The 230,686-nt window shown below is 43.5% G+C and carries 187 protein-coding genes, 4 tRNA genes and 3 pseudogenes; 99 read left to right on the forward strand and 95 right to left on the reverse strand.

From position 1 onward, the window contains the following. Nucleotides 1-414 precede the first annotated feature (414 nt). From U1P77_RS06705 to dusA, 3 genes are all read left to right on the forward strand, one after another. Nucleotides 415-2,085, forward strand: a complete 1,671-nt coding sequence (locus U1P77_RS06705; protein ID WP_321154280.1) for a phospholipase D family protein — start codon at nt 415-417, stop codon at nt 2,083-2,085. A gap of 268 nt (nt 2,086-2,353) precedes the next feature. Beyond that, nucleotides 2,354-3,655: an MFS transporter gene (locus U1P77_RS06710; protein ID WP_321154281.1), complete on the forward strand. Its 1,302-nt coding sequence runs from the start codon at nt 2,354-2,356 to the stop codon at nt 3,653-3,655. A gap of 135 nt (nt 3,656-3,790) precedes the next feature. Beyond that, a complete protein-coding gene (gene dusA, locus U1P77_RS06715; protein ID WP_321154282.1) occupies nt 3,791-4,765 on the forward strand; it encodes a tRNA dihydrouridine(20/20a) synthase DusA in 975 nt (324 codons plus the stop codon). Nucleotides 4,766-4,834: 69 nt separating this feature from the next. Here the strand turns inward: dusA and U1P77_RS06720 are convergent, their stop codons facing one another. The 4 genes from U1P77_RS06720 to U1P77_RS06735 form a co-directional block, all read right to left on the reverse strand. Beyond that, nucleotides 4,835-5,617 (reverse strand): CPBP family intramembrane glutamic endopeptidase, encoded by a 783-nt coding sequence (locus U1P77_RS06720; RefSeq protein ID WP_321154283.1) that lies wholly within the window; start codon nt 5,615-5,617, stop codon nt 4,835-4,837. A 59-nt stretch (nt 5,618-5,676) separates the two neighbouring features. Beyond that, the gene (locus U1P77_RS06725; RefSeq protein ID WP_321154284.1) at nt 5,677-6,564 is read right to left on the reverse strand and encodes an alpha/beta fold hydrolase; all 888 of its coding nucleotides are present in this window, start codon (nt 6,562-6,564) and stop codon (nt 5,677-5,679) included. Between the two features lie 177 nt (nt 6,565-6,741). Beyond that, complete coding sequence (sppA, locus tag U1P77_RS06730; RefSeq protein ID WP_321154285.1) at nt 6,742-7,800, reverse strand: signal peptide peptidase SppA; 1,059 nt, start codon at nt 7,798-7,800, stop codon at nt 6,742-6,744. A 238-nt stretch (nt 7,801-8,038) separates the two neighbouring features. Then, nucleotides 8,039-11,125 (reverse strand): ComEC/Rec2 family competence protein, encoded by a 3,087-nt coding sequence (locus U1P77_RS06735; RefSeq protein WP_321154286.1) that lies wholly within the window; start codon nt 11,123-11,125, stop codon nt 8,039-8,041. Nucleotides 11,126-11,486: 361 nt separating this feature from the next. Between U1P77_RS06735 and U1P77_RS06740 the strand changes: the two genes are divergently transcribed. After that, a complete protein-coding gene (locus U1P77_RS06740; protein ID WP_321154287.1) occupies nt 11,487-12,062 on the forward strand; it encodes a DUF2062 domain-containing protein in 576 nt (191 codons plus the stop codon). Between the two features lie 207 nt (nt 12,063-12,269). Here the strand turns inward: U1P77_RS06740 and lolD are convergent, their stop codons facing one another. Together lolD and U1P77_RS06750 are read right to left on the reverse strand one after the other, a co-directional pair. Then, entirely contained in the window at nt 12,270-12,950 is a 681-nt protein-coding gene (gene lolD / locus U1P77_RS06745) for a lipoprotein-releasing ABC transporter ATP-binding protein LolD (protein ID WP_201558875.1), read from the reverse strand. 114 nt (nt 12,951-13,064) lie between these two features. Further along, nucleotides 13,065-14,303: a lipoprotein-releasing ABC transporter permease subunit gene (locus U1P77_RS06750; protein ID WP_321154288.1), complete on the reverse strand. Its 1,239-nt coding sequence runs from the start codon at nt 14,301-14,303 to the stop codon at nt 13,065-13,067. A 497-nt stretch (nt 14,304-14,800) separates the two neighbouring features. Here U1P77_RS06750 and U1P77_RS06755 point away from each other — a divergent pair, with 497 nt between their 5' ends. Next, the gene (locus tag U1P77_RS06755; RefSeq protein ID WP_321154289.1) at nt 14,801-15,772 is read left to right on the forward strand and encodes a hypothetical protein; all 972 of its coding nucleotides are present in this window, start codon (nt 14,801-14,803) and stop codon (nt 15,770-15,772) included. Between the two features lie 167 nt (nt 15,773-15,939). Here U1P77_RS06755 and U1P77_RS06760 read toward each other — a convergent pair whose 3' ends face one another. Further along, nucleotides 15,940-16,329: an SCP2 sterol-binding domain-containing protein gene (locus U1P77_RS06760; RefSeq protein ID WP_321154290.1), complete on the reverse strand. Its 390-nt coding sequence runs from the start codon at nt 16,327-16,329 to the stop codon at nt 15,940-15,942. A gap of 1,149 nt (nt 16,330-17,478) precedes the next feature. Here U1P77_RS06760 and ccoN point away from each other — a divergent pair. From ccoN to U1P77_RS06790, 6 genes are all read left to right on the forward strand, one after another. After that, complete coding sequence (gene ccoN / locus U1P77_RS06765; protein WP_321154291.1) at nt 17,479-18,960, forward strand: cytochrome-c oxidase, cbb3-type subunit I; 1,482 nt, start codon at nt 17,479-17,481, stop codon at nt 18,958-18,960. A gap of 9 nt (nt 18,961-18,969) precedes the next feature. After that, nucleotides 18,970-19,608: a cytochrome-c oxidase, cbb3-type subunit II gene (ccoO, locus tag U1P77_RS06770; RefSeq protein ID WP_321154292.1), complete on the forward strand. Its 639-nt coding sequence runs from the start codon at nt 18,970-18,972 to the stop codon at nt 19,606-19,608. Beyond that, a complete protein-coding gene (locus U1P77_RS06775; RefSeq protein WP_321154293.1) occupies nt 19,608-19,790 on the forward strand; it encodes a cbb3-type cytochrome oxidase subunit 3 in 183 nt (60 codons plus the stop codon). The genes ccoO and U1P77_RS06775 overlap by 1 nt, the downstream gene beginning before the upstream one ends. Further along, nucleotides 19,787-20,938 carry a cytochrome-c oxidase, cbb3-type subunit III gene (gene ccoP / locus U1P77_RS06780; RefSeq protein ID WP_321154294.1) on the forward strand — a complete coding sequence of 384 codons (1,152 nt, stop codon included), beginning with the start codon at nt 19,787-19,789 and terminating at the stop codon, nt 20,936-20,938. Before U1P77_RS06775 ends, ccoP begins: the two co-directional genes overlap by 4 nt. A gap of 502 nt (nt 20,939-21,440) precedes the next feature. Then, nucleotides 21,441-22,850 (forward strand): cytochrome c oxidase accessory protein CcoG, encoded by a 1,410-nt coding sequence (ccoG, locus tag U1P77_RS06785; RefSeq protein ID WP_321154295.1) that lies wholly within the window; start codon nt 21,441-21,443, stop codon nt 22,848-22,850. Between the two features lie 171 nt (nt 22,851-23,021). Next, entirely contained in the window at nt 23,022-23,606 is a 585-nt protein-coding gene (locus U1P77_RS06790) for a FixH family protein (RefSeq protein WP_321154296.1), read from the forward strand. 120 nt (nt 23,607-23,726) lie between these two features. Here the strand turns inward: U1P77_RS06790 and ttcA are convergent, their stop codons facing one another. Beyond that, nucleotides 23,727-24,713 carry a tRNA 2-thiocytidine(32) synthetase TtcA gene (ttcA, locus tag U1P77_RS06795; protein WP_414479073.1) on the reverse strand — a complete coding sequence of 329 codons (987 nt, stop codon included), beginning with the start codon at nt 24,711-24,713 and terminating at the stop codon, nt 23,727-23,729. A 571-nt stretch (nt 24,714-25,284) separates the two neighbouring features. Between ttcA and queC the strand changes: the two genes are divergently transcribed. The 3 genes from queC to U1P77_RS06810 all read left to right on the forward strand — a co-directional run bounded on the left by queC (nt 25,285) and on the right by U1P77_RS06810 (nt 27,558). Beyond that, complete coding sequence (gene queC, locus U1P77_RS06800) at nt 25,285-26,079, forward strand: 7-cyano-7-deazaguanine synthase QueC (RefSeq protein ID WP_414478994.1); 795 nt, start codon at nt 25,285-25,287, stop codon at nt 26,077-26,079. 466 nt (nt 26,080-26,545) lie between these two features. After that, nucleotides 26,546-26,875 carry a hypothetical protein gene (locus tag U1P77_RS06805; RefSeq protein ID WP_321154298.1) on the forward strand — a complete coding sequence of 110 codons (330 nt, stop codon included), beginning with the start codon at nt 26,546-26,548 and terminating at the stop codon, nt 26,873-26,875. A 185-nt stretch (nt 26,876-27,060) separates the two neighbouring features. Further along, nucleotides 27,061-27,558, forward strand: a complete 498-nt coding sequence (locus U1P77_RS06810) for a peroxiredoxin (RefSeq protein WP_321154299.1) — start codon at nt 27,061-27,063, stop codon at nt 27,556-27,558. 88 nt (nt 27,559-27,646) lie between these two features. Here U1P77_RS06810 and U1P77_RS06815 read toward each other — a convergent pair whose 3' ends face one another. Then, nucleotides 27,647-28,639 (reverse strand): IS110 family RNA-guided transposase, encoded by a 993-nt coding sequence (locus U1P77_RS06815; RefSeq protein WP_321154300.1) that lies wholly within the window; start codon nt 28,637-28,639, stop codon nt 27,647-27,649. Nucleotides 28,640-29,161: 522 nt separating this feature from the next. On the opposite strand from U1P77_RS06815, the gene U1P77_RS06820 reads away from it, so the two are divergent. The 8 genes from U1P77_RS06820 to U1P77_RS06855 all read left to right on the forward strand — a co-directional run bounded on the left by U1P77_RS06820 (nt 29,162) and on the right by U1P77_RS06855 (nt 39,286). Continuing rightward, the gene (locus U1P77_RS06820; RefSeq protein ID WP_321154301.1) at nt 29,162-30,640 is read left to right on the forward strand and encodes a dihydrolipoyl dehydrogenase; all 1,479 of its coding nucleotides are present in this window, start codon (nt 29,162-29,164) and stop codon (nt 30,638-30,640) included. Between the two features lie 60 nt (nt 30,641-30,700). Further along, nucleotides 30,701-31,909, forward strand: coding sequence for a mechanosensitive ion channel family protein (locus tag U1P77_RS06825; protein ID WP_321154302.1), 1,209 nt, complete (start codon nt 30,701-30,703; stop codon nt 31,907-31,909). 280 nt (nt 31,910-32,189) lie between these two features. Continuing rightward, nucleotides 32,190-34,490 (forward strand): bifunctional 23S rRNA (guanine(2069)-N(7))-methyltransferase RlmK/23S rRNA (guanine(2445)-N(2))-methyltransferase RlmL, encoded by a 2,301-nt coding sequence (gene rlmKL / locus U1P77_RS06830; RefSeq protein ID WP_321154303.1) that lies wholly within the window; start codon nt 32,190-32,192, stop codon nt 34,488-34,490. 231 nt (nt 34,491-34,721) lie between these two features. Then, a complete protein-coding gene (locus U1P77_RS06835) occupies nt 34,722-35,297 on the forward strand; it encodes a TerD family protein (protein WP_321154304.1) in 576 nt (191 codons plus the stop codon). A 203-nt stretch (nt 35,298-35,500) separates the two neighbouring features. After that, the gene (locus tag U1P77_RS06840) at nt 35,501-36,565 is read left to right on the forward strand and encodes a DUF475 domain-containing protein (RefSeq protein WP_321154305.1); all 1,065 of its coding nucleotides are present in this window, start codon (nt 35,501-35,503) and stop codon (nt 36,563-36,565) included. A 501-nt stretch (nt 36,566-37,066) separates the two neighbouring features. Further along, nucleotides 37,067-37,642 (forward strand): TerD family protein, encoded by a 576-nt coding sequence (locus tag U1P77_RS06845; RefSeq protein WP_321154306.1) that lies wholly within the window; start codon nt 37,067-37,069, stop codon nt 37,640-37,642. A gap of 193 nt (nt 37,643-37,835) precedes the next feature. After that, on the forward strand, nt 37,836-38,588 hold the full coding sequence (locus U1P77_RS06850) for a TIGR00266 family protein (protein ID WP_321154307.1): 753 nt from the start codon (nt 37,836-37,838) through the stop codon (nt 38,586-38,588). Between the two features lie 89 nt (nt 38,589-38,677). Beyond that, on the forward strand, nt 38,678-39,286 hold the full coding sequence (locus tag U1P77_RS06855) for a TerD family protein (RefSeq protein WP_321154308.1): 609 nt from the start codon (nt 38,678-38,680) through the stop codon (nt 39,284-39,286). A gap of 113 nt (nt 39,287-39,399) precedes the next feature. On the opposite strand, the gene U1P77_RS06860 is transcribed toward U1P77_RS06855, so the two are convergent. Continuing rightward, the gene (locus tag U1P77_RS06860; RefSeq protein WP_321154309.1) at nt 39,400-40,716 is read right to left on the reverse strand and encodes a TerD family protein; all 1,317 of its coding nucleotides are present in this window, start codon (nt 40,714-40,716) and stop codon (nt 39,400-39,402) included. A gap of 559 nt (nt 40,717-41,275) precedes the next feature. On the opposite strand from U1P77_RS06860, the gene U1P77_RS06865 reads away from it, so the two are divergent. From U1P77_RS06865 to U1P77_RS06895, 7 genes are all read left to right on the forward strand, one after another. Next, a complete protein-coding gene (locus U1P77_RS06865; protein WP_414479074.1) occupies nt 41,276-42,505 on the forward strand; it encodes an ATP-grasp domain-containing protein in 1,230 nt (409 codons plus the stop codon). A gap of 135 nt (nt 42,506-42,640) precedes the next feature. After that, nucleotides 42,641-42,877, forward strand: a complete 237-nt coding sequence (locus U1P77_RS06870) for a hypothetical protein (RefSeq protein WP_321154310.1) — start codon at nt 42,641-42,643, stop codon at nt 42,875-42,877. Continuing rightward, nucleotides 42,861-43,205 carry a S1C family serine protease gene (locus tag U1P77_RS06875; protein WP_321154311.1) on the forward strand — a complete coding sequence of 115 codons (345 nt, stop codon included), beginning with the start codon at nt 42,861-42,863 and terminating at the stop codon, nt 43,203-43,205. The genes U1P77_RS06870 and U1P77_RS06875 overlap by 17 nt, the downstream gene beginning before the upstream one ends. A gap of 81 nt (nt 43,206-43,286) precedes the next feature. Next, nucleotides 43,287-44,543, forward strand: a complete 1,257-nt coding sequence (locus U1P77_RS06880; RefSeq protein WP_321154312.1) for a phosphoribosyltransferase domain-containing protein — start codon at nt 43,287-43,289, stop codon at nt 44,541-44,543. Nucleotides 44,544-44,585: 42 nt separating this feature from the next. Then, the gene (locus tag U1P77_RS06885) at nt 44,586-45,419 is read left to right on the forward strand and encodes an HAD hydrolase family protein (RefSeq protein ID WP_321154313.1); all 834 of its coding nucleotides are present in this window, start codon (nt 44,586-44,588) and stop codon (nt 45,417-45,419) included. A 14-nt stretch (nt 45,420-45,433) separates the two neighbouring features. Then, nucleotides 45,434-46,681, forward strand: coding sequence for a cysteine protease StiP domain-containing protein (locus U1P77_RS06890; protein WP_321154314.1), 1,248 nt, complete (start codon nt 45,434-45,436; stop codon nt 46,679-46,681). A gap of 199 nt (nt 46,682-46,880) precedes the next feature. Then, the gene (locus U1P77_RS06895) at nt 46,881-47,936 is read left to right on the forward strand and encodes an HpcH/HpaI aldolase/citrate lyase family protein (protein ID WP_321154315.1); all 1,056 of its coding nucleotides are present in this window, start codon (nt 46,881-46,883) and stop codon (nt 47,934-47,936) included. Nucleotides 47,937-48,023: 87 nt separating this feature from the next. Here the strand turns inward: U1P77_RS06895 and U1P77_RS06900 are convergent, their stop codons facing one another. Beyond that, nucleotides 48,024-48,836, reverse strand: coding sequence for an alpha/beta fold hydrolase (locus tag U1P77_RS06900; RefSeq protein ID WP_321154316.1), 813 nt, complete (start codon nt 48,834-48,836; stop codon nt 48,024-48,026). Nucleotides 48,837-49,141: 305 nt separating this feature from the next. Here U1P77_RS06900 and U1P77_RS06905 point away from each other — a divergent pair, with 305 nt between their 5' ends. Then, on the forward strand, nt 49,142-49,939 hold the full coding sequence (locus U1P77_RS06905; RefSeq protein ID WP_321154317.1) for an enoyl-CoA hydratase/isomerase family protein: 798 nt from the start codon (nt 49,142-49,144) through the stop codon (nt 49,937-49,939). Between the two features lie 104 nt (nt 49,940-50,043). On the opposite strand, the gene U1P77_RS06910 is transcribed toward U1P77_RS06905, so the two are convergent. Next, the gene (locus U1P77_RS06910) at nt 50,044-50,430 is read right to left on the reverse strand and encodes a DUF805 domain-containing protein (RefSeq protein ID WP_321154318.1); all 387 of its coding nucleotides are present in this window, start codon (nt 50,428-50,430) and stop codon (nt 50,044-50,046) included. Nucleotides 50,431-50,658: 228 nt separating this feature from the next. Continuing rightward, on the reverse strand, nt 50,659-53,262 hold the full coding sequence (gene acnB, locus U1P77_RS06915) for a bifunctional aconitate hydratase 2/2-methylisocitrate dehydratase (protein ID WP_321156648.1): 2,604 nt from the start codon (nt 53,260-53,262) through the stop codon (nt 50,659-50,661). 591 nt (nt 53,263-53,853) lie between these two features. Between acnB and lipA the strand changes: the two genes are divergently transcribed. Together lipA and U1P77_RS06925 are read left to right on the forward strand one after the other, a co-directional pair. After that, on the forward strand, nt 53,854-54,900 hold the full coding sequence (gene lipA, locus U1P77_RS06920; RefSeq protein WP_321154319.1) for a lipoyl synthase: 1,047 nt from the start codon (nt 53,854-53,856) through the stop codon (nt 54,898-54,900). Nucleotides 54,901-55,439: 539 nt separating this feature from the next. Continuing rightward, nucleotides 55,440-55,913: a GFA family protein gene (locus U1P77_RS06925; protein ID WP_321154320.1), complete on the forward strand. Its 474-nt coding sequence runs from the start codon at nt 55,440-55,442 to the stop codon at nt 55,911-55,913. Nucleotides 55,914-56,104: 191 nt separating this feature from the next. Here U1P77_RS06925 and U1P77_RS06930 read toward each other — a convergent pair whose 3' ends face one another. From U1P77_RS06930 to U1P77_RS06940, 3 genes are read right to left on the reverse strand one after another with little or no spacing between them, the layout of a single operon-like run. Continuing rightward, the gene (locus tag U1P77_RS06930) at nt 56,105-58,174 is read right to left on the reverse strand and encodes a TRAP transporter permease (RefSeq protein WP_321154321.1); all 2,070 of its coding nucleotides are present in this window, start codon (nt 58,172-58,174) and stop codon (nt 56,105-56,107) included. Then, on the reverse strand, nt 58,146-58,670 hold the full coding sequence (locus U1P77_RS06935; RefSeq protein ID WP_321154322.1) for a DUF1850 domain-containing protein: 525 nt from the start codon (nt 58,668-58,670) through the stop codon (nt 58,146-58,148). The genes U1P77_RS06930 and U1P77_RS06935 overlap by 29 nt, the downstream gene beginning before the upstream one ends. Further along, nucleotides 58,651-59,664 carry a TAXI family TRAP transporter solute-binding subunit gene (locus U1P77_RS06940; RefSeq protein WP_321154323.1) on the reverse strand — a complete coding sequence of 338 codons (1,014 nt, stop codon included), beginning with the start codon at nt 59,662-59,664 and terminating at the stop codon, nt 58,651-58,653. Before U1P77_RS06940 ends, U1P77_RS06935 begins: the two co-directional genes overlap by 20 nt. A gap of 345 nt (nt 59,665-60,009) precedes the next feature. On the opposite strand from U1P77_RS06940, the gene mtnP reads away from it, so the two are divergent. Continuing rightward, entirely contained in the window at nt 60,010-60,903 is an 894-nt protein-coding gene (gene mtnP, locus U1P77_RS06945; protein WP_321154324.1) for an S-methyl-5'-thioadenosine phosphorylase, read from the forward strand. Nucleotides 60,904-60,917: 14 nt separating this feature from the next. On the opposite strand, the gene U1P77_RS06950 is transcribed toward mtnP, so the two are convergent. Next, nucleotides 60,918-61,760 (reverse strand): TIGR04282 family arsenosugar biosynthesis glycosyltransferase, encoded by an 843-nt coding sequence (locus tag U1P77_RS06950; protein WP_321156649.1) that lies wholly within the window; start codon nt 61,758-61,760, stop codon nt 60,918-60,920. Between the two features lie 24 nt (nt 61,761-61,784). Continuing rightward, a pseudogene (gene tadA, locus U1P77_RS06955) lies at nt 61,785-62,147 on the reverse strand (tRNA adenosine(34) deaminase TadA); the annotation flags it as partial. 455 nt (nt 62,148-62,602) lie between these two features. Here tadA and U1P77_RS06960 point away from each other — a divergent pair. The 4 genes from U1P77_RS06960 to U1P77_RS06975 are packed head-to-tail and all read left to right on the forward strand — an operon-like array spanning nt 62,603 to nt 66,252. Further along, nucleotides 62,603-63,256, forward strand: coding sequence for an ABC transporter permease (locus U1P77_RS06960; protein ID WP_321154325.1), 654 nt, complete (start codon nt 62,603-62,605; stop codon nt 63,254-63,256). Then, nucleotides 63,243-64,472 carry an ATP-binding cassette domain-containing protein gene (locus tag U1P77_RS06965; protein WP_321154326.1) on the forward strand — a complete coding sequence of 410 codons (1,230 nt, stop codon included), beginning with the start codon at nt 63,243-63,245 and terminating at the stop codon, nt 64,470-64,472. The genes U1P77_RS06960 and U1P77_RS06965 overlap by 14 nt, the downstream gene beginning before the upstream one ends. Further along, complete coding sequence (locus tag U1P77_RS06970) at nt 64,465-65,232, forward strand: ABC transporter permease (RefSeq protein WP_321154327.1); 768 nt, start codon at nt 64,465-64,467, stop codon at nt 65,230-65,232. The genes U1P77_RS06965 and U1P77_RS06970 overlap by 8 nt, the downstream gene beginning before the upstream one ends. Nucleotides 65,233-65,235: 3 nt before the next feature. After that, complete coding sequence (locus U1P77_RS06975) at nt 65,236-66,252, forward strand: glycine betaine ABC transporter substrate-binding protein (RefSeq protein WP_321154328.1); 1,017 nt, start codon at nt 65,236-65,238, stop codon at nt 66,250-66,252. Nucleotides 66,253-66,359: 107 nt separating this feature from the next. Here the strand turns inward: U1P77_RS06975 and U1P77_RS13555 are convergent. From U1P77_RS13555 to U1P77_RS07000, 5 genes and pseudogenes are all read right to left on the reverse strand, one after another. After that, a pseudogene (locus U1P77_RS13555) lies at nt 66,360-66,668 on the reverse strand (formate/nitrite transporter family protein); the annotation flags it as partial. A 190-nt stretch (nt 66,669-66,858) separates the two neighbouring features. Beyond that, nucleotides 66,859-67,731, reverse strand: a complete 873-nt coding sequence (locus U1P77_RS06985) for a TIGR04283 family arsenosugar biosynthesis glycosyltransferase (RefSeq protein ID WP_321154330.1) — start codon at nt 67,729-67,731, stop codon at nt 66,859-66,861. Nucleotides 67,732-67,812: 81 nt separating this feature from the next. Then, nucleotides 67,813-68,622, reverse strand: coding sequence for a DUF547 domain-containing protein (locus tag U1P77_RS06990; protein ID WP_321154331.1), 810 nt, complete (start codon nt 68,620-68,622; stop codon nt 67,813-67,815). Nucleotides 68,623-68,626: 4 nt separating this feature from the next. Beyond that, on the reverse strand, nt 68,627-70,777 hold the full coding sequence (locus U1P77_RS06995; protein WP_321154332.1) for a dihydrolipoyl dehydrogenase family protein: 2,151 nt from the start codon (nt 70,775-70,777) through the stop codon (nt 68,627-68,629). Between the two features lie 220 nt (nt 70,778-70,997). Beyond that, nucleotides 70,998-72,275 carry an FAD-dependent oxidoreductase gene (locus tag U1P77_RS07000; RefSeq protein WP_321154333.1) on the reverse strand — a complete coding sequence of 426 codons (1,278 nt, stop codon included), beginning with the start codon at nt 72,273-72,275 and terminating at the stop codon, nt 70,998-71,000. A gap of 304 nt (nt 72,276-72,579) precedes the next feature. On the opposite strand from U1P77_RS07000, the gene U1P77_RS07005 reads away from it, so the two are divergent. From U1P77_RS07005 to U1P77_RS07030, 6 genes are all read left to right on the forward strand, one after another. Beyond that, nucleotides 72,580-73,524, forward strand: coding sequence for an alpha/beta fold hydrolase (locus tag U1P77_RS07005; protein ID WP_321154334.1), 945 nt, complete (start codon nt 72,580-72,582; stop codon nt 73,522-73,524). 182 nt (nt 73,525-73,706) lie between these two features. Then, the gene (gene dapD, locus U1P77_RS07010) at nt 73,707-74,528 is read left to right on the forward strand and encodes a 2,3,4,5-tetrahydropyridine-2,6-dicarboxylate N-succinyltransferase (RefSeq protein WP_321154335.1); all 822 of its coding nucleotides are present in this window, start codon (nt 73,707-73,709) and stop codon (nt 74,526-74,528) included. Nucleotides 74,529-75,131: 603 nt separating this feature from the next. After that, on the forward strand, nt 75,132-75,866 hold the full coding sequence (queE, locus tag U1P77_RS07015) for a 7-carboxy-7-deazaguanine synthase QueE (protein ID WP_321154336.1): 735 nt from the start codon (nt 75,132-75,134) through the stop codon (nt 75,864-75,866). A 67-nt stretch (nt 75,867-75,933) separates the two neighbouring features. After that, the gene (locus U1P77_RS07020; RefSeq protein WP_321154337.1) at nt 75,934-77,106 is read left to right on the forward strand and encodes a multidrug resistance efflux transporter family protein; all 1,173 of its coding nucleotides are present in this window, start codon (nt 75,934-75,936) and stop codon (nt 77,104-77,106) included. Nucleotides 77,107-77,327: 221 nt separating this feature from the next. After that, the gene (locus U1P77_RS07025; RefSeq protein ID WP_321154338.1) at nt 77,328-77,963 is read left to right on the forward strand and encodes a trimeric intracellular cation channel family protein; all 636 of its coding nucleotides are present in this window, start codon (nt 77,328-77,330) and stop codon (nt 77,961-77,963) included. A gap of 87 nt (nt 77,964-78,050) precedes the next feature. Then, nucleotides 78,051-78,737 carry a trimeric intracellular cation channel family protein gene (locus tag U1P77_RS07030; RefSeq protein WP_321154339.1) on the forward strand — a complete coding sequence of 229 codons (687 nt, stop codon included), beginning with the start codon at nt 78,051-78,053 and terminating at the stop codon, nt 78,735-78,737. Between the two features lie 86 nt (nt 78,738-78,823). Here U1P77_RS07030 and U1P77_RS07035 read toward each other — a convergent pair whose 3' ends face one another. Next, a complete protein-coding gene (locus U1P77_RS07035) occupies nt 78,824-79,369 on the reverse strand; it encodes a DUF2058 domain-containing protein (RefSeq protein WP_321154340.1) in 546 nt (181 codons plus the stop codon). A gap of 178 nt (nt 79,370-79,547) precedes the next feature. Beyond that, nucleotides 79,548-81,407: a single-stranded-DNA-specific exonuclease RecJ gene (gene recJ / locus U1P77_RS07040; RefSeq protein ID WP_321154341.1), complete on the reverse strand. Its 1,860-nt coding sequence runs from the start codon at nt 81,405-81,407 to the stop codon at nt 79,548-79,550. A gap of 282 nt (nt 81,408-81,689) precedes the next feature. Here recJ and U1P77_RS07045 point away from each other — a divergent pair, with 282 nt between their 5' ends. Both U1P77_RS07045 and U1P77_RS07050 read left to right on the forward strand, forming a co-directional pair. Beyond that, nucleotides 81,690-82,205: a hypothetical protein gene (locus U1P77_RS07045; protein WP_321154342.1), complete on the forward strand. Its 516-nt coding sequence runs from the start codon at nt 81,690-81,692 to the stop codon at nt 82,203-82,205. A 292-nt stretch (nt 82,206-82,497) separates the two neighbouring features. Further along, nucleotides 82,498-82,887, forward strand: a complete 390-nt coding sequence (locus U1P77_RS07050; RefSeq protein ID WP_321154343.1) for a hypothetical protein — start codon at nt 82,498-82,500, stop codon at nt 82,885-82,887. 124 nt (nt 82,888-83,011) lie between these two features. Here U1P77_RS07050 and U1P77_RS07055 read toward each other — a convergent pair whose 3' ends face one another. From U1P77_RS07055 to uvrB, 3 genes are all read right to left on the reverse strand, one after another. Next, entirely contained in the window at nt 83,012-83,404 is a 393-nt protein-coding gene (locus tag U1P77_RS07055) for a hypothetical protein (RefSeq protein WP_321154344.1), read from the reverse strand. Between the two features lie 228 nt (nt 83,405-83,632). Further along, entirely contained in the window at nt 83,633-83,935 is a 303-nt protein-coding gene (locus U1P77_RS07060; protein WP_321154345.1) for a nucleotidyltransferase domain-containing protein, read from the reverse strand. 159 nt (nt 83,936-84,094) lie between these two features. After that, nucleotides 84,095-86,206: an excinuclease ABC subunit UvrB gene (gene uvrB / locus U1P77_RS07065; RefSeq protein WP_321154346.1), complete on the reverse strand. Its 2,112-nt coding sequence runs from the start codon at nt 86,204-86,206 to the stop codon at nt 84,095-84,097. A gap of 437 nt (nt 86,207-86,643) precedes the next feature. Here uvrB and U1P77_RS07070 point away from each other — a divergent pair, with 437 nt between their 5' ends. Continuing rightward, nucleotides 86,644-86,919, forward strand: coding sequence for a GFA family protein (locus U1P77_RS07070; RefSeq protein ID WP_321154347.1), 276 nt, complete (start codon nt 86,644-86,646; stop codon nt 86,917-86,919). Nucleotides 86,920-87,239: 320 nt separating this feature from the next. Beyond that, nucleotides 87,240-87,722 carry a DNA starvation/stationary phase protection protein Dps gene (dps, locus tag U1P77_RS07075; RefSeq protein ID WP_321154348.1) on the forward strand — a complete coding sequence of 161 codons (483 nt, stop codon included), beginning with the start codon at nt 87,240-87,242 and terminating at the stop codon, nt 87,720-87,722. 253 nt (nt 87,723-87,975) lie between these two features. On the opposite strand, the gene U1P77_RS07080 is transcribed toward dps, so the two are convergent. From U1P77_RS07080 to U1P77_RS07125, 10 genes are all read right to left on the reverse strand, one after another. Then, nucleotides 87,976-89,067, reverse strand: a complete 1,092-nt coding sequence (locus U1P77_RS07080; protein ID WP_321154349.1) for a cation diffusion facilitator family transporter — start codon at nt 89,065-89,067, stop codon at nt 87,976-87,978. 230 nt (nt 89,068-89,297) lie between these two features. Next, a complete protein-coding gene (locus U1P77_RS07085; protein WP_321154350.1) occupies nt 89,298-89,819 on the reverse strand; it encodes an acyl-CoA thioesterase in 522 nt (173 codons plus the stop codon). A 398-nt stretch (nt 89,820-90,217) separates the two neighbouring features. Continuing rightward, nucleotides 90,218-90,628 (reverse strand): DUF2177 family protein, encoded by a 411-nt coding sequence (locus tag U1P77_RS07090; RefSeq protein WP_321154351.1) that lies wholly within the window; start codon nt 90,626-90,628, stop codon nt 90,218-90,220. Between the two features lie 206 nt (nt 90,629-90,834). Continuing rightward, the gene (locus tag U1P77_RS07095; RefSeq protein WP_321154352.1) at nt 90,835-92,250 is read right to left on the reverse strand and encodes an SAM-dependent methyltransferase; all 1,416 of its coding nucleotides are present in this window, start codon (nt 92,248-92,250) and stop codon (nt 90,835-90,837) included. Between the two features lie 293 nt (nt 92,251-92,543). Continuing rightward, nucleotides 92,544-93,698, reverse strand: a complete 1,155-nt coding sequence (locus U1P77_RS07100; RefSeq protein ID WP_321154353.1) for an RNA-guided endonuclease InsQ/TnpB family protein — start codon at nt 93,696-93,698, stop codon at nt 92,544-92,546. Further along, nucleotides 93,695-94,306, reverse strand: coding sequence for an IS607 family transposase (locus U1P77_RS07105; protein ID WP_321154354.1), 612 nt, complete (start codon nt 94,304-94,306; stop codon nt 93,695-93,697). The genes U1P77_RS07100 and U1P77_RS07105 overlap by 4 nt, the downstream gene beginning before the upstream one ends. Before the next feature lie 166 nt (nt 94,307-94,472). Then, the gene (locus tag U1P77_RS07110; RefSeq protein WP_321154355.1) at nt 94,473-94,757 is read right to left on the reverse strand and encodes a GlcG/HbpS family heme-binding protein; all 285 of its coding nucleotides are present in this window, start codon (nt 94,755-94,757) and stop codon (nt 94,473-94,475) included. Nucleotides 94,758-95,049: 292 nt separating this feature from the next. Continuing rightward, nucleotides 95,050-96,051 (reverse strand): DUF1365 domain-containing protein, encoded by a 1,002-nt coding sequence (locus U1P77_RS07115; protein ID WP_321154356.1) that lies wholly within the window; start codon nt 96,049-96,051, stop codon nt 95,050-95,052. 69 nt (nt 96,052-96,120) lie between these two features. Then, on the reverse strand, nt 96,121-97,863 hold the full coding sequence (locus U1P77_RS07120) for an NAD(P)/FAD-dependent oxidoreductase (protein ID WP_321154357.1): 1,743 nt from the start codon (nt 97,861-97,863) through the stop codon (nt 96,121-96,123). Between the two features lie 54 nt (nt 97,864-97,917). Beyond that, the gene (locus U1P77_RS07125) at nt 97,918-98,655 is read right to left on the reverse strand and encodes an SDR family NAD(P)-dependent oxidoreductase (protein WP_321154358.1); all 738 of its coding nucleotides are present in this window, start codon (nt 98,653-98,655) and stop codon (nt 97,918-97,920) included. A gap of 693 nt (nt 98,656-99,348) precedes the next feature. Here U1P77_RS07125 and U1P77_RS07130 point away from each other — a divergent pair. The 5 genes from U1P77_RS07130 (at nt 99,349) to U1P77_RS07150 (ending at nt 103,303) form a co-directional block, all read left to right on the forward strand. Then, nucleotides 99,349-100,551, forward strand: a complete 1,203-nt coding sequence (locus U1P77_RS07130; RefSeq protein ID WP_321154359.1) for a pyridoxal phosphate-dependent aminotransferase — start codon at nt 99,349-99,351, stop codon at nt 100,549-100,551. A gap of 281 nt (nt 100,552-100,832) precedes the next feature. After that, nucleotides 100,833-100,908: transfer RNA gene (locus U1P77_RS07135), tRNA-Asn, on the forward strand. 330 nt (nt 100,909-101,238) lie between these two features. Beyond that, nucleotides 101,239-101,314, forward strand: a tRNA-Asn gene (locus U1P77_RS07140). Between the two features lie 274 nt (nt 101,315-101,588). Beyond that, entirely contained in the window at nt 101,589-101,918 is a 330-nt protein-coding gene (locus U1P77_RS07145; protein ID WP_321154360.1) for a CopG family transcriptional regulator, read from the forward strand. Nucleotides 101,919-102,472: 554 nt separating this feature from the next. Further along, nucleotides 102,473-103,303: a hypothetical protein gene (locus U1P77_RS07150; protein WP_321154361.1), complete on the forward strand. Its 831-nt coding sequence runs from the start codon at nt 102,473-102,475 to the stop codon at nt 103,301-103,303. Nucleotides 103,304-103,396: 93 nt separating this feature from the next. Here the strand turns inward: U1P77_RS07150 and U1P77_RS07155 are convergent. The 3 genes from U1P77_RS07155 to U1P77_RS07165 all read right to left on the reverse strand — a co-directional run bounded on the left by U1P77_RS07155 (nt 103,397) and on the right by U1P77_RS07165 (nt 106,825). Then, nucleotides 103,397-103,487, reverse strand: a tRNA-Ser gene (locus U1P77_RS07155). A 61-nt stretch (nt 103,488-103,548) separates the two neighbouring features. Further along, complete coding sequence (locus U1P77_RS07160; RefSeq protein ID WP_321154362.1) at nt 103,549-104,730, reverse strand: type I glyceraldehyde-3-phosphate dehydrogenase; 1,182 nt, start codon at nt 104,728-104,730, stop codon at nt 103,549-103,551. 154 nt (nt 104,731-104,884) lie between these two features. Next, a complete protein-coding gene (locus tag U1P77_RS07165; protein ID WP_321154363.1) occupies nt 104,885-106,825 on the reverse strand; it encodes a DEAD/DEAH box helicase in 1,941 nt (646 codons plus the stop codon). A 390-nt stretch (nt 106,826-107,215) separates the two neighbouring features. On the opposite strand from U1P77_RS07165, the gene U1P77_RS07170 reads away from it, so the two are divergent. The 4 genes from U1P77_RS07170 to U1P77_RS07185 all read left to right on the forward strand — a co-directional run bounded on the left by U1P77_RS07170 (nt 107,216) and on the right by U1P77_RS07185 (nt 111,300). Continuing rightward, a complete protein-coding gene (locus U1P77_RS07170) occupies nt 107,216-108,742 on the forward strand; it encodes an acetaldehyde dehydrogenase ExaC (protein WP_201556246.1) in 1,527 nt (508 codons plus the stop codon). Nucleotides 108,743-108,841: 99 nt separating this feature from the next. Continuing rightward, on the forward strand, nt 108,842-109,870 hold the full coding sequence (gene adhP, locus U1P77_RS07175; protein WP_321154364.1) for an alcohol dehydrogenase AdhP: 1,029 nt from the start codon (nt 108,842-108,844) through the stop codon (nt 109,868-109,870). Between the two features lie 207 nt (nt 109,871-110,077). Continuing rightward, nucleotides 110,078-110,428, forward strand: a complete 351-nt coding sequence (locus U1P77_RS07180) for a DUF779 domain-containing protein (protein ID WP_321154365.1) — start codon at nt 110,078-110,080, stop codon at nt 110,426-110,428. Nucleotides 110,429-110,694: 266 nt separating this feature from the next. Continuing rightward, a complete protein-coding gene (locus tag U1P77_RS07185) occupies nt 110,695-111,300 on the forward strand; it encodes a YceI family protein (RefSeq protein WP_321154366.1) in 606 nt (201 codons plus the stop codon). A 91-nt stretch (nt 111,301-111,391) separates the two neighbouring features. Here the strand turns inward: U1P77_RS07185 and tkt are convergent, their stop codons facing one another. Continuing rightward, nucleotides 111,392-113,389, reverse strand: coding sequence for a transketolase (gene tkt / locus U1P77_RS07190; RefSeq protein WP_321154367.1), 1,998 nt, complete (start codon nt 113,387-113,389; stop codon nt 111,392-111,394). A gap of 260 nt (nt 113,390-113,649) precedes the next feature. Continuing rightward, the gene (serS, locus tag U1P77_RS07195; RefSeq protein WP_321154368.1) at nt 113,650-114,936 is read right to left on the reverse strand and encodes a serine--tRNA ligase; all 1,287 of its coding nucleotides are present in this window, start codon (nt 114,934-114,936) and stop codon (nt 113,650-113,652) included. A 535-nt stretch (nt 114,937-115,471) separates the two neighbouring features. Between serS and U1P77_RS07200 the strand changes: the two genes are divergently transcribed. Continuing rightward, nucleotides 115,472-116,131 (forward strand): YcxB family protein, encoded by a 660-nt coding sequence (locus tag U1P77_RS07200; protein ID WP_321154369.1) that lies wholly within the window; start codon nt 115,472-115,474, stop codon nt 116,129-116,131. Nucleotides 116,132-116,337: 206 nt separating this feature from the next. Further along, on the forward strand, nt 116,338-116,829 hold the full coding sequence (locus tag U1P77_RS07205; protein WP_321154370.1) for a Dps family protein: 492 nt from the start codon (nt 116,338-116,340) through the stop codon (nt 116,827-116,829). Between the two features lie 158 nt (nt 116,830-116,987). On the opposite strand, the gene U1P77_RS07210 is transcribed toward U1P77_RS07205, so the two are convergent. From U1P77_RS07210 to U1P77_RS07220, 3 genes are all read right to left on the reverse strand, one after another. Continuing rightward, nucleotides 116,988-117,707: a DUF2057 family protein gene (locus U1P77_RS07210; RefSeq protein WP_321154371.1), complete on the reverse strand. Its 720-nt coding sequence runs from the start codon at nt 117,705-117,707 to the stop codon at nt 116,988-116,990. 36 nt (nt 117,708-117,743) lie between these two features. Next, nucleotides 117,744-118,547 (reverse strand): DnaA regulatory inactivator Hda, encoded by an 804-nt coding sequence (hda, locus tag U1P77_RS07215; protein WP_321154372.1) that lies wholly within the window; start codon nt 118,545-118,547, stop codon nt 117,744-117,746. 431 nt (nt 118,548-118,978) lie between these two features. Continuing rightward, nucleotides 118,979-120,085: an AI-2E family transporter gene (locus U1P77_RS07220; RefSeq protein WP_321154373.1), complete on the reverse strand. Its 1,107-nt coding sequence runs from the start codon at nt 120,083-120,085 to the stop codon at nt 118,979-118,981. A 343-nt stretch (nt 120,086-120,428) separates the two neighbouring features. Between U1P77_RS07220 and purM the strand changes: the two genes are divergently transcribed. Next, nucleotides 120,429-121,478: a phosphoribosylformylglycinamidine cyclo-ligase gene (gene purM, locus U1P77_RS07225; RefSeq protein WP_321154374.1), complete on the forward strand. Its 1,050-nt coding sequence runs from the start codon at nt 120,429-120,431 to the stop codon at nt 121,476-121,478. Then, nucleotides 121,478-122,185, forward strand: coding sequence for a phosphoribosylglycinamide formyltransferase (purN, locus tag U1P77_RS07230; protein ID WP_321154375.1), 708 nt, complete (start codon nt 121,478-121,480; stop codon nt 122,183-122,185). Before purM ends, purN begins: the two co-directional genes overlap by 1 nt. Nucleotides 122,186-122,368: 183 nt before the next feature. Here purN and U1P77_RS07235 read toward each other — a convergent pair whose 3' ends face one another. Together U1P77_RS07235 and U1P77_RS07240 are read right to left on the reverse strand one after the other, a co-directional pair. Next, entirely contained in the window at nt 122,369-123,757 is a 1,389-nt protein-coding gene (locus U1P77_RS07235) for an NAD-dependent succinate-semialdehyde dehydrogenase (RefSeq protein WP_321154376.1), read from the reverse strand. Nucleotides 123,758-124,103: 346 nt separating this feature from the next. Beyond that, nucleotides 124,104-125,096 carry a LysR family transcriptional regulator gene (locus tag U1P77_RS07240; protein WP_321154377.1) on the reverse strand — a complete coding sequence of 331 codons (993 nt, stop codon included), beginning with the start codon at nt 125,094-125,096 and terminating at the stop codon, nt 124,104-124,106. An 887-nt stretch (nt 125,097-125,983) separates the two neighbouring features. On the opposite strand from U1P77_RS07240, the gene U1P77_RS07245 reads away from it, so the two are divergent. Both U1P77_RS07245 and U1P77_RS07250 read left to right on the forward strand, forming a co-directional pair. Next, nucleotides 125,984-127,567: an isocitrate lyase gene (locus tag U1P77_RS07245; protein WP_321154378.1), complete on the forward strand. Its 1,584-nt coding sequence runs from the start codon at nt 125,984-125,986 to the stop codon at nt 127,565-127,567. Between the two features lie 421 nt (nt 127,568-127,988). After that, a complete protein-coding gene (locus U1P77_RS07250) occupies nt 127,989-129,650 on the forward strand; it encodes a CYTH and CHAD domain-containing protein (RefSeq protein ID WP_321154379.1) in 1,662 nt (553 codons plus the stop codon). Nucleotides 129,651-129,772: 122 nt separating this feature from the next. On the opposite strand, the gene U1P77_RS07255 is transcribed toward U1P77_RS07250, so the two are convergent. Both U1P77_RS07255 and U1P77_RS07260 read right to left on the reverse strand, forming a co-directional pair. Then, nucleotides 129,773-130,393, reverse strand: coding sequence for a nitroreductase family protein (locus U1P77_RS07255; RefSeq protein WP_321154380.1), 621 nt, complete (start codon nt 130,391-130,393; stop codon nt 129,773-129,775). A gap of 339 nt (nt 130,394-130,732) precedes the next feature. Continuing rightward, entirely contained in the window at nt 130,733-131,275 is a 543-nt protein-coding gene (locus tag U1P77_RS07260) for a L,D-transpeptidase (RefSeq protein ID WP_321154381.1), read from the reverse strand. A gap of 137 nt (nt 131,276-131,412) precedes the next feature. Here U1P77_RS07260 and U1P77_RS07265 point away from each other — a divergent pair, with 137 nt between their 5' ends. After that, nucleotides 131,413-132,714 carry a hypothetical protein gene (locus U1P77_RS07265; RefSeq protein ID WP_321154382.1) on the forward strand — a complete coding sequence of 434 codons (1,302 nt, stop codon included), beginning with the start codon at nt 131,413-131,415 and terminating at the stop codon, nt 132,712-132,714. Between the two features lie 129 nt (nt 132,715-132,843). On the opposite strand, the gene U1P77_RS07270 is transcribed toward U1P77_RS07265, so the two are convergent. Further along, entirely contained in the window at nt 132,844-134,082 is a 1,239-nt protein-coding gene (locus U1P77_RS07270) for an argininosuccinate synthase (protein WP_321154383.1), read from the reverse strand. A gap of 385 nt (nt 134,083-134,467) precedes the next feature. Between U1P77_RS07270 and pyrC the strand changes: the two genes are divergently transcribed. From pyrC to U1P77_RS07285, 3 genes are all read left to right on the forward strand, one after another. After that, the gene (pyrC, locus tag U1P77_RS07275) at nt 134,468-135,547 is read left to right on the forward strand and encodes a dihydroorotase (RefSeq protein WP_414478995.1); all 1,080 of its coding nucleotides are present in this window, start codon (nt 134,468-134,470) and stop codon (nt 135,545-135,547) included. Nucleotides 135,548-135,889: 342 nt separating this feature from the next. Continuing rightward, a complete protein-coding gene (gene rnt / locus U1P77_RS07280; RefSeq protein ID WP_321156651.1) occupies nt 135,890-136,564 on the forward strand; it encodes a ribonuclease T in 675 nt (224 codons plus the stop codon). A gap of 695 nt (nt 136,565-137,259) precedes the next feature. Further along, a tRNA-Glu gene (locus U1P77_RS07285) sits at nt 137,260-137,335 on the forward strand. A 214-nt stretch (nt 137,336-137,549) separates the two neighbouring features. Here U1P77_RS07285 and U1P77_RS07290 read toward each other — a convergent pair. The 11 genes and pseudogenes from U1P77_RS07290 to U1P77_RS07340 all read right to left on the reverse strand — a co-directional run bounded on the left by U1P77_RS07290 (nt 137,550) and on the right by U1P77_RS07340 (nt 150,918). Continuing rightward, a complete protein-coding gene (locus tag U1P77_RS07290) occupies nt 137,550-138,170 on the reverse strand; it encodes a BLUF domain-containing protein (protein WP_321154384.1) in 621 nt (206 codons plus the stop codon). A 400-nt stretch (nt 138,171-138,570) separates the two neighbouring features. Continuing rightward, nucleotides 138,571-139,338, reverse strand: a complete 768-nt coding sequence (ispD, locus tag U1P77_RS07295; protein ID WP_321154385.1) for a 2-C-methyl-D-erythritol 4-phosphate cytidylyltransferase — start codon at nt 139,336-139,338, stop codon at nt 138,571-138,573. Between the two features lie 62 nt (nt 139,339-139,400). After that, nucleotides 139,401-139,709, reverse strand: a complete 309-nt coding sequence (locus tag U1P77_RS07300; RefSeq protein WP_321154386.1) for an FtsB family cell division protein — start codon at nt 139,707-139,709, stop codon at nt 139,401-139,403. Nucleotides 139,710-139,852: 143 nt separating this feature from the next. Beyond that, the gene (gene eno / locus U1P77_RS07305; protein WP_321154387.1) at nt 139,853-141,169 is read right to left on the reverse strand and encodes a phosphopyruvate hydratase; all 1,317 of its coding nucleotides are present in this window, start codon (nt 141,167-141,169) and stop codon (nt 139,853-139,855) included. Nucleotides 141,170-141,493: 324 nt separating this feature from the next. Then, the gene (locus U1P77_RS07310) at nt 141,494-143,857 is read right to left on the reverse strand and encodes a heavy metal translocating P-type ATPase (protein WP_321154388.1); all 2,364 of its coding nucleotides are present in this window, start codon (nt 143,855-143,857) and stop codon (nt 141,494-141,496) included. A 379-nt stretch (nt 143,858-144,236) separates the two neighbouring features. Further along, nucleotides 144,237-144,461: a heavy-metal-associated domain-containing protein gene (locus U1P77_RS07315; RefSeq protein ID WP_201558427.1), complete on the reverse strand. Its 225-nt coding sequence runs from the start codon at nt 144,459-144,461 to the stop codon at nt 144,237-144,239. 525 nt (nt 144,462-144,986) lie between these two features. Further along, nucleotides 144,987-145,250 carry a heavy-metal-associated domain-containing protein gene (locus U1P77_RS07320; RefSeq protein ID WP_321154389.1) on the reverse strand — a complete coding sequence of 88 codons (264 nt, stop codon included), beginning with the start codon at nt 145,248-145,250 and terminating at the stop codon, nt 144,987-144,989. A gap of 39 nt (nt 145,251-145,289) precedes the next feature. Further along, nucleotides 145,290-146,165 (reverse strand): 3-deoxy-8-phosphooctulonate synthase, encoded by an 876-nt coding sequence (gene kdsA, locus U1P77_RS07325; protein ID WP_321154390.1) that lies wholly within the window; start codon nt 146,163-146,165, stop codon nt 145,290-145,292. 293 nt (nt 146,166-146,458) lie between these two features. Continuing rightward, on the reverse strand, nt 146,459-148,093 hold the full coding sequence (locus tag U1P77_RS07330) for a CTP synthase (protein ID WP_321154391.1): 1,635 nt from the start codon (nt 148,091-148,093) through the stop codon (nt 146,459-146,461). Between the two features lie 209 nt (nt 148,094-148,302). Then, complete coding sequence (locus tag U1P77_RS07335) at nt 148,303-149,421, reverse strand: porin (RefSeq protein ID WP_321154392.1); 1,119 nt, start codon at nt 149,419-149,421, stop codon at nt 148,303-148,305. A 341-nt stretch (nt 149,422-149,762) separates the two neighbouring features. After that, a pseudogene (locus U1P77_RS07340) lies at nt 149,763-150,918 on the reverse strand (RNA-guided endonuclease InsQ/TnpB family protein). A 48-nt stretch (nt 150,919-150,966) separates the two neighbouring features. On the opposite strand from U1P77_RS07340, the gene tnpA reads away from it, so the two are divergent. Continuing rightward, nucleotides 150,967-151,377, forward strand: a complete 411-nt coding sequence (gene tnpA, locus U1P77_RS07345; protein ID WP_321154393.1) for an IS200/IS605 family transposase — start codon at nt 150,967-150,969, stop codon at nt 151,375-151,377. 143 nt (nt 151,378-151,520) lie between these two features. On the opposite strand, the gene U1P77_RS07350 is transcribed toward tnpA, so the two are convergent. After that, the gene (locus tag U1P77_RS07350) at nt 151,521-153,719 is read right to left on the reverse strand and encodes a malate synthase G (protein WP_321154394.1); all 2,199 of its coding nucleotides are present in this window, start codon (nt 153,717-153,719) and stop codon (nt 151,521-151,523) included. 876 nt (nt 153,720-154,595) lie between these two features. Here U1P77_RS07350 and U1P77_RS07355 point away from each other — a divergent pair. Continuing rightward, entirely contained in the window at nt 154,596-155,348 is a 753-nt protein-coding gene (locus U1P77_RS07355; protein ID WP_321154395.1) for a MiaE family protein, read from the forward strand. A gap of 134 nt (nt 155,349-155,482) precedes the next feature. Here U1P77_RS07355 and U1P77_RS07360 read toward each other — a convergent pair whose 3' ends face one another. The 5 genes from U1P77_RS07360 to mtgA form a co-directional block, all read right to left on the reverse strand. After that, a complete protein-coding gene (locus tag U1P77_RS07360; protein WP_321154396.1) occupies nt 155,483-155,710 on the reverse strand; it encodes a hypothetical protein in 228 nt (75 codons plus the stop codon). Between the two features lie 95 nt (nt 155,711-155,805). Continuing rightward, a complete protein-coding gene (locus U1P77_RS07365) occupies nt 155,806-156,219 on the reverse strand; it encodes a hypothetical protein (protein WP_321154397.1) in 414 nt (137 codons plus the stop codon). A gap of 169 nt (nt 156,220-156,388) precedes the next feature. Continuing rightward, nucleotides 156,389-156,655 carry a hypothetical protein gene (locus U1P77_RS07370; protein ID WP_321154398.1) on the reverse strand — a complete coding sequence of 89 codons (267 nt, stop codon included), beginning with the start codon at nt 156,653-156,655 and terminating at the stop codon, nt 156,389-156,391. Between the two features lie 364 nt (nt 156,656-157,019). Continuing rightward, nucleotides 157,020-159,176 carry a polyphosphate kinase 1 gene (gene ppk1 / locus U1P77_RS07375; RefSeq protein WP_321156652.1) on the reverse strand — a complete coding sequence of 719 codons (2,157 nt, stop codon included), beginning with the start codon at nt 159,174-159,176 and terminating at the stop codon, nt 157,020-157,022. Between the two features lie 256 nt (nt 159,177-159,432). Beyond that, nucleotides 159,433-160,119: a monofunctional biosynthetic peptidoglycan transglycosylase gene (gene mtgA, locus U1P77_RS07380; RefSeq protein WP_321154399.1), complete on the reverse strand. Its 687-nt coding sequence runs from the start codon at nt 160,117-160,119 to the stop codon at nt 159,433-159,435. Nucleotides 160,120-160,316: 197 nt separating this feature from the next. Here mtgA and U1P77_RS07385 point away from each other — a divergent pair, with 197 nt between their 5' ends. The 4 genes from U1P77_RS07385 (at nt 160,317) to U1P77_RS07400 (ending at nt 163,778) form a co-directional block, all read left to right on the forward strand. Continuing rightward, nucleotides 160,317-160,637, forward strand: coding sequence for a glutaredoxin family protein (locus U1P77_RS07385; protein ID WP_321154400.1), 321 nt, complete (start codon nt 160,317-160,319; stop codon nt 160,635-160,637). A gap of 50 nt (nt 160,638-160,687) precedes the next feature. Further along, nucleotides 160,688-161,896 (forward strand): alpha-hydroxy acid oxidase, encoded by a 1,209-nt coding sequence (locus U1P77_RS07390; RefSeq protein WP_321154401.1) that lies wholly within the window; start codon nt 160,688-160,690, stop codon nt 161,894-161,896. 95 nt (nt 161,897-161,991) lie between these two features. Further along, entirely contained in the window at nt 161,992-162,918 is a 927-nt protein-coding gene (locus U1P77_RS07395; protein WP_321154402.1) for a rhomboid family intramembrane serine protease, read from the forward strand. Between the two features lie 50 nt (nt 162,919-162,968). After that, nucleotides 162,969-163,778 (forward strand): MipA/OmpV family protein, encoded by an 810-nt coding sequence (locus U1P77_RS07400; RefSeq protein ID WP_321154403.1) that lies wholly within the window; start codon nt 162,969-162,971, stop codon nt 163,776-163,778. 87 nt (nt 163,779-163,865) lie between these two features. On the opposite strand, the gene fumC is transcribed toward U1P77_RS07400, so the two are convergent. Then, on the reverse strand, nt 163,866-165,269 hold the full coding sequence (fumC, locus tag U1P77_RS07405) for a class II fumarate hydratase (protein WP_321154404.1): 1,404 nt from the start codon (nt 165,267-165,269) through the stop codon (nt 163,866-163,868). 143 nt (nt 165,270-165,412) lie between these two features. Here fumC and U1P77_RS07410 point away from each other — a divergent pair, with 143 nt between their 5' ends. Then, the gene (locus tag U1P77_RS07410; RefSeq protein WP_321154405.1) at nt 165,413-166,102 is read left to right on the forward strand and encodes a 5-formyltetrahydrofolate cyclo-ligase; all 690 of its coding nucleotides are present in this window, start codon (nt 165,413-165,415) and stop codon (nt 166,100-166,102) included. Next, nucleotides 166,102-166,416, forward strand: coding sequence for a hypothetical protein (locus U1P77_RS07415; protein ID WP_321154406.1), 315 nt, complete (start codon nt 166,102-166,104; stop codon nt 166,414-166,416). Before U1P77_RS07410 ends, U1P77_RS07415 begins: the two co-directional genes overlap by 1 nt. 252 nt (nt 166,417-166,668) lie before the next feature. Here U1P77_RS07415 and U1P77_RS07420 read toward each other — a convergent pair whose 3' ends face one another. Then, a complete protein-coding gene (locus tag U1P77_RS07420) occupies nt 166,669-168,045 on the reverse strand; it encodes a Na+/H+ antiporter family protein (protein WP_321154407.1) in 1,377 nt (458 codons plus the stop codon). Between the two features lie 621 nt (nt 168,046-168,666). Here U1P77_RS07420 and lon point away from each other — a divergent pair. From lon to U1P77_RS07440, 4 genes are all read left to right on the forward strand, one after another. Continuing rightward, nucleotides 168,667-171,150: an endopeptidase La gene (lon, locus tag U1P77_RS07425; protein WP_414479075.1), complete on the forward strand. Its 2,484-nt coding sequence runs from the start codon at nt 168,667-168,669 to the stop codon at nt 171,148-171,150. A gap of 385 nt (nt 171,151-171,535) precedes the next feature. Then, a complete protein-coding gene (locus tag U1P77_RS07430) occupies nt 171,536-172,147 on the forward strand; it encodes an IS607 family transposase (protein ID WP_321154409.1) in 612 nt (203 codons plus the stop codon). Next, nucleotides 172,144-173,298: an RNA-guided endonuclease InsQ/TnpB family protein gene (locus U1P77_RS07435; RefSeq protein WP_321154353.1), complete on the forward strand. Its 1,155-nt coding sequence runs from the start codon at nt 172,144-172,146 to the stop codon at nt 173,296-173,298. The genes U1P77_RS07430 and U1P77_RS07435 overlap by 4 nt, the downstream gene beginning before the upstream one ends. Nucleotides 173,299-173,933: 635 nt before the next feature. Continuing rightward, nucleotides 173,934-174,491, forward strand: a complete 558-nt coding sequence (locus tag U1P77_RS07440) for a superoxide dismutase family protein (protein ID WP_321154410.1) — start codon at nt 173,934-173,936, stop codon at nt 174,489-174,491. A gap of 142 nt (nt 174,492-174,633) precedes the next feature. Here the strand turns inward: U1P77_RS07440 and topA are convergent, their stop codons facing one another. After that, nucleotides 174,634-177,297: a type I DNA topoisomerase gene (gene topA / locus U1P77_RS07445; protein WP_321154411.1), complete on the reverse strand. Its 2,664-nt coding sequence runs from the start codon at nt 177,295-177,297 to the stop codon at nt 174,634-174,636. Between the two features lie 321 nt (nt 177,298-177,618). After that, nucleotides 177,619-178,242, reverse strand: a complete 624-nt coding sequence (locus U1P77_RS07450; protein ID WP_414479076.1) for a hypothetical protein — start codon at nt 178,240-178,242, stop codon at nt 177,619-177,621. Nucleotides 178,243-178,486: 244 nt separating this feature from the next. On the opposite strand from U1P77_RS07450, the gene U1P77_RS07455 reads away from it, so the two are divergent. Further along, a complete protein-coding gene (locus U1P77_RS07455; protein WP_321154413.1) occupies nt 178,487-179,014 on the forward strand; it encodes a DUF2799 domain-containing protein in 528 nt (175 codons plus the stop codon). Nucleotides 179,015-179,200: 186 nt separating this feature from the next. Here U1P77_RS07455 and U1P77_RS07460 read toward each other — a convergent pair whose 3' ends face one another. The 4 genes from U1P77_RS07460 to U1P77_RS07475 all read right to left on the reverse strand — a co-directional run bounded on the left by U1P77_RS07460 (nt 179,201) and on the right by U1P77_RS07475 (nt 182,586). Further along, nucleotides 179,201-179,602, reverse strand: coding sequence for an ExbD/TolR family protein (locus tag U1P77_RS07460; protein ID WP_321154414.1), 402 nt, complete (start codon nt 179,600-179,602; stop codon nt 179,201-179,203). A 193-nt stretch (nt 179,603-179,795) separates the two neighbouring features. Then, complete coding sequence (locus tag U1P77_RS07465) at nt 179,796-180,497, reverse strand: MotA/TolQ/ExbB proton channel family protein (RefSeq protein ID WP_321154415.1); 702 nt, start codon at nt 180,495-180,497, stop codon at nt 179,796-179,798. A gap of 122 nt (nt 180,498-180,619) precedes the next feature. Next, nucleotides 180,620-181,642, reverse strand: a complete 1,023-nt coding sequence (locus U1P77_RS07470) for an energy transducer TonB (protein WP_321154416.1) — start codon at nt 181,640-181,642, stop codon at nt 180,620-180,622. Between the two features lie 269 nt (nt 181,643-181,911). Beyond that, nucleotides 181,912-182,586 (reverse strand): TetR/AcrR family transcriptional regulator, encoded by a 675-nt coding sequence (locus U1P77_RS07475; RefSeq protein ID WP_321154417.1) that lies wholly within the window; start codon nt 182,584-182,586, stop codon nt 181,912-181,914. A 599-nt stretch (nt 182,587-183,185) separates the two neighbouring features. On the opposite strand from U1P77_RS07475, the gene uraD reads away from it, so the two are divergent. The 9 genes from uraD (at nt 183,186) to U1P77_RS07520 (ending at nt 191,611) form a co-directional block, all read left to right on the forward strand. Beyond that, on the forward strand, nt 183,186-183,707 hold the full coding sequence (gene uraD, locus U1P77_RS07480) for a 2-oxo-4-hydroxy-4-carboxy-5-ureidoimidazoline decarboxylase (protein ID WP_321154418.1): 522 nt from the start codon (nt 183,186-183,188) through the stop codon (nt 183,705-183,707). A gap of 127 nt (nt 183,708-183,834) precedes the next feature. Continuing rightward, a complete protein-coding gene (gene uraH / locus U1P77_RS07485) occupies nt 183,835-184,203 on the forward strand; it encodes a hydroxyisourate hydrolase (protein ID WP_321154419.1) in 369 nt (122 codons plus the stop codon). A 228-nt stretch (nt 184,204-184,431) separates the two neighbouring features. After that, complete coding sequence (locus U1P77_RS07490) at nt 184,432-185,712, forward strand: urate hydroxylase PuuD (RefSeq protein ID WP_321154420.1); 1,281 nt, start codon at nt 184,432-184,434, stop codon at nt 185,710-185,712. 252 nt (nt 185,713-185,964) lie between these two features. After that, nucleotides 185,965-186,945 (forward strand): allantoinase PuuE, encoded by a 981-nt coding sequence (gene puuE, locus U1P77_RS07495; protein ID WP_321154421.1) that lies wholly within the window; start codon nt 185,965-185,967, stop codon nt 186,943-186,945. A gap of 325 nt (nt 186,946-187,270) precedes the next feature. After that, nucleotides 187,271-188,374: an allantoicase gene (gene alc, locus U1P77_RS07500; RefSeq protein WP_321154422.1), complete on the forward strand. Its 1,104-nt coding sequence runs from the start codon at nt 187,271-187,273 to the stop codon at nt 188,372-188,374. Beyond that, on the forward strand, nt 188,371-188,907 hold the full coding sequence (locus U1P77_RS07505; RefSeq protein WP_321154423.1) for an ureidoglycolate lyase: 537 nt from the start codon (nt 188,371-188,373) through the stop codon (nt 188,905-188,907). Before alc ends, U1P77_RS07505 begins: the two co-directional genes overlap by 4 nt. Before the next feature lie 250 nt (nt 188,908-189,157). Beyond that, nucleotides 189,158-189,430: a Trp family transcriptional regulator gene (locus tag U1P77_RS07510; protein ID WP_321154424.1), complete on the forward strand. Its 273-nt coding sequence runs from the start codon at nt 189,158-189,160 to the stop codon at nt 189,428-189,430. Nucleotides 189,431-189,501: 71 nt separating this feature from the next. After that, nucleotides 189,502-190,920, forward strand: coding sequence for an anthranilate synthase component I family protein (locus U1P77_RS07515; RefSeq protein WP_321154425.1), 1,419 nt, complete (start codon nt 189,502-189,504; stop codon nt 190,918-190,920). 34 nt (nt 190,921-190,954) lie between these two features. Then, entirely contained in the window at nt 190,955-191,611 is a 657-nt protein-coding gene (locus tag U1P77_RS07520; RefSeq protein ID WP_321154426.1) for an anthranilate synthase component II, read from the forward strand. Nucleotides 191,612-191,811: 200 nt separating this feature from the next. Here U1P77_RS07520 and U1P77_RS07525 read toward each other — a convergent pair whose 3' ends face one another. The 4 genes from U1P77_RS07525 to U1P77_RS07540 all read right to left on the reverse strand — a co-directional run bounded on the left by U1P77_RS07525 (nt 191,812) and on the right by U1P77_RS07540 (nt 195,343). Continuing rightward, on the reverse strand, nt 191,812-192,555 hold the full coding sequence (locus U1P77_RS07525) for an amino acid ABC transporter ATP-binding protein (protein ID WP_321154427.1): 744 nt from the start codon (nt 192,553-192,555) through the stop codon (nt 191,812-191,814). A gap of 90 nt (nt 192,556-192,645) precedes the next feature. After that, nucleotides 192,646-193,329, reverse strand: a complete 684-nt coding sequence (locus U1P77_RS07530; protein ID WP_321156653.1) for an amino acid ABC transporter permease — start codon at nt 193,327-193,329, stop codon at nt 192,646-192,648. Nucleotides 193,330-193,367: 38 nt separating this feature from the next. Further along, on the reverse strand, nt 193,368-194,195 hold the full coding sequence (locus tag U1P77_RS07535) for an amino acid ABC transporter substrate-binding protein (RefSeq protein WP_321154428.1): 828 nt from the start codon (nt 194,193-194,195) through the stop codon (nt 193,368-193,370). Nucleotides 194,196-194,563: 368 nt separating this feature from the next. After that, nucleotides 194,564-195,343 carry a UTRA domain-containing protein gene (locus tag U1P77_RS07540; RefSeq protein ID WP_321154429.1) on the reverse strand — a complete coding sequence of 260 codons (780 nt, stop codon included), beginning with the start codon at nt 195,341-195,343 and terminating at the stop codon, nt 194,564-194,566. A 359-nt stretch (nt 195,344-195,702) separates the two neighbouring features. Here U1P77_RS07540 and hutU point away from each other — a divergent pair, with 359 nt between their 5' ends. From hutU to hutI, 4 genes are all read left to right on the forward strand, one after another. Continuing rightward, nucleotides 195,703-197,403: a urocanate hydratase gene (gene hutU / locus U1P77_RS07545; protein ID WP_321156654.1), complete on the forward strand. Its 1,701-nt coding sequence runs from the start codon at nt 195,703-195,705 to the stop codon at nt 197,401-197,403. Nucleotides 197,404-197,531: 128 nt separating this feature from the next. Beyond that, entirely contained in the window at nt 197,532-199,091 is a 1,560-nt protein-coding gene (gene hutH / locus U1P77_RS07550) for a histidine ammonia-lyase (RefSeq protein ID WP_321154430.1), read from the forward strand. Between the two features lie 71 nt (nt 199,092-199,162). Next, on the forward strand, nt 199,163-200,206 hold the full coding sequence (gene hutG, locus U1P77_RS07555; RefSeq protein WP_321154431.1) for a formimidoylglutamase: 1,044 nt from the start codon (nt 199,163-199,165) through the stop codon (nt 200,204-200,206). Between the two features lie 230 nt (nt 200,207-200,436). Next, a complete protein-coding gene (gene hutI / locus U1P77_RS07560) occupies nt 200,437-201,759 on the forward strand; it encodes an imidazolonepropionase (protein WP_321154432.1) in 1,323 nt (440 codons plus the stop codon). A gap of 250 nt (nt 201,760-202,009) precedes the next feature. Here hutI and metE read toward each other — a convergent pair whose 3' ends face one another. From metE to gdhA, 7 genes are all read right to left on the reverse strand, one after another. After that, nucleotides 202,010-204,397 (reverse strand): 5-methyltetrahydropteroyltriglutamate--homocysteine S-methyltransferase, encoded by a 2,388-nt coding sequence (gene metE / locus U1P77_RS07565; protein ID WP_321154433.1) that lies wholly within the window; start codon nt 204,395-204,397, stop codon nt 202,010-202,012. Nucleotides 204,398-204,690: 293 nt separating this feature from the next. Further along, nucleotides 204,691-204,870, reverse strand: a complete 180-nt coding sequence (locus tag U1P77_RS07570) for a PepSY domain-containing protein (protein WP_321154434.1) — start codon at nt 204,868-204,870, stop codon at nt 204,691-204,693. 121 nt (nt 204,871-204,991) lie between these two features. After that, on the reverse strand, nt 204,992-205,996 hold the full coding sequence (locus U1P77_RS07575) for a glycosyltransferase family 2 protein (RefSeq protein ID WP_321154435.1): 1,005 nt from the start codon (nt 205,994-205,996) through the stop codon (nt 204,992-204,994). Nucleotides 205,997-206,034: 38 nt separating this feature from the next. Then, nucleotides 206,035-208,734 carry a glycosyltransferase gene (locus U1P77_RS07580; RefSeq protein ID WP_321154436.1) on the reverse strand — a complete coding sequence of 900 codons (2,700 nt, stop codon included), beginning with the start codon at nt 208,732-208,734 and terminating at the stop codon, nt 206,035-206,037. 87 nt (nt 208,735-208,821) lie between these two features. Continuing rightward, the gene (locus U1P77_RS07585) at nt 208,822-210,306 is read right to left on the reverse strand and encodes a glycosyltransferase family 2 protein (RefSeq protein WP_321156655.1); all 1,485 of its coding nucleotides are present in this window, start codon (nt 210,304-210,306) and stop codon (nt 208,822-208,824) included. Next, a complete protein-coding gene (locus U1P77_RS07590; protein ID WP_321154437.1) occupies nt 210,285-210,665 on the reverse strand; it encodes a hypothetical protein in 381 nt (126 codons plus the stop codon). The genes U1P77_RS07585 and U1P77_RS07590 overlap by 22 nt, the downstream gene beginning before the upstream one ends. 304 nt (nt 210,666-210,969) lie before the next feature. Further along, nucleotides 210,970-212,316 carry an NADP-specific glutamate dehydrogenase gene (gdhA, locus tag U1P77_RS07595; protein ID WP_321154438.1) on the reverse strand — a complete coding sequence of 449 codons (1,347 nt, stop codon included), beginning with the start codon at nt 212,314-212,316 and terminating at the stop codon, nt 210,970-210,972. A gap of 591 nt (nt 212,317-212,907) precedes the next feature. On the opposite strand from gdhA, the gene U1P77_RS07600 reads away from it, so the two are divergent. The 6 genes from U1P77_RS07600 to U1P77_RS07625 all read left to right on the forward strand — a co-directional run bounded on the left by U1P77_RS07600 (nt 212,908) and on the right by U1P77_RS07625 (nt 217,316). After that, nucleotides 212,908-213,270, forward strand: coding sequence for a roadblock/LC7 domain-containing protein (locus tag U1P77_RS07600; protein ID WP_321154439.1), 363 nt, complete (start codon nt 212,908-212,910; stop codon nt 213,268-213,270). A 314-nt stretch (nt 213,271-213,584) separates the two neighbouring features. After that, a complete protein-coding gene (locus U1P77_RS07605; protein ID WP_321154440.1) occupies nt 213,585-214,079 on the forward strand; it encodes a PAS domain-containing protein in 495 nt (164 codons plus the stop codon). A gap of 3 nt (nt 214,080-214,082) precedes the next feature. Next, nucleotides 214,083-214,838, forward strand: coding sequence for a phosphate/phosphite/phosphonate ABC transporter substrate-binding protein (locus U1P77_RS07610; RefSeq protein ID WP_321154441.1), 756 nt, complete (start codon nt 214,083-214,085; stop codon nt 214,836-214,838). A 125-nt stretch (nt 214,839-214,963) separates the two neighbouring features. After that, nucleotides 214,964-215,581 (forward strand): hypothetical protein, encoded by a 618-nt coding sequence (locus tag U1P77_RS07615; protein ID WP_321154442.1) that lies wholly within the window; start codon nt 214,964-214,966, stop codon nt 215,579-215,581. 55 nt (nt 215,582-215,636) lie between these two features. Beyond that, nucleotides 215,637-216,248 (forward strand): hypothetical protein, encoded by a 612-nt coding sequence (locus U1P77_RS07620; protein WP_321154443.1) that lies wholly within the window; start codon nt 215,637-215,639, stop codon nt 216,246-216,248. Between the two features lie 405 nt (nt 216,249-216,653). Beyond that, nucleotides 216,654-217,316 carry a class I SAM-dependent methyltransferase gene (locus tag U1P77_RS07625; RefSeq protein WP_321154444.1) on the forward strand — a complete coding sequence of 221 codons (663 nt, stop codon included), beginning with the start codon at nt 216,654-216,656 and terminating at the stop codon, nt 217,314-217,316. Nucleotides 217,317-217,332: 16 nt separating this feature from the next. On the opposite strand, the gene U1P77_RS07630 is transcribed toward U1P77_RS07625, so the two are convergent. The 6 genes from U1P77_RS07630 to U1P77_RS07655 all read right to left on the reverse strand — a co-directional run bounded on the left by U1P77_RS07630 (nt 217,333) and on the right by U1P77_RS07655 (nt 225,620). After that, nucleotides 217,333-217,908 carry a GNAT family N-acetyltransferase gene (locus tag U1P77_RS07630; RefSeq protein ID WP_321154445.1) on the reverse strand — a complete coding sequence of 192 codons (576 nt, stop codon included), beginning with the start codon at nt 217,906-217,908 and terminating at the stop codon, nt 217,333-217,335. 111 nt (nt 217,909-218,019) lie between these two features. Further along, complete coding sequence (locus U1P77_RS07635) at nt 218,020-219,573, reverse strand: AMP-binding protein (RefSeq protein ID WP_321154446.1); 1,554 nt, start codon at nt 219,571-219,573, stop codon at nt 218,020-218,022. Nucleotides 219,574-219,766: 193 nt separating this feature from the next. Then, entirely contained in the window at nt 219,767-220,873 is a 1,107-nt protein-coding gene (locus tag U1P77_RS07640) for a CaiB/BaiF CoA transferase family protein (RefSeq protein ID WP_414478996.1), read from the reverse strand. Beyond that, nucleotides 220,866-223,058, reverse strand: coding sequence for a 3-hydroxyacyl-CoA dehydrogenase NAD-binding domain-containing protein (locus U1P77_RS07645; RefSeq protein WP_321154447.1), 2,193 nt, complete (start codon nt 223,056-223,058; stop codon nt 220,866-220,868). The genes U1P77_RS07640 and U1P77_RS07645 overlap by 8 nt, the downstream gene beginning before the upstream one ends. A gap of 90 nt (nt 223,059-223,148) precedes the next feature. Next, nucleotides 223,149-224,357, reverse strand: a complete 1,209-nt coding sequence (locus tag U1P77_RS07650; protein ID WP_321154448.1) for an acetyl-CoA C-acetyltransferase — start codon at nt 224,355-224,357, stop codon at nt 223,149-223,151. Between the two features lie 111 nt (nt 224,358-224,468). Beyond that, nucleotides 224,469-225,620, reverse strand: a complete 1,152-nt coding sequence (locus tag U1P77_RS07655; RefSeq protein WP_201555851.1) for an acyl-CoA dehydrogenase family protein — start codon at nt 225,618-225,620, stop codon at nt 224,469-224,471. Between the two features lie 363 nt (nt 225,621-225,983). Between U1P77_RS07655 and U1P77_RS07660 the strand changes: the two genes are divergently transcribed. Then, the gene (locus U1P77_RS07660) at nt 225,984-226,616 is read left to right on the forward strand and encodes a TetR/AcrR family transcriptional regulator (RefSeq protein ID WP_321154449.1); all 633 of its coding nucleotides are present in this window, start codon (nt 225,984-225,986) and stop codon (nt 226,614-226,616) included. Nucleotides 226,617-226,782: 166 nt separating this feature from the next. On the opposite strand, the gene betT is transcribed toward U1P77_RS07660, so the two are convergent. Both betT and betA read right to left on the reverse strand, forming a co-directional pair. Beyond that, nucleotides 226,783-228,828, reverse strand: coding sequence for a choline BCCT transporter BetT (gene betT / locus U1P77_RS07665; protein ID WP_321154450.1), 2,046 nt, complete (start codon nt 228,826-228,828; stop codon nt 226,783-226,785). 151 nt (nt 228,829-228,979) lie between these two features. Beyond that, nucleotides 228,980-230,680 carry a choline dehydrogenase gene (gene betA / locus U1P77_RS07670; RefSeq protein WP_321154451.1) on the reverse strand — a complete coding sequence of 567 codons (1,701 nt, stop codon included), beginning with the start codon at nt 230,678-230,680 and terminating at the stop codon, nt 228,980-228,982. Nucleotides 230,681-230,686: the final 6 nt, after the last annotated feature.

A 230,686-nucleotide genomic window follows, 5' to 3' on the forward strand; every position in this document is an offset into this window, starting at 1 on the left:
GACTGCTTTCATCATGCGCTTGCGACTGACTCATAAGTTTTCCATTACTATTGTTAATATGTTCGTTCATACTTATATTGATATTATTAGTATTGATATTATTAGCGACTTTAAAAGAAGATTAACGTTTTTATTTTGGTATTTATGGGGGCTACAACCTTTGGGTTATCATAGCATGTCACTTAGTATCAGGCACCTGCTAAGCGTTGTTTTTGAGTGCTTTTTAAAAAAACAGCGCCAAGCTTGGCTAAGACTTTGGTTGAGACTTAGGCTAAGAAAAATAACGTATTTTTAATAGGCAGATATCGCCACACCTGATAAGCTTGACGGCCGATTATGTTGTGCTTTACTCACTACACTTTTATGCCGTTTTTTTGCGCAGAATAACTTTAAGTAGACTAAGGTAAATCATTTATGTCGATGTTAAATATAGATCCAAGCAACCTATCGTTGAGTCTCGCGCTTGGACTATCCTTAGGTCTAAGCGGATGTCAAAACTTGCCCAAGCAGCCACATTTACCTGAAAGTCAAAACTTATCGGCACGAGTAAATGCTCTATACCAGCAAAATAGCACGCTAAAAAGTGAGCACTCTGACAACGAGAACAACCAAGATAACCCTAATGGCTCGGCGATTGATAATACTGACTTGGTGTCGGCCATCAGTGAGCAAAACAATATACATCCTGACCTGTCTGGCTATCATCCTATTGTAACCGGTGCTAATGCTTTTGCCGCGCGTAGTATATTAACAGAAATGGCCACACGCAATATCGACGTACAATATTATATTTGGCACGATGATCAGGTCGGTCATCTGCTACTCAAAGATTTATGGAAAGCCGCTGAGCGCGGAGTTATCGTGCGCTTATTGCTCGATGACTTTAATAGCAATGCCAAACTTGACCAGCAATTATTACGTTTTGCTAGTCACCCCAATATCGCGGTACGCATTGTTAATCCGCTGATGCACCGCAAATTTCAAATGCTGAACTTTGTTACTGGTCTACCCCGTATTAATCGGCGCATGCACAATAAAAGCATGATTTTTGATAAACAAATCACCATTATCGGTGGGCGCAATATTGGTAATGAATACCTCAGTAATGATCAAAACAGCCAATTCGCTGATTTAGATGTGCTGCTCATTGGTAAGGTAGTGGCAGATATTGACAACAGCTTTACCAGCTACTGGTCAGCGCCGATAGCATTCGATATTGAGACCCTTGTGACCCTTGATAAAGGAGCAACCAGTGACTTTTTAGCGGGTTTAGATAAGCTAGATGAAGATGAAAAGAATAACTCACGTAGCAGTTTAGCAGTTTATAAAACCGCTATTGCAGATTCTTCTATCGATACAGACTTGGTCAATAAGCGCGTGCCCTTTCGTTGGACAGATATGCAGTTTTTAAGTGACGATGTCGGAAAATTGACCAAATCTGTCCCTGCCAATACCAATTTGGTACACCAGCTTCGTACCTTATTAGGTAGCCCCTCTAAGAAACTAACCATTATATCTTCCTACTTTGTACCGACCAAATATGGGGTTAGTACGCTAGTACAATTGGCTGATTCCGGTGTTGATATTAAGATTTTGACCAACTCTTTTGATGCCACTGATGTGACCGCGGTTCATTCTGGCTATAGCCAATGGCGACCTGCGCTGTTGCGAGCAGGTATCAAAATCTACGAGCTAAAATCAACGGCCAGTGAAGAAAAACGCGGAAACAAACTGTGGAAAGCACGCAACCAATCCTCAACCAGCCTACATACGAAAACCTTTGCCATTGATGATCACCAAGTATTTATCGGCTCCTATAACGTTGATCCTCGCTCTGCTAACATCAATACCGAGATGGGGGTAATTATTAACGATGACGAGTTGGCGCGGCAATTGCATCAAGCGCTTAGCGATAATTTATTAAGCCAAGCTTATGAAGTTAAGTTAATGGATAATGATCAACTACAATGGCATACCGTTGAGAATGAAGAAAAGGTCATTTATAATTCCGAGCCACGCGTTGGCATGTCCGATCATATCTGGCTTACGATCATGTCATGGTTGCCTATTGATTGGCTGCTATAGTCTGACCGCCTGGAAGCTTCAATAGCGCTAGCCCTACTAATGTGTAGCTAGCGCTGCGCTTATTTATATTGTTCTTATTGTGGATCAATACCAAAGAAGCTTGCCATGGTTTACGGTGAACTGACTGCCTGTTTTTAAAAATTTCTAACGATATTTGTGCCTTTTAATGATCTTTAGACTTTTTAACGATTTTTGTACTTTTTAGTGGAAGGTTATTCCAATAATAACCTATCGATCCCCACTTCAATATGTGGATACTTATAATATTATGCCCTCCCGTTCTGAATATGCACTAATGTCTTCTATAGACAGAAATATGGTGTTGTTTATCTGTTTTAGCAGCGCTATCGCGTTTTTCGACTTTTTGATTTATTTATATATTGCAGATACAGTCGCTTTAGCTTTTTTCCCTGCTAATATTGACCCTAACGTCAATAAGCTGCAGGGGTTTGGGCTGTTTGCTGTTGGTTATTTGGCACGCCCACTTGGTGGGATTATTTTTAGCGGTTATGGCGATACTAAAGGCCGCAAACCGGTACTATTGATTAGTATGCTTGTTACCGCTAGTAGCTTGCTGGCAATGGCATTGTTACCAACATACGCCCAATGGGGGTTATTGGCACCCGCTTTATTTATTTTACTACGACTCATACAAGGTATGGCGTTTGGTGTCTATGTCCCGCTTGCATGGGTCTTCGTTGCAGAACATGTGCCGCGGCAATATTTGTCGGCTGGCTGTAGCTACGTAACCGCCAGTCTCTTTGTGGGTGTATTATTCTCTAACGCCTTTTTTGTATGGCTTAACGCTAACATGACTGCTGAGCAGCTGGTCGATTATGGCTGGCGTTTGCCGTTCTTTGTGGCGGCAATACTGAGTTTTTTACCGTTATTAGCCTGGCGTTTTATTCATGAATCACCCTTTTTCGTTGAGATGGTAACCTCAAAGTCTAGTAGCGACGGCGCAAAGCCATTTTCTCTACTCTTTCAGTATTGCAAGCATTCTATATTCATCGCTATGCTGCTGACATTTATTGTATCTAGTATTACTATAGTAGTGGTACTACTGTTACCAGATTTGATTGCGCTACGTTTTGCACCAAATAGTGATTTGTTTGAGCTTTCACACAGTCTTGGCATTGTATTTATGATTTTCGGCTGTGTCTTTTATGGGCTAATCTCTAATTATCAAAATTTCGGTAAAATTCTCACTATTGGCTCGGTGCTATTAATCGGTCAAATATTTGCTTTTTATTACCATCTGGATGCAGGTGGTGACTATATCTTAATCATGTATGCCCTCTTAGGGTTTTGTGCGGGCATTGTCGGTATGGTGCCAGCCATTTTAGTGCAGCTGTTCCCAACCAACGTACGTCTAACAGGCTTGGCATTTTCTTACAATATAACTTACGCTATCGTCGGCGGTTTAGTGCCCTTTGCTCTCGGCTACGTCACTATGTTCGTAAGTTTCACACCCGCATTATATATTGCGTTTGTGGGCCTTATCGGGATAATCATGGGGCTTTATTTTTATAATTTACCCGAGTTTAAACAAATTGATGAGTTGATTTAGTTCTTGTACCCTGACCTTTTTTAAACTGATGGTACAACATCATGACAATTAAACGCCTGTAAAAATATTTCAACGCAAGCAAAGATATTCTGATAAGTACATCCAAACTCTTAACCCGCAAGGCTTTGACGCTAAATGACTGACTTAATGAGAGATAAGCGCCTATCGGTTGCGCCGATGATTGACTGGACGACAACTGACTATCGTTATTTTGCGCGCCTGTTTAACCCGCAAGTGTTCTTATATACCGAGATGATTAGTACTGGAGCGCTGTTACATGGTAATCGCACGCGTCACCTGCGCTTCGATGCGCGCGAGCATCCCCTTGTACTCCAGCTTGGCGGTGCTGATATTAATGAGATGACTCAATGTGCTGAATTTGCCCAACAGCATGGTTATGATGAGGTTAATATCAATGTTGGCTGTCCCTCTGATCGCGTACAACATAATAAAATTGGCGCTTGTTTAATGGCAGAGCCTGCTACCGTCGCAGATTTGGTTAAACACATGCAAGCGGCGGTTGATATTCCGGTGACTGTCAAGCATCGTATTGGTATTGACGATTTTGACAGTTATGAGTTTATGGCGGATTTCGTACGAACTGTTGCTGATGCGGGATGTACGCACTTTATTGTCCATGCGCGCACTGCATGGTTACAAGGTTTGAGTCCCAAGCAGAACCGCGATATTCCACCGCTGCGTTATGACGATGTCTATAGACTTAAGCAAGACTTCCCAGCGCTTACTATTGAAATCAATGGTGGTATCGAGACGATAGAAGATATCCAAGCGCACCTACAACAGGTCGATGGCGTGATGATTGGGCGGGCGTTTTATCATAACCCTTACCTATTAGCACAAACTAATATCTTATGGGGACAGCCTGTTCCTAAGCGCTCAGAGATTTTGGCGCAACTATATCCGCATCTGAGTCAGCAGGTTGCCCAGGGCGAGCCATTGTCAACGATGGCACGGCATTATTTAGGTCTGTTTCAAGGATTGACCGGCGCACGCAGATGGCGACAAGCCTTAAGCGGTAAGCCTCATTTAACTATTGAAGATATTGAAAGAGCAGCAGATGAAGTTTTGCAATTAAATCCTGATGCTTAAGAAAGTTTGTTTGATAAAGCTTAAGAAACTGCTTAGAGAAGTAAGCAGTTTTCAAGAAGGGCTGACCAATTAAGCAGCTTGTGCTAGATACTGCCACATCGCAGCGCCATTATTAATAATATGTAGCAACATCGGCAATAATAGCGAGCCCGACTTGATACGAGCGTAGCAAAATATCAATGCCAATACCACAAGGGTACTGATTTCATATAGACCATATTGCAGATGAATAATGGCAAACATGACGCTGGTCACGATACTAGCAATTACTGCGCCGCGTTGTTCTGAGAACTGCTCAGCAATGGCTGACCACAATACGCCGCGAAATACCAGCTCTTCATATAGGGGTGCGACAATCACTATGGCGACAATCAACAACCACACTGAGTTGACTGACTCATATAAAGGATCAATAAAAACCAGTGGCGATTTGTCCAGCAAATAAGTTAACGCCTCACTGCCAATCATAAATAACAATAATAAGCCAAACATTCCCAAACCAATTGCTAATGAGAACGGTGTGAGTGCTAAATATCGCCGGACATCACTGCCTTTTAAACGAACAATCAACACGCTAAGCGCGGTCAATAATAAACAGCTGATAAAAATTGAAACGCTAACGACTGTGCCATCACTGCTACCAAAGAAGAATATGTCGCTAACTGACGATGTACTGGCAGCAGGTAGCAATAGCTTGCCGGCAACATAAACCCCTATCAACTGACTCATAAAAAAGGCAGTAACCATTGCTATTATCAGCGCCAACACGCCCCAGCGCGAAAACAATGGCAGGCGCTTTGACTGAGGTGTTAATGGGTTATTTAAAATATCAGTAGGATTAGAGTTAGACATGATTAACTATAGCTCGGTGATTGAATAGCCATTACTAGTAGATTGCAAGAAATAACCAACTAAGACGGCAGCTGCTGCTTAATCAAGTCTAAAACGTCTGCAGATACAGAGTCTGGGTGCTCAAGCGGGAACATGTGGCCACCTTCATGAGTCTGATAATTAATGCCCAAACGTGCCTTAATTTGCTGTGGGAATTTGCGTTTTAAAAACAGACTCTCCTTACCAATTATTAAGGTGACTGGTGGCTTAGGGGCGCAGTTTGGTATCAGCCAATACAGCGATGGATTGGTACGAAAAACAGCGACTTCACTAGCTTTAGGGATAGCTAAGGTCACTTTACCATCAGCACGCTCATGTAGACCATGCTCAATATAACCTTGAAAGCTACGCTCGTCAAAACTTTTAAAAAAGCCTTTATGACGTAGCGTATCGTAGGCGTCTTCACGGCTATCCCAGACATCACGGCGGTTCTTGGATATCCCAGCTGGTGATAACTTATCCATTAATCGATTGTTCATCAGCGGCAGTCTATCAGCGGTCTTAGCAAGATGCCATATGAAGCTGGTCTTGCCATAAAGCCAAGGTGGATCTAGTAGCACCGCTTGACTAAAATATTGAGGCGCGCGGTATAACGCTTGCAAGGTACATAAGCCGCCCAGTGAATGCCCAATAGCGACTACTTGCGTCACGCCATGTTGCTCGCAAGTTTGCTTCACACTATCAATAATTTGCTGCGTTAAGCTGCGCCAATGATCATCCACGGGATAATTGGGATTATCGCCTAGCATAGGAATATATTCAATGGTAAAAAATGCCTCTAAGCCCTCGAAGAACGGCTGATAGACCGCGCTTGGCATACCATTAGCATGAGCGAAATGAATGACCGGCTTTTGCGTTTTTTTAGATGCTGGCAGCGACGCAAAGGTCTGTGACTTAATAACACTCATGACTTACCCTTAATATTTCTCATTAGTTACGGTTGATTTTTACTAAATCGAATTTGTTGATAATAAAACAATAAAACTGAGCCATTATGTATGACTCAGTCTTTATGACAGTGTGCTTATGTAAATGGTGTTAAGTAAACCATCTCAACTAAACGCTGGTTTAAAAAAATGCCACTACTAGCGCATCTGTGCATTGCCTTCTTCTTGTGGCAACACATCAAGCTTAATGCTTGAGCCGATGCCCGCACCCATCTTGACAGCGAAGCGATCCATAAAAATCGCGAACGGATCTGTTGGCGTATAGTTCACGACGTTTTCAAGCTCAAGCTGCTTCTCTAAACTAGCAATACTGCCTGTTTCATCCGCTAGGCCCAATGCAATAGATTGCTCACCGGTCCAAAACAATCCTGAGAACAGTTTATTTTGTTCAGGATTTTTCAAGCGATCACCGCGACCTTCTTTAACGGCGTTGATAAAATGCTTGTGGGTATTGGCCAGCACTTTTTCGACATGCTTTTCTTCAAAGTCAGTAAGCGGACGCGATAGGCTCAAGATATCTTTATATTCGCCTGCAGTAATAGTGCGGTCTTCAACGCCTACTTTATCCATGAGGCCTTCGATATTATAGCTTGGCATAATTACGCCAATAGAGCCTACTAAGCTTGATGGATTGACATAGATTTCATCGGCTGCGGACGCTATATAATACGCACCTGAAGCACCGATATCACCAATGACGGCATAGAGTTTCTTATCTGGATACTCTTGGCGCAAATCCATCATGGTTTGCCAGATTTCATCAGACTGTACTGGTGAGCCACCAGGCGAGTTTATATCCAGCGCCACGGCTTTAGAGTTGCTGTTTTCAAAGGCGTGGGTCAAGGCTTCGTTAACATCATAAGCATTGGCCACATCGCCGCTACTGATCGTACCTTGCAGTTCAACCACCGCCAAATGTGGCTTACTGGTATCAATACCTTCAAGGCCAGTCGGTGCTTTACTGGTGCAACCACGCCCTAGTAGTAAAAATACCAACAAAATATAACCAAAGGTCAGTAGCTTAAAAAAGATACCCCAACGCCTTGCGCGGCGCTGTTCTACCACACTAGCCAACAAGGTATTTTCGATAAGTCGCCATTCTTGTCCACTAGGCTGGCTTGGCTGTTGTTGCATGGGGGCTGGCTGGTTTGCCGAATTTTCAGGATGTTTATTAGGGTCTGGTGGCCAGTTGGGCATATAACTTCCTAAGTTAGAAACAGTCTAAAGCAATAAAAGAGGTGATATAAAAATATAAATATAGCGAGAGTACTTGAATATTTTCACCTTATTATATACCTATATTGATACAGCTACATTGATATAGGTATGAATTGATATAAGTATAAAGAGTATGGTGCTATTTCGGTCACGGTTCAATAGTAGAAGCATGAGAAACTATAAACTGTAACGTTATTGCGGCGTTATTTGGGACTGTTTAATCTGCTTGAGGCTCATCACCCAGATCCAAACTCAGGGCTAACGCCACTTTTAAGGGCTTATTATCATAGGTGATTGCTTCACCTACGCGCTGTAAGCTCAATACCTCAGCAGATGCTTGTGAGGTACTGTGACTTAGCCAGGTTACTGAATTGTCGGAAGTATTATTAATAGAAAAGGGGTGGGCTGTGCATAGCCGCGACCACAATTGCCAGATACGCTGATGAGTGGCAGCATCAAGAATAATACGGGTTTGGGTAGATGCAGTCTGGCTATTCTCTTGCTTACTATCTTTTTGCTGACTACTTGATCGCTTAGTGTCTTTTATAGCAGCCTTTGTAGCAGCGTTATTAATGAGTGGAATGGCTGTTTTATTTAACACTTGGCCGGCTAATTGCGGAGAGTGCTGAGGATCAGTAGCATTGTACTGAACAATTTTGATGGGTAAATCACTGTCGATGGTAACGGTACAATCCCAAACGCTAGAATCTTTTATTGTAGGCCAGCCAGTCTCAGCTTTTAATGTCAAATCGCCATTCGCAAGCTGCCATATCTTCCCTTGTTCGCAACTTTGAGCACTGATAACGGATCTCTCTTTAGATTGGTCAGCTTGAACATAAACTTGTTGTAGTGTTGACCACTGATCACTACGCCCTGCTTGCCAATATTGGTTGGTTGGCATGCGTTGGCTTAGCTGCGCAACGGTCATCGGCAACAGCTCAGAAAAGCTCGTTTTAGCATTATCGCGTTTCTTTTTATCACGCTTGTTTTTAATAACCAGTGTATCTGTTAACGCGACGCTACTGGTTTGCACAATAATACCTGCTAAGCGCTTAATCGATAAGGTGCGTAGTTGCTGCTCTAACGTCGCGGAAAGTTTATCAGCCGTTAGCGAGCTTGGCATGGTGCGGGTCTCAGGCCCTCGATGATCGGCTAAGAACAACCAGCTGACACTATCCGTAGTCAGTGGTTTATGGCGTTTGTTAGTACTAATATCCTTAGTCTTACTATCATCAATCTCACTGTCATCAATCTCATTTTCATAAATGGGATATTGCAATACAGCAGCGCTCAAATAGCGATCGCCAGTAGGCAAAACATATAAAGTCGGTGTCAATGACAAGGCTTGCTGATTGGCATATATAGTCATCGCTAATAGTGTTAGGGGTGGTAACGCCAACCAGCGACTAATAAGGCCACGTGGTAACAACCAAGGCAGCATGACTAATAAAGCCATTAACAGAATGCCGGTATTTACCGGTGTATATAGCCATGCGCCTTTTAATGACGGTAAAGTTGTCAGCCATGTTATTAGTTCATGTAAGGCGGCCACTATGGCACTGACTAGTGCCCAAATACTATCAGCTACTGCGGGCAATAATAAGTAGCACAGTCCTGCAAGTAGGTTCAATGGCACAATCACCCAGCCAAACAAACCGATGGCAAATAAGTTAATTACCAAACCCCACAGCGACGCCTTACCAAATAATAATAAAGTAAGGGGCAACAGCGCTATAAATAGCCAGCACTGTAATTTAAACAAACGTTTAAAAATTGGTCCTATCTGATTAACAAAGACACTAAGTTTGTGCCTGTCTGTCGGCTGCCGATTTTTAACTGCGGTCTTACTCTGCGTCTGTAGTGTATTGTCATACTTTAATATTAGTGCCACCGCAATAAAAGACAACCAGTAGCCTGCTTGCCACAATACATAAGGATCAAACCACGCCATCAATACTGCCAATCCTAACAATACTCGCATGGTGCTAACCGGCAATAAGGTCAATCGTACTGCCCCAATAGCGAGTAACATCCATGCGGTACGGGCAGCTGGCACATCAAACCCTGTAAACAAGGCGTAAATAAAAGCGGCGCTAATCATTACTAACCAGCGAACTTGCCAGCGCGGTATATAGCGATAAAATTTTGGAAAAATACGGTCAACAAGTAACACAGCCGCGCCTGCCAGCATAATCGCCAAAAACAACACATGGGTACCAGAAATAGCCAGTAAATGCGAGATACCTGCCAGCTGATACAAGTCTTTAGTGTCACGATTGATTAAACTGCGATCGCCAGTTAATAGGCTGAGCGTTACTGCCTTTGCTTGCTGCTCGGCGGTGGTTTTCTGCGGCCACTCTTGATAAAAGTGCTGACGCAATTGCCAGCGCCATTGATCAATACTAGTACGGAAGTGTTTAAGGTAGGAATCAGAGGAAATCATCAGTCTCGGTGAATTGCTAATCTTAGCAATCGGTGTGCCAACCGTTATAATGGTGGCTACCCCATCAATATGACGGCTCCGTAGCCAACGATAGCTATCAAAACCTGTCGGATTATTAATCGCTTCTTGGGATGTAGCAAGGGGCTCAAGCGTCAATGTCATAAACAATTGATCGCCGGGCTGTAAATCGTTTACAGTCTCTATTGGCAAATTTTTAAATGGCTGCTTTGTTGATACTGTAGATGACTTTTTTGGATAGGCATTAAGTAATATACGATACTTTGTTTTTCTATTACTGTTGTTGTTTGAATTATTAATGCTTAGGCTATTATTAATGTTCTCAATATAATTAGTAGTGGCGTTATTTAAGTCTTGAGTTGTTAATGCAGAAACTAATGGTAATAGATGTTTTATGGTAGCGACCTGCCGATAGCCACTGTTGGTTGTGGGATCATAGACGCTGTCACTCACTCCCTCGATAGTAACCAATGCTTTTACACGCATAGGTTCGTTGATTGCCGTAGCCTCTGCTTGTTGATGACTGACCAAAGCTTGCAATGCACTACCGATAATCAATACGACCGCTAATATCGCTATCAGCGAATAACGAATAATATGAAGAGAAAAGCTAAAAATAGGCAGCGAATTGTGAGGAGAGCTTTCAGAGGGAGGTTGATAAGAGCTTTGGAAAGAAGATTGATTAGTATCCGCTGAGGATAGCGCACTGCGCTGGGTGATGAATGCTAAGATAACGGTAATAGTGATTAATAATAAAAGCCCAATAGAAACAGTGGCCATATTTTCTAACAGCAGACTGATCGGCAACGCTATACTGTTCGCGACCGCTAGAGCGCCTATCATGGCAGTTATTATAAGAATGCCTATCAACCAGTACACTAGCACTCCCAGCTTGATGATTTTAATATGTTTTAGATACGTTTATCGATAGCTATGCGTGACGATTGAGATGTGCATTGAGATTAGGGTACGTTAAGGCTAGCAAATTAAATCGTGATGGACTGTAAGAATTCACTAAATACCGACGATAGCATTTCTATTTATATTACCCTATACTGATTAAACGGCTTGCGCTTATAATGATCTGCCATTACCGTCCTGTTTCTTCTTATAATATTTTTCATCCATATTTTATTAATATTATTGCATGCCAGCCTCTCGCGTTAAGCGTTGCGGACTGTAGTTAATGATTAAAGGCAAGCCTGTGCCCCAAAAACGACTAAAAAATCTGCTGCCTACTCCCGAAAAAATATTAGAAAGCCGCACCTTAAAGTTATTTGCGCCGCACTTAGCTGACCCTCGTCTGTGGCATTTTAACCGTCATAGCTTAAATAAAGCAGTATATATTGGTGTGTTCAGTGCATTTTTCCCCTTGCCTGGACAAATGTTATTGGCATTAATTGGGTCACTAATTTTTCGCGCTAACGTACCGATGGCGCTGGGTTTGACATGGATTACTAATCCTCTTACTACCCTTCCTATTTTTTATGCGGGCTACTATGTTGGTGCCAATATTCTTGATCTACCGATGATTAGCTTACGGGTTATAGGTAGGATGATCACTGACTTTAGCTTGTGGATACTATCTGATGGTGCCAATCCATTTATCACTTATGAAGGTACCGTATCAATAGCCGCTTTTTGTTTGGGTCTGACTATACTGGCCATAGTTACCAGCATAGTTTGTGGCTTAACGTTTAAAGCCATATGGCGCTATAAGACGGTTGTTAATTGGCAAAAACGCCCGCACGACCCTTCTGATAAACCGCCTAAATTCTAATAAACTAACTTTTTTATTCATAATAAGAGTCCTTATGGATTGAGGAGAGCGGCTATTTGGCTGCCTCTTTGTTATTACGTTTTTTACACCACAATTTTGCTACCACAATAAGACTGTTTACTAGGGTCAATCACAATAAGCTCTACACCATATTATCTATACAATAAGCATTTAACAGCTTAATATTCTTACTCTGAAAATCTTGCTTTAGTATTCTTCCCAATGCCCATTACGTAACAGTAACTGACGATCAGCAAGCGCTGCTAGATTACGGTCATGGGTGACCATTAATAGTGCCGTTTTCATAGTGCTTTGTAGCTCTGACAGCAAACCAAAAACGCTTTGCGCATTATCATAATCTAAGTTGCCGGTCGGCTCATCTGCCAGAATCAACGACGGCTTAGTCACCAAGGCACGTGCAATAGCCACACGCTGACGTTCACCCCCTGACAGCTCGCCTGGTCTGTGATCCAAACGGTGTTCTAAGCCCACATTTTCTAGTATCTCAATCGCTTGTTGTCGTGCTTCTGTAGGTGAGATCTTTGGACGCATCAATAGCGGCATAGCGACGTTTTCTACCGCTGTAAACTCCGCCAACAAATGGTGAAACTGATAAATAAAACCCAAATATTGATTGCGCATCGCGCCACGCTCGGTCTCATTCATATGATTGAGACACTTACCATGTAGCCACACTTCGCCACTGGTTGGCGTGTCAAGTCCCCCTAACAAGTGCAATAAGGTACTTTTACCCGAGCCGCTGGTGCCGACGATAGCGATACGCTCACCAGGAGTAACGGTAAGGTCCAAACCGGTCAGCACTTGCGTACGTACTGCCCCTTCATCATATATCTTACTGATATTGCTTGCCTCTAAAATGGCAGACATACGGTTTCCTTTATTTATACTTAAGTTATTACTTATGCGGTTACTTATCGTCAAATCCAATCAACATGAGTACATGAAACTTATAACTATGTTGTCTTATAGTCGTGTTATACGCTACTCATAGCGTAGCGTTTGTGCTGGCTGAATTCTGGCTGCTCGGCGTGCTGGATATATAGTCGCCAAAAAGCTAAGAATAAAGGAAGCACCCGTAATCAATACGACATCAACCAAACGCAGCTCTGAAGGCAGATAATTGATAAAATAAGCATCAAACAAGTTCAAACCAAAGCTTTGGTTAATAAAGCCCAAGATATCACTAATACTTAGCGCAAATATGATGCCCAGTATAGTACCAGCGATGGTACCAATGAAACCGATGACCACACCTTGTACCATAAAAATTTGGGTAATCAATCGTGGAGATGCGCCAAAAGTTTTTAAAATAGCAATATCCGCTTTTTTATCCGTTACTAGCATGACCAAACTTGAGACAATATTAAACGCTGCTACCAAAATAATCAAAAACAGCAGCAAGCCTACCATAGCTTTTTCCATTTGGATTGCCCCAAATAGATTGCCATGAGTTTGCGTCCAATCGTTAGGATACAGCCGCTCAGGCGCAATGGCCGCTGCTTTTTGTGCCGCCATTGGCGCCGTAAAGAGATCATTGAGCTTCATGCGAATACCTTGCGCCCCATCCGGTAGACGTAGCAATTTAGCCGCATCATTCATCGGAATAAATGCCATGAGACTGTCCACTTCTGGACTGATACTAAATATCCCCGTCAAGGTAAAACGCTTAAAGCGTGGTATCACGCCAGCAGGTGATGGTGACGCTTCGGGTAGCACTAATGTGACCTTATCCCCGATGCGCAGCCCTAACGACTGCACCATCTCTTCACCCAGCACAATACTAAAATCACCGCTTTTTAGAGTATCAATACTGCCTTCGGTCATGTGTTCGTTGATAATTGAGACGTTTTTCTCGTACTCAGGATCAACGCCAGTGACCATAATTCCTGCCACTTGACCATTCGAGGTCAGCATCCCTTGCAGCTGAATAAAGGGCGCCACTGCCACAACTTCTGGATCTTCTTCTTTAATGCGATCAGCCAACTGTTTCCAGTCACCAATAACCTCGGTTGAGGTGACGGTTGCTTGCGGTACCATACCCAAAATACGGGTTTTTAGCTCACGATCGAAGCCATTCATTACCGATAGCACTGTGATTAGAACGGCGACACCAAGGGTCAGACCCATCATTGAAACTAGCGATATAAAAGAGATAAAGCGGTTACTGCGCTCTGCTCGAGTGTACCGTAAGCCGATAAATAACGCTAAAGGACGAAACATATTCAAACTCTTTATCTTATATACGTGCGACCTTATGTAAGCTATAAAACCAGTGATATCAAATGCATTAAGCATTATATCTGTTATCCTGATATACAGACCACTATATAAATCGAACACACAAATATGGTTCTAGACAGGCCAGCTATTTATCTAACTATTTACTCAACTGGTTATATAACTGGGCCTGTCAAAAGGGGGATAGTTTGACACAATTTATCTGACATGTGCCAGTCATTAGCGAAAACTGGACGTATTCTCTAATAAAATCTGCTACTTTGTTATTATTTTTTGTGAGGGGCTTGCTATTACTTGCGTCTATACCTATATATTGTATGCTAGGGACAATTGTCATTAACCCATCATTGTTGTTTGCTGACCCTTTACTAGTGCCGTTGCTACCTGTTATAGACCAATACTTTTATATATTGGCTGACATGTGAGCAACGACTTTTTAGCGTCCAAACTTCATGGCTGACTTAAGTTTGAGTATTTTCATGACCATCAATTATCAATATAAAAACGTTCAATCTCCTACCAAAATTACTTTAAGCGACGAAAAAACCGCCGGTCATGCTGATCATTGGCGTATTTTAACCGACGATATGAGTCATGATGTGCCGCAGTGGTTACAACAAATGATTGAACACGCAGCGCTACCCAAAGGACTCAACGCCAATGCCAGCGCTAAAGACAGTTGCTTACTATTATCGGAAGACCAGCCTTGTCATATTAATCAAGTGCTGGCAATGAAAGATGGTAAGCCTGAACGTTTTATTAATGCCTACCCCTGCGTTGACGGTCCCTATGGCCTTACCTGTAAGATTGAACGTCTGATCGTCAACGATAATTCACACGATGCGGTACTGCGCCTTCGTAGTACTGATGGCAGTATTGTTTATGCCTTTGATCAGCTTTATACTGCTAATCGCCACTTATATCAACAAAACACCTCTTATTTTGTGAATTTTAGTGCTTGGGCACATGAGATTACGCTCAGCGAACAAAATGAAGTCATTATGGTTGAAGATAAGGAAGCCATTCGCTATCACCGTGCTTTTAACGATATCGTTGCTGCTAATGACGGTCAAGTGCCAGACGATCTTCAAGAACAGATCAAAGATTGGCAACCGACTACTAAAGAGCAGATGGAGCCAGTAGAGATTAACCTAGGTCACATGTGCGCTTATTTGTTCGGTGATACCTTAGGACAAGAAGATGAGGCATGGTGTCAAGGCCAAGTGCTGGGCAAACAAGAAACGCTGTTTAATGGCAAATCAGTTATTTTATTTGACGTCGTGATACTGCGTGAGCAAGATACCGATCCCTTTGTAGTACGTATGGGCGCAATGAATACAACAAGCAATCAAGCTATTCAAGTCAACGATTATGTACAAGCTAATATTTGGCTACAAGCAGCGATTTATAAAGAGAACCAAGCCACGAACAAGCAGACGCAACCTAGCTAGCTTGACATAAACTGTTGTAACAACAAATTTTAGATCGAAAAAAGCCCCTAAATTCAACGTTAGGGGCTTTTTGCCTGACTGAATGCTTAACTGGTTTTAAAAATACTTGCTATGTCCGATATCGGAATAAAAATAATCGTTATAACTGAGTATTTTTAAAAAAGCGTTTAAGCCATAGTCGTCATAGTCTTAATTTTATTAAATAGCTCTTTTTGCTCTGAGCTTGGACGCGCAGTCTGTACCGCCATTAATTGTGACATATCACCCTCGACACGAATTTTACCACTCATGAATGCGCCCATAATTTCATTCATATCAAAATCAGTGATTATTGATTGTAAAAGGCTACGGTCAAGTAACAAAGTAGTAGTGGCAGCATCATTTAAACCGCGATGTAATAGACCATCCGCAAAATGGGCCTCAATATTTTGTTCAGCGTCAGAAACTTTAAGATTAATAATCATATTTGCTAGTGCAGGCGGTAGATTTAGCTCACCGGCCTCAGCTCCTAACTGCTCAACTTGCTCAAACCATGCGTCTGTCAAAAAAACTGCCATAATATTATCCTTTATGAATGTCATGATGGGCTAATTAAATTTATCACAGCAACTTTGCTGATACCCAAAATTATTGAAATAGTTGTTGTTAATATGCTGCGTTATTAACCACGCTGTATCATTAACGCTGTGTTCTTAACACAGTTATTATATAAAGCTTTGTTATTAATAATGCTCGACCTCATTATAAGGGGCGACTTAATGATAAGTAAAACCCTTTTACGTGACTGCTTGCCAAATGGTAACAAAACTCTATTAGAGATTCTTTTATGCGCCTAATCGCTACTACCTCATTTATTAATAAGTTATTGATGGGTAGTTAGCACTCTGCTGCTTTTGTTACCCCTTAAAATGTCCTTCAATTTAGACCAAATGCTATAATATCTTATGCTAATAAAGCTTACTTACTATTACAATCCATAATATATATCTTGCTTATCAATAGCGGTATATAGACTTTTATCTTTTTTCAGGTCCTTATAGAACCCTTAGACGACAGCCAAGCTGCGTCTAAAATACATTTATGTCATTGTCATAATAAGTTGTCTGCTAAACTATTTACCAAAGAGTTTGTATTTTGGCGCATAGTTCTGATGATATTTGCTTAATATTGGGTTACAATACCCTTAAACAGAGTCGGGAGTTTTAACTAAACATTACGTAAACCTGTTTTTTGTCAGCCGACGCTAGCATACATCTATGATTCATGATTTTTTTGTTACCAAATTGATGTCAGTACCCTAGTTTTATAAGTACTAATTATACGTGCTAATTTACAACTACTAACTTATAACTACTGACCTCGTTAGTAATGATATTAGTAAAAGTAAAAACAGCTACTTAGTACTATTAGATGTTTGATGCTCAAAGACGGCATACTTTCTTATTAACTTGAACGATATATTAACAATCCTACTATCGACTAGCTGTGAGCCCAGTGCATTTTTAGCGCCGTCCTCTACCCATCAGCACTCGCTGATATCTAGCGAAGGCCTAGCTTGATAGTTAATAAACCGTTACGGCAGTAAGCAAGTCAGACACTAGCAGGTGCCGCAGTCATTATCTGGTTATAGCACTCTTTTTATAACCCAGATGCCGCGGAGAGTTAGTTAATTCTGTTGATAATTCAGGCTGTAAAGGAATCATCCAATGAGTTTACAAAACACAGCAGTCGCCCCTATTGATCGTGAGTATGAAATCACTATCGTAAGATTTTTTACGATCATGGCCATAATATGGGGTATCATCGGCATGAGCCTTGGTGTGTTCATTGCATCAGAGTTGGTTTGGCCAGCTCTTAACGCTGACATTCCATGGATATCATTTGGTCGTCTAAGACCGTTGCATACCAATGCCGTTATTTTTGCGTTCGGTGGTAGTGCCTTGTTCGCAACGTCTTACTACATCGTCCAGCGTACCTGTAAGGCGAGATTATTTGCCCCTTATCTGGCCTGGTTTACCTTTTGGGGTTGGCAGGCAGTTATCGTCTCCGCCGTGATCACCCTTCCTCTAGGTTTAACCTCGACCAAAGAATACGCTGAACTTGAATGGCCGATCGATATTTTGATTGCATTGGTATGGATTTCTTATGCCATTGTTTTCTTCGGCACACTTATCAAACGCAAAACCTCTCACATCTACGTGGCTAACTGGTTCTTTGCGGCCTTTATTATTGCGATTGCGTTATTACATATCGTCAACAGTATGGCCATTCCTGTTAGTGCGTTTAAGTCTTACTCATTATTTGGTGGTGCAACCGATGCGATGGTGCAGTGGTGGTGGGGGCATAATGCGGTAGGCTTTTATCTAACGGCCGCTTTCCTTGGGATGATGTATTACTTTGTTCCGGTACAGATTGGTCGTCCTATTTATTCCTATCGTCTGTCTATCGTTCACTTTTGGGCACTGATTGCTTCTTATATGTGGGCAGGTGGTCACCATTTACACTATTCAGCGCTACCAGATTGGACGCAGTCTCTAGCCATGGTGTTCTCTATTATCCTATTTGCGCCCTCTTGGGGTGGTATGATTAACGGGGTTCTTACCTTATCCGGTAGTTGGGATAAATTGCGTACCGATCCGATTATTCGCTTTATGATTGTGGCCTTGTCGTTCTATGCGATGTCAACGTTCGAGGGCCCAATGATGGCTATTAAGACGGTCAACGCGCTATCGCATAATACAGACTGGACAATCGGTCACGTACACTCAGGTGCACTTGGCTGGGTAGGTATGATTACCATTGGTTCTCTATACGTGCTCATACCGCGTATTTATAATAAGCCAAAAATGTATTCAATCAGCTTGATTACTACCCATTTCTGGCTAGCAACGGCGGGTACTATATTCTATATCGTCTCCATGTGGATCTCAGGTATTGGTCAGGGTATGATGTGGCTCGCTACTAACCCCGACGGTACTTTAGTATACAGCTTCGTTGATACCGTTGAGTTCTCGCATTTCCCCTATATGGGTCGTGCTTTTGGTGGACTGCTCTATTTATCGGGTATGTTCGTAATGGCATATAACGCTTATAAAACGATCAAGATGCCAGAAGGTAAGCCGGTAGATATCGCTGATCCGACTGATCATGAACCTAGTGTCGATGAAACCTCGACAGCCAACGTATAAGGAGCGATCATGGCTGGTACACCGCATGAGATTATTGAAAAAAATACAGGCTTGTTGGTCATCGGTATCGTTATTGCTATTAGCTTTGCAACGCTAGTTGAGATTGTACCGCTGATATATGATAACAAGGGCCCTGAAGATGGTGGGGTGAACGCTCCCCTTCCTTCTATGGAACCTTGGACCGCGCTTGAATTTGAAGGTCGTGATATCTATATTCGTGAAGGGTGTCACGTTTGTCATACCCAGATGATTCGTCCACTACGCGCAGAAGTTGAGCGTTATGGACCATATTCACGGGCTGCTGAATCAACATGGGATCATCCATTTTTATGGGGATCGAAACGTACGGGACCCGATTTAGCACGTGTTGGCGGACGCTACTCTGAAGATTGGCAAAAACAACATCTGATGGATCCACGCTCCTTGGTGCCTGAGTCGGTTATGCCTGGTTTCCCTTGGCTTGCTACTAATGAAGTCGATGGCTCAGATATTCAAGAAAAAATGCGTCTATTCCGTGACCATTTCGGCGTCCCTTACACTGAAGAAGATATCGCAGGGGCTCCTGATGCGGTTCTTGGCGCCACTGAACTTGATGCTTTGGTTGCTTATCTTCAGCAGTTAGGCACCGCAATGGAAGGACAACGCTAATGGGTATTGTTGAGTTACAAATTATTGCGACTGTTTCTGCTTTTGTGGCCTTTGTAGCTATTGCCTGGTGGGCCTATTCGCCAAAAAACGAAAAACGCTTCGAAGAAGATGCACAACTTGCGCTTGATGATGAGGATAAAGAACCCTTATCTGACGAGCAGCGTGATAAGGATAAACCATGACATTTTTTTGGAGTTCTTGGATCACCATACTCAGTATTATGTGTTGGGCTGGTATCCTTGGTGTCTTACTAATGGTATTAAAATATAAACCAGAAGTAGAAGACGATGGTACGACTGGTCATGAATACGACGGTATCCGAGAATATGACAAGCCACTGCCTAAATGGTGGCTTGTTATATTTTTTGGCTCCATCGTTTGGGGTGTTGCTTACTGGGTATTTTTCCCAGGTATTTTCCCATCAAAGTGGGAAGGTATTGCAACGGTAGAAGTCGATGGCGAAACCGTGCCTTGGACCTCTCATAATGAACTGGCTAGTGAGCTTGAGCGCAATAATAAAGTATTTACAGATAACTTTGAAAAAAATATCTTGGTAAAAGCGGATGCCACTGGTGCAGCGCAGACATTAGGCACTTTAAATGAGATGCAAGCGACTATGCGTCGTAGTGAGGCGCCACCGGCTGATCTGCAAACTAAGATTGATGATAAGATTGCAGAACTCGCACCGGCAGTTGAGAAGCTTGCTGAAAATCCAAATGCTTTAAAAGTGGGTAGTCGTCTGTTCTTACAGAACTGCTCGGTTTGTCACGGCTCTAATGCTAAAGGTGCCACAGGCTACCCTAATTTGACCGATAATGATTGGCTATACGGCGGGGAAGCTACCAATATCTTAACGACGCTACATAACGGTCGTGTTGGTGGTATGCCCGCTTGGCGTGATCAAATTGGTGAAGAGGGCGTACGAGCAGCAGCAGAATATGTGTTGTCATTATCATCTAATAACGGTGATAAAGGTAATGGTGAGCTTGATAAGACTCTGGTCGCTCAAGGTAGTGCAATCTTTCAGAAAAATTGTGCGTTATGCCATGACAAAAATGGTAAGGGTATGATTTCAGCGGGTGCGCCAAACTTAACCGATACTATTTGGTTGTATGGTGGCGAGCGTGAAACGGTGCGCAATACTTTACGTTACGGTCGTGCAGGCGTCATGCCACAATGGGAAACTAAGCTAGGTAACGAGCGTATCATGCTAGTAGCCGCTTATATTTACTCGTTATCAGACCGAGGCGCGCTGACAGCTAAAGCGTCACTACCTGCCAATACTACTGCGCCTAAAGCAGCAGTACCCGCAGCAGCTACTGCTAATTAAGAGCGCTTCGTTAGATTGCCATATCATAGGATAATGATATTTAAAAAAAGGAGAACTGTCATTGCGGTTCTCCTTTTTTGGGTAAATGATTTTATGGAAAATTTTAAGTTAAGTATTTTTAATCGGTATTTTCTCTTAATTATTAATAAACAAATTTAGAAGTCATTTTTTTGATATTTTTTAGCTTGATAGCAGGCAATGTATGGCCCTTATATCGATATTTATTCTTATATAATGATTGTTTTTTTAGATTATCTCCCCATTTATAGTAAGGGGAATGGTAAAATAATCGTTACTATAAATTAGCGCTACAAATCAATACTATAACCCATTATATATAATCGCTCATTCGGTAGTTGGGACAAAATTAGCATTCGTTATGCACAAAACCTCCCCTACTTACTGACATTGATAACAGCGTAAGCTCACACATCTCATTTTCATAATAGGTGTTTGTTACCCATGCCAGCAGACTGATTCTTTTCTTTAAAGAGGCAAGTTTATGTCAGCACAACAACCCAGTCGAATTCCTGTTATTGAAGTCGATCTCAACGCCACCAAAAAACGTATTCATCCTAGATTTATCACGGGCTTTTATCAAAATATCCGTGTGATCAGTATGTATGCGTTTTTGGCACTGTTTTTGATTTTACCGTGGCTGCGCTATAACGGTAGACAGGCAATTTGGTTTGATGTTCCCTCCCAGCATTATTATATCTTTGGCATGACCTTTTTGACCCAAGATTTTTATTATATTGCAGCGTTTGCGCTTATTGCGGCTTTTGCCTTATTTATGGTGACCGTTTACGCAGGGCGGGTGTGGTGTGGCTATGCTTGTCCACAAACCATTTGGACACATATGTTCCAATACGTTGAGAAAATGGTGATTGGTGACCGTAACAAACGTATCAAATTCGATAAACAGCCGATGAGCGTCAGTAAAGCTTTTAAGCGCTCTTTAGTTTATTTTGTTTGGTTCGTGTTCTCGATGATTACGGCCACTACTTTCGTCAGTTATGTATCGGGGACAGACGCCCTATATCAAAGTTGGCAAATGATAGGATTTATACCCTTTCCTGATTGGTCAACGTGGATATGGGTTTCAGTATTTATTTTTGCGTTTTCGACCTACGTTAATGCTGGCTATATGCGGGAGCAGATGTGTGTTCAAATTTGTCCTTATGGCCGTTTTCAAAGTGTCATGTTTGATAAAGACACACTTATCGTCTCCTACGATTATGAACGCGGTGAGCCTCGCGGTGCGCGCAAGAAAGGCACCAACCCTGACGATTTAGGCGATTGTATTGAGTGCCAAATGTGTGTGCAGGTCTGTCCCACCGGTATCGATATTCGTGATGGTCTGCAAGTGGCCTGTATCCAATGCGCCGCCTGTGTCGATGCTTGTAATGAAGTCATGGACAAGGTAGGTTATCCACGTGGTCTGATTCGATATACTACTGAGCGTCAGTTGGTGGAAAAAGAAAAAAGTCGAGTATTTAGTCCGAGGTTTTTTGCTTATTTGGCTCTACTCACGGTATTATGTGGTGGCGTCATATACGCTCTGACGGATCGCATGCCATTAGAGATTGATATCCGCCGTGACCGTAACCAATTGTCTTCACTCAATACTCAAGGGATGATTGAAAACAGTTATATCGTCAAGCTAACCAATAAAACTCAAGACGAGCACACTTATACCATTACTTTAGCGCCGAAAGACGGTCTAAGCTTACATTTGACCTTTAATGATGTGCCATTAGATCCTGGTGAAAGCTTCAATATGTCAGTAAGTATTTACGGTGACCCTAAAGTTGTCGACGAAGGCCGGACACTAGTTACTTTAAATGTGGTTAGTGAAGGTGGTAAATATAAGGTTAGTAAACAAAACGTATTTACCACTCAAGGCCAGTAAACATCAAACAGCCTTATCAAATATTCAAATTTATCAGGTGCTTAGCAGATGCAGCGCCTGATAAATCAAGCTATACTGAATGCGATTACTGATTGTCATTAAGCTGGCTACAGTTAAGTGTCAGCTTAATCAGTTGATATATTTAATAGGTATTTCATTAATAGGTACTTTATGTCTACTCCATCACCGAACTTTAAACATCAAGACAGTCAGCCGTGGTATAAGAACTACATAGTGATTATCTTCGTGATTGGTATGCCAGCTTTTGTGGTTATTGCCTGCATTTGGTTCGTATATTATTCTTATCAAATTCGCGATAGCGTAGTACGTGATGATTGGTATATGGATGGTAAAACCTTATACCATGATGTGTCACGTGATAAGCTCACTTATGATTTAGACTTACATGGTGATTTGCAGTTTTCAGATAATGGCGATATTACTTTTTATCTGAACTACCCTGAGCAAAGTTTGCAATCGGGTAAATTACTCAACGGTACGCCGCTGACCTATCCTGATAAGCTGAACTTATCTATCTCGCACGCGACCGATGTCAAAAAAGATCGTGATGTGGTACTGCAGCACCAAAGCGGCAATAAGTACAGTGCGCAAGTGAGCTTAGAAGGTGTTAAAGCTAAATATTACCTACAGGTTAGTAATGACGGTAAAGATGATTGGCGCATGCAAGACGTGGCGAAATTACCACGCTCAAAGGTGAGCTTTGATCCGCTACCTGTCTTTGCTGAAAACCTATAATTATTAAGAAGCAGCTGTTAACAATTAAGTGAACAATCCCCACCAATAAAAAACCAGGTATCAATGAGCTGATTTTTTTATTAGTAGACAATAGGCAAATCAATTGTCTTTATGAGCCAGTCAGATAACTGGATTGATTGTCGGAATTTTTTGTTTTTCTTGGCCATTATCGGTAGCAGCATTTTCATTGACTAATTGAGGTTCAGTATCAATATTGGTGTTAGCAAACTTTGGGTTAAAGGTTTGCGTGTTTGGAGCAATCGGCAAACCAATTTCAGCTAGACTGTCAGTCTGCCCTGCTTGAATATTATTGCCTTCGAATAACCGTTCATTACCATTAGCATCATCATCACGATTTAAACTTAACTTTTCAAAATCAAATAACTCACGATCGGCCAGTTGTGACGGTGCGACATTTTGCATGGCCTTGAAAATAGAGGCCAAACGTTGCGGATGGGCGTCATCCCAATCGCGCAGCATATCGTTAATAATGCCTCGTTGTAGATTGGTCTGACTGCCGCATAAGTTACACGGGATAATCGGGAATTCTTTTAAGCGCGCATACTCAATAATATTTTTTTCTTCGACGTAAGCCAACGGACGAATTAATATATTCTGTTGGTCATCGCTCAGCAGCTTCGGTGGCATGGCTTTGAGAGCGCCACCATGAAATAGATTGAGGAAAAATGTCGCTAAGATATCATCGCGATGATGGCCTAGGGCGATTTTGGTCGCGCCAATCTGTTGGGCAAAGCTATATAGCGAGCCACGACGCAAACGCGAACATACAGAGCAATAAGTCTTACCTTCTGGCACCACACTTTTGACAATGCTATAAGTGTCTTTTTCTAAAATATAATGCGCAATTCCTTGCTGATTTAAGTATTCAGGCAATACATCTTCCGGATAATCAGGCTGTTTTTGATCCAAATTAACCGCCACTATGTCGAAATGAATCGGAGCAATACGCTTTAGCAATAGCAAAATATCAAGCAAGGTATAACTGTCTTTACCACCTGAGACACAGACCATCACTACGTCACCCTCTTCGATCATGTTAAAATCACGAATCGCCCATGATACTTGTTTGCGGAGCTTTTTTTGCAATTTGAGGAAGCAAGCTGACTTAGTAACTTTTTCCTTATTAGCAGACGGTTCGCCAGCGTTCTGCTCAGTGCTGTCTTCATCACTACCCTCGTCACGATCCTCTTCAATACTGTATTTTTCAGTCTCTAAAGAAACGTTATTAAAAAAATTAGCTTCCAAAGAGTTAGCCTCTAAAGATTGGATATGCAGGTCACATTCAGCAGACGGTATATCAGGCCGTGGCGCAATTTTTGGCGTAAACAAGGTGGCTGCGGTCATAAATTACTCATCTTTTTTACAATAATGGTTTTGCTATAAGGCGGTCAGTGCTGTGCAGTTAGGCGTACAACAGCGCCAAAGATAAGACTACAAGCCGCGGCATTATAACAAAACTTGCTAACATATTGAAAAATGGCAGCAAATTATCAAATTAAATGCCGTAGTGTGCAAATACCCTACTTAGATATGACTGAAATGCTGACGACCTAGTCTGTATCGTATTTTTTGATAGCGTTAATAGCTTTGATGGTTTTGTAATAGCGGTAATTTTGCTAAAATAGACCTTTTAAGCCAATTGATAACAGACCCCACTATGACCCCCATGATCGAAGATACGCTGCAATCTACCTCGTCTAACCAAGTAACTAACTCTACCTCTACTGGTTTTGAGAAAAACCAAAACGCTGTCGTGCTGCTATCGGGTGGGCTCGACTCTGTTACTTGTCTGTATTGGGCAAAGGCGCGTTATGCTGCTGTGACTGCGGTTAGCTTTGACTACGGTCAGCGTCATAATAGCGAGCTTGTTGCGGCAAAAACCATTGCTGAGACCGCAGGCGTTAAGCACCGTATCATTGACATTGATATCGCTCAACTTGGCGGCTCCTCATTGACAGACCATAGCATGATCGTACCTGACGGTGATGCCGATAAGTTCCCTAATAAGAAACGCGACGAGATCGACAATGAGGCCATTCCGAATACTTATGTGCCAGCGCGTAATACCATATTTTTATCTTATGCCCTTGCCGTTGCTGAAGTTGCAGATGCCAATCATATCGTCATTGGGGTTAGCTCAGTCGATTATTCCGGCTACCCCGACTGCCGTCCTGAGTATATCGCAGCCTTTGAACACATGGCCAATCTAGCCACCAAAGCTGGCGTCACTGGTCATCACTTAAGTATTCAAACCCCATTACAGCAGTTATCAAAAGCGCAAACCATTGAGCTTGGTTTAACACTTGGGATTGATTATGGACAAACCATCTCTTGTTATCAAGCTGACAGTCAAGGTCGTGCGTGCGGTATGTGTGACAGCTGTGCGCTACGTCGTCAAGGCTTTACGCAAGTAGGTATCGCTGATCCGACTCATTATCAGCCTCAATATTGATTTGATAGAGCTTATTGTTAACTTTCTAAAACTTAGCACTAACTTTGTAAGAATATGACACGTTGCATCTATTAATAATCGCTGGAAGAAATTTATGCTGCCGCTGAAGAGAGGCTACAATAAGTAAATAAAATTTTCCAGCTACGATATATCTTGGTATATATAGTCACATATTATTTAGAGTTTACGATATTAAATGCTGCCTAACGCCTGATTAGCATGAAGTAAATAAATATAAGCGTAACATTTACTTGCATCATCACAGCACGCGTGTGGTTTTCTTTAACAGGTATACTTGTTATGGTAGGTGCGGTTATTTTGGTCTTACTGGACTGATACTATTTAACATCAATCGAAAAATACATATCATCGTACAAAAAATGCTTAATGATATGACCCTTTATTTATCAGTTTTATCATTGTTTTAATTTTTTATTTTATTGAAGCCGCCTGTAAGAGGATATTTATGAAGTTATTACAAATACTACCCTTAGCGCTGCTTGGTTTTGTCGCCATGCCGCAAGCAAACGCTATCGACATTAAGCAAAATAACATTAACACTTGTGTCAATGGTGCCGTAAAATATAAAGTCGCGGACCAAAACACAGCCACCAAGCTATGTAGCTGTACCATTGGTGTCCGCAGCAAAATGACCATCGGTCAAATGTGGGAAATCGAAAGCTACGCGCAAGACAAAAAAGATCCTTCTTCGCTACCATACGTGAAGAAGATGCAGAAAGACTTACAGCAATGTACTGTAGGGTTGGATCTCAAACAGCCACAAAAACCTGCTTAAATCGATCAATAAAGCAGTCCAATAAACAAGATACAATAAGAAAGACTGGCAATCGTCAGTCTTTTTTTGTTGCCGGTAGTTGCCAATACTGGGGCAAAGTGTAAGACTTAGAATCTACTGATTCAGTAACAGCCACGACTAACGAATAAAAGAAACATAAATATAAACACAACAAGGAATTTATCATGGCCAAACCCACCACTGAAATGCTTGCATTACCCGATTTTCCAGTAACGATGGTACGTGAGTTAGACGGCAATTTCATTCATGATGACATTAGCCTAAAAGAGCTGGTTCAAAATACGAATAAAGGATTGATTCTATATTTTTATCCAAAAGACAATACTCCCGGCTGCACCACCCAAGCTACCGACTTTACCGCCAATATTAATGCCTTTGACGACTTAGGTTACGATATTATTGGGGTATCACGTGACAGCGTTGAATTGCATGAAAAGTTCATTGCTAAACACGATTTACAAATTCCACTTATCAGTGATGGCGATAAAAAACTATGCCAGTATTTTGAGGTGATTAAAGAAAAAAATATGTACGGCAAGACGACTATTGGACTGGTACGCTCAGCATTTATCTTTGATAAAGACGGTACGCTTACCCATGCGCAGCGTAATTTGCGCGCCAAAGATTATGCTGAACGCCTGCTGGCTATTCTAGCGCCTTAGTAATTCTTAATAACCCTTAATAATAACAGCCCACCCCACTCTCAACTATCATAATTTTTGGCGTAGATACCATCTTGCCAAATCATAATCAAGCAGCAGTTTTGGCTATTTGAGGCTGATAAGGCATCTGGTGTTTTAACACACCAAAGCAGATATGGACAAGTTTTCGCATGGCAGCACAAATGGCTTGCATCTTACACTTACCATTAGCTAAGAGGCGCTCATATTGAGCTTTTATATCAGGATTCCATCTGGTTGAGACTACTGCTGCCATGTACAACTTAGCTCTAATAGCACTAGAACCATTTTTAGCCAAGCGGGTTTTACCTCTAAACTGACCGGACTGCACTTGCTTGGGTATCAGTCCTAAGAATGCTGCCGCTTGCGAGGCTTTAGTAAAGCTTTTATTGTGCATTAAGGACAGCATCTGTCTTGAGGTGGCAGGACCAACGCCTTTAATTGTCTGAAGCAGTACTTGGTCTTGTTTAAGGTTAGGATGATCCTCTATATGAGTATCAATGTCATCGTTGAGATTAGCTATAGCCTCTTTTAGGGCACTAATCATCTGTTCAATAGAGGTTTTAACGATAACAGCAGTATCCGTGGCATCCGCTTTCTCTTGACGGTTCTGCTCACGCATTAGGTCTTGTTGCAAAGCATCTAGGCGAGATAGCAGGGACTTTAAATGACGGGCTTCAGCCGGCGGCGGTGTCCATAGATTAGGTTTGGCACTATGGGCGTAACGCGCTAGTAGAATACTGTCTTGTTTGTCTGTTTTATGACGAGAGCCTAAGCTATCCGCATAGCTTCTGACAAAGGCAGGATTAACGATACTAACGGATAGCCCTTGGTCATACAGGTAGTAGGCGATGTTCTCATGATAGACGCCAGTGGCCTCTAAGATGATATGAATGTCGCTCAAATCTTCAGTCACGTTGGATTTGAGCCAGTCAATCAACTTTAAGAAGTCGGTACTGTCGTTCTTAAAGACTTTGGTTTTAACTTTAGGTTTTTCGATATCTTTAAGCCAAGCAAGATCAAGTTTGGCTTTGCTGATGTCTATTCCAATATACTGTGTCATCTTATTATCTTCCCTTGTTCATTCAGTGTCACTTATACTAAGGCACTTGGATACCATTCAGATTGTGAAGATGAAAGGATGAGCATTGGGCGTAATCTACGTTACAGTGTCTAAGCACTAAGGCTGTGGTCACGCTCACAATGCTCGTGAGTAGATGATAAAGTATATCAAGATTTGATTAAATTTAGCATCTAGTCAAGATACAAGGCTGTGGCTTTAGCCCAGCGTTTTTGGCAAATGGTTACGATTGACTGGGCTAAAAGCGCCAGCCTACGATAGCCCCTATTAAGTTGAGAGTCGCGTAACAGCCCCATAATAATCAGCCGTAGCATTGTTCTGATACAGCATTGTTTTAATATCAATTATCGATTTTCGGCAAAGTTACGGTTACACATTTTTGCAACAGCTTGCTACGCTTATCCTGCTGCGCACTTTGCAGAGATACTTTACTATCAGAGCCTATTACTAAAGTTACTGTCTATTAGGACATAAAATATCAATAACTCAATAATTGGGGATAATATGACTGAACAATCTGATAGCACGTCTAACAAGGTCACCCGTACAATAGATGTAGCAGTGATCGGTGCCGGCACGGCCGGACAAAACGCCTTTGGTCAAGCCAGTAAAACCACTAAAAATATCGTTATAATTAATGATGGTTTTTGGACGACTGTTTGTGCCACTGTTGGCTGTATGCCCAGTAAACTACTGATTGCTGCTGCGGGTCGTGCTCATGAAGCCAAGTACTCTGATCAGTTTGGTATCCATGCTGATGTAAAAATAGACGGCAAGCAAGTCATGGCACGGGTACAAGCTGAGCGCAACCATTTTGCCAATAGCGTCAAAAAGCAAGTCGAAGGCTGGCCTGCGGATAAAAGAATATCGGGTCGCGCCCATATCAATAAAGACGGTCTGATTGAAATTAATGATGAGCTCATTAAAGCTGATAAAATTATCGTTGCCACTGGTAGCTCGCCGTTTATTCCGGATGGCTGGACTGATAAATTAGGCGATAAGCTGCTAACGTCGGATATCGTTTTTGAATTATCGGACTTACCCGTATCAATGGCAGTTATTGGCGCAGGCTCTGTAGGCTTGGAATTGGCACAGGCATTCACCCGTTTAGGCGTGTCAGTAACTTTATTTAACCGTGCTAATCGTGTTGCTGGCTTACAAGATGAAGATATCAATAAAAAAGCGATTGAGTGTTTAGGCAGTGACCTGACCATGCACTTAAATAGTGAAGTCGAGGATGTTGGCACTCAAGCTGATGAGGACAAAAATCTAGCAGCCTTTGTTAAGTATAAAGACAAAAATGGTAAAGAAGGCCAGTGGCAAGGCGAGTATGTCTTGGTAGCTACTGGACGCCGAAACAATATTGAACAGCTAGGAATTGAAAATCTAGGCGTTGAGCTGGATGATAAAAATCGTCCGAAGCACTTAGACAAAAATACCGGTCAGATTGGCGATCTTAAGGTTTATATTGTCGGTGATGCCAATGCTAATATTCCGTTATTACACGTTGCCAGTGATGAAGGCTTTAGCGCCGGCAGCTCAGTCTGCAAAGACAACAGGGACGCTTACGTGCATGCCCCTGCTATTCCTTTATCTATCGTGTTCTGTGAGCCGCAAATTGCGAATGTTGGTATGTCGCTATCCGAAGTTAAAGAGTCAGGGCTGGAGTATGTGATCGGTTCCGTCAGCTTTGATAACCAAGGGCGCAGCCGTGTTATGGGTGTCAATTGTGGCCTGCTGCATATCTATGGCTGTAAAAAAACGGATAAAATATTAGGGGCTAGCATGGTAGGACCTGATGCAGAATATATTGCCCATATTTTAGCAGTCGCCATTACCAATGATATATGCATTAAAGCCCTGCTCGATACGCCGTTTTATCATCCGACTATATTAGAAGGTCTACGTACCGCGCTGCGCGATGTGCAAGATAAAATGGCCATTCCTTACCAATCTTATGACACCCAGCAAGATGGCTTTTAGTCTCGCACTCAGCTACACTTTTAAAGCACTACAAATACTAAAACTCCCCTGGATGAGATAATGGCAATTGCTGGTATTACTGATTTTTTTCAAGAGATTATTCGTGATTTACATACCAGTCTTTATCTTGCGATTGGGGGTTCATTAGAAGAAGACTCGCGTGATTGGACATCTCGAGCAGTAGAATGGGTCAGCACGAGTATTAAAATCCTTATACTGCTTGCGGTGTTAGGGTTTTTTTATTGGCTGGCAACTTATATTATCAACCATAATAAAGCGCGTTTTCGCCTGAATGAGCGACGGGCGAAAATTGTACGTTCAATCCTGCGTTATATGTGGATTGTCGCCAGCTTAATTGCAATAATGAGCCAGTTTAATTTTGAGCCCAGTACCGTTAAAGCTACGGCTAAAGCCAGTATTTGGGCAGGCATTTATTATGTACTGTGGGCGTCATCGGGACATATCATCCATAAGGTCCTCCAGCATTACGGTCTTAACGCCTCTATTGAGCAGCTACTCAAAAATATCTTCTCGGTACTGGTTTTGGTGTTTGGACTTGCCAGCGTCATGGCGCAGTTTGGCTTTGATATTGTCTCCTTAGTGGCAGGTTTGGGTATTGCCGGCTTGGCAGTAGGTTTCGCGGCTCAATCAACACTGGCTAACTTTATCGCTGGTATTACTATTCTAATTGAGCAGTCCTTTGAGGTTGGTGACTGGATTAACATTAACGATAAAGAAGGCCGCGTGGTGCTCATCTCACTGCGTACTACCCATATCTTGACTCGTGACAATATTACAGTAATTTTTCCTAACTCTAATGTTGCTTCCACCGAGGTAACTAACCTGACTTCCAAAAACTTTATCCGCTTTGATATACGCATGCGCATCGCCTTTGAAGATGATATTGCTAACGCACGAGAGGTGATATTACAGGTACTCACTGATAGTGAAACCGTATTGAGACGCCCTGAATCCTCAGCGACAGTAGCGGAAATTGGTGAATATGGTATTTTCTTTATCGTACGCTTTTGGGTAAAGCCAGCTTCCGTTGCTCGGATGCCCAAGATAAAAGAAGGCTTACAGGAGGATATTAAACGCGCCTTTGATGCCGCTAATATATCTACCCCCTACCCACATATGCGCTTGCTGATGCCGAAAGACGTCGATTATCCTATTGCCACTAAGCCATTTGCGACCACTACTCAGTTGGTAAAAGCAGATAATCCATCAAATATCTCGTTGACTAAAGACCCAAAGTCACGGTTATAGTGTGACTTTGAATCTTTAGCCTTTTATAAATCGATTATTAGCTCATTAATTCGCCAATGCTTATCACCTTTTTCCTAGGGTTGTTTTGCTATTATTTTTAAAAACCTATCTGAGTACACTCCAATTATCTCTCACACTCTAAGCGCAAGTGCGCTCAACAATAGGCTCTTAAATTATGGTAAAATTACCGGTTGAACACCTTGTTTCATTATTCGCGCAATCCATTTAGCACACTTAGTTTACATACATTTAGTTTACACAATAGCCCATAGGTATCCGTATGACCGAACAAACCTCACCTGCATCTTCATTAGCATTGTCGCTCGACCTTATTATCACCTGCGCCGATGGGCTTGAGGCACCGCTACAGACTGAGCTGACCAGCTTCGGTATTGCCAGCGAGATTAAAAGCACGGGGCGCCTTACCGTCACCGGAACGCTGCGGGACTTATACACGATTTGTCTTTGGTCGCGGGTGGCCTCGCGGGTACTAATGCTAATTAAACGTAAAAACATCAATGCCGAGTATGATGTGGCAGAGCAGCTGTATGGCTTGGCAAAATCGGTCAATTGGACTGAGCAATTCAGCTTAGAGCAGACCTTTGCTATTCGTCTGTCTGTTGATAAGCGCGTTGCCGTCAGTCAGCAATTTGCCATGCTACGTATCAAAGATGCCATTGCCGATACCTTTAATGAAGTTCATGACAGTCGTCCTAATGTAGACAGTAAAAATCCAGATTTCGCTATTTTTGCAACCGTGAATGACAAGCAAGCTGAGCTGTATTTGGATTTATCCGGTACCAGTTTGCATCGCCGTGGGTATCGCGTAGCAATGACCGATGCGCCGCTCAAAGAAAACTTAGCGGCAGCCCTGCTCTATAGCGCCGGTTGGCACCAGAAAAATGAAGCAGGCAATACCCCTTTCTACAATGCTCTAGTCGATCCAATGTGCGGCTCAGGGACCTTCATTATCGAAGCGTTACTAATGCATTGTGATTATGCGGTGGGCATTGATAAAGCGGCCAATCAATTTGGCTTCTATCAATGGCAACATCATGATGTCGAACTGTGGCTGGCGATGGTTGATGAGGCACAGACACGTTTTCGAGAGAGCTTAGCGATTGCCTGTGAGCAACCGGACACGCTACCGCTTATCTTAGGTTTTGATGCCGATAGTGGTGCGATTGTCGCAACGGAAAAGAACTTGATTGCCGCCGGTCTGCACGACTTGCTACCACTTATAGATCTGGAAACCCGAGCACTCGACCAACTCAGTAACACGCTACGTCCGATGGTCAATGACGGTAGATTGAGTAACCCACTAATCATCACCAATCCACCTTATGGTGAGCGTTTGGGTGATGAAGAGATGATTAAACCGCTTTATCAAGCGATAGGTCTTATTCTACAAGACAGCTTTGCCGGTAGCGGTATTGACCCTATGCTGGGCATCCTTGCCGCCAATGTTGAGCAAGTCGATATCTTGCCGATCAAAGACCCAAAAACCTTGCGTTGTCATAATGGTGCGATTACTGTTTATTTCCGCCACGGTCATTTGATTGCTGGGCAAGTAGGACATTTAATGAGTCGCTTTGAAAAGCGTGAGATTGAGTCTGAAGAAGGTCAGGACTTTATCAATCGCTTGCAAAAGAATCTGGCTCGCCTCAAAAAACAAGCCACTAAAGAAAATGTCAGTAATCTACGGGTTTATAACGCCGATTTGCCCGATTTTAAAGTCGCTATCGACTTATATGGCGACTATGTGCATGTGCAAGAATATGCGCCGCCCAAAACTATTCCACCTGAGACCGCTAGAAAACGCTTTAATTTAGCCTTGATGGGTATCCGCGAAGTCTTCGGTATTAACCGTGAACAAATCTTTATCAAAACTCGAGCACGCCAGTCTGGCAACGATCAATATAGCAAGCAAGGTCAAACAGAAAAACGGGGTAAATTTTATGTCGCCCGTGAAGATGGCGCTTACTTTTACGTCAACTTTACCGATTATCTCGATACCGGTTTATTCATTGATCATCGTAATATGCGCACACGTATTAAAGCGAATAGCCGCGGTAAAGCGGTACTGAATTTATTTGCTTATACTTGTACCGCTAGTGTACATGCAGCTTTAGCAGGCGCAAAAAATGTGACCAGTGTTGATTTATCGCAGAATTATCTAGACTGGGGCAAACAGAACTTTGTGCTCAATGGTCTGGATGTCAGCCGCCGTAAGTATGAATTTGTGGCCGCTGATATCTTTGAATGGATTAAAGACAATACTGAGCAATACGATATTATCTTTATTGATCCACCGACCTTTTCGAACTCGAAAAAATTTCAAGGTACCTTTGATGTTCAGCGTGACCATGCGGCGTTAATCAATCGCGCTATGAACCGCTTGACGGCTGGCGGGGTACTGTATTTTTCGAATAACTTTACTCGTTTTGAGCTTGATGAGCAGCTGGCCGAACGTTATGACATTATTGACATTACTCCACAAACCATTGGCTTTGATTTTAATGTCAAAAAACCCATTCATCAAAGTTTTGAGATTCGTCACAGTCAGGGTGCTCTATACTAGAAGTAATAATAACCGTGATTCCGTTCCTCACAATTGAACGGAATCATTATTAACGCTCCGTAACAGCCGAGCAAACAGTTTAGATTTGTATCAAAAAGCATAATGACCTCATCAGCTTTGATTGGGTCATTTTTTGTTGTTATGATAGGGTGTTACTAAGCAATCGTTTTTAATATTACGGTTTATTTTATTCTAATAACTTTACCTCACTCTAATAACAAGGACTACCCCATGGCTTTATCTCTTAATAAAGGCGGTAATTTATCGCTAACCAAAACGGATCCTAACCTAACCAAGCTAGTCATCGGTCTGGGCTGGGATGAGCGCGCGACTTCAGGTGCCGAATTTGATCTTGATGCCAGTATTTTCCTACTAAGCACGGCCGGTAAAGTACGCGGCGACCACGATTTTATTTTTTATAATCAGCTTAAATCCGATAACGGTGCCGTTGAGCATACTGGTGACAATCGTACTGGCGAAGGCGATGGTGACGATGAAGCGGTTAAAGTAAACCTCACTCAAGTCCCTGCTGATGTCGATAAAATCGTCGTAACCGTTACTATCCATGATGCCACTGCCCGTAGCCAAAACTTCGGTCAAGTTGACAACGCCTTTATCCGTGTTGTAAATGAAGAAACCGGCGCTGAAGTGGTACGTTTTGATTTGGCAGAAGACTATTCTGTTGAGACCGCAATGGTATTTGGTGAAGTTTATCGCCATAACGCTGAGTGGAAATTCCGTGCAGTGGGCCAAGGCTACTCGGGCGGTCTGCAAGCTATGTGTCAGCAATATGGCATTGATATATAAGTTGCTCCTTATATTTATATCGCGTCTAAAAAGTAAAGCGTATATAGTTGCAAAATAGTCACAATTTGCTATAGCCAAACGACCAATAATGCTTTATGTTTCATTTAAATTTATGCCTAAAAAGTGGTTAGCAATAGCCGCTTTTTTATGGTCTATTGTATAGTAGGTCGACCTTAGCTTTACGCAACCAGACAGGATATGTCATGAGACATTTTTATTTAGACTTTATCTTCACGGCTATTGCCTTAATGGTGGCAGCGTGGTGGGGATATTCACACGGTGGTATGGGCGGGATGATATCCACGCTGTCGATTACCGCTATTTTGGCCGTCATGGAAATCTCGTTATCGTTCGATAACGCAGTGGTCAACGCCTCAGTACTTAAAGGCTGGGACGAATTTTGGAAAATGATTTTCTTAACCGTCGGTATTTTGATTGCGGTGTTTGGTATGCGCTTGGTCTTCCCTATCGTTATCGTCGCGGTTACCGCTGACCTTGGTATGATGGAAGTTATCAACTTGGCGTTAAACGATCCAAAAGAATATTCAGCAAGATTAATGGCCCATCATGCTGAGATTTCTGCCTTTGGTGGCATGTTCTTATTATTAGTATTCTTAAACTTCGTGTTCGATGACAAAGACGTCCATTGGTTTGACTGGCTGGAGAGCCGCCTAGCCAAGCTTGGAAAAGTCAATGCCATGAGCGTGTTTGTGGCGTTGGCTGTTTTGATGGTTTCCCTAACATGGGTTCGCGCGGATCAGTCTGCTGCGGTGTTAGTAGCAGGTGTCTGGGGTATCTTAATCTACTTAGGCGTACAAGTAGTCTCAGGTATGCTAGAAGGTGACCTTGAAGAAGAGCTAGAAAGCGAAGGCAGCAACTCTGGAGCGGCAGGTAGTGCCATCATGAAAGGTGGTATTATTGGCTTCTTATATCTTGAAGTGCTTGATGCCTCATTCAGCTTTGACGGTGTGATTGGTGCATTCGCGATTACTAATGATGTCATCGTCATTATGCTAGGCCTCGCCATTGGTGCAATGTTTGTGCGTTCTATGACTATCTTTTTGGTGGATAAAGGCACGCTTGATGAGTTTATTTACCTTGAACATGGCGCGCATTATGCGATTGGCGCGCTTGCCGTTATCATGCTATTGTCCATGAAGTTCCATGTGCCAGAGCTGATTACGGGTCTTATCGGTATTGCCTTCATTGGTTGGGCATTGCTTGCCTCACTTAAGCATCGTAAACAAGAAGCCAAAAAAGTCAGTTAATGACGGGATGACCATCTCGGCTCTATACAATTGGCTTTAACGTAGCATTTTACTGTTCGCAGGTTATATCAAACATCTTGGTATAACCTGTTTTTTATTTGACAGGTGGCTTTTTAGTATTTTTTGCTCTTATACCATTATCTAACCATCCAATAGTTCATCACGCTTTCTCACCTACTATTTATACACACGACTCAACTTATTTTTTAATAACAATATCTTATCTACTGTTGTCAGACGTGTAAAAGAAGTATCAGACAGACAGGGTTACTATGTCCCTTCGTAAGCATGTAAAGTAAGCTCACAAAATACGCCTTGCTTAGTGACGATGTGCTTAGTATAGTAAAACGTAACGATATGCAGGACGCAGCGTGCCAGTAGCAACATCGATATGTTGTGCTAGCGAGCTTAATATGACACAGTGCTGTGTTATTTTTAGTTCATATTTTATGGACGAGTCAATCAATTCATCTCTCAATTACTAATAAAAAGGACAATTACATGGCTATTAGCTTAACGAAAGGCGGCAACGTAAACTTATCAAAAGAAGCACCAGGCTTAACCAATATTACGGTAGGTCTTGGCTGGGATCCACGCGCGACTGATGGTCAAGATTTTGACTTAGATGCCATTGGTTTTTTGGTTGATGAATCAGGCAAAGTCCGTAACGATCAAGACTTTATCTTCTTTAATAACCTAAAATCAGATAACGGCGCGGTCGAGCACACCGGTGATAACCGTACCGGCGAAGGCGACGGCGATGATGAAGCGATTAAAGTGAATCTAGCTAACATTCCAGCTGACGTTAGTAAAATAGCGCTCTGTGCTATTATCTATGAAGGCCAAGGCCGCAACCAAAACTTCGGTCAAGTTGGCGACGCTTATATCCGTGTCGTTAACGACACTGGCGCTGCTGAAATTGCTCGTTATGACCTATCAGAAGATGGTAGCACTGAAATCGCTATGATTTTTGGTGAGTTATATCGTCATAACAGTGACTGGAAATTCCGTGCCGTTGGCCAAGGCTTCAGTGGTGGTCTAGGTCCATTAGCAGGTTCTTATGGTGTTAATGTTTAAGTTAAAACTTAACCCAAGTATCTAACACATAAAGGTGTCAATCAGACAACTGGTTGTACCTTATAAGCTATCAAGTGTGACTTTTTAATCACATTTGATGGCTTTAAAATTAATAAACTACCGAAAAATTATATTTCAGACACAGACATCGCGAAAAATAGATATTAAAGAATAAAAATAAGGACTTATACTCATGGCCGCCACCTTTAGCTTGATAGGCACGATTGAACCTTTTTTGCATTGCAACCTTAAAAAGGGCGATTCAATATATTGCGAAGCCAATGCGATGGTAATGCTAGAGTCTAACCTTGAGCTCAAAGGTAAGCTACAAGGTGGGTTGGTACAATCATTGATGCGGCGTTTTGCCAATGATGAATCCCTGTTTCAGCAACAGATCGAAGCGGTCAATGGCGAAGGCGATTGTCTACTTGCGCCAACACTCGATGGCGATATGCAAATCATCGATGTCGGCACGCGGCAATATACCTTAAGTGATGGTGCATTTGTCGCGGCGCAAACTGGGGTCGATATCAAAGCCAGTATTCAGCGTAATTTAGGCGGTGCCGTATTTGGTGATACTGGAGGCTTTATGGTGATGCAAACCCAAGGTAATGGCCAAGTGGTGGTATCAGGCTTTGGCTCACTGTTCGAGATTGAGGTGACTCCCGGTAAAGACGTTATCATTGATAATGGTCATGTGGTTTGCTGGGACTCGCGTCTCGAATATAACCTATCGGTCGCAACCAGTAAGAAAAAAGGCTTCATGGGTAATATTATCAATTCCGTTACTAGTGGCGAAGGCATGGTCTTAAACTTCTCTGGCACTGGTAAAGTTATTATCTGTTCGCGCAATCGTGAAAGCTATCAAGGCTGGCTACAAAGTATCCTAGGCTCAAACTCAGGGGGCCGCGGCGGTAGCAATGGCTTTTTAGGAAATATTTTATAGACCATATTTTTAGATGGTAACAATAGTCAATTCTATAAACATCAATTTTTATTCATCGCTTTATTAATAAATAATAAAAGGATTATCGTATGGCAATCAGTCTACAAAAGGGACAAAAAATATCCTTAAGTAAAGAAGCGGGTGGTACGCTCACTCAAGTTAAGTTAGGTTTAGGTTGGGATGTTGCACAAGCACCACAAGATAAAAAAGGCGGCTTCTTAGGTAAGTTATTCGGTGGCGGTAGTGGCGGCGATTCTATTGACTTGGATGCATCATGCATTATGTTCGATAGCAATAAACAGCCAGTCGATGCCATTTGGTTCAGTCAGCTGAAGTCAAAAGATGGCAGTATTGTCCATACTGGTGATAACCGTACCGGTGACGGTGAAGGCGACGATGAAGTGATTAATGTTGATCTCTCGAAAGTACCTGCTAGTGTAGTATCACTGGTATTTACGGTCAATAGCTTCACTGGTCAGACCTTTGAAACCGTAGAAAATGCGTTTTGCCGCATCGTGAATGCCGATAATAACACTGAAGTGGCACGTTATAACTTATCATCACAAGGCACTCATACGGCAATGATTATGGCAAAAGTTTATCGCCATAATGATGAGTGGAAAATGCACGCTATCGGCGAAACAGCTTCTGGTCGCACCTTTCATGATTTGATGCCTGCTATCACACCGCATGCTTAGTTAGTTAAGATTTTGGGTAATTTAGAATTACTCAGTTAAAAACCAATCAGCCCCTCTATTATTTTATAATGGAGGGGCTGATTTTTTTAATTTTATGGTTAACCTTAAGATTTTTATTTACGGCCACGTTTCCAGCTAAAGCCCCAATCAAAGGCTTTATCCATTTCTTGATGACCTTTAAAGTACTGATTGATACGCTCAACGTTAATACTGCCTTGTTGATTGACCAAACGCGCAATCGCGCACATTGGCAGATTGCCCGCGCCTTCTGTCAATCGAGTCTCAATCGGTGGCTGGTCAGGCGCATGAATAGTTACTACCCCGTCCGTTTGCCCCCAATTGGGTGCGCCCTCATAGATGAAAGCAAAAATAAACACTTCCTCAATCTGTGACCACTGCTGACCATTGATATCAAGCCACTCACCGCCAGTGGTTTGTCCGGTTCTATCGTCAGCACGTAAGCAAACGTAAGGCTCAGACTGCAGACTACCGAAGCGATTGCCTAATGCTTGAATAAGGGTTTTTTCACCGTTTTTGAGATGAATCATCGCCCCAACATCGAGGTCAATTCCGCCAGCCTTATGTTGCTTAAACAAATCCCCTAATAGACCTTTTTTGGGTGCTTGCTTGTCAGTATTTGGACGCTGGTTCCAGTTAAGATTAATAGATATTTTACCGAAATCATCACGCTTGCTTAGGTTGATGCTGGATTGGTTCTTGGTTAAAGTGATTTTACTCAGATTGATAGACGGTTTTGCAGGCGCATTATTGGCAGGAATCGGTGGTGGAGTGCTGGTTTGATTCGATTGACCTGAACTCCCTGCTCTTTGAGTATTGATCGGCTTCTGCGTATTGATAGAAGATGACGGGTTGTTGGTTGAAGCATTGTTGGTTGAGGAAGGGTTAGCTGGTGACTGGGCTTGAGCCGGAACCTCATCGGCAATCTCAACGCCGAAGTGCTCGGATAAAGGCTTCAACCCGCCGTTAAAGCCTTGGGCAATGAAACGGAACTTCCAACTGCCCTGCCGACGATAACATTCTGCTAGGATAATCGCTTTTTCAGAACGACCAGTCGCGTTCAGCTGACAAGTGAGCAACACTTGGCTTCCTTGTAATACTTGGATATCGACATCACCAATTTGTGCTAGCGTCTGTCCACTAGAAAAGGCTAAGGCAATCTTATCAATATTTGCCGGCTGCGTAGGCAAATTGATATCAAAAAATCCATCGCTATCATGACCGCGAAAGCTGACGCTACCATCATCACTACGTGTCTGACCATAAAAAATCATATCGCCATCACCACGTACTTTGCCCGCCGTGGTTACCTGATAAGCAGCGCAGTCAATAGAATTTTGACTCAAAATACGAATGCTAATATTATCATTGGGTAGCGGCGCATTGGCACCGGCAATCAAAGTTTGACTCATAATATGTCCTTAAGATTAATTATAATTTGTTGTGTAAACTACCGTGTAAAAAGGCCGCGTAAAACAGTATCAAGCTGGCATACGTTTAAGTGCACAGTTTAAGTGACTTCTGACAGATTATCACTATTTTAGCTATCGCTATATAGTAGCATAAATGGGGCTGGGCGCTTAATTAGCACCCCTCTTTGAAAACAGTCATAAATAGCAGCAAGACCTTACAATCGATAGAACAAGACGACATAAATAATACGACAGATCACCAGTCACAAATATCACTAAGCGTTGTTTTGTCACGAGTATTGATAACGCAGGCATTTATATATAGTGACATTTGTATATAATGGCTGTGGCGTAAATCAGATGGTATAAAATAAATAGTATTGCGGCGTGGTCGCAACTTACCAATACTGCTTTATCAAAATGTCTCTTATCAGAAATGTGGCTTGCCAATAGCGTATATTGCCAACAATGTTAATGATTCTACAATTACTACAACAGCATAATCACAATCTTGAATTACTCAACTCTGAATAAAGCCAACGATAGCGCTGAGAATATTATGGACAACCGTATTAACAATAACAGTAGTAATACTATAGTTAATAGTAGCAATCATACCGCGCCGCCAGCTGCTTGGTTGGCTGAGGGTCAGTCAAGCCAGCGCGATATGCTAGCAAGCTTACAAACATTAAAAACCAAAACTGCCACTCCGCTGTCCGTCATTGCCTCGCATCGGCAGAACCGCCCAGAAATTTTTGAATTTGCTGATGAAGTCTACTGTGAGCCGACTGATAATATAAATTCTAGCGACACAGACCCTGATAGCATAGATCTTGACAATGCAGATTCTGAAAATATAGACTCTAACGACGATCAAACAGCAACTGAAATAACGGTACCACGTTGGCAGTTTGTGTTAGACCATGCCAAGCAGAATAACGTCAAAGTATTACTTACGGGACGTAATGGTGCTGACTATGAAGCGCAACGCGAGGCGTTTAGCGCCGCTGGTATACGCTTATTAACAGGTGCTACCAGCGTATCAGCACTGGCAACGATTGATGATAAATTTGCCTTTATGCAACAATGTTACGCGTACGATATTCCGGTAGCAGAAAGCTGGCGCTTTGATAATACCGCGGAGCTTGAGGCTTTACTTACCGAACACGGTCATCAGCCGCTATGTGTAAAACCAGTCACTGGTATTTTTGCGCAAGGGTTTTGGCGACTTGATTCAGGTAAAGCAGCAGGTGAGCAGTACGATAGCTTTGAGCATCTATATTTCACCGAGGATAAAAAGATAAATATCGAGCAATTTATCAATGCCTATGCCAATAGCAATATGATACAAGCGCGTCCGATTCCAATGCTGCTGATGCCTTTCCTATCAGGCCAAGAATACTCCATCGATGTGGTCTGTGAATACGGCGAAGTGTTGGCGGCTATCACTCGCTACAAAACTGGCAAGGTTCAACATATCGGCTACGATGAGTTAGTTATGGACGTGGTTATCCCTTTGATTAAGACGTTTGGTTGTGATGGCATCGTTAGCGTGCAAACCAAGGCGGATGACGACGGTCAGCATCGCGTCCTTGAGATTAACAGTCGCCCCTCAGGTGGCATCGGCTACACCGCTCACAGCGGCGTGGACTTAACCCAAATAGGATTTGCCTACTGGCTTGGCCTGACAGACAAACCAAACTTAGCAGACATCACTCAGCAGATTATCCCGTGTCAGGTGCGCTCTATTATGATGAGTGTAAAAATTGAGGAAGAATTTGTTGAGTAAAATACCGACCCAAACTCTTTATAAAACCTTTAGAATAAGTAAAAATAATCTTATATCAGCGATGATGCTAAATATAATAGGTATTTAAGAACTTCTATCACCATACGGTATGAGATTGATGAAAGGGCGGACGGGATGATGACAGCAGAGACTACGTTAGTTTTGGGAGCCAACACCGTTATCGCTCAAGCGCAGTGCACGGTTGCGTTTTCTGCTGCAGATCAGCTCAAATTTGGCCAACACCTTGGGCTCATCTGGTTGCCTTTAGATGACAATCGCAAAGTCGCGTGTAGTCCCGCCTATCTCCACGAACCAAAGACTGGGCGCGTCTCGATAATACCAACACGCCGAGCGCATGGCAGCTGGATTTAAAGACGCTATTCGCTATATGCAGTTCACTGCACCCATTCAACCCGGCTCTAGCGGCAGTCCCCTACTACCACCAACTGGCGAAGTCATCGGCATGGTAACCTCCAGCCTCAATCATGAGCATGCACAAAACATGAACTATGCAGTGAAATCTCAGCTATTATCTGCCCTACTAACCAGCGCCGGAATCAGTCTTGCTGAATTAAGCAACTCAACCGCTGCTCAACATAACCAAAGTACTCTGCCGTCGATTTCGTCCAAGCCCTTATCTACCCCGCAATTAAGTAAGCAAAGCCGCGGGGCACTATGGCTGGTGGGCTGTCAAGGTTAGCAATAATAAAATTTAAAATCGTATAAAAATAATTACTCCAATAAAACAGTTACTTTAATAGAAATACGTTAAGGAATATGAATGCTTGATAAGCAACACAACACAACCATCACCTTACCCCGTGGCACACTTGAGCTGACCTACCAAACCAATAATGCCGCAGGTAATAATCATGGCACTTACCAACTCGATGACTTACTGGGTTTTGCTCAGCGCATCAATCCGAAACGGGCTTTTTTGTTTGTCTCAAAGGTTTTGGGTCGTCATATTCCGATTGCACCCCGTATTATGCGTCGTAGCTTTACCGATCTAGCCACTCTAGTACCTGACAGTTTACCTGAGCCTATTTTGGTCATCGGTATGGCAGAGACGGCGGTTGGGCTATCGGCAGGTGTGCATCAGGCGCTACAAACGCGCTATCCCAAGGCGTTACTGCTTAACTCTACTCGTCACGCGCAGCACGATGACAGTAGCATGGACACCTTGCTGACGACCTTTAGCGAAGACCACAGTCACGCCAGCCAGCATTTGATCTATCAGAGTAGCGATCACGTTACCCAAGCACAGTTGCGTGCGAGTAAAACCTTGATCATGGTCGATGATGAAGCTTCAACAGGCAATACGTGCATGAATGTGGTCAGTGCCTTACGTAATGCAGGACTCACACAATTAGAACAGGTCCATTTGACGACATTAGTAGATTGGTCATTGGGTCAAGCTGGTATGGACGACACCCTGGCTGAACGCCTGCCAGATATCGACTTTTCTCGTCATCATTTGTTAGCTGGTGCATGGCAATGGACGGATGCGCCCAACCCTGAACCCATTACCATGCCATCGGTCGACAGTACCGCTGCGGGCAGCCAGCCACTAGGTCATACTGGCAATTGGGGACGCTTCCCAACCCTCGATAGCACAGATGGCTTTGCTGATTATTTGGCGCAGTTCCAACAGAGATTTACACGTTTTCAAGAGCAAGCGGCATTCGCTAGTACCAATTTGCCAAAAAGAATCTTAGTGTTAGGCAGTAATGAGTTTGTTTGGTTGCCGTTCTTATTGGCTGAATGGTTAGAAAGGCAAGCGCAAGGCCAGAATGCTGAAGGGACATCTATCGTCAAATTTAGCGCATTAACGCGTTCACCAATAGCCACAGGTGCTGCGATTACTACGATGCTGAGCTTTACCGATAATTACGGGCTTGGTATGACTAACTTTGTTTATAACGTCAATCCTGATGACTGGGATTTGATTGTACTGTGCGTGGAAACATCCGCTGATAGTGTTGATGAGATTTGGAGAGGTTTAGATAATGTATTGATCGTGAGTCCTACGCTTTAAATTGCTTTATACCATTAAAATACATCGCCTACGGATTGCTCTATGACCACCCCATTCTTCCAGCCCAGCCCTGATATCATCAAACCCTATACCCTAATGGATTTAGACGACACTTTATTCCAGACCCAACGCAAGATTGAGGCATGGGACTTGCCTACGACTGAACAAGATAAACTGGTTTGTGCTACGGTGAACAAGAATAACGAGCCATTGAGCATGATGAGTAAGCGTCAATCGGCATTCTTTAATTGGTTACTGGCCAGCACCGAGCTGATTGCAGTAACAGCACGTGATCGTAGCGAAATTAAGCGCGTAAAATTGTCCTTTAGCAGCTGGCAGGTTCTAACCCATGGTGCGATAATCTTAATGCCCGATGGTCAACTGCTTAGTGTTTGGCAGCAAAACATGTATGATAAGCTGGTTCCGCTACAAGACCCGCTTACCCAGCTCGTCGCGCACATTAATAACTATAGTGCACAAAGCGACCGTTGTCACAATGATTTGGTATTCACACCGCATACTGATAGCTTTAACGATACTGAATTAACCATTTATCTTGCCATCAAACATGCACAAAAAGACCATCAAGTCTTGGCAGATTTAGCCCAGCAGTTACCAACGTTAATGCCAGATTTTAATCAGCACTTTTATGTGCACGTGAATGCTAATAATCTAGCGATACTGCCACATGTTATTCATAAACAGCACGCGGTACAGTTTTTATTAGAAAACTATTTAGATAACCAGCGTCCTAGTTTTGGCTTTGGCGATAGTATGGCAGATTTACCATTTCTACAATTGCTAGATTGGTATGGCATGCCCAATCACGGTCAATTGCACTCAGAGCTACAAGCGCAACTTCACTCTCAACTATAGACATGGCAATCATAATGAGCGCGAATAATTCTAATATGACAACAAATAAATCTAATGCAAAAGCAGAAAAATTGCGTAACGATAATTTAGAAAGCACTAAGTTAAAAGACCGCCATTTAGCAAGCTATGGCTCGGGCAGTTATCTTGCCAGCGATGTCACGGTACTATTAGACATCGTCGATAAAGAGGCGGTCGCTGATGTGCCCGTCACGCAAAAGGAAGCGCTAATTCAGAGCGGCCAGCGCCATTATTCAGATATGCTGACCTTAGAGCACGCACCAAGTGCGATGCACGAGCAGCTATACATTCAAGCGTTAGCACAAGGCACCCAACGAACTGCCACTGATATCGCTAACCTTGCGTATGCGTTACATCAGAGTTTTCATAATACTGTTAACAGTGAAGGCCCGCTAGTGTTGATTAGCTTAGTGCGGGCAGGATTGCCCGTTGGCGTATTATTACAGCGTGCGTTAGCAGATACTAATAGCCTATATTCATTACCCAGCGTTCATTATGGTATCAGTATCATTCGTGACCGTGGTTTAGATCCACTGGCATTAGAAATTTTACTAGAGGCTTATCCCAATAGTCCAATCGTATTTGTCGATGGTTGGACAGGTAAAGGGGCGATTTATCAAGAGTTAGCGCACAGCCTTGAAACATTTAGTAAACCTACTCATCCAAATTTTACTAATATTTTTCATCAAGGAGCCGATACGATTCCGTTGCTCACACTCGCTGATCCTGCTGGGGTTGCTTGGCTTGCCGCTAGTAGCGATGATTGGCTCATTCCGTCAGGCTTATTAAACAGTACGGTATCAGGGTTGATTTCGCGCAGTTTATATACCGCACCGCAAGAGGGTCTACATCGCAGTGTGTTTTATGATAACTTAATAGAGGTTGATCATAGCCTTGCGTTTATCGATCATATCGATACAGCTAGGCAGCAACTGACCACGCCGCCGTCGCAGTTACCGACCTTTACTCAGCCGCGTTATGATACTAAGAACATCATTGATACGCTGGCCGCGCGCTATCAAATTACCAATCGCAACCGTATCAAGCCGACCATCGCCGAGGCAACACGAGCGATATTACGACGAGAACCTGAGCGCGTCTTGCTAGCATCTTCTGATCATCCCGATACTGCATTGTTACGCCATTTATGTACTGAGTATCATATCAATATCACAATATTAGGTGCTAAAATATTACCTTATCAAGCCGTTACGCTTATTAAGCAGCGGACTGCCAATACGTAGCCTCAACAATACGAAAAAGTCTTTGATCCTGTATATAGGGTTTAACGTATATACGGTCTAATAAAAATAAACAAGCGCCTATGAACGCTTGCGAATAATAGAGCCAAGAATTTTTTGAACAAAACAGCGCCTTTGTTACACTGTTATTCCTATTTTTATTCCTCTGTATTCTCATTCACCACTATTTATGACGTCGACTATGCCAGATAAATCGTCCAGCCTTTACAATCATACCCAGTCTTACGCACATCTCATCACTGAGCGCCACGCGATGATCAAGCCATGCACCCATCATCCTTATCAGCTGGGGGCAAGCCTATATATGCCAGCGACACGGCAAGATATTTGGCAGGTCATTAAGCGAGACAAGTTACCGACTATTGATAGTATTATTATTTGTTTAGAAGATGCCGTTAGTCATAGTGATGTGGATTTAGCGCTGACACGATTGCAGGCACTGCTCAATATGTGGGCGTCACATGTCAATAGCATCAATGAGCCCTCAAACCAAGCAGACATTCAGACCCAGCAACCGACGCGCCCCTTAGTATTTGTGCGTCCGCGCAATCCGATGATGCTGCAAGAATTGGCAGACTTTGAACATATTGATTTGCTTGATGGCTTCGTGATGCCCAAGGTCGATATGTATAGTTTATCTAACTGGCGCATGGCCTGTCAGAACTTAAGTACCGATCAGCTGTTGATGCCAACGTTAGAGACTGCTGCCCTATTTAATCCGCATCACAATCAAGAGCTGGCAATCGCTTTTAAAGAAGCCTTTAGCCAGCCTATATTTGCGCTACGTATCGGTGGCAATGACTTATTTGCCGCATTGCGTCTACGTCGTCCAAAAGACAGTATTATTTATGATACACCGATTGGCACGCTCGTTTATCAGCTGCTGGGCTGCTTTGTGCCGCATGGGTTTTATTTGACCGCGCCCGTATTTGAGTATTTAGATCAGCCGATGCTATTTATGAAAGAGCTGACCCGTGATGTGAGCTTAGGATTGGTAGGCAAAACGGTCATTCACCCCAGTCAAATTGCTTTGGTGCAACAGGCTTACTGCGTGCCATTGAGCATGCTTGATGAAGCACAAGCCATATTACATAGCGAGGCCAAAGCGGTATTTAAGTATAATAATACCATGCTAGAACCAGCCACTCATCGCGCTTGGGCACATGAAGTGGTCAATCGATCAGAAGTATTTGGCACTATCAATGATGGCAATAGCGACTATAAGCCGCTGCTTTAAAGTATAAACAGTGTCACAATCAATATTCGAAATAAAAAAGCTGCTATCATTAACCCGATAACGGCTTTTTTCAGTTAAACATGAGCGCTAAACACAGCACTCTAGAAACTTACTAATGGCTGTATTAACTTGCTCAGGTTCCTCTACAGTCGAAGTATGACCGGCACCTTTAATCACTACAAGCTTAGAGCCTTTAATGGCAAAGTGCATTCGCTCAGATTTTGGATAAGGCGTGGCTGCATCTTGATCACCCACTATAATCAGCGTCGGTGTGCTGATATCACCAAGCTGCTCATAAGTCCCTTTACGCTCAATCACACCCATTGTCGCTTTAGTCACACCGCCTTTACGATTGCCTTGTAGCATCAGTAGCCATTCTTTATTTTCGGCTTTACGCGATTTATCCCCTAAGAAAGTACTGCCAAACATAATGGGCATCACCTTGTTACTGACTCGCTTCATTCCTAACCAGCGAATGGCCGTCATCAGTTTACGATATTGTGGAGCAAGTTTTGGATCTTCAGGGTCAGATGATGTCTCTAACAGTGTCAGTGACAGCAGTAACTCAGGATGTTTAATTGCTATACGCTGCGCTACAAAGCCCCCCATTGATAGCCCTACAAAGTGACACTTCTTTATATCAAGTGTCGATAGTAGTTCGAGAGTATCCTCAGTTAAAGTTTCCATATCGTAGCCAGACTTGGTAATCTGCGACTGCCCTTGCCCGCGAAAATCAAACGCGATACAGCGATAATCCTCTTGAAAATGGGCTATCTGCTTATCATACATCCGCGTGCTCCACAGCAAACCATGCGCGAACACCATCACTGGCTTTTGCTGATCATCAGGTGCGCTATCTTGATAGTAGATATCGGCGTTATTAATCTTTATATTTGGCATAACCACTTCCTTGTCTGACAGATTTATTTGATATAAATGGACATATACTCATCAACGAGCATATCCCTGACACTCGTCAGGGCCTTTTAGCATAATGTACAAGTCATTTGTTTAATAGTATTATTTTTGAATGGGAAGTTTTATTGTGGACGGGTTGATAGAGACAAAGCAATGAGACCTTGTTTGGTTGTGATCTGGCCGTGTCATAATCGCGCACAAAATCAACTTTTATAACAATCTCAAACTGCTATAGTAATGGGCGTTGAACAACTCATTGCATAGAAACTATAGATAAAGGAAATACCATGTCGCAACCTTTAGTCGAGTACCAAACCGAGCAGCATATCGCCACCATCACTATGAATGACCCCAAGACCCTCAATGCTTTTAGCACTTCTCTCAAAGATGCGATGATGGATGCCCTGAACAAGGCGGATAATGATGAGCAAGTGCGTGTGATTGTTTTACAAGGCGCAGGCAATAACTTCTCAAGTGGTGGTCATATTGGTGAAATGCTTGAGAATGGTATGGAAAAGGATGCTTTAGCCGATAAACTTAACTTTATGGTAGGCAAAGTTGCTGAGATTAGCCTAAAACTGCGTAATATCCATAAGCCTATTATAGCCAAACTAGAAGGTGCGGTCGCAGGCGCTGGTATGAACTTGGCGTTGACTTGTGACTTTCGAATCGCTGCTGATAACGCAAAATTTATACAAGCCTTTGTCAATATCGGTTTGATACCCGATGCTGGCGGTATTTATTTGCTCAATCAGTTAATTGGTTCAGCGAAGACTACAGAGTTAGTCATGCTCGGCGATAAAATCAAAGCGGAAGATATGGCACGCTTAAACTTAGTTAATGCAGTGGTTAGCGCGGATGAGCTGGATGCCAGCGTTAACGCCTTGGCGACTCGTCTAAGTAACCTACCCGGAAAAGCATTGGCGTCGATGAAGCATATGATTAACGTGCATGCGTATAGGGGTCTTAATGAAGCGCTAGATATGGAAGTCGAGCAGCAAACGATGCTGGCCAAAACCGATGACTTTAGAGAAGGTATTACCGCGTTTATGGAAAAGCGTAAGCCGGTTTATCAGGGTAGGTAGCAATAGAAAATTACCTTACTTTTTATTAAGCACTACGTATATTTTACTTCCAAGAAAATATACGTAGTGCTTTTAACGTCTATTGTATAATGGCAAATTGAGGCTTACTTTGCTGGAAGTCCCCATCGATTGGCCTCAGGTTTAGTATCACTAGCAAAAAATACTAGCAATACTATAGTGCCTATTAACGGGATAAGCGATATCAGCAGCCACCATCCTGAACGGCTGGTATCATGCAACCTACGTAGTCCAACTGCAATACTAGGTAGAAATAAGCCAAACGCTACCAACATATAAAACAAGCCAGTTTCTGAATTGAAGATTATTGCATCTAAGACCATCGCAATAATCATTAGAATAAATTGAGCAAGTGTGAAGTACCAAAATTCCTTACGACGTGCTCGACCAGAGAAATTTATATAATTTCTTAATCCTTTTTTGAACCAATCAGCTATATTATAATTATTTTCAATCATATTTTTATTTTTCATAGGTCTTCCATTAGTGGCGTCTAAAGGTGAAAACAAAAGAACTTTAGTTTGAATATAAGACATATAAACGTATTTCTTAGTAAGTCTTACACATTGTTAGACATTATTATTCAATAAAAGTTTGCAAAATTTATCACTATATTTTAAGCTTAGCAATGAAAAAACCCTGCATCATTACGATACGGGGTTTTTTCATTCTAAAAAATTAAACTTCATTCAGCTCAAAACTTAGGTCAATTGAGCAACGTTAATTTTATCCGCTTCTTCAGTGTACTCTTCCATACGGTCGAAGTTCATGTATTGATACACTTCATCGCCCATACTGTTGAGCATGCCAGCATACTGCTGATACTCGTCGTTGGTTGGCAATTTACCCAATACCGCAGCGACGGCAGCAAGCTCAGCTGAAGCTAGATATACGTCTGCGCCTTGACCCAAACGGTTCGGGAAGTTACGGGTTGAAGTCGATACCGCCGTAGAATTCGGGGCGATACGTGCTTGGTTACCCATACATAGTGAACAACCTGGCATCTCAGTACGAGCGCCGGCTTGTGCATATATGTTGTAGTAGCCCTCTTCCATCAACTGACGCGCATCCATCTTAGTTGGTGGCGCAATCCATAGACGAGTTTTTAAGCTACCTGCTGGTACTTCTTGTAGCAGTTTACCTGCCGCACGGAAGTGACCGATGTTGGTCATGCACGAACCAATGAATACTTCATCAATGGCATTCCCTGCCACGTCTGACAGTGTTTTGGCATCATCAGGATCGTTCGGGCAGCAAAGGATAGGCTCTTTGATCTCGCTCATATCGATGACCATATCAATGGTGTATTCAGCATCGTCATCAGCGCGCATGAGGCTTGGATTTGCTAACCATTCTTGCATCGCTTCAATACGGCGGCTGATAGTACGCGCATCGCCATAACCTTCTGAAATCATCCATTTAAGCAAGGTAACGTTCGAGGTCAAATATTCAGTGATTGATGCTTCTGATAAAGCAATAGTACAACCCGCGGCACTACGTTCAGCTGAGGCATCAGACAGCTCAAAGGCTTGCTCAAGCGTTAAGTCGTCAAGACCTTCAATCTCAAGGATACGGCCGTTGAATTCGTTAATTTTACCTTTTTTATCAACCGTCAATAAGCCATCTTTGATCGCTTGGTACGGAATCGCATGAACCAAGTCACGTAAGGTAATACCGGCTTGACGCTCGCCGACGAAGCGAACACGGACAGACTCAGGCATATCAAGTGGCATTACCCCAGTTGCAGCTGCGAATGCAACGAGACCAGAACCGGCTGGGAACGAGATACCCATTGGGAAACGGGTATGCGAGTCACCACCAGTACCAACGGTATCTGGAAGTAGCATACGGTTCAACCATGAGTGAATAATACCATCACCTGGACGTAAGCTGACACCGCCACGGTTCATGATAAAGTCAGGTAGCGTGTGCTGAGTCTCGATGTCCACAGGCTTAGGATAAGCAGCCGTATGACAGAATGATTGCAATACTAAATCGGTCTGAAAACCTAAACAAGCCAAGTCTTTAAGCTCATCACGAGTCATCGGACCCGTAGTATCTTGGCTACCGACAGTGGTCATTTTTGGTTCGCAATACATACCAGCACGAACGCCTTCTAGACCACAAGCTTTACCAACCATTTTTTGCGCCAAAGTGAAGCCTTTACCAGTATCAACTGGCTCTTCTGGCTTAGCAAAAATGTCTGAATGCTCAAGACCCATATATTCACGAGCACGATTGGTCAAACCACGACCAACGATTAGCGGAATACGGCCACCGGCACGTACTTCATCCAGTAACGTTGGTGAGTTTAGCTTAAACGTTGACAATACGTCATCAGAATCATGCTTAGTAATTTTGCCATCGTGTGGATAGATGTCGAACACATCGCCCATCTCTAGATTGTCAACGTTGACGCCATCGATAGGTAGTGCGCCTGAATCTTCCATAGTATTAAAGAAAATTGGGGCGATATTGTTACCAAGAACCAGACCACCGCCACGTTTGTTAGGGACGTTAGGAATGTCATCACCCATCAGCCATAATACTGAGTTAGTCGCTGATTTACGGCTAGAGCCAGTGCCGACTACGTCACCAACATAAGCAAGCTGATGGCCTTTTTCTTTTAGCGCTTCAACCTGTTTCATCGGACCAATAACACCCTCTTCGTCAGCGGTGATACCGTCGCGAGAGTTTTTGTGCATGGCTAATGAATGTAATGGGATATCAGGACGGCTCCAAGCATCTTGCGCCGGTGACAAGTCATCGGTGTTGGTTTCGCCAGTGACTTTAAAGGTCGTATAGGTTGATTTCTTTGGTACTGCAGCGCGATTCAAGAACCACTCAGCGTCCGCCCAAGATTGAATCACTTCTTTAGCGATGTCATTGCCCGCTTCTGCTTTTTCAGTGACGTCATGGAAGGCATCAAAAACCAATAAGGTTTTTTTCAAAGCTTCGGCAGCGTCTTGCGCCAGTTCTTTGTCATCTAATGCAGCAACTAATGATTCAACGTTGTAACCACCTTGCATGGTGCCTAAAATCTCAATGGCTTTTTTCTTACTGACTAGTGAAGAAGTTGCTTCACCTTTAACGATAGCGGCTAAAAACGCGGCTTTAACGTAAGCGGCTTGGTCAACACCGGCAGGAATTCGGTTTTCCAACAAGTTCATTAAGAACGCATCTTCGCCTGCTGGTGGGTTTTTTAATAGCTCAACTAAGTCTGCTACTTGCTTCTCATTAAGTGGAAGCGGTACTGTTCCTTGCTCGGCACGTTCTGCGACATGTTTACGATAAGCTTCTAACACAATAGTCGTCCTCGTTAGTTGGGTCATCAGTACATCACGTGAGTAGTCAGAATGACTGCCTGCATCGATGTACGACATTGAATAATTATCCCTACAATATAGCTTAAAACGGCCAAAATGTTAAGAAGCAAACCGAAATCTCCTCCCCATAACCAACATTTATTAGAAAAATGGGAGGTATTTTTCTTTAGGTTACTTATAGCATTACTCATCATTAGATTCAGTTAATTTAACTGTATTTTCGTGCCGATTTTCTGTTAGATTAGACCATGTACACCATATAAGGTTCTGTCCTCAAAATAGCGCACCTTTGTACTCATTCGTTGTCTTTTTATCACAAATCGTGCTAACGCCCACCCTCATGTGGGCAACTTGTATCCTTACACCAGTGTGCACCACGTCAGTACATTATATGTTTGGCATCACTTGCGTTTGTTACTAATACAAAGATGAAAAATAATATAAGGTTTGCTATAATCAGCGTATAAAATATTACCGTTCACTCTCCTTGAATAATAAACAGAACCCTTATTTAATAAAGGCTTAGGTATTTCATAAAAGCTTAAAGTTATAAGGGTTTAGGATCAGTTTATGAGCTCATTAGCCGTACAAACGCACGTTCCTGCTGCTAGAATCAAGCCGAAAAAAGCCATCCAAGGCGAAAAACTACGTGGCTATGACAAAGTAGCGCGTATCCCGATTAAAGTGATTCCGACCATCGAGGCTAAGAAAAAGCCAGATTGGATTCGGGTCAAAATGTCATCACCTGCCGAAGTAGCGCGTATCAAAGCCACCTTGCGTGAGCAAAAGCTCTATACAGTCTGCGAAGAAGCGGCCTGCCCGAACTTGCCACAATGCTTCGCTGATGGTACGGCCACCTTTATGATTATGGGCGATATTTGTACCCGCCGTTGTCCGTTCTGTGATGTGGGACATGGTCGCCCTAACAATCTCGATGCCGATGAACCGCGCCATACTGCTGAAACTATTTTAGGCTTACAGCTGAAGTATGCCGTTATCACCTCAGTCGATCGCGATGATCTCAAAGATGGCGGCGCTGCTCATTTTGTTGAAGTGCTTGATGAAGCAAGAGCGCTCAGCCCCAATTGCCTAATCGAAATCTTGGTTCCTGATTTCCGTGGTCGTATGGAAGTGGCATTAGACTTGTTGAGCGAAACCGCGCCAGATGTCTTTAACCATAATATCGAGACCGTACCACGTCTGTACAAAGCATTCCGTCCCGGTTCTGATTATCAGCATTCGTTAGATTTGCTTAGAATTTATAAAGAACGTCGTCCTGATATTCCCACCAAATGTGGCTTTATGGTCGGACTTGGTGAGACCGAAGAAGAAATCTATGCCTTACTTGATGACTTAAAAGCAAATAATGTCGACATGATTACAGTTGGGCAGTATCTACAGCCCAGTAAAGACCATGTACCTGTCGATCGCTATGTCCATCCGGATGAGTTCCAGCGCTATATGGACTATGGCAAAAAGATTGGCTTCTTTAGCATTTGGGCAGGCCCAATGGTACGTTCAAGCTACTTTGCTGATCGTCAGTACTATGGCGAAGATTGCCCAGCACCAATACGCAGTAAAAAAGCCTTAGAAGCGGAAGGTAAGCTTGGCTGTTAGTATTCGATTGATTACGCTAGGGGCTGTTTAGAATTCACAAATAGGCTCTGCTAATAGCTAAAATTGATCTAGTCTAAGTAAAAAGCGCAGATAATGCTTATTGCCTTAGCTAGATTTTTACAACGAATAGGGCAATTTTAGCATCAGCCCAGCTTTAATTTAATATTATTGGGACAGGACTCTTTTTTGCCGCTGCTGTGTTAAAGCTTATCCGCTTAGAATGACTAAACTAGATAAGCTCTGTCGTATATCGACTAAAAAATAGTCTCTGTCAGAGCCATGGTCGAATTCTAAACAGCCCCTATTTATAAACAAAAAGGAGACCTATTATGGGTCTCCTTTTTTATGGCCGTTTCATTGTTACTTCAATCTTTTCTTTATGCAGCGAGTGTCATTGTGCTAAATAACTGAAAAATCAATAACTAATAATTACCACCCTTACTGAAAGCTATTACACTAGTAAGCTAAGATAGTGCTATATTTTGAAACTTAGATTTACAAATAATAAATAATGACACTCTCTTATTAAGGACTGACCGATGAGCAGCGCATTTATCCCACAGGAAGCCTCTTGCTCCTGTTATAGCAATACTTATACTATCAATAATAAACCTATTGGCCGCTTTATCTGCCACTGTACTATTTGCCAAGAATTCACTGGCCAAGCTTATAATGATGTGACGGTTTTGCTCAAGTCGGATGTGAGTGAGTTAAAGCTAATTAATACCAAATTTCGCCGCTGGAAACTCCCGCCGAATATTAATCGCGGGCTTTGTACTCGCTGCAATAAACCCAGTATAGTAATGGCTGTGGGCGGGAATCTCATATTAGTACCTACGGCAAATTACCCTGATGGTGCCGCTCTGCCTGAACCTACCATGCATTTATTTTATAATCGCCGCGTCGAGGATATGGACGATGACTTGCCCAAGTACAAGGGCTTTGTGCAAAGTCAGGCGATGATGGTTAAAGTGCTTGCTCAAGGTAGGTATAAAAGAGTCGCTAAGCGCTAGTGGCTATTTTTAAATATGTTTAGAACTTAAAAAGCACTCTCTAAAAAGAGGTCTATTGAGACCTCTGTTCTTTTGATTAAAATCAAGTTAACTTATGGTCAATGCTAAATAAAAACGAGATAAACAACACTAATGATTGTTTATCTCGTTCGTTTTGACTTGAGATTCATGGCTCTTAAACGCTACGACTCCTAAACGGTTGAGGAGGTCGATACGGACTTACTGGCTCTAACATTTAGCACAGCAATTCCTAGTACAATAACCCCACCTACTAAACCGGTCATAAGCTCAGGATAGATGAGCAGTAACGCACCAATTGCTAATATTGCACGCGTCAGGGAGTTCATACTTCCTTTGAAATAGCCCTCTAACGCTGCACTTAGTGCAATAACACCAGTAACAGATGTCAATACCACAGTGACTATGTCAATAATAGGCGGTATTGGGTAATCTTTAGCCGTTACTGCCAGACCAGTAGGATCTATCATCAACATGGCAGGATTATAGATAAACATAAACGGCACGATAAATCCGGCTAAAGCTAATTTTAGTGCCAAATATCCGGTTTTCATCGGATCACCGCCTGAGATACCAGCGCCCGCGAAAGCTGCTAGACAAACCGGCGGAGTAATATTGGCAAAGACTCCAAAGTAGAACACAAACATATGCGCTGACAAGATAGGAATATTAAATCCTGCTAAGGCTGGCGCAGCCATGGTCGCGGTGATGATATACGCAGGAATTGACGGCAACCCCATTCCCAAGACCATCGACGCTAGCATGGTTAAGATTAACGTGAGAAACAATGACCCTGCCCCTAACGTCACAATTGCAGAGGTCATCACCGTACCAAAGCTGGTCAGGCTTACCACCCCAATGATAATACCAACTACCGCACAGGCTGCCATCACCGCTAGTGACTGGCGAGCACCCTCTTCTAAAGCGCCCAGAATATCAGCAAATCCCATGCGCGTCTCCGCTCGTAGCAGACTAACCACCACTGTGAACCCAATGGTATAGGCAGCCGCATAACCTACTGGTACATTTTTGATTAATAAAAATATCAAAAATACAATTGGCAATAGCATATGGCCGCGCGCTTTTAATACCTCTTTTACCTGTGGGAGACTCTCTTTGGCAATGCCTTTTAAGTCGCGACGTCCGGCACGAAAATGAACCTGTGCGATAACCCCCAGATAATACAGTACCGCGGGTAACAAGGCCGCCAAAGCGATAGTGCTATAAGGTAACCCTGTGGTCTCTGCCATAATAAAAGCACTAGCACCCATAATGGGCGGTAAAATTTGACCGCCGACCGAGGCACTGGCTTCTACCGCGCCAGCAAAATCTTTATGATAACCGACCTTTTTCATCAAAGGGATAGTAAACGCTCCGGTACTGACCACGTTTGATAAGGCTGAACCATTGATACTGCCCATAAAACCGCTTGAGATTACAGCCACCTTGGCCGGGCCGCCTTTTTTATCACCTGCCAGCGCTAATGCCAAGTCATTAAATAACTGTCCCATTCCAGAACGCGCCAAAAATGCCCCAAACAAAATAAACAAAAAGATAAACGTAACTGACGCCCCAATCGCAACGGAGTATAGCCCTTCAGTTTTCAAAAATAACTGACCAAAAATATCACCAAAATCATACGGTCGAGTGAGCAGCCGGTCAGGCATAAAGTCTAAATGACTTACGAATGGATAGAGCAAAAATATTGACGCCAATATAGGCAATATCCAGCCAGTGATGCGCCGACTGCCTTCAAGCACACAGATTACGGTGATGATAGAGAATATCACATCAGTCTGATTTGCCATTCCGCCGCGAGAGGTTGCGATATCTTGGTATTCATATATTAGATAGGTCATCCCCGTTAAGGACAGCAAAAACCAAATCCAGTCATACCAAGCCACCTGCTTGCGACTGCTTTTTTTACTCGCTGGAAAGATTAAGAAAATCAGCGCAAAGCCAACCCCTAAATGCACCGCCCGTTGGAGCAACGCTGGCATGGGATTGAAGGTGACATACAAATGATAGAGCGAATATAAAATGCAAATCCCAGCAATAAAATATTTTACTGGTCCTTGAGTAATATGACGGGTAATTGACTCTCGGTCGTATTTTTCCAATATCGCTTGAGTGACGTTAGGATCAGGCTCAATATCCGAATGAGCGTTCGGCTGTTTTGACAAGTCAGGGTCATCGCTAGACATAAGAGGCGCGCTACTGTGATTCGTCGCTTTGGAGTTCATGACAAAAGTCCTTATTCAATCTATCAATTATACTATACGCTTTGGGCGTAATAGTTACTTCAGAGTAATCTGGTACCCATTGATGAATCAAAATCCGATGGTCAGAATAATCAATTTCACCTTGAGTGAGCCTCGATACTACCCAGTTGAGATGGGGCAGTCTCTCATTGATTTGATACCCTATATAGCCAGGCTTTTTTACTTTAGCAACGGCTTCGGTTGACGGAGTGCCCGCACCAAAAGCTTCAAAGTAAGTCGTGGTCAGCAGTAACCCATCGCTTTCACGAAGATACTGCTCCTCCCACCATTGTTTTTCCACAGAATGAATCCAGCGCAACTCGAAGTTGGGTTCGACGAAATAACATACCTTTTCATCAACCCGCACTTCGATTACTGACTCACGTGTAGAAACCACCCATAGCAGAAAAAAAACTAGCGCAACAATGACTGTTGCGCTAGATATTAACCACAAGCGTTTATTTGGCGGCTTGTTCATCATAGTATCTTTTGGCTCCAGGATGGATAGGCGCTACCATGCCTTTCTGTGCGGTATCTAAACTGATATCGGCGGCCGCTTGGTGAGCATTTCTCAAACCCTCTAAATTATCAAATAAAGTTTTGGTCAGTTTATAACCATCCCCCTCAGATAGCTCAGAGCGTACTAATAATGCATTCATGATTGCCGCGGTTGGAACCGCGGTTTCATTACCATAAGTGCCCGCAGGAATCTCAAAGGTTTTGAAGTAAGGTTTTGTTTTAATAAGCTCTTTAAGCTTGTCTTGATTGATACTTACCACTTGCAAGTCTAAGCCCTGCTCTAACTCCAATAACGATGAGTTTGGTAGCCCACTACTAAAAAATGCAGCGTCAATTTTGCCCGCTTTCATCGCATCAGCAGCATCAGCAAAGCCTAAATAGTCTACCTCAACATCATCATAAGTCATTCCAAACCCTTCTAATAATGTTCGGGCATTGACCTCGGTCCCAGAACCTAAATCGCCAACCGCAAAGCGCTTGCCTCTTAAGTCTTCAATATTTTTAATTCCAGAGCCTTTGGTGGACACTAGCTGAACCACATTGGGGTACAATACGGCAATCTGTTGAATATTGGTTATCGGCGCATCAAAGTTGTTTTTACCTTCAACCGCATCAGTGACGACATCACTAAGAGCCAGTACCATATCAACTTTGCCTAGTGTCAATAAATTGACGTTTTCTACTGAGGCGCCTGTGGTTTGAGTCTTTGAGTTGACGTCAAAGGTTTTGGCATAGATTTCTGCTAATGAGGTGCCAATGATATTATAAGGGCCTGATGCACCGCCTGTAGCGATAGTTACAAACTCGGCATCAAGTTTATCAGCAGCAGCTGGAGCAGCGGCGTCAGTAGCGGTAGTGTCACTGCTTTCTGAGCTTGGAGATGAGCAGGCAGTGAATGCCAAACTAGACACAATCATTGCTAAGATTAAAGATACTTTAGTAGTAGACTTCATTGTTTTCTTCCTTGATAAAATAAAGCAAACATCACATTATTGTAGTAATAAATCTGTATTGCATTAAAACCTTAATTGAACACAGGGACTTTTCATGTAAATATATTTTACCATTTACGCAATAAAAAATTTTCAATCGAGACGTGCGTTAGTAAGTACTACCTTACTATTCGTCGTCGTGACTGATTAACAATGCTTGGCTAACAGTTACATAATTACAAGTTCCGCTAGACGAAACACAGTTTCATGATATAACCATTTAAACAGAATATAGGTACACTGTAAACCTTTATCCGACCATAAATAGTAATTCTATTTTTAATTATTAAATGTTTGGAGATTAATATGACATCACCTCTGACCCAAGACACCATGCAAATATCTGCTTATACTGCAATTATTGGCGGCAGCGGTCTGTATCAAATGCAAGCCTTAACCAATAAACGCAGCGTTACTATACAGACGCCATATGGCAATCCGTCTGATGATATTGTGCTTGGTGATCTAGATGGTGTAACGGTAGCCTTCTTAACGCGACATGGGCAAGGCCATAGGCTGACCCCGTCTGAAGTGCCTTATCGCGCTAATATTTATGCGCTAAAAACCTTAGGTGTGCGCTATATTGTCTCGGTATCAGCAGTAGGATCATTACAAGAAGCGCTTAAACCTTTAGATATGGTCGTTCCGGATCAAATAATTGATATGACTAAGCAGCGAGTGAGTACATTCTTCGGAGATGGCGCGGTTGCTCATGTGTCAATGGCCGATCCACTGTGTCCTGTTCTAGCAGATATTCTAATGCGTGCTTATAGTGAAGCGAATATTAATGAGGGAACATGTCATCCAAAGGCGACCTACGTCTGTATTGAAGGGCCACAGTTCTCAACTCGTGCGGAATCAAATTGGTATCGCCAGATGCAGGCAGATATTATCGGTATGACCAATATGCCCGAAGCCAAATTAGCGCGTGAAGCCAGTATTGCCTATGCAACCTTAGCATTGGTAACGGACTTTGACTGTTGGCATCCTAATGAGGAAGCTGTTAGTGCAGATTATGCTATAAAAAACCTGATGAAGAATGCTGAAAATGCTCAGCAAGTGATCAAGCAAGCGGTGGCGTTAATTGCAGCTGAGCAACCCGAATCAATCGCTCATAACGCCCTAGCACAGGCATTGGTCACCCCTATTGAAGCGATGGATGAACAGACTAAGACAAGGCTTGCGGCATTATTATCGTAGATTATCCGTATTAATTATTGTGTATCACTAGCGATCGCATGACCATCAAGCCAGCCCGAAGGCAAATGCTGTAAATCATCTGGGTCATCAATATCATGCAGTGGCTCCAATATTGCAAGCGTCCAGCCTAGTGCTGCAATACGTTGCTGGGTCACTGCGGCTACGCTATCAACACTCCATGTAATATTTGAGAATAAACTCTCATCAGCGTGCTTGAATCCAAGCAACACATAGCCACCATCTGAAGCAGGAATCATTACGACATCGTGCTGATCTAATTGATGCACTGCTGCTTGAATGCGTTGTGCCGTTAAGCTGGGACAATCGGTACCAACTAATACTATCTTTTGATACTGATTTAACGCCTGCTGACTGGCAGTGAGTAAGCGCACACCTAAGTCGCCTTCAGCTTGAGCTGTCCACTGCAGCGTCCTAGGTAAATCAAGTACTTGCCAGCAGGGATTAGCAGGCACAGGACTGACGCATAACTCAACCACATAATCGGTAGCTACTGCTTGCTCAACACTATGTAATAGTAGCTTTTGGGCCATACGCGCTGCACCATTACTGCCAAGTGCGGGTTGCAGACGAGTCTTCGCCATATTTTGGGCCGGATATTTAGCAAAGATAATAATGCAGGTATTTTTTTTGTGGGTATCCGTTTTGCAGGTGTCTGTTTTGACGGTCTGTTGGCTTATTTGCACTATGGACGTTGCTATTTCCTTCATCATACTTAAAGATGACGCCCGCAACCTGTCGAACTCTTTCAGCCATTCCGCCCAAATTACTCGCGTCATCAACTCGATCTCCGTTTGCATCCAGCCAAGGGTGTGTTTGATCAGCTGGTTATCCGCCATTAACGCCGCCGGGTCGCCCGCACGGCGGCCACTCACCGCACCGGCTTTGGGTTCAGTAGCGCCGTACACCACTCGGCTGATGCGGCTGTGGACAATCGCGCCCACGCACATGGTGCACGGTTCCAGTGTAACGTAAAGCGTGGCGCCGCTTAACCGGTAATTGTTCAGGTAGGCCGCGGCCTGGCGCAAGGCGCAGATTTCGGCGTGGGCGGTAGGGTCGCAACTGCTAATGGGCTTGTTAAAACCCGCACCCATTTCCTGGCCGTCAACCACGACGACCGCCTCTACCGGCACCTCGCCCAGAGCGGCTGCCTGCTCCGCCAACGCCAGGGCGCGGTTCATCCAGTGCTCGTCGTGCGCGGGTGGCGATGTCAGTGGTTCTTTCATTTACAGGCGATTTCTAATGATTATGGCGCTGCCGGGAAGTACTCATGTTGACTTTTTCCCTCCGTGAACGAAGGGGATTCTAAGAGCCATTACAGCCCAAAGACCAGGGCGGCTTGCGCCGTGACCAGGAAATGTCCATACGCTGCCACAGGTCTTGCATGCATTTTCCTTAGCGCTAATAATCCTTCAGAAAGGCAATAATATATTATTACTATGATTAAGATCGGCATGATTATGAATTCGCGAACACACATTAACCATTAACCGACGCCAACAGCGAGTCAGCGGATTGTTCGATGATAGTAAAAATGCCAGAAAGCCCCTCTTAGCTCTACTCACACCGATTCTTTTCAATGACTTCCTGACAAATCTGCCTGGACTTTTTATCAGGTAATGCTTTTTATTGGCACAGAATCCTGCTACTGTTAGCGCCCAGCCCTTCACGGAGAAATCAGTTGGCGCTCTTGAATTTCGTAATCGACCGGTCGGACCAGATCTGGCTCGCGTCCTGGCAACATTTATCACTCGTGGTGCAATCCCTGACATTAGCAGGCGCACTGTCATTGATTCTCGCCTTTCTCGTTTATAACAGCCAAAAATTGAGCGCGGTGGCAAATGGACTGTCTGCGGTGGGGCTAACCATTCCCTCTTTTGCGTTGATAGGCCTTCTTATTGCTCCGCTCGGGTTTGGCGTGACACCGTCAATGGTGGTTGTTACCTTTTTTGCCGTACTGCCAATTTTGCGCAATGCGATTGTCGGGCTCAACGGTGTCGACAAAGCCATTGTCGAATCGGCACGTGGCATTGGTATTGGCCGTATCCGCACGATGCTGACCATCGAACTTCCGCTGGCGTGGCCAATCATTCTCACCGGCGTCAGAATTTCAGCCCAAATGACCATGGGTATTGCTGCCGTGACCGCCTACGCTTTGGGCCCCGGGCTTGGGAGTTTTATCTTCTCCGGGCTGTCACGGCTGGGTGGGGCAAATTCACTCGAGGCCGTTGTGGTCGGTGTGGTCGGTGTTATCTTATTGGCTTTCATTTTAGATCTTCTTCTTGTCGGCATCGGCCGCCTAACTATCTCGCGAGGTATTCGTGTCAGCAACTAACACTACACAGAGCAACGATCAGGCCTCACGTACCATCCTGCTCGACAAGGTAACCAAGCACTACCCGGGGCAATTGAAATCCGCCGTTGACGGCCTTACGCTGGAAATACCCGCCGGCAAGATCGTGATGCTGGTTGGTCCCTCGGGGTGTGGCAAAACAACGACGCTAAAGATGATCAATCGGCTTATTGAGCCAACGTCAGGTCGCATTATGCTGGGGGACGAAGACGTCACCGATCTGGACGGCGACAAACTCAGACGGCGAATGGGTTACGTGATCCAGGCCGGCGGCCTGTTTCCGCATATGACAGTGGCCGCGAACATCGCGATTGTCCCGAAAATGCTGGGCTGGTCGAAAGATGCGATTTCCAAGCGGATCGATGAACTGCTGGATCTGGTATCGCTTGACCCTGCGCTCTACCGCGATCGTTACCCGAAAGAGCTGTCCGGCGGCCAGCAGCAGCGGGTTGGCGTGGCCCGTGCGCTGGCAGCAGACCCCCCGGTGCTGCTGATGGATGAGCCGTTTGGAGCCGTCGACCCGATCACACGACAGCGCTTGCAGGACGAGCTAATCCGAATTCAGGAAGAGGTGCAAAAAACGATCGTTTTTGTCACCCACGACTTCGACGAAGCGGTAAAACTGGGTGACTGGATTGTGATCTTTGGTGAGGGCGGGCAGATCGTACAATATGACAGCCCGGAACGAATTCTGGCACAGCCGGCAAATGATTTTGTTGCAGACTTTATAGGCGCGGGTGCGGGGCTCAAGCAGCTGACGCTGGCCCGGGTGCGAGACGTGCAGCTTGACGACGCCGTTACTGCTTCGCCCGGTGAAAAAGGCGCGGATGTGCTGGCGCGCATGCAGCAGACCAATCACGATTATGTCGTCATTATTGATGGCCGGAGTCGCCCTATAAGCTGGCTATCGCGGCGCCAACTGTCGCGTATCGACACCATCGGGCAATCGGAAAGCCCCGATCTACCACTGGTGGCAGAAGGGTCTACGCTGAACGATGCACTCGACGCCATGCTGGCCTCCAGGCTTGGCGCCGCATTGGTTACCAACCGCAGCAAAGCTCTGGTTGGGGTGATCACGTTCGATATTGTCATGAAGTCCATAAACCAACTACGCGCTGATGTGCAAACCGCCGATGACGAGTCACCCGCTGGCACCAATACCGACTCCCCGGAAGTCGCAGAGGTGCCAAATGATTGATACTCCACGCAACAAGGTGGCAGCCAGCGACGCGAGCGGCACAACCGGGCGCAGCCTGATTATTCAACTCGTTGCAATCCTGCTGGCTCTGGCCGCTTTTGCCATCTGGCTGGCGACGGCGAATCTGTCTTCAACGGAACGGGCCACTCTTAATCCTTCCGCTTTACTGGCCTATACCGGCGAGCACCTGGCGCTGACGTTTGTTTCGATCATTATTGTTCTGACGATCACTATCCCGCTGGGAATTCTGCTGACGCGGCGACCGTTCGTGCGCGCCAGCGGCACCATTCTGGCCATCGCCAATTTTGGCCAGGCGGCGCCGATCATCGGATTGGTGGTGCTGCTTGCGTTTTGGCTCGGATTCACATTCTGGACGGCTGTGGTCGCCCTGGTTGCCTACGCCGCACTGCCCGTGCTGAGAAACACCATGATCGGCATTCAGAGCGTGGATGCCCAGCTGGTTGAAGCGGGCCGGGGCATGGGCATGAGTGCAACGTCGGTGTTGCTGCGCGTTGAATTGCCACTCGCAGTGCCGGTAATGCTGTCCGGTATCCGCACCGCCCTTGTATTGGTAGTAGGCTCAGCAACACTTGCAACATTCATTGGTGCCGGCGGCCTGGGGCTTCTGATCACCACCGGTGTGAACCTGTTCCTACCCAGCGTACTGGTGTCAGGTGCCCTGCTCGTCGCACTACTTGCCCTGTTCATCGACTGGTTTGGCCGTGTTTTTGAACACTATGCCCGCCCAAAAGGACTTTAAGTTATGACCGTTCGCCATCACACTCACGCCATACGCCTTAGCACCTTTACCGGTGCCGGACTCGCGGCAGCGCTGTCGCTTGCCGGATGCGGCCTGGAGCCGGCAGGCTCCTTCGTGCCCGCTGCCGCACCCGGTTCAATACAAGCCATTGAAGGCCTGCCCGCCAGCGCAACTATTACCATTACTTCCAAGAACTACACCGAAGCGCTAATCCTCGGCAAAATGGCGGTACTTGCGGCAAAAGTGGCCGGCTTTGAAGTTACCGATATGTCGAATGTACCGGGCAGTGTGGCTGTGCGCGAGCTGATGCTCAACGGCGATGTCGATTTTGTCTGGGATTATACCGGAACAGGCTGGCTGGCCTATCTCGGCAACGAAGCAGGCATACCGGGTGAGCGCCCGCAGTACGAGGCGGTTCGCGACGCCGACCTAAAAAATGGCATAACCTGGCTGGAGCCCGCAGAACTTAACAACACCTACGCCTTTGCCGTAAAAGCCAGCGCGGTGTCTGAACTTAATGGCATCACCAAGCTATCAGAAATTAAAGACCTACCGCTGAGCGAGCGCTCGTTTTGCGTGGAGTCGGAATTCAATTCGCGGCAGGATGGCTTCAAACCCATGCTGGAAGAATACAACCTGACGCTAGGTGGCGCAGACGGTGTGAACCCGTCCAATGTCAAAATTCTCGACACCGGCACCATCTACGAGGCCACCGCTCGCGGTGCGTGTAACTTTGGTGAGGTGTTCGCCACAGACGGTCGTATCGTAGCGCTTGATCTAGTAGTTTTGGAGGATGACAGAGCCTTCTTCCCCGCCTACAACGTGGCCCCGGTGGTGCGCAGCGAAACCCTAAAAAAATACCCGCAACTGCAACAAATCTTTGCCCAGATTTCCTCGAAGCTGACAAATTCGCAGCAGCAGACACTCAACTCCCGAGTTGATGTTGATGGCGAGGAGCCTGCCTTTGTGGCCTTCGACTGGATGCAGGCAGAAGGCCTGATCACTGCGCCTGTGAAGTAAATTCGACGTACATTTAATACCTTGAGCATCACATTTCTTCCTGAATCGCCGAGAATGTTGCCGATCAATACCGGGGAAATAGGGTAGATCAAGGCGGTAAAGATAGTCATGTCGCCATTGAGCACCAGAGTGAAAATTTCGTTTGACCCGGCAATCACATGGGTAAAACCACCCGCCGCGATTAGCCAGGTGAACATGATGATCACCAGTACTTTAGATCCTTTTGCAGACGGCAGCATCCACACCATGGCCGCTATAAAAAAGCCCGAGGGAATACCTCGCAAAAATGTCTCGGTTGGCGTCAGCGTTGCCAGGTGGCGCGATATCTCAATGATTTCTAAAGGGTGTCTGTTCGCGGGATTCACGATCCTTTGCTTTCTTTTCGGAGGAGGAGTTCCGATTGGCTTTCGCGTCACTCATTCCGCTGTCCTTTGGCCGTTCAGAAAAGCTTGTTTTACGGCAATATTTCGTCTGACGGAAAGTTGGCTTCAGTGACTATAATAACCTAGATTCTGCCGCTCAATCAGGCGGCATAACTGATGATGTCGGACTGGAGTTGGCGACGTGATCAGCCCCTTTTCTATTTTTCTAACAAACATTGTCTTTTTAATTATTATAACGCCGTTTTAATGTCTCAGATGATACCCCACGCCAATAGTCAAAGCGCAAATGCCACATTAAAAAAATCGTCCGCCACGTGCCATATTGCTGCCAACGCCGTGCTGAGGTCGTTACTTTACTCTTTAAACAAGCAGGCTTAGTCATAATTTTAAGACGTTTGCACAGCTCAATATCTTCCATTAGGGGTTGATTGGGGTAACCGTCAATTTGTTCGAATAATGACTTTTTAATAAAAATTGCTTGATCACCAGTAGCAATTCCCGTCAAGCGTGAACGCGCATTCATCATTCCACTCACTATCCATAGCATAGGATTGCAGCTGTCTAAGCGCACATCAAAGCGCCCCCAATCTGCCTGCAACAACGCTTGAGTAATCTTATTCATAGCGAGTTTGGATAGCTGGGTGTCAGCATGCAAGAATAACAATACATCACCAGTCGCTTGTGCCGCACCTGTATTCATCTGTATAGCACGACCGGCGGCAGACTTAATAACCTGCCACTCAATAGCGGACTGCATATTATCAACCAAACTATCAATGAGCGACTTAGCATCAGTGACCGATGTATCGGTTGAGCCGCCATCGACCAATATCACTTGATACGGCGAAGGATTGAGAGTAGCCACGCGCGTAATCAGTTGAGAGAGGTGGTCCGCTTCGTTTAATAACGGGATGACAATAGAGACGGCAACCGGTTTAGGCGGTACCGTATGAGCTGACGTCTGCTTTGATTTATTGTCATTGCTGGGTTTATATCCGCTTGGCTTATCCTCGCTTAACAATGCTCGAGCAACTCGTAGCACTGTTTTAACGCTACGAGCTAAAGCTACTGCTTGGGTCAAAGGCGTTGCAAGCACTCTCATTGCTCTTTTAATCATGAGTGTACTGACGTATATTTTTTGCTCACAAATAGAATTAACGGATGGCTCACATTACCCTCATTTTTTATTTAAGCGCCAGTCATAATCGGTATAGCTAATATCTATTTTGCCTTGTTTTAACGCTGCGGCTTGGGTTTTATTTAATCCCAATGATTGGCTATAACGTCCCAAAAACCCTTCTAAGTTATTACTGCCACGCCAGTTGGTGGCAAAGTCTTCTTTGTACCATTTAAAGAGTGGCGATATCTCCAACGTATTGCCTTTAACACGGTTGCGACTGTTATCTGCTAAGAATTTAGCAGTAACTTGCTCCAACTGTTTGTCCAAACGCTTGCCTGTAAAGGCATCATCTTGTAGTGCCGGACAGCCAATACTCGCGCAGTTGACCGCAAAATGAATACGTGGATCGTTGTAGCGCTTTGAGCCACGAATCAGATTGTGCTCAACGTCATCCAGCGAGCGAGTCTTACCGAAAATTGGAATGAAATCTTGCTTCCATGGCGAGCTAAACAGCGACCCGATGTCTTTGATTGACTTGATATTCGGATACTTGGTCAGGACTAATTCCACCGTGCGCGCGTTATAAACGTTGATTAAAAATGCCAATTGATCATTCTTATTCCAACGATCAAATTCAGACTGACTCACCTTACTAGTAGCGTTAAGATAACTTGTTAGCTGCGATTTATCTGCTTGCATGCCCGCATAATCAACCACTGACGCTTTACCGCCATTGATCATAGTAACGTGCTGATCTAACAAGCTATCCCAACTTTGGTGGCTAAAGTCTGCATAGACTGCGACACTAGGCAGTAGCATAGCTACTGCGATAAGAGGTTTTAACATCGAAAAGTTAAATACTGACATCGGGTTAGCTCCGTCTAAAACAGTGGTATTTTTCCACCCATTTTAATAAGGTTTGCGGGGCATGAGCACGTTTCCACTCGCCCGCAGCGGCTTTATTGGCCTCACTCATGGTTGGATAGCTGTGTATGGTACCTAGAATTTTATTCAGTCCAAGACCGTGTTTCATGGCGAGTACGTATTCAGCAAGTAATTCTCCTGCATGATTGCCTACGATAGTCACGCCTAAGATTTTATCTTTTTTGGGAACGGTTAAAACCTTGACCCACCCTGTGGTTTGGCTGTCAGTAATGGCTCGATCAAGCTCAGCAATATCATAGCGCGTCACTTCAAATTCGATACCTTGTTCGCATGCTTCTTGTTCATTGATACCGACTCGAGCAATTTCAGGGTCAATGAAAGTTACCCAAGGAATCACTCGATAGTCGGCTTTAAATTTTTTAAAGGTGCCAAACAGCGCATTCACTGCGGCGTACCATGCTTGATGTGAGGCCACATGGGTAAACTGATAAGGGCCTGCGACATCACCTGCGGCCAAAATATTAGGGTATTTGGTTTCGAGATAATCGTTGGTTACGACGGTGCCTTCGGTATCAATACCTAGGTTCTCAAGTCCGTACCCTGTCATGCGCGCACTGCGGCCGACAGCGATAATCAAGGTATCAAATTCAAGCACAGTTTCAGTACCTTCATACGCTACTACTATGCGTTGACTGCCCTCTATACGTTCACAGCGCACCGCATCATGCTCGAGCATTACTTGCACGCCATCTGCTTCTAGACAAGTTTTGGTATAGTCTGAGACCTCTTGATCTTCTTTTTTGAGCAGACGTGATCCGCGCTCTACTTGAAATACGTTAGACCCAAGACGAGCAAAGGCTTGCGACAGCTCGCAACCTATTGGTCCGCCACCAATAATAACCAAGCGTTTAGGCGGTGCTTGTTGTTTACTCAGCACTTCCCACAGGGTGTCACTGGTCAGATAGTCAACGCTCTCAAGCCCTGCTATCGGCGGTATGAATGGCTTACTTCCGGCCGCAACCACAATACTTTTCGTGGTTAAACGTTGAGTCTTACCCTTATCATCAGCAATCTCAACCGTCCATGGGTCAATGATAGTGGCATAACCCTTAATAACGTCGACACCCAGATCTGTATAACGCTCGACACTATCATGTGGCTCAATCGTAGCAATAATACGATGAATCCGCGCCATGACAGATCTAAAATCATAGTTGACGTCTACGTTTTGCAAACCATAATCGGTAGCATGACGCATATTATGGGCAACTTTAGCACTTTTTATCAGTGCTTTACTGGGTACGCAGCCATAGTTGAGACAATCGCCGCCCATTTTATGAGCTTCTACTAAAGTGACTTTTGCTTTGACAGCGGCTGCAATATAAGACGAGACTAGACCCGCTGCGCCCGCGCCAATTACTACCATATTGCGATCAAAGGAAGATGGCTTATTCCAATCCTTATAGACCTGACGCCCTTTGTACCAGTCGAGGATTTTTTTGGCAATGAGTGGAAATACAGCTAACAAGGCAAACGAACCCAGCAACGCCGGTGAGATAATATCTTTTAGACTGTCAATTTGCGCCAGTTGCACGCCAGCATTAACATACACAAAAGTGCCCGCCAGCATACCGATTTGGCTTACCCAATAATACGTCCACGCCTTAATCGTAGTTAGACCCATTAATATATTAACAATAAAGAACGGAAATAACGGCAGCAAACGCAGGGTGAATAAATAAAATCCACCGTCTTTTTCCATACCTTGATTAATATTTTTTAATTTGCTGGCGAATTTGTTTTGGAAGCTCTCGCGAAGTAGATAGCGCGCAGCGAGAAAAGCAAACAACGCCCCAATACTGGACGCAAATGAGGCCAGTAGCAGTCCCCACCATAGGCCGAACAGCGCTCCTGCCAGCAAAGTCATTAATGCAGCCCCCGGCAATGAGAATGCCGCGATGACCACATAGGTTAAGAAAAATACCCCGCCCACTAACAGTGGCGCGTCATCACGCCATTGGTAGAACTGACTTAAACGTGCTTGAATCCCTTCGAGGGTCAATAAATCATTCAATCCAAAAAAGAAAAATCCAGCGACGACTAATGCAATAGCAAGGACAATTAATACTTTTTTCATACGCTGTCGCTTATATTTTGAGTATCATTAAATGTAACGTTACAAATGCACTGTTAATGTAAAGTTTAACTAATCAATACTACCTTATTATGTATACATTGTTGTAGTTAATAATCGCATTTTGGTTCGTTATTCCATATTAGCACTGGCTTTGATATTTGTATTGTCTCTATTGGGAATACTGCTATTAGCAATATTTTAACTGGCATTACCCTTGATGCTATTTTACAAAACCCTCGTCGATGTAGCGTTTTAAATACCACAGCCAACGACCCTGCAAGCTAATTCTGCCCCAACTGGCAATGGCATACCTGTCGCCGCAGGACAATAAGTATAAGGTGCGCGTTCTGGGCTGATATTTTTTTAGTGATTTACTTATCAGTGACTTACTTGGCACTGAATTACTTGGCGTTGATTCTCCTACCAGCGACTTCCCCGCTAAATAGGTTAGCAAATTATCAGCCTCCACAGCGCCGCCAAATACTGCATGAACCCCTGAATGCTCCACCTTTTGATCTACTCGCGTCGCCACATCACCCACTGCAAATACATTGGGATGGGAGACGCTTTGCTGGGTGGCATTAACGGCTACAAACCCATTATCTACCGTTTCTAAATCAGTGCACTCTGTCCATGCTGCACCCGTGACCCCAGTAGCAGCAATAACCGAATCCATCGGCAATGACTCTTGCGATGAACCACGTAAGGTAAGCAGTTGACCTGCGCTATACCCTGTCGCTCGCGCATGAATCATGGTAATACCGTGGCGCTTGAGCTGACTGATAACACAACGCTTGAAGCGCTGATGGAATCCAGACAACAAATTCTCACCACAGACCAGATATACTTGGTGCTTGGGATTAATTCTCTTTAATGCGACTTGCGCTGCCATAACCAATTCGGTCGCGGCCGCCCCAGCCCCAACGATAGCCAGTCGATAATTTGATGATTGTTGAGCATCTAGGAGAATTGCCTGCCAACGATCTATAAATACTGATAGCGGTCTAATAGCAATAACGGCGGCGGTAGTAGCATTGCTGGTATTGGTGCTGATATTGGTGTTGGGTATGGCTTTAGCTGTCGCCGCTTCGTTTAACCAGTGCATATCGGTATCTGCACCAGTATTTAGCGACAGCACATTGTAGTCGAAGCGCTCATTTTTAATAGTCGTTACAGTGCAAGACGCGGCGTCTACTTTAACTATTGGCTGCTGAATAAATCGCACACCTGCCTGTTCACAGAGTAACTTAACATCAATACTGATATCATCTAGATCATAATGTCCAGCCATCCAACCAGGTAACATTCCCGAATAGATAGACTGCGGCTGTTCGGTAATTAGAGTAACTTCAATATTCGTAGTAGCAGCGTCCGCTAAGTGCTCGGTGCGGAGCCGACGCAATAGGCCAATATGGGCATGACCTGCGCCCACTAATAACAATTTTTTTATAGGCGCTTCTGACTTTACAGGCACTTCTAACATAGACAAGGGTTTCATAGGCATTTCAAAAATTAGCTCTATTATTTAGTGATATATCCTAATAATACAATGGAGTCGGTAGATAAAGGCACAAGCTTAATCGAAATTAAAACATAAGTTAAAAGAATTTGAGGTGTGACTGTTGTACGATGACAATAATTCAAAAATAATATAAATCAGCAAATAATATTGACCCCATAAAGCTTTGTAGTTAGATTGGGTACAACCACGACTTATCTGATGGCAGCTTTATTCTGAATAAGTCTCATAATATATAACAAGCCGTCCATTTTTAAACTTTTACCCATTTAAGGAACCGCTTATGAGTACCGCTAACTCCATTACTTCTTCTGACCAGACACATTATCTGCATCACCAGTTTTTTGAGCCAAAAGACGCAAAAGCTGTACCTAAGAATGTGAAAGCCACCTTGCTCATTGTCCACGGAATGTCAGAACACAGCGGTCGATATGCTGACTTTGCACAGTTTTTAGCTGACAATGGCATCGCAGTCGCCACCTATGATCAGCTCGGACACGGACAAACGATTAAAACACCGGATGAGCTGGGATTCTTTGGTAATGAACATCCAGTACAGTCGTTATTAAAAGATGTGATTATCATGGCGGATAGCTTGAAGACACGTCATCCTGATGTGCCACACTTTATTATGGGTCATTCCATGGGTTCCTTCATTGTGCGCACGGTACTCAAGCATCATGCTCAAGATTACAAAGGTGCTATCCTTATGGGCACAGCAGATACCAACCCCTTAGTTAAAGTCCTGCTGCCACTGAATAAATTCTTAGCAAAAGCGGCGCCTAAAAAGCAAAATACCCTGCTTGCTACTGTGATGAATAAAATGCTCAATAGTAAGCTTGATAATCGTATATCCTCCTCCCAGTTTGCCTGGATCAGCGAAAATCCTGCTAATATTGAGGCTTATGAGGCCGACCCATTAGCGGGCTTTGAATTTACTAATAACGGTTTTATGACGTTGTTTACGCTGATGCAAACTGGACTTAATAAGGGCTGGGCGACGACTATCAACAAAGACTTTCCGATGCTGTTTGTGAGTGGTAAAAATGATCCAATAGGCGATAGGGGTAAAGGGATTCAAAATGTCGTCAACCGCTTAACGAAACAAAAATTTACCAAGGTGACGGTACAACTCTATCCCAACATGCGCCATGAGCCCTTGCATGAGGAGCACAACAGTCTGGTCTATCAGGATATTTTGGACTGGATACGCACCTCAAGTACTTAATGTCTAACACTTAAAACAATTGTTAAAACAACCATAGTGCTGATGAGTCATTACGTGGTTTGCTAAAATCGGCTAAATTAGCGACAATACGGCGAGCAGCGTTTTTAGTTTAAGCAGCACTATTCATTTTGCTATCAATCCCATTTTTACTTACCTTCACCTATGAGCTTTTAGGAATTTTTATGTCATTACAACAAACTATCGAACAAGCCTTTGAAAACCGTAATAATTATAGCCCAGCCAATATGCCACAAGACGTGCGTGATGCGATTGAGCAAGTGCTTGAGCAACTTGATAACGGTAGCCTACGCGTTGCGGAAAAAAAGGACGGTGAATGGGTGGTCAATCAGTGGGCAAAAAAAGCCGTTTTATTGTCTTTTCGTCTTAATGACAATTATGTTATGTCAGCTGGCGAACACGTACAGTTTTATGACAAAGTACCGACTAAATTTGCTGATTGGAGCGAAGCACAGTTTAAAGAAGCAGGCGTTCGTGTGGTACCACCTGCTATCGCCCGTAAAGGCTCATATATTGCACCGGGTGCCGTCTTAATGCCGTCTTATGTCAATATTGGTGCTTACGTTGATCAAGGTGCCATGGTAGATACATGGGCAACCGTTGGTTCATGTGCCCAAATTGGCAAAAACGTGCATCTATCAGGGGGCGTTGGTATCGGCGGTGTCTTAGAGCCATTGCAAGCCAATCCTACTATTATTGAAGACAACTGCTTCATCGGGGCGCGCTCTGAGATCGTCGAAGGCGTGATCGTAGAAGAAGGCGCAGTCATCTCTATGGGCGTCTATATCGGTCAATCAACGCGTATTTATGACCGCGAAACTGGTGAGATCCATCGTGGTCGCGTGCCAGCCGGATCAGTAGTTGTACCAGGCTCATTACCTTCAGAAGACGGTACGCACAGCTTATACGCTGCTATTATTGTGAAAAAGGTCGATGCCCAAACGCGCGCCAAAACTGCAGTAAATGAGCTATTACGTTTAGACTAATTATTTAGCGAATAAGTGATTACTCCTTATAGATAATCGCGATAACGGTATTAATTAAAAATGAGATGCTGAGGGTGAACTTCAGCGTCTTTTTTACAGCTTAACACCCCGTCTTACGTTATAATTCATCTTGAAATACAACCCTATTAAAAATTATTATCCGCTATTGCAACTATGGTAGCTTTTTTAATGATGCTTTTTAATGGTTGTTTCTAATGAGTCTTTGCTAAGCAATTATTAATCATCTATTAATAAACTGGCCTATCACCCAGTCATATAGTTAATCCAATTTAAAAACGACACAATGCGAATGAACTACTGGAATGAATTTTTTGCAGTCTCTGTCACGCTTGTGAACAGCAGGCAAGAAAAATTCATGCTAGTAGCACGTTGCTACAAGAGTATTCCTTTTATTTTGAATCAACTATACCCAAATGAGCAGTACCCAACCTTACATACTATTGGCCTAGAGTTTTTCACTCGGTCAGGTCGCAGTGTGTGTTATTTTTCTTTTGTCTGACGACCGTGTTTAGTACGCTTGCTGCTATTGTTAATTGGCAAGCTTGAACGTGGTATCGACACCCTATCTTATTTGAAAACGTTATGACTGAGCTATTGCTACGCAGCCCTGCTATCCCTGTTACTGACCCTGAAGCTGGGTTACGAATTACTGAGGTTTTTTATTCCTTGCAAGGTGAGGCATTGACTTCAGGTTTGCCGACCATATTTGTGCGCCTGACTGGCTGTCCACTTCGCTGTGTGTATTGTGATACTGAATATGCTTTTAGTGGCGGCGAACGTCAATCGTTAGAGACCATCATAGCAACTATCCAAAGCTATCCGTGCAAGCGGATTTGTCTGACCGGTGGTGAGCCTTTAGCACAGCCAAATGCGATTGAGCTGATCAAACGTTTGCTTGCCGAGGATTATGAAATCTCTTTAGAGACCGCAGGCGCGCTTTCAATACAAAATGTCCCGCCAGCAGTCAGCAAAGTGATGGATCTTAAAACGCCAAGCTCAGGAGAGGTAGATAAAAACCTATGGTCCAACCTTGATTATCTTACTCAGCACGATCAGCTTAAGTTTGTCATTATGAACCGCGAAGATTACGACTGGGCCAAGGCCAAATTTATCGAACACCAGTTAGATAAGCTGGTTGGTACCGTTTGGTTTTCACCGATGTTCAATGTAGCGAAAGATGATGCTTTAAATAATAACAGTCCCGATGTACCGCTATTAGCGCGCGAGCTGGCTGAATGGATGTTAGCCGATGCCCTACCGGTGCGCTTTCAGTTGCAATTGCATAAAATTATTTGGGCAGATGCTAAGGGTAAATAATTAAAATAATAGCCTGAGCCGAACAACCAAAGTTGATTCAAAGACAAGAAACGGCAAGGACACAGGGATGGTCAAACTAATTTTATTGGGCTTATTGGCCGGTGCACTATTTAGCTCAACGTTTATCCTAAACGAGGTGATGAGTTCTGCAGGTGGCGATTGGTTTTGGTCAGCCAGCTTACGTTATATTTTTATGTGGCTGATGATTACGGTGATTATCACCATGCAGCATGGATTTGGTCGCATCAAGGAATTGACCGCTATCTTCCGTGAGCATTGGGGCTTTTGGTGTATTACCGGTAGTATTGGCTTTGGGGTGTTTTATACCGGCATTTGCTATGCTGGCGACCACGTTGCTGGCTGGGTAGTAGCAGCCACCTTTATGTTTACCGTGGTGACTAGCTTATTGGTACTGCTAGCCTTTGGACAGCGATTTGATAAAAAATTCATTATTTACGCGCTATTGGTATTTCTTGGTGTGGTATTAGTAAACGTCAGCGAAGGTCTACGTGCCTCCGATGTGGCAGATATGGCTTCCTCCGCTTCAATGACAGATATGCTGCTCTACGGCGCGCTACCGGCTCTAGTAGCAGCTTTTAGCTATCCCATTGGCAATCAGCTGGTCTGGCAAGTGTCTTACAATTCCCGAAAGCATACCGCCGAGTTGCGTAAACTACGCGAAGGCAATGTTAATCAAAACCACACACATCAAAACGACTTTGACGAAAATACGCAGCAACTCGTCACTGAAGCGCCCACTTTATCTATTGACGTCAATAATACTGCGAGCGAAAGTAGCGCTTTAAAGGCAGGACACACGGCCCAAACTCAGCCCAAGTCCATGCTCCAAAAACTAATTGCCCGCATCCCGGCTATTGAGACTGACCTCTTACAAAATGCGTTTAATAAAGTATGGTTAATGACCCTTGGCAGTTTGCCGTTTTGGCTGTTTTTAGGCATTATAGTGCGTCCTGAATTACCCAGTACCTCACAGGTGTTCAATACCTCGCTCGTGGCTTTATTAGCAGGAGTTGGAGCGACCAGCATCTTTTTATATGCGCGTGAGAGAGCCGTGACCTCCAGCGAAGTTGCCGGTGTTGACTCTACCCAAGCCAGTGAGGTTATCTTTGCCTTGATTGGCGGTATACTACTGCTCAATAACGCTCTGCCCTCGACCATGGGTCTGATCGGTATTGGTCTTATTATGCTGGGGTTGATCCTGTTTGCAAAAGACGGCTAAAATCAATTTAATAGCTAATATAGTCGGTACACTTTAGAAAAGATACAGTGTGGCTGGTAGAAATCTTTGCAGCCTCTGTCTGGCGACAGCGCACAGCACGCTAGAAAATTTTACCAGTTGCACGCATTTATCTACGTATCACTTTTATTTAGCCTTGACTATAGATAGACAATCACTATGATAAGCAAATTTTATGTTGAGCAACATTTAGGGAAATAACGATGGTCCATACTTTCATTTTCCCCGATATCTTGCTGTACTTATTGGATATGGTTGGGGTCATTGCCTGCGCTATAGCTGGCACGTTGCTTGCGCAGCACAAAGGCTTCGATATTTCAGGCTGTATCTTAGTAGCGATGGTCAATGCAATTGGCGGCGGCACGCTACGCGATATGGCACTAGATCGACATCCTCTATTCTGGATGACAGATCTCAATTATGTGATTGTCATCACAGTTACCTCCCTTATCTTACAAGTATTTTTTCATCTTTATCATAAGATTGATAACGTGCTTAAACTCTTTGATGCTATAGGTCTAGCATCATTTAGTGTCATTGGCTTTAAAATCGCTTTAACGCAAGATATGTCACCCCTGATTGCCGTTATGATGGGCGTATGGACTGCTATTATCGGCGGATTACTACGCGATATTATCTGTAATGAGATACCGCTCGTGCTGCAGCGCGAGATTTATATTAGTGCGAGCGTTGCAGGATCAGTGACTTATTTGCTACTTGATTACTGCGGTGTTAATCCCGGAATCAATAAATTTATTATGCTGAGCGTCATCTTTGCGGTTCGTATGTTGGCGCTCAGATTTGATTGGCATCTACCCTCTATCCACTTGGTTAAATAAGCAGTTGGTACTCCTTGCCAAATGAAATAAAGACAAAGCAACACGTTACGATTTGACAATAATTAAATATTTTAGCGAGACTTACACATGCTGGCTATCGCATTGAACACCTTGGATCCTGCTGCGCTGATCACCACTTTTGACCCACGATCTTTGCTATATCTATTTGACATGATTGGTATTGTGGCTTGTAGTATCTCAGGCACGATACTAGCCAAGTACAAAAACTTTGATGTGTTTGGTTGCTTACTGGTGTCAATAGTCACGGCTATTGGCGGTGGCACCGTGCGCGATGTCATTTTGGATCGTCATCCGCTATTTTGGATGGTAGATATGAGCTACCTTACGGTCATCACCATATCTTCACTAGTGATGCAGATATTCTTTTATCCCAACTCAAGGCGCGTCGATAAATTCCTCAAGCTATCCGATACCATTGGATTGTCAGCTTTTACCTTGATCGGTATCAAGGTTGCCAACAGTATGGGCGCAAACATCCCCGTGGCGCTATTGCTTGGGGTGATTACCATCATTGTCGGCGGTATCATCCGCGATATGATCTGTAACGAGATTCCGCTCGTGCTTCAACAAGAGATTTATATCACCGCGGCTTTAGCTGGTGGCGTGCTCTACTTCGTTATGCACGCATTTGGTGTGATTGAGTGGGTCGCAGATATCTCCGCCATGAGCACTATTTTTACCTTGCGTATGCTGGCAATCCGTTATGATTGGAAATTTCCAGATATTGGACTAATGAAAAACCATCCGTTTTAAGGGATGGTTTACGTGGGTAGCCGCTAGGTTAATAAAACAAAAGTAAAAACCATCACCTTTAAAATCATTCTCTTAAAAAACAATCACTACCACATTAAATCATCTGGAATCACATAGGCCGCATAAGGATCATCAGTCGCCAGCTCAACATCTGCTGTATCGTTAGACACAACCATAAAACCTTCCAATTTTGCATCTATACGATCTGCTAAGGGACGAGGGAGCAGAGCATAACTTAGGTCATGGTTTTCTTCTAATCGCGCAATAGCCACATGGCCCGCCACTATTTGATCATATAATTTTTGGGTAATGTTAATTTTTTTCACTTTAGAGTAATCAACGAACTGATAGCTGACATCACCTTGTATATCAGTAATCTGATGCTGCTTAATCATTTGAATAATATTAGCTTTTAGCATCTTCTGCTCTAAAACCTGTTGTCTTTCTTGATTAAGCTTTTGATCCTTCTCTAGTTTTTTTTCTTGAGCTTCTGCCACCGCTTTTTTAACTTCAACATCTGATGAATCGCCAGTACGCTTGGCATGCTGAGACTGTTTGCTTATTTGCTTGGCTTTTTTGCTATCAACCAATCCAGCTTTTAAAAGTTGAGCCTGTAGGGCATTTTTGGCCATAATCCAATCACCTAAATCATAAAATCTAAAAGATATATAGTAGCAAATTTTGCTAGGGGGCGTCATCAATTAAGCCAAACGCCACAGAGACCACATGAACAGTACATCGATCATAACTTGCTAACTTAGCATAGCAGGTTGTAATAGCAAGATACGATATTTCGAAAGTCACGACGCTTTACGCATCAATAACGGCCAAATCTTTAACCATCAGCTGTAAGCTTTTTTTACCATTCCACTCATTAATATCGAGCTCAAACAATAAGTGCACCTTTTCAGCCCGGTAATCCCACGCACTACTATCAAAGTTAAAATAAATAGCGTCAATTGGATATTGTACATCGGGATAGCGCAGTGATAACTTCAGATGTTTGTCTTTTAACACTTTAAAGCTGAGTACTTCAAACACGCCATCGAATATGGGCGGTGCAAAACCATGACCCCAAATGCTGGCCTCGGCTAATGTATCGACAAACCATAAGCTAAAGTCTACGGCCTGTAGTGACCCGTCGGTGAACTTCTGCTCTGCAAAAACTTCGTCGTCAAGCTGCCCCATGACGTTATCAAAGGCACTAACAAAAGCGTCAAAATTGCCGCGTTTAAGGGTCAAGCCTGCCGCCATCGCATGACCACCAAAGTGGCTGATTAGATTGGGGTTCTGCTCTGCTACTTGCTCGATAGCATCACGTATATGCACGCCTGCAATCGAACGCGCTGAACCTTTAATCGCGTCGTCCTTACCTACGCGCTGCGTATCTGCTGGTGCAAACACAATGCTAGGACGATAATGACTTTCTTTTAAGCGTCCCGCCACAATACCGATGACCCCTTGATGCCAATCATCTCGATATAAAATAATGCTGCGATTGCTATTATTGTTGTCACCATCAAACGTTTTTTGATCCGCTACTTTGTGAGGGATAATGTCATCATTATTAATAGTGTTATCAGTAGCGTCTTCGGTGCTGTCCTCGCTATTATCAATAAGCCCACTATTAGCATTTAAGGTTTCCACAATGCTATCAGCCTGGGATCGCATGTCACCTTCGACCCGACGGCGCTCGCGATTTAGCTGCTCAAGCTCCTGTGCTAAACGCTGAGCGGTAGACCAATCTTCGGTCAGTAAACATTCGATACCCACACGCATATTGTCCATACGTCCAGCGGCATTAATCCTTGGCCCTAATACAAAGCCAAAATCCTGCGCCTGCAATTGCTTCGGGTCACGACCTGCTTGTTCAAGGAGTGCCAAGATACCCATACAGCATCGACCTTGACGGATAGCGGCTAGCCCATGATGGACTAAAATACGATTGTTTTTATCCAGTATGCCAACATCAGCAATCGTTCCAAGTGCCACTAAGTCTAAATATTGACTCACTTGCACAGTAGACTTGCCCGCTTCGCGACGCAATTTTGCCAAGCGTCCGAGTACATAAAAAGCCACGCCTACCCCGACCAAAGCCTTACTGATAAAATTACAGTCTTGTTGATTGGGATTGACTACTGCTTCAGCAGGCGGTACCGATTTGGTGGTTAAATGGTGATCGGTAATAATGACTGTGATGCCATCGGCCTGCGCGCGTGCCACGCCTTCATGGCTTGAGATACCATTATCTACGGTGACAATGACCTGCGGCTGATAGGTCTCAATGCCTAACTCTACAATCTCAGGCGTCAAACCATAACCATATTTAAAACGATCTGGTACCAGAAAATCGACCACTGCACCCATCGCGGTCAAGGCACGCATCATCAGCGCGGTACTGGTCGCACCATCACAGTCAAAGTCGCCAACGATAAGAATACGCTGACCCTCATCAATGGCCACATCCAATAAGCGCACGGCTTCGGTGACACCATGCAGCATCTCAGCAGGCAGTAAACCGGATAACTGAGTTTCAAGCTCATCAGGCTCAAGGATACCGCGACCTGCATAAAGCTTAGCAAGGGTCAAAGATTGAGCTGCAAGTGATTGCAGCGCGATGGGCAGCTCGTCAATGCGAGTGCCGGTATAACGGGGGGTTAAATTTAGCATGTCCGTATTCTACTGGCTTTGGTAGGCGGCCACAATGCTAATTTATAGCAGATTAGTTTATTATAAAAGGCCATTGGCTTTTTTTTATTTCACAACACCATTATTAAGCTGGTTCATTCCTATATCTCACTTATAATTTGCAAAAACCTTGCATAGATACAGCCCTTCTTTGTATTTTGATACAAAGCTATAATTGTATCGTGCTCATAAACCCATAAAATGATAACTAACTGTAATACTTGAGATTTATTTACTATATAATCACTTTATAAGGAAGACGCTATGAAAACCACTCCAAAAGCCGAAAAAATCCCAAATACGATTGACCCGAATCTAAATCTTAATCAAGTTAAAAAAGAATGTAAGGCAATGGTCAAAAAACGTGCCAAGTTCTCTGCAGGTGTGGCCATCGTCCCTGTGCCCTTCTTTGATGTAGCCATAGATGCTGGCATGTTAACCCAACTGCTACCTGACATCAGTGAACGCTTTGGGCTGATTGAAGATCGTAAATCCGCAGTAGACTTAGAGTCACGCGCTATTCATTGGGGCGCTTTAAAAGATCGTACGGTCGATTTTGCGGGCCTCATGGCAACACGTGGTATTGTCAAAAAGACGGTTCAGGGCTTCGGTGGCCGTATTGCTGCTAAGCAAGTCACTAAGTTTATTCCACTTGGTGGACAATTGGTCGCCGCTACCATGGGTTATATGATCTTTAAGAAAATCGCCTTTGACCATATCGAAGAATGCTACAAACTAGCCAAAGATATTCAAACAAAGCAACAGGGTAAGAATGTCTAAAACTTAGATCTAGAACATGGAACTAACTGTCCAAAAATAAAAACCAGCTAAGGATAACTTGGCTGTTTTTTTTCGATTATCAATAAGTGGAACGTGGGTTAGGATATCTCCAACATATTTTGATCTTACTATATATGGTGTAAATCAACATTATAAAAATGCAAAGTTATAAAAATATGCAATAATCACAGGTTGTTATTAGTACATCAAATTGAGCAATATTTGTCATTTTTGAATACCCCTTTTTTATGCCACTTTCAGACAATATTCATAAACTTTATAGGATAAAACCATGAAAAGATTCTTAGTTTCAATTACTATGCTTGCCACCTTTGCCCTAGCGGGATGCACGACGACAACAGGGGCAAACACTACTGCAGGCAATGCTATTGGCACAGCAAATAATATTGGTATGAATGTATTTAAAGCGGCTATCGACAATCAGTGCCGTAGCGAAATTCAAAAGCAAAATGCGTGGCGAATTGCCAGTGCTGTCATGACTGCCGAACAAAAAGAAGCGGTACAAAGTAACGTTTGTGGCTGCGTGAGTGAACAAGCACCTCAGCAAGTGACCATCGTTGAGTTGGGTAGTGCGGCAATAGATTCACAATATCGTACACGACTGGTGACTAGAGTCGTCGCTAAATCTCTACAGAGTTGTTATGCAAGTTTCACAAAATAAGTAACTGATTATTAAAAATAATGAACAGTAGCACAGGGCGCGCTAATAAATTACAACGCACCCTGTGCTACTGTAAAGACTTATATCAGACTCTATAAAACGAAGGCATATAAAGCAGAAAATTTTAGAACTTATCTGTTGCAAATGGTTCTGGCTTTAAAGGGGCTGTTAAGGGTAAAGAGGCCGTTGAAGGTAAGACAACATTGTGAAAGTATTTAGATTTACCATCGAGGATTTTGTTAACTTCTTTAACTAAGTCGTCGATAACGTCATCATAAATTCCGTGATTCAGTTCTTGGTCAAAAGAGGTAAATGGATGTTTACGAGCCGCTGCTCTTACGTCAGTAACACCTTGCTTAGTATAAAAAATATTGACTCGGCCATCACTATTTAAGACACACTTTAGCTCACCCTCTTCAACCACCATCTCTACATTCTCAGGCATGAAGATATAATCATCCACATCAAGTAGTTCTTTCTCTATTCCTCTTTTTAAAAACGATTTAATATCAAACATAGTTACATCCTTAAAATTCGTAAACTTATAATCAGAATCGATTCAAAACAGCTGTCATATAAGCTAGGATTTATGACTCTATCCTACCCAAACCCACTGTCTTTTTTAAGTTGCAAAGTGTAAAAATACGTTTGATATTAGCAATAATGGGGTGTTGAGGTTATATGGCGTAGGAATCGTAGCGTGGGTTAGCGATAGCGTAACCCACGGGTTTTAGTAATAAGTATATTATTTTTTATTAATCCATTGTATTCCTGCTAATTTTTTGCACTTTACGACGGGCACAGCATTTGACATAGCTAAAAATCCAGACTCTATTTCTTCTTTATAAGTCAGAAATGTAATATCTACTTTTAACCCACTAAAAGACTCTAAATATTTAATCATACTTTGATACTTTTTAAAAACGTATTTTGGGTGACAACTATAAGGGTTATATAAGCATAGAATATCTAAATCATTAGGAAAATCAGTATTTAAATAAGATCCAAAGACATAAACTGACGTGCCTTTAGGCAACTTTATATGCATAGACTGGTTTTCCCTCATCGTCTTTTTTATAAAATAATTTAGGGTTGTCCGAATAGATTGCCCCTAAAAACTCTCCTATATTATAAATTCCTAAATCATTAATAGTTTCATAGCGGAGTTTATCAAGCTAGTTGTCACCATAAGCCGGTTTAAACTCTTCTAAAGCAAATGTGCTTTCAACTCCAACACTTTGTCGCGAGTTTTCGCTGCATCCTCAAACTTCAAATCACGCGACATCTGCTTCATTAACTTCTCAAGACGACTGATTTCTTTAGCCAATAAGTCAGGACTACGTAAAATACTGATATCGACATCAGGCAAATTACTCTTGACCGGAATAGCTTGGTTGTCATTGGCATCCAAATCTTCACCAGTATCAATCTTATCCGTGACGTTCCGGCGCGCGCCCCTTGGGGTAATATTATGCTCAAGGTTAAAGGCCACTTGTTTTTCGCGGCGACGATCTGTCTCCTCTATCGCTTTTTGCATACTGTTCGTAATGCGATCCGCATAAAGAATGGCTTTACCATTAATATGACGCGCAGCACGACCAATGGTTTGAATCAAGGCACGCTCAGAGCGCAAGAAGCCCTCTTTATCCGCATCAAATATCGCTACCAATGATACTTCTGGCATATCGAGACCTTCTCGCAGCAAGTTAATACCGACCAGCACATCATGCACGCCCGTCCGTAGCTCATGAATAATCTGCATGCGTTCAAGGGTATCGATATCTGAATGGAGATAAGCGACTTTGACATCGTATTCTTTTAGATAACTGGTCAAGTCCTCCGACATACGCTTGGTCAAAGTGGTGATTAATACGCGCTCATCTTTTTCGCGGCGTTTGCTGATTTCCGATAGAACATCATCAACTTGCGTCAATACCGGACGAATCTCAATCTCAGGGTCAATAAGACCGGTTGGACGCACCACTTGCTCGACCACTTGTTCGCTGTGCTCAAACTCATATAACGCTGGCGTTGCACTGACATAGATAGTGGTTGGCTTAATGCGCTCCCACTCTTCAAACTTCATCGGACGGTTATTCATCGCGCTTGGTAGACGAAAGCCATAATTAACCAAGTTTTCTTTCCGTGATCTATCGCCTTTATACATCGCACCGATTTGCGATACCGTGACATGCGACTCATCAAGGAACAATAAAGCATCCTCTGGAATATAATCAAACAAGGTCGGCGGCGATTCCCCTGATGGACGACCAGATAAATGCTGTGAGTAGTTCTCAATGCCATTACAGTAGCCGAGCTGTTGAATCATCTCTAGGTCATACTGGGTACGCTCTTTTAGACGCTGCGCTTCAATCAATTTATTATTATCACGGAAATATTCAAGACGCGGCTCAAGCTCAGCTCGGATAGTATGAGTTGCGGCCTCTAGCTTATTACGCGGGGTCACATAATGCGACTTTGGATAAATGGTAATACGTGGCACACTGCGTACCGTTTTACCCGTTAACGGATCAAACCAAGTGATTTTCTCTACTTCATTATCGAACAAATGCACGCGTACGGCCAATTGCTCCGACTCTGCTGGATAGATATCTAATATCTCACCACGTAAGCGATAAGTACCGCGCCCAAAATCCAGCTCATTGCGCATATACTGCATTTCAACCAAGCGCTTGATAGTCGCCGTACGATCTATGCGGTCACCAACTACGATATGTAGCAGCATTTTCAGGTAACTTTCCGGGTCGCCCAAACCATAAATGCAGGATACCGAAGCAACAATAATTGCATCACGGCGTTCTAGTAAGGCACGAGTTGCTGACAGGCGCATTTGGTCAATATGATCATTAATAGCACTGTCTTTTTCGATAAAGGTATCACTGGCGGCTACATAAGCTTCAGGCTGATAGTAGTCATAATAACTGACGAAATACTCAACGGCATTATTCGGAAAGAACGCTTTAAACTCGCCATATAACTGCGCTGCTAAGGTCTTGTTATGCGCCATAATAATGGTTGGCTTCTGACATTCGCTGATGACTTTTGCCATGGTATAAGTCTTACCAGAGCCAGTTACGCCAAGCAATAACTGCTCATCCATACCAGAATTAATCCCTTTTACCAACTTATCGATCGCTTGTGGCTGATCGCCTGCGGGCTCAAATTCAGTGACCATCTCAAAGGGGCGACTCGCTATTTGCGTTCCTGATGCATTGACACCACTAATTTCAGCTTCGCCTTGCAGCTGAGTGGCCAATTGGTTTAACTGACGCGATGAGCGCGGTTCGGGCATACGCATAACGGCTTTCTTCTTCTTAAGGTTTATAACAATGTGGGGGCTAAGCTGCTATTTTTAAAGGACAATTGAGGGGTTTATCATTAGGATTAATGGATTAATTTGACAGTAGATAAGGCCTGATACGGATGCGCTTCAACCCAGACAACTAGGCGAACAGGTACCCTTGCAAACAATAAGTTTAAGTATTCTTCGATGGCTCACTATAATAGATGTAAATGAGAACTAAATACATTCCAACGACAAAACACAGTGAAAGGAAAGCCTGAAAACTCAGGTATAGTTTAAGGCGAATCATTAATAACAGTAACTATAATAGTAATAAGGGAATGTTTTATGAAAGGCAACTGTCTGTGCGGTAATGTGACCGTTGAAATAGAAGATATTAACACCTTTGAGGCCTGCCACTGCGGTATGTGCCGGCGCTGGGGTAGCGACTGATGGCGTTACATAGTAATTCGAAAGTTGCTATTACGGGTCAAAAGTCAATGACTGTCTATCAATCATCAGAGTGGGCAAAGCGCGCGTTTTGTACCCATTGCGGTACCAATTTATACTATCATAAGATTGGCGCTGAGACCTATTCCTTATCGCTCGGGCTATTTCAGGACCACCCCAACTTTAACTTTGAAAGCCAGCTATTTATTGATAAAAAGCCCGACTATTATGAGTTCGCTAACAACACTAAAAAATTAACCCAGCAGCAGTCTGACTAATGAGCTTAACAAAGCCTACAAATAAATATCAAAATTGCCTGTATAAACTTGCCTCTACTAATGGTTAGCTTTACAAAGCTTTTCATGTTTAACAAAGTTGTTACACGACCACTCAATAAAGCCTAACGCTTAGGGGTTCAATCCACGATACAAGCTGGTATTATTAATACTGAATTGATGAGCAATATAGTTAACAAGTAATGTATAGACAAAATAGTTGTTCTAAATGTGTATATTTCAGAGCAATCGTAGGTAAACATTACCTAATTTATTTATAAATAAAAACTCAATAAAATAATTTCAAATAACGGAGTAAGAATATGAGAGAACGTTACGCAAGTGGAATAGACGACGCTACCGCACAAAAAATGTCAGATTTGTTAAATGCTAACTTAGCAAACGTCATTGACTTAACTTTAGATGGCAAACAGTGCCATTGGAACTTACAAGGTACTGGCTTCATTGGTGTGCATCAGTTACTAGATGACACTGCTGATCGTCTACGTGATGTATCAGACATGATCGCAGAACGCATTGTTATCTTGGGCGGCGAGCCAAACGGTCTAGCAAGTCGGGTTGCCAAAGACTCTATCTTAGATGATTACCCAACGAACATTACCGAAGTGCCTGAGCATGTACGTGAGCTAACCAGCCGCTATAAAAAGGTTGCTGCTACTTTACGTCAAGCAATCGAAGCTGCAGGCGATGCCGGTGATGAAGATACCGCGGACTTGTTTACAGAAGCCAGCCGCATTATCGACAAAGACGCCTGGTTCATCGGTGCCAATACTCCTAAAAAATAAAGCTTTTATAATATAAATTTAAACTTAGATTATAAAAAGGTCACCATATTGGTGACCTTTTTTTATGCTTGCAAGATTGTGAATATTCTCAATTTAATGTTAGCAGTTTTAGTGAGTGATCATTTGAAGGTCTCTAATTAAAATTTTGAATAAAAGACCCTTAAAATTAGACTTTACCCTACTCTATAAAATATCTTTAATAATTTGTCGCAGTAATTCGCTTGGTCTGTAATGGTATCTGGTGGCTTCTCGACTACTCTTGATTGTCTGCTAGTTTTAAAGGTTCGTCATTAGGCACTGATAACGTTAAGATAGCTTCTTGAAACAGCGGATTGGCACGGAATTGGTTTTCGATATCTTCAAATTTTTGCGCGATTTTTTCTTCTTTTTGGTTGCCCGCAATATCTACTGCTGCTACCATAAATATCTTTTTAGGACCGACCCACTCTAAATGTAGATACGAGACGCTATCAATATCTGGATGATCCAGCAGCTCGCCTAAAATATAGTGATGCATTCTATCGGTAACTTTATAACCGACTAAGAAATCACGGTTACGGCTGATCAAAAATATTGCCACCACGCCCAATAACAAGCCTACGATGATAGAACCGAGCGCATCCCAAAATGGCTGACCCGTATAAGCGTGCATACCCATGGCAGCAGCGGCAATAACTAAGCCAACGACGGCCGCTAAATCCTCAAAGAACACACCGCGCAAAGTCGGGTTTGAAGTATCCATCACATAGCCGATTGCGCTGACATTAATCGCTTCACCATGCTTTTTACTTTGCCCATAGGCTTGTATCAAGGAAAATCCTTCGAGCACAAATGCTACCGCCAATACGATGAAGCCGATGGTGTAATTGGTATCAGTCTCAGCTGTATTCCATTCTGTAATACCAGTATAAATAGAGACAATAGCGCCTGCCATAAACACGCCAAAAGCTGCAATCATCGACCAAACATAGGACTCTTTGCCGTAGCCCAATGGATGGCTTCTATCAGCAGGTTTGATCGATTTTTTTTCTGCGACGATCAGTAACGTGCCATTGCCAGCGTCTGCCCATGAATGCGCTGCTTCGGCAATCATAGAGGCAGAACCGGTCAAAAATGCGGCAAAGGTCTTAGCAATAGCGATAATGAGATTGGCACCAACGGCAATAAATACCGTGATTAGTGAGCTTGAGTGCTTCTCATCACTATCAGGCGCTGGATTGGGATTAAAATCAGCATCATTAGGAGATCTAGACTTGCCAGCACCGCGAGCACGAGGAGGATTGTGCAACGGCGGCGTGACATTAAGATTGGTTTTTGGACTGGCGACAGATGGCTTTAAACTCATACTAGACTCAATAAAATGATAGCTTAATGGTAACTACCTTCTAACCTAAAAATACTTAACTAAAATAGCTTAATAATTAAATGTCATTACATTTGAATCAAAAGATAGCTTAGCCTAAAATAAGTTACTTAAACTATCAGTAACTTTTTAGTGAATCACTGTTTATATTTTGAGTTTTTTGCACGAGTAACAGTTAGTTTTTCTGCGAAATTCTCATAGATAAGAATTAACTAATCAATTATGTTAGAGATATCACAGCTGGGCCGACTCGAACCTTCCGTGCGTAAATGTTTACGCTCTAGGGCAGCGTCAAAACGGCACTGGCGCATCGGTGTGTTAAGTTTGAGCGGCGGAATCGGCGTCGGTTTACCATTATCATCAATGGCTACCATAGTGAAATAACAGCTATTAGTATGGCGAATGGTTCGCGCTCGTACGTCTTCGGCCTCAACCCGGATGCCAATCTCCATCGAAGTGGTACCTACATAGTTGACACTGGCAGCAAAGGTAACTAACTCACCAACATAAATAGGCTCGCGGAACATCACTTGATCGACCGATAGGGTCACGACATAACTACCGCTATAACGACTGGCACAAGCGTAGGCGACTTGGTCAAGCATTTTGAGTAAATCACCCCCATGGACATTACCGATGAAGTTGGCCATATCAGGAGTCATGAGCACCGACATGTAGAGCTCACTATTAAGAGGTGCTTTTTTGGCGGTTGAGGTAGTATTAGCTTGAGGCATTGCATTCCTTACTAGCGTTTGAGACTTATTTATTTTGAGAGACATTTATACAGCAGCGCTTATAAACTAACAACTAATCTAGCGCAAATTAATACCAGTTGGATAGTAGGCTCTCGATACCAGCTTTAATGCATAAGTAAGTATTTATATTACGTTACGCGACTAAGTGTGGCCAATCGAAGCTTATATGCTTAACCTAATTTCCTGCAGCTAAGCCACTTTTAGGCTGCTATAGTCAGTACCAGATAAAATGAATACACATATGATTTCGTATAGCGGGTAAAAATTTTGCTAGCTTGCTGTGCGACTGCGTCACTCCAGAGGCTTCGAAAATTTCTCCCAGCCATACTATATTCGTTTAAAATTGGCTCCAACTATACAGGCTATCTTTAAAATATCTAGCTTAACCAATTAAAGTGATAAGCCAACCAGGCCACGATAGCACTGACAGATCCGGTTAAAAATCCACCCCATGCAAAGTCTACCAATGCGGTATCTAGCGTAAATCCTTTATATAATGCAAGGTTGGTAAAGTCATAGGTTCCGTACGCCATCAGCCCTATTAGGCCACCAAGCAAGAAAATATATCCGACTGAGCTACCGGCTTTGATCTGTGGATACAACACCAATAGGCACAGCGCTAATACATAGAACATGTAAAACACACCAGCTGCCAACATGTTTGGTTCGTCAGCAAGCAAGTGCCCGATACGTTCCTCATAAAACGCGCTTTTCATGGTGGTTAACCAAACCGCGTCAACGCCTAAGAATATGACAACAGCTGCAAGATAGATAAATATATAGCCCATGATAATGTCCTTTTTATAGGGGTGTGCTGATAGTGTTAGCAGTATTTTAATGATGCTTTAATATAACGTTAATGGCAGTTATTTAATGACGTTTATTTAATGTAAGTAATTAACCCAAACAGCTTCGATTGCTTTTTTTAACCTATTTTGCTCATTGCTTTTTTATTGAGTTGTTCGTTATTTTATTTATCACTTAAGCCACGACTTTACGCGTCAGCGGTAACTGCTGCGGGCAAATCAGAGAAGTGTAGGCTATCAGTATTATCTGGCTTCACCGCAGTCACCTGCACCACACCAATGGTACGCTCCAAAAACCCACCTTCACAATAACAAAAGTAAAATTCCCATAAGCGTATAAAGGCCTCATCGTAACCGAGCGCTTTGATCTCTGTACGCTGCGCCATAAAAGCCGCGCGCCAATCACGCAACGTATAGGCATAGTCAAAGCCATAATCGTGTAGCTGCTTGACGACCATATCGGTCTGCTCAGCGAATTGGGTGGTCAGCTCTTGGTTTGATAGCAGGCAACCACCTGGGAAAATATGAGTCTGAATAAAGTCAACTGACTCCACATAATCATAATAGTTCTGATCGTTAAAAGTAATGGCTTGTAGCACCATCAAACCTGTAGGCTTGAGTAAGCTATTACACTTAGCGAAGAATGTCGGCAGGTATTCATGCCCGACGGCCTCAATCATCTCAATACTGACTAATTTATCGTACTGCCCTGTCAGCTCGCGGTAGTCTTGTTTGAGCAAGGTAATCTTGTCAGACAGTCCAGCTGCTTCAACACGGCGACGCGCTTCTTGGTACTGCGCATCAGAAATTGTGGTAGTAGTCACCTGACAGCCATAATAGTGCGCAGCATAAATCGCAAATCCGCCCCAGCCGGTGCCAATTTCAATCACATGGTCATCAGCTTTGAGTTGCAAGCGTTGACAAATGAGCTCCAGCTTGTGCTGCTGCGCCTGTGCAAGTGAACTATCAAGCGTAGGATATACCGCTGATGAGTACATCATAGTCGGGTCTAAAAAGCGCTCATACATGATATTGCCCAAGTCATAATGCGCTAATATATTTGATTTCGCGCCGGATTTATCATTACTACGTAGCTGATGCTTGGCCTTCTCTAAAGTCTTACTGATACCGGCAAAGCGGCTCTCTAACTTATTAACAACGGCCAAGTGGCGCGCCGCCAATCGTATCAGACCCGTCAAGTCATCAGTATCCCACTCGCCATCGATATAGCTGTCTGCTAAGGCAATCGAGCCGCCAAATAACAGCTGACGATAGACCTTGCTATCATGAACTATTAAAGTCACATTCAGACTATGCCGCCCTACCGCCGAGCTGCTAAGCGGGGCTGACTCGGTGGCTTTCAGATCTTTAGCTGTTTCTCCAAAGGTTTTCTTATATGGGCCCTGCTCATCAAAATCTTCGATCACCGTAATAATGCCGAATTGTAGGTGATTTAACGCGCGAAACACGGCCTGTCTTGCTAAATAATTCACACTATGGCTGATAGGCTTTAAGAGGGCACTATCATTCACCGTTTGGCTCACACGGGCAGTGATTTTTTCTAAGGCTGAAGTTGGCGTGCGGTTGGTTGGGCGTGCTGGCATCGTCTTATCATCCTTGTTAATAAATATTCTTATGGTAATCATCATTCGGCATGACTGTTAGGACATGTAGTACATGTTCGTAGCACACGCTTAGTACATGTACTACATGCTTAATATTTAGAACGCCGTTCCAAAAATATTACTCAAATCTCACTAAATATATCTAACTAGCTAGATTTAAAATTTTCTTTCTGCTTCAATGCCATGCGCTACCTCTCGTTTGAGACTTAGACTGACTACGACTCCACAGACTTTTTTAATTGGCGATGGAACTCACCGACCAATGAGCGGGGTTATGCGACTGTTAAAATAACAGTCGCGTTATTTAAAATATTGATACTGGCGTTGAGATCGCGGTCATGTTTGGACTGACACTCAGGACACGTCCATTCGCGCATCTTTAGTGTTAATTCATCTTTGCCAAGGATGTGATTGCAGTTTGAGCAAGTCTTTGAGCTTGGGTAAAAACGACCGACTGACTTCACAACCTTGCCTTGCTCATTGGCTTTATAGATAAGCTGACGCTTAAATTCAAAGAAACCCAAATCACTAATGGCGCGTGACAGCTTTCTATTTTTAACCATGCCTTTGACATTAAGACTTTCAATCGCAATCACATCAAACTCTCTGACCAAGCTAGAGGTTATTTTGTGCAACGAATCCTGCCTGATACCTCTGATCTTATAATGCAAACGAGAGAGCTTGGTTTTCGCCTTTTCTCTGTTTTTACTGCCTTTTTTAGTGCGACTCAGGTTTTTATTGAGTGTTCTTAATTTGCTTAAATATTTAGCTAAGGGCTTAGGTGCTTTAATTTTGGTGCCGTCTGATAAAACTAATAAATCGGTAATACCAAGGTCGATACCAACGCTTTTACCTGTCTTGATAATCTTTTTAACCCTGTGGTCTAAATCAACTGCAACGCTGACAAACCATTTCCCGCCGCGCTTAGAGATGGTGGCCGCCATTATTTTACCGTCAAACCGTAAAGCCTCTTTCATGCGCACCCAGCCTAAATTAGGGATGCGAATGGATTTACCTTTAATGGCAAATTGGTCGTTAGAGAGACTGAATCTATCGTCTTTACCACGCTTGCGCGTGACGGGGTATTCAGCCAGCCCTTTAAAGAAGTTGTTATAAGCATCGCCCAGTTGCATGATTGCGGCTTGCGGGGCACATTTTGTCACTTCCGTCATCCACGGGAATAGCTCACGTTTAATGGCGTTCAATTCGCGTCTGAGCTTGGCTTGTGAGGGTCTGTTTAGATTTTTGGAATCAATCTCAATACCAGCCAATAAACAGGCGTCACGGTAGGCCTTGTCCTCTCTATATTGACGTTGCCACTCATGCAAGGCCCAGTTGTAAGCTTTCCGCGCCACACCGCAAGCACGGGCAAAATGGTTCGCCTGTACGTTGTTTGGTTTGAGTTCGATGATATGACCACGGATCATAATACTTGTTTAACCGCCTCTATTAGTTTTTGATTTTTCTTGCTGCGAGAACCGTAGAGCCTCGCTGAAAATACAGTGATAATCTCTAATACATCTTGGGCTAATTCTTGCTCAAAACTAAGTTCCTCGCCTTGATTGATAATGACCACCTTAACATCACGCGCCTCACATAGCATAAACACCAATTCAGCACCAAAGCGTAAAAGTCTGTCTTTGTGGGTGATTACCAGTCGCTCGACTTTGTTGTCAAGAATGTCGTCAAGCAGGGTTTTTAAGCCTTTCTTCTTATAGTTCATACCACTACCAAAATCGGTGATTCTCTCGAAACGCCAACCTTGTTTGGCACAATAAAGTTCCAAAACCTGCGCTTGGCACTGCAAGTCATCTTTTTGGTCACGACTTGAAACACGAGCATAAGCAATGGTTTTTCGGTCTAATTTTGGTGGTGTATTTAAAGGGTGTGGTCTTACTTCATTTAAATCATAACGTCTGTGACCATTTTCGGTTCTTTTGGCGACTAACGTACCATCTTCATCCCAACGTCTTAATGTCGATTGAGCAACCCCAAAATGCTTGGCCGCCTCCCCAATACTAACCAGTTTTCCCATAACCCTATCTCTTTATTGTTTTTTAATTTACTTATTATAGATATAAATGATTAGAATTGGTTATATTTTAGGTAACTGTTCGTAACCCTTAATATTTGGCCCTATCTCAGACAGAATATAATAGGTGAATATTCAGCTTATGAATATCAAGCGCGCCCTACATCTATTATGTTTCTTTATTACCAAACTTTAAGGGTACACCGCCACCAATCAGTAATAAGTCATTGACCGTATTTAAGTTATTCGAGTCTGGATTGGCACGCGCAATATCAGCAAGCTTACGCGTTGGCGTCTTAGTTGAGAGCGCTGTAAATGCTTTACGAACCGCTGCATCGGTATTGTGCGGGCCAACACTGTTATCACGTTGCAAGGCAATGAGATTACCACCACGATCGACGACCGCTACCACAGCAGATTTACCTTCGGCATGACAGGCCGCCATGGTGGGCATCAATTAATTCATTGGCGAGCTCTAAAGAGACATTAGGCTGTTGTAATACTAGGCTAGCTTTGCCAACAGTAGGTGTAGCAGCCAAAACACCGGTTGAACAGCCGATTACTGCTAACGTTAATAAAGCTTTAGATAAATGGTTTGATATTGAACGCATCAAAAATTCCTGAGATGTCACTCACATATGTGAGCATGGGTTTGAAGTAATATCTTATAACGTTCAAAGTATTACACTAAAAAGTTAATCAATATAACGGCTAGTAACGGGTAAAATACGCTCGTCTTAAACGACTTAAAACCTTTGATCAGTTTCTTGCTGTTCGCTATCTGCTAACTTCTCATCATAATTAATATAGGGCACTTTTTTAATGGCATAAAGCTTAAAAGCATGCCAATAAATGCGTGTCAATGAGCTAATATTCATCAGCGGATTTTTCCGTAAGCTGTGCCGAACAGAATCAGCAGTCATCGGTACGCCAGACATCTTTATACCCGTTTTTAATACTTCACCGCGCGCGTCACTGATATTGATCGCAATACGAACTTGCAAGCAATTGGATGATTCTTTGCTTTGCTTGTTTACCGAAACTTGCCAGCAATATTGCTGATCGATGGGATTAAAGGGGGACACATGAAAGTTTTTATCATGACAAAACTCAGTGTCCGCCCCATCTAATAAAAACCCATAATAATGACGTTTATTCCACGGCGTATTAGAGACTTCAGCTAATAAATGAGTCGGCATCTGCTCATTATCAAAGCCCAAATAGAAGTTCACTGGGCTAAAATACACCCCTACGTTACGGCAGACTACCAGCCCGATCATATCGCCTGTCGGCGCGCTACCGGTATGTTTCATAAACGCATGATATAAACGCTTTGCTAATTTTTGAGCGGGTGCTTGGGCTGCGTTACAGCCGTCATTTGCATTGTCAGGAATATTAGCAGTGTTATCGTTGCTGTCCCCATTATTTCCATCGACATCTTCTGAGCCATCTAAACCCATTAAATAATCTTCGGCGCAAAACTGCTGTAGTGCCTTATGCTGTGCTGAAAATAGCGGCAGTCCTTTAAAACGGATACGCTTACTTATTGTCGGCGTCTTTACCTCGGGTAGGACCTGCCCTGCTGCTAAAGCGCTAATGTTCACGCCCCAATAACGGTACGGATAAGCAAACTTGTGCACACTTGGCAGCAGACGACTATGCCATGTCGTTCCATAAAAAAGCTGATGCGGCATCGTTTGCGACACCTTTGAATGGATAGATTCAGACGACGGTGACAAGGTAGGCATAATATTCTCTTAAATAAAAAGTAACTTAATGACAGTCTTACTTATAAACAACTTCACGGTATATGCAACCTAGCGGCGACGTCCGAAAAATCCGCGTTTCACCTTGTCTGTATGGCTCACAGCATCCGTCTGTAAGGTAGCAATATAATCAACCAGCTCTTGATTGGTAGTGGCAGTCATCACCTGACGTTTCTTAAGTTTGCGCGGCTGCTTATCCGCTTTTACCGGTAAATCCTGATAACGAAATGGTGTATGCGCACTCTCAGCATCAGGTAGATGACTAGGGTCTACCTCATCCTTAATATCAATAGTGCTACCTAAGGCCTGACAAACGCGCAGACCACTTCGTACTCCGTCTTCATGAAAACCATTAAACCAATATGCCCCGCAAAAGTGAGTATGCAGACCGCTACCGGAAATACGTGACCACTGAGCTTGGGCATTAATCATCGCTTTATCAAAGACCGGATGGCTATAATCAATGGTTTTAATCGTCTGTGCCGGATCAATCTCACGATTTAAAGTCACTAAATAGTTATGTTGCTTGGTCAAGCGCTGTAAGATATTCATATGATAAGTGAGCACTGGTTTTGATGTGACTTGCTCCCTATTGTCATTAGCAGCGGTTTTTTGGCTATTTTTTACCTCGGATTCTATATCTACCTTGTTGTTGATAAGATAATTCCAACTTGCCCATGCCAAAGGCTTCTTGGGCAACACACTGGTATCAGTATGGAGTACGGCAGTATTTTTGGTAAAGTGAAAATGGCTAAGCACCTCTGACTCATCTGAACTGGCATCACTTAATAAACGCAAAGCGGTATCGGCATGGCAGGCAAAGATAACCTCATCGACTGTTAATGATTGGGAGTCACTACTGGTTTTAGTCTCTGCATCAGTATTTATATTGGTATTTACATTAGCATATGTAAAAGTTATGGAAATCTTGTCATCGTGACGTTTAATAGACTGTACCGGACTATTAACCCGTACCATCCCGCCCGCTTTAACAAAGCGCCTCACCAACTTATTAACATACTGCTTAGAGCCGCCCTTGATAGTAAACCACTGCGGACGGTTAACGACCTCCAGTAAACCGTGGTTATCAAAGAACTGTGCGAAAAACACTAACGGAAAGTCTTCAACTTCTTCCAGACTGGTTGACCAGATGGCTGATACCATAGGTAATAGATAGTTATCAGTGAATAACTGGCCATAACGTTGATTGGCTAAATAACTACCGAGCGTTTGCTCAGTAAATATACTGGTGTCTTGTCCCTGCGCTCGAGCACTGTCATAATCTTTACTAAGCTGAAGAATGTGTTTATTGAACTGTAAAATATCTTTGATAAACCGCCAAAACTTGGGGCTAAGTATATTTTTACGTTGCGATAATAGCGTGTTGAGCGTATGACCATTATATTCAAAGTTGCGGTCAGTGTTTTTGACCGAGAAGCTCATATCAGTCGCTTGAAATGGCACTTGTAAATCATGCAACAAACGGAAAAAATTAGGATAAGTTCGCTCATTAAAAACAATAAATCCGGTGTCAATTGCGCTAGTCTCTGTTTTATTCGCTTTTGATTTTTTACCGTCTTGCAGCGCCACATCAATAGTATTGACATGCCCGCCGATATAATCATTGGCTTCAAATACCGTCACATCATATTGCTTAGCTAAATAATGCGCACAAGTTAGCCCTGATACCCCTGAGCCAATAATAGCTATTCGTTTTTTTTTCTGAGTATTTAATGGGTCTTTGACAATACTGCTATCCTTTACAGGCGTTCGCTGGCGACGAATAAACGACATAAACACTTTCCTTTGTACTCTATTTAGATATTCTATTTGATAGGGTATTGCTAACTACTTTTTATTCATTTTCTTGCTGACTTGCTGCCAAACCATATCCGGTAACGTACCCAAAGCCTTTAGCGGTAACGTTAGCTTTTTAGGAAACTCAATCACCTCATCACCATTTTCAATACCGTCACGAATAGCACGACTGGCCTGTTCTGGTGTTTGAATAAATGGCATTGGGAAGTCGTTTTGTTTGGTCATTGCGGTTTCTACGAACCCCGGTACGACTAAGCTTACTGATACTTCATGTGGCGCCAAGCTAATTTGCAAAGTTTTCATTAGATAATGAATTGCCGCCTTTGAGCTACCATAAGCTTCTGCACGTGCAAACGGTACGTAAGCAGACGCTGAACCTATACCCACTAATCGTCCACGTGAAGCAATCAGTTTAGGCAATACGCCTTCAATAGCATGCGATAAGGTGCCCATATTGACCGACATCACTTTCATAAATGCGCTACTATCAAAGTTTGGCATATCTAGATATTCGCACATGCCAGCGCCACAAATTGCTAAATCGACCTGATTAATCTTGTCGAAGGCCTCAATGACCTTGTCACGGTCCATTAAGTCCAAATCAACCGGGGTTGCGCCTAGGTCTTTAAGCTCGGCAAGCGCTTCATCATCACGGCCGACCGCATATACTTCGTGACCTGCTAGAAGATAGTCTTTGGACAATTGATAACCGATACCAGAGGTCGCACCAGTAATCAAAATATGAAGTTTTTTAGGAGAAATTGTCATCTTAAACATCCTTTTAAATCGCTATGGAGGGACATGAAACTTTTAAAATATGCCTTATTCTATGCGAGCAGTAGTTGTTTTTGTTCACGCTAAGCTAATCAAAGAATTGCTTTGATTTACCAAATCTAAATAATCAGTATTTAGGCAATTATAGTATAAGGTGGCACGGCTATTGTTGTAACTTCGCAAGCGCATGGTTAGCTATCGGTTTTTATTGACCCAACTTATTAAGACAATATGAAAACTAATACAGTTAACTCGCGGTAATTTTAATGCGAAGAAAATCAGTGCAGACTATAATTCTTCTGTTACCAGCGGCCTAAGACAGGATAATATCAGCATGCTACAATGCCAAAACTGCACGCACTTATTATAATTAATGTTAAATAAAATTGATACGTATATAAATGCGTGCAGCTGATAAAAAATTTTTAGCGTGCTATGCGCTTCGCCAGACAGAGGCTGCAAAATTTCTACCAGCCACACTGCATCTGCCTTAAAGTGTACCGACCATATTAATAATTAAACGAAGCTGTTTAGGCGGACTTATCGATTAGGCAAAGCTATATTTTTTACCTAATCGCGTCCTTACCATGCCCTGATAACTATCAAAGCTTTATGAAAATTGTCAAAACGTTATATAATCATTATTTGACTTCCCTAAACCTCAACCACAGATAAAAAGGATCTCTCATGAGCGAACTGCAACTGTCTGACCGTGTCAATAACATCAAGCCGTCACCTACCCTTGCCATCACTAGTAAAGCCAAAGAACTAAAAGCGGCTGGCAAAGACATTATCGGTCTAGGCGCTGGCGAGCCTGACTTTGATACCCCAGAACATGTCAAACAAGCGGCGATTAAAGCGATTAATGATGGATTCACTAAATACACGGCCGTTGATGGTACTCCTGAGCTCAAAAAAGCAATCATTGAAAAGTTCAAGCGCGATAATGATCTCAGCTATGAGCCTAATGAAATCTTAGTATCAGTCGGTGGTAAGCAGTCCTTCTTTAACCTTGCACAAGCTTTTATCAACCCAGGTGATGAAGTTATCATCCCAGCACCGTACTGGGTCAGCTACCCTGACATGGTTATCATCGCAGAAGGCGTGCCGGTCATCGTCAAATGTCCTTCTGAGCAAGATTTCAAAATCACGCCACAACAATTAGAAGACGCCATCACTGACAAAACCAAAATGTTGGTACTGAACAGCCCTTCTAACCCAACGGGTATGATTTATACCTTAGACGAGCTAAAATCTTTGGCTGAAGTGCTCAAAAAGCACCCACAAGTCTATGTTGTATCAGATGATATGTACGAGCACATTCGCTGGACCGGTGATAAGTTCTATAATATTTTGAACGCGGCTCCTGAGCTAAAAGACCGCGCTATTATCTTAAATGGTGTATCAAAAGCTTATGCGATGACCGGCTGGCGTATCGGTTATGCGGGTGGCCCTGCCAAATTGATTGGCGCGATGAAAAAAGTACAGTCGCAGTCAACCTCATGCCCAGCGTCAATCAGCCAAGTTGCTGCCGAAGCGGCTATCAGTGGTGACCAAAGCGTCCTTGTGCCAATGGTAGAAGCGTTTGAGAAGCGTTGTGACCTCGTCGTTGACGGCTTAAATGCGATTAAAGGCATTACTTGCTTGCATCCTGACGGCGCGTTCTACGTTTACCCTAATATCGTGCCTTTGATTAAAGCTGCTGGCCTGTCTTCTTGTACTGAGTTTTCAGAATGGTTACTAGAGAAAGTTGGCGTTGCTGTCGTTCCTGGTGATGCATTCGGTCTTGGTGGCTATATGCGTATCTCCTACGCCACTGATGAAGCAACGCTAAAAGATGCACTATCACGGATCGAAAAAGCCGTTGCGGACTTAGACGTTACTGAATAAGCATTAACAATTAGCTAGTTTGAAAGAGGATACTTAAGAGTGATTTCAAAACCAAAAAAAGGCGTCCCATAAAGGGCGTCTTTTTTCTATTATTGAATCTATTGTTCGTCGAATTTAGCGTATAAAATTCGGTGTTTAAGTATTAAATCTTATATTTTTTATAGAAAGTGCAAAAAAGGCTTGACCTATTTTTTATCTTTGCTAGAATACGCCCCACTTAGCACGAACTTGAAAGAGTCTGCGTTAAGCTAACTGTAAGATAATAAACACTTACAGCTCATTCCTCAATAGCTCAGTTGGTAGAGCAACGGACTGTTAATCCGTGTGTCCCTGGTTCGAGCCCAGGTTGAGGAGCCAAATTTCAGTAATCGCTAGTAAATTTTTTGAGTCATCTTTGATTCGATTATGGCATATGCCAAGACCCTCATCACTTTGATGGGGGTTTTTTTATGGCTACTATTATAAGACATTGAATATCTCTGATGCTACTCGATTAGAAAGCTATTTTCGCTTTCAATCATGAGTTATTGACCTTAATTTTCACATTTATAACAATAAGCAGAACTATCTATTAGGCTAGGGTTGACAGATATCAAAACCTTGGCTAAAATGTGCACCTCTTAACGCGAACAAGCTTAGCGGCTATTACCGTTGTTGTTTAGCCAGTTTTTCGTTATCACAGCTTATTCCTCAATAGCTCAGTTGGTAGAGCAACGGACTGTTAATCCGTGTGTCCCTGGTTCGAGCCCAGGTTGAGGAGCCATATTGTGGAAAGCCTTCATCATTATCCGATGAAGGCTTTTTTATGGATGCTGTATTAGCGCTTCTGTAGTTTTCTTTTGAGCGGTTTTGTTGTATGGTAAGTGTTATTGATAACTTTTGGTTAATAGCCTCTATCGTAAATATTTTCAGATGGTAGTGGCGCTGTTAGCGAATAGCTTAAGGGCTATTTATCAAAAAGCTGTCTATTGTTTAAACGCTGTCTCTAGTTCTCGTTCAAGTTCTTTATTCCTACTCACTAACAGTAATGGTTTATTATGATACCTGTACGCATAAAAAATAAATTTTCTGATCATCCGCAAAAAATCATGCGACCGATTAGTATTCGCCTCTCTGAGGAGATGATTGAGCTGTTAGAGGCGACCTCATCAGAGCTTGGCTTTAAACGTATTCAAGGGCTGATTCGTTTATATATTCGCCAAGGTCTTGACCGTGATCATCAAGACTATACGTTAGCGCACGATGAGGTGTTCATTGAGACGCTACGTAAGCGCGGCGTCAGTCAGCATATTATAGATGAGGCTATTGTGGTCACGCATAATAATAGTATTACCCATCCATTATCTGAGCTGCAAAATAACGATTAGCGCTGAAGATATTTTCTCGCTGTCATTAACAGCATCACCGATATGAGATATTATTCATAAAAGAAGCACTGATAAAAAAATACGTGAGGGTTAAGCTTACTTACTAGTACTTAACCCTGACATATTTGTCATCTCCAATCCCTTTGCTTGCTTCTTATTATTATTATTTTATTCTGATTATTACTTTATTTTCTGATACTAATATTTTCTTTGAACTGGCTTCACCTCTAAAACCTCCCTTTTTTTAGTCACACCTTATAAACTTTTAGCTCATGTCTTGCAAAATTTAACACAATATTTAGCAATGATTAAGCGTACTAGTCCCGGAAACACGGTATATTAAAGTTAATGCTCTGCTCATAAGCTCAGCCGCAACCTATATTACCCCCGGCTTGTCTGTAACCTCGTCAAATACAATCAAAACATTTTTGATCTAGGCGTGTTGAGCATCTACAAACAGTCTATATTTGAGTCATGGTCGAATATCAAACATACCCTAATTATAATAACTTATAATAAAAGACTGGCCGTGTGAGTTTACAAGGAGAGAGATAATGATAGCTTGCTTAAAAAAGCGTTTAGGCATGGTAGCTGGCGATAATCATACGCTCATACATCGACGTGCGACATCATTCCACTCAGTATCGAGCTGCCCGTCTCAGCGCACAGGTAATGTTCTATTACTACTGCTAGCGCTTGGCACAGTGCCGGTTATCACTGGCTGCTCCATGCCGCAAACTGATCCCAGTCAGCAAACTATTCCCACCGACTCTAATCAATGGCAGAAAAAACTGGGCGATACTTTTGAGCAGTTACCTACAAATGATAGACAGCTACTCAGTCGCTACATGCTGCGAATGAAGCTCAGTGAAGCTTATCAATCAGGAGCAATGCCGCGTACAACCATTAAGCAAGCCTTAGTGCAGCAGCGTGAATATGAACGCTTGCATCCTAACAATCCGACGGGTAAAAAAAGTCCCGTCGTCGCCAGCCAACAAACCAGTGTTATCACTGCCCAGACTTATCCTATCGCCCTACTCCCAGTCAAAACTAGCGATAGCGATAGCGATAGCCTAAACCAAGTTAAGCTACAGTTCATGCTGTCCAATCATGGCTCAGTACCCATTAAGAGCTTTAAGGGGTCGCTACTGATGAAAGATGCCAAGCTAACTCAAGGCAAAGGCTTTAATGTACCGCTGACGCAGTTTACACCACCTATTACGCCTGAACAGTCAGGTAAAATAGTGATTGAGACTAGTATCGAAGACATCAACGTCATGCGCGCTATTAGAAACACTCAAGACGTAACGGTTGAAATTAATGACGCCACCCTTACGCTCACTGATGGAAAAAAAATCGAGTTTAAAGATAGGCTCGCGAGATGACAGTAATGTCAATATTTAATCTTGAAGTAAAAAAAAGCCATAAAAAAATCCCCAATCAATTAATGACTGGGGATTTTTTATTATACTTAAATTTGGAGGAGACGGAGAGATTCGAACTCTCGAAGGGCTACGAACCCTTGTCGGTTTTCAAGACCGGTGCATTCAACCACTCTGCCACGTCTCCATTTGTGCATCATTATAGCGATCTCAAATAAGAATGCAAGGGCTAATGTAAAAAAACTAAATTATTTTGTCGCTAACCGCTGTTTGCTGACCTGTTGCTTACTAGAGGCGAGATGCAGACACATATCTAATAGCCGATTGGCATAACCCCATTCGTTATCATACCAGGCAAAAACCTTATACTGATTGCCCACTTGCATCAACTGCTGACCGTCTATGATGAGCGATTCAGGCTGATGGATAAAGTCGCTTGAGACCAATGGCTCATCGGTATAAGCCATGATGTTGACCAAGTGTCCTTCACTGGCAGATTGTAGCGCCTCTCTCATCGCCTCTATACTAACATCTGGCGTACTAAACACAAAGGTCACATCAATAGCAGCGACATTAATAGTCGGCACCCGAATAGAATGACCATTAATTTTGCCGACCATCTTTGGTAGCACGCGTTCAGTGGCCGCGATACTGCTCGAGGTGGTAGGAATAATGTTATATCCTGAAGCACGCGCCCGTCGTGGATCACGATGTGCTTGATCCAGCACGGTTTGATCCGCAGTGACCGCATGGATTTCCGTCATCATCGCAGACTCTACCCCAAAGGCCTTATCAAGAGTATCAATCAATGGCACCAATGCTTGCGTGGTACAAGAAACGCTAGAGATAATCGGTAGCTCATTGGTTAGCTCGTTGGTATTAACACCCATAACGATGCAGGCATCAACGTCATCAAAGGGTGCAGCACCGATAATAACTTGCTGGGCGCCAGCTTCAATATGTAAATGAGCTTGATCGTAAGAGCGAAAATAACCGCTACATTCTAGCACTACATCGATGCCAAGCGTTTGCCACGGGAGCTTTTGCGGGTCTGCCTCTGAGAGCATACGTATACAGTAAGTATGATTATTCTTGGTCAAGCAAAGCTCAGTCTCACTATAGTCATTGACAGTATCAACAACCAACTCCGCATTGACCCCAAGCCGACTTAAACGTCCGTGAGTGCTGTCAAATTTCAATAAGTGCAATAATATATCAGCGGGTGCTAGATCATTAATAGCAACCACATGAATGGCACGCCCAAGTACCTCAAAGCGTTCCAGCAGCGCGCGCAACACATTACGGCCAATACGCCCAAAGCCATTAATAGCAATTCTAAGTGGCTGTGTGTGCTCGCTGGTCGCATGGAACGCGGCTACTACCGCAGGATCAGACGTCAGACGGTAGGTAGCGCTAGAAAAATCAGGCATAAAAGAGGGTCGCTATAAATGTAGGAATAATGTAGGAACGAGGATATTCTGGCGTCATAGAGACAATGACCGCATGAGGTTAGGCGTGCTTATGTCATGCACGCCTTGCGAGTTTTAATCATAAATGGCTGTAATAAGAGGCTGTTATGAAAATTTACGGGGTAATAAAAATCAGTGCCAAGCGAATAGTATTATAGTCAATGGTCTGCTTGAGATGCTCAAAAACGGGTCTTAGCTTGATGTTACCATCATCATGAAAGTCGTTAGGATTGTTAGCTACTTTGATAGCCACATAGGCATTACCGACCGCGGTCATTACTGCATCGTCAGGGCGCAGATGATCACAAGCGAGGCTTTGATCTTCGCGTTTTAGATCACTAATATGGCGCATAATAGTCGATTGTGCAAGCCCACGCGTTTGCGCAATTTCAGCAATGCTTAGACTTTCTTCCAATAGTAACCGTGTAGCAAGTAAGGTACTGGCCGACTTATCAGCGACTTGATTGCCTAATTTTTGCTTTTTATCTTGCTGCGCTTGCTGTTGTTCTCGGCGTTTTTTTTGTAGATTGGTATAGGCATCAATCACTGATTTACTAAGCGTACCGCCCGTTTTTAGAATAAACTTTTCGTGCGCTTGCTGCATACTTTTTTCATCAAGCATCGCATAGTTGGCATCGGCTTCATCAGAGAGCTCTAGAAACCGTTTATCTGCCCCGCGTGCTAGTGGGTCAAGCTGTAAGCTCATCTCGTTCATGCCAAGCAGCTGTAAGCCTGCCAAAGATTTAAGCCGTGATAATGCCACATAGCCTTGGCCAAGCTCAAAAGTACGAGACAAATCAATTTCAGCGGCATCAAGGGTCATCCCTTGCGATTTATGAATGGTAATCGCCCAAGCCAAACACAAGGGTACTTGTAAATAGCTTGCCAGCACCTCGCCACTTTCGTCTTCAATCATCCATTCTTCAGGCTCGGCGACTACTTCACGCCCTGAATTTAGTCGGACCACTGGCATTTTTTGGGGTGCTGGCTTTTTAGTTTTAGTTTTTGACTTCTCTTTTGCTTTAACATCAGTACCAGTATTATCGCCGGCGTCAGCCTTGTCATCAGCGCTTAGCTCATCATTATCTTCCTTGATTAAAGCGTCACTTTTATCCTTACTGCTATCATCAACCTTTACCGCTGCAAAGCCAATCAACTCGCCCATCGTGCCGTTAGAGACGCCAAGCTCAGTATTGTTTTTGATAAACATGACTTTCGCGCCGACTTTCAGGATAAGCTCATCTTGAGTACGCACGGTCTTTTTCAGCGTATCTACTAGCTTAGTATCGCCAGTTGCCGTCGCGTCAAATCGCTTCATCTCACCAGATAACGCCGCAAGCTCATTATCATTGATTTTATTAACATTGAGATTATGGGTATATAGGCGAGTACGGTTAATATCAACGTCTTGATCGTAAGTGGCTTCTAAAGCCGCTATCGACTCAAAAGTCACCTGCTGACGACGGATTTGATTCAAGATATCATCCAAATCAAGTCCGCCATTAGCCTCTTCACTGACCTGCCGATGCTGCTCACTCAAATAACAAATATGAAACTTTGCCTCCAGCCACGCCTCGGACATAAAAGCGAATTTTTCTCTATTACTCTCACCCTTGCTGCCAATAGGCGGCAACTGAAAAAAATCTCCTGCAACCACCACTTGAATACCGCCAAATGCTGAGTCGTTCTTGCGGACATGCTTGAGCACTTGGCTGACCAAGTTCAGCTGCTTAGCATGCAGCATGGATATCTCATCAATAATAAGTACAGCGGTATCTTTCAGTCTATCGGCTAAAAACTGCTTACGAGATAAATTGGTTAAATCGCGCTCGCTCAGCTCATCCTTAATGCCAATTCCCGACCAGCTATGAATAGTAGTGCCATTCATATGGGTGGCAGCAATTCCGGTACTTGCGGTCACTGCCACCGGAACTCGGCGAGCGCGCAAATAATTGATATATTGATTAAGAGTATAAGTCTTACCTGAACCTGCCGAGCCCGTCAAAAAGACGTTTTGACCTGTTTTTAAGATATCAAGAGCAGAAGATTGACGCATATATCCAAACCAACCAATAACATGAGAGAGGGAGAGAGCTGCTATTCAAAACATTCAATGGGTAGCAGTGTAAATACAATGAACCATAAAACAGTATGACTGTTTATAAGACAGCTGATTATAACAGCTGTACACGCTTTGCGAACCTATTTAACCATAGGATGACCAATAACTTAAATTTATGTATTAACTAATTTATTCTTATTAAAAGTCATTATAAGTCTGACTAAAAGCTCAGTACGATAGACAGACAGTACGAGAGATAGTCAAGATCAGGAAGATCAGGTAATCAAGGTGTGAGCAGCCCTATTATATAGGGTTATTGAATTGTTTATAACATAGCTTACACGCTTATATTGCCTTATAAAACAACACAATAAGGAGTTATAAATGCTATACGCCTACCCTAACACTGAAAACAGTCCTGTACAGTTCCGCAAAAAATACGATAACTTTATTAATGGTGAGTGGGTCGCGCCAGTTGATGGCGAATACTTCGACAACTCAAGCCCTATCGATGGCAAAACCATCTGTCAGGTTGCGCGCTCTAAAGCCGCTGATATCGAAAAAGCGCTGGACGCCGCTCATGCTGCCAAAGAAGCTTGGGGCAAAACCAGTGTCACTGAACGCTCCAAAATGTTGCTCAATCTTGCCGATGGTATCGAAGCCAACCTTGAAAAGATCGCTATTGCCGAGTGCTATGAGAACGGTAAACCAGTGCGCGAAACCCTTGCCGCTGATATTCCAATAGCAATTGACCATTTGCGTTACTTCGCTGGGGTGATTCGCGCGCAAGAAGGCGGTATCAGCCAAATTGATGAAGATACGGTCGCCTATCATTTTCATGAGCCACTGGGCGTCGTCGGTCAAATCATTCCTTGGAACTTCCCTATTCTAATGGCAATCTGGAAAATTGCTCCTGCCCTGGCAGCGGGTAACTGTGTCATCCTCAAGCCTGCCGAGCAAACCCCCGCTTCTGTTTTGTACATGCTTGACTTGATAGGCGCGGCCGACATTCTACCTAAAGGCGTACTTAACGTCGTTAACGGTTTCGGTGTTGAAGCCGGTAAGCCAATCGCTTCCAATCCACGCATTGATAAAGTTTCCTTTACGGGTGAGACCACAACCGGTCGCTTGATTATGCAATACGCTAGTGAAAATATCATTCCAGTGACTTTAGAGCTTGGTGGTAAGAGTCCAAACATCTTCTTTGCTGATGTGATGGATGAAGACGATGACTTCTTAGATAAAGCGGTTGAAGGCTTGGTCATGTTTGCGCTGAACCAAGGTGAGGTCTGTACTTGCCCGTCACGCGCTCTCGTTCACGAAAGCATCTATGATGAATTTATGAAACGCTGTATCGCCCGCGTTAAAGCCATCAAAATGGGCAACCCACTCGATACAGATACCATGATTGGTGCACAAGCCAGCTCTGATCAGCTAGAGAAAATTCTTTCTTATCTCGATATTGGTAAAAAAGAAGGCGCCAAAGTCCTTGTTGGTGGTGAAATAGCCAAACATGATGGCGACATGGCAGACGGTTACTATGTACAGCCGACCATCTTTGAAGGCACGAATGATATGCGCGTGTTCCAAGAAGAAATCTTCGGTCCTGTACTTGCCGTCACTACCTTTAAAGACGATGAAGATGCTATGACTATTGCTAATGATACCTTATACGGTCTCGGTGCTGGAGTATGGACGCGTAATGGCACTCGCGCTTATCGTTTCGGTCGTGGCATCAAAGCGGGTCGTGTTTGGACCAACTGCTATCACCTCTATCCTGCCCATTCAGCGTTTGGCGGTTACAAGCAGTCTGGTATTGGCCGCGAAAACCATCTAATGATGCTAGATCATTATCAGCAAACCAAAAACATGCTGGTCTCTTATAGTCCTAAAGCCATGGGTTTCTTCTAGGTCGTTAACTGCCAGCGCTTCATTTACAAAGTCGTGGAATCATAGAGTAGATACTTTTTGCACATTGGGATCGAAGATAAATGACTGGGAATTATTATCATGAGTAAGAAAATGAAAGCCGCTGTATTGCATGAATTTGGTCAACCTCTGCAAATTGAAGAGGTTGATATCCCAACACCAGGTGCTGGTGAGATTGTGGTCAAGATGCAAGCGTCAGGCGTTTGTCATACTGACTTACATGCGATTGAAGGAGACTGGCCGGTAAAACCTAGCCCGCCATTTATCCCTGGACACGAAGGCGTAGGTCTGATAACGGCAGTTGGTGAAGGCGTCACCCACGTCAAAGAAGGCGACCGCGTTGGGGTTCCTTGGCTGTACTCTGCCTGTGGTCACTGTACCCATTGTTTAGGTGGTTGGGAGACCTTATGTGAGCGTCAAGAAAACTCTGGCTATTCGGTCAACGGCAGTTTTGCAGAATATGTTCTAGCCAATGCCAACTATGTCGGCATTATCCCTGATAATGTTGACTCCATTGAAATTGCACCCGTTCTATGTGCGGGCGTTACTGTATATAAGGGCCTGAAAATGACCGAAGCCCGTCCGGGTGACTGGGTTGTTATCTCTGGTATCGGCGGATTGGGTCATATGGGCGTACAGTACGCGATTGCTATGGGACTAAACGTTGCCGCTGTAGATATCGATGATGAGAAGCTTGAATTTGCCAAAAAGTTAGGGGCCACTGTCACTGTTAATGCTAAAAACACCGATCCCGGTGAGTATCTAAAAAAAGAGATTGGTGGTGCTCATGGTGTGCTAGTGACCGCTGTGTCCTCTAAAGCGTTCGATCAAGCGCTGAGTATGGTAAGACGTGGTGGTACCGTGGTCTTTAATGGTCTACCAACAGGTGATTTTCCGGTATCGATTTTTGATACCGTTCTGAACGGTATCACCATACGTGGCTCAATCGTTGGTACGCGTCTTGACTTGCAAGAGTCATTAAATATGGCAGCAGCAGGAAAAGTAAAAGCGACCGTCGCCGCTGAACCGTTAGAGAATATCAATGATATTTTTGAGCGTATGCGTGCTGGAAAAATCGAAGGTCGCATTGTAATTGACTATAATATGTAGCTATATGATAGTTTGATGATTAACGTGCTTAATCATCAATGATGGGTCGTATCATTGATGATTAACGTGCTTAATCATCAATGATGGGTCGTATCATTTTCAGCCACATGCTACTAATAATGTGATTGATGGTGATACGACCTTTTCTCTTTTATATAGAATACTTATTTCTAATAAAATTAAAATTTTAACGATAAGGAGTATTACATGAAACTTGCTGCTACAGAATCTTGTAAAGAACTGATCGAACTATTAAAATCCAAGCACGGCGATTTGATGTTTCATCTATCAGGAGGTTGCTGTGATGGCAGCTCTCCAATGTGTTATCCATTAGGTGAGTTCAAAGTGGGTGGTCAAGACGTGCTGATTGGTGAACTTGCTGGTTGCCCTTTTTATATGGGTAAACCGCAATATAAGTTATGGCAACATACGGATTTAACGATTGATGTGGTCAACGGTCGCGGTGCGAGCTTTTCGCTAGAAATACCAGAAGGCAAACGTTTTATGGTGCGTTCTGAGGTTTGTGCGGTTGAAAGTGATACTGAATCTGCTAAATAATTAAACTATTATATAGCAACTTGTTATTAGCTAATATTTACCACTCCACGACACTTTGGAAACTGTGTGCAGCCAGTAGCAAATGCTTTATCAACTATTAGCTAGCTATTGCCTAAGTTTGTTAATGCTAAGCATTTCCACAATATATAACTTTAATAATACACGATAACCAAATAGGTGTAGTACGCTATAGAGTCGTTACTCGCTGTAAAAAGCTAGCCAAATTTTCATATAGTTTCATGAAGATCGCCCTTTGGATTATAAGAATGAATACACCTGCTGCCTCTTTAGTCAAAATAACGCTGAGTACCTGTTTATTAATATCATTACCGGTAATGGGTTTAGCCTCCACCAACACCCCGCAAAAATGGAAGATGGATGTGCCAAAAACCAACGTAGACTTTAAAGTGGCCTATTTAGGAAATGGCACCATTGAAGGTCAGTTTAATAAAGTTAACGGTTCAATCAATTACGATATGAAGAATCCAACTGGCACTACAATAAATTTTACCGTCAATACCAATAGTATAGATGCAGGTGGCAATCTACGGAATGCTCTTTTGCGCCGAAAAGAGCTACTTAATACTGCGCAGTATCCTACTATGACTTTTGTATCAAAAAAAGTTAAAATGATTAATCCTAAAGAGGCGAACGTAACCGGTAACTTTACTGTCTTGGGTCAGACCAAACCTTTAACCGTTAAAGTAACGCTGGCAAATATGAAAAATGACCCCGTGACTCAAAAACCTATTTTAAAGTTTCGGGCAACGGGCATGATTGATAGGTTTACTTATGGGGTGACAGCTTTTCCAAGCATCGTCGGTAATATGATACCCCTTGATATAACGGGCGAACTTATTGCTGCTAGTTAATCGTAGAAAATCTTAAAAAAAAGAGCTGCCAGATTACTCCAGCAACTCTTCTATAGTCTAACAACCAAATTCTAACTAAACTAAATTCTAACTAAACCAAACTATTCACCGCATCAACTACCGCTTCGGTGGTAATACCAAACTCTTTATACAAGTCGGTAGCAGGCGCTGACTCGCCATAAGTCGTCATACCGATGACTTTGCCGTCAAGACCTACGAACTTGTACCAGTAATCTACATGCGCCGCTTCTACTGCTACGCGCGCGCGGATATTGGCAGGCAATACGGCTTCACGATAGCTGGCATCTTGCTCGCTAAAGATTTCAGCACAGGGCATAGACACCACACGAACACCAACGCCATTGTCGCTCAAAGTTTCATAGGCTTGCATGGCAAGACCAACTTCTGAACCAGTAGCGATAATGATGGCCTGTAGCTCGCCTTGTTCTTTAGCAAGGACATAACCACCTTTGATGATATTGGCGACCTGTTCGCTATCGCGTTGCTGATGTGGCAAGCTTTGACGACTAAAGATCAATGCTGATGGATTATTTTCTGATTTGATGGCTTCAACCCAAGCGCTAGCAGACTCGGTCGCATCACAAGGACGCCATGTGCGTAGATTAGGTGTGGTACGCAGGCTGGTCAATTGCTCAACCGGCTGATGGGTAGGGCCATCTTCACCAAGACCGATAGAGTCATGAGTATAGACATGGATAATACGCTGCTTCATCAATGCACCCATACGGACGGCGTTACGGGCGTATTCCATAAACATCAGGAAAGTTGCTACGTAAGGGATAAAGCCACCATGTAGCGCGATACCATTAGCAATCGCGGTCATGCCAAACTCACGCACACCATAATAGATATAGTTGCCTGCGGCATCGTCTTGAATACCTATGGCGTCTTTGAATAGCGTTAAGTTCGAGCCAGCAAGGTCAGCTGAACCGCCCATGAGTTCTGGTAATAATGGCTGCAAGGTATTGATTGCATTTTGGCTGGCTTTACGACTGGCTACATCACCGCCTTGTTCTTGGCACTGTTGAATATAGTCTTGCGCTTTCTTATCAAAGTCAGCTGGCAGATCACCATCTAGACGGCGTAATAGCTCAGCTGCTAGCTCTGGATACGCCTTTTTATAAGCTGCAAAATCCGCATCCCAGTTCTTCTGCAGCACATCGCCTTTTGGCTTGCCATCCCACGCCTGATAGATTTCTTCATCTAACTCAAAGGGGGCATGTTTCCATGACAACGCATCACGGGTTAAAGCGATTTCGTCGTCACCCAATGGCGCACCATGACTAGATGCTAAGCCTTGCTTATTCGGGCTACCCGCGCCAATAGTGGTTTTACAAATAATGAGGCTAGGTTTAGTGTTCTCTTTGATCGCTGCTGCTGTCGCTTCGGTAATGGCATCGGTATCATGACCGTCTACTTTAATTACTTGCCAGCCGTAAGCTTCAAAACGCGCTTGCGTATCATCAGTGAACCAGCCTTCAACATCACCATCAATTGAGATGCCATTGTCGTCGTAGAATAGTACTAATTTGCCAAGACTTAACGTGCCAGCAAGCGAGCAAACTTCATGGCTGATACCTTCCATCAAGCAACCATCACCTAAGAACGCATAGGTATGATGATCAACGATATTATGACCGTCACGATTAAACTGTGCGGCTAGCGTTTTTTCTGCAATAGCAAAACCAACAGCGTTAGCAATACCTTGGCCTAGTGGACCGGTAGTGGTTTCAATACCTGGGGTATAACCAAGCTCTGGATGACCAGGCGTTTTTGAATGCAGCTGACGAAAGCCTTTTAGGTCATCAATGCTAACGTCATAGCCTGATAAATGCAGCAATGAATAAATAAGCATCGAGCCATGACCATTCGATAACACAAAGCGGTCGCGGTTATACCAGTTAGGATCGGCAGGATTATGCTTTAAAAATTTGCGCCACAAAACTTCAGCAATATCGGCCATACCCATCGGCGCGCCAGGGTGACCAGAATTGGCTTTTTGAACCGCATCAAACGACAGTACGCGGATGGCATTGGCTAATTTACGTTCGCTAATTGGAGCAGGCATAGAGTGTCCTAATATTCGAATGAGAGGTATTGAAGATAAGAGGAGAGTTTACTCAAGGGTAAGCAAATAAGGACGCGAAATGCGCCCTTAAATAATAGGCTGTAAAATTAAAGCGTAATCTTACCATAGTTGGCCTAAGCCACGCCAAAAAATGGCATGACAAGACCGTTAGTATTTAACAATGATTCATATTAGTTTTGCCAAATTAGCACTGATAATAAGCCACTAATTGTTAATTCAAAATACTTATTTAAGCCAACTTAAGCCAAAATAGTTTCTGCACCGCCCATAAACGGACGCAATACTTCTGGAATGGTAATGCTGCCATCCGCGTTTTGGTTATTTTCCATCACGGCAAGCAAGGTGCGTCCGACTGCCAACCCTGAACCATTCAAAGTATGCGCAAGGCTGGTTTGCTTGCCATCTTTGACGCGCGTACCCATACGGCGCGCTTGAAAGTCACCACAGTTTGAACAGCTTGAGATTTCACGATAAGTATCTTGGCTAGGCAGCCACACTTCAATGTCATAAGTCTTTTGCGCGGCAAATCCCATATCACCCGTACATAGCTGTACCACTCGATACGGCAAATTCAGCTGCTGTAAGATATCTTCTGCTTGTCCGGTCATTGCCTCAAGTAACGCATCAGATTGGTCAGCTGTGGCTATATTAACCATTTCGACTTTTTCAAACTGATGCTGGCGAATCAGACCACGGGTATCACGACCATGCGAGCCAGCTTCACTACGAAAACAGGGCGTATGCGCGGTGAACTTTAAGGGTAGCTCACTGATGTCTAAGCGCTCGCCGCGTACCAGATTAGTCATTGGCACTTCAGCGGTAGGAATCAAATAAAAATCCATTTCATCATTATTAGTATGATTGCTTAGCTTAAACAAATCATCTTCAAATTTAGGCAGCTGACCTGTGCCTTTTAAACTGTCTGAATTGACAATATAAGGCACATAAGTCTCAAGATAGCCATATTTCATGGTATGAGTGTTGAGCATAAACTGAATCAGCGCCCGATGCATTTGTGCTAACGGCCCTTTAAGGACGTTAAAACGGCTGCCTGTAATCTTGACTGCTACTTCAAAATCCAACATACCTAAGGTCTCACCGATGTAAGTATGATCTTGAATCTCAAAGTCAAACTCACGCGGCGTGCCCCACTGGCGTACTTCTACATTGTCATCTTCTGACTCTCCAACAGGCACATCGGCTGCGGGAATATTGGGAATTTGTACTGCCGCTTGGGTAATACGCTCTTGCAAGCTGCGCAGATTATCTTCAGCGGTTTTAATCTCACCGCTCACACTCTGCATTTCAGCCAATAACTCACTGGCATCTTCACCTGATTTTTTGAGAGCGCCCACTTGCTTGGCCCCTGCGTTACGACGCGACTGCAACTCTTCGGTCTGTACTTGTAACGATTTACGCTCATTTTCGATGGTTTGCCAAAACTCCATATCCAGTGCATAGCCACGGGTGGCCAATTGCTGTTGTAAACCGTGTAAGTCGCCGCGTAAGAGTTTCGGATCGATCATAATATTTGCCTGTAACGCTGAGAGTGAATAGAAAGTTAACAAAGAAAAATCAATGAAGCACACAAATACTAAAGCAAAAATTAACTTTATAAAATCGCCATGCCATTATATCTGTTATGCACGTTATGATGACACTTGTTAGCCGCTATGATACCAAGACCCAGCAGTTTTGACTACGTTTTCGCTTATTATCATAATAGCTTATAGCCTGTTGAGTCGTCATCATTTCACACCACCCTTTTCATATTTTAAGGGAACAATTAAAGGCAATCTGCATCAGATGATGCCTATTATCACTATCGATATGAATCTAACGCTCAGTAGATAGGCTTATATGTTTCTTTTGGAGGCACTTTTCGGTAAGATAAGGCATAACTTTGCTCCCTTATATTTGCGGACGGTGTTGACCTCGCTTGCCATACACCTTTATATCCTGCACTCAGCTTCCTTACGACGCTTTTATATTGGAATAAATATACCTATCCACTTCCAGCCCAGTAAGATCGTGGCTAACCCGAGTATTTGAGAAACCTTTATGGCCCTGTACCCCTACACGCTACAACCTGTCGCCTTAAACCTGACCGAGGCTGAATTTCACCAAGCGCAATATGAGCTATTTTCCAGTGCCAGCCCCTCTTTTGGTCTGTCAAGTATCAAAACCAAAGAATGGATCATCATGGCGGTAGTAGTGATACTGGCGATTGCAGGACTGGTGTTTGTAACGGGCTACTCAACGATTATTTTTTGGGTGATGCTAGTTTCTGCGGCGATTTATCTACTCGTTCGTACCCTTGGCTTTAAATGGTATGTCAAAAGAGAGTTTGAAAAACAAGTGGCTGACCAAGAAATGCCGGATGAAATGCGCCAGATGAAGCTGGGTGTCCAAAAGCATGGATTGGTCATGGCAATGCCAAACAATCAACCTGACTCGATGAAAAACTCACAAATGCGCGGCATGCAAATGCGTGCAGGCTCAACGCAGCAAGCGATTATTCCATGGACTGCGATCAAAAGCTGGGATGAGACTGACGACTATATCTTCATGATGTTTGAGATGAAAGGCCAACAAGGCAGTCAAATCGTGCCCAAACGCTTAAAAGCCCAAAAGTTCCCTATTGATACGGTACGCCAACATTTAGAAGAAGTAATTCCAATAAAGGGCTTACAAACTGAAAACTTACAGCCACCCGCTTAATAGCCTATAGTTTTAAATTATGAGTGGTTTGCTGGTCTTTCATTGGTTTTACAAAACACAATACGTGTTTTGATTTAATTAACTTAACTTATCATCGATAGCTTGCTATTATAGTAAGCATCAGAGGTAAGGCAACTTACCCGCTATCTTTATACTCACACTTTTTTTACACTCACACTTTATAATAAAACCACAAGGATAACATTATGAGTAACACAACGAATAATGACAGCACCAATCAAATCGGTTTAGAAAGAGCAGATATGAGCCAAGTAATCGCTAAGCTTAACAGTCTTTTGTCCAGCTATCACACCTTCTACATCAACGTACGCGGCTATCACTGGAACGTAAAAGGTGAGCACTTCTTCACCTTACACCCTAAGTTTGAAGAGCTGTACACCGCACTACAATTACAAATTGACGAAATCGCGGAACGTATCTTGACTCTAGGTGGCACGCCACTCCATGCTTACAGTGATTTTGCTCAGCATACTGGTATCGCTGAAGACAAGAACGTTAAAGATGGCACGACTTGTGTGAAAGGCGTAGTAACAGGTCTACAAGCCCTTATCGAAGAGCAGCGTAAAATATCAGCGCTAGCAGCAGATAGTGATGACCAAGGATCAGCGGATCTGGTCGATGCTTATGTGCAAGAGCAAGAAAAACTGGTTTGGATGTATAACGCCTTTTTAGGTTAATAATGGTTGGGTTAATAGCAGCTTGACTAAAAAGCCAATAGTAATCGAATAGAACTAAAAATAATAAAAAAGCACCTAATAGGGTGCTTTTTTATGGTTTGAATGTCGCTGGAACCAGAGCCGCTAAAATACAGTCACTAAAATAAAAATAGAGCGACTTACTTTTGAGTCCATTGGCGAATTTTTTCACGCTCAGCTGGCGTCGCATTGAGCCACAACTGCATAAACTGATCTAGCGTACTAACCGACTGGCCTATGTTTGCCGTTTGCTTGACAGTATAATTTGTAGGAGCCGCCATACCTGTGTTTACATTACTTTGGGCAGTAGTCGCCGGTTGCCCTAATGCGGCAATAGCGCGCTGGTTTTGTAGTTCAGCATTACCGCTGCCACCGAATACACCGCCCAATGCCTTACCGAGTCCTGAAAAGATTCCACCGTCACTACCGGCCATGCTTTGCTGACTGGCAACGATCGTATTGTTTTGTTGTACCGCTAGAGTTGGACGATCAGCATACTCTTTGGCCGCTGCATAGTCTTCTGGCTGACCCGGCATGGTTAGACGGTAGGTTTGGTTATCCGTCATGTCGGCTGCAACACTAATATTGCCTGAACGCAGATAATCGTGCTCATCACGGGGTAAGTTATATAAGCGATCATATTTAGCAGTGATCACATGCTGACCAGGTTGCAAAGTAAATGTTTTAGTTGACGGCTGGAAGACACTTTGTTTGATTTCTTGCCCATTGATAGCAGTCACTTTAATATTGTCATCAACCAGCACGGTAACTGCTGCATGTGACAGCATAGATACTGAGCCGGCACCCAGTAACAACGTACTAATGGACAGTTTTTTTAGCCAAGAGGCGGTAAGTTTCATAAGTTATCCTATCAGTGATGAAAAAATTTGAATGGTTTAAAAATCTAGGGGCATCGTATGCTGATCTTGATTGGCGGCATCGTTATCGACTTGCGTTTCTTGAGTAATATCAGCAAGTTCAGCAGCCAGCGTCTGCTCATCAATAGTGCGTAGCGCATCACTAATTACTGCTTTGGAGATATTACTGCGCCCAAGGTTAGAGAACATCGGCTGAATATAGTTCAATACTTCCATCATCGCGCCGATACGATGCGGGCCTTCATGGAGCAAATGATGGACAATACGCTCATCAAACTGCCAACCACGGCGACGCAAAATAGACTGTAACAACGCTTGACGATCGGCTAAATCACGACCGTTAGGAACTTTGAAGGTGGGGGCTTGTGCGAGTCTGGTCAGTAAATCTGTCAAATGAAACGGCAGTTCACTAGCAGGCTTATTGGCTGCAAATAACAACTGGCGTTGCCCTTCTCGGCTACGGTTGATCAGATGAAATAAAGCTTCTTGCCATTCATTGCTGTGCTCAAGCACCTCTAAATCGTCAATGGCAATGACATCGAAGTTCTCCAGCGAGGACAGGACATTAACATCGGTATGTATGAGCTCGTCAAGCGACAAACAAATTGCTGATTTGTCCATCTCAATGAATGACTCACAAATAGCGGATAACAGATGAGATTTGCCGGTGGCAGGACTGCCGAATAGATACAGCTGACCAATCAGGCCAACATGTAACTGCCGCACTGCATCAATAATTGACATCCAACCAGGACCTGAAAAGTCGCTGAGACTTGTGTCATGTTTGATGTCCAGATTGAGACTTAGCTGTGCTTCTGCCATGAATCATCAACTCGTTTAGCGTAGTGTAATAACAGTGTCATAAACATGAAGCTTAACACTACATTATATTTTTTATAACTGTCTTCGAGACTGCGTAACATTGGGTTGTAGCATCTATTTGTAAGGAAGTTTTGTAGCCTAAATTTGCAACGCTATCTAACCATTTACAGCGCATTAATCCATCACTCAGTATAGAACTAACATAACAATGGCTATTATCGTAAATGCTGAGCCTATATATACCATATTTGCAAAATGACTGACAAGTCTTTTACATCTTAACCCTTATTAGTAGCTGCGTCACTGATGAGTTCTGAGTCCTTTCAAAACCTTGGAATCCACACTGAAACTCATATTAAAACCCACATTAAAACCCACACTTTTTTTTAAATAAACCGTTAAAAAGCCTCATGCTTACTTTTCTAATTGGCTTATTTTTTTTCAAATAAATCCAACTGCTTGCGACCTTTATAAAAGTCAGTGGTTTGATAATAAGCGTACAGATGACGGAACAAGACATTGAGGACCGCAGATACGGGTAGCGCAATGAGCATGCCAACAAAGCCTAACAAGCTAGCGCCTGCCAATACTGAGAAAATAACCCATAATGGGGACAGACCAATCTTATCACCTAACAATAGTGGCTGCAGCACATAGCCCTCAGCGGCTTGTCCGATTAAAAATGCGCCGACAATCAAAGACAAATGAAACCAATCCAAACCGAACTGAAATAAACTAGCGATAACAGCAGCAATGAAACCAAGACCAAAACCTAAATATGGTACAAAGCTGGCGATACCTGCGCCCATGCCAATAATAAGACCAAGCTCAAGCCCAATAATCTGTAACTGTACGGCATAAATGATACCCAGTAGCACCATAACCAGTAGCTGCCCTTTCACAAACTCCATCAATGCGCGATCACATTCTTGCGCGATATCGATGACTTTTTTGCAGTAAGCAGCAGGAATGGCCATCTTCCAGCTATTCAAACGTTTATCCCAGTTGAATAAAAAGTAAAAGGTCAAAATAGGTACCAATACAATCAGGCCAGCGCTATTAATAAAATTCATACTGGAGGCCAATATTTGGCTCATCAAGGTACTGGCATCCTCAAACTTATAATTGTTCTGCATATAACCTACCAGCGTTTCAGAAAAACCTTTTACCTCTAATTCTGGTAAACGAATGCGGCTGTTATTAACAAACCATTCGCGTACGACTTGGTTGTACCAATTGAGCGTCCTTGGTAAGTATTCCCAAGCAGATTGCAACTGGTACCACAACGTCGGTAACAACCACCACAGTAGAAGCACCAGCCCCAATGTAATGGTAGAATACACAACAATAATAGCTATCCAGCGCTTGACATATTTCGATAAGCGTTTTACCAGTGGATTAAATAAATAAGCGAGCACAAAAGCAAATACAAACGGTACAATGACCGGCATCATCAGATACAACAAAACGAGCGCCACTACGATGGCAACGACGATAAATAAGCGCCGAAAAAAAGGATCTATCGGTTGGTTTATCATTAATGGCAGTCCTATAGTTAAACTGATGTCGATGACTTAGAGAAGTCGAGAGTCGTTCTATTGCTACAGAATCACCCTCGCGTTATGATTGAGTGTGCAAATTCTAAGGGCTCTATTATCGCAGAGTAAATAAAAAATGCCGTCTTTTTTTGTTTCTTAGCTTTTTATTTGGCACATATGCCTAATGTCAGCGGAATATTGGTAAGTTGCTTTGCGAGTGTAGGCTGTTTTTGGGTATAATGCGCCCATTATAGTCAAACTTTACATTACTGACTTCTATTATTAATTCTAACTGCTGATTCTAATTACTGATCCCAATCCCCTATCTAATTGTGAGATGACCATGAGTGACAAACCTTCTTTAAGCTACAAAGATGCCGGTGTTGATATTGATGCTGGCGACGCGTTAGTTCAGCGTATTAAGTCAGTGGCAAAAGCCACTACTCGTCCTGAAGTCGTGGGCGGGCTTGGCGGATTTGGTGCCCTGTGCCGCATTCCGACTGGCTACACGTCACCTTTGTTAGTTTCTGGTACTGATGGTGTGGGTACTAAGCTTAGATTGGCCTTGCAGCTCAATCGTCATGACACTATCGGAATTGATTTGGTGGCGATGTGCGTCAATGATTTATTAGTGTGCGGTGCTGAGCCTTTATTCTTTTTAGATTATTATGCGACCGGTAAGTTGGATATTGATACTGCTGCTACCGTAGTGACTGGTATTGGTGACGGCTGTAAGCTGGCTAATTGTGCGCTTATCGGTGGTGAAACGGCTGAAATGCCAGGTATGTACCATGATGACGATTACGACTTGGCTGGGTTTTGTGTGGGCGTGGTTGAAGAAGCCGAAGTCATCACTGGTGAGCATGTCGCAGAAGGCGATGCACTGATTGCGCTAGCTTCAAGTGGCGCGCATTCAAACGGTTATTCACTAGTACGCAAGGTCATTGAAGTCAGCGGTATCGATGTGACGACTAGCAACGAGCAACTGGATGGCAAGTCGATCCAAGACGCGCTAATGGCCCCTACCCGTATCTATGTCAAAGCCATTAAATCCCTACAAGATACCCTTGGAAATTCAGCACTGCATGCTATGTCACATATTACCGGTGGCGGCTTAACGGACAACCTTCCCCGCGTGTTACCGGATAACTTAGCGGCTAGTATCGATACCAACAGCTGGCAATTTTCAGAGCTATTTACCTGGTTACAGACTCAAGGAAATATTGACCAACGTGAGATGTACCGTACCTTTAACTGCGGTGTTGGCTTCGTGATTGTCGTACCGCAAGATAAAGCTGAAACGGCTATTGAAACCTTAAATGACGCCGGTGAACACGCTTGGCAAATCGGTGAAATGATCAGCCGTGCAGCGGATGCAGTGGTGTACCGTTAATGTCTGTTGATGACTTAAAGCAACCAACCCAGCAACAGCGGACAAGCCCGTTACGCATTGCAGTGTTAGTGTCCGGCAATGGCAGTAATTTACAAGTCTTAATAGATGCGATACAAGCGGGCGCGCTACCGATTGAGATTGTCGGCGTTATCAGCAATCGTGATGATGCTTACGCTATCACGCGAGCTCAGCAAGCCAATATTCCTGTTGCCGTGTTGTCACATACTGAAAGTGGCAAACGCATGGGGATTAAAACTTTTGAGACCCATGCCAGCGTGCAACTTGTGGCATGGCAACCTGACTTAATCGTACTTGCAGGCTTTATGCGGGTATTGAGCAGCGCATTTATTGATAACAGCACAGCGACTATGATTAATCTGCATCCGGCCTTGTTGCCAACTTATAAAGGCCTAGATACCCATCAGCGCGTTATACAAGCTGGTGAGCGTTATCATGGCTGTAGTATCCATGTGGTTACTGCTGAGCTTGATGCAGGACAAGTTTTGACTCAAGGTCTGCTAAACGTCAATCCAAAAGATAATGCTGATAGCCTACAAACACGCGTGCAAAAGCTTGAGCATCAACTACTACCGTGGACCATTTTATTATTGGCAAAGGGCGTTTTACCTCTCAATACTAATAAAGTATCAGCCGAGGCAAAATCTTATTTGCCAACTTTACCTTTAAAGCTCTGGTTAGATAATTAAACCTTAAGTTAGATAGTTAAAGCTTCGTTTAGTAAAAACTATTATCCAAACCAAACAGAATCGCTATAAGCTATAGACATAAAAATACCCCGTTGCTCAGCAGCGGGGTATTTTTTGTGGCTCTCTTAAATAAGAATAGCTTAAATAAGGCTATTTTGAACAGTCTATGAACAGATATAAAAACTAAGCAGGTTTTTTGCCAACCACATGTACCGCTTTAATATTTACGAACTCTTTTATACCGAAACCACCATGCTCACGGCCGTAACCAGAGTTTTTGACACCACCGAATGGCAATCCTGGATTAACCAGATCATAACCATTGATATAAATCATACCAGTGTCGAAATACTGTTGGGCTAGACTGATGGCCTTGTCTTCATCTTTAGAGAAGATACCACCGCCCAATCCATAACGGCTATCATTAGCAATGCGTAGCGCATCATCTTGATCTTTGGCACGGATTAAAGAAGCTACTGGACCAAACAACTCGTCTTTGTAGGCTGGCTGGTCTGGGGTAATATCTTCCAAAATAGTTGGCGGATAAAAAGAACCGGCTCTATCTGGTACTTCGCCACCTAAAGTAATCGTTGCCCCTTTATTTACACTCTCTTCAACTTGCTGATGTAACTTATCACGTTGCTTGGCACTCGATAACGGACCTATGTCAGTTGAATCGTCCATTGGCTCGCCCATTTTATAAGTGTTGAACTTCTCGATAAGACGCTTACGAAACTCATCATAGACACTGTCCACTACTACAAAGCGTTTGGCAGCAATACAGGTTTCGCCATTGTTGTATAAGCGAGCATGGGCACAAGTTGCGGCAGCTAAATCTAAGTCGGCATCTTCTAGTACGATAAATGCATCGTTAGACCCAAGCTCCATAACTGTTTTCTTAAGCGCTTTAGCCGCTTGCTGGGCAACTACTCTACCGGCTACATCACTTCCTGTCAGCGTAACACCGCGTACTTTATCATGTTCAATAACTTTTTCTGATTGATCATGACCTATAATAAGAACTTGGAACAAATCATTAGATAAATCAGACTCATGGAATATTTTTTCGATCAACAACGCAGAACCCGTAACGTTTGAGGCATGTTTTAACAGGATACTATTACCTGCCATTAGGTTGGCAATAGTGTAGCGAAACACTTGATAAGATGGAAAGTTCCATGGTTGGATACCATAAATGATACCAATAGGCTCATAACTGATTAAACCTTTCTTTATACCTTCAATATCGCGCTCGTCTTTGGCTAGCGCGGCTACACCATTACTAGCAGTATAATCACAAATTCCTTTACATAAATCAACTTCACCTAAGCTGTCTTCGTAAGTTTTGCCGCGCTCTTCAGTCATTAGTTTTGCTAGTTCTTCTTTATGCTTCATCAAAGAATCACCAATAGAGTTAATGACTTTTGCACGCTCTTCATGGCTAACCTGGCGCCATTCTAAAAAAGCCTGATGAGAAGCATCAACGATCTTGTTGACCTCGTCAGTACTCATATAATCGTAATCTTTGATGTCTTTACCCGTGGTTGGGTTGATAGTAGTAATATCTGCCATGGTTATTATCCTTTTTGGTATTGCGTGTTTGGTTTTATTAAAACTTATGTTTATCTAGGGGTTGTTTTAGTTATGCGTTTTATTGCTACGTCACTTTTTAGTTTTTCTTCACTACAGCTATCATAACAAGATATCTGTCTTGGAATTTTACGAGATATTATGAAATGTACTGAAGATGTTAAGAATGTATTTTTTTTAAGAGTAATGTAAATGTATTTGTTTTAAGAGTAATATATTTGAATATATTTGATAGTCACAATTCACAGATAATAAAAAACCAGCACAGTGGCTGGTCAAATATCAAGTGGCAATTTAATTTTAAGCTTTTACAACATGCTATTTAATTTTAGAACAAATGATTAATCACCGGAATCTCTTCTTGTGTTTGATGCTCTTCGTCAGCGACCACTTGCCGTGCAACATGCATAATCAACTGCCGTAACCAACGATGTGCGGGATGATGCTGCAAGAGCGGTGACCAGGCCATCGTTAACTCAAATTCAGGGATAAAAAACGGCGGGTCCACCATCATCATGCTGTCATTATTCGCCTGCATACGTGCCACCCGCGTAGGCAAGGTTGCGATTAAATCTTTATTCGCTGCCAACATAGCAGGCATTTGATAATGACGGGTAAAGACGCTGATTTTTCGCTTTTGCCCCAAACGCTGTAAGGCTTGATCGATAGAACCCAGACCGCCAGACTTTTCTGGATTGACCCCAAAGCCCACCCCCATGCCAGTTTTTGACACCCAAACATGCTGTGCTTTAAGATAGTTTTTTAGGTTAAAGCGATGCGCATAAGGACTGTCAGCGGACAGCAAACAACTAAAAGTATCGCGCCAAACCAATACTTGATGAAAACTTTGCGGTATTTCATTAAAGCGATTAATGGCCAAATCTACCCGACCCTGCTCCATATCACGGTAAGAGACATCCGATGGGGTTAAGAAGTCCAAGATAACATTGGGCGCCTCCGAACGTAAGGCTTTGACCAGCTTCGGTACTAACGTTGCCTCGGCATAGTCTGAGGTCATGATGCGGAAGACCCGCGAGGTGCTATATGGTCGAAACTCGGTGCGTGGTTCAAGTACTTGGGTCAAGTCGGCGAGTATCTCACGGATACGCGGCTGTAACTCCAAAGCGCGTTCGGTGGGGGTCATACCTTCAGATGAGCGTACTAACAAGGGGTCATTAAATAGTTTACGTAGACGACGCAAAATATTACTCATCGCTGGCTGGGTAATCCCCAACTGTTCAGCGGCCCGTGTTACGTTTTTTTCTCGTAGCAATACATCTAAATGTACCAATAAATTTAAATCGACCCGCTGCAAATTCATATGTATGTCTCTTTGCTATAGAATAAATGCCAGTTAAAGCTTGGCGATTTTGTGCGTTATTATGGCCTATACAAAACATCAAACCATCAAACCATATGATATAACTGTTTTTTGTCTGATATCTATTTAATATTTGGCTATATTTTACTAAAATACTTCAAAATTAGTGTGAGGCGTCGGTCTTAAGCTGTTGTTTTTATTATACTATAACCAAATAAAATACCCAAGATAATAATCATAAATTAGATAAATCTTGGTAAGGCGGTTATAGTAAGTAATATAAATAAGTCGAAGTGCAGACGATAAACCTTATGTTGAGCTGCCATCATACTTATACAACAATTAGTATGACAACTGTTTATATAAGCTCAATAATAACAGCGCACAACACTAAGGTGACTCTTTTTAGGTATGCGCTTGTTTGAGTATGCGACTGGTTATTGTAGCATTATCTTACTGATAAGTAGTCATACCGCTGCCCAGCACTATAAGCTAGGGTTAATGAGCCAGTACCACTTAAAAATAAATGCCAAATATCAACCAAACACTATTTCATATTCTGACCTACAATAGATGACAATATGATGGCGGTTTATAAGCCACCAACTATTTTTTAGCAATCAAATCCAGCAAACCCCTTGTATTTATCAGCAGGTCTGTTTAGGGTAATAGGGCTAAGATTTATGACAAATTACTATTCGTAGTTTATGGATTGAACTTCAATACATTCTTACTTAGTCATGCCAGCAAACATTGAGTCTCATTGCAATCAATGTAATCGTAACCTCTGCAAGTCCCATGCAAATAATGCACACCTAGTTATGATCATTTTTATCACTTATTTTTTTGTGCATTAATCTTTAATACCCCACCAAGGAGAAGTCTAGATGTCAACTTATACATCAGCAATCGATTTAGTACGTGAACTAAAGCAAAAACATGGCAATTGGGAAAACATCAGTGAGACCGATGCCGCACGTATGATGGTACAAAATCGTTTTAAGACCGGTTTAGAAATTGCGAAATATACTGCAGGTATCATGCGCCAAGACATGGAAGACTATGACAATGATACATCACAGTACACTCAGTCTTTAGGTGCATGGCATGGTTTTATTGCTCAACAAACTATGTATGCTAAGAAAAAATACTTTGGGACCTCTGCAAAAACTTATATCTACTTATCAGGTTGGATGGTTGCAGCCCTACGTTCTGAGTTTGGTCCATTACCTGATCAATCTATGCACGAAAAAACGTCAGTACCAAAACTAGTAGAAGAGATTTATACCTTCTTGCGTCAAGCCGATGCTAAAGTATTGAACGATTACTTCCGCGAGCTAAATGCTGCTGAAGAAGCCGGTCAAGACACCAAAGAGATTCAAGCAAAAATTGAAAACTTCGATTCACATGTGGTGCCAATTATTGCTGATATCGATGCCGGTTTCGGTAACGAAGAAGCGACTTATCTATTGGCCAAACAGATTATCGAAGCCGGTGCTTGTGCCCTACAAATCGAAAACCAAGTATCTGATGCCAAGCAATGTGGTCACCAAGCTGGTAAAGTCACCGTACCACATGAAGACTACATCGCAAAAATCAATGCCCTTCGTTATGCATTCTTAGAGCTTGGCGTTGAAGACGGTATCATCGTTGCCCGTACTGACTCTGAAGGCGCATCATTAACGCAGAAAATCCCAGTATCAAACGAAGCGGGTGATTTGGCCTCTAAATATATCGACTTCATCGATATGGAAGAAGTGACGCTTGCTGATGCCAAAGAAAACGACAGCTTGCTTAAGCATGATGGCAAACTAGTACGCCCTGTACGCTTAGCAAACGGTCTATACCAGTTCCGTGAAAACACTAACATTGACCGTGTCGTGCTTGACTGTGTTACTGCCTTAGAGAACGGTGCTGATTTACTATGGATTGAGACCCCAACGCCAGACGTTGAGCACATCAAAATGATGGTAGATCGCATTAAAGAACAACAGCCAAAAGCGAAACTGGTCTATAACAACAGCCCATCATTTAACTGGACCCTAAACTTCCGTAAGCAAATAATCGCAACATGGGAAGAAGAAGGTAAAGACATCTCGAAATACAATAAAGATGACTTGATGAGTGCTGATTACGACGGTACTGACCTTGATACAGCCGCTGATGAAGCCGCTAAGAGATTCCAGCGTGATGCCTCACGTGAAGCGGGTGTATTCCATCACTTGATCACCTTGCCTACTTATCATACTACCGCGCTTAGCGTGCATGAGCTTGCCAAAGGCTACTTCGGTGAAGACGGTATGCTTGCTTATGCTGCGGGCGTACAACGTAAAGAAATCCGTGAAGGTATCGCTTGTGTTAAGCATCAAGCCATGGCTGGATCTGATCTTGGTGATGACCATAAAGAAATCTTCTCAGGTGACAACGCGCTAAAAGCTGGCGGCGGTAAGAACACCATGAACCAGTTCTAATAACTACTATGTTATAAGTAACTGTTAGAAGAAAACTAAAAGCCGCTCTACATAATGTAGAGCGGCTTTTTTGTGAGCAATAAAAAAGATATAGTTAGTTCACAATAAAAGAGAGTCGTGTATAGCAACGTGCTACTGGTATAAACTTTTCTGGCGTGCGGTTCGCAAGCGGGACAGAGGCTGCAAAACGTTTGTTACAGTAGCATCCCAGTAGCACTGTATCGTTTTTAGATTGAATCGACTATAGCCACTTACGTTAAACATAATAAAAAATTTAATCAAACTCACATTGAGACTTGTTAAAGGTACGCTTGTCGCCTACGATAAAGTAGAGACAGCTCACATATAATGCCTTTACTCAATACCGTTACTGAATTACGTTATTGAATTAACAGCCCTTACCACTATAGAGGACATTACCATGCAAGAAATAGAACTGAAGTTTTTAATCCCTCCAGCGCGATTAAAAGGGCTGATGCGGCAAGCTAAGGTCAAGTCCTCACAAGATATTCACATGGCGGCTCATTATTACGATACGCCTGAGCAAGATTTGGCACAGGCTGGTATCGGTCTGCGTATTCGTCAAGAAGGCGATGCTTGGGTACAAACCATTAAGGCAGGCGGCGATGGCATTGCGGCACGCTTAGAGCACAATACAATCTTAGATAATGAACACGTACAAGCGATGCTCGATGCCGATGAATTAATGCCTGATTTGATACTTTATGAAGACCCTGCCATCGCGCCGGCACTGGCTGACTTTAAGCTTAAAAAACTGGCAAAAAAATTAACACGTCAGTATATGACTGATGTGCAGCGCACCACGCGCTTGCTAGAAGATGACAGTAGTAAAGAAAGCAGCACTAACGAAGACAGCAACGAAGACAGCAACGAAGACAGCAACGAAGAAAACCGTAGCAAAAAAAGTAGTACGATTGAAGTCGCTTATGATATTGGTCAAATTATCCACGGTAATGACGATTCCCAATGCCAAGATATACACGAAATTGAGTTTGAGCTGGTCTCAGGTGAGCTGGAGTTTTTATTTGCGACTGCCAAACTATGGTGTAAGCGTTATAAGCTATGCTTGTCTACAGTAACCAAAGCTGAGCGTGGTGGTTTGCTGATTAAAGGGGAAAACTATAGCCCAGCAGTTTGCGCTGACCTTAAGCATTTAAATGTAGATCAAGACAGCAGCATGCCTACCTTTGTACGCGCAGCAGTGCATAATTGTCTGCTACAAATATTACCGAACAGTAGTGCTATCGCGGCCGGTAGCCAAGATAACGAACACGTTCTACAGCTACGGATTGGCCTCCGTCGCCTACATATTGCCTTAAAAGCCTTTAAAAAATTCTCAGATCAGCTAAATACAGAATGGCATTCTATACTAAAACAAACGGCAACCCTACTCGGTGACTACCGCGAGCTTGCTCATCTAGCAACGACTATCGAACCCAAGTTACAGCAACACGGCGCGCCTAGCCTAGATTGGACTGAGAATATTGAGCGGATCAAAGTTAAGCCTATTGACGCGGTACGAGCCAATGACTTTCAGCTTACCCTACTGGAGCTTATCGAATTTACCATGAGCGACCCCAGCACTGAGCCCCAAGCATCTACGCTCGCTATAGATAAACTGCCAAAGATATTAGCAAAAAAACATATAAAACTACTCAAAGCTGAGCAGGATTTCGATGACTTAGCGCCCGATTATTTGGATTTAGATGACTTAGAGGCTGACAATGCAGAGCGTAATAGCTTAGTTTCTGATGATTTGGACTCCAATCCTGTGCATAAAGTACGCCGTCATCTTAAAGACTTACGTTATCTGAGTGAGTTTGCGGCACCATTATATTCTAAAAAGAAAAGCAAACGCTGGCTTAAGCGCTTAATAAAAGCACAAAAATCGCTGGGACAATATCAAGATCATAGATACTACCAACAGTGCTATCAGCAAAAATCGCTAACCGATCCTAACGCGCTATATGGAGCGGGATGGTTTGCGGCAACGTTAAAAAATGATCGTAACCGCTTGCAAAAACGGCTGGCTCGTATTCAAGATAGACCTACGTTTTGGTAACGCAAATGGTGTGATTTTTTGGAGCGCTATCATTAACCATAAAAAAGACAGCATCACTAATGTGAGCTGTCTTTTTTATGGTTAGAGTTAAGCCAATCTAAAAACAGTACCGTGCTAGATGCTTAATCATTTAATCCAAACACTTTCATACGCTCATTAAGGGGCTGATAGGTTTTTTCGCCAGCAGGCTCAACAATACTGCCAAACGGCATCTGCGCAACCAGCTCCCAATGATCAGGAACCGAAAACGCTGCGGCGACATCTTTATCAATCAGCGGGTTATAATGCTGGAGACTCGCACCAACCTCTAATGTACGTAGTTCTGTCCACATAGCATACTGGTGCATCGCTGAAGTCTGCTGCGCCCATATGGGGAACTTATCGGCATATAGCGCAAGCTTATCTTGTAACGACTTGACAACTTCTTCATCTTCAAAAAACAATACCGTTCCTGCCCCAGCACGGAAGCTATCCATTTTTTGTTTGCTACTCGAAAAGTCACCATCACCGACTTCCTGACGCAGCTTATTCTCGGTAATATCCCACAGCTGTTTATGCTGCTCATCAAATAACACAATGAGTCGCGAGGACTGCGAGTTAAAGGCAGACGGCGTATGTAGTAGCACGCGCTCAGCAATATTAACAATCGCCCGTGGATCTACTGGTAAATCGTTACCTAAAGCATAGATAGTACGGCGTTCATCAAAAGCTTGTTGTAGGGTTACTAGACTGGCTCGAGTCATTTTTATTATCCTTGTAGTAATTGTTAATACGTTTAATAAAGTAGCATTATAAAAATTAGCGTTATAGATAGGTTTTATACTCTTACGAGTTATAAATACTTCGACGTAGATAGTAGGGGTATAAAATGTATGGATAAAAATACTTTTGAATCAATCAAAACTTCAAGCACTCAAAATACTAATGAGTATTATAGCAATCAACTTAACGCTAATACGTTATTGTTAAATTATATTTTATAAATAACCTTGTAAGTGTGTCTTGTAAACTTGGCTTTTATGACGCTAAGAAGTTAGTAGACTTCTATAACAACACATCTCACCGATTGTCAAAGCTGCCGATTATTCAGCAATGCCGCTAACATCATTAACACTATCAACAATAAAAACAGGAGTGCCCTCATCTACCTGTGCAAACAACTCAATAATATCCTGATTGCGCATACGTACACAGCCATGTGAGCGCGGTACACCCATAGGTTCATTATCAGCCGTGCCGTGAATGTAAATATAACGCTCGTAAGTATCGCAGCCGCCTTGGCTATTATTGCCTTTATTAATGCCAGCCTCAAGCCCGCTTAGCCATAAAATTCGACTTAGTATCCAATCACGTTCAGGGTGCTGGGCGCTTAAAGTCGCGCTGTGGATTTCGCCTGTAGCTAATCGCCCGATAAATACTGTATTTATTGGCTCATTGTTGCCTATTTTTTGGGCAATAACGTGCGCACCCAGTGGCGTACGTCCACTGTCCTGTTGACTACCAATGCCATTTTTGGCAGTTGAGATAGGATAGCAGCAAACCTCAGTATGCGCTTGAAATAACGTCAAGGTCTGCTGAGCAATGTTAACTATGAGCTGCGTGCTCGGCTTATTATCTGGTGTCATAAATGGCGGTCCGGCTATTATCAAAAGGTATTGTAGCTAAAAGTCTTTATAAACTAATAAAAAATCTGATTTTAAGGGATTGTATCAAGGCAGTTGGCACCGTAATATAGGGGCACACTTTCTGATGCTAGCAGATTATGACGTCTATTTCACCGACACGTGTGTCGATGTATGATTTTTTATATCAAGATATCCAGCCCCTGGTACCATTATTGGCAGATGCTGCTCAGCTGTCATTACCGCAAACGCATCTTGCGCTTGGTGCCAGCTTGCAAGCAATCGTCAGTACTTTACTTTCTTCTCAACAGCTTCATAAGGGTCAAGCGGTTAGAAAAAAGCTCTTTGGTCGTAGTGCGGTTAAAGAGCTGCGGCAATACAACTCTATGAACTTTGCGACCATCAAGGCTACCTTATACCATCGTCATGATGCGGCTAGTGCTCTCTTTGGTGATAGCGCACGGGTCATTAAAGCAAGCGAGCATATTGCTACACAAATTGATGCGACTACGCCGCAAGCGCAAACCTTACTGACCTGTTTATGCGTCATCGTCCTGCGTGAATTGGCTATCTTGACCGACTACAGTCAGCTTGATAACGATGAGATAAATAAATGGTTTGCTTTGCAGCCACAATTTTTATCAAAAGCGCGTTTTACGGCTATTGAACCAATCGGGCCTGTAACATCAACAGATACGGATAACAAAGACGCTAATGTCGAAGGAGATACCATACCGACAAAATCAACAATGACAGGAACAGAAGACAACAGTCTAGAGTCTGAGCAGCTAAAAACTGAGCGGCTAGAGTCTAGCCAACTAGACTCTGATCAGCTAATAAGTACGCCGCCCCCTTTTGATTCTTACTGGTATGAGTTGACAACATTTAAGCCCGATAATCATGAACCTGCACAAGATATGCAACAAGCCACAGCCAATTACTTAAAAGTCATCGGTCGCTCATCAGAGAACACCCAACAGGGTCGGCATAACGACTTATTAATGTTCGCACAGATGCCAGCCATCGTTTTACCGCACCAACGCTGGCTATTGCAACTGGCTAAGATTTCAGACATCTACTTGCATCGCAATCGGCTGCGCATCACCTCTGAACCGACTACCCCGCCGACCCCACCACTGGTCAGCTTAGGGTTAATTGGTGGTAATAACGACAATACTCCGGCTACCACTAGCGAGACCCCTATTAAATACGATGCACCGTTGCCGCTGTGGAAAAATCCTATTATCCTTATCATCATTCTAGTGATTGGTAGTCTTGGCGGGCTTGCTACCCTAAAGTACCAAATGAAGAAATCTAATGGTGCGATACCAGCGACTGTAGTAGTATTAAAGCAGGACCTTGCTGAAGAGCGTCAGCAACAAGATGTGGCTATTGTGAAAGTAAATGATGAAGATAAAACCAAAGAGGCAGAAAAAAATTAGATAAAAATCTTAAATAAAGACAAAGAAAATCTAAGGCATTAAAGCTATATTATTGGCAATAAAAAAACAGAGACTTTGCGCCTCTGTTTTTTTATTTTATACTCTATTTAGTTTATTCGTTTGGCAAAACTATTTAGACAAATCACGACCACGACTGGCTTCAATCGCCAAACGTAGACCATTAAGACGGATGAAACCTTCCGCATCTTTTTGATCATACGCGCCAGCATCGTCTTCAAAGGTAGCGATTTTTTCATCAAATAGTGAATCGTCTGATTTACGACCGACTACGCTCACAGCGCCTTTATATAGCTTCAGGCGAACCGTACCATTGACATATTCTTGTGACTTGTCAATCAAAGCCTGTAGCATCATACGCTCAGGGCTGAACCAATAGCCGTTATAGATAATTTTGGCATAGCGTGGCATCAGCTCATCTTTTAGATGCGCAGCTTCACGGTCTAGCGTTAATGATTCAATACCGCGATGCGCTTTTAGCATGATGTTACCTGCTGGAGTCTCATAGCAGCCACGTGACTTCATACCCACATAACGGTTTTCTACAATATCCAAACGTCCGATACCATGACTGCCACCGATTTCATTCAGCTTGATCATAATCTCGTACGGTTTAAGCCGCTCACCATCGATAGCAACGATATCGCCTTTTTCATACTCTAATTCTAGATATTGCGCTTTATCTGGCGCTTCTTCTGGGCTGACAGACCAGCGCCACATATCGTCTTCTGCTTCGGCATAAGGATCTTCTAGAATGCCCCCTTCATAAGAGATGTGTAATAAGTTGGCGTCCATTGAATACGGAGACTTGGTCTTATTACCGGCATAGTCGATAGGAATATTATGCTCTTCGGCGTATTGCATCAAGCTTTCACGGCTGGATAAATCCCACTCACGCCAAGGCGCAATGGTGACCACATCTGGGGATAGAGCGACTGCGCCCAGCTCAAATCTTACTTGGTCATTACCTTTACCCGTTGCACCATGGCTGATAGCGTCAGCGCCGTGTTCTTTGGCAAGCTCAACCAAACGCTTGGCAATAAGAGGACGAGCAATAGAGGTGCCTAGTAAATACTCACCTTCATAAATGGCATTGGCACGGAACATCGGGAACACATAATCACGCGCAAATTCTTCGCGTAAGTCTTCAATATGGATGCTTTTGATACCCATCGCTTCAGCTTTGGCACGTGCCGGCTCAACTTCTTCACCTTGACCGATGTCAGCAGTAAAAGTAATCACTTCGGCATCATAAGTGTCTTGTAACCATTTAGCGATAATGGACGTATCAAGACCACCAGAATAGGCCAAGACAATTTTATTAATATTTTTCGGATCAAGCTGAGCCATGAATAACTCCTAATATGAGAATTTAGTTATAGAACATAAAAATAATACGGCAGAATCAATCAAAATTTAATTTACTTACTCAGTGTACATCATATTTACTATAGGCAAAAGTACCACAGCCCTGCAACACTAGGTTTTGGCTTCAATACGCCCTAAAGTAAGTTAGATACTGATGTTGATAAAGCAGGTTGGTAAGGTAGGTAGGTTGGTAAAATAGATACTGAATTAAATAGTAGCTTATAGGCCTACCAACAAATTATGTATAGTTCTTTAGCCGCATATTTAGTCAAGCAGGCAAATCTGTTATGATAACCACATACTAAACTCATTATTATCAGCCCTGCACCACTTCCCCTTATCCCCGTATTTTATGATATAGAGCGCCATGAACCCGACTACCGATTTGATTACAGAGTTAACCATCCTCCAGCCAGACGACTGGCACATTCACTTGCGTGATGATCAAGCGCTGGCAACCACAGTGCCTCATGCCGCTAACAGCTTTAACCGCGTCATTTGTATGCCAAATCTAGTGCCGCCAGTAAAAACAGCTGATGATGCCCGTGCGTATCGCGAGCGTATTTTGCAGCATCTACAAGCCAGTGACTTGACTGCTGAGCGCAAAGCGGCTTTTGATCCCCGTATGACCTTGTATCTGACTGATCGCACGACCGCGCAAGATATTGAACTGGCGGCGCAGTCTGGTATCGTGCAAGCGGTCAAGCTTTATCCTGCCGGCGCGACTACCAATTCCGCTGATGGCGTGACCAATATCAATGCCTGCGTCGATGTGTTTGAAGCGCTAGAAAAATATAACTTGCCTCTGCTACTACATGGTGAAGTGACTCACGATCATGTTGATATTTTTGACCGTGAAAAGCGTTTTTTGGACGAAGTACTGGCGCAAATTATCATGAAATTCCCAACATTAAAGATTGTGTTGGAGCATATTACGACCAGTGATGCGGCTGACTTCGTCCTTGCTCAAGGTAATCACATTGCAGCAACCATTACCCCGCAGCATCTACTGCTCAACCGTAATCATCTGTTACTGGGCGGCATCAAGCCACATTTTTATTGTTTGCCCATTTTAAAGCGCGAATCACATCAAAAAGTGTTATTAGACGTCGCCACTAGCGGAAATCCGAAATTTTTCTTAGGAACGGATTCAGCACCGCATGCTACTGATAAAAAAGAAGCGGCTTGCGGTTGTGCGGGCTGCTATAGCTCGGCGACTGCTTTACCCTTGTACGCTACTGCTTTTGATAGTGTCGGCAAAATAGATAAGCTTGAAGGCTTTGCCAGCCGCTTTGGCGCGCAGTTCTATGGACTACCAGTGAATGAAAACACGGTTACCTTAATTAATACGCCCATGCAAGTCCCTGCTGCTTATCCTTATTTTGATGGATCAACGCTCACACCGCTCATGGCAGGTGACATATTACCTTGGTCTATTAAGGCGTAATAATACTTAACTTTGCCCGATAATATGAGCTTAATGTTTATATTATCGGGCGCTTATTTATTTTTAATATACGCATCGTTTTAATACAACCCGTATTTTAATATAACCATCTTTTCAATATACTTAGCATTTCAATATACAGTACGACCGATATAAGCGATTTAACTTGATATGACCACCTCAAACAACAATGCCTTACCTATAGATGACTCATCAAATATGCCGCCGAGCAATGATCTTAATAAAAGTGCCGCTCTTAGTATTAATGAGAATAATAGCAATGCCAACAGTAGCCATGCGAATATAAATGAAGATACATCATCTGCAGAAACCTCGGCACCGATGGCCTTAAAAGAGCGCTTTCGCAAGTTTTTGCCTGTCGTCGTTGATGTGGAGACTGCGGGCTTCAATGCACAGACCGATGCTCTGTTAGAGATTGCTTGTATTCCTATCTTATTAGATGAACATGGTGTGTTTTATCCAGGCGACGCCTTGAATGCGCATATCGAGCCGTTCGAAGGAGCGAATCTAGAGCCCAGCGCCTTAGCCTTTACCGGTATCGACCCTAAAAACCCAATGCGTAAAGCAATCGCTGAAGATGAAAAGATGGGCCTAAGACGTATCTTTAAAGGCCTTAAAGAAGTGCGCCGCGATGAAGACTGTCGCCAATGCGTCTTAATCGGTCATAACGCCCATTTTGATTTGGCCTTTTTAAATGCCGCAGTACTGCGTACCAATAGTAAAAATCACAACCCTTTTCATCAGTTTTCAGTATTTGATACCGTCACCCTAGCGGCGCTGGCATTTGGCCAAACGGTTCTGGCACGCGCCTGTAAAGCAGCAGGCCTTGATTTTGATGGCAACAACGCCCATTCAGCACTGTATGATACCCAAAAGACTGCTGAACTATTTTGCCATATTCTTAACAACTATCCTATGCTGCCCAATGCTTTACATGTAGCGCCCGTTCAAGACACGTTAATTGAAGACCCATCAAAGAATAGCGACAACAACTAAACAATACGACTGTATTTTTTAAATTATACTTACCCCACTCTCAACTATCATAATTTTTGGCGTAGGCTGTGGCTTTAGCCCAGCATTTTTGGCAAATGGTTACGATTGACTGGGCTAAAAGCGCCAGCCTACGATAGCCTATATTAAGTTGAGAGTCGCGTTATACTTATAATTAGTTATTAGAAAGCAATGCTATTGATTTGTTAAATTTATAACTTTTTTATTCTGACTTCTAAATCAATATGGATATGGTTAATACAATGATAAGCAAGTTAACTGTCAGCCCAACCAGTTATTTTGTACTGTCTAAATGGAATTGATAGTTCGCTTATTAATTATTGTTTTGTCTCTGAGGACGCCGTATGTCCAATAGATGATTTAAGTTGCTCACGCTGCCTTAATAGCACCTTATACGCTATTACTGGCTTAACAGGAGGGACTTTGCCATGGAACCACATTATATGGTATGGGGAACCATTATCGGTTATATGATGCTCGCTTTGACCATAAGCGTTTGCACTTCTTTATGGATTCGTCATCATTTAAAGAATAATGACCTACATCCGCGCCGTGCTATCAGAAAAAGATACTTAATCTTAAAAAGAAGAAGGAAAAGGCTTGACAGAAGACGTAGACGCCATTAGAATACGCACCACTTCAGCATAAAAGGTGAAAGCAGCTGAAGCGCGTTACTAGTCCCCATCGTCTAGAGGCCTAGGACACCGCCCTTTCACGGCGGTAACGGGGGTTCGAACCCCCCTGGGGACGCCAAATATTAAAGCGCTACTAATTATATTAATAGCACTTTCAAAACCCTCAAAATCTATAAGATTTTGAGGGTTTTTTATGTCCGTCTGTTTTTTATATCTGACTGCTTTATCATTCATCGCGCTTTTATAACATACAAAAAGCCAGCAATTTATGCTGGCTTCTATGACTTTGTGCTGGCTTTAAGACAAAACATCTTTAACAAATAACTTAAAACTTATGACAGCATAAACCAAAGTAGCGTCAACACAATCAGCGCACCTAGTACGCTTTGAATCAGAAAGAAAGCTTGGTGTTGCCCCATGACTTTACTTAATGTTAAACCCAATGCACTATATTTGACGGGTTGATCATCAATATGAACCTTTCCCATATTTTTTTGTTCTTCGTAATAGCCTTGTAAAAAATCTAAAAACTGTCGCCCCTGTTCATTGCTCCAGCTATAGGGTTTAAACGGCATTAGCGCTTTTACTTTGGGATCAGTAGTCATCCAACGTTCAAGTATAATAGACCGCATCGACCAGCGCGTAAAACGTCGTTTATCAATTTCTGAAAACTCTAAGATTTGTAAATATTTATGCCGATCATCTAATAATAAGCGATTTTTTAGGTTGGTTAGTGCCTGCTCTGACCCTTCTATACATTGAAAAAAATAACCATTGCCATAGCAAAGAACGCCCGTTATATCATCTGCTTTATTATTTTTTACAGAGATTTTGGCAATATCATTAAGCGTACTAGCACCTGACAGACCCGTCGAGGTAATGCGGCTTATATATACAAGCTGGTAAAGCTCTGTAATTACTGGATTTGCAGAATTATTATTAATTGATGACACTCAGATTCTCCCTATTATTAAATGAATTTAACTGAGACAACGATACAAGGGTTAGAAAAAATATAGAGTCAAGACAAATAGGAGTGCAGAATTATCTTGGTATCTTATTGATTTGGTAAGTATTTATATTTGTTGTATGAGATTAGTTACATCATAAATTAGTTCAGCCAACAAAGCAAATTATTACGATAAGACAACAATAAATTGTTATAATTGCGAAAATTTCAGCGTTATTTTGTATTCATAAAATATCATGTATCGAAGATGAGGAACAAAAAGAGAAATAGCAAGAGACAATAAAGACAGATACATAAAAACAAGCCGACACAAGTATGCAGCGTTTAGTAGCTATATTGAATGCTTATACTAAGGGCTGGTATTCAGCGATTATAGAACTGACTTACAACGCTGACGATTGTGCAGTAAGAATGGCAGATACTAAGGTAGCATCATCAGGATAAGTGAGCTTGATATTTTGACGGCTACCAGTCACAAGACGGATAGGCAAATTTAAATGCTCAAAGGCACTTGCCTCATCGGTAATATCAAGATTATGCTCAGCTACGTAAACAAGCACGCGGCGTAACTGTCCAATACGGAATACTTGCGGGGTTTGTGCCTGCCACAGACCCTTGCGGTCAATAGTACGCTTGGTATAATAGTGCAGGTTGCCTGCATCTTCATCTATAGGCTTGGATTGAGCTGTGCATCGGGTATGCGCCTGATACTGGGACTCTTTTAAGGTATCAGCAACAGGTTTGGCTAAAATGGCGCCATAAGGCTCTAGTTTTGCGGCTTCAATGACTTGATCAATATCGCGAAGTGGTACCGTAGGACGCGCAGCATCATGAATCAAGATTAAATCACTATCATCGGCCCCTTTTTCAATAATAGCTTGTACCCCAGCATATACTGACTGCCAACGCTCAGCCCCACCAATGGCATACCACACTGGCAGCGCAAAATCTAAACGTTGTGCCGTGTTATCCTCTGCCGAGATGACCAATAGACAATTGTGAATAGTGGCACTACCCGCTAGTCTTGCGGCACTATGTTGCAGCAACGTTTGACCGTTAAGTGGCAGATATTGCTTGGCTACAGACGCACCAAAACGGCTACCGCGGCCAGCAGCAACGATCATGGCATGTACATAGGGTTTAGAGTTCATGGTTAGATATTCAAAGTATGGGTGAACGGAAGTAGAACAATAGAAAGGGTTACAGCGACTTGTTAATAACGACTGTACGTCGTTGGTGCTGTTGATACTTGTACAAAAGTCTCATTGGGCTTGATGAGTCCTAAATCTAAACGCGCATGCTCTTCTACCGCTTCAAGTCCATTTTTTAGATCATAGACATCAGTACGTAGCAGATTATTTGCAGTGACTTGATTGTCATTTAGCTGCTGCTGATCGGCGACTTGAGTAAGCAATTTCTTACTCGCAAAGTGACCATTTTCACCCAGCCAATACTGATATTGCAGCCCTAGTAGCATCGCAACGGCCAAAGCAAGTAACATGAACTGGCTAAAGTATTTCATAAGAGAACAACGCCAAACGAATAAAGGTAAAGTTAAAATTAGCTGAACTCGCTAGGCAATATACAATCTCATAAAAACAGTCATATATTGCTTAGCTGTGTACTGAAGTTATTCAGCTTTAAGAGCTAGTTGGCTTGACCGTTTTAACCCCGCAGACCGATAAACTCTTCGTGGCCACGATAACTGGCGCGCACTTGTTGCTCAATACGGAGTAGTTGGTTATATTTTGCCACACGATCCGAGCGGCAGAGCGAACCCGTTTTGATTTGACCTGCTGCTGTACCGACCGCCAAATCAGCGATGGTGCTGTCTTCAGTTTCACCTGAGCGATGTGAGATAATAGTCGCGTAACCGTTATTCTTTGCTAAGTAGATGGCATCTAGCGTTTCTGATAACGTGCCAATTTGATTAAACTTAATCAAGATGGCATTAGCAATATGCTTATCAATGCCTTCTTGCAAGATGGCAGGGTTGGTTACGAATAGATCATCACCGACCAGTTGAACTTTATCGCCGATTTGTTCAGTCAAATATTTCCAACCGTCCCAATCTGACTCATCAAGACCATCTTCGATTGAAATAATAGGATATTGACGCGTAAGATTAACTAGGTAATCAGAGAACTCCTGACTGTCAAAGCTTTTATTGCCCTCACCTGCCAAGATATATTGACCGTCTTTATAGAACTCACTGGCGGCGCAATCTAGGGCTAAGTGGATGTCTTCCCCTGCCTTATAACCAACCTGCTCAATCGCCTGCATAATGACGGTGATGGCTTCCTCATTGCTACGCAAATTAGGGGCAAAACCGCCTTCATCGCCCACTGACGTACTAAAGCCTTGAGACTTTAGCACTGACTTTAAGCTATGGAAGATTTCAGTACCAGCACGTAATGCTTCTGAGAAGCTACTAAAACCGACTGGCTCAATCATAAACTCTTGAATATCGACCGTGTTGTCCGCGTGTTCGCCACCATTGATAATATTCATCATCGGTACGGGCATGGTCAGCGAGGTTTGATTACGCAAATTGGCGATATATTGATGTAACGGCAGGCTTTGTGCCTGTGCGGCCGCTTTTGCAACAGCAAGCGATACCGCAAGCATAGCATTGGCACCCAGACTGTCTTTATTTTCCGTCCCATCAAGCGCAATCATAGCGTCATCGATGTTTTGCTGCTCAGTTACGTCTTTATCCATTAAAGCGCTGCGGATTTGGCTATTCACATTGGCAACGGCTTTTTTGACCCCTTTACCCATATAGCGATCTTTATCGCCATCACGCAGCTCTAGCGCTTCACGTGAACCCGTTGATGCGCCACTTGGCGCTGCGGCACGTCCAACGGTGCCATCAGCTAAGATAACGTCGGCTTCAATCGTTGGGTTACCGCGCGAGTCTAAAATCTCACGGGCGCGAATGTCTTTAATTGCGGTGACGTTGTTGGTTTCTTCAGCGTACATAGTGTCTGTTAATTCCTTTGGTCATGCCAAGTTTGTGAGATAAAAAAGGGACAATCAATTATAACAAAGGTAGTGCAAATAATTGTATAGCTCGCCTACCAAAAATAGCATCAAATGTCTATTTAGATAGCAACTTATGAGTGCGGTTAGCAGTCGTTTGAGTATATAGACAACAAGCTATAGTGCCTGGCATCATAGCATAAATTGAATTAAACATCGCCTATCTTAATGCGAACCATTATGGATTAAAGTTATTATTAAGCTTGATTATAAGCTTAATAATAACGCTGATATCTTTATGGATATCATCTTGTGTTCAGCCGATTATACAGAGGTTGGCTGCTGTGCGTCTTGCTTAGTTATTGTCACGGTATTATCCAGCTCAACCTCGGTTTTAAAGCGCGTTAGTCGTAGCGCATTCATCAATACTGATATAGAGCTGAGGGCCATCGCTGCGGCAGCAATCATTGGGTTTAAAAAGCCAAAGGCGGCCAATGGAATCCCAAGGCAATTATAAATAAAGGCAAAAAATAAATTTTGTTTGATATTGCGTATGGTGGCATGGGCGATTTTTTGTGCAGCATCAATATGCATCAATGATTCGCCCATTAAACGCGCCGAAGCACTGTGCTGTGCCACATCGGTGCCTTCAAACATGGCAAAGCTGGCATCAGCGGTCGCCATAGCTGGCGCATCATTAACGCCGTCCCCTGCCATCGCTACTTTACGGCCTGCTGTTTGTAATTTAGCAATTTGACTGGCTTTATCACGTGGGCTCATTTTGCCATAAGCAGCCTTAATACCCAATTGCTCTGCCACATGATCAACGACAGATTGCTTATCACCACTCATCAAGATCACATCAATACCCGCATCTTGTAGCGCCGTAATTGCTTGCGGAGTATCAGCCTTTAAATCATCAGCCAAAGCAAAAGCCCCTAATGGCTCGTTATTGATACTGATTGCCACGGTACTGGCGATTTGCCATACTTTTGGCATCATCTTTGGTAGCGTGAAATTGGCAAATTCTGCTGTGCCGACTTTAACCACACCAAGACCTTCGATTTGCGCTTGGATACCCGCACCTTTAACCACGCTAATATCGATTACCGGTAATAACGGGAGCTGGCGCTCATTGGCGACGTTAATTAAGGCAGTAGCCAATGGATGGCTGGCATGAGCTTCAACACTGGCGGCTAGCTGGAGCACATCGTCAACGGCTAAGGATTTATCAACCATCACTTGATCGACGATAGTGGGCTTACCAAGGGTTAAAGTGCCTGTTTTATCGAGCACCACGGTATCGATATCGCCTGCAGCTTCTAAACTCTGCGCATCTTTAAACCATACCCCATGACGCGCTGCCACACCCATACCTGCCATAATAGCGGCTGGAGTTGCTAGACCAAGCGCACAAGGACAGGCAATCACTAATACTGATACGGCATGCATTAAGGCGGTATCGACCATACCGGTCAGCCACCACGTCAGCCCAAAAGTGATTAACGAAATAGCCACGACCACAGGCACAAAAATAGCCGTTACTTTATCTGCAAGGCGGGCCAGCTTCGCTTTAGAGCCTTGAGCATCACTCAACGCTTGTACCATATCGCCAAGCTTAGTATCACTACCTTTAGCGCGTACGCGGTATAGTAAACTGCCATTTTCGACTAGTGCGCCTGCTAACAGCTCATCTCCTTGTTCTTTTTTGAGCGGTACCGACTCGCCAGTTAGATGACCTTCTACACACCAGCCAGCACCATCAATAACTGTACCATCGGTTGCCACTCGGCTGCCTTGTTTGGCGCGCAAGATATCACCCACTTGCACGTCTTGTAACGCCACCATATGAAAGTTGCCATTAGACTGTTGCTGCTCGACCTCATCTGGTGTGAGCGATAATAATAAATCAATGCTATTTAGGCTATGTTTTTTAGTACGTTCTTCTAGATATTTACCACTACGCACAAAGGCAATGACCATTACACTGGCTTCAAAATATACTTCAGGGCTGTTAGCAGAGCCGTGACCGCCGGCATGAGTGGCACTTTGCATCAGACTCGCCAAACTGCCATCGCCATACGTGAGCCATATATAAGTTGAATAAGCCCAGATAGTCACGGTACCAAGGACCACCAGCACATCCATGTTGGCAAGACCACCCTTGATAGAGGCCCAAGCGCTTTTATAAAAAGGCAATGCCAGTCCGAACTGTACAAACGTCGCTAACACAAACTGTATCCAAACCGGCGGCATCCACGCCATACCTTGTCCGACCAGCATTCCTGCCATGCCGACTAGAAACGGTAGCAAACAGACCCAAAGTCCAATCAGTCGCCATGGCAACTGTGTTGCGGTATCCTTATCAGTCTGTGCAAATAGATCATCACCTGCTTGCACGTTCGCCACAAAGCCAGTTTTGTCGACCCATTCGGTGATTTGTTCAGGTGTGGTCTGCGTTGGGTCATAATCGACATTGGCAGTCTCGCCAGCAAAATTGACGCTCACCTCATAGACAGCAGGCTTCTTATTCAGCACTTTTTCTATTCGTGACGCACACGCCTGACACGACATTCCATCAATCGCCAGCTGCAGATGAGCACGCTGCGGTTGCGTTTGTATATTTGATTGAATATCGGTTTCAACGTTATAAGAGGAGTCGGTCGCTGTACTGGTGGAATCATTCATAGATAAAACTCGTTATGGCGATTATAAAATTCTAGAAGTTGTAAATAAGAGCTATTAATAGAAGCTGTAACAAGTACAAACCTGTCAGTAGCCAACATATCAATGTGTGTTTATTTTAAGAAATGGGTATCAAGACGAATTTAAATTAAAGAGGCTGTTTGCTTTAAAATCAGGTCATCAACAGGTTTTTCAAGTTAATATGCCTTGCCTATACTTTATTATACTAAATAACATATTGATAAGACATACTTTAAATAAGCCAAATAGCGATACCCGTTGCTACAATAGTAGTAGTTTAGCATTACTACCACTCAGCCACTAAAAAACCAGCTATAGCAGCTGGTCTTGTCATTCCGATGTCAATTACAATTTACTTAACTTATGAGTTAGCTACGGTAGCTTCAAATCCCGCCTCTTCGATGCCAGCAGCAATCTTTTCAGCGCTGGTGATGCTGTCGTCAAAAGTCACGGTCGCCTGATTGGTTGGCAGCTCGACGGTAAGGCTAAGTAGCCCATCAATATCGCCAGTTGTGCTATGCACACTTTCAACACACTTTTCACAAGTCATGCCGTCAATTTTAATAATACGCGTTTGGTTCGCCATGTTAGGCTCCTTATTGTTATCTATTAATGGGGTTATTATTTATGAGAATTTTTATAGACTAACTAGGGCGTGTTGAACATTCGACCATAACACTGACAGCGACTATTTTTTAGGCGATTCAAAGTCAAAAGTATCTAGTTTAGTCACTCTAAGCGGATAGTTTTGACAAAGTAGCGGCAAAAAAGAGTCCTGTCCCTTCGGGCTAATGCTAAAACTGCCCCATACTGTGTAGCAAATCTAGCTAAGGCATCTGCATTATCGTCAATTTGCATCTTGTCTGGAACAGTTTTAGCTATCAGCAGTGCTTATTTGTGAATGTTCAACACGCCCTAATAACTATTATAAGTTAGCTAGTCACTACGTTAAGCGATATCGACCTTAACATCAAGCAAGTTTGGTAGAGATTTTATTACCAGCTTAATCATTGCAGAGTTAACACGTAACTTTTACATAACGGCTAGCTTTCAAAAAAGCAGCCCTGTTAGCGTTAAGTCATTAGTGATGTTTTAGTACCTTTACTACTCATCATGACTGCTCATCATGATAATGCGGGTTTTTGGGCGCATCGATAGGATACGGCTGAGTAACATAATCTACCATACTGATCGCTGCGGTAAACGCATGGATACTGGTATCGGTATCATCATAACGCACCAAAGCAGTACTAGTATTAGTATCAAGATCAATAGCGGTCACCCCGGTGATGTTTTTCAATGCTACCATTACACTATCAACGCCTTCGGCATCGTCAATGTTTTCGATACTCACTTTTGCAACTTTAATCGCCATTATCTTATCCTCTTATTATGTCTTTGACTGTCGATTTTATTACTGAGTATCTAAGACCTCAAAGCCTTTAACCAAGTCATCAATTTGTTTTAATTGACGCAAAAATGGCTCTAATTGATTCATACGTAGCGCGCAAGGCCCATCACACTTTGCAGTCTCGGGATTGGGATGCGCCTCTAAGAACAGACCTGCCAAGCCGGTTGCCATACCAGCGCGCGCCAAAGTAGTAATCTGTTCACGGCGACCACCGGCGCTATCACTGCGCCCTCCTGGTTGCTGCAAGCTATGGGTCACATCAAAGAATACGGGCACATCCATCTGCTTCATAGTGTCAAAGCCCAGCATATCGACAACTAGATTGTTATAACCAAAGGCGCTACCACGTTCACATAAGATTAGCTTATTATTACCGGCTTCAAGGCATTTATTAACAATATGACGCATCTCATGCGGGGCTAAAAACTGGGCTTTTTTAATATTAATAATCGCGCCAGTTTTGGCCATAGCAGATACCAGATCGCTCTGTCTTGATAAGAACGCTGGCAACTGAATAACATCAGCAACTTCTGCCACTGGCGCAGCTTGATACGGCTCATGAACGTCAGTGATAATCGGTACTTGATACTTCTCTTTGATTTGCCCTAGCCAGTCAACACCTTTTTCTAAACCGGGCCCACGAAATGAGTGCAAGCTTGAGCGATTGGCTTTATCAAAGCTGGCCTTAAACACATAGCCGATACCCAGACGCTGGCAGATATCGATATATTGCTCAGCGATTTCAAACGCCAGTGCTTTGGATTCTAAAACGTTCATCCCACCAAACAATACAAACGGCTGATCATTACCGATATTAATTGTGCGGTTATCACTGCTATCGAGCTGAATATGCGACTGCGCGGTTAATAAATTATCCATGATAAATAGGTATCCTAATTATTGTTATCACTGTTTCTAAACATATTGTAACCGATAGTGAGATAAAGAGAAGTGCACGAACGCAATTAGCTACGTTCAATAACAATCTGCACGGAAACAAGTCCGCTTATTTACAGAAGCTCTATTCAAAAGCCAGAGATAAAAGCTGTATCCAAAAACTAGATATAAAAAAAGACCAATCCGCAGATCAGTCTTTTTTAATAATCGTTATGACAATATACGCACTCAAATCATTATTTATTCGCGTTATTTGTACGTATTATTGATAACAGTTACTTTTTCTCACTATAGTTCTTTGCTGCTTTTACAAAGCTATTAAACAGCGGATGACCACCACGTGGAGAGCTGGTGAACTCGGGATGGAACTGGACAGCGATAAACCAAGGATGATCGGCAATCTCTACCGCCTCAACCAAATGCTGCTTGGCAGAATAGCCTGACATCATCATACCCGCTTGCTCTAACGGCTCAATATAGCGGTTATTCATCTCATAGCGATGACGATGACGTTCGGTGATGGTATTAGCGCCATAGATTTGGCTGAGTTTACTACCAGCGACCAGTTCTGCTTGTTGCGCGCCTAGACGCATGGTGCCGCCCAAATCTGAATCATCGGTACGGATTTGGAGCTCGCCACGCTCATCTAACCATTCCGTAATCAGGCCAATGATAGGTTCAGCAGTTTTACGATCAAATTCAGAAGAATTGGCATCAATATTGAGTACATTACGCGCGTATTCGATTACCGCCAGCTGCATACCCAGGCAAATACCTAAATACGGCACCTTGTTTTCACGAGCATAGGTAATGGCTTTAATCTTGCCAAACGTCCCGCGCTCACCGAAGCCGCCGGGGACTAAGATGGCATCAGCATTATCCAATTGCGCCAATAAAGCATCATCATCCTCTAAGCGCTCCGCATCAACATAGTCAATCTTGACTGCCGCTTTATGAGTGATGCCCGCATGCAGTAAGGCCTCATTAATGGATTTATAGGCGTCAGGTAACTCAACATATTTACCCACCATGGCTACCGTTACGGTAGTCTCTGGATTGAGCTGAGCGGCGACTACTTTGTCCCAATCGCTCAAATCGGCTTCAGGCAAATCGAGCCCAAAACGCTCACAGACCAAATCATCAAGATCTTGCTCATAGAGGGTACGTGGTATCTGATAGATGCTTTGCGCGTCTTCACACATGATGACCGCACGCTCTTCGACGTTGGTAAATAGCGAGATCTTACGGCGATTGTCGAGAGAGATATGATGCTCAGAGCGGCAGATCAGGATATCAGGTTGCAGACCGATAGAGCGCAGCTCTTTTACCGAATGCTGGGTCGGCTTGGTTTTGGTTTCACCTGCACTGGCGATATAGGGAACCAAGGTTAGATGCATCAACATAGCGCTGTTGCGACCCAGCTCCACTTGCATCTGGCGTACTGCTTCCATAAAGGGTAGCGACTCGATATCACCGACCGTACCACCAATCTCGATAATGGCGATATCATAACCTACGCCACTGGCAAGGATTTTGCTTTTAATCTCATCGGTGATGTGCGGAATAACCTGCACCGTACCACCAAGATACTCACCGCGACGCTCTTTATTAAGGACGTTCTGATAGATGCGACCACTGGTAAAGTTATTACTTTTGCTCATTTTTGAATGGCGTAAAAAGCGCTCATAGTAGCCCAAGTCCAAATCGGTCTCCGCACCATCCTCAGTGACGAATACTTCACCGTGTTGAAACGGGCTCATGGTGCCTGGATCGACGTTAATATACGGATCCATCTTGGTCATGGTGACGTTGACGCCGCGCGCTTCAAGGATCGCAGCAAGAGAGGCGGCGGTAATACCTTTTCCTAGTGAGGACACTACCCCACCGGTCACAAATATAAACTTGGTCATAGTACTCTGTCGGTCATTGGTAAAGAAGGATTTTACTAAAAATACGTCATAAAATATAGGGCAAAAGCGCAAACTCTCTGAAACTTTCTGAAACTCTGAGGTTTTAGCGTTTGCTTATTATGAGATGCTGGCTATTTAAAACAACCATAACAAAAAAACTCACCCCGAAGGATGAGTCTTTTTGCATACTAGCTATCTAATAGTTGGGCTTAGAATTTGTATTCTAGACCGCCACCGATGGCGAATACATCAGCATCGCCACGTGCGAAAAGAGTGTCAGGAGTATTATCATTGTTTTCCACAACCAGATCACTTTCCAAATCAGCAGAGTTGTAACCCGCATAGGCATGAGCAATTATATTTTTCTTAAACATATATTTTCCGCCTAAGACGATTTGATCTGAATCATTGCTGTTAACACCACCTAGATTGTCAGTCTTATCATACTGAAGATAAACAGAGGCTGGACGGGCAAAGTTGCTTAGACCCATCTCCGCACTTACTACTAAACCCTTCTCTTCATCATCACCAGAATCGAAGTCTACTTGTTGATATAGAGCGCCTAAAGTGACAGGATAAGCAACATACTTGCTTAGATCAACACTAGCACTACCACGGAGAATTTCACCACCAGTAATACTCATGTCTTTATCATAAGCAACACCAGCAGTGTAGCCAGTACCTTGGTCAAACATCAATGAAGCACCAAAGCCGCTGTCACGGTCATTATTGTCAGATACAAAAGCCTCATCAGCACTATACTGTAGAGCTAGCTCTAATGGTAGGTTATTATATTTAGGTGCAATCCATACGATTGAATTATCAACACGTCCACCATCGGTCAGGGTTAAAGCCTCACTGAGCGTGTCGTTGTCGTTGCTGTCGACATCAAGACTACTAGAGCCGATATTGTCCCAATATCCTTCATTGACTGACACGTTATTTATATAATCAGTCACTGAGTAGTTACGACCAAAGCGGAACTCACCAAGATCTTTATTTGCAAAACCTAGATAAGTATCACGGCTTTTAAAATTTCTGTCTGAACCATCAATAGCAATGCCATACTCTAACTGATAGATAACATCAGTATTGGCCGTCATTGCTTCAGACCCTTTAAAGCCGATACGTGAAGAGTGTGAGCTGACTTGTACTGAACTGTTATCTTCGTTGACATTGCTAGTGTTGTCCATAGACTGACCATCGAGTTCAGCGTCGACATAGTTGGCGGTAACGAATGCTTTACCATAGACAGTCGGTGCTGCGTTGGCTGCAGATACAGATACAGATAAAGCAGCAACTGCTGAAGCTAAAAGTAATTTTTTCATGGGGTATCTCCACTTTACAATTTTAGTAATAGGCTAGCTAAGATTAGCTGGTGCCCATAATGGTATCGTCACAAATCCTCAAAGATATAATGTGTAACTGGCTACCGAGATTAGTCAGAAACAAGTGTGGCGGAGTTTTATTACCGTAAGATGAAAAAAACAATGACTTACATAATTGGGATCGACAAGGTAACTGTTATGTAAACTTAGGTCTTTAACGCTCTATTGTGTAACACCCGTTACCAAACTCATACTTCGGCTATAAGCATAACAACTTTGACATAATTTGCAACATATTTTTCAAACTTTCATAATGACGCCCATTTGACTTCCTCACCGCCCTAAACGACGGTGATTCCTACTGCTAGACGCTCAAGCCCGAGCGCGAGAATGTTTTTTGCCGCATTAACGTCGCGTTGATGAGTGACACCGCACTCGCAAAGCCATTCTCTTATTCTCAAATCTGTCCTACCTTTCGGACTGTTTTGGCGTGAGCCGCAGCACGAACAGGTTTGGGTGGTGTAGCTTTCATTCACTTCTAAGTATTGGCAACCTGCGTTCTCGCATTTGTAAGTTAACTTCAGGCATAGCCCTACGCCTTGCGCTCGGGCAAAGCAGTGCTTTACTTTATCCTCGCTCATGCCGTTTTACTTCAAACCAACTTGCGTCATAGACGGATTTGGCTAGTTTGGTTGAGGTGAATGATTTTGATTGAAGCTTACCAACGATGATTACGTTATTATCTTTGACGAGTTTACTGGTAAAAGCATGGATCAGGTGTTGGCGGGTGTTTTTGATCTTGGCATGAATGGCCTTGACCCTCTTTTTATTCTTAGCGCGTTGAGCGATGCCTAGTTTTGATGCGTATTTATGGGTTAATTTGGTTACTAAGGTATCACCGTCGCTTGTCGTCGCTGAATCCTTGCATCCTAAGTCGATGCCAGTTTCACCATAACCACACTCAATATTTGAATGCTCTTTAACCGTCACACACGCATACCAAAGACCACGACTGTCTTGTACTAATTCACAAGTATTGATGGTGTAGAGGGCTAAATTGTAGCTATCCCACACATCAATAGTCAGATTTCTACCTTTGGCAAGACTGAATTGAATAGTGGATTTAAGGCTTTTCTTACCCGCCTTCTTGACACCTAAATACTTGATGGCCGATTTTTTGAAAGGAATCCAGCCTAAGCTTTTACGCTTGGCTTTAGGGTTGTTAGTGCGCCAATTCAGTTTTGCTTTCTTAAATTGCTTGCGGCTTTTGGCATGGGTTTCAGTGATCGCTTGAAGGGTTTGGCTGTGCAGATTTAGAAATTCACCGCTGCCTTTGGTATAAGCTGCTATATCGTATGCTGAAAAGAAATGCCCGGTGCGTTGCAAGTGCTTAAAACTCAAATCATTCACATAGTTCCACACAAAATTCACCGCGCCAGACAGCTTATTTAACTGATTGGCGTGCTTATCTTTGATACGTAGCTTGAGTGTTTTCATAGTTTAAACTATAATGATTTATTGTTATTTTACATTTGGTCTAATGGTATGTTAAACACATTAAGGCGTGGTAGACACGTTGTTTACAATCTTCACGTTCATTTGGTCTTTGTTACTAAATATAGAGGAAAGGTATTTACCAAAGAGGGGTTAGATGAACTGAGCTTAATATTAAATCAGGTCTGTCAGGATTTTAATGCTCAGCTCGTAGAGTTTAATGGTGAAGAAGATCATGTGCATCTTTTGGTTAATTACCCGCCAAAAGTCAGCATTTCATCTTTAGTAAATAGCTTAAAAGGGGTGTCTAGCAGAATGATTCGTAAAAAAAACTACGTTTCTATCAATCAAGAACTTTGGGGTAGCGCACTGTGGTCGCCCAGTTATTTTGCTTCAAGCTGTGGCGGGGCTTCAATTGAAGTTATTAGACAATATATCGACCAACAGCAAGTACCTAACTAGAAATGCCTTACATCCACGCCCTAGAACGACGTGGTTTTACGGCACTTTTTGATAAACTGACCCTCGTTCGTAACTATGTCTATGAATAGAGTCTAATTATCAGTACCGCATCCCTAGCATAATCGAATCACTATCAAATTAGTTTAAGCACTGGCTTTTAGATCTAGACGTGCTTGATGCAATAATGGCTCAGTATAGCCACTGGGTTGAGTACGACCCTTAAAGATCAAATCACAGGCCGCCTTGAATGCGTATGAGTTCGCCAAGTCAGTAGCCATAGGCTGATAATCAGGATCATCAGCGTTCTGCTCGTCGACGACTTTGGCCATGCGCTGCATTGTATCTGTCACTTGCTGTTGGCTAACAACGCCGTGATGTAACCAGTTGGTGATATGCTGGCTGGAAATACGTAAAGTCGCGCGATCTTCCATAAGACCGACATCGTTGATATCAGGTACTTTAGAGCAACCAACGCCTTGGTTTACCCAGCGTACGACATAGCCTAAGATGCCTTGAGCATTATTATCAATCTCTTGCTGCTTCTCTTCTTCTGTCCAATTGGTGTTTTTTGCCAATGGAATAGTGAGGATGTCATCTAGGCTTGCACGGTCACGTGATTTTAGGCGGTCCTGAACGTCAGACACGCTCACTTGATGATAATGCATACTGTGTAAGGTAGCCCCTGTTGGTGAGGGAACCCAAGCCGTACTGGCACCAGATTTTGGATGGGCCGCTTTGGTATCCATCATCTCTTTCATCTCATCAGGTTTTGCCCACATGCCTTTGCCAATCTGAGCACGACCTTGCAGACCAGTTTCTAGACCGATATCAACGTTCCATTGCTCATAAGCAGGCTGCCATGCTTGCGACTTCATCTCACCTTTACGGACAAAGGGTCCGGCATTCATGCTGGTATGCATCTCATCACCCGTACGATCTAAAAAGCCGGTATTGATAAAGATAACCCGCTCTTTGGCTTGACGAATGGCTTCTTTGAGGTTGACCGTCATGCGACGCTCTTCATCCATGATGCCAATCTTAAGGGTGTTGCGTGGTAGACCAAGCACATCTTCAGATGCTGCAAATAAGTCATCAGCAAATTTAACTTCATCAGGGCCATGCATTTTTGGCTTAACGATATACATTGAGCCTTTGCGTGAGTTCGATAGCTCGTTCTTACCTTTGATGTCGTTCAGGGTCAAGAGTGGGGTAATTAAACTGTCCATAATCCCTTCAAAGATCTCTTCTTGTCCGTCACCCATATCGACTAAGATGGCAGGGTTTTGCATCAAGTGACCCACGTTACGGATTAACAGTAGTGCGCGTCCGGGTAGAGTAAGCGTACCGCCATCTGGCGTGGTATATTCACGGTCTGGGTTTTGTTTACGCGTGCGGGTTTTGCCGCCTTTCTCAAATGTCTCTTGTAAATCGCCATTCATAAGGCCTAGCCAATTGCGATAGACTTCGACCTTCTCTCCAGCATCAACCGCAGCGATTGAGTCTTCACAATCTTGAATGGCAGTAATCGCTGACTCAAGCAGCACATCTTTGATAGAGGCAGGATCGTCTTTACCAATCGGATGGTTACTATCGATCTGAATCTCAGCGTGCAACTTATTGTTTTTAAGCAAAATACCAGAAGGACTATTAGCATCGCCAACATAGCCTACGAATTTAGCGGAATCTTGTAGCTGGGTGCTGCTAGTGCCTTGTGCGATTTCAAGCTTACCGTCTACCACATTGAAACCAGTCACATCGTTATATGAGCCTGAAACCAACGCAAAATGTTCATCCAAGAATTTTTTAGCATAGGCCACAACAGCGGCGCCGCGCTTAGGATTATAACCGCCTTTGGCTTCTTGACCCTTGTCATCACTGATAACATCAGTACCATACAGCGCATCGTATAAGCTGCCCCAGCGCGCGTTAGTAGCATTTAGCGCATAGCGGGCGTTACGTACTGGAACCACTAACTGCGGTCCTGCAATATGAGCAATCTCGTCGTCGACATTGTCTGTGGTTACTGTGAAGTCATCGCCTTCTGGTAACAGATAGCCAATATCTTGTAAGAAGGTTTTGTATTTAGGGTAATCAATCGTGCCGTCTTTGGCAGGATGGTCCAAATGCCACTGATCAATCTTGGCTTGCATCTCATCACGGGTAGCCAGTAGTGCCTTATTGCGCGGCGTAAATGCTTTAATAACTTTTTCAAAACCTGACCAATAACTGTCTGAATCAACACCAACTTTAGGCAGCACTTCATTTTCAATAAAGTCATAAAGCTGCTCGTCGATTGCAAGAATTCCTTTTTGGATACGATTGACGTGAGAAGACTGGCTCATAGTGGTGTCCTTATGTATTCGTAAAATTTATTGGTTTTGGTTTATGTCATTGACAGCTTACATTAACACTGGCTTAACGCATGACATTCAGTCCAAATTTGAATGAGACGCCAAGCAAATTTGATAACTGCCCTGCTGCTACTTGATGGAAACGATATAACTGAAAGGCTTATCAATTACTGTCAGTTAATTATGTGCTACTGGTAGCAACTGATAATGAACGCCACTAAAAGCATGCTGATATCAGTAACACACTAGCTTGATAGCGCTTGCCTCTAAAATACTGATGGCTGTCATATTCGGAGGTTTCATTTTCTCAAAACATGATTGTAGTGATAAAAAACGCCTTGTATGAAGAATGGCTCTCGTAAAAGCCACTTCAATCTCATTGTGACATTCAGCTATTATCCAGTCATTATCTTTGGGAGCAGACCTTATCTACTATTGGCTACCCTCGCCAGCAACTACTAATGATAAGATAACAATAGTAAGATAAAACGCTGCAAAAGCAAATCTCATCCTACTATCAAATAATGAAATAAACAATAAAATGCCATTCATGAAATAAATAGCGTACTTTTATACCCGTGATAGCCTATAGTCCGTCTGCCTCTAAAGGTATAATAGGACGCCTATGAAGAAATGACCTACGAGTAACTATAAACTGTAAGTAATTATTACAGACCCTGATTATGCTTAACTGGTATCTATGGTAGCCAATTTTTTCTATTGCTTGTACTGCGATCGTGACAATATCTAATAACAAACCGGCATCTACCGATCACAATCTTGCTAATATGGTTATTGTGATCGGTATCATAACGACAGTACGTACCTCTGACCCACCACTACCCTTATCTCAACAAAGACTAAACTATGATGACTACCAGTAATTACGTTAGTAGGACTCCTCCCACAGCAGCCAATCAAAATATAGATACTGACACAAAGTCTGATATAACTACTATAGGAAGCATCGAAGGAGACAGTGTCGATATTGCGCAGCTGCGCACGCCGTTAAAAGTCGATCTATCGCCTATTTATGGATTTTTGGGCGGTCGAACCACGCAAGCTTGGGTTGATGCGGCGCTTAGCAATCTTCCATTAATCATTCAAGATCATGCCAACTGCGAAAAGAAGGCGGCAGGCACAGCGATGAATCTAATCTTTCGTTATGAGTTTTCTTATGATCTGCAATGTAAGTTAGCCCAGCTGATACGCGAAGAGATGCTACATTATGAGCAAGTGCTAGGCATTATGAATGAGCGTGGGCAGGACTGGGAATATCTTAGCGCGGGTCGATATGCTAAAGGCATGCTGAAGCACAAGCGCACTTATGAGCCAGCAGCGATGGTAGATGTATTGATTATCGGGGCGTTTATTGAGGCGCGCTCTTGTGAACGCTTTGCGGCGCTGGCAGAAGTCATTGACGATGAGCGACTGGCTAAATACTATCGCTATCTTTTAAAGTCAGAAAGTCGCCATTTTGAAGATTATTTGACTCTAGCGCAGTCGTTATCGGATGATAATATCGATGAGCGGGTTACCCTCTTTAAAGAGGTAGAAGCTGAACTGATTGATAGTCCAGACCACGATCTGCGCTTTCATAGCGGCGTACCTGTTGGCTAAACTACTTAATAAAGTGACTGTTTAATAAAGTGACTGTGTGGAATACGTAGAAACAGCAGTGCCTATGGCGTTACTGTCTTCTAATGCTAACCTGTTTTGTTGTACCAATTATCTGATAGTTACTTTACCTGACGTTATTTATTACCTTCAGTTAAGCTACTATCATATTGTTTATGGCCCTTTGCAACATTATGCGGATCATGATCAGCAGTTATTCGTTCAGCTGCGGCTGGATTAACCTTCTGTAACGCATCGTCAGGCACGATACCTTCGTTATCATCAGCATCTTTTAGCTTATAGTTTTTGTCATTGCCCTTCTGATCGTCTTCGTCAATGCTATTAACATCCTTTGGCGTATTCATAACATTTCCTTATCATGATGTTTGTTAGGTCGTTTTATTCATATACCTATATTTATTTTTTATGTTTGGCTTTTGAATAATATTTAAGTCCAAACTTAATCTTTCTCATCAGGGTTTAAAATACGGGTTTGCGCGTTATCGACACTCGTATAACGATTCATGTCAGTAATACCTTCGCTTTTTGGTGCTTCGCTACCAACCGTATTTTCGTTAATGCCTTCATCGAACGAATTACCTTTTTGGTCCCGGCGATCTGGCTGACGAGCTTCGTTATCTCCCTCGTTGACATGCTCTGAACCTACTATGGACTCTTGAAAAGTGTCGGTACCTTTGTTTACTGTAGTATTTTCTTCTATCTCATCGTCACTATCGTGAAAGCTGTCATTATGCGTCGCTGCCAATGCTGCTGATTGCTCATTGGACGCTACTGGATCAGTAGTGATATTACCAGCAGTCTCGTCACCAGCTATAGCGGGCGTTTTTGTTAATGCAGGGTCTTTAGTTTCCATTATATTATCCTCGAAATAGGGTGTTCTTGAAAGTTGTAGGATCTTTAGAAAAAATTCTTTAAGGGTCTTGAACGGCTGTCGTCGAAAACTAAATATTTGATTTTACTTTACCGTTGAAAGCCAGCTTGCAGATAGCCTTTCTAATGGCTGCTTTTGGATCTAACTGCTTTTAGATTTCATTGCTTTTTTGGCTTAAATCAAGAGCATTTAAGTCGCCGACGTTTTTGCCGCTTGCTGGTAAGTCCTCTTCCTTACGAGGGTCAGAATAGATTTCATCTGTTTCCTGTGAGTCTTGCTGCGGACCGTCTATGTCTGGCTCGTGCTTGCGGCCTTCATAGCTGTCTTCTGTATTTTCAGGTTTTAAGGCTGTTCTGTCTTTAACAGGCACTACTTCTTCGTTGTTCGGCTTTTTATGAGTAGTATCTTGGATGGTCATCTCGTGTCCCTCGCATTTATAGACTAAAATTTAAGCGGTTATAATTAGTTGTTGAGTTGATAGTCATGTACGTTGAATTAATAGTTAATAAAGCCAGATGTCATTATTACTACTTTTCATCGCTGTATAAGACTGGCATTAATTATAAGCAAAGTATTTGGTACTCCACCAGTGTACTGCCGTATCAATATGTGAATATATGTGAAGTTGCCAGACAGTTTGTAACTTTTTTGCTCAGTTGTAAAAGCAAAAAACCAAGCGTAGGTAAATTCCCACACTTGGTCTAACAAATAATAAGAGGCGTTGGCTTACTTGAGTAGCTAATTTAAGCAGCATTATTGAGCAACTTCGGTAAATAGCTTAGCTAAATTGGATCGCCAACATGATTGATAACTTTTAATAAGTGATTTTGTGCGATATGTAATGGCTCACCTGCTATCGGCTTTGTTTGCTGCCAGTGGCCATCACCACTAAGTAACCAAGCCTGGACATTATCTTGTAGATAATTTAATAATCCGTCTTGATAGATTTGCTCGAATAGCTTTTTATCTTCAATCGGAAAGGCGACTTCAACACGGTGGAATAAATTGCGGTCCATCCAGTCGGCACTACCACAGTACAGACGTTGATCGCCGTTATTATAAAAATAATAAATGCGGGTATGCTCTAAAAACCGTCCAATAACCGAGCGCACGGTAATGTTCTCAGATAAACCTTGCACTTGCGGACGCAGACAGCACATAGAGCGTAAAATTAGCTCAATCTTGACGCCTGCTTGCGAGGCATCGTACAGCTTATCGATCAGACGTCGTTCTGTCAGAGCATTGATTTTGACAATGATATACGCGTCCTTGCCCGCTTTCGCGTGAGCAATCTCATCATCAATAAAGCTCATTAATTTATCATGCAAGGTAAAGGGCGCATGCAATAGTTTTTTGAGGTTAGCCGGTTTGCCCATACCTGTAAGTTCGTGAAAAATCTTATGAACGTCTTCAGAGATATCAGGGTCGGCGCTGAATAGCCCGTAGTCAGTATAAACCTTGGCATTAGCCGCATGGTAATTACCGGTGCCTAAATGCACGTAGCGACGGATTCGGTCGTCCTCACGGCGCACGATGAGCATGAGCTTGGCGTGAGTTTTATAGCCGACAATGCCATAAACCACCACTGCACCCGCTTCTTGTAGATAATTAGCCACTGCAATATTTGAAGCCTCATCAAAGCGCGCACGCAGTTCAATGACGGCGGTAACTTCTTTGCCATTACGAGCAGCAGCGGCGAGCGCTTGGACAATCTCCGAATTGGTCCCTGAGCGATATAGCGTTTGCTTAATCGCCAACACTTTTGGATCGTTAGCGGCTTGCCATAGTAAATTAACAATCGGTGAAAAAGCATGAAAAGGATGATGAACCAAGACATCGCCTTTACGTATAGAGGCAAACATACTAGTGGCTTTATCGAACTTATCAAAGTCACGGCGAAATGGCTTGGGCACGATGTGAGTAAAGGGCTGATAGCGCAGCTCTGGAATATTAAAATCAAATAACAACCGCGTTAAGTTCACCGGCCCATTGACCCGATACAGCTGATTGTCATGTAGCTCAAACTCATTGAGGAGATAATCGCAGATATTAGTAGGACATTCGGTCGTAACCTCAAGGCGTACCTTATCACCAAATCGGCGGTTTTCAAGCTCGCCTTCAAGGGCCTTGGCAATATCCTCAACATCATCTGCCAAGTCTAGATCAGCATTGCGCGTGAGCCTAAATTGATGACAGCCAGTAACATTCACTCCGGGGAACAGCTCACCAATATGCTCATGAATAATCGCAGAAAGCATCACATGATGCTCTTTACCACCAGTCAGCTCATCAGGTAGACGAATCACACGCGGCAGACTACGCGGCGCCGGCACAATAGCGAGATTGATATCACGACCAAAGGCATCTTTGCCTTCTAAAGTAGCAATAAAGTTTAGGCTCTTGTTCACCAGACGCGGGAACGGGTGTGCCGGATCAATGCTAATTGGGGTCAATACCGGCGAGACTTGCTCGGTAAAGTAGCGTTTCATCCATGCCGACTGTTCGGCATTAAGCTCATCGCGCTTTAGATAACGAATATCCTGCTCAGCTAGGGCCGGTAAAATGTCTTCGTTAAGTATACGGTATTGCTCATCAATAGCATCATGGGTCACTGCTGATATTTCATTCAGAATTTCACTGGGCCGCATACCGTGAACACTGGTCGAGATATCACCGATGTTTAGCTTTTGCATAATGCCCGCGACCCGAATTTCAAAAAACTCATCCAAATTCGATGAAAAGATCATCAAAAAGAATAAGCGCTCAAGTAAAGGGTGATGCGGACTGGCCGCTTGCGCTAATACGCGCAGATGAAACTGTAATAAGGACAAGTCGCGATTAATATAACTATTTGGAGAATAACTGCCATCTTCTGAGCGCTGCCAGCCAATCTGGGTGAGATTGTTGCTCTCTTTAACATCACTATCTTTAGTATTCATATTGGTTTTGTTATCAATACTGGGTTCGTTCTCAATGCTGTTGTTGTTATTAATGTCCTGCTGATCATTCGCACGCGCCATTTCACTGCTCCCTTATTGTTATTCGTTACTGTTCTTGGTGACTAGAATCAATATTACCTCAACTCGGCCACGCTGCAAATGTGTATAGTAATAGCTTTACTGTTATTACTTTTCTGACAGTATCTTACTCATATTACTTTATTTATATTACATTTTGACTCTGAAGATTAAAAATCTAAGCACTTTGCGGTAATACCGCGTTTTTCATACGTTTTTTGATAATGCGTTGTTTATTACGTAGGCTTCTATCACTGCGGTTGTCTTCGTAGTATTTTGGATTGGTCAACATGCCAATCAATAATGCTGATTCATCACGATTGAGGTTGGCCGCAGACTTATCAAAATAATGATGGGCAGCGGCGTCAATCCCATAGATACCATTACCAAACTCTGCCACATTCAAATAAGCAGTTAAGATACGCTGCTTGTCCCATATGGTTTCAATCATGACAGCAATAATTGCCTCCTCACCTTTACGTATGTAAGAGCGGTGCGAGGTTAAAAACAAATTTTTTGCCAATTGCTGAGTGATGGTCGAGCCGCCTGCTGACATTTTACCAGTGGCTTCGTTCTTCTTTTGCGCCGCCTTGATGCCCTTTATATCAAAGCCGTTATGTTGGCTAAACGTCGAGTCTTCACTGACAATAGCGGCTTGCTTGGCAGATTTGGCAATCGCATCATACTCAGCCCATGTTTGAGTCACGCTGCCTCCAGTGAGCCGATGAGTCAGCATAAACATGCTGTTATTAATCGGCTGAGTCTTCCAAATAACCAGTAACCCTGCGACCAGCACATGAAAAGCCACGACCAATAGCATTACTGCCAAAAACAGTCGTTTGATAATTTTGCCAAAACTTGTCATGCGTGCGATATCCGAATGGTTAAGAGGAGTAATAAAAACAATAAAATCGATTGGGTAATCGTTTAAGTAATGATAAACCGTAGGCTATCTTACCCAATCTCACTATCTCTGTCACTGGCACTGTCATTATTTGCACCGTTTCTTTATCATATAGAAACGGCCTAGTATCACTAAAATATTAAATTAAGAGTCCAGATATGAGTATAAGCGCAAATAGTCATGACAGTATAGAACAGCTACGGGCACGAATTATCACAGCGCTACCCAGTCTTGGTACCCCTGAATGTCAGGATGAGTGGTGGTTATTAGGCACGTCTGGCTGCCATTTATGTACTGAGGCCAAATATCTTCTGGCACGCTTTCAAGCCGTGCAACCTATTACTTATCAAGATGTCGATATCGCAGAATTTGGTGAGCCATTAATGATGGCGTTTGCCACGACCATTCCAGTACTGCTGACACCTTCTAAACGTTTGAACTATCCCTTTTCGGTAATGGATTTGCAGCAGCTGGCATAGAAATGAGCACTTGCTGACACCGTATTGAAAAACCTAACAATGAGACAGCCATGAAAGATTTAAGCAAAATTACTGAAATTGAAGACCTACGACAAGTGGCGCAGCGCAAGATACCGCGCATGTTTTATGACTACGTGGACTCAGGCTCATGGACCGAGACCACCTACCGCAATAACGAAACTGACTTTGACCGTATCAAACTGCGTCAGCGAGTATTGGTAAATATGGAAGGGCGCTCGCTTGCCACTGAAATGCTTGGTACGCCAGTAAAAATGCCGGTTGCTATTGCGCCAACTGGCTTTACCGGCATGATGTGGGCCGATGGAGAAATTCTCGCGGCACAGGCAGCAGAAAAGTTTGGCGTACCGTTTTCACTATCGACCATGAGTATTTGCTCTATTGAAGATGTGGCAGAACATACCAGCCAGCCGTTTTGGTTTCAGCTATATATGATGCGCGATATGGACTTTATAGCTGATCTAATTCGCCGTGCAAAAGATGCGAATTGCTCAGCGTTAATCCTGACCGCCGATTTACAAGTATTGGGGCAACGTCATAAGGATATCAAAAATGGTCTATCCGCACCGCCAAAACCAACACTTGCCAATATCTTAAACCTGATGACCAAACCGGAATGGTGTATGAATATGTTGGGTACCAAGCGCCGTACCTTTGGTAATATCGTCGGTCATGCTAAAAACGTCGAAGATATCTCATCACTATCAGCGTGGACGGCTGAGCAGTTCGATCCTGCGCTGAGCTGGGACGATGTGGCACGTATCAAAGACATGTGGGGTGGCAAGCTGATTATCAAAGGGATTATGGAACCCGAAGATGCGATAATGGCTGCTCGTAGCGGCGCAGATGCGCTGGTGGTATCCAACCATGGCGGTCGTCAATTAGATGGTGCGCCCTCTTCCATTGCATCCCTAGCCGATATCGTACAAGCGGTGCGCGCTGAGGACAGTCAGATTGAGATTTGGCTCGATAGTGGTATTCGTTCTGGGCAAGATGTACTCAAAGCGATGGCATTAGGCGCAAATGGCACGATGATTGGCCGCGCATTCTTATATGGTCTTGGCGCGTATGGTGAGGATGGCGTCCGCCGAGCACTTGAGCTGATTTATAACGAATGTGATATCAGCATGGCGTTTTGTGGTCATACCGATATCAATGAAGTGCGCGATGATATCTTAGTCAAAGGTACCTACGAGCATCTTAAGACTGCCTTGCCTTACGTGGCACCTATGCGCTGGTAGCTTTCTTTATAGCCGCTTTCTTTATAGCCGCTTTCTTTATACTGGCCATACCCTTTATACTCTAAACATACTATTATTAACTGATATCCGGATTTATGACTATCCAGCAACTGTTTAAAACCGCGCCTGTCACTACTTTATTATTAATCAGCTTTATTGGACTGTATATCGTACAAGTATTGTCCGGCGTTGATGCCAATAATCCGTCAACGGAAGCGCTACTGGGCTGGGGCGCTAATGCGCTGCCCTATACCATGGTAGATGAGCCTTGGCGGCTCATAAGCAGTGCGTTTTTGCATATTGGCTTGATGCATTTACTATTCAATGGCTTTGCCATGTACTTCTTCGGACAGATTGCAGAGCCGATGTTTGGTTCGGCTAAATTTCTGGTGCTATTTTTATTAGCCGCAATCGGCGGTAACTTGCTTAATAGTTACGTCACTTGGCAAGATATTCTAAACGAAACTGCGCAACCGGGGATATCCGCTGGCGCGTCCGGTGGTATTATGGGAATTGGTGCGGCGTTATTGATAGCGACCTTCTTTAAAATGTCTGTCAATGGCATGATGCTAAACCTTAGAAGCCTGATATTCATTATGGGTATTAACTTAGTATATGGCTTTGCCGTACCGGGGATTGATAATGCTGGACATATTGGCGGCGCACTTACTGGCTTGGTGATTGCACTATCTATCGGAATCGCTCATCGGCAGCGTACGATAGCGCTAAAAGCGTCTGTGCCAACTTATCAAACCCATTACGTCAATTATCCTAGCAGTAGCGATATTTATGCTGATAACGATAGCGATATCCCTGTAAACTCTACTATAAATACAGACGTCAATGCTGCTTATATCGATGTAAAAAACAATGCTAAAGGCACAACACCCACTACCATAAAGCCTGCCATCATTTGGCAATGGTTACCGTGGATAATAATGCTATTAATAACTATCGCCTTTGTTTGGTGGTGGTTGGATATTCACAACCAAATATTACAAGTACTGGCAGCCAGTAAATAACTTTGACCCACACCACAAGCCTCCCCTCTATCTAACTATGAGATTTGACTATGTCTAATTTATCAGCCACACCTATTATCAATAGCCGTACATTACTGTTGGGCCTGATCGGTGCTGCTTTATTTAGTACTTCTGGCATCGCTAGCGCCGCATTTTTTAAGAACCTACCCGCTGAGCCAGACGCTGAGTTAAGTGTCGGCTTAAATGTTTTAATGGCTAATACCGCTTATGATACAGACGGCAGCGAAATACGCGTATTGCCTGGTGTGTTTTATGACAATAATAGATTCTATGCTCGTGGTGCTCAAGCTGGTGCCTATCTGATTAATGATGGCACCAACGAGCTGTCCGCCTCGGTCCAACTCGCTGGTAATTCGTTCGACCCTGATGACGCCAATGGCGCGCTTGCCGGTCTTGATGAACGTAAAATATCAGCAGCAGCGGGTCTGACTTACCAGCGTCGCACCCCTGTCGGTGGTTTTCGAGCTCAGTTCGCAACCGATATCTTAGATCGTAGTGGTGGCAACACTGGCCGTTTATCATACATTGCTAGAATCAGTAAAAACAAACTAACGGTCCACCCAAGCATAGGCTTTGAGTATCATGATGCGGACTATAATAATTATTATTACGGGGTTAGTGATGAGGAGTCAGCGCGTACAACAGGCGTTGATGCTTATGAGTCTAACAGTAGTTTAAATCCTTATGTCAATATTAGCGCCAACTATGACTTTAGTGATAAATGGGCAGGATTTGCCAATCAAAGCCTGAGTTATTTATCAAATGAGCAGTATGATAGCCCTATGGTTGATTCAAGAACTGAATCCGCGACTACGCTTGGATTGTTGTATAAGTTCTAGGGTTTTTATATTTTTTAGATAAAAAAAGACCTTGCCACATAACGTGACAAGGTTTTTTTATTTAACTAGAACAACCGATTCTTTTACTTAAGAAGGATGGACCATATCTTCAGGGGTTACCCACTCATCAAACTGCGCTTCAGTCAGCAAGTCCAACTCAACCGCAACTTGCTTAAGGGTTTTGTCTTCTTTGTAAGCAGTCTTAGCAATTTTGGCCGCATTTTCATAACCGACGTGACGGTTCAATGCCGTTACTAACATCAAAGAGTTATGCAAGTAATAGTCAATTTTTTCTTTAACTGGCTCAATACCGGCAGCACAGTTTTCATTGAAGCTATTGCATGCATCACCCAACAGCTTAATAGATTGCAATAAGTTAAAAGCAATTACAGGTTTAAAGACGTTTAGCTCAAAGTTACCAGACGCGCCTGCCATATTAATGGTGGTGTCGTTACCCATTACTTGCGCAACAACCATAGTCATGGCTTCTGATTGGGTTGGGTTTACTTTACCTGGCATGATTGATGAGCCTGGCTCATTTTCTGGAATGGTAATCTCGCCGATACCGCAGCGTGGACCTGAAGACAGCCAACGGACGTCATTAGCGATTTTATTGAGACTACCCGCTAGCGTTTTTAGCGCGCCTGATGCAAAGACTTCCGCATCACGAGCAGCCAATGCTTCAAATTTATTCGGCGAAGTCACAAATGGCAAGTCTGTCAACGTCGCCAATTGCTCAGCTGCTTTTACCGCATAATCAGGATGCGCATTGAGACCCGTGCCGACCGCTGTACCGCCTAGTGGCAATTCATATAGACCTTGCAAGGCGTTATCAATACGTACCAATGAATGGTCAAGCTGGCTGACATAGCCGCTGAACTCTTGGCCTAAAGTCAAAGGTGTGGCATCTTGTAAATGGGTACGACCAATTTTGACAATGCTATCAAATTCTTTGGCTTTTTTATCCAAAGTATCGCGTAAAGCATTGATTGCTGGAATAAGTAAGCCATTAATTTGACGAGCAGCAGCCACACGAATGGCGGTTGGGAAGCTGTCATTGGTCGATTGCGCTTGGTTGACATGATCATTTGGGTGAATCGGTTGATAGCTACCACGCTCAGAACCAGCAATCTCATTGGCACGATTGGCCAATACTTCGTTCATATTCATGTTCGACTGAGTACCAGAACCGGTCTGCCATACGACTAGTGGGAATTGGTCGGTCAATCCGCCATTAATCACTTCATCGGCTGCTTGCACGATTAAATCGCGCTTGTCAGCATCTAAACGCTCAAGGCTGGTATTGGTAATAGCAGCGGCTTTTTTGACCAGTGCCATTGCTTCAATCATCGGGCGAGGTAAAGTCTCGCCACCAATCTTGAAGTTTTCGCGGCTGCGCTGCGTTTGTGCACCCCAATAGGCATCAACTGGGACTTCCACGTTGCCCATAGTGTCTTTTTCGGTACGAGTTGCCTGATTCTGTGTCGACATAACTGCCCTCTTTGATGGTTTATTGTTGAATAGCTGATCCGTTAAAAGTGCAACACCCGCTGCACGTAAAAGAAATAAGATATAAAGTGGCATTATGATAGCATGACTAGGCCGTGTTGAATATTCACAAATAGGCATTACTGATGTCTAAAAGTACCAGCCCACATCGATCGGCTACATTATTGGATAGTATACCTATGCGCCCTGAGCTAAAAAATACTGAAGTACAAGAATCTAAGCCTAGCAATCCGCCTAGACGGCAATTTACCCGCCAGCGTAGAAAGCTGACCGATAACGAACGTCAGCGGCGCGCACGTGATGCCAGCTTGCATTTGACTAAGCTACAGCAGCGCCTACCAGCTAACGCGCGGATTGGCTTATATTATGATGGCTTTGGCGAGCTGCCTACTCAGCAGCTGCTAGATTGGTGTAAGCGCTTAGGCTATCAGCCTTATCTGCCAGTGGTTGGCTCACTGGGACATGATGATAAGCGACTGCGCTTTGTACCCATTTATCATGCAAAATTGTTAAATATACCGACACGCATTCATAACTTAGGCATGAAACAAAACCAGCATCGTAAACTGCTTTGGGCGCGCGAATTGGACGTGATTATTTGTCCCTTAACGGCGGTCGACAATAATGGCAATCGTATGGGCATGGGCGGCGGATTTTACGACACTACCCTTGCCAAGAACTATCAATCCGGCTATAAAAAACCATTAAAGATAGGCTGGTGTTATGACTTCCAAGTGGTGGATCAGCTTGCAAGACAGCCGTGGGATGTGCCGCTTGATGGCTTGATTACCCCAAGTGGAATAAGGTGGTTTTGATGACAGACGATAAACGCATTAAGTCTATTAAAGAAAACTCTAGAGTAGAAAACTCTTTAGCAGAAAGTTCTGAAACACAAGCTCAAGAAGATTCTATAGCTGATAGCGTCGAGCAACATTTATTAGGTTTGGAAAATAGTAATAATGAAAATCTTGAAACTTCGCAGATTCAGGAGCAAGGTTTTAGTGAGGCTGAGCTTTCTCGTCTTGTGAATACAGAAAAATTGCAGAGCTTGCTCAATCAAAGCGATGAGTTCTTAGGCAGCTTATCTAGTGAGGTAGAGGATTTCAACGAGGACAATCATAACCAATGAATGGTCCTAACTGCGAGCATAAACTGCCCAATCGATTTAAATTACTTATAAAACTCGATAATAAGTATAGCAGCAGTTGTAGGGTGCGCCCCGCGCACCGATGGTTGGTCGTAATTCTGTTCTTGGTGCGCAGGGCGCACCCTACGCAACGTTATCCAGTTTTTTTAAGTTGTTTAATAAGATACTTTATTATAGCTTTATTTAAGAAGGACAACAGTAGATGACCATTATGAACAAGGTAAATCGTTTTTATTACAATACCATCGCCGCAATCCAACCAAACGCCAATAACGGGATATTGTAATGGATAAAGGTCGGTACCACGCTGTCTTTAATATGATCATGCTGTCCGTCAACGTTCAGACCAGAAGTCGGACCAAGGGTCGAATCTGAAGCTGGAGAACCGGCATCCCCTAGTGCGCCAGCCGTGCCAATAATCGCGACCGTCGCCAATGGAGAAAAGCCCAAAGAGAGACATAGCGGCACGTAAATCGCGGCCAAAATAGGAATGGTAGAGAACGATGAGCCAATGCCCATGGTCACAATTAGGCCAAGCAGTAGCATAATGAATGCTGCCATCGCTTTATTGCCTCCGAATAACGCTGTCGCACCATCAACCAAAGGTTGAATTTGTTCGGTGGCTTTCATCACCTCAGCGAAGCCCTGCGCGGTAATCATAATAAAGCCGATCATCGCCATCAGCTTGATACCGTCGTTAAATACTGTATCCGCCTCACTCCATTTGACCACACCCGTCGCCATAAAGACCCCAAAACCAAACATGGAGCCGAGCAATAAAGAATCAGTATAGAGCTGTACCACAAAGGCCGTGACAATAGCCACGATTGCCACCAGCGTTTTAAGCTTACTTTGTGTTTGCGCAGCAGCGGCCGTTTTACTTAAAGCATCACCTTCTACCGCCGCACTCTCTATTACCACATCATGCGCTTCTTTATCAATTGCCAGCTGTTTATACTGACGCGGCTTGCGATAACTGATAAATACCGCCGTTAATAAACCAACGAACATGCCCAATGCTGGAATTGCCATCGCTTTGGTGACTGAAATATTAGACACATCAATCCCAGCTTCACCGACATTTTTGAGCATAATTTGATTGAGATAAATATCGCCAAACCCATATGGAATGAACATATAGGTGGTTACTAGCCCAAAGGTAATCAAACAGGCAATCAAGCGTCTATCAATTTGCATGCGGTTAAACGCTAATAGCAATGGCGGCACCAAGAGCGGAATAAAGGCAATATGAATCGGGATTAAGTTTTGGCTAAAGCAGCTCATCATCACCAGGCCAGCAAACAGCGTGTACTTAATCATACCGCTCGTGCCCCCAGCATCAATACGCTTGATAACCGCGCCTGCCAATGACTGCGGCAGTCCTGAATGAGCAATCGCTACCGCAAACGCACCTAATAGTGCATAAGACAGCGCGATTTGTGCGCCATTTCGGATACCTTCCTGAAACGCCGCTAAGGTATCTGTCACACCTAAGCCAGCTATCAGTCCACCTGCCAGCGCTCCAATAAGCAAGCTAAGCACCACGTGTACCCGCGCCAGTGAAAGTCCCAGCATAATGACTACTGCCAATAGCACCGCATTGATTGTCATCTTCTCGCCCCTTTTCCTTTAATTTCTAGCCAGCTCTTTAATTTATTGCTTAATTTTCGAACTGTTGACTTCGCCCTAGCGTCTCAAAACTCATAATCTCTATAATTTACAACTGCTATTAAGACGCGCGCCAGTTTACCTGATTTTAACTTTAAAGCCTATGCGCAGAACCTAGCAAACATGCTTTAAACACTGATTACAGCGATGACTGCTCTATTTTAAATGGGCATATAAGATTAGGTGGCTGAGGTAAATTTATGCAGCCTCTGGAATGACCGTACAGCCAGCAAATAAACTTACCTCGATCGCTACACACATCGATGTTTTTATTGAAAAATTTCTAGCCGCATGACGGACGCACACTATTTTCTATCCTGTTGAATAGCAAGCCTTGCAATTTTTTATGGGGACTCCATTTATCTAAACATGAGCCACGAATATCTAAACATGAGCCACGAACTTGACTTTACAAGTCTGGTTAACGAGGAAAGGATATATATGAGTAATAGCCAACATACCCCCAAAAAAGACGACCTTGAGCAAGAAAATATTGATCAAGAGAACGTCGAACAAGAAAGCGTTGAAACAGAAGCCACTGAGCAAGAAAATGCTGGCTCTGAAATGTCGGCTGATCTAATAAAAGACGCAAAACCGGAAGACGATTCAGACACCACGTCAGCTGATGAGGTAGACAGCTATCTGCCCCTACTCGCGCTAAGAGACGTCGTTGTTTACCCGCATATGCAGATCGCATTGTTCGTAGGACGTGCGCCTTCAGTCAAAGCGGTTGAGCTGGCACAGGCTGAGTATGGCAATAAAGTACTGGTCGTCGCCCAAAAAGACTCACTGACCGAAGATATTGATCACAATAACTTATATCAATATGGCACCGTTTGCCGCATTGTTAGCACTATGCCGCATGACAGCGATGAGAATTGCATTAAAGTGCTTATCGAAGGTCAATACCGCGCGCGTGTCGATACCCTAGAAGAGCATGATGAGCTACTGATGGCGAGCTTTGAGCGTGCTGATATCAGCGTTGAAATGAACGACAGCCAACAAAAAAACACCATGAAAGCGCTAACCAGCTTATTTGAAAGTTATGCCGAAGCCCGTCTACGTAATGCACGTGAGCTAACTCGCGTGGCTAACCGTATCGATGATTTGCTTGAGCTGGTATATTTTATATCGACCCGTGTGTCAATGGATCTTGATATCAAACAATCATTTTTAGAAAATGATGATCTAAAAAACCACATCAATACGCTGACAGAATATCTGGTTAAACAAAGTGCTGAACAGAATATCGAACAAGATATTCAAGATGCTGTTCGTCAGCAAATGGAAGACAATCAGCGCGAGTACTTCTTAAATGAGAAGCTGAAAGCTATTAAAAACGAGCTGTCAGATATGAATGACGGCGCGTTTGATAGTGACGACGATGTTGGCGAGCTTGAGCAACGTCTTGAAGAAGCGGATTTGCCAGACGATGTGCGCAAAAAAGCAGAGCAAGAGTTTAAAAAGCTTAAAATGATGCCGCCAGCTTCGTCTGAGTCTTCAGTAGTACGCAACTATATTGAATGGATTTTAGATACGCCGTGGAATGCGACCACTAAAGTATCGATTAATTTAGAGAAAGCCAAAACCACCTTAGATGAAGATCACTACGGCTTACAAGATGTGAAAGATCGCATCTTAGAGTACTTAGCCGTACAATCACGAGTGAAAAAACTTCGTGGCCCGATTCTATGTCTGGTCGGTCCTCCAGGTGTTGGTAAAACTTCGCTTGGTGAGTCAATTGCTCGCGCAACCGGTCGTAAGTTTGTACGTATGGCGCTTGGCGGCGTCCGTGATGAAGCAGAAATCCGTGGTCATCGCCGTACTTATATCGGTGCTATGCCCGGTAAAATTGTTCAGTCGCTCGCCAAAGCAGAAGTCAAAAACCCGCTATTCTTATTAGATGAAGTCGATAAAATGGCGCAAGACTTCCGCGGTGATCCAGCATCAGCCTTGCTAGAAGTATTAGATCCCTCACAAAATGACAAGTTTAATGATCATTATTTAGATATGGACTTAGATCTATCACAAGTGATGTTTATCTGTACCGCTAACAGCATGGACATTCCACCAGCGCTCCTTGACCGGATGGAAGTTATTCGTCTGCCGGGTTATACCGAAGAAGAAAAGGTCAATATTGCCCATAAATATTTAGTGCCAAAAGCCATCAAGCAAAACGGTCTTAAAGAAGGCGAGATTGAGATTGTTGAGGCAGCACTACACAGTATCGTGCGTAGCTATACGCGTGAAGCAGGCGTACGTAACCTTGAACGTGAAGTCAATAAAATCTGTCGTAAGATCGTTCGCGGCTCAGTCGAAGCTCATGGTGCACGTGCACCGAAAAAAGATGAGCGTAAGCTAGTAACGGTTGATGATACAAACATTGACGACTATCTTGGCGTACATCAGTATGACTATGGTCTGGCGGAAGAAGAACCCGAGATTGGTAGAATTACTGGTCTAGCATGGACTCAGGTTGGTGGCGAGCTACTCACTATCGAAGCTGTTGCCATGAAAGGTAAGGGTGAACTTAGCTTTACTGGCTCGCTTGGCGATGTGATGAAAGAATCTATTCGCGCTGCCATGAGTGTGGTTCGTGCTCGCGGTGACAGCTTAGGTATTGACTATGAAACGGTCAAAACTACCGACATTCACGTGCATATGCCGGAAGGCGCAACGCCAAAAGATGGTCCCTCGGCTGGTGGTGCACTAACGACCGCGCTGGTATCTGCCTTGACCGGTATTGCCATTCGTCCAGATATCGCGATGACTGGTGAGATTACCTTACGCGGTAAAATACTACGCATCGGTGGTCTTAAAGAGAAGTTATTGGCAGCGCATCGCGGCGGTATCAAGCATGTCTTGATTCCAGCCAGTAATGAGCGCGATCTAGTCGATATCCCTGATAACGTTAAAGCAGGTCTGACCATTCAACCAGTAGCAACGATTGATGAGATTTTAAAAGTCGCATTGGTAAGTATGCCAACGCCGCTTAAACCTGCTAAAGTTACTGTAGATACTACTTCTAAAAAGGCTTTGCATAACTAAGGTTATAAATAAGATCAATACTGATAGATAACTTATATGAAAAAGACCGCAATATTAATTGCGGTCTTTTTTTGTTTATTATTTGAGTTATTCACTAGGCTGTTTGAATAGTTTTTAATGCCATAAATATACTCTGCTTTAAACTACTTAATAGTTACGGTCATATAGTAAGGCTTTGGCTCGTTACTCTCACGCGCTTGATTATGTGGCTGTAATACTCGAATGGTATGTTCGCCTGTTTTATCAAGCGTGACCGTCTCAGTGCTTAAATCTGATGAATTGCTGCCGTAAAACACAGGGTTACGAACAGTTACCTAAAATATAACCAATTCTAATCATTTATATCTATAATAAGTAAATTAAAAAACAATAAAGAGATAGGGTTATGGGAAAACTGGTTAGTATTGGGGAGGCGGCCAAGCATTTTGGGGTTGCTCAATCGACATTAAGACGTTGGGATGAAGATGGTACGTTAGTCGCCAAAAGAACCGAAAATGGTCACAGACGTTATGATTTAAATGAAGTAAGACCACACCCTTTAAATACACCACCAAAATTAGACCGAAAAACCATTGCTTATGCTCGTGTTTCAAGTCGTGACCAAAAAGATGACTTGCAGCGCCAAGCGCAGGTTTTGGAACTTTATTGTGCCAAACAAGGTTGGCGTTTCGAGACAATCACCGATTTTGGTAGTGGTATGAACTATAAGAAGAAAGGCTTAAAAACCCTGCTTGACGACATTCTTGACAACAAAGTCGAGCGACTGGTAATCACCCACAAAGACAGACTTTTACGCTTTGGTGCTGAATTGGTGTTTATGCTATGTGAGGCGCGTGATGTTAAGGTGGTCATTATCAATCAAGGCGAGGAACTTAGTTTTGAGCAAGAATTAGCCCAAGATGTATTAGAGATTATCACTGTATTTTCAGCGAGGCTCTACGGTTCTCGCAGCAAGAAAAATCAAAAACTAATAGAGGCGGTTAAACAAGTATTATGATCCGTGGTCATATCATCGAACTCAAACCAAACAACGTACAGGCGAACCATTTTGCCCGTGCTTGCGGTGTGGCGCGGAAAGCTTACAACTGGGCCTTGCATGAGTGGCAACGTCAATATAGAGAGGACAAGGCCTACCGTGACGCCTGTTTATTGGCTGGTATTGAGATTGATTCCAAAAATCTAAACAGACCCTCACAAGCCAAGCTCAGACGCGAATTGAACGCCATTAAACGTGAGCTATTCCCGTGGATGACGGAAGTGACAAAATGTGCCCCGCAAGCCGCAATCATGCAACTGGGCGATGCTTATAACAACTTTTTTAAAGGGCTGGCTGAATACCCCGTCACGCGCAAGCGTGGTAAAGACGATAGATTCAGTCTCTCTAACGACCAATTTGCCATTAAAGGTAAATCCATTCGCATCCCTAATTTAGGCTGGGTGCGCATGAAAGAGGCTTTACGGTTTGACGGTAAAATAATGGCGGCCACCATCTCTAAGCGCGGCGGGAAATGGTTTGTCAGCGTTGCAGTTGATTTAGACCACAGGGTTAAAAAGATTATCAAGACAGGTAAAAGCGTTGGTATCGACCTTGGTATTACCGATTTATTAGTTTTATCAGACGGCACCAAAATTAAAGCACCTAAGCCCTTAGCTAAATATTTAAGCAAATTAAGAACACTCAATAAAAACCTGAGTCGCACTAAAAAAGGCAGTAAAAACAGAGAAAAGGCGAAAACCAAGCTCTCTCGTTTGCATTATAAGATCAGAGGTATCAGGCAGGATTCGTTGCACAAAATAACCTCTAGCTTGGTCAGAGAGTTTGATGTGATTGCGATTGAAAGTCTTAATGTCAAAGGCATGGTTAAAAATAGAAAACTGTCACGCGCCATTAGTGATTTGGGTTTCTTTGAATTTAAGCGTCAGCTTATCTATAAAGCCAATGAGCAAGGCAAGGTTGTGAAGTCAGTCGGTCGTTTTTACCCAAGCTCAAAGACTTGCTCAAACTGCAATCACATCCTTGGCAAAGATGAATTAACACTAAAGATGCGCGAATGGACGTGTCCTGAGTGTCAGTCCAAACATGACCGCGATCTCAACGCCAGTATCAATATTTTAAATAACGCGACTGTTATTTTAACAGTCGCATAACCCCGCTCATTGGTCGGTGAGTTCCATCGCCAATTAAAAAAGTCTGTGGAGTCGTAGTCAGTCTAAGTCTCAAACGAGAGGTAGCGCATGGCATTGAAGCAGAAAGAAAATTTTAAATCTAGCTAGTTAGATATATTTAGTGAGATTTGAGTAATATTTTTGGAACGGTATAAGTCGCTACTATCGACGATTGTAGCACTCACCTTTTGGCCTTTTTTAGCATAAAACTGGTACTCGCAGTATTTACTGCCTCACTATAGTCAGTACCAAATAAAGTAGATACACACATGGTTTCGTATAACTGGCAGAAATTTTTCTAGCTTGCTGTGTGACTGCGTCACTCCAGAGGCTTCGAAAATTTCTCCCAGCCATACTTTGTTCGTTTTAAAGTGGATCAACTATATTACTCACTCAACCACCTTGTTTCGTCATTTCAACTTAGAGAATTGTTAAAGCCCTCTCTTTATATGTTATCAATGGCTTACATATATTAACGCTTTGTTGCGCATCTAATGAATATCTAAGCTCAATGCTTAGCTATACTAATTGCGAGTTTGATAAAAGTTATAACAAGTCTATATATAACTACAGCTAAGAAGTTTAAATAAAAACGTTAAATATAATTGGAGATAATGATGAAAAAGATTATGCTTGCGAGCGCCCTAGTATGTGGTTCTGCTTTAGCAATAGCTGGTTGCCAAAGTACAATAGGTCAGCTGAAAACGGGCAACCCATTAAGCCAGCCAGCGCTAAAATCGACGCTTGAAACCACAGATAAAGATCAGCGTGAAGTCGGTCAGCTTTATCTGCGCCCCGTCGATGGCGGTGTCCAAGTCTATGGCAAGCTTATGAATATGCAGCCAGGTAAAACAGTCGCACTGCACATCCATGAAACGGGTAGCTGCGCCGACATGGGTAAGGCGGCAGGTGGTCATTTTAATCCAGACAATAACCCACACTCAAACCCTGGCGATATGAATGGTCATGCGGGTGACTTACCGAACTTAACAGCGAATGAAGATGGTGTTGCTACTATCAATTACGTGAACAAGCAAATCTCTGCTGCTGAAGCCGGTAAATACAGCGTCAATCGTCTTGCCTTTATCGTTCATGCTGGTGCAGATGATTATACCAGTCAACCATCGGGCGCATCCGGTGATCGTATTGCTTGCGGTATCATCGAGAAGAACTAATAACCTTTAAGCCTAAGTCTTATTAAAAAACATAAAAAAACCTCTTAGATTTAAGAGGTTTTTTTATTTGGTAACGATATTGCGTTTAGAATATTAAAGATAAAAACCGAGTCTTAAAAAACTCAGTTTTGAAAAACTAAGACTATTCTTCTACCCACTCGCCCTTACGCCAATAAACGCCCCAACGCGAGGCTTTGCCGTTTTTCTCAGAGCCGATATATTGCTCTTTTTTCTTACGTGACCAGCGTAGGATAGTTGGGTTACCATCAGGATCTTCGTCCGGTCCTTCAAACAGATATTGGAACTTGTCTTCCATCTGATCTTTGATAGCTCGCATCTCAGCCAGTTTTGGAGCGCGCGTTTCGCGTACTTTAGGGAACTTAGACGCTGCTAAGAACATGCCAGCAGCCCCTTCACGCAAGATAAAATAATCCTCATGCTTGACTGATTTTAGATCTGGCATGTGGATGGGATCCATACGTGGCGGTGCAGCCTCACCCGTTTTGAGCACCTTGCGAGTATTGTCACATTTCTGGCAAGCAAAATAAGGGCCAAAGCGTCCGGTCTTCAGCTCCATCTGGCCATCACACTTATTACAGTCGATAGTCGGCGCGTCTGAGCCAGGAACTTCAAACTTACCTTCTTCTAAAATATAGCCATCACAATCAGGATTGTTACCGCAGATATGTAGTTTGAGGCCCCCATCGACGATATAACCATCCATTGCGGTACCGCATTTCGGGCAGCGCTTTTTCTCCATCAAGTCTTTGACTTCAGCCGCTTCGTCATCACCTTCTGAGTCATCAAGATTGGCAAAGGCTTCGACTGGCATTAAGTTCTTGGTGCCTTTACAGCGCTCTTTAGGCGGTAAATTGTAGCCGGTACAGCCTAAGAATACGCCAGTAGAACCAGTACGCAACTGCATCGGACGATCGCACAGATCACAGTGTACATCCGGTACATCAGTTGGATCATTGGCTCGCATGCCGTCTTTGTCTTTAGCGTGATCAAGCTTGAGCTTAAAGTCGCCATAGAAGTTATCTAAGACATCTTTCCAATCTTGCTCACCAGATGCCACATAATCCAGCTTATCTTCAAGAGCAGCAGTAAAGGTATAATCCATCAAGTCTGGAAAGCTTGCCGTCAGTCTATCGGTGACAATATCACCCATTTTTTCAGCGAATAAGCGTTTATTCTCCAGCTTCACATAACCACGATCTTGAATGGTTGAGATAATAGAGGCATAAGTGGATGGACGACCAATGCCTTTTTTCTCCATCTCTTTAACCAAGCTAGCTTCGGTATAGCGCGGAGCTGGCTTGGTAAAGTGTTGGCTAGGATCAAGCTGGTCTAAAATCAGCTCATCGCCTTTTTTAACATCCGGTAATAACGTATCATCCGTTTTTGCCGGTGCTTGTACCTTAGTATAACCATCAAAGGTCATGGTACGACCGCGTGCTTTTAGCTCAACGTCACCCGCCTCTACGAATAGATTAACCGATAGATACTTTGCGGGTGGCATCTGACAAGCGACAAATTGACGCCAAATTAGCTCATAAAGACGGATGGCATCACGCTCTACCCCTTTAAGTTGAGTAGATTTCATATTGACATTAGAGGGACGAATCGCTTCATGCGCCTCTTGCGCGTTTTGTTTGTTACCATAGAAGTTTGACTTTTCTGGCACATATTTAGTACCAAAACTGTCTTCCAGATAACCGCGAACCGCAGCTAGGGCATCACCTGACAAGAAGGTCGAATCAGTACGCATATAAGTGATATGACCCGCTTCATATAGACGCTGCGCTAAAATCATGGTTTTTTTCACTGAAAATCCCAAGCGCGTACTGGCTGCTTGTTGCAATGTCGAGGTAATAAATGGCGCACTTGGTTTTGATTGAGTCGGCTTTTCTTCGCGCTCTTTAACCAGATAGTTTGAAGAATTTAGGACTTCTAGTACTTTATCCGTTTGTTCTTTATTAACAAGCTTAAGTGTTTTGCCGCCTTGCTTGGTTGCCTCTAAGCGAATACCGATTTGCTCAGCATCTTTTGCACTATCTGCTATATGAGTATCCGCAAAAATCTGCCAATATTCTTCGGGGATAAAGGCACGGATTTCGTGTTCTCGTTCAACCACCAACCGCATGGCAACCGACTGTACCCGACCTGCAGACAGACCACGGGCCACCTTTTGCCATAACAACGGCGACACCATAAAACCAACCACCCGATCCAAAAAGCGGCGTGCTTGCTGAGCATTTACGCGGTCAATATCAAGCTTTGACGGTTGTTTAAAGGCACTTTGAATGGCAGACTTAGTAATCTCATTAAATACTACTCGCTCGTACTTACTATCCGGACCGCCGATCACTTCTTTGAGGTGCCATGCGATCGCTTCCCCTTCTCTATCCATATCCGTTGCCAGATAAATTTTATCAGCGTCTTTGGCTAGAGCCTTTAGCTCTTTAATGACCTTAGTTTTGTTCGGTAGCACTTCATAGACTGCCGCCCAATTATGTTCAGGATCAACGCCCATACGTCGTACCAGTGCTTGCTGGGTTTTTTCTTCTTTGGTTAAGCTCTCATCTTTTTTAGTGGTGGCAGGCTTCTTAGCACCTTTGCTCGCACCCACCGGTAAGTCTCGTACATGTCCAATACTGGAGCGTACGATAAAATCATCACCAAGGTATTTGTTGATTGTTTTTGCCTTGGCAGGTGATTCGACAATCACCAAAGACTTACCTTTGGAGCCTTTGACAGCAGGGTCAGCGGGAGTTGAGCTTTTTTTACTTGTGGTTTTTGCCATGTGTGACGACACCATAATAAATGGATTAAATTCGAATAAGGAGTTAACAGCGTAGCGATTTATTTTAACTGAGCGTCTTATTGCCGCTAAGCGAGTTGCTTTAAAGGCACTTACTAATAAAAGTGGTCATAAAATATACGATAAGCAGAAAATAGGGGTAAACTTGTAAAGACGTTACACTGCTAAGAGTTGAGCTGTCAACTGTAAAAATTAAGCGATAGTGCAAAATCAGTTAAACATCGTGCGCGATTCACCCATTAAAATAAGCTAAAAAGACGCTTAGCACCCTTATGGCAAGTACCTTTATGCTTAGTGCTTATATTAAAGATCTTGATTTAACATTTTATTTAACTCAATACCAGTATTTAATTTAGCAGTGCTACGAGAACTGGCCTGCATTTGTAGCGCCCACTGCTCCATCTGCGTTTTGAGTGCCAACAAGTCCGGTTCAATCTCAGCAGACTTATAATATGGATTGGTCAATGGACGCACATAAGCAATATCTTCCCAATAAACCACAATACTATTGGCCTTAATTAATAAGGCTTTTACAGATGGTTCAATTGATGCCGGTAGTGCCAAGGGTACTTTATCCAGATTAAAACTAGCAGGCGAGATTGTGGTGTTGGCATTAGCCTTAGTGGTAACACTCGTAACGCTTGTAGCATCATTATCTGGTCGCCATTCTCCATCAATCACTCGATAGCGAGTATAAGGCAGCTGTACATTGTCCAGTACGAGTCCATATTGACCCAGCATCCCGCGACCGTATTCGTTGTCTTTACCTCTGACCCAATCCGGGCAGGCAACCAGCTTCGGATTCAGCTGTAGACGACGCGCGGTCATACGCAGCTTGTCCAAACGCTGATCGATACCGCTAGGTTTGAGCGCCATCATACTCCCTAATACGAATAGTACAATGGCAATGGCAATCCATACACCCATGACAATCTGGCCTTGTAGCTGAATTAAAAAATGATAAAGCATACTCATAATGAGCACGAATGATTATAAATCAAGCTGATCGGCTTGAAAGAGAGCAAACCAGCCAGTAGTATATTTACTATTTATGATTTTATATCAACAACTTAGCGTAGGATAAAATAAAAATAATAACAAGTTGTAAAAAATAGCTGACATAAAAAAGTGCTATGATAAACCATAAATTTTAAACGCGCGCAGGTTTATTATGTCTTATCTTCCGAAATTGAACGCCATGTCCTCCTCTTCAGCCTTTAAATCCACTTCTGCTTTATCAGTAATGGCAGCAGCGCTATTTATGTTATCGGGCTGTGCAACGACTCAAAGTCTAACACCGCAGCAATGTCAGGCCAGCAATTGGCAAGAGGTCGGCTATGCAGACGGGATACGAGGGAGTTCAGGGGCTTACTTTGGTCACTATATTAATAGTTGCGCTAGCGTGGTCGGCGCTACCCCCAATCGCATCCAGTGGGAACAAGGTCGCCAGCAAGGCCTCAAAAACTATTGTACCGAGCTCAATGCTTATAAACTTGGCCGTGAAGGCTATGATTGGCAGCCTGTCTGTCCCCTTGAGGGTATTGATAAATTAGAAGAAGCCTATTCACAAGGGCGCTACTATTATATCCGCCAACGCGATCTCGATAGCTTACGCTCACCCTATTATTCTCCATATCCTTTTGGCTACGGGAATGGGCGCCTTGGTTACGGTTATCGCCCCTTTGGTTATGGGTGGTAAAAGCTTGAATTAGAATAAAGAAAACCTTGCAAGATAGGCCTTGCGAGGCTGGAGGTAAGTTTTATTATTTTATTTATTTTTCTTATTATCTTGGTTATTTTTCTATTAATAGCAGGGTTATTTTATGTGGCTAGCTTATTATTATAATTGGCTCAATTATTTCAGCTGGCTTGTTTATATGAAGAATTATTCATTTACGAAGGCAATTTTACTCAGTCCTGCCTGACTGGCAGCAGCCAATACTTGCGCCACCGTATCGTATTTACTTTCTTTGTCCGCACGCAGCTGAATAGCAGGGTCTTTGCCACTCGCACTCTGTTGTTGCAGCCGCACATCTAGCTCCTCTATGCTAATAGCATCACTATCCCAAAAGATACCGGCATCTTTATCAATGCTGATTTGAATCACTTCTGGTGGCTGCTCGTTGACTACCGCACTGGTTCTGGGCAAATCTAAAGGTACGGTTGGATTCAAGACAGTCGCGGTCAATAAAAAGATAATCATCAATACCAGCATTACATCGATAAGCGGAATGAGGTTCATCTCATTCATACTTTGCGCGTCATCATCACCTAATTGAAATGCCATTGTTATCCTTAATACTTGTAGTTATTCTCAATACGATTAGCAATATTACTGTACACGTTACGCTCTACAGTATGTTTACACGGCGATATAATCATCACTGTGTGGCGACTCTATAATGCAGTGTCATCACAAATTGATACCACAAATTGTCATCACAAATTGATACCACTCACTCTTCTTTCTATCATGACCGCTACAAGTTGGCTGAACGCTGATAACTGTCTGCTTGCTGAGTTTGCTTTTGATCTGGGTTATAACCCGTTTCTGATCGTGTCTGTACGTTGGTTGTTTCATCAACGGAGCTGTTAATGGATGTGTGAGCGGCTGTTTTAGCGGATGACAGCTCGGCAGATTGTGCCAATAAGTCATGCGCTCTATCGTTCGCTTGGTACATCACGCGGCGGTTGATACGTACCGCAAGGTTATAAAACACCACGGCTGGTATAGCGACCGCAATACCCAAACCTGTCATAATCAGCGCCTCACCAACCGGTCCTGCCACTTGTCCCAATCCGGCTTGCCCGCTCATTCCGATATTATGTAGCGCATGGAAGATGCCCCATACCGTACCGAATAACCCAATAAACGGCGCAATAGCAGCAGTCGTGCCTAAGATAGGCAGTCCGCGCTCACTGGCATAACGATAACGTCCGATATATTTTAACAATACTTGCTCGGTGACCAAACGACGGCTCGCAGCGTCGGTATTAGCCAGTTCAGGACGCTTCGCTTGAATCTGCTGACTCAAATCATCGGCAACACTGATTGCTAGTTTGCGACTTTGAAATACGCGAGTGATGCCTGTTACCCAAGATAGGATGGATAAAACCAACAATAAGAAAAATAGGCTTTTGGTCACCATGTCGCTATATTGCCAGTAGTTTGCAAAGTCCACGTCAGACTCCTTAATGTTTTATTTTATTGAGTAATTCATATTAACTAATGCTGCTGGGATTACCGCATTCGGCCTTATCTTGAAAATATTATAAATGGCCATTTTTTATAAATAATTGGCTTTTAAAGTACTGCATAGTCGATGGGCAAGGTCACATTACCTACGACTGGTACGCCATTTTTCATAAATGGTTTAAACCTACCAGAACGTACTTGCCGCTGCGCCTCTCTATCTAGTGTGGCATTACCAGAAGACTGTGCCACACTGACGCTATCAATACCGCCTTGTTTATTGACTCTTAATAGCAATACCACGTTAAAAATATCGCCCGATCTAGCACCGCGTTTAGCGCGATCAGGAAAGCTAAAGTTAGGTGAGGACGCCCAACTGGCATTATTAGCAGTGAAATTTACCGGCGTGTTGTTTGCAGCGGTGGCGGCTTCTGCTTCTTTCGCCGCCTTTGACTCAGCATCAGCTTTGAGCTTTTGGGCGGCTTTGGCATTTGCTACTGCTTGCGCCGCGCGTGCTGCCTTAGCATCCTCTGCCGCTTGAGCATCTCGCATAGCTTTAACATGGGCTTGTTGTGCCGCCTTTTCCGCTTGTGCTGCCAACATTTTACGTTCATTAGTGTCAATTAGGTCATCTGCTTGAATAGTCGACATTGACTGCTGCCGTTTTATCTCATGTCTAAAAGGTTCATTGTTACCAGCTTTAGGTGTGTCAGGTTGCGTCTTAGTTTTGGTCTTTATAGTTTTTGTGGCTGGTTTTATTGGTACTGATTTTTCTGGTGTTGATTTTGCTAATGCTTTGATAGGTGGCTTAGGCTTTACTTTAGGCTGAGCTGTTTTGATTATTTGAGGGCTTGCTTGAGGCTTTAATTCGGGCTCAGTGGCAGATTTTGGCTGAGGTTTAAGCGCTTCTGTAGGCGCCATTTCCTCTGCTTCTATCTCAGACTCTTCAATCCCAGCAGGCAGTTTTACCAGCTGAATCTCGATGGGCAGTGTGGTTTCGATCGGCTTGACGACCGGTTCAGGCGTACTTGCCATCGTCAGCGCCACTGCCGCAAGCACATGTAACGCCACAACCGCGCCAATCGCAGTCAGTGTCAATTTAAAAGGCGGTGCGTTAAAATTCGTTGAGCCCATAACACCCTAATAGCTAACCTAATTCAAAGTGGCTTGATATTAATACAAACGATAACGATTATCAATACTAATTAATTTTTTATTGTTATTGCCCCACTCTCAACTCCGATAAGTATTGAAAAAAGAAGAGCATCTTCAGTTTGAGCTGCTTGTTTCAAGTTGGGAGTGGGGTAAATATCTGTAACTGTTTATTATCATAAATTAATCACGCCTCAAGCGTGATTTGGACTGGTCGTAGATAAGCGCGTCGTTGTGGACTTATGACAACATTATTCAAGTCCACAGCCGCGTAAGATAAAAGGCACTAAGAAGTCAGCAGCACGCGCTTCGTCTTGTTTATCGTAAGCGTCTTTTTCTAAGAGACCGACGATTTCAGTTTCAAATTCAGCATAGCGCTGGGTCGTTGCCCAAATTAGAATCAGTAGTTGCAAGGGGTCAGCAATTCCAATTTTGCCTTGCTCATGCCATATTTTCATCACTTGCGCCTTATCAAGCGCCCACTCTTTCATAGTCGTTGACATAAAGTCGTGCAAATGTGGTGCGCCGCCAATAACTTCAACCGCAAAAAGCTTATGACGGTTGGGATGGGCAAAGGCTTGATGTAGCTTAGTCCGGACAAACTTTTCAATGACCGTTTTGGGATCACTGTCCACGGTCATGGTAATTAAGCCTTCATTCCACTCCTGAATAATAGAACGCAGCACGACTTTATATAGGTTCTTTTTATTTTTAAAGTAATAATGGATATTGGCTTTTGGTAAGCCTGCCCGATCAGCAATACCCTGCATGGTGGCACCGCGATAGCTTTTCAGCACGAACTCTTCTTCAGCAGCGGTCAAAATAAGCGCCTGATTATGAGCGCGAATATCTTGTTGAGTGCGATGTGTTGGTAATTCAGAGCTAGACAAGTCAATTTTTTTCTTGTTTTGAATTATAGCAGTCATAATTTAAGCCCTTGGGCAAGTGTGGTAAAAAATACGCTATATTCTAATTGTAGTCCGCCTACTATAAAACCATTACGTCTGTAGCCTCGCAAACTGCACTGTGGCATGGCTTACGCTTGACCGCCTTGTAAGAGTAGTATTCTAGTTTGACTATAAAAATTGTAATAAATACAGCTTTTTATGGAACATAGCGCGACAAATGGAAAGTTTTTGTATAGTATAGTTGACCAAATAGTCAAGTTTTAGCACAATAGACAATATAAACCAAATACGATTTAATTAATATCACTTTAGCATGTGATTTGTTAGGTCACTGTTTCAGTATTCTCTTTAATCGCACGCGTTCCATTCAATCGATAATGCTTAGCCATCATAGCTGTTTCATTATAATAGTGGCCACAATATTGAAATAAAGAGCATTGGAATAAAGGGCATCAGCTATTAAAGTTTAAGCTCAATGCAAAGTGCTAGTAAAAAGTGCCAGTAAAAAATATAGCCAAACGAAATATTAGATAAAATGGATATTATTATAACGTCATTGCCTGATAATCTCTAATGGTCAAAATCGGGCTTTTACCACAAAAGAAAAGGATGTCATCGTGAGCTTAACTTTACAGCAATTCAACGAACTTACTCAAGGTGATGCAAGCTCACAACTACTAACCTGTTGCACTAGTACCAGCTGGGCACATAAGCTGGTCAGCGCCCGTCCCTTTGTGGATATGAATATACTACTAACAAGTAGTGATGAAGCATGGGATGAGGTACAAACAAGTGAGGCGGATCTACTAGAAGCCTTTGATGGCCATCCACAAATCGGTAATGTGGACTCTCTAAAAGAGAAGTATCGCAATACTCAAGATAGCGCGGCCCATGAACAGTCAGGTGCAAACCACGCTGAAGAGCAAGTACTTGAAGACCTAGCGCAAAGCAATCAAGATTATTTAGACAAGTTTGGTTTTATTTTCATTGTCTTTGCAACTGGCAAGAGCGCGCAGCAAATGCTTGATTTATTGCTGGCACGTCTGCCGAATGACCGTAAGGCTGAGCTTGCCAATGCCGCCACCGAGCAAAATAAAATCACTCGTTTACGTTTAAATAAACTATTTGGCCAAGCTTAAATTAAAGCATCGCTAGCCATTTATTTTAGTTACTCATCTTAGCTACTTACTTTAATTACTTATTCCAGACACTTATTTTAATCACTTCATTCAATCATTTTATAAAACACAATACAAAGGAAGCATTATGTCCGCCACCTTATCATCACATATTTTAGACACTCATCTTGGCAAGCCTGCCGCTGATATAGCCGTTACTCTACATCGCGTTACAGCCAACGGTGAAGCGACTTTATTAGCCAATGGCACCACCAATAATGATGGCCGCGTCACACCAGACAGCTGGCAGTTCGATGCGGCTGTCGATAGTGCTGAATGTAACTTAAGCACGGGTCGCTATACTTTGACCTTTGACACCCAATCTTATTTTGACGCCCAACAACTGACGGCTTTTTATCCGCAAGTTGTGATTGATTTTGTGGTAAGCGATGCCAGTCATTATCACGTGCCGCTATTGTTAAGCGTACATGCCTATAGTACCTATCGTGGCTCGTAGCTTTTTTATCAAAATATTTATTACTCGCAGCCTTATGCATAAGGTCAACCTAGTGCTTTAAACAGTAAGCGGCCGACAATGACGTCAGCTGTTTAAGACCAAACATATAACGCTAGTATCACTACCTTGTATCTTCATTTTTTGTACGACAGTCTTGTATAACAATGAAGGTGAGCAAAAGTCGTTACGAGTGACCAAGACATAGTAATAAAAAAGGACACTTACCGCATGGGCGCATATTTTCTCGAATGGCTAAGTCTATTTTTCCGCTGGTTCCACGTCATCGCTGGGGTGGCATGGATTGGCGCTTCATTTTATTTTGTATGGCTAGATCTCAGCTTACGCAAGCCGCCACAGTGGAAAACCGACAAGGGCATTTCAGGCGATTTATGGGCGGTACATGGTGGTGGTTTTTACGAAATTGCCAAATACAAGCTCGAACCGGAAGAGATGCCAAAGACGCTGCATTGGTTTAAATGGGAAGCCTATACCACATGGCTGACCGGTGCGGTCTTGTTGTCTATCGTCTATTATGCCAATGCAACGGCATATCTGATTGATCCAAGCAAAGTTGCATTTACTAATACTGGCGCTATTGCCACCAGCTTACTCTTCTTATTCGGCAGTTACTTTGTTTATGAAGTCATTGTCCGTAGCCGCTTGGGCAAAAACGCGCTAATTTTTAGCTCGCTTATCTTTATTTTATTGATCATTGCCACTTGGGGTTCTTACCAACTGTTTAGTGATCGCGCCGCCTTTATCCATATCGGTGCCATCTTAGGTACCGTAATGGCCGGTAACGTATTCTTTGGAATTATGCCCGCTCAGCGCGCGCTCGTAGATTGCGTACGCCGCGGTGTCAAACCGGGTAAAGAAGTAGCAGACTTGGCGCTAATGGCCAAAAACCGCTCGCTCATGAATAACTACTTTACCTTACCGCTAATCTTTACCATGATTAGTAACCATTATCCAATGATGTATTCGCATGCCCAGGGTTGGTTGGTATTGGTATTTGTCGGTATCATTACCGCGACCGTTCGTCACTACTTTAACCAAAAGCATTTGGGTCACAGCAAGCCGCGTTTCTTAGTAATTCCTGCGATAGCAACGGTACTATTAATCATTTGGATGCGTCCAGCACCGATTGAGCCGCTACCGGCTTCTCCAGTAGTCGCGGTTGTTCCGGTAGCTGATGCTCCGACGGATACGCCACCAGCCGCTGATGCTAATGTAACGACTGCTGGAGCCGTGCCCGTTGCCGCCTCAGCTGATGATGCCATTATGGGTATTGTACATACACGCTGTAGCGTTTGTCATGCTGCTCAGCCAACGCAGGCAGGCTTTAATGCGCCGCCAGCGGGCATTATCATACAGACACCTGAAGATATGAAAATTCACAAAGCTAAAATTGTTACTGCCGTACAGACTGGCTATATGCCACTAGGTAACATCACTCAATTAACGGACGAAGAACGTCAACAGGTGTTGGTTTATACTTCAGGACTATAATTAGTCAGAGCTATAGTTTGTCAGAGCTATTATTCTTCAAATCTATAGCTTGACAGCTGATGTCGAGCGCGCGGTCAGACCGATTTAGGTTGCCGCGTGCTTCATATTATATTGATACGCTAACAAGCTATTCCTGACTTTTCTTGATACTTCTCCACCTTATTTCGCTTCACATTATTTTTCTATAAGCTATTTTATTTCGCTTTAAGCTACTCTTTAAGTTACTCTTTAAGTTATAAAGGAACCTTTACAATGACTCAAAAAATCACCAGCGACTTTGATCAGGACGCTTATCCTCGCGACCTAAAAGGCTATGGCGATAATCCACCGAAAGCGAATTGGCCGGGCGGTGCAAAAATTGCGGTTCAGTTTGTACTGAATATTGAAGAAGGCGCAGAAAATAGCGTCATTCACGGTGACGGTCAATCTGAGCGTTTTTTATCGGATGTCCTAGGCACCCCTGAATTTACCAACCGCCACCAGTCTATTGAGTCTGCATTTGAATATGGTAGCCGTGTTGGTGTTTGGCGCGTCCTCGACGTATTTAAAGAATACGGCTTACCAATCACCACCTTTACTTGTGCTGCCGCTGCTGAAAAAACGCCGCATATTATCGAGCGTATATTAGAAGACGGTCATGAAGTGGCAAGTCATGGTTTACGCTGGATTACCTACCAGTATATGTATCGTGAGACCGAGCGTGAGCATATTCGCGCTGCCACTCAAATCTTCAATCGCATGCTTGGTGAACAGCCATTAGGCTGGTACACGGGTCGTGATAGCCCGAATACGCGTGAGCTGGTCGCCGAACAAGGCGGTTATATTTATGACTCCGACTCTTACGCTGATGAGCTACCCTACTGGTTAAATGTCAAAGTACAAGACGGCAGCAGTATCACACGCAAGCCACACCTAGTTATTCCCTACACGCTTGAAACCAACGATATGCGTTTTGCCTCAAGTCCTGGATTTACCCACGCCGAACCTTTTTATCAATATTTAAAAGACAGCTTTGACACTTTGTATGAAGAAGGTGCACACACGCCTAAAATGCTGACTATCGGTCTACATTGCCGAATGATTGGTCGTGCTGGTCGTATTCCAGCCCTTAAGAAATTTTTAAAATACATCACCAGTAAGCCCGATGTTTGGGTCTGTCGCCGCGATGAAATCGCTAAGCACTGGTATGAAAATCATCCAGCGACTGCAAGTAACAGCGCAGATTGGATGTAACCACAGAACGTATCATCAATAATCATGTAATAGCAATCACGTAATCTAATGGATGATGCGCTCAAGACAGTTTATACCTCAGTTATCTCACTGCTTCAACACTTAATCTAGCGTCCTGTATTTGCTTAGCTCACATAAGCAAGTATCGGCGATAATCGGCCTGATCGTTTAATAATATGAGCAGCAAACTGCGGATAAACTGCCTAACTGTAACAGTCGTGCAGCTTAAAAAAAGCTCACGAAGAAAATACGGAATACGGTTATTGACCACTGATGGTCTGTAACTGATAACTTAATAAACAGTACCAATAAAAAAGGAATTATTATGAGCACCTCGAACACTGGACAAATTATAGAAGCCAACAATCTACCTGAGACCCTGCCAACATTTACCAAAAAAACCAACGTTGCTGACAGCCGTTTAGGCGCCAAGGCTTTATTTGCAACTGATGACTTCTTTGCTGATAAAAGCCGTATCTTAAATCCTGAATCACCACAATTTATGGTGGGAAAATTCGATGATAACGGTAAATGGATGGACGGCTGGGAAACTCGTCGTAAGCGTCATTTAGGTTATGACTACATGATTATCCAACTTGCGCGTCCGACTAAAATCGCCGGTCTTGATATTGATACCAGCCATTTCACCGGTAACTTCCCGTCATCAGCCAGTGTTGATACCTTATATGCACCAGAGCTGCTAAAGCAAGACGAAACGGCATTGACCAAACTTACTAAAGAAGATTGGGATGCTAAAGAATGGGGCACTATCGTTCCTATAACCCCACTACAAGGTCACCATCATGAGTTTGTTGAAATTGATGATGAAAAGACTGTCACTCATTTACGTCTAAATATCTATCCAGATGGCGGTGTTGCTCGTTTACGTGTGTATGGCGATATCCAGCTTGATGCTAACGTCAGCAAGCAAGGCGAAAAAATTGATTTAGCCGGCGCGCTAAATGGTGGCCGTGCTATCGCTAGCAATGATGCTCACTTTGGTGGTGCCAGTAATTTACTATTACCAACCAAAGCACCAAACATGGGTGATGGTTGGGAAACTCGTCGTCGCCGTGAGCCAGGTAACGACTGGTGTATTATTGCCCTTGGTCAAGCGGGTATTGTTGATTCTATTGATATTGATACTGCCCATTTTAAAGGCAACTTCCCTGATCAAGTGTCTATTCAGGCCGTCTATGCGCCAAATACACCAGAGCAAACACTAGTGACTCAAAGCATGTTTTGGGATACTTTGCTTGAACCACAAAAAACCGTTGCCCATAAAGTGCATACCTTTGGTAAAGACAAGCTTAAATCTGACAAACCTATTACTCATATCCGTGTCAACATCTTCCCAGATGGCGGCTTAAGCCGTGTACGCGTTTACGGTAAAGTTGCTAATATTGCTAATAACAAGGCACAGTCATGAGTACCACAATAATCGCGAAGCCTTTAACCAAATCTGAGTTTGCGCCATATGGTACGGTAATCGAACCGTATGGCAAGGATGAAGCAACGCCTGAAAACTGCTTTCATATCAATAAAGGTTATGCCTGTCGCCATCATGCTATCGCTGAAGCGTCGCTTGATGGTGGTACGGTTGGCATGAGCATCTTCCGTGCAAAAATGCGTGAATGCCCGATTGCTTTATCAGTGATGGAATATCATCCGTTTGGGTCGCAAGCGTTCTTTTCGATGACTGGCCAAGACTATATCGTTATCGTTGCCAAGGCTGGTGAGCCGCCAAAGTCTGCTGATGACTTGACGGTATTCTATGCCAAGTCCAATCAAGGCGTGCAGTATGACCCCAACGTTTGGCATCACCCGTTATTAGTACTTGGCAGTGATGCTGACTTTTTAGTCGTTGATCGTATCAATGGCGAAGGCAAAAACTGCTATGAACTTGAGATTGGCGATTGGAATGTTTGTGTCGAGTTAGAGAGCGAGCAAGTAGCTGTATAGCTAATACTTCCTATTAATAGTTTTTTATTATATATGAGCCAGCTAATTGCGATTAGCTGGCTTTTTTGTGCCTAAAATTAAACTCCAATAAAATTTTAAGCATAAAAAGCCCATTAATTAATGGCTGTCATTCAACAATAGCAATCATGACAAAAGTTATTAGTATATGACTTGTCTTTTTTGTACTATCGTACTAGTATGTTGAAACAAACTCATCACTTGCTTACTCCACCTATTAAGACCCCATTTTATGAGCACTGATACTTACCAAAGCCTATTGACCCATCTAGCAAACTGTGATGTCAGCGCGGATATTGACGTCCTATTGAATGCGTTATTGACTGACAAAGAACAGCTCGATATCGCCAATCGTATCCGCATCTTTGATTTACTTGAGCGCGGTGTCACCCAACGTGAAATATCTGAGCAGCTTGGTGTCGGTATTGCTACTGTCTCTCGCGGCGCTAAAGCCATGCAAAATCATGATGTCAGCGACTTATTGATGACGCATCGAAAGCGCTAATAAATAGAATTCTCATTTAAATTATACTCATTTTTTACCTCATAAATAACAGACTTACTTTGGACCCTGTCATGACTTCTCCTACCCCACATTATATTCAGCCCGCGCCCATTGATATCCCAAGCAAGCCCCAGCGTATTAAACTTACTCAAGATATTGACTTCTTTGCCTTATTCAAACGCATTGAAAGCGCTTTTGAGACTTGCTATTTGCTCGAATCATTGGGTGAAGAAAGCCACATTTCACGCCATCATGCCATTGGTTTTGATCCGGTCATGACCATCACCGCCATTGACCGTACCACTCTCGCGATTACGGATAACAAAACGGCTGAGACCACCTGCTATAAAACCGACAACCCTTACCAATTGCTGCGTGAGATTACCCCTCAGCACGTCATCGCCCGTGATCAAACTGGGGGTTTAGTCGGCTATTTGGGCTATGACAGTGTCAACTTTTTTGAACCGAGCTTGGATGCCAAGACCAACGAACATTTTGAGCCGTTTAAGTTTGGGGTATATTTGGATGGATTGACACTGGATAAAATGACAGGAGAAATCTTCTATTTTTATTACCCAACGGACAATCAGAACAATCGTATTGAGCAAATAACCGCTTTGCTTGATACCCCAATTCCAACTTACACGCCACCAATAGTTGAGTTTTTAGGGGATGGTATGAGCCAAGAGGCACATGCTTGCGCCGTGACGAAAGTTAAAGAAGACATCATTGCTGGTCGTATATTTCAATGTGAGGTGGGATTTAAGTCACATTATCGAATTAGCGGCGCGCACATGCCCATTTATGAAAAGCTGCGCGTGGTCAATCCATCTCCGCACATGTATTTTATGAAGTTTGGACGACAGCGCATTATTGGGGCTTCCCCTGAGCTGTTATTCCGCTTACGCCAAGGTGAAATGGAGACCTATCCGCTAGCAGGCACTGCCAAACGTGGCGCCAATCAAATCGAGGACCGCCAGTTGGCACGCGCTCTATTAAACGACGCCAAAGAGATAGCCGAACACAACATGCTGGTGGATTTGCATCGCAACGATATCGGACGCGTGGCACGATTTGGCACGGTCAAAGTCCGCAGTCTGATGGATATCAAACGCTATTCACACGTCCAGCATATCTCCTCTGAAATCGTTGGTATTTTGCATCCTAATGAGGATATGTTTAGCGCACTTGCCAGTAATTTCCCTGCGGGCACGTTGTCAGGCGCTCCTAAGATTGAAGCGATTAAAGTTATTAATGAGCTTGAGCCAGATGGTCGCGGTGCCTATGGTGGAGCGTTGGGCGCTTTTAATTTTAATGGGGACTGTATCTTTGCCATTCCCATTCGCAGCCTGTTCATCAATGGCGATTCGGCCTATGCCCAAACTTGCGGCGGCAATGTCTATGACTCCAATCCAGCGGATGAATATTTAGAAATCCAACGCAAGCTGTCGGCTATGAAAGTGGTATTAGATAGCTTCATCAATCCGTGAATTAATTGTTTTTTTACCAAAGAGTTTATTGCTAATGAATGTTTTAATTATTGATAACCACGACTCGTTCACTTTTAATCTTTATCAGTATGTGGGCGAGATTTTGCAGACTATGGACAATCAGGAAAATTTCACGGTCATCGTAAAGCGTAATAATGAGATTAGTTTGGCAGATGTGCACGCTATGAATCCTGATAGAATCATCATATCACCGGGTCCTGGCGCGCCGGATAATCCTGCCTATTTCGGTATTTGTGCTGAAGTAATTGCAGTCCTTGGTAAGACCACGCCACTATTGGGCGTCTGTTTAGGTATGCAGGGCATCGCTCAGGTGTTCGGTGGTCAAGTTATCCGTGCCAGTGTGCCGATGCACGGTAAAGTGTCAGCCATTCGTCACGATAGTGCAGGCCTCTATCAAGGATTGCCGCAGGAGATTGACATCATGCGCTACCATTCACTGATGGTACAAGCGCATGAGCTACCGGACTGCTTACAGATTACCGCCGTCGTCTCCAATGCCAATAAGGCTCATTTAAGTATGGCTGAGGCTGCTGATGCGGGTGATGAGATTATGGGAGTACGTCACAAAGACTATCCTATCCAAGGGGTTCAGTTTCATCCTGAATCGTTTGCTACTGAAGGTGCTAAACGCTTGCTCACTAACTTTTTGTTGCAAGTAGATTCCTTATAATAAAGCGTCAAATTTAGATTGAGATAAAAGTAAAAAAAGCATGGCAAATCTGTTAATTAAAAAAGCCAGCTAATCGCAATTAGCTGGCTTTTTTGTGCCTAAAATCAAACTCCAATCAAATTTTAAGTGTAAAAAATTCCCTCATTTATATAAATAAAGAGATTTTTTAGCAACTACTACGACGGCAGATTGTTCAGAAACTACTCACCGATACGCTGTAGAAACTCTTGGGTACGTGGATGCGTAGATAACTCAAACATCTGCTCAGCGCTACCTTCCTCGACCACATGTCCATCTTCAATAAGTACCACATGATCTGCTACATCACGAGCAAAGTTAATCTCATGAGTGACCACTACCATTGTCCAGCCTTCGGACGCCAGCTGCTTCATAGTCGCTAAAACGTATTGAACCAATTCTGGATCCAGCGCTGAGGTCGGCTCATCAAACAATAGTAACGAAGGCTCGATAGCGAGTGCACGAGCAATACCAATCCGCTGCTGCTGACCGCCAGATAACTGAAAAGGATATAAATCAGCTTTATCCGACAGGCCCACTTTCTTAAGTAGTGCCAATGCTTGTTTGCGACCTTCTGCTTTACTTTTACCTTGTACCACTACCGGCCCTAAGGTTAAGTTCTCAAGTGCGGTCTTATGCGGAAATAAATTATAAGACTGAAATACCATACCCGACTTACGTTGTAACGCTAATAAGGTTTTCTTCTTAGGCTTAGTGACGAAGTCTACCGTTAAGCTGCCATCATCAAAGGCAATGACCCCTTGATCAGGAATTTCGAGCGCATTTAGACAGCGCAGAAATGTTGTTTTTCCTGAACCTGACGGCCCTAATATCACCACCACCTTACCTTTATGAATGGTCAAATCAATGCCTTTAAGCACCTGATTGCTACCAAAGGCTTTATGAATATTATTGACTTGAATCATAAAAATTCCTATTGCGCGTGTCTTGATTGTTGTGCTGGTTTTAACTATAGCGAAGGTATTGATAGCAATACGGTGAGGCTGATAAATGATTTATTTGGCAACATAGCGATCAAGTCTGGTCTCAAGCCTGCCTTGGATAAAGGTTAGGAACAAACAAATACCCCAATAGATAACCGCCGCTTCGGTATAGACCAGCATAAACTCATAGTTACGCGCGGTGATAATTTGCGCCTGCTTAAATAGCTCAGTGACCAACACTAAGGATGCCAAAGACGTTTCTTTTACCAGACTAATAAAAGTATTGGATAACGGCGGTACCGAGACTCGCAGCGCTTGTGGCAAAATCACATGTCGAAAGGTTTGTAGATAAGTCAGCCCGACTGTCGAACCAGCCTCCCACTGCCCTTTTGGAATGGACAAAATAGACGCGCGCACGGTCTCTGATGCATAAGCACCAATATTGAGTGAAAAGGCAATAATTGCGGACGGAAATGGATCGAGTTTGAGTCCTATGCTGGGTAGACCATAAAAGATAATAAACAGCTGCACCAACATCGGCGTGCCGCGAATGGCAGAGACGTAAATCCGCGCAATGCGATAAATAATCTCATGCCATATGCTGGCGCGTGGCACGATACGAATCAGCGCCACGCTCAAGGCAATACACATACCTATCGCAAAGGAGATTAATGCCAGCGGTATCGAGTAATAAATACCGCCTTTGAGCATTGGCCAGAACGAAGTGATGACAATATGCGCCCGATCAGGGCTCATAAATGGCAATAATGCCAATAGTTCAGCTAACCATGTCATTATTTTTGTTGGCTTATATCATCGCCAAAGAAGGTCTCGCTAAGCTTAGTCAGCGTACCGTCAGCTTGCAGCGCAGCCATAGCTTCGTCAAGTTTTGCCACTACCGCCTCATCGCCTTTAAGAAGTACCAGACCAGAACCGCGTTTTTCACTTGCTGGCGCGACCAGTTTAATCTCAAGACTACTGTCTGGGAACTTTTTAAGATAATCCAATACGGCAAGATTGTCGTTCATAGTAAAATCAGCGCGGTCTTGCTTGACCAGTTGTACCGCTTGCGCCATGCCATCCACAGGAACAATTTCTGCACCGTAGCGTTCTGCTAATTCGCCATAGTTACTACTGAGCGACTGTGCTGAACGTAGACCTTTTAATGCCTCCCACGAGCTATAGCGGTTATCATCAGTTGGCGCCAGCGCAACGGCACCTGACCAGCTATAAGCCGTGGCTTTGTCATACTTTGCCAAACGCTCAGGTGTAGTTAGACTGACTTGGTTGGCCACCATATCAAAGCGTTTTGAATCCAGTCCTGCCAGCATCGCATCCCACTGGGTTTCTTTAAACTCTACCTCAACGCCCAGTTTATCAGCAACGGCGCGGGTCACTTCAACATCATAGCCCGTAAGCTTGCCAGACTCGTCATGATAGGTAAATGGCGGATAAGTACCTTCGGTACCGACGTTAATAGTGCCGTTATTATTGATACGCTGAAGCAAGTCTGAGCCACCAGTTGCTGTATCATTAGCATTAGCATCGTCAGTATTAGACTGACTACAAGCCGTAAGCAAAAGAGCGCTAACAGCTAGGGTTAACAGGGCACGACGTTTCATAAGAGGTCCTTATTCGAGTATATGCAAATGAATGATTAACGCGAGTAGAAAAATAGATAACTATACGATGTAGATATAGCAGCAAAATGTGAGCCACGCATCTTATTCTATTAAATTTATCATATTTATTATGTTTTATTAAATTGATTATGTTTGCTTTTGGCTGCCTGATTTGAGGATTAAACCCATATTTTTCAATGCTAGTTTTAACATTAAAGCTGTTTTTGAGACAGCAACTTTTAGAGTGGCAAGTTTTGATAGTAATTTTTAAGGTCAAATGTTTTAAAAAAAGACGTGATCAACTGTCTCTATACTATCGCGATTGAGATAGAAGGAACGTACAAAAACAGTGAGCATGCGTAAGGATATTATAGCTCCCCTGAAAACTGATACCGATCGCCTGCATGCCACATCTTGACAAAGGTTAATACCTGACCTGATGAATACGTCTGCCGGCTGAGCACTAAAGTTGGTGATTGCTCCTCAACCTGCAAAGCGTGAGCCACTTCTTTTGGTGCCGCTAACGCCCGGATAGTGTAGCTGCCGCTCTCGAGTGGAATCTTCGCAATCAAATAATCGCTAGTATTAACGATACTAAAGTCTTGTTCGATGAACTTCGGGACTTTTATCGCATCTACCCAGCGCTCTTCAAACTGAATCGGCTGACCATCAGCAAAGTGAATGATTTTTACCTCATATAACACAGGCACATCATCGTCGTCTTGATTATTTTTGATAGCTTGCTCAGTAAGCAACGCTTTCGGCGTATCAATATCAAACTTACGGCGCAAATACTCATCAAGCATGGCAGCTGTGATACTGCGTTTACTCACCACCTGCGCTTGATAATCACGATTCGCTGACTTTAAATCTTGCGCAATGTTACGTACTTCAACGAAGGTGTGATTAAACTGCTGCTGCGCCACAAAAGTTCCTGAACCTTGCCGGCGCTCCAATACCCGCTCTTCGCTTAGCTCTTTTAGGGCGCGATTTACGGTCATCCGCGAAACCCCAAATTCCTCAGCCAAAGCCATTTCTGTAGAGATAGCCTCTCCTGCTTGCCACTTGCCGCGATGAATATTCTCTAAAATTGTATTTTTGATGCGTTGATACGCAGGAACTGTCTTTTCTGTGCTCAGTTTGGTCATTCCCATCGTCACCTTTGTCCTTTCTACGTTTGTCAATTCTACTTTTAACTATCAGCTTTAACTTTAATTTTAACCAGTAATTTCAACCACACTAATGCCGCCATAATATCATGAGCATTGTCAGAACTACGGCTCTATTACCACCATATGGCAAATAATTGAATCATAAATTAAAAAAGTTCTTGCAACGGGAAATAAATCCTGATAATTTGTATATACAACTTATAAATAATACTAACAGGCTAATGCCGTTATTAACTGCGCTTTGTTAATCAGGTTATTTTACATAATTTATATTAACAGCCTGTTTTGGCACGAATAGATGACCATAAGGAACGACGATGACTACTAGTAATGGAATGATCAAGAGCAATGAATTTACTCGCCGTGATGAGACTCGTAATATTGCTGCCCCTACTGGTAGCACCTTGCATTGCAAAAGCTGGCTGACCGAAGCGCCTTATCGTATGCTACAAAACAATTTACATCCTGATGTGGCCGAAAATCCTAAAAGCTTGGTGGTTTACGGTGGTATTGGTCGCGCGGCACGGAATTGGGAAAGCTATGATCAGATTCTAGAGTCGTTAAAAGTCTTAGAAGATGACGAGACGCTATTGGTCCAATCGGGTAAACCCGTGGGGGTTTTTCAGACTCATGAAAATGCTCCGCGTGTATTGATTGCTAACTCCAATCTCGTACCACGCTGGGCGACATGGGAGCATTTTAACGAGCTCGATCGCAAGGACTTGATGATGTATGGGCAGATGACCGCCGGTAGCTGGATATATATCGGTACCCAAGGCATCGTCCAAGGAACCTATGAGACCTTTGTCGAAGCAGGCCGTCAACATTATGACGGCAGTTGGGCAGGACGCTGGATTTTGACCGCGGGCCTTGGTGGTATGGGCGGCGCGCAGCCATTGGCCGCGACTTTTGCTGGTGCGACCTCACTGAATATTGAATGCCAACAATCCAGCATCGATTTTCGTCTGCGTACGGGCTACGTCGATAAGCAAGCAGATGACTTAGACCACGCTTACGAGCTGATCAAACAACATACGGACGCTGGTGAAGCAGTTTCTATTGCTTTACTTGGTAATGCCGCAGATATTTTGCCCGAAATGGCTGAGCGTGCTCGCGCAGGTGGTATGAAACCGGATTTAGTCACAGACCAGACCTCAGCTCATGACTTGATCAACGGCTATCTACCTAGTGGTTGGACAGTTGATGAGTGGAAAGCTGCACAAGAAGATCACAATCAACATGCTGCATTGACTAAGGCAGCTGCTGCGTCTTGCGCTGTACACGTACAAGCGATTTTAGACTTACAAGCTATGAATATCCCAGCGACCGACTATGGCAATAATATTCGCCAAGTAGCATTTGATGAAGGGGTTAAAGATGCCTTTAACTTCCCAGGCTTTGTACCCGCTTATATTCGTCCGCTATTTTGCCAAGGTAAAGGCCCGTTTCGCTGGGTCGCTCTATCTGGCGATCCGGAAGATATCTACAAAACTGATCAAAAGATCAAAGAGCTGTTCCCTGAGAATACCCATATACATCGCTGGCTCGATATGGCTAAAGAGCACATTCAGTTTCAAGGATTACCTGCGCGTATCTGTTGGCTAGGTCTGGGTGAACGTGATAAAGCAGGACTTGCCTTTAATGAGATGGTCAAAAGCGGTGAGCTAAAAGGCCCTATCGTCATCGGTCGCGATCATCTAGACACCGGCTCAGTCGCCAGTCCTAACCGCGAAACGGAAAGTATGAAAGATGGCTCAGATGCGGTATCTGATTGGGCATTATTAAATGGTCTGCTAAATGTCGCAGGCGGCGCAACTTGGGTATCACTGCATCATGGCGGCGGCGTTGGTATGGGTTACTCACAGCATTCTGGTATGGTTATCGTCGCTGACGGTACTGATGCAGCAGCCAAACGCTTAGCTCGAGTATTGATCAATGATTGCGGTTCAGGCGTAATGCGTCATGCAGATGCCGGATACGAGCTGGCGATTAAAACCGCTAAAGAGTATGGTCTAAATCTTCCAATGATTAAATAGCAGCGTTTGGACAATTAGCCATGTACTTTAGTTGGATTGCTTAACTATCTTGGAATACGCGTTTTAAATATATTTTCAATCATATAAACATATCCAATAATATAACCAATATAAATAGGAACCCCGTTATGACCGCTATAAAGAACTTAATTCTAAACCCGCGCCAATTAAGCTTTGAGATGTTACGTGGTATTTATGACCAACCCGTAACCTTCTCGCTACCCGATAGCGCGTACGACGCGATAGATGCCTCGCACGAAGAGGTACGAACCATCATCGCTCGTGATAAAAGTGCCTACGGTATTAATACCGGTTTTGGCTTATTGGCAAAGACGCGAATTAACGATGATCAGCTTGAGCTACTACAGCGCAACCTAATTGTGTCGCACTCTGTTGGTACTGGTGAACCCTTACCAGACGGCGTGGTTCGGCTGATTATGGTCATGAAGGTTGCCAGTCTATCACAAGGCGTTTCTGGAGTACGCCGCGCAGTAGTCGATGGTTTATTGGCTTTAATTAACAATCAGATTACCCCGCATATTCCTGTTAAAGGTTCTGTCGGTGCGTCCGGTGATTTAGCGCCTCTATCCCACATGACCCTAGCGCTAATGGGTGAAGGAGATGTCTATGTCGATGGTAAATGCGTGTCAGCCGCTGATGCTCTAGCACAGCATGGCCTTGAGCCCATCACCCTTGCCGCCAAAGAAGGCCTTGCCCTAATCAATGGTACTCAAGTCTCAACCGCTCTGGCGCTACGGGGCTATTTCTTAGCTCGTGACCTATTAGAATCGGCGACTATCGTCGGCTCAATGTCTATCGATGCGGCAAAAGGCTCAGATGCGCCATTCGATGCACGTATTCATGAGGTTCGTGGCCATCATGGCCAAATCGAAATTGCCAAAGCGCTTAGAGGCTTGATTAAAGGTAGTGACATTCGAGCTTCACATCAAGGTGAACAAGACGATAGAGTACAAGATCCCTACTGCTTACGTTGTCAGCCGCAGGTAATAGGCGCATGCCTTGATATTATCAATCAAGCGGGTCAAACCTTATTAATTGAAGCCAATGCTGTAACCGATAATCCGCTGATTTTTAACAACGACGATGGTCCAATTGCCATCTCAGGCGGTAACTTTCATGCTGAGCCGGTCGCATTTGCCGCTGATATTTTAGCTTTGGCGATTGCTGAAATTGGTGCCATGTCCGAGCGCCGGGTGGCATTACTGATTGATACCACCTTATCAGGTCTACCGCCGTTCTTGGTCGACAATGCTGGCTTGAACTCCGGCTTTATGATTGCGCACGTTACCGCAGCGGCATTAGCTTCAGAAAATAAATCCATCGCCCATCCTGGCAGTGTCGATAGCATCCCAACTTCTGCCAATCAAGAAGACCATGTCTCTATGGCAACCTATTGCGCGCGGCGTCTATACGAGATGGCACAAAATACCGCGACCATTATCGGCATCGAGTTATTAGCAGCGGGCCAAGGTATCGATTTTCATCGCGGGCTTGATACCTCAGAGCCATTAACTACGGCTCATCAGCTTTTACGTGAACAGGTAACTTTTTATGATAAAGACCGTTACTTAGCTCCAGATATCGAAGCGGCCAAGCAGTTGATACTCAGTCGTTCTTTAACGGAGTATTGGCAGGAAATGCGCGGTGACTGGTACCTTTCTAAATAAGGGTTCTTTTTACACAAAGGTTATTTCTAAATAAGTAAATATCTTCAAATTAATTTTAAAGGAGATCAGCGATGACTATAACAGCCGTTAGCCAAACTGCTGCTGATATGGCGCTATGGACAGGACGCGCGGAGCCATTTGAAAGCGAGCGCGCCTGCTATTGGTATCAGCTGGCACAGCCTTATGAGCATCAGCACATTGGACTGGTTGGCTTTGCCTGCGATCAAGGCGTTAGGCGCAATCAAGGGCGCGTCGGGGCAAGAGCTGCACCGCCACTGATTCGTAACGCTTTTGCTAAACTGCCGGTTATCGCTGAGCTACAAAAACGTTTCAACGGTAAGTTGCCAACCTTGCTAGGCGATGCCAGCGAAATTCACTGTGATGATAACGATGGTTTTGCCGAGCAACTGCTTGAGCAAGCCCAAGAGCAATATGCCGATGTTGTCAGTAACGTTGTTCAAAAAGGTGGTCTGCCTATTGGTCTTGGCGGCGGACATGCTATGGCCTATGGTAGCTTTTTAGGATTATGGCAAGCGATTCAGCAAGCTACTAATATTGACACCAGTGAAAACAATACGGCCGATATACCGACTATTGGTGTGATTAACTTTGACGCTCATCTTGATATTCGTCAATCTGATGTAGCCACTTCGGGCACCCCTTTTCGCCAAATCGCAGAACACCTAACCGAATATGAGCAACCGTTCCACTATTGCTGTATTGGGGTTAGCCGCTTCTCCAACACCGCAGCGCTATTTGATCGTGCCGACAGTTTAGGTGTGCGCGTTATCAGTGATGAGGACTGTTATTATCAAGCGTGGGAAACACTTGCCGCTCAGATTGAAGCGTTTATTAATCAGGTTGATGTGGTTTATTTAACTATTGATATGGACTGCTTTCCGTCTAGCGTAGTCCCTGGAGTCAGTGCGCCAGCTGCCTATGGCATCGAGCTGAGCTTCGTTGAGCGGGCTGTCAAAACCATTATGGCATCCGGCAAAGTAAAAATAGCAGATATCGCTGAGATTAACCCAACCTATGATAGCGATCAACGCAGCTGTAAAGTTGCTGCTCGACTTTTAGCCACCATCATTGAGCAACACTTATTAACTTTATAACTGGCATATAGATTGGCTGTAGTCAGTTCGAAATAAATCAGATACCTATATAATAGTCGATACGAAATAAAACAGATATGAATATAAATCCGCGTGGCTGATAAAAATTTTCTGGCGTGCTGTTTGCCAGCATGACAGAGGCTGCAAAAATTTCTATCAGCCACACGGTATCTGTTTCAAAGTGAACCGACTATTGGATACAAATAATTAACCCCTAGCAGGAATATATTATGACTAACACTACAAACCAGACGACTGATCCCGCAACCATGACATCGTTCGATCGTATTATTACCAACGCCAATCTTGCCACTTTTTCAGCGTATTATGGCTTTGATGTGCATACCAACAGTAAAGAAAACGGTAAATCAACATCGGTAGACCACACACCTTACGGTCAGCTAGAAAACGCCGCTATCGGTATAAAGGAAGGTAAGATTGCGTGGATTGGGTCAAATGAACAGATGATCCCGCACCTTTCTCATTATAAAGCAGAACAAATCAAAGATGTAAATGGCGGCTGGTTAACGCCAGGTTTAATCGACTGTCATACTCATTTGGTCTATGCGGGTAATCGTAGCAATGAGTTTGAGGCACGTTTGCACGGCGCCAGTTATCAAGATATTGCAGCGCAAGGTGGCGGGATTGTCGCGACCGTCAGTGCAACGCGCGCAGCCAGTATTGAGGAGATATTTGCCCAAAGTGAAAAACGTCTCCTACCCCTCATAAAAGAAGGTGTGACCAGTATCGAAATAAAATCCGGCTATGGTCTGGACTTAGATACTGAGCGCAAAATGCTCACCGTCGCGCGTCAACTTGGTGGCAAATACGACATTTATGTCAGCACCACCTATTTAGCCGCTCATGCCCTGCCACCTGAGTATAAAGACCGTGCGGACGATTACATTGAGCAAGTCTGCGAGTGGCTGCCGATCCTGCATGACGAGGGTCTAATCGATGCAGTCGATGGATTTTGTGAAAATATTGCTTTTAGCTCAGAGCAAATCAGACGCGTCTTTGAAGTTGCCCGCTCATTAGATTTGCCCGTAAAGCTCCATTCTGAGCAGCTGTCTGATATAGGCGGCAGTGCCTTAGTTGCTGAGTACCAAGGCTTATCAAGCGATCACTTAGAGCATTTATCGGAGGCAGATATTGAAAAAATGGCAGCCAGTAATACGGTTGCAGTGCTCTTACCGGGCGCATTTTATACTTTGCGCGATACCAAGCTACCACCAATAGCAGCGCTGCGTAAGCATCAAGTTGCTATCGCTATTTCAACCGACTGTAATCCGGGCACTTCACCACTGACCTCGCTATTACTCGCGATGAATATGGGCTGTACGCTGTTTTATTTAACACCTGAAGAAGTATTAGCAGGAGCCACTATTAACGCTGCAAGAGCGCTAGGGTTGTCTAAAAAGGGCCGGATAGAAGTAGGCTGTGATGCCGATCTAGCACTTTGGGATATCACTCGCCCTGCGGACTTATGCTATCAAATTGGGCTTAACCCTATTACGGGTATTATGCGTCAAGGTCAGTGGCGTAAAGGCTAATGTCGAAATATCTTAACCCACTTTACAACGAATACAGTGTGGTTGAGAAAAATTTTTGAAAGCTCGAAAAGTGACACAGTCACACAGCAAGCAAGGAAATTTTTACCAGCCACATGAACCCATAGCTCTATTTTATTTGATACTGACTGTACAAGTCTCATATTTGGTTCACTATACAAGAAAAGCCCCAATCAATTAATGATTGGGGCTTTTTGGTTTATAAGAATAAAAAACTTATAACACTAAAAACTTATGCGGCGTGTTTTTTACGGACGATATGAGTCATCTCGACCATGTTACGCAGCTGTTGACGTACTTCTTCCCAATTACGCGTTTTTAGACCACAATCTGGGTTGATCCATAAGCGCTCAATCGGAATGTACTTTTGCGCTTCATCAATCACGATCTGCATAGCATCGCTATCAGGGGCGCGCGGGCTATGAATGTCATAGACACCGGGGCCAATCGCGTTTTGATAGCCACCCTGATTGCCTCCGTCAGCACCGTCAGCACCGTCAGCACCATCTACATTGTCATCTGTTTTAAAAGCGTCTAGCAATTGCAAGCCTGAGCGTGCTGTTTCAATCGTGATAACGTCAGCATCCATGGCAGAGATATGATGCAAGCAATCATGGAAGCTTGAATAACACATGTGGGTATGAATCTGGGTTTCAGGCTGGGCAGAGCTGGCAGAATGCTTAAAGCTATCGACCGCTTGCTTCCAGTAGCTCGCATGTTCAGCTTGCTTTAATGGTAAGCCTTCACGGAATGCGGGCTCATCAATCTGAATAATACCAATTCCTGCGTCTTGTAAATCACTGACTTCTTGATTAATCGCTTCGGCAATTTGTAAGCGCAAGATATCACGGGTGGCTGCATCGCTTGGCGCAAACGACCAGTTCAAAATGGTTACTGGCCCGGTCAACATGCCTTTCATTGGCTTGTTGGTTAGGCTTTGCGCATAACTGATCCAATCAACGGTCATGGCTTTTGGACGGCTGATATCACCTACCACGATTGGTGGACGGACACAGCGCGTACCATAGCTTTGTACCCAACCATTTTTAGCCAACCAAAAGCCATCTAAGTACTGTGCAAAATATTCGACCATGTCTGTGCGTTCGGCTTCACCGTGGACTAATACATCAAGACCCAACTCTTCTTGGTCGGTCACACACTGACGAATCTCAGCCTTCATGGCGTCTTGATAATCGCTATCGCTCAACTCACCATTGTTCCATTGGCGGCGGGCTTTACGAATCTCAGCGGTCTGCGGGAATGAACCAATCGTAGTGGTTGGTAATAATGGCAAATTAAGCTTGGCTTCCTGCTTACTATAACGGTCGCTAAAGACACCATTGCGAACTTGCGCTTCTGACTGAGTTGGCGACAAACTAATATCTGTTGCGGTGACATCAGGTTGTAGCTCACCCGTTGCTAATTTGGCACAAATGACCACTTCACTTAGTTTTTGCTTGGCAAAGGCCAGTTTGCCCTTCAAATTTTCAGGAACGTCTTCAGATTTTAAATCAACGGGTAAATGTAGTAACGATGAGCCCGTACCGACCCATAAACGTTGATTATCCTTGTCATTGTCTGAATTTGGCTGATTATGATAGGTATTTAAGCGCTCATTGGCCTCTGTTAAGATATCTTGCGCTCGAGCTTGGTCCGTTGTCCAGACACTGCGACCGTCGACGACGCCGATAGACAGCAGTTTATGACTTGGCAGATGATCAATCACTTGCGTCACATACTGCTTAGCCTGACTTGAACGGGTGATATCAATATGAATGCCACTAACCGGTAGATTACAAGCAATATGGCAATTGTTGCCTAGCGTATCAAAGTAGTTTGCCACTATTAATTGTGGCGGTGTTTGTTGTAGGCCGTTATAGGCACGCTCAAACGCTTGCTGCCATTTACCATCTAAATCTAACGATAAAATAGGTTCATCCATCTGTACCCAATCAACACCTTGCTCGCCCAACTGATTCAATAAATCAGCATAAATCGGTAGTAACTTATCAAGATGCTCCAGCTTGTCATCAAGCTTTGATGAAGCTAAATATAAAAAGCTTACCGGACCAATTAAGACAACTTTTAAAGCTTTATCGGTTTTACCACTTTTTTCAATAATGGCTTTAGCATCTGCAACTTGTTTAAATATTTGGGTAAAATCCGTATTACTAAAGTCTTCATCGGCTTCTAATTCAGGCACTAAGTAATGATAGTTGGTATCAAACCATTTAGTCATCTGCCAAGCTGCATTATCTTCATACTGACCCGTATGGTCACGACCACGGGCAAAATAAAATTGACGATCAAAAGTATCGAGTGTCTCTGCACCAGCAAAACGTGGTGGCTGCACACCAAAGGCAACGGCTTGGCTTAGGACTAAATCATAATGGGCAAAGTCGCCAGTGGTGATGATATCGAGGCCAGCATCGATTTGGTCTTGGATATTAGTGGTAAAAACTTCCAACAAAGCGGCTTGAGTAGCGTCTTTGTCTTTTTTACCTTTCCAATAATGCTCTAAAGCAAATTTGGTTTGGCGTTTGTCACCAATACGTGGATAGCCTAAAATATGGCCAAGTACGGTATTTTTCGGGATGGCTTTTGGGATTGCGGTAGTCATATGTTACTCCATTATTAATATTCAGTATTCGATAATTAAGATGAATAGTTTTGATGAAGCAATCATAGCTGATTGTTTAGATGAATAAAAATCAATTTACTTATCTTAAGATGAATTTTACTAATGTTATTATTTTAGCTGGGTCTTTCTGTTCTTTTTCCCATCTAAAACACTTTTAAGCACCTTTAGCTTTCCTATAAAAAAATACCTGCTGGCAACTACTAACAGATGTCTTTTTGATTTTTTTAAATCTCTCTATCTCTAATAGTGTCTTGTTTATCTATTTTTTAACCTTACTTTTTAACCTTATTATTGAATATCTCACCCGTATTGGCATCAACGTTTAGCTCAAAAATATGGTCGTTTTTGAGCATTTCAACTTCATAATATGAGGTATGGTCGTTATAATCCCGGTCATTTTTAAATTCAACTTCCATGACGCGGCCCCCTGTTTTTTTCTCAACAATACTCATGGCCTTCATAATATTAATTCTTGTTTGCTTGAGAGTCTTATAATCAGCAATATCGCCACTATAGATAGATCAAGCCTTGAGGTCTTGCTGCAACCGACAGAAATTTCAGAAGTTAAATCATCTAAACATAAGCCGCATCGAGGCAATATGCCGCCTCGATCTCAGCTGTATTTGGCTGACGGACAATGCTAATGAATTGTTGTTGGTCGGCTTGCCAATCAATCAGCCCCATATTTGCAAACGGCGTAAGCCATCCCGCCATTGGCCAATGTTGCCATTTATCATAAAAGCGATTGGCATTAATGACAATGCTATCCAAATGGTTTAGTGGCGGTCGATAAACACTGTGCTGCTGGTGATAAATCACATCGGCAGTTAAATAAAAATCGATATTTAAGGCGCGAACGGTAAAGGCAAAATCAGTATCTTCAGCGCCATAGCCAACATACTGCGTATCGAAACCGCCAATCTGCTCAAATTGCGTCCGCGAGATAGCGAAGCATAAACTCCAAAATGCGCCATAATCTTGGGTCTGCTCAATGGGCGTCTGCTTATCGTTTTCAGCTACTCCGTCCTCAATGACCGACTCAAAGTTATAGCGATAAGGATTATAGACAGATAGCTTACTTAACTGTGCTTTGGATAACGTACCTTGCTGTAGCTGCGCTCCCTCGGCATCTGTTAAAGGTCGAGTAAGATAACGCGGCTGGCCCATCAGCAACGCATCAGGATGCACTTGTAATTTAGCATTTAACTGCTCAATGAATGTTGGCGCAACAATACAATCGACATCTAAGAATATCAACGTGTCATGTGTAGCACGGGCAGCCCCACTATTACGATTACGGCCGATATCAAATCCGGTCTTAAGCGTTTCATTCTCTGATATCTTGTAAGCACTGTCTAATGGCGCCTGGGTAGTCGTTGGTATTTGTACAATATTTAAAGAGAATTGAGCCAACCGCTCAGGGTCAGCATCATCGTTTACGATAATGACTTCATCAGGTCTAACGCTACCTTGCGCCAGACTGCTAAGTAGATTATAAAGATGGCGATTACGTCCGTAGCAAGTAGTAATTACACTAACAGGAAGGGTAGTAGGTTTGGCTACATTAACTACAGTCATGTTGACCTCTTTTATATTTCTTATTGATGGGAAAGATACTAAATATCGGGGCTGAATCCCAGCTGTGGTAGTAGCCATTCCTCAAACCATAATTTGGGTGACGGGAATGTAGCGATGCTGTCCATAAAGGCTTGGGCTGGCGTATTAACGGATAGGTTAAACTGGTTCTCAAGTTTAGAGTGTGCCTTCTCATTACTCTCATACATTGACGGCATGCTTTGAATTCTCCCCTTCTCTATCCTCGTCATAAACTGCTCCCAACTCAGCGCGCGACCTTGCATTATCAAAGCCTCCGCCATAACTTCTTGCTCTTGATGCGGGCGATTATCTGGCAGTACTACTAGCGGCGTCGCATAGCGATACGCTTGCGCAATACCGTTAAGACCGCAAGCCATCAGCAGCCAATTACTATGAGCAATAAATGGCGTCACATCATCAACATGGGCAGCAATATCGACAAACTTGCGCATGTCATCATCAATAGGGCCAAGCGATATGATAATGGCATCGGGCAATGCACGGCGTAGTTCGGGCAATTTTGCATCGATAGCCTCGTGACCGCCATAGCCCTTAATCACGGTAATTATCGTTGATTGCCGTCTATCTAAATTCATTTGCGTAGCCGTGTTATCCGTTGCACACTCAGTATTATGTTTATCAAAAGGCGCATTGATAGAACGTGATAACAATGCAGGTAAACGATTAACAACAGTAGCATCAGTGGTTCTAGCAGTTTCAGTGGTTAAGCTCGTTAGCATTTGGATAAAGGCTTCATAGGTCAATGGTTCACTACTAGTAGCGGCTAAAAAATCAAGATATAAGGTTTTTTGGCGCACCAAATCTGGGGTCATTAAAGCTTCCAATGCTGGCGGATAAGGGGCTAGCAGCCCAAGAGCTCCTGCAAAAGCATTAACGTGTGGCGTATCATCACGAATACCAGCTAATCTAACGTATAAATAAGGCACGCTAGCAACGCGGCATAGCATTGCGACCTCGACACTGACATCAATAATCATCAGATCAATTTGACGCTGTTTGATGCCATCCAATATCTGCCAACTGCGCGTTTGGATATCGGTATTACCAACGGGAGAATAATGCAGGCTACTCGGCTGCCAATACTGCCCTGCACGACCTGCCAGCACATTGTCTGGTCGTTCATCTTCCGCACTAAGATGAACAATTTGCTCCTCAGTTATAATAATAAATCGATAAGCATCAGCAGCTAGACTGGTAAATACGGTCAACTGTTGCCGTAACTTAAGCGGTAATAGTGCCGCTAGTTTGTCCGCTTGCCGGCAGTGACCTGAGCCATGATGATGGGCATAATAGCCAATACGCATGATATTAATCCTATAAAAAACAGATGCTTTTATTTCGCTGTTTTTTATAGCAGCTGACTTATCTTTGCTCACCGCATGTAAAGTACGAGAAAGCGTTTCATCAAGGTTGATTGGTATATCCGGTTTATTAAAAAGGTCGGGTTGTTTATTATCAGCTTCTTGGTTTTGGTCAACAGGTTTGTCTTTTAGGGCTTGTTTATATAATTGCACATATCCGTCTACCATCGCTGCCACTGAACAAAATTGCTCAGCGTGGTTGCGACATGCTTGCCGTGAAATAGTATTAATATCAGCAAAGGCTTGGACAAATGCTTCTTTGTCCATTTTAGCTACGATAATTCCGCTATCTGGCGTGACAATCTCAGCACTAGCACCCACATCAAAGCCAATCACGGGTGTACCACAAGCCAAGCTCTCAGCTAGCGTCAACCCATAAGGCTCATCCCAAGTACTGGTAAATAATAGTGCGGTTGCGTTACCTAGATAATCGTTGATTTTGGCTTTGCTTAAATGTCCGACATAATCAAATAGCGCTGGTGTGCCATTCTCTTTACTAACTTTTCCGTCTTCTGCCAATAGCGGAGCAACATATTGATTAAAGTAATCCTCATTGCTTTTAGGGCCGGCAATAACCAGACGCTTACCGGCAGCTTTGCAATACTCCATCGCTAGATGCGTGCCTTTTTCAGGACAAATACGTCCGTACCAAAAGTAAACCTCATCTTTAATAGGTTGAATATTCGCGGTAAATGATTGCACATCAATCCCATTATAAACCACATGAGACGGCACAAATTCATCAAACAATTGCTGTTGATGGCCACTAATCGCCGTAAACTGGGTTTGTGTTCCTTGCCGTAGAGTCAACAGCGCCAAACGTAGCTGGGGGAAGATAGGCGTATGAAAAGTGGTGAAAAACCTTGACCCAAACACTTGACCCAGCATCATCGGGACATGATGCAAGCTGTGATTGTGTACCACGTCAATCTCACCGCGCTCATCACGAGTGATCATATCGCGTAGCGCTTGCTGATAAACTAAATATTGATACAGCTCTTCACGACTCATCCCAACTGAGTCATGCTCATTGTCATATACCATCGCCTCAAACTGCGCGCGCGTGAGCAACGGGATTAGCGTGGCCTCCGTTTGACTGTCCGAATGCGCGTAAAGCAACACCTCATGGCCTTGGGTAACCAGCTCATTACAGAGCAACTGAGTGATCATCTCCAGACCGCCGGCATAGGGTTCCGCGATTGGATATAGAGAGTGCGCGATAATCGCAATGCGTAATACAGGAGTTTTTGATTGTTTCGTCGTTTTGACGCCTTTTTCATTATGAATAATACGACAATTGGTCGTATTTGATGTATTAGCTACAGGGGTAGATGTCATGAAATATCCAAGATAAATGAGCCAGTAATAAAATAGGAATAAGATAGTAATAAAAAAATAAAGTTGTAAAACCCAGGGCTATCAAGGCTACTGATTAACAGCGTTATCGTCTTTAAATAAAGAGATTACAGGTTTACTTTTTGGTTTAAAAATTTGGACCTCAGTTGATTTAGTCTTACTTAATTTAATTTTAGTTACCTTAGCGTTGGCTACCAACCTAATATTGGAAACTGATTTAGCGGATGGTAAAGAAGTGCTCGTTGCTACCTCTCCATAATTATAATTGGCAAACATGACTTTTGCGGCCCATAACTTTAGCAGGCAGACAGTGATAGCACAGAAAAACAGTATTGGAGAATAGAGCGGCGATAAGGGCGACACGATGACCGCCGTTATCATGTTGAGTATCAATAGCAGCTTAGGTAACGCGACTATATTAGCCATCCATGCCGTGCGTCGCGTGCGCATGTATTGTTGTTTGGGTGTACAGATAAAGGGCTTATCACGTCCCCACAACACTGGTAACCAGGATAAAGCCCCGAGCTCCCAAAAATTAAGGTGCAAAGCCCATGCCCGTAGCTTATTACTAATGCTTGGATTACTAATGCTCTGACTATGGCCATTCCTTACTTGCTGATTAAGCGGCTCGCGGTCCTGACTATACGCCCATAAGCGTCTTGTCAAAAATATCCCGTAGCTGGCATAGACCACATACAAAGGCGTTAGTAACAATGGTAAACGTATATTTAAATTTATCAGCAGCGCACTACCAATGATCAGTAAGGTACAGATATGCAACAGAATGAAAATACCAGTAAAATTCACCCAAGCGCTAAGCTGCGATAAATGAGCCCGTATATAGGCTAAGCGCTCACCAAGAGCATTTGTTATGGACCTATTTGGCGACAGGCGCGTAGCTGTAGAAAGGCGGGAGGTTATAGAGAAATAGCTATTGAACACTTGCATATTGCCATAAATCCAGCGCCGACGCTGACTCATCAAATCACCGACGGTAGTAGGCAACAAGCCGGTAGCGATTACCTCAGGAATAAACTGGCTGCGCAAACCGTGCTGATGCATCAACACCCCCATCTGCGCGTCCTCTGTCAGAGAAGCGCCCGACCAACCGCCTAAATCTAGCAATGCGCTACGGCGAATAATTGCATAAGTCCCTGTCGATAACGCACGCTGACGATTGAAGGGCCGGTATAAATGATAATTAAAATAATGATTCAGCTCACTATGGACATCGACTCGGCCAGCATCACGGTAAAACTGCGGAAACTGTAATAGTGCATAATCGGGATAATCATCAATAGCAGCAGCGATAGCGCTTCTTGCCTGCGGTAATGCTTGATAATCACTATCGACCACTACTACATGTGTAGCATTGGGATTCATAAGGCCTAATGCTAGATTTAGTGCCCCTGCTTTAAAGCCTGCCACCGCATCGATGTGATAAAAGTGTACATTTAGCCGTGTATCCAGTTCAGCACAAAATGTTGCTAATGGCTCATAGAGTGCGGTCTCAGTATGGTTGTTATCAACAATTAATATCTCATCGCCAGCAATGAGTGAATAGTCGCTATCACCATCTCAGCAGGCTCAGCGCGGGTCATCAGCTGAAAACTTAAACACATAGGCGGATTAGGACTATTAAAGTTAGCAATATTGTCATTAATTTCTTTAAAATTTTCTTCAGAATAACTATGCTGACTACAGCTATCTCTTAAGGCATCATTAATTTTCAAGATGCTTTTACCTTTTATACTAATCTTCAGTACGCTATTTTTTGATAAAACAATATCGACCTCGTTGTTGCTAGGAATGCTGGTGCTAGAAATACTGTTACCAGGAAAATATTGTTTTAGCGTATCTTTGCTTATAGAAAGCGAACTTGCTGCAGTATGGACTTCCCTACTGATTGTCATGACTTATCCTTAGGCATATACATCAGGGACATAAATCGACCCAAGTTAATAAATAAATCCCATGTTAGCCAAAAGGGTTGGCAATAGTTATTTATGATCTGTCTTTAAAATAGTATTAATGTAACGCTGGGTAAAAAATGTAAAAAATAGCGTTAAATTAGTTACTTACGAAACGAAACACCCTAATTAATCTTTTTTAAAGATTGCTAGAAGTCTTTTTTTTAGACAAAAAAATACCGCGCTCATCATTGAAGATAAGCGCGGTATTTTTCAGATATAGTCAGTAAAGACTATCAGCTAATGCTTAGTTTAAGATTCCATAAGCAACTAATGCATCGGCAACGCGTTTAAAGCCAACCATGTTCGCGCCCGCCATATAGTCAATATAACCATTTTTAGTTTGGCCATACTGCTCTGATGCTTCAGCAGCGCTATCATGAATGTCTTTCATAATGCATTTTAAGCGCTCATCCACTTGCTCAAAAGTATCGTATTGGCGTACTGAGTTTTGTGACATCTCGAGCGCAGATACTGCCACGCCGCCAGCATTAGCCGCTTTACCAGGCGCATAGTGCACCTGATGCAGGCGAATATGATTAATAGCTTCGGCAGTAAGCGGCATATTAGCCCCTTCTACCACATATTTTACGCCATTCTCAACCAACTGTTTAGCATCGTCTTCATCCACTTCATTCTGGGTCGCTGATGGGATGATGATATCTGCTTTAATGGGCCATGGCTTTTGCTTAGCAAGCCATTCGCCACCAAAAATATCAACATATTCAGCTAAAGGCTTGCTCTGTTCTTTCTGAGCTTTTAGCCAATCGATTTTTTCTTGAGTAAAACCACTAGCATCATGTAGCGTACCGCGGGAATCTGATACTGTGATAACGTTGGCACCAAGGGCGATACATTTTTCGGCAGCATGTAGTGATACGTTACCAGCACCTGATATCAATACTTTTTTACCTTTGATATCTTCTTTTTGAGTGACTAGCATACTTTCTAGGAAATATACCGCCCCGTAGCCAGTGGCCTCAGTACGCATTAAGCTACCACCAAAACCAACGCCTTTACCGGTAATCACACCAGTAGATTCGCGGGTTAAGTTTTTGTACATAGCGAACATGTAGTTGACTTCGCGGCCACCTACCCCAATGTCACCGGCTGGTACATCCATGTCTTTACTGATGAAGTGATGCAGCTCACGCATAAAGGCGTAGCAAAAACGACGAATCTCGTTCTCAGACTTACCTTTAGGATCAAAATCAGAGCCGCCTTTACCGCCGCCGATTGGCAGACCGGTTAAAGCATTTTTGAAGATTTGTTCAAATCCTAGGAATTTTAAAACAGATTGGGTCACAGTCGGATGAAATCTAAGACCCCCTTTATAAGGACCTAAAGCGTTATTGAACTGGACACGCCAGCCGCGATTAACTTGCACTTCGCCTTGATCGTTTTCCCAGTTAATACGAAAGTTAAAAATACGATCTGGCTCTACTAAACGCTCAAATATCTTTAAGGCTTCATATTCAGGATGCGCGTCATATAACGGCTTGATAGTGATGGCGACTTCTTTTACCGCTTGGACAAATTCTGGTTGATGCGCGTATTGGGCTTCAATTTTTTCGATGGCTTGACTGATACTCATATATCTTCCTTAAAGGTAGAAATTGTGGTCGTTTTAGGTATAAAAACGAATGGGATTGAAAGCCAACTGATTGTGCCTCTAACAGGCGAAGTAGCTTTTAGATCATATCTGTATGTCATTTTGAGGGTGTCGAAGGCTAACGAATGTCCATCTCACTCAATGATATGACGGATGATATAACAGACACAAGGTAGAGAATGGTATTTAGCGTGCGCTTAAAAGTCAGATAATTGACTTCGCCTATTTAATTTACCCTGATGATTAAAAAATTCAAGCTCATATCGCAACATTAATGTTATTAGCTATAAATAGTTACTTTTACAGACGACAGGTACTATTTATAATTGGCAAACTTTAGTAGACTAAAATAATACCAATAGCAGATAAAAGGCTAAAATAGATCTGAAGTGGCAAAGATCCCTACTATTTGGTTCTCAAATAGAAAATGTTATATCAATATAGAGAGTAAGGATTTACAATAGGGCGTCTTGAAACACCGCTATTTTTAAAAGTCGTAATTTAAGCACCATAATTTAAGTGTCATAAATAGACATTTTTTATTATTCAATAACCAGTTATAGAGACAGCGATATGCGTACAGACTCATTCCAACAGATATTGGAAGACTTAAACAGTTCATCATCAGACGTTGAGGCGTCGGCCCTAATTTCTAACGATGGCCTTATGATTGCCTCAGCACTTCCTTCCGGCATTGATGAAGACCGCGTTGGCGCGATGTCAGCTGCCCTAATATCACTAGGGGACCGTGCTGGGCGTGAGCTGGCGCGCGGTAGTATTGATCGTATTATGATTCAAGGCGAAAAAGGCTATGTCATCATGACCTCATCAGGTGATGAAGCGGTACTGACCATTATGGCAAAACCAAATGCTAAGCTTGGCTTGATATTCTTGGACATCAAGCGCGCCTCAGAAGCCCTAGCAAAACTTATCTAGTCAGTGACTCTATCAGCTGCTTTCTATAACTTGCTTACTAATATAGTTTGCTTGTTTTATAAGCATCTTAAATGAAAAACTATCATCTGTCTTATAAAGATTAGTTGAGGCCATACATACTGTATGATTTTAATGAGCCAATACAGACTGACGGGTATTAAAGACCTTGCCCCTCAGTACATGTGAGTAAGCTAAGTTTGATGAGTAATAAACACTAGCAATATATTGCTTATATCGAAACATGTTCTTAGGTTTATGACTCTAATCTAGTTCTTCAATGTTAATGATTACAACGATAAATAAAGGAGATTACTATGGGTTCTCCACTCCCTGATGCCAATCAGCCAGATACGACAGCTGAGCAAGTCACATTGACTTATCAAGATGGAACTTCACGAACTGTTTATGATACTGGTATCGAGCGGCCCTATCCAGACGGCAAGCTCATTGTCTCGCGTACCGATCTAGACGGTGTCCTCACCCATGTGAATGACGCTTTTATAGAAATCAGTGGTTATGATCGAGGTGAATTAATCGGTAAACAGCATTATATTTTACGCCATCCTGATATGCCAAAAGCCGCCTATAAAGACTTGTGGAATACCGCAGAGTCTGGCCAAAAATGGCATGGGTATGTCAAAAACTTGTGCAAAGATGGCAGTCATTATTGGGTCTATGCAACCGTCGTTCCTAATGTCCGTCGCGGCGAAACAGTTGGCTATACCTCGGTCCGCCGTAAGCCATCACGTAGCAAGATAGAGGCGGCTATTGCCCAGTATGCTGAAATGAAACAGAATGAGGAAGGTTAAATCATGAGTGAACCAATGTATAACCTGTTAATCGCCCCTGATTTTTCGCCTGAGCGTTTTGCAGGCTGGCATATGTTCAACACCTTAATTCAAAAGCGTGCTGACATTCATATGCATTTAAACACGCCTACCTCTTCTGCTGAACAAGAAGAGCTGATCAAAGCCGGTAACGTGCATATTATTTATGCCAATCCATTTGATGCCGCTGAATTAATACGTGAACAAGGCTATCGTGCTATCGCCCGTCCCATCGGAAAATCTGACGAGATGGTTATTGCCGCGTCTGCAAGTAGCGATATCAACAGCTTAGAAGATATTACTAATGGTGCTACCGTGGCAATGGCAGACAACCGTGACGTCAAACTTATCGGGCTAAGATTGCTTGAGGCCGTTGATTTAGAAGAAGCAGACTTAAACTGGGACGTGACTGAAAATTATCAAGCAGCCGCGAGAAAAATTATCAAGGGCGATGCTCAAGTAGCGTTCTTTTTAGCAGAAATATTCCATAGCTTTTCACGCTTGACTAAAACTCAGCTATCAGTACTGATAGAAAGTGATTTAGCGGATATCAGCCACGTACTCTTGATTAAAGAAAATGTTGCCGATGCGGTGGCTTTAACGGATGCGATTCTTGCTTTTCATAACGATGATGACGGTAAAGAAGCACTCGCTGAGCTGGGTATCCCGCAAGGCTTTGAGCCCATGAGCGAAGAAGATGCCGAATTTATGATAGATTTGATGGAAACCTTACTTGATTAGCAATTTTAATTAGCATCTTGGCTACTATCTTGATGTGATGGACGCCTGCCCTCTTATTTTTTCAACCTGCTGACGCTGAAAGCTTTACAAACAGTACTGTTGACTATGACCTCAGAGATACTCTTATGAGTGACTTAACGCTTATTAAAGAAAGTGAAATGGTAGCCCGCCGATTGTTTCGCTTATACTCGCGCAAAATATTTTTGGCGCCGAATAATCGTCATTTTCACGAACAACGTATTAATGCAGCATTGCTTCTCAATGAAAAAGAGCCTTTACAAGGTGCGGTAGCTGACTTCTTTTATGGCTGCTGGTATGACATTCCTTATGACGTTACCAATATGTTTACTCGTATTCAAGGACGCTTGCACCCCCATGTTGAACAAGCTTTTCGCGACTGTATTGATAAGCTAGCTTACATTCAACACAGCAGTGTGCTTGCAACCCGTTGGAGCGTACTGGTAACACCCTCATTAAACGAGCAAACGCAGCGACTACGTATCAGCAGTGACGATGCTAAGGAAATTGCCAAAGATATCACAGCTGAGCTTATGATGGCGCGCGATAACGAGGACTGGAACACGATTGAGCAAATCGAAAATGAGTTTTTCTCCCACTGTGTTGCTCGCAATGATCGTTTGGCCTTTTCTATCGTCTGGTTTCGCTTGGGCAAGAGTGACTGGCAGTTCGATGAGCGCTGGGATAATTGCCAGCAAAGCCTTGACCAAACTGTCGAAGCATAGATGATAACTTTATTAAAGAAGTTCACTATAAAAATTTATATAAATGGTAGCCGCTATGTCTTACTTAAATGTCGATAAAACCTATCTTACCCTAACCCCAGCAGGTATCTTTGAAGCGTTTTCACAAAACGAACCCACTGATCAGCAGCTATCACTACAAGCATTACTGTCACACCACGAGACCATGCTTGCTGGTAATTGGTTGGAGACTTATTCTGATGAATGGCTAGAAGACTTTTTAGAACAAGGCTGGATTGAGAAGCTATCGATCTTTTTACCTGCTCCTAACCTACCGTTGGATCAGTTTTTGCCTTATGTGGTGTCAAGCTTATCAGGTAACCGACGCGCTGCGATTGCTTCCGATGAAGGATTTTGCTTGGCGCGGATTGGCTATAGCCAAGAAGAAGCAGACATGCTGTGTGTCGCCGCCGCTGACTTCTCAGGCTTTATGTTGCGCCAAAAGCAACGCGGCTGGTCAGTAGAGAGCCAAGCGATTTCATTCTTTCAGCAAGTCGATTTACTGATTCCTGAAACCAGCTTTGTCTTTTTATGGATTGATGGGGCGGGCTACGCTATCATTATCGATGGTGAGCCACTAACCAATAATCGTGCCTTTGTTGAGCTGGTTTGGGCACTAAAAACATCCGGTCTGCGTTTTGCCAGTTAAATTAAGTTAAATCAGTTTTATTGATAAGTGCGTTTTGTTTCCTGTTCGGCGCACTTTTTTACAAGCTTACCTTCACACTTCGCAATATAATATTTTTGCGCCTCATCTTCCTTAATCATCATTTATTAGTATCCCCGTCTACCCGCTATCAGTAGCCCTTCTCCAAATAACAGTAATACCCCAATAATAAGAATACTCTGCCAAATAACAACAACTTACCTAGCGATCAGGCATACTATAACCAGTTTAATTATCAACACTTTCTTCTATCTACCTTTTTATACCGCCCTTGTTATTTACATTCTATTTTCTAGATAGTATTACCCATTAGATAACATGACCTACCCCCTGATAGTGGCAACCTTTGCCAGATTTTGCACTCTTGCTCTTTTTTTAGGATGGTTTATGACTTCGCTTACTTCTGTGCGCGTGCGTTATCAAACGATTGAAATTGGCAATACCGATATTCATGTCTGCACTCTGCGCGATAACCAACAATTCAGCGACCCTGATGACGAGGCGCTCAACTTAGGTATTTGCTCGGCATCTTGGCCATTATTTGGCGTGATATGGCCGTCAAGCTTGGTGCTAGCCAACCATATGCTCGATTATGATATCGCTGGCAAGCGTATCCTAGAGGTCGGTTGCGGCATGGCATTATCTAGCCTACTGCTCAATAATCGACACGCAGATATCACAGCGACTGACTATCATCCGACCGTCGAGTACTTCCTTGATAGAAACACCTTATTGAATAGTAGTAAAGAGATTGCATTTGAGCGCTTAGATTGGGCGCAAGTGAACAGCGGTCTTGGTCGTTTTGATATGATTATCGGTAGCGATTTACTCTATGAAGACCAACATGTGTCTATATTGGCAGCCTTCATCGAACGTCATGCCAATCCAAACTGTGAAGTGATCGTCGTTGATCCCGGCCGTGGTCGCAAAAATAAACTGACCGCAAAAATGGCTGAGTTTGGCTTCAGCAGTCATCATATCAAACCGGAAGATACCACTTATTTAGATATGCCATTTAAAGGTCATATTTTGACGTTTTCGAGGGCGTAAGGCTTTGAAGAAAAGGTTAATTGGCCTTAGTTTTCCGCCATTCCTGCTGATTAATTTTATATAAGACATGCTCAGCAAGTACATGGTCTGGCTTAAGCGCAGGATGATAAAAATTGTCCTGCGTGTTGGTCATGCCGAGCCGCTCCATAACTGATTGGGAGCGCTTATTAATAACAGCAGTGAAAGAGACCACTTCATCCAGTGCTAGCTCCTCAAAGGCAAACTTTAAAGAGGCATTCGCGGCTTCAGTAGCATAGCCTTGTCCCCAAAACTCCTTGCGCAGTCGCCAAGCAATCTCGACACAAGGAGCAAAGTGAAGATCAGCATGCGTTTCATTCAAGCCCACAAAACCGATAAAAGCATCACTCTTTTCTGAACCATCTTTTAGACTTACCGCCCAAAATCCCCAACCCTTATCTTTAATGAGCTGCTGACATTTATTCGCAATGATATCACTCACTGCTGCTGATAATACCTTAGGAAAATATCGCATCACTTCTGGATCGGCATTCATATCAGCGAATATCGCAAAATCGCTTGGTTGCCACTGCCTAAGATATAGACGTTCTGTTTCTAATGTCGTTACTGTCATAAAGCTCAACCCTCACTTGATATGTATTAAATAACGAGACTCTAAAACCTTCATCAAGTATCAACTTTCATCAAACATGTTTGGCTTAAATGTTGAAAACTGTCTCAATTTTTAGGAAGCTTGACTTGCTTTTTTTCGCAGCTCATGGCGTAATATTTTACCGACTGTAGATTTGGGTAGCTCATCTATAAACTCAATGTGACGCGGACGTTTATAACCGGCCAGACTCTCTTTGCAAAAATCTTTAATCTCTTGCTCAGTGACGCTGTTGTCAGATTTTACGACATAAGCTTTGACTGACTGACCTTGGTTCTCATCATCGACACCGACCACTGAACACTCAGCAACCTTAGGGTGCATCTCAATGATGTTTTCTACTTCATTCGGAAATACGTTAAAACCACTGACGATGAGCATGTCTTTTTTGCGATCGTATATCTGAATATAGCCCTGCTCATTCATTGAGGCCACATCACCTGTTTTGAGGTAGCCATCAACCGTGAAGAAGCTGGCGTTATCGATTCTATGATAACTTGAGATGATATTATCGCCTTTGATACACATCTCGCCGACTTCACCCAGCGCGAGAATGTTTCCCTCTTCATCACGGATATTGATGTCAACACCAGGTAGTGGTAAACCAATGTTGCCGTTATACTCAGTATTGATAAGCGGATTGGCAGTACCGACGCCTAAGCTCTCTGACATGCCCCAGCCTTCAATAATTGGCAAACCGGTAGTATCTTGCCACCTCTTCGCGGTTGCTGGTGTTGCCGCCATACCACCTGCCAGCGACAACTTTAATTCCGAGAAATCAAGACTCTCAAATTTAGGGTTGTTAAGCAAAGCTTGGTATAAGGTATTGACGGCCGGGAAAATATGAAACGGTCGCTGCCCTAATATTTTAACAAAGCCGTCGATATCACGCGGATTGGTCACTAACGTGAGGTGCTGACCCACGCGTACCCCTAACAGAAAAATAACAAAAGCGTAAATATGGTACAAGGGTAAAGCAATAATAGTATTGATTTGAGTATCTTTAGGCAGATTTTTATAAACAGGATTGAACCATTCTTCAAATTGAGCGGTCGCTATTACTACATTGTGATGAGTCACTAAAAGTCCTTTGGCAACCCCAGTCGTCCCGCCTGTATATTGCAACATCGCTAAATCATCAGGCTGACCCACAGGGCGAGAATAAGACAAGGACTTACCTTGCTTTACTACAGATTTGAAACTGACTACTTTATAGCTTGAGTTCGACTTTAATCCGTGACTTGGGATGGCCTTTTTAATATGCTTGGCCGCCAAATTCACTACGTTGCCTTTTATCGTTCCCAGCATGTCACCAATCGTGCTAATGACTACCGTTTTGACACTAGTCTCATGAATGATTTTTTCTAACGTCTCACAAAATGGCTCTAAGATAAAGATCGCTTGGGCGTCTGAGTCCGTCAATTGATGCTTAAGTTCACGTCCGGTATATAAAGGGTTGATGGTCGTGAGAACCATTCCTGCACGAATTACCCCGACAACTATGGGGTAATATTGATTGACATTGGGCATCATAATGCCAATGGTAGAGCCTTTCGCCAGTCCTAGACTCTGAATCCAGGCTGCGATATCTCGAGATATAGTATCAATCTGCTCATAAGAGTAAGTCACCCCCCATGTTGGTACTCAGTTCTGTTTGAACATATTTAGCGAATGTATTATCAAAGATAATTAAGTAGCGTTTTATGCTCACACGTTAACTCAGCACGTACGCCCTCAGGATAGCTGTCCGTCCAAAATTTATTCATAACATACCTTCCTTGGTAATTAATGAGTCACTGTTTATAGTAGCATCTACTATTTTTTAATATTTAACTTGTTGCCATCCAGATGTGGCATGGTGTTCATCTTGATGCGCAAATAGTGGATGCACTTTGGCTTCTTCTAAAGTTAAAACAGGGGTTACGCAAACATCTGCTGACGCAAAGGTCTCCTGCCAGTAGCGAAGCGGCTGGCTTGCAAAAGTCTCAGTCACTTTCCTCAAAGCCTCTTTACTGTCCGGCGTATTGGGCATGACCCCAAGTTGCCAATGTGTTGCTTTAAGCTCAGGCAACGCTAGCACGTCGCATAAGCCTTGCCAAAACTTGAGCTCTAGAGAGCCCACTGCCATATAGCGATCGTCAGCCGTTTTATATAGACGGTAGCAAGGTAGTAACCCACCCAAAAAGTCATACTGTGGTGGCGGGTTTCGACCTGAGAAGCTTTTGACCAGCGTCCCTGTCGCTTTTGGCATGACCATATGCTGGTATAAGCTATGGGTCATGCTGACCGCGATATGTCGACCTTTGCCCGTCCGCTGGGCGGCGAATACAGCAGCCAATAACGCAATCACTGCGGTATCACTACCACCAGCCAGATCTGCAAACTGGATGTTAGGCATGGCCTGCTCGCCTTTAGCCGTTTTTAACTGATCAAGGACGCCACTCATGGCCATAAAGTTGATATCGTGACCGGCTTTATCAGCCCACTCATGCTTAATATCGTCACCAATTTCTGACCCATACCCAGTGATGGATACGATAACCAGCTGTGGATTGATGGCATGAACGGTCTTGGCATCTAAACCCATGCCTTCTAATACCCCCGGACGGAAGCTATCGAGCATGACATCCGCGTCTTTTAGATGCGCCTTGATTGACTCGATACCTTTAGGATCACGAAAGTCATATTTTTCAATAGTCTTACCGTGATTTAAAGCTTCAAACAGTCCCCCTAATGCGCGGGCAGGATCACCATTTTTGGGCTCAATCTTGATGATCTCTGCTCCTAAATCGGCAAGCAGACGGGTTGCAAAAGGTCCTGGTAGATTGCGAGTCAAATCGACGACTCGCAATCCTTGTAAGCAATCAGTCATCTGGCTGATACCTGATGAGGTACTTGATGCCGCATTTAAGGATGTGTTGTTAGGCATCGGTAAACTCCTTGCCTTTTTCAGCCATGTCTACTACGATTTGTGCTGGTGCAAAACGGTCGCCATACTGCTCAGCAAGCTCACGGCTACGAGCAACGAACTTGTCTACGCCCAGCGCATTGATGAACTGTAGCGTGCCACCATGCTGCGGCGCAAAGCCCCAACCAAAAATAGAGCCCACGTTGGTATCTGCGACAGAGCGTACGACATCTTCCTCATAGCATTTGGCTGATTCGTTGGCTTGAATGAACAATAAGCGGTCAACTAAGTCTTGTTGTGATGGCTGCTCTGCACTTGTGGGGAACAAATTGGTCAATTCAGGCCATAAGCGCTTCTCGCCATTTTCTGGATAGTCATAGAAACCTTTACCCGCTTTTTTGCCTTCACGGCTATGCTCTTGACCCACGACTTTTAGCACGTCATAAGAAGGACGATTGGCCTGAGGCTTACCTTCAGCTTCTAGGTCTTTATTGGTCTGTTCAGTAATATGTATAACCAAACTTAAAGACACTTCATCTTGTAGCGCTAATGGCGGCATTGGCATACCTGCTTTCATACCCGCCACTTCGATACTGCGTGGATGAACCCCTTCACCTAGCATAGTGATACCTTCTGACACATAGGTAGCGAAAACACGTGAGGTGTAGAAACCACGGCTGTCATTAACCACAATAGGGGTCTTACCAATTTGTAATACATAGTCAAAGGCTTTGGCTAAGGTTTCATCATCGGTTTCTTCACCCATGATAATTTCTACCAATGGCATCTTGTCCACAGGTGAGAAGAAATGCAGACCGATAAACTGGTTCGGGCGCTTACTGGCAGCAGCTAGACCAGTGATTGGTAATGTCGACGTATTTGAAGCATAGATCGCTGACTCAGGAATAACCGCTTCAGATTGTTGAGTACATTTTGCTTTTATTTCACGGTTTTCAAAGACCGCTTCAATGATTAAATCACAACCTTCTAGGTCATCATAAGAGACCGTGGTTTCAATCTTACTCAATAAAGCATGTTTTTTCTCTTCAGTTGAGCGACCACGGCTGATGGCTTTGTCAAGAATCTTTGTTGAGTATTCTTTCCCTTTATCCGCTGACTCAATGTCTCTATCTAGCAAGACCACTTCAATGCCGACTTTGGCTGAGACGTAGGCAATACCAGCACCCATCATACCAGCCCCAAGCACACCGACCTTTTTAGTCTTATACTTATCAAAGCCATCAGGACGTGATTGACCTTTTTTGATGCTGTTAAGCTGGGTCCACAGGGTATTGATCATATTTTTGGCTTCAGGAGAAAGCACGCACGCTACAAAATAACGCGATTCAATTTCTAAACCTGTATCGATGTCGACCATACAGCCTTCAAACACACACGACATAATGTGTGTAATGGCAGGATAGTTGCCATGTGATTTTTGGTTCGCCATCGCTGGTGCAATAGAAAACATCTGTACAACGCTGGGATGCTTGCTGTCGCCGCCCGGAATTTTAAACCCTTTTTTATCCCATGGCTGTTGCGCTTTAGGATTGGCTTTGATCCACTCTTTGGCTTGCTGTAGCATATCTGCTTGGTCACTGGCAGTCGCATCGATAAGACCGATGTCTCTTGCGGCTCCAGGACACAATTCTGTACCCTGAGTCATTAACTCCAGTGCTTTTTGGATACCGACTAAGCGTGGCAGACGCTGAGTGCCACCGCCACCGGGCAGCAAACCCAACTTGACTTCTGGCAGACCGAGCTTAGTCTTAGGCGAGTCAATAGCAATACGATAATGACAAGCTAAAGCAATCTCAAGACCACCGCCTAGCGCCGTGCCTGTCATAGCAGCGACTACTGGCTTACCAGATAGCTCTAGTTTGCGCAGACTGCCTTTGAGGTCTTCAACCAGTTCAAACGCTTGTTCAGCAGTTTTGATATTACCCAATGAATCAATATCGGCACCGACAACAAAGGTCTCTTTGCCTGAGGTTAAGATCAAGCCTTTAGCAGACTCATCAGTAGCAAAGCTGTCGGTCAACGTGGCAAAGGATTCAGTGAATCCATCGCCGATGACATTCATTCTGCGATCGCTTTGATCAATAGTTACTGTGACGATACCATCATCATCACGCTGGGCAGCAAAGCTTGCCAATGCATTAATGGCGTTTACGCTATCCATGTTATCTGTGTTATTTATAGTCATCCTAAATCCCTTTTATATGCGGTTGCTTCCAATCTAATTAATGACACTCTTCTAACTAATGACACTCTAAATTGATAACGGTTTATTGATCTATACGCGCTCGATGAGGGTAGCGATGCCCATGCCGCCGCCGACGCATAGTGTAATCATTGCCGTTTTTAGATCTCGCCGTTCTAGCTCGTCAAGTACGGTCGTCATCAACATGGCTCCAGTGGCGCCAAGCGGATGACCCATAGCAATAGCACCGCCATTAACGTTAACGATATCTAGCGAGACATTAAAATCTCTTGCCGTTTTTAGCGGTACGGCAGCAAAAGCTTCGTTAATCTCCCAGAGATCAATATCTGATGCTTGCATACCTGCTTTATCAAGCACTTTTTGACACGCAGGGGTAGGACCTGTCAACATAATGGTTGGCTCAGAGCCAATCACGGCGCCCATGGTAATCTTGGCACGCGGTTTTAGACCTGCTTTTGTACCAGCAGCAGCGCTACCAATTAAGCAAAGCGCAGCGCCATCGACGATACCCGAAGAGTTGCCCGCATGGTGGACATGATTGACTTTTTCAATGGTGGTGTATTTATCTAATATCACGCTATCAAAGCCCATTTTACCGGGCATAACGAACGAAGGATTGAGACCAGCTAAGGTTGCAACATCAGTATTAGGACGGATAGTTTCATCTTTGTCCAATAACACCATGCCGTTAAGATCAGTGACAGGAACGACTGATTTATCATTGTATCCATTATCCCAAGCGCTGGCTGCGCGGCGATGTGATTCGACAGCAAACTCATCGACGTCCGTGCGACTAAAGCCTGCTAACGTGGCGATCGTATCAGCGCCGACCCCTTGTGGTACAAAGCCTGTGGCCTCGTTAACGCGCGGATCCATATACCACGCACCGCCATCAGAACCCATTGGTACACGGCTCATAGATTCAACGCCGCCTGCTGCAACCATATCTTCCATACCTGACATGACTTTGGCGGCGGCAAGGTTAATAGATTCAAGACCTGATGCGCAGAACCGCGACAAGGTTAAACCAGCCACACTTTCAGCCCAGCCTGCATCAAGGACTGCGATGCGAGCAATATCTGAGCCTTGTTCGCCAACGGGTGTCACACAGCCAAGCACCACATCATCGACCAAGCTGGTGTCGAGATTGTGGCGCTGTTGCATCTCTTTCAATAGCGTGCGGACGAGCCAAATGGGTGTCGCTTGATAAAGCGCCCCGTCTTTTTTTCCTTTACCGCGAGGCGTTCGAATCGAATCGTAGATATAAGCGGTCTCAGTCATAAAAAATCCCTATTTATAGTTGATAAATAATGAAGTATTGAGGAGACAATAGTCTCCTCAATCAAATGATGAATAGTACGAGCTGATCAAAACTGACGGGTGAGAATGGTATTACATAAAGCGTGATGCCAGCTCTTTCATGATCTCGTTCGTACCACCATAGATCTTTTGTACCCGCGCATCTGCATACAAGCGCGCAATAGGGTATTCCATCATGTAGCCGTAACCACCGAATAATTGCACACATTCATCCATCACGATGCATTGCTTTTCAGTGACCCAATACTTTATCAATGCGGCATGTTGTACCGTGAGTTTTTTCTCTAAAAGTGCTTCAATAGCCGCATCGCACAAGGCACTCGAGGCAATATAATGAGTATTGCACTCTGCCAACTTAAAGCGGGTATTTTGAAAGCTCCATACCGGTTTGCCAAAAGCAGTACGCTGTTTGGTATAGTCAATGGTCAAGTCCAGCGCCAGCTTCATCGCTCCAATACCGGCAAGCGCTACAATTAAGCGCTCCTGCGGTAGCTCTTGCATCAACTGCATAAAGCCCATGCCCTCTACAGTACCCAACAAGTTTGCTTGCGGTACGCGCATATTAGTAAAGAACAGCTCCGAGGTATCTTGCGATGCCAACCCAAGTTTTTTTAGCTTTTTACCGCGCTCAAACCCTGGGGCATTATCCGTATCAACCACGATCAGCGACACGCCTTGGGCGCCTTTTTCTCTATCGGTTTTGCACGCCACAATAATTAAATTGCCTAATTGTCCATTGGTAATAAAGGTCTTTGAGCCATTGATAATATAATCGTCACCCTCTTTGACCGCATAAGTTTTGATGTTTTGCAGATCAGAGCCGGTACCTGGCTCAGTCATCGCAATCGCCCCAATCATCTCACCCGTTGCCATTTTAGGGAGCCATGCTTGCTTTTGCGCTTCTGTTCCGTGATGTAGGATATAAGGCGCCACAATACCGGAATGCAAAAAGCCGCCAAAACCTGCTTGATTGGCTTCTGACTGCGCATAAATAAGCGCCGCTTCATGGCGAAAGTCACCACCTGCGCCGCCGTATTCTTCTGGCATGGACGCACATAAAAAACCCATCTCGCCCGCCTCCAACCAAGCTTCACGATCGAGCATACCGTTTTCACGCCATTTTTCGTCGTGCGCTTCCCATTTTTTAAACAACTTGAGCGCACTCTCTTGCAACATCTCAATCTCTTCATCTATCCATCTGGGCTTAAAACATTCAATCGTCATGGGTCCATCCTTGGTCTTGAGTTAATAAATAGGGTTAATAAATCAGGTTTATAAAATCATCAAGGGTCATTCATGGCAACTCATAAATAAGCATGTCCTCTCATTTGTTCTACGACTTGATAATAAGGGTAATAATAATTACCAATAAAAACTGATAAGGTATGCTTTTATTTGCTTGCCTTTCCTTGTAACTAATAAGCATACTGACAAATAACAGCGTCTCAAGCAATAGCTACTTAAATTATGGTAATCCTAATTACTCTTGATAACTGATTTTTGTTCCCATTCTATTAATGATTGATGCCATTAATGATTGATGATATCAAGGTCAACTGATTCTCTTACTCTACCTTGGATACTTATATGAGCCGTCCTAAACCTTCTATCACCACTGCCCCACTTTCAGCCATGCGCCAATCAACGCTCGATAGAATTGAGCAAGCGGTGCTACACCTGTTCGATGGTCGTGATGCCAGTGAGGTGACCATGACCGAGATTGCCAACAGCGCCAATGTGTCGCTGCAAACACTGTATAAATACTTTGGTGACAAACAAACTGTTATTTATACTATATTGGATCGGGTGTTGGCACGATTGGCTGCTCGTATGATTGATCACCTGCAAGGCATTGATAGCGTTAAAGAACGTTTGCGTAAGACGCTATGGGTCTGTTTTGATTTTGTTGACTCAAACCCGAATGCGGTGATGGTACTATCGACGGCGGTGCCGGTATCCCGCTACCGTAACATTGCTATTTATGAGAATAGGATGCTGCTTGATGCGTTTTTGACGGTATTAGCAGATGGTCAAAGCCGCGGCATTCTGAACGATGCCGTACCGCTTTATACCCTGTTTGATGTCTATATGGGTTTTATCAGCCGACTGGGACTCATGCATATCGTCCGGCAACATTCTGGTCCCATTACTGATGATTTTGATGCGTTATTTACTATCTTGTGGCGGGCAATGTCTATGCCTGAATCACAAACCATTTGATAAGAAAAACCAGTGTGATACCGTAAAGTGGGCTGATTTAACCTCAAAAAATAAGCAAAAAAAAACCCCAGCTATTTAACTGGAGTTTTTCTTTATTGTATAGAACTTACGCTGCACTAGATCACAGTATAATAACTTGCTAACTATAGTTAACGGTCTAGATTGGCTAGCGTTCTAAATGTAGATACTGCATATGACGCTCATATTGATTGAGAATATCGACCAATACTTGCTCTTTGGTGTAGCCAACCAGATCATACTCTTGCGAGCCATCACTTAAGAACACCTCAGCTCTGTAGTAATGTTCAGCCAGTTTGCTTGAGGTATTAAGCGTGAAGTTAGGACGTTCAGCTTTTACCAAATTGACTTCATAAATAAAGTCATCTTGATCGCCATGGCCGACTTGTAATTTCAGACCCTCTATTTGAACGCTCTTTTGGTCCTTACCTTGATCTATATCTTGACCAATATGCTCAAGATTACGGACATTTAAAGCCGTTTTGAGACCACCTGCTTTTAGCTCATCTTCAACTTCAGTCATGGCAGGCAATACAATGGTCTGTAAAAAACGCTCAACTTGTGCATGTTTAGGGAAGCTAACAATACGTTGCAAGCGCGCCTTCCAGCTTTTGCCATTATCCAGCACATTAGCCGTACCTATCGTACTCGCTTTGCGTTTATTGCCCTCTTCTTTTAGTGATTTCCACATGGCTACCATATAGAGCACTAAGATAATTGAGAACGGCAATCCTGCTATAACAGAAACCGATTGCAGTGAGGCAAATCCGCCGGCAAATAGCAAGCCTAGCGTGATAAGACCGGTCGCCGCTGCCCAAAATAAACGTAACCAAACGGGTGCATCGACACCATTAGTCAGGCCTCTTGAGCTCAAATTAGCCAATACTAAAGCGCCTGAGTCAGCTGATGTGATAAAGAATACCAAGCCAATAATAACCCCCGCAAGAGACAGCACATCACTGTACGGATAATACTCAAATAACGCAAACAGACCCATTGCAGCATCGTTAACAGCGACCTCACCAAGCTCAGTGGCACCATTAGCAACCAATTCTATTGCCGAGTTACCAAAGATAGAGAACCAGGCAAAGATGAAACCTAGGGGAATGAACATCACGCCAAAGACGAACTCACGTAAGGTACGACCACGGCTGATACGAGCAATAAACAAGCCTACAAACGGCGCCCATGCCACCCACCACGCCCAGAAAAACACGGTCCAGCCTGACTTCCATTCGGCACCAGCAGCACCATCGTAAGCATAGACATCAAAGGTCTTAGCAACGATGGTTTGGAAGTATTGACCTATATTCTGAGTAAATGTATTAAGCAGATAAACCGTATTGCCCATCACCAACATCGCAACCAGCAATAATATAGCGGCTATCATATTGAACTCGGATAAACGGCGTACACCTCTCTCAACACCGGTCATGGCTGAGATAGCCGCTGCCGCGACCACACCGACGATAATAAAAGTCTGAACCATTTTACTCGATTCAATACCGAAGACATGCGTCAGTCCCGCATTGGCCTGTAATATGCCAATCCCTAGACTGGTCGCAATACCCATCAACGTACATACGACGCCAAAAGTATCAATACCATCACCCAGCCAGCCCTTAATTAAGCGCTCACCAAAGATTGGGGTTAAGGGAGAACGCAGTGCCAGTGGCATGTTTTTGCGATAAGCAAAGTAGGCCAGCGCCATACCGATTAGCGCATATATGCCCCAACCATGCAGACCCCAATGTAAAAACGTTTGGGAGACAGCTTGGCGCATGGCCTCTTCACTTGCCGGCGTAAGTCCAGCATGTGGCGTGAGGTAATGCATTAAGGGCTCGGAGGCACCAAAGAATAGCAAGTCGATGCCAATACCCGCTGAAAACAACATCGCCGCCCATGCTAAAAAGGGAAATTGCGCCTTTTCATGGTCTTGACCAAGCTTGATATCACCATATTTAGAGAACCCGACAAATAAGGCAAAAATACTATAAGCGGCAACCACCAGCATGTAATACCAGCCAAAGCTCTCTGATACCCACGCCATGCCAGCGTCGAGCAAAGCTCCACTATAGGTTGGAAAAACAATGGTCCAAATGATTAATAAAATAGAAATAACAGCTGAGCCCACAAACACTGTTTTGTTTAGACTCATGGTTTGTGTCGTATCCTCGGAAGGCGAGCTATACATAAAAGAAAACCTCAATAGGTAAAATTAACCACATTCAGGTATCACCTTGTCCGCCACAGCGTCACAGCGTCACAGCCTCTTGGCATCATAAAGTCAGGTAATAACAATCAGTAGAGCATTAGTAATTTTCGTTGTTTTAAAAAGTTAGTATTTATCGAGCAGGACTGTAATCCCGCATCGGCTCACTTCTTAATGGCGCGCCATTCGCAATGTAATAGTCTACGGTCGAACGGGCCAGCTGCACGCCTTTCATTTTATCAGCGATTTTTTCTGCCATCATAATCGTGGTCGCGTTGAGATTGCCACTGATAATATTGGGCATAATGGACGCATCCACGACGCGCAGTCCCTCAATACCATGTACTAGCCCCTCTCCGTTGACCACCGCATCACTATGTTCACCCATCGCACAAGTGCATGACGGATGATAAGCGGTCTCACTATTCTCACGAACGTAGTCATCTAACTGCTGGTCAGTGACTAAATCTTCAGTGGGTGAGATGGCACGCCCACGGTAAGGATCGAGTGCCGGCTGATGCATAATTTCACGAGTGATACGCATCGCTGCACGGAACTCACGCCAATCCTGATCATGAGACATATAGTTAAATAAAATACTGGGATGCGCGCTTGGATCACGCGAAGTCAATTTCACTCGGCCGCGACTCAGTGAACGCAAAGAGCCGACATGCGCTTGAAAGCTATGAGAATCGCTGGCACTTCGACCGTCATAACGAACGGCAAGCGGTAAGAAATGATACTGGATATTGGGATGCGTAAAGGTCTCATCAGTACGGATAAAACCGCCACCTTCAAACTGGTTAGAGGCTCCCAGCCCAGTGCCTTTAAATAACCATTCTGCACCGATAGCGGGCTTATTCCACCATTTATTAGCAGGGGCAATTGAAACTGGTTGCGTACACTCATACTGCATATAAAGTTCTAGATGGTCTTGTAGATTATTGCCAACACCTGGCAAATCTAGAACCACAGGCACACCCAGTTCTTTAAGCCACTGACCAGGGCCAATACCTGAACGCTGAAGTAATTGCGGCGTGGCAATTGCACCTGATGAGACAATGACTTCACGAGAAGCATGGAAATTCTTAGTCTGACCGTCGTGCTCTACCTTAACGCCAGTGGCACGTTTGCCATCGAACAAGATCACATCGGTCAGCGCGCCAGTCAAAATCGTAAGATTACTGCGCGGCTTGGCTTGATCAAGATAACCCCGAGCGGTTGAAGACCGGCGACCGTTTGGGGTTACAAAACGGTCCATCGGGCCAAAACCTTCTTGCTGATAGCCATTTAGATCTTCGGTGCGAGGATAGCCTGCTTGCACGCCCGCTTCAATCATCGCTTGAAACAGCGGATTAACCCTTGGCTTTGAGGTAGTCATTTCGACAGGACCACCCACACCATGATAGTCATTCTCGCCAGCATCACGGTTTTCCAGCTTTTTAAAATAAGGTAGGCAATCCGCATAGGTCCAATCTTCTAGACCTTCTATCTTAGCCCAGTCGTCAAAGTCCAAGGCATTGCCGCGGATATAGCACATGCCATTAATTAAGGATGAGCCGCCAAGGCCTTTACCGCGACCACAGTCCATGACCCGGTTATTCATATAGGGCTCAGGATCGGTATTATAGCCCCAATTGTAGGTTGTCCCTTGCAAAGGCATCGCCAAAGCTGCTGGCATTTGCGTGCGGAAGTCTAGCCGATAATCTGGACGGCCTGCTTCTAATAACAACACCTTGATATCGGCATCCTCAGTCAAGCGCGTGGCCAACACGTTTCCCGCTGACCCTGCGCCGACAATGATATAGTCATATTCAGATATGGTTGATGACATAAAAAC

The organism is Psychrobacter sp. LV10R520-6, assembly GCF_900182925.1.
Classification (GTDB): domain Bacteria; phylum Pseudomonadota; class Gammaproteobacteria; order Pseudomonadales; family Moraxellaceae; genus Psychrobacter.

Coding starts and splice junctions, on each gene's coding strand:
- U1P77_RS06885 (WP_321154313.1), top strand. CDS start 44,586: ATGACCACCCCATTCTTCCAGCCCAGCCCTGATATCATCAAACCCTAT.
- U1P77_RS07005 (WP_321154334.1), top strand. CDS start 72,580: ATGAGTACCGCTAACTCCATTACTTCTTCTGACCAGACACATTATCTG.
- U1P77_RS07330 (WP_321154391.1), bottom strand. CDS start 148,093: ATGACCAAGTTTATATTTGTGACCGGTGGGGTAGTGTCCTCACTAGGA.
- U1P77_RS06970 (WP_321154327.1), top strand. CDS start 64,465: ATGATTGATACTCCACGCAACAAGGTGGCAGCCAGCGACGCGAGCGGC.
- U1P77_RS07235 (WP_321154376.1), bottom strand. CDS start 123,757: ATGGCAGATATTACTACTATCAACCCAACCACGGGTAAAGACATCAAA.
- U1P77_RS07045 (WP_321154342.1), top strand. CDS start 81,690: ATGAAAACCACTCCAAAAGCCGAAAAAATCCCAAATACGATTGACCCG.
- U1P77_RS06975 (WP_321154328.1), top strand. CDS start 65,236: ATGACCGTTCGCCATCACACTCACGCCATACGCCTTAGCACCTTTACC.
- lon (WP_414479075.1), top strand. CDS start 168,667: ATGTCGGCTGATCTAATAAAAGACGCAAAACCGGAAGACGATTCAGAC.
- lipA (WP_321154319.1), top strand. CDS start 53,854: ATGAGCTCATTAGCCGTACAAACGCACGTTCCTGCTGCTAGAATCAAG.
- U1P77_RS06855 (WP_321154308.1), top strand. CDS start 38,678: ATGGCAATCAGTCTACAAAAGGGACAAAAAATATCCTTAAGTAAAGAA.
- U1P77_RS07160 (WP_321154362.1), bottom strand. CDS start 104,730: ATGCCTGATTTTTCTAGCGCTACCTACCGTCTGACGTCTGATCCTGCG.
- U1P77_RS06705 (WP_321154280.1), top strand. CDS start 415: ATGTCGATGTTAAATATAGATCCAAGCAACCTATCGTTGAGTCTCGCG.
- U1P77_RS07255 (WP_321154380.1), bottom strand. CDS start 130,393: ATGACTCGAGCCAGTCTAGTAACCCTACAACAAGCTTTTGATGAACGC.
- U1P77_RS07410 (WP_321154405.1), top strand. CDS start 165,413: ATGTCTAAAAGTACCAGCCCACATCGATCGGCTACATTATTGGATAGT.
- U1P77_RS07530 (WP_321156653.1), bottom strand. CDS start 193,329: ATGAGCCCTGATCGGGCGCATATTGTCATCACTTCGTTCTGGCCAATG.
- rnt (WP_321156651.1), top strand. CDS start 135,890: ATGGCCTTAAAAGAGCGCTTTCGCAAGTTTTTGCCTGTCGTCGTTGAT.
- U1P77_RS07315 (WP_201558427.1), bottom strand. CDS start 144,461: ATGGCGAACCAAACGCGTATTATTAAAATTGACGGCATGACTTGTGAA.
- U1P77_RS07385 (WP_321154400.1), top strand. CDS start 160,317: ATGAGTATAAGCGCAAATAGTCATGACAGTATAGAACAGCTACGGGCA.
- U1P77_RS07335 (WP_321154392.1), bottom strand. CDS start 149,421: ATGAAAAAATTACTTTTAGCTTCAGCAGTTGCTGCTTTATCTGTATCT.
- U1P77_RS07625 (WP_321154444.1), top strand. CDS start 216,654: ATGACTTCGCTTACTTCTGTGCGCGTGCGTTATCAAACGATTGAAATT.
- U1P77_RS07245 (WP_321154378.1), top strand. CDS start 125,984: ATGTCAACTTATACATCAGCAATCGATTTAGTACGTGAACTAAAGCAA.
- U1P77_RS07000 (WP_321154333.1), bottom strand. CDS start 72,275: ATGAAACCCTTGTCTATGTTAGAAGTGCCTGTAAAGTCAGAAGCGCCT.
- recJ (WP_321154341.1), bottom strand. CDS start 81,407: ATGCTAAATTTAACCCCCCGTTATACCGGCACTCGCATTGACGAGCTG.
- U1P77_RS07460 (WP_321154414.1), bottom strand. CDS start 179,602: ATGGCATTTCAATTAGGTGATGATGACGCGCAAAGTATGAATGAGATG.
- U1P77_RS07095 (WP_321154352.1), bottom strand. CDS start 92,250: ATGCCAGCACGCCCAACCAACCGCACGCCAACTTCAGCCTTAGAAAAA.
- U1P77_RS06895 (WP_321154315.1), top strand. CDS start 46,881: ATGCCAGATAAATCGTCCAGCCTTTACAATCATACCCAGTCTTACGCA.
- purM (WP_321154374.1), top strand. CDS start 120,429: ATGAGTGACAAACCTTCTTTAAGCTACAAAGATGCCGGTGTTGATATT.
- U1P77_RS07210 (WP_321154371.1), bottom strand. CDS start 117,707: ATGAAACTTACCGCCTCTTGGCTAAAAAAACTGTCCATTAGTACGTTG.
- ccoG (WP_321154295.1), top strand. CDS start 21,441: ATGTCAGCACAACAACCCAGTCGAATTCCTGTTATTGAAGTCGATCTC.
- U1P77_RS07505 (WP_321154423.1), top strand. CDS start 188,371: ATGAGTACCACAATAATCGCGAAGCCTTTAACCAAATCTGAGTTTGCG.
- U1P77_RS07540 (WP_321154429.1), bottom strand. CDS start 195,343: ATGACCAAACTGAGCACAGAAAAGACAGTTCCTGCGTATCAACGCATC.
- U1P77_RS07355 (WP_321154395.1), top strand. CDS start 154,596: ATGATGACTACCAGTAATTACGTTAGTAGGACTCCTCCCACAGCAGCC.
- U1P77_RS07370 (WP_321154398.1), bottom strand. CDS start 156,655: ATGACCATCCAAGATACTACTCATAAAAAGCCGAACAACGAAGAAGTA.
- U1P77_RS07070 (WP_321154347.1), top strand. CDS start 86,644: ATGGCGTTACATAGTAATTCGAAAGTTGCTATTACGGGTCAAAAGTCA.
- U1P77_RS06990 (WP_321154331.1), bottom strand. CDS start 68,622: ATGTCAGTATTTAACTTTTCGATGTTAAAACCTCTTATCGCAGTAGCT.
- mtgA (WP_321154399.1), bottom strand. CDS start 160,119: ATGACAAGTTTTGGCAAAATTATCAAACGACTGTTTTTGGCAGTAATG.
- U1P77_RS06860 (WP_321154309.1), bottom strand. CDS start 40,716: ATGAGTCAAACTTTGATTGCCGGTGCCAATGCGCCGCTACCCAATGAT.
- adhP (WP_321154364.1), top strand. CDS start 108,842: ATGAGTAAGAAAATGAAAGCCGCTGTATTGCATGAATTTGGTCAACCT.
- U1P77_RS07420 (WP_321154407.1), bottom strand. CDS start 168,045: ATGACAATCAATGCGGTGCTATTGGCAGTAGTCATTATGCTGGGACTT.
- hutH (WP_321154430.1), top strand. CDS start 197,532: ATGACCGCTATAAAGAACTTAATTCTAAACCCGCGCCAATTAAGCTTT.
- betT (WP_321154450.1), bottom strand. CDS start 228,828: ATGTATAGCTCGCCTTCCGAGGATACGACACAAACCATGAGTCTAAAC.
- U1P77_RS06890 (WP_321154314.1), top strand. CDS start 45,434: ATGAGCGCGAATAATTCTAATATGACAACAAATAAATCTAATGCAAAA.
- U1P77_RS07030 (WP_321154339.1), top strand. CDS start 78,051: ATGCTGGCTATCGCATTGAACACCTTGGATCCTGCTGCGCTGATCACC.
- dapD (WP_321154335.1), top strand. CDS start 73,707: ATGTCATTACAACAAACTATCGAACAAGCCTTTGAAAACCGTAATAAT.
- purN (WP_321154375.1), top strand. CDS start 121,478: ATGTCTGTTGATGACTTAAAGCAACCAACCCAGCAACAGCGGACAAGC.
- U1P77_RS07400 (WP_321154403.1), top strand. CDS start 162,969: ATGTCTAATTTATCAGCCACACCTATTATCAATAGCCGTACATTACTG.
- U1P77_RS06850 (WP_321154307.1), top strand. CDS start 37,836: ATGGCCGCCACCTTTAGCTTGATAGGCACGATTGAACCTTTTTTGCAT.
- queE (WP_321154336.1), top strand. CDS start 75,132: ATGACTGAGCTATTGCTACGCAGCCCTGCTATCCCTGTTACTGACCCT.
- U1P77_RS07110 (WP_321154355.1), bottom strand. CDS start 94,757: ATGCCCACCATGGCGGCCTGTCATGCCGAAGGTAAATCTGCTGTGGTA.
- U1P77_RS06925 (WP_321154320.1), top strand. CDS start 55,440: ATGAGCAGCGCATTTATCCCACAGGAAGCCTCTTGCTCCTGTTATAGC.
- U1P77_RS07130 (WP_321154359.1), top strand. CDS start 99,349: ATGAGCGAACTGCAACTGTCTGACCGTGTCAATAACATCAAGCCGTCA.
- U1P77_RS07240 (WP_321154377.1), bottom strand. CDS start 125,096: ATGAATTTGCAGCGGGTCGATTTAAATTTATTGGTACATTTAGATGTA.
- U1P77_RS07475 (WP_321154417.1), bottom strand. CDS start 182,586: ATGACTGCTATAATTCAAAACAAGAAAAAAATTGACTTGTCTAGCTCT.
- U1P77_RS07035 (WP_321154340.1), bottom strand. CDS start 79,369: ATGGCCAAAAATGCCCTACAGGCTCAACTTTTAAAAGCTGGATTGGTT.
- metE (WP_321154433.1), bottom strand. CDS start 204,397: ATGACTACCGCAATCCCAAAAGCCATCCCGAAAAATACCGTACTTGGC.
- U1P77_RS07580 (WP_321154436.1), bottom strand. CDS start 208,734: ATGACATCTACCCCTGTAGCTAATACATCAAATACGACCAATTGTCGT.
- U1P77_RS07125 (WP_321154358.1), bottom strand. CDS start 98,655: ATGACAATTTCTCCTAAAAAACTTCATATTTTGATTACTGGTGCGACC.
- tkt (WP_321154367.1), bottom strand. CDS start 113,389: ATGCCTGCTCCAATTAGCGAACGTAAATTAGCCAATGCCATCCGCGTA.
- uraH (WP_321154419.1), top strand. CDS start 183,835: ATGTCCGCCACCTTATCATCACATATTTTAGACACTCATCTTGGCAAG.
- U1P77_RS07170 (WP_201556246.1), top strand. CDS start 107,216: ATGCTATACGCCTACCCTAACACTGAAAACAGTCCTGTACAGTTCCGC.
- sppA (WP_321154285.1), bottom strand. CDS start 7,800: ATGCCCAACTGGCCACCAGACCCTAATAAACATCCTGAAAATTCGGCA.
- U1P77_RS07515 (WP_321154425.1), top strand. CDS start 189,502: ATGACTTCTCCTACCCCACATTATATTCAGCCCGCGCCCATTGATATC.
- U1P77_RS07620 (WP_321154443.1), top strand. CDS start 215,637: ATGTCTTACTTAAATGTCGATAAAACCTATCTTACCCTAACCCCAGCA.
- uvrB (WP_321154346.1), bottom strand. CDS start 86,206: ATGCGTATGCCCGAACCGCGCTCATCGCGTCAGTTAAACCAATTGGCC.
- queC (WP_414478994.1), top strand. CDS start 25,285: ATGACCCCCATGATCGAAGATACGCTGCAATCTACCTCGTCTAACCAA.
- U1P77_RS07390 (WP_321154401.1), top strand. CDS start 160,688: ATGAAAGATTTAAGCAAAATTACTGAAATTGAAGACCTACGACAAGTG.
- U1P77_RS07250 (WP_321154379.1), top strand. CDS start 127,989: ATGCAAGAAATAGAACTGAAGTTTTTAATCCCTCCAGCGCGATTAAAA.
- ispD (WP_321154385.1), bottom strand. CDS start 139,338: ATGAACTCTAAACCCTATGTACATGCCATGATCGTTGCTGCTGGCCGC.
- U1P77_RS07575 (WP_321154435.1), bottom strand. CDS start 205,996: ATGACTGTAGTTAATGTAGCCAAACCTACTACCCTTCCTGTTAGTGTA.
- U1P77_RS06910 (WP_321154318.1), bottom strand. CDS start 50,430: ATGAAAAATAAAAATATGATTGAAAATAATTATAATATAGCTGATTGG.
- U1P77_RS07645 (WP_321154447.1), bottom strand. CDS start 223,058: ATGACTATAAATAACACAGATAACATGGATAGCGTAAACGCCATTAAT.
- U1P77_RS07360 (WP_321154396.1), bottom strand. CDS start 155,710: ATGAATACGCCAAAGGATGTTAATAGCATTGACGAAGACGATCAGAAG.
- U1P77_RS07300 (WP_321154386.1), bottom strand. CDS start 139,709: ATGAAATACTTTAGCCAGTTCATGTTACTTGCTTTGGCCGTTGCGATG.
- U1P77_RS07615 (WP_321154442.1), top strand. CDS start 214,964: ATGAGTGACTTAACGCTTATTAAAGAAAGTGAAATGGTAGCCCGCCGA.
- U1P77_RS06820 (WP_321154301.1), top strand. CDS start 29,162: ATGACTGAACAATCTGATAGCACGTCTAACAAGGTCACCCGTACAATA.
- U1P77_RS06810 (WP_321154299.1), top strand. CDS start 27,061: ATGGCCAAACCCACCACTGAAATGCTTGCATTACCCGATTTTCCAGTA.
- U1P77_RS07265 (WP_321154382.1), top strand. CDS start 131,413: ATGACGTCTATTTCACCGACACGTGTGTCGATGTATGATTTTTTATAT.
- U1P77_RS07450 (WP_414479076.1), bottom strand. CDS start 178,242: ATGGGTGTATGGATTGCCATTGCCATTGTACTATTCGTATTAGGGAGT.
- U1P77_RS07525 (WP_321154427.1), bottom strand. CDS start 192,555: ATGATTCAAGTCAATAATATTCATAAAGCCTTTGGTAGCAATCAGGTG.
- mtnP (WP_321154324.1), top strand. CDS start 60,010: ATGACATCACCTCTGACCCAAGACACCATGCAAATATCTGCTTATACT.
- ppk1 (WP_321156652.1), bottom strand. CDS start 159,176: ATGAATACTAAAGATAGTGATGTTAAAGAGAGCAACAATCTCACCCAG.
- U1P77_RS06775 (WP_321154293.1), top strand. CDS start 19,608: ATGGGTATTGTTGAGTTACAAATTATTGCGACTGTTTCTGCTTTTGTG.
- U1P77_RS07100 (WP_321154353.1), bottom strand. CDS start 93,698: ATGATCCGTGGTCATATCATCGAACTCAAACCAAACAACGTACAGGCG.
- U1P77_RS07165 (WP_321154363.1), bottom strand. CDS start 106,825: ATGCGTCAATCTTCTGCTCTTGATATCTTAAAAACAGGTCAAAACGTC.
- hutU (WP_321156654.1), top strand. CDS start 195,703: ATGATCAAGAGCAATGAATTTACTCGCCGTGATGAGACTCGTAATATT.
- U1P77_RS06710 (WP_321154281.1), top strand. CDS start 2,354: ATGCCCTCCCGTTCTGAATATGCACTAATGTCTTCTATAGACAGAAAT.
- U1P77_RS07535 (WP_321154428.1), bottom strand. CDS start 194,195: ATGAAACGTCGTGCCCTGTTAACCCTAGCTGTTAGCGCTCTTTTGCTT.
- U1P77_RS07510 (WP_321154424.1), top strand. CDS start 189,158: ATGAGCACTGATACTTACCAAAGCCTATTGACCCATCTAGCAAACTGT.
- U1P77_RS07610 (WP_321154441.1), top strand. CDS start 214,083: ATGAGTGAACCAATGTATAACCTGTTAATCGCCCCTGATTTTTCGCCT.
- U1P77_RS06825 (WP_321154302.1), top strand. CDS start 30,701: ATGGCAATTGCTGGTATTACTGATTTTTTTCAAGAGATTATTCGTGAT.
- U1P77_RS06930 (WP_321154321.1), bottom strand. CDS start 58,174: ATGAACTCCAAAGCGACGAATCACAGTAGCGCGCCTCTTATGTCTAGC.
- eno (WP_321154387.1), bottom strand. CDS start 141,169: ATGTACGCTGAAGAAACCAACAACGTCACCGCAATTAAAGACATTCGC.
- hda (WP_321154372.1), bottom strand. CDS start 118,547: ATGGCAGAAGCACAGCTAAGTCTCAATCTGGACATCAAACATGACACA.
- U1P77_RS07600 (WP_321154439.1), top strand. CDS start 212,908: ATGCGTACAGACTCATTCCAACAGATATTGGAAGACTTAAACAGTTCA.
- U1P77_RS07310 (WP_321154388.1), bottom strand. CDS start 143,857: ATGAATGATTCCACCAGTACAGCGACCGACTCCTCTTATAACGTTGAA.
- U1P77_RS06940 (WP_321154323.1), bottom strand. CDS start 59,664: ATGAAGTCTACTACTAAAGTATCTTTAATCTTAGCAATGATTGTGTCT.
- U1P77_RS07520 (WP_321154426.1), top strand. CDS start 190,955: ATGAATGTTTTAATTATTGATAACCACGACTCGTTCACTTTTAATCTT.
- U1P77_RS07605 (WP_321154440.1), top strand. CDS start 213,585: ATGGGTTCTCCACTCCCTGATGCCAATCAGCCAGATACGACAGCTGAG.
- betA (WP_321154451.1), bottom strand. CDS start 230,680: ATGTCATCAACCATATCTGAATATGACTATATCATTGTCGGCGCAGGG.
- U1P77_RS07055 (WP_321154344.1), bottom strand. CDS start 83,404: ATGTTTGATATTAAATCGTTTTTAAAAAGAGGAATAGAGAAAGAACTA.
- hutG (WP_321154431.1), top strand. CDS start 199,163: ATGACTATAACAGCCGTTAGCCAAACTGCTGCTGATATGGCGCTATGG.
- U1P77_RS06900 (WP_321154316.1), bottom strand. CDS start 48,836: ATGCCAAATATAAAGATTAATAACGCCGATATCTACTATCAAGATAGC.
- U1P77_RS07120 (WP_321154357.1), bottom strand. CDS start 97,863: ATGTCGTTTATTCGTCGCCAGCGAACGCCTGTAAAGGATAGCAGTATT.
- U1P77_RS07455 (WP_321154413.1), top strand. CDS start 178,487: ATGTCTTATCTTCCGAAATTGAACGCCATGTCCTCCTCTTCAGCCTTT.
- U1P77_RS06840 (WP_321154305.1), top strand. CDS start 35,501: ATGAGACATTTTTATTTAGACTTTATCTTCACGGCTATTGCCTTAATG.
- U1P77_RS06725 (WP_321154284.1), bottom strand. CDS start 6,564: ATGAGTGTTATTAAGTCACAGACCTTTGCGTCGCTGCCAGCATCTAAA.
- U1P77_RS07350 (WP_321154394.1), bottom strand. CDS start 153,719: ATGAGCCAGTCTTCTCACGTCAATCGTATCCAAAAAGGAATTCTTGCA.
- U1P77_RS06950 (WP_321156649.1), bottom strand. CDS start 61,760: ATGGCGGATAACCAGCTGATCAAACACACCCTTGGCTGGATGCAAACG.
- dusA (WP_321154282.1), top strand. CDS start 3,791: ATGACTGACTTAATGAGAGATAAGCGCCTATCGGTTGCGCCGATGATT.
- U1P77_RS06815 (WP_321154300.1), bottom strand. CDS start 28,639: ATGACACAGTATATTGGAATAGACATCAGCAAAGCCAAACTTGATCTT.
- U1P77_RS06875 (WP_321154311.1), top strand. CDS start 42,861: ATGGCAGCTGGATTTAAAGACGCTATTCGCTATATGCAGTTCACTGCA.
- U1P77_RS07060 (WP_321154345.1), bottom strand. CDS start 83,935: ATGCATATAAAGTTGCCTAAAGGCACGTCAGTTTATGTCTTTGGATCT.
- U1P77_RS06720 (WP_321154283.1), bottom strand. CDS start 5,617: ATGTCTAACTCTAATCCTACTGATATTTTAAATAACCCATTAACACCT.
- kdsA (WP_321154390.1), bottom strand. CDS start 146,165: ATGGATAATTTATTAACCGCGCAGTCGCATATTCAGCTCGATAGCAGT.
- U1P77_RS07080 (WP_321154349.1), bottom strand. CDS start 89,067: ATGAGTTTAAAGCCATCTGTCGCCAGTCCAAAAACCAATCTTAATGTC.
- U1P77_RS06845 (WP_321154306.1), top strand. CDS start 37,067: ATGGCTATTAGCTTAACGAAAGGCGGCAACGTAAACTTATCAAAAGAA.
- U1P77_RS07395 (WP_321154402.1), top strand. CDS start 161,992: ATGACTATCCAGCAACTGTTTAAAACCGCGCCTGTCACTACTTTATTA.
- U1P77_RS07260 (WP_321154381.1), bottom strand. CDS start 131,275: ATGACACCAGATAATAAGCCGAGCACGCAGCTCATAGTTAACATTGCT.
- U1P77_RS07020 (WP_321154337.1), top strand. CDS start 75,934: ATGGTCAAACTAATTTTATTGGGCTTATTGGCCGGTGCACTATTTAGC.
- U1P77_RS07640 (WP_414478996.1), bottom strand. CDS start 220,873: ATGCCTAACAACACATCCTTAAATGCGGCATCAAGTACCTCATCAGGT.
- U1P77_RS06880 (WP_321154312.1), top strand. CDS start 43,287: ATGCTTGATAAGCAACACAACACAACCATCACCTTACCCCGTGGCACA.
- lolD (WP_201558875.1), bottom strand. CDS start 12,950: ATGTCTGCCATTTTAGAGGCAAGCAATATCAGTAAGATATATGATGAA.
- ccoN (WP_321154291.1), top strand. CDS start 17,479: ATGAGTTTACAAAACACAGCAGTCGCCCCTATTGATCGTGAGTATGAA.
- tnpA (WP_321154393.1), top strand. CDS start 150,967: ATGTTAAACACATTAAGGCGTGGTAGACACGTTGTTTACAATCTTCAC.
- U1P77_RS07025 (WP_321154338.1), top strand. CDS start 77,328: ATGGTCCATACTTTCATTTTCCCCGATATCTTGCTGTACTTATTGGAT.
- U1P77_RS07185 (WP_321154366.1), top strand. CDS start 110,695: ATGAATACACCTGCTGCCTCTTTAGTCAAAATAACGCTGAGTACCTGT.
- dps (WP_321154348.1), top strand. CDS start 87,240: ATGAGAGAACGTTACGCAAGTGGAATAGACGACGCTACCGCACAAAAA.
- U1P77_RS07050 (WP_321154343.1), top strand. CDS start 82,498: ATGAAAAGATTCTTAGTTTCAATTACTATGCTTGCCACCTTTGCCCTA.
- U1P77_RS07650 (WP_321154448.1), bottom strand. CDS start 224,357: ATGACTGAGACCGCTTATATCTACGATTCGATTCGAACGCCTCGCGGT.
- U1P77_RS07415 (WP_321154406.1), top strand. CDS start 166,102: ATGACAGACGATAAACGCATTAAGTCTATTAAAGAAAACTCTAGAGTA.
- U1P77_RS07145 (WP_321154360.1), top strand. CDS start 101,589: ATGATACCTGTACGCATAAAAAATAAATTTTCTGATCATCCGCAAAAA.
- U1P77_RS07590 (WP_321154437.1), bottom strand. CDS start 210,665: ATGACAATCAGTAGGGAAGTCCATACTGCAGCAAGTTCGCTTTCTATA.
- U1P77_RS06865 (WP_414479074.1), top strand. CDS start 41,276: ATGGACAACCGTATTAACAATAACAGTAGTAATACTATAGTTAATAGT.
- U1P77_RS07205 (WP_321154370.1), top strand. CDS start 116,338: ATGAGTAACACAACGAATAATGACAGCACCAATCAAATCGGTTTAGAA.
- U1P77_RS07270 (WP_321154383.1), bottom strand. CDS start 134,082: ATGGCTCAGCTTGATCCGAAAAATATTAATAAAATTGTCTTGGCCTAT.
- U1P77_RS06735 (WP_321154286.1), bottom strand. CDS start 11,125: ATGATAGGCGCTCTAGCGGTCGCGAACAGTATAGCGTTGCCGATCAGT.
- rlmKL (WP_321154303.1), top strand. CDS start 32,190: ATGACCGAACAAACCTCACCTGCATCTTCATTAGCATTGTCGCTCGAC.
- gdhA (WP_321154438.1), bottom strand. CDS start 212,316: ATGAGTATCAGTCAAGCCATCGAAAAAATTGAAGCCCAATACGCGCAT.
- U1P77_RS07660 (WP_321154449.1), top strand. CDS start 225,984: ATGAGCCGTCCTAAACCTTCTATCACCACTGCCCCACTTTCAGCCATG.
- U1P77_RS07440 (WP_321154410.1), top strand. CDS start 173,934: ATGAAAAAGATTATGCTTGCGAGCGCCCTAGTATGTGGTTCTGCTTTA.
- pyrC (WP_414478995.1), top strand. CDS start 134,468: ATGAACCCGACTACCGATTTGATTACAGAGTTAACCATCCTCCAGCCA.
- U1P77_RS06935 (WP_321154322.1), bottom strand. CDS start 58,670: ATGAACAAGCCGCCAAATAAACGCTTGTGGTTAATATCTAGCGCAACA.
- hutI (WP_321154432.1), top strand. CDS start 200,437: ATGACTAACACTACAAACCAGACGACTGATCCCGCAACCATGACATCG.
- U1P77_RS06905 (WP_321154317.1), top strand. CDS start 49,142: ATGTCGCAACCTTTAGTCGAGTACCAAACCGAGCAGCATATCGCCACC.
- U1P77_RS07630 (WP_321154445.1), bottom strand. CDS start 217,908: ATGACAGTAACGACATTAGAAACAGAACGTCTATATCTTAGGCAGTGG.
- U1P77_RS06870 (WP_321154310.1), top strand. CDS start 42,641: ATGATGACAGCAGAGACTACGTTAGTTTTGGGAGCCAACACCGTTATC.
- puuE (WP_321154421.1), top strand. CDS start 185,965: ATGACTCAAAAAATCACCAGCGACTTTGATCAGGACGCTTATCCTCGC.
- U1P77_RS07150 (WP_321154361.1), top strand. CDS start 102,473: ATGATAGCTTGCTTAAAAAAGCGTTTAGGCATGGTAGCTGGCGATAAT.
- alc (WP_321154422.1), top strand. CDS start 187,271: ATGAGCACCTCGAACACTGGACAAATTATAGAAGCCAACAATCTACCT.
- ccoP (WP_321154294.1), top strand. CDS start 19,787: ATGACATTTTTTTGGAGTTCTTGGATCACCATACTCAGTATTATGTGT.
- topA (WP_321154411.1), bottom strand. CDS start 177,297: ATGGCAAAAACCACAAGTAAAAAAAGCTCAACTCCCGCTGACCCTGCT.
- U1P77_RS07180 (WP_321154365.1), top strand. CDS start 110,078: ATGAAACTTGCTGCTACAGAATCTTGTAAAGAACTGATCGAACTATTA.
- U1P77_RS07365 (WP_321154397.1), bottom strand. CDS start 156,219: ATGGAAACTAAAGACCCTGCATTAACAAAAACGCCCGCTATAGCTGGT.
- U1P77_RS07490 (WP_321154420.1), top strand. CDS start 184,432: ATGGGCGCATATTTTCTCGAATGGCTAAGTCTATTTTTCCGCTGGTTC.
- U1P77_RS07430 (WP_321154409.1), top strand. CDS start 171,536: ATGGGAAAACTGGTTAGTATTGGGGAGGCGGCCAAGCATTTTGGGGTT.
- serS (WP_321154368.1), bottom strand. CDS start 114,936: ATGATCGATCCGAAACTCTTACGCGGCGACTTACACGGTTTACAACAG.
- U1P77_RS06805 (WP_321154298.1), top strand. CDS start 26,546: ATGAAGTTATTACAAATACTACCCTTAGCGCTGCTTGGTTTTGTCGCC.
- U1P77_RS06755 (WP_321154289.1), top strand. CDS start 14,801: ATGACCATCAATTATCAATATAAAAACGTTCAATCTCCTACCAAAATT.
- U1P77_RS06995 (WP_321154332.1), bottom strand. CDS start 70,777: ATGAAAAAAGTATTAATTGTCCTTGCTATTGCATTAGTCGTCGCTGGA.
- U1P77_RS07655 (WP_201555851.1), bottom strand. CDS start 225,620: ATGACGATTGAATGTTTTAAGCCCAGATGGATAGATGAAGAGATTGAG.
- U1P77_RS07115 (WP_321154356.1), bottom strand. CDS start 96,051: ATGCCTACCTTGTCACCGTCGTCTGAATCTATCCATTCAAAGGTGTCG.
- U1P77_RS06790 (WP_321154296.1), top strand. CDS start 23,022: ATGTCTACTCCATCACCGAACTTTAAACATCAAGACAGTCAGCCGTGG.
- U1P77_RS07200 (WP_321154369.1), top strand. CDS start 115,472: ATGGCCCTGTACCCCTACACGCTACAACCTGTCGCCTTAAACCTGACC.
- U1P77_RS07435 (WP_321154353.1), top strand. CDS start 172,144: ATGATCCGTGGTCATATCATCGAACTCAAACCAAACAACGTACAGGCG.
- U1P77_RS07320 (WP_321154389.1), bottom strand. CDS start 145,250: ATGGCGATTAAAGTTGCAAAAGTGAGTATCGAAAACATTGACGATGCC.
- U1P77_RS06835 (WP_321154304.1), top strand. CDS start 34,722: ATGGCTTTATCTCTTAATAAAGGCGGTAATTTATCGCTAACCAAAACG.
- fumC (WP_321154404.1), bottom strand. CDS start 165,269: ATGTCGACACAGAATCAGGCAACTCGTACCGAAAAAGACACTATGGGC.
- U1P77_RS07090 (WP_321154351.1), bottom strand. CDS start 90,628: ATGGGCTATATATTTATCTATCTTGCAGCTGTTGTCATATTCTTAGGC.
- U1P77_RS07105 (WP_321154354.1), bottom strand. CDS start 94,306: ATGGGAAAACTGGTTAGTATTGGGGAGGCGGCCAAGCATTTTGGGGTT.
- U1P77_RS07470 (WP_321154416.1), bottom strand. CDS start 181,642: ATGGGCTCAACGAATTTTAACGCACCGCCTTTTAAATTGACACTGACT.
- U1P77_RS06760 (WP_321154290.1), bottom strand. CDS start 16,329: ATGGCAGTTTTTTTGACAGACGCATGGTTTGAGCAAGTTGAGCAGTTA.
- U1P77_RS07085 (WP_321154350.1), bottom strand. CDS start 89,819: ATGCCTCAAGCTAATACTACCTCAACCGCCAAAAAAGCACCTCTTAAT.
- U1P77_RS07220 (WP_321154373.1), bottom strand. CDS start 120,085: ATGATAAACCAACCGATAGATCCTTTTTTTCGGCGCTTATTTATCGTC.
- U1P77_RS06750 (WP_321154288.1), bottom strand. CDS start 14,303: ATGTTTCGTCCTTTAGCGTTATTTATCGGCTTACGGTACACTCGAGCA.
- U1P77_RS07570 (WP_321154434.1), bottom strand. CDS start 204,870: ATGAGTATTGTTGAGAAAAAAACAGGGGGCCGCGTCATGGAAGTTGAA.
- ccoO (WP_321154292.1), top strand. CDS start 18,970: ATGGCTGGTACACCGCATGAGATTATTGAAAAAAATACAGGCTTGTTG.